Consider the following 224183-nt stretch of genomic DNA (forward strand, 5'->3'; position numbering starts at 1 on the left):
TCTGCGATTTCGAGCATGTGTTTGAATCCCTGATAGCGGGTCGACGGGCTGTCGCGGTGCCAGACGACGCGCGGGTGGATTTCGCCGGGGAACTCTGCGCCGCCTTCGGAGATGACGTCGATGATGTTTGCTGCGCCTTCATCGCGCATCGAGGGAGCGGTTGCGTCTTCGTTGTCCGGCACCCACACGTCGGGGGCTTTCATGCCGCGGAGCTTGATGGCGCTCCGGAGCATTTTGGCTGAATCGTCTTCTCCTTCCACCGCTGTTGGTGTGGTGAAAAATGTTCGCACGAACTGTCTGCCGTGTATTCGTTCAGTCATGGTAATTTGGTTTGTCAGGTGGTCGATTAAATACTATGTCAGCTATGTGAGCACTGCGAAAAATCGAGCCGAGAGTTTAGTCGTCGGATTCTGCGAACCCTTCGGAGGATTCGATGCGCTCTCTGGCGAGTGGGTCGAACTGCTTTTCGATGTCCTGGTAGCGTGGGACGTTCGAGAGTTCGTGGTGGCTCTCGGTTGGGTGGCCGATGTACTTCTGTTCTAAGTCGAACTGCGCCTGTTCTGCGTTCTCGGCTAAGTTCTTCATGTCCTCGTAGGCCGCGTACGCACCTGAGTGGAGCGCGAAGAGGGTGATGAACTGGTACTTGTAGCCGAGGTCACCGAGCTCTTGGAAGGTGAGCGGGTCTTCCTGTTCAGACCAGCGGAACGATGACGAGTAGTTGAACGCGAGCTTGAGGTCTGGGTGGGTCTCGTGAATCGTCTCTGCGTAGTTGACGGCGTCTTCGCGCGATGGGTCTGGCATCTCTGGCCAGACGAGGTCGACGCCAGCGTCGGCGTAGATGCGCCCGCGCTCTAAGTGTTCCTCCCAGTCGCCGTTCGCAGAGCCGTAGGCGTCCGTGCGGGCGATGATGATGGTATCTTCTGACTGCTTTGCGTCCACCGCGGCCTCGAAGCGGGCGCGGGCTTCGTCACGCGAGACGATTTGCTTGCCCGCGATGTGGCCACAGCGCTTTGGCGAAACTTGGTCTTCGATGTGGACGGCGGCGACGCCAGCCTTCTCGTACTCTCGCACCGCGCGTCGGACGTTGTGGATGCCGCCGTACCCCGTGTCACAGTCCGCGATGACCGGCAGGTTCGTGGCTTCGCACATGCGCTTTGCGTTCTCGACCATCTCGGTCATCGTGACCATTTCGAGGTCGGGGAAGCCAAACTGGCCAAGCACGGTCGAGTAGCCGGACATGTAGGCTGCGTCGTGGCCAGCCATCTCGGCGAGCCGAGCGTCTAAGGCGTGATAGAGGCCGGGCGCGAACACGTAGTCCTGGTTGTTGAGCTTCTGTCGAAGCAGTCGGGCTTTCGGGTTGTCGATGTCTTTGATGTCGAAGTTCGTGTCGGTGATGTAGTCGTCTAACATTGGAATGATTCTCTCAGGTCTGTTTCGAGTTGGTCGAGCTGCGTTTGGAGCTGCGTAAGCTGTTCGTACAAGTCGGTCTGCGTCGGTTCTCGGTCGTTCTCGTCATCCGAGTAGATGTGCGGGACGAGCGGTGCGGTCAGGTCGTCAGTGTCTCGTGGCATGTGGGTCGACTGGGCGGGGTTGTTGGCTGGTAAGGAAGCTGTGCAGACCGGCGATGTACTGCGGTGTGTACAGTCATGGTTTGTCACTACATCATTGCGAACTACGACCGGGTAAAAAACCTTTATGATTTATAATGTTAATATTCTATAATGGGATTAGTGGCTTAAGACATCTCAAAACAATATAAGTGACAAACCGTGACAAACCCCCCGTACCAATCGGCTTGCGTCTACCGAAAAGCCCCGTTTCAGACCGACAGTTCCGTGTCGAGTTCGGGGCTACAGAACAGCAGTTTCGCCTTTCGGGCGGCCTCGGTCGTCGCCTCCTTGTGATTTTCGAGGAGCACAGTTTCGCTCGGGAACAGCCGTTCGCCGAGTTCGAGCCCGTAGTCGCGCGCCGTCGACCCGGTCACCGTGAGATAGACGCCAAGACCGACGTCCGCAATCGCTTCTTCTTCCTCTGTCCCCTCATCTGGATAGCAGAAGGTGACGTTCTGGACCGCGTCGGTGCCGAGGATGGCTTCGACGAGGCGCTCATAGCGCGGCGAGATACACAACGGGCCGTCGTGAGCTTTCACGAACTCGTGGCCAAGCGGGACGTCAGGGCCGTCTGCTTTGCGCTCCGGACTCACGAGCAGCGTGTGATACACCGTATCGCCAAGCCCGGTCACGACGCGCACGTCCGTGTCGCGCGGGCTGATGCGCGCGTTCAGGTCCGCGATGCGCGCGAGCGGTTCTTCGCGCAACTCGACGACTTCTTCCAATACGAGGTCTGCGCTGTCGAAGCCGAGGGCGAACTCGTGTTTTCTGAGCGCGCGAAACGGCTCTTCGCGCCCCACAAGTTGCACTTCCACGTCGCCAACGGGCACGGTGACGCTGTCGAACACGATGCGTCGGGGCATCGCCTCGCGGTCGTCGCGCAACAGCGTAAACTCGGGCGCTTCTGGGTTGGCTAGGTCGCTGTAGTTTGCGAGCCGGTCGTAGACGGGTTCCGCTGTGCTCTGGTTGCCCTTCGTGATGGCCTTCTCGTAGCGAAGCGTCGAAATGACGTGGTCTGCAACGTCGTCGAACGGCGCGGTCTCATCGAGTTCCCGGGTGCGAGCCGCGAGTCGCTCTAAGACGGCTTCGAGCGGGCGGCCCTTGCGTGGCACGGCGACCGGAATCGTCTCGGTCATTATCGAGTCCAAGGGACTCCCTCTAAAACAGATTGCGGTTGTTATTCGGAAGCGCCGCCGAACACACCGGCGAGTTGGTCACGCCACTGCTTCATCTCTGCGACCGTTTCCTCTAACTCTGCTTGTGTTGCCTGCACCTCATCGAGGCGGCGCTTGTGGCGCTCGGTAAGTTCTGCGAGTTGCTCTTCTTGCTCTTCGACCACGTCGTCAATCGTGTCGTCGAGCCGGCTCACGTCGCTTTCGATGTCGTCCATGCTGCCACGCACGTCGAGCACGTCGTCTTCGAGCGCGCTCAGGTTGCCGCGCACGGTCGCCGCCTGCTCATCGAGTTCGTTGATGTTATCGCGCAGTTCGAGCGAGTCGTCTTCGAGCGTGCGAATCGATTTGCCGTTCGAGGCAACGCGTTGGTTCAGGTCGTGGAGATCGTCGTTTACGTTCGCGAGTTCGCTCTTTAAATTGTCGAGGAGGTGGCGACCGGGGCCATTTTCGTCGATGAAGTCTTCGAGCGCCGCCGTGTACGCCGTGAGGTCTGCGACCTGCGATTGGAGGTGCTTGATGCGCACGTCGTTGCTGTCGTCGTGGGCTTCGACGGTCAGCTCCTCACGCAACACGTCGAGGGCGTCGCTCGACACGCGCCCTTCGCGCACCTCTGCGGCGAGTGCCGCCGCCACGTTACCCGGCATGATTGCGGGGCCGCGACTCTCTGTGGTTTCCTCCGACGCTTCTTCATCTACCACTTCGTTCGCTTCGGGTTCGGAGACCGGTTCGACTGGCGCTTCGATTTCGGCTGGTTCGTCAACCTCAGCTTGCGCTTCGGCTGGTGCTGGCTCTGAGTCTGCGATTGGGTCTGGGTCTTCGAGTTCGATTGGCTCGATTTCGTCTTCGTCCGCTTCCGGTTCTGGGTCTGGAACCTCGATTGAGTCGTGGTCGGTTTCCGCCGCTGGCTCTGCGCCCGGAACCGTCTCTGCCGTGCCCGCGAGCACTTCGCGGACAACCTGATTGTTGTCCTCCCCGAGGACGGCTTCGACATCTTCACTCGCATCCACGATGACGAGTTCCGGTTCGGTGAGGAACGCCTCGATGCCCTCGTCGTCTACGTCCCGAACCCCGTAGACGGTCGTGTACGATTCGCCCGCCGCAACCGTCCGCTCGAACACGATGTGGTCGTCTGCGACCGTCCAGTAACTTGCGCCGAACTCGGGGTGAAAGCCGAGGTCGTCTTTCGAAATCGTCTCTGGTGGGTAGTCGATGAGGCGAACGAGTGCGTCGTCGTCGCGGTTTGATTCGATGACAAATTCGATAGCGGGAACCGGAAATTTCTCTGATTGGTAGGATTTTGTGACTGTGACATCCTCTAGAGAAACCGCGAGTTCTTCTGCGACGGGTGAGTTACTCATACTTCTGAATCTCTCCGGAAAATACATAAAACTACCCGAGAAAGTTCATAAAAAATACAGGTTTGCTGCCGTGTAGACCGGCTACAGAGAGACGCAGTCGCCAATCTCTGTGATTTCGAGTCGTTTCGGATACTCGAAACGCCGCGCGTGGTCGTGCAGCGCCGTCGGGTCTGCAGTCAGGCCTTTCCACATGTCCCAGTGGCTTGGCAGTAAGCGGTCGAGCTTGAGTGCGCGGGCGGCGTCGATAATCTCGTTTTCGTCTGCGTACCACTTCGTGTACTTGGGCACGCGCGTCTGCTTGTCAGGAATCATCCCCGCAGAGCCGAAGGCGAGCACGCCGAGGTCGATGTTGTATTCCTCACCGACGCGTTCGAATTTCTCGTGGGGCTTCGAGTCGCCGCCGTGGAAGAACGTCCCTGCGTCGTGGTCGATGACGTAGGAGACGGGGTGGGTCGCGTCGGGGTCGTGGGCGACTTCGACGGTGATGTCGAACTCGCCAACCGTGAGCGTGTCACCTTCTGCGACCTCGTGGAACTGCTGCTGTGAGACGTCCCACGTCTCAGCCCAGCCTTCTTCCTCTGCCACCGCGAGGCTGTCGTCTGGGGCGTACATCGTCGCACCCGTGTTCGCGAGGATTGGTGCTTGGCTCTCACCATGGACGTGGTCTGAATGCTCGTGGGTACAGAGCAGCGCATCGGCCTCGACAACGTCGTCAGGGTCGAATGGAACGGGTACCATACGAAGCGTCCGGCCGGGGTCGCCCGTGCCGAGATACGGGTCGATGAAAATCGTGGTTCCCTCGTGGCCTTTGAGGATGAAGCCGTTGCAGCCGAGATACCAGATGGCGACGCCGTCGGGGTCTGCTTCCGCAACCGTCGTCGGAAGCCAGTCGCCCCAGTCTGAGTGAATCATGTGCCACACTGCGGCCACCACCCGCCTAAACGTGTCGTCTCTCCGATGGCGCGCAAATCACTGGACGGAGGAACAAAGAGGCAGGAGGTTCTCACTCACTGATAATGGTCTCTCTCCCGTCCGGGCGCTCCCTCTGGCAACTTGCCACCGTGCTTGCGGTTCTCGTCTCACTCGCTGCGGTGTGGTGGCTCGACCGCCACAACAGTCGGTGGGGTGACCCGCTTCGAAAACGTCTCGTCCTCGGCGTGCCGTGGGGCACCCTCATCGTCATCGGCGGCGTCCTCTCCGTCTACTTGTTTCTCCAGCAGGGCATCGCTGACTGGTATCGCCCGCTGGTCATTCCCTTCCGGGCGTGGTCGTATCTCTATCCGCTCGGTATCATCGCCGCGCCGTTCTCCCACGCGAGTCCCGGACACCTGATGGGCAATCTCATCGGTACGCTCGCGCTCGCACCGATTGCAGAGTACGCCTTCAGCCACTACCCCACCGAACGCGGCACGCAGACGTTCACCTCGCTTCGAACCAATCCGTTCGCGCGCATCCTCGCGTTCGTCGGCGTGGTTTTCGCCGTCGGCGTTTTCACGGGCATGTTCGCGCTCGGCCCAGTCATCGGCTTTTCGGGCGTCGTGTTCGCCTTCGCTGGCTTCGCACTCGTGCGCTATCCGCTCACCACCATCATCGCGCTCTCTGCGAGCAGCGTCATCAGCCTCGTTTACAGCGCGCTTCGCACGCCCGTCACCGAAGCGCAGGCAGGCCCGGTGTTCCAGACGCCGTGGTGGGCGTCGATTGCGATTCAAGGCCACGCTCTCGGGCTGTTCGCGGGGGTCGTCCTCGGTGTGTTCCTCATCCACCGGCGCAACATCAAGCCGAACGCCTTCCGGCTCTGGCTCGGCGCGCTCCTCTTTTCGGTCGGCCAAGGCCTCTGGGCGGTGTACTGGTTTCGCGGCGCGGAAACGTTCGTCCTCTACCGGGCACTCGGCACGGCACTCGTGTTCTCACTCGCCGTCCTCATCGCCGTCGGCGTGAGCGCCTCAGACCGGCCGTTCATCCGCGCCCTCGACCTCTCGCGTTGGGAGGTGGCGTCCGGACTGCTCGTCATGTGTCTTCTCTTGCTCAGCGTCCCGACCGTCCCGGTGAATCTCACAACGGTTGACGATGCCACGGCACCCGGAATGAACGCCGTCGAGGTTCGCGACTACACCGTCTCCTACGCAGAAGACGTGCCAAACCAGATGATTCTCGCCATCAACGTGAGCGCGTTCAACGAGACGACGCGGGTGAACACCTCAGGCGTCATCGTCATCAGCGAACAGCGACACATCTGGACGACTGCGGTGACGAGCGGTCGCCTTGCGTTTTCCGGCCAAGAAACGGTCAGAGTCGGTGGCGTGGGCTGGCAAGAGACCGTCACGGTCACGCGAAACGGGTGGACGGTCGCCGGAAACTCCTCGGTGTACAAAGTCAACCTCCAACGACCCGGCGCACCGGAAGTGCTCGCGTTCGTCTCTGCTGAGTCGCGCGCGGCATTCACGATTTCGAACAAAAACGTCTCGCTCGAACCCTCACAACTCGGCTACGACGTTATCGTCACCCGGGGCAACGAAACGCTCGACCGTGGCTTGCTCCCCGCGCCGAACGAAACCGTCGCGGTCGGCGGACTCGACTTTACGCGAACGGACGACAAAATCTACGTCTCAGATAACGGCACCCGCATCCAGGTCGCCGCGCGCGAAACCTACGAAGGCTAACTACCACTCGATGCGGAACACTTCGGTGTCGAGCGTTCTCGACGCCTCGGTGTGGAAGTCGAACTGTTTTGGCACCTCGAAGGCGGCCTGAAACGCGTGGGTGACTTCGCCGCCATGGTCTTCGGCAAACGACTCGATGAACTGCTGGCTTCCGGCGTTGTGCACCGAATAGGACACGTCCGCGAGCGCGGCGGCCGTCTCTAAAAAGGCACGGTCTGCGTGGACGTTGTCGTCCTGTGCGCCAAACGGCGGGTTCATCACGACGGTCGTCGGCTCGTCGGGACAGAGCGGCAACTGCGTGGCGTCTGCGTTCACCCACTCGATGTCGGTGCGGGTGCCGACCCGCCGTCTGTTCTCGCGGGCCGTCTGGAGGGGTTTTGGGTCTACGTCTACACCCACGACGCGCGTTGGCCCCCGCAACGCCGCGGCGAGCGCGAGCATGCCAGTACCGGTGCCCAAATCCACCACGAGGCGGTCTTCTACGTCGCCTTGCAAGTCAGCGATGTGAATGAGGTGTGCGGCAAGGTCGGGCGGCGTTCGGTACTGTTCGAGACTCGCCTTCGGTCGTTCGAATCCGGCGACGACGGCCAACTGCTGTTCGAGGGCGCGTTTGGTTCCCATTAGAGCGAAAGAGGGCCTGTCACCTCAAGGCTGATTCCTTCTCGGTCTGCGCGCTCGCGGCACGCCGAGAGAGCGGGGCGCACCTTCTCCGGGTTCGCCACCGAGTCGACGCTGACGGTGAGCGTCGTCGCGCCGAGGAAGTCTGCGACGCGGACGTACTCGCGCACGCGGTCGATTTCGCGCTGGGTCGCGAGCGAGCAGTCCTCCTTGAACGCCGCCGAGAGGCGCAGGCGCGAGGGGACGAAGTTGTTCTCTTTGAGTGCGCCGCGAAGCGACCGAAGGTAGTCAGAACCCGTCGAATCGAGTTCGGTCGCATCGAGAGTCACGGGGGTTGCATCGTCTGGCTCACAGCAATCGAGTGCTCGGCTGACGTCGTGGGTTGCGCTCATTGACACACCATTCCCCATAGACATACTAATAGTTTTGTGTATGCACAATAGTAATTATTTGGTGTGGTCGCCTTGGCCGATACGAGCAGAACGCTGGCCACGCATTCTACTAACTCCGCGTTCGGACGCGACAGATACACACGGCTATCTGGTCGGCTCTCGTATACTCAGCCATGACACGACACGTGAAACTGAACGACCTCGCATCGGTTCTGGACGAGTTGTCGTTCCCCCTCGAGCGCACGGCGGGGGTCGAGCAGTGTGGCGATGTCACGTTACAGCTCGCAGACGGCCGCGAGAACCTTGGGGCGCTTCTCGAACGGTCGAACGAAGACCGCTTTGAGTCCCCGGATGACCTGCTGAACGAGATTCTCTCGCTGTTACCCCAACACGCCGTGGGCGAGCCCTACCAGTCGGAAGGAGAGGGGTAGCCTATTCGGTCTCGACGCTTCGCACGACGCCGAGAACCTCCCAGTCGTCGTCGCCGAGTTCGTAGCGCCGAACCGTGACCGGCGACCACCCCGCTTCCTCGACAACGGCGCGAATCTCGTATCGCACGGACGAGTCGTCTCGGGGACGCACTTCCAGCCGGAGGCGTTCCGTTGGGACGTAGTCGATGGGTCCGGTCGTCCCCGAGATGACCGTGCCACCGAGGAGTGCCACCCGTACGTCTGCGCCGAGTTCGAGCCCGCCAAGCTGGGCTGCCAGTGATTTCACTCGGTGGCGCGAAACGGCGTGCTCCGCTGTGCCTTCTTTGAAGAACGCTGCGTCCGTGACCGGCGCTAATCCCTCTGCTTCGAGTCGCACGTTTTCTTGCTTTACGCGCATGCTCAACAGTCGTTGAATCTCGCGCAGCCGAAACCCAATCGTCCGCAGCTCCGCGTTCGACTCTGGTCGCAGTTCTCTCGACTTCGGTCCCGTCGTTCCACCCTCATTCATACCCGAAAATAGGCGATACCGGCGGATAAACGTGCGCAGCCCGCTTACCAGGTGCCGTGGAAGGTGTCGAACTCGAGTTCGTCGAGTGGCTTCTCGCCAATCGCAATCTCGTACTCGCCGGGAGTGAGCATCGGTTTGTTGAATCGCGGGCCGTCGTCGGTCGTGATGCGGGGGCACCCGGTGTTCACGTAGGCATCGAAGCCGAAGTTGAGCAGGCGGTCTGGGGTGACTTCGTCCATCGTGATGAGGTAGGCGTTCTCGTTTTCCTCTAAGATTTCTTGGGCAATTTCCCAGCGACCCTGCCCGATTTTCGTACAGAAGATGACGCCCCACGTCTCTGCGTCCATCGCCTTGTGGACGGAGGCGTAGCGCTGCTTGAGGAACTTGTCCGTGTCCGCGATGGTGACGACCATGTTGACGGGGTCTGCGATGACGACCTTTTTGTCGGGGTGTTCCATCGCAAGGCCGAGCGGGTGGAACTTGCCGCCGCCGACGTAGAGGACGTGGTCTGCGTCGATGTCTGCAGAGGCGTAGTTGCAACCGAGCACCTGCCCTTCGTGGGTGAGGCGGTCGTCGCCGCGACGGGTGTGGACGGTGAACCCTTCGTCTTCTAAGAAGTCGCGCATCTCGTCGAAGCGGTTCATGTGTTGGGCGGTGGTGACGAGGCCAACCTCGTCGCCGTCAAGTTCGGCCAACGCCTCCTCCATGATGGGCGTCACTTTGACGTTCGAGAACAGCGGCACGTAGATGATTTTGTCAGACTCCTTCATCGGCGAGTGACCGAAGTGGACAAACACGTCGGTGCGGCGCATGAGGAAGGTATCGAGGTCGCAGGCGCCGTAACACGGCTGACCCGAAATCATCACAGTCACGTCGTCGGGCAGGAGTTGGCGGAGGTCGTCTGCGACGGCCGGGCCGCGGCGTTTGAGGCCTTCAGGGAACTGGAGACCGACTTTCTTCGCATCGCGCTCTTCGACAGCTTCGATGATGCGTTCGAGTTCGTAGTCCCACTCCCGGTCGTGTTTGAGCGAAAGGCCCGTGTTTCGGAGGTCGCCCTCTGAGTACTCCGATTCGTTGGTCATTGGGCGTTCGTAGCGGCTACGGACGTTTAACAGCGACGTTTCCCCGACTGACCGTGTGTCGCTCACCCACTCGTTAGGCAGGTGTTTCTCAAACCCCGGTTGCCTGTCTGGTATCGCCATCAGTGTGATTGGGCATTCGACACGAGCGCCGACAGGAGGCTAACGCCGACGAAGCAGCCCACCGGTGAGGCCGAGTGCGACGACGCCAACGCCGACGAAAATCGGTGCATTCCCACTCTCGCTTGCGAGCCCCAGCGGCGTGGCCGCTTCGCGCGCTTGGTGCATCAGCCACGGCGTGGTCAATGGTTTCGGTGGTTCGCGTTCGTACACCTGTCTCCACAGCCACTCGTCCATCGACTCACCAGCCACCGATTCGACGGTCTGTTCGAATACCTCGTAGGTGACGGTTCCGTCGTACTCGTTGAGTCGGGTGAACACGTCGGCAAGCGACCGCTCGCCGTCGGTCGCAGTCTGGATGCGTTCGTCAAGGGCGGCGAGCGTGCGCATCCCTTTCGTGTACGGTACCGCCCGGTCGTCCCACGACGCAGGCTCTGCGAGGACGGCGTCTTCGTAGCCTGACTTGGTGACAAACTGTTGGGCTTCGTGTTCGCTCACGAGGCCCTGTTTTTCGGCCAGCCGAGCACCGTAGTACTCGGCCGAGGCTTCCCGCAGCCACTGCATTTCGGGAGCCAGCGTGAACGATTGGCGGGTGTGGACGTACTCGTGGAGCCAGACGTTGTTCGGCGTGTCGAGGCGCGAATCGGCGTGTACCCAGAGTTCGCGCATCCGGAGGAACGATTCACCGCCGCGTCGGGCGGGGTCTGGCAGCGCGAACAAGAGCACCGTTCCGCGCGCGTGGCCAATGTCGAGTGAAGCGCTACTCTCGCTCACTGCGTCGAGGATGTGAGTAGGGTCGGCTGCCGTCTCCGCGCCGCGCGGGATGACGAGCCGGATGGTTTCGCCGCCTGTTGTGCGCTGGTACTGGTCGTATGGCCCGAGGAGGGCGTAGCGTTTCCCGACGACACCCGGGCCGTCCGTGGCAATCGTCACGCCCGAATCGCGTTGTTCGAACGGCCTGAGCGTGTGTTCCTCGCCGTCTTCTTGCCACGTCACTTCGAGGCTGGGGACGGGACCGAGCACCCACTCGTCGGTTTTGGTGTATTCAGGGCCGCCGGAGACGGCGTGTGAGTTCGTGACGGTGTACTCAAGGGTGAGGGTCGTGACTGCGGACGAGCCGTCCCAGCGATAGACGCGTCGCTCGCCAGTGTTCGTTTCCGTCAGTCCAGAAACCCCGACGACGTCGAACTTGGCACCCGGGTCAACCCAGAGACCCTCGGCAGCTGCCGGTTCGACGACGATGTCGTATCGTATGCCGTCGGGAGTTTTCGAACTCGTGACCGTGAGTGCAGGCGACGCCGCCGGCTGGTCGGCCACGGCTGCCATCGGTGCGAGCACTAGCAGAAGCCCTACCAACGCCACTGCCCGCACCCATGCCATTGAGACGGTCATCGACTGCGCTCACTTAATGATTGTGGCGGTCTCGTAGGGAAGTTGACTGGTTTCCCGACTATTTTTTATGCGCGGTGCCGACAGTGTTACCAAATGGCAGTCTCGTCGCTCGATTTGTTCATCGTCGCCTCGGTTGGCCTCATCCTCGCGCCCGGGCCGGACACCATCTACGTCCTCACGCGCGGCGTGAGCGATGGCCCCAAAGCGGGGCTGCTCTCTGCCGCCGGTATCAGTACTGGCATCCTCGTCCACACGCTCGGGGCCGTCCTCGGGTTGTCGGTGCTCTTGCGAACCTCCGCGACCGCCTTCTCGCTGGTCAAGTACGCGGGTGCGCTGTACCTCATCTACCTCGGCATCCAGACGTTCCGCGACGACGAACCGCTCACCATCGAGGACGACGACGGGGACGACCACAGCTACCTCCAAGGCGTCGCCATCAACGTCCTCAACCCGAAAGTCGCGCTGTTCTTTCTCGCCTTCCTCCCGCAGTTCGTCGACTCCGCTGGCGCGACCGGTCAGTTTCTCGTACTCGGGGGCATCTACGCCGTGTTGACGCTCACGTATCTCACGAGCGTCGCTCTCCTCTCGGGGCGGGTGCGTGCGCTGCTCGCTGCACGGCCGTCGCTCAACCGCGGGCTTCGCTGGGTCACGGGGAGTATCTTCGTCGCCCTCGGTGCGCGCCTCGCCGTTGGTGACCATTTGTAGCCTCGACAACCCGAAAATGGCACTGACCGGCACTTTCAAACGTCTCGCTCACTAAGCGACGTCCATGAGTATGGAAACCGCACGACTGGAGGACATGGGCACGGAACTCGGCAAGGCAATTGCTGACTCACCGGCCTACCAGCGGTTCGAAGCGACGAAAGCAAAGGTCGAGAACTCAGAGGAAGCCCAACAGCGCGTCCAGAAGTTCGAACAGCTCCGCCAGGAGTTCATGCTGGCCCGCCAGACGGGCGAGGCGACCCAAGAAGACCTCCACAACCTCCAGAACGCACAGGCAGGCCTCCACGAACTGCCCGTGATGGACGAGTTCCTCACCGCACAGGCGGAACTCGACGCGAAACTCGCGGCGGTCAACGACGCCATCTCCGCGGAACTCGCCGTCGACTTCGGCGAGAAAGCAGGCGGCTGTTGCCAGGACTGACGGCGACGAACTTTTTCAGTTTTAACTGTTGTGGTGGTTCTCAGCGGATAGTATCTGTCAGTACTCATATTCTTCTTCCAGCCATCGGTCTACTGGGGGAGACGTAACATGGAATACTGTCTGAACTGTGGGTCGGGGGTGTCGGGGCGGTTCCGACGGGTTTTCGGGGATAACAACAATCGCGTTAACGCGTGTCTGGAATGTGCGTCCTTCAGGGAGTTACAGGCAGGCGGTGCCGTTTCGGTCGCGCCAGTAGTTCAGCGTGACGGACGATAGGGGCCTCACACTACCAGTCGGTTCTTCGTAGACTGTCGTTTCTGTCAGTATCACGGCGAACTCCTGAGCGTAGCCCTTCGAAAGGTACAAACGCCCGGCTTTGGCACTAATGGGTATGGAACTGCGGGTCATCGAGAAGACGGAGAATGAACTCTCCATCGAGATTGCGGGCGAAGACCACACGTTCATGAACGTCCTGAAGGGCGCGCTCCTCGAACTCGAGGACGTGTCCGCGGCGACGTACGACATGAACCCTGAGCAGTCCGGTGGGCAAACCGACCCCATCCTCACCGTGAAAACGGTCGAAGGAGTCGACCCACTCGAAGCACTCGAACAAGGTGCCGCGCGCGTCCGTGAGAAGGCTGGTTCCTTCCGCGCCGCGTTCGAAGCCGCTCAGTAACCCGATTCTCGTTAGAGACGTACTGGAACGTCCCGTTCTGCGAGGTACTCTTTTACCTCGCGGATGGTGTACTCATCGAAGTGGAAAATAGACGCCGCGAGCGCCGCGTCCGCGTTCGCCTCTGTGAACACCTCGTAGGCGTCTTCCGGGCCACCACACCCCGAGGAGGCGATGACGGGCGTCGAAACCGCATCACAGACCGCCGAGGTGAGCGGGATGTCGTAGCCGTCTTTCGTGCCGTCGGCGTCGATGGAGTTGACGAACAGCTCGCCCGCACCGCGCGATTCGGCTTCGATTGCCCACTCGACCACGTCTTTTCCCGTCCCTTCGCGCCCGCCTTTGACCGTACACTCGAACCAGCAGGACTCGCCATCGATTTCGACGTAGTGTTCGCCCTGTTCGTCGAAGCGACGCCGAGAGTCAACGCTGATGACGATACACTGGTTGCCGAATGCGGCCGCGCCCTCTTCGATGAGTTCGGGGCGTTCGAGCGCACCCGTGGTAATCGACACCTTGTCCGCTCCCGCACGGAGCGTCTCTTTGATATCGGCTTTCGTCCGGATGCCGCCGCCAACGGTCAGCGGGATGAACACCTCGTCTGCCACGCGCGAGACGGTGTCGAGCATCGTCTCACGGCCATCTGAACTCGCGGTGATGTCGAGGAAGACAAACTCGTCTGCGCCCGCCTCGTTGTACCGCTTTGCCATCTCGACGGGGTCACCGGTGTACTTGAGGTCGGTGAAGTTGACCCCGGTATAGACTGCTGCGTTCCCGTCGTCGTCCAACGCCACGTCGATGCAGGGGATGATCCGCTTGGTGAGCATTCGGTTGGTTTCTGCTACGGAAGAACGGGGTTAGTCCCTTTCGCCTGCGGTAAGCATCCGACATAGCAAAGTACCACCGGGCAAATGTGCGGATATGGACGAGCACTCACACGACGGCGAGCACGAAGGCGAGCACCACGAAGGCGAACAAGTCGGCCGCGTCACCTCCCCAATGCAAGATTTTTCGATGGGACAGGTCACGACGGGACTCATCGTCACCATCATCGGGCTTGCGGTCGTTTTCGGTCTCGCGTTCGCGCTGGCGTAAGTTTCACTCCCTCTCTTCTTCCGACGCTGTTGAAACCTTCAACAGCTAACACAAACGGGCTGGCGTATAATGCAAAACGGAGATTCCTCAATAAACTCGGAAACAGAAACGGGTCTCCGAATGTCTTAGGGGCGCTCTTACCCGTCGGCAAGCTGTATCCCACGCGCAATAACATACATCAACACGATACCGGTGCCGACGGCTAGTATGAACTGTGTGACGACGGTAAGGAGTCCACCGAGCAGAGAGTTGCCAGCGACAAGCAGCGTAATCAAAAACATAAGAAGCGCCAACCCTCCGAATAGCACGATAAGACCAGCTAGAGGGAAGACTTCTGCGCGGATCTGACGTAGGTCTAACTCTCCCGATTCCCGGTCAATAAACGGCGGTGGCGACATACAAGTGAGATATCGAGACGAGCTTATGAATTGTTGGAATGACAACGGGATAGAGAGGCCGTACAGATTATCGCAATGCTGTGTCCGCACCCTGTATGCAGCACAGCTCCTGCAACCGATCACCGATTGAGGGGTTCAGTAGAGCCATTCTTCCCCACCAACCCTGAGCAACGCCACGCTGACGCGGTAGGTTCGTCAATAACGAGAATCTCGACTTATTCGAGTTCGCGTTCGATGATGGCGCGCAGGTCTGCAATCGCTTCTGCTGACGCCGACAGTTCCTCGTCGTTGACCGTAAGCGAGAGCGTGCCTTCCGTCGTTGCCGTGCCGAGTTCGAACACCGGCGCGACGCCGTCGAAGGCGTCTTTTACTGCCTCGGAGTCGGTCGTCTCGATGACGGCGCGACCGGGCTGTTCGTGGAACAGGAGTTCTGCGGCGGAAGCGTCACCCGAAATCGCCACGTCAGCGCCCGTCTCCTCGGTGACCATCTCGGCGAGCGTCACGGCGAGCCCGCCGTGGCTCGCGTCGTGGGCTGCGAGCGTCGTGTCCTGATTCACGACCGCCGCGAGGGTTTCCACGAACGCTGGGGCGTCTTCGGGGAGTGCCGGGAAGTCGTCCGTGCCGCCGAACTGGGCGAGGAACTCAGAGCCGCCGAGGCCCGACTGTTCGCCCGCGAGGACGGAGTCACCGACGAGCAGGAGCGTGCCCTCTCCGGCGAAGAACGCGGGTGGGGCTTTGTAGCTGTCTTTCGTGCCGACCATCGCGAGCGTCGGCGTGGGTGGAATCGGCCCGGCCTGCGAGTCGTTGTAGAGCGAGACGTTCCCGCCGACCACGGGTACCGAAAGGTCTGCGCACATGTCCGCGAGGCCGTCAACGATTGCCTTGAAGCCGTGGTACACGTCGGGTTTTTCGGGGTTGCCGCCGTTCAGGCAGTCCACCGCGGCGAGCGGGGTCGCGCCTTTCACGGCGAGGTTGGTGGCGTTTTCGAGCGCCACGGCGCGGGCTCCGTCGTACGGGTTCGCGGTCGTCCAGTTCGGGTCTGCACCCGCGGTGAACGCGAGGCCCATCTCGGCTTCGCGGATGGCGAGCACCGCGCCGTCTTGGCCCGGCCCGATTGCGGTGCGCGTACCGACCTCGTGGTCGTATTGGCGGTACACCCAGCGCTTGCTCGCAGTGTTCGGACTGCCGACGAGCGCCTCGAAGGCGTCTTTGAGGTCCGTCTCTGGGAGGTCACGTTCGACGCCCGCTGGGGCTTCCGTTGCGAGGTCGTTCATCGGCGCGCCCTCACAGAGGAATTCGACGGGTACGTCGACGACCGTCTCCCCCTTGAAGGTGCAGATGTAGCGTCCGGAGTCGGTCACGTCGCCGATGACCGAACAGCCGAGGTCGTAGCGTTCTGCGAGAGCTTCGACGCGCGCCACATTCTCAGGCGTGACTTCGTACACCATCCGCTCTTGGGATTCGGCGAGCAGGATTTCGAGGGGAACCATGTTCGGTTCGCGCTGGTGGACGGTTTCGAGTTCGAGCACCGCGCCTTTGTCGCCTTTCGCGATGAGTTCGCTGGACGCGCCGCCGAGGCCCGCCGCGCCGAGGTCGCGGGCCGATTCGATTAACCCCTCGTCCAGCAGTGCTTCGTTGCACTCGATGAGGAGTTTTTCAGTGTACGGGTCGCCAACCTGCACGGCCGGGCGGTCTTCGGTTTCTGCGTCTTCAGATAGATCTTCGGAGGCGAACGATGCACCACCTAAGCCGTCTCTGCCCGTGGAATTGCCGACGAGGACGAGTTTGTTGCCGACCGTCTGGGCTTCTGCAGTGACCATGCGCTCTGCGGGCAGCAGGCCCACGCACGCGACGTTCACGAGTGGGTTGCCGACGTAGTCGTCGTGGAAGGCGACGCTTCCGGCGACGGTCGGCACGCCAATCGAGTTGCCGTAGTCGCCGATGCCCTCGACCACGCCTTCAAATAGGTAGCGCGAGTGTTCGCGGTCGAACCCGCCGAAGTAGAGGCTGTCAGCGAGCGCGATTGGGTAGGCTCCCATCGAGAGGGTGTCGCGGACGATGCCGCCAACGCCCGTCGCCGCCCCGTCGTAGGGGTCGACGTACGACGGGTGGTTGTGACTCTCGATACCCATCGTGATGTACACGTCATCGGTCAGTTTGACCACGGCGGCGTCGTCGCCGGGGCCGATGACCACCTGGTCGCCCTCGCTAGAGAACGCGCCGAGGAGGGGGCGCGACGAGCGATAGGCGCAGTGTTCACTCCAGAGATTTTCGAACAGGACTTCTTCTGCGTCAGTGGGCTCTCGCCCCAACTGCGCAACCACCAGTTCCTTGTCCGACTCGGCAAGACTCATTCACCTATCTGTTGAGATAGTCGGGGTAAAGTCCTTTTCATGTGCACGAACGTGCCCAAAATCGCCGCTCGTCGTGATGTGCCAGCGCAGGCGCTCATGATTCCGAGGCCCTTTTCAAGACTGGCGCGCTACCTCCGCTTGTGCTGTCGGTCGAGCTTCACACACACTCACAGCTTTCATTCGACGGGCGTGATCCCGTCGACCTCCTGTTAGAACAGGCAGCAGCCGTTGGCTTGGACGCGCTCGCTATCACTGACCACGACGAGATAGACGCCAGCCTCGAAGCCGCAGAGAAGGCTCCAGAGTACGGGCTGGTTGGCATTCCCGGCATGGAAATCACGAGCGCCGCGGGCCACATCCTCGCCTTTGGCATCCAGGAGAAAATCCCGGCCTACCGGCCGTTCGACGAAACGCTCGACCGCATCCGCGAGCAGGGCGGCCTCGCGGTCATCCCCCACCCGTTCCAGAAATCACGGAGCGGCGTCGCCCCGCACATCACTACCGACCAGCTTGCGAGCGCGGACGCCATCGAGGTGTACAACTCGCGGCTCCTCACCGGTCGTGCAAATCGGAAGGCAGAGCGCTTCGCCCGCGCTCGCGGCCTCCCGATGACCGCCGGAAGCGACGCCCACATCAGCGAGATGGTCGGGCAGGCGGTCACTGAAATCGACGCAGACGACCGGAGCGTCCCCGCCATTCTCGACGCCATCCGCGACGGGCGCACGAGCGTCGTTGGCCAGCGCACCCCGTGGCACATCAGCTTCGCACAGGCCGCCGGTGGCGCGAAACGCCGCGTGAAAAACCGGCTGTCCTCGATGCTGGAGTGATGGACGGCGCAGCCCCGGCCACCGTCCGCCGGGCGCTCGATTCACGAGAGGCTCTCCCCGGAACCGGGGGCTTCGCGGGCGAACTCTCTGGCGCGCTCGTCCGCGACGTGCTCGGGCGCTATCCAATTTTCTCGGAACCTGAAGACCCGACGACGTGGAGTTTCGACCACCGCGACCTTACAAATCCACGTCTCGTCCCAGCAGGCTGTCGGCGAACCGAAGCCGGTGACGAGCAGGTCTGGACGCTTCCAGAACTACCACTGGTTTCCTCTCGAACAGAAGCAATCAAATCGGTCAGAGCCGCAGTCGAAGGGCAACTTTCTGCCCTCCCGGAAGACACACCGGTTGCCTTCTCTGGCGGCGTCGATTCGGCCGCTCTCGGTGCGTATCTCGACGGCCCGCTCTACGTGACCGGCTTCCCCGGGAGCCACGACATCGAGGCCGCCCAATCAGCCGCGCAATTGCTCGGCAAAGACCTCACTGTCATCGAGGTGTCCCACGACGTGCTCGAAGCAGCAATCCCAGAAGTCGCGCGGGCGACTAGTCGAACGAATGCGATGGACGTGGGCATCGCCCTGCCGCTCTATCTCACCGCGAAACGCGCCGCCGCAGACGGCTACGACACGCTCGCGGTGGGACAGGGCGCAGACGAACTGTTCGGCGGCTACGAGAAAATCACCCGCGCGCCCGACGACCACCGCGTCGCGGCAGACACCGTTCGCGGCGCTGCCCGCGAAGTGATTGCGACGCTTGCAGACCAACTTCCTCGTGACGTGCTCGCGCTCCGTGCCGCGGGCGTCGAACCGGTCGCACCCCTCCTTCACGACGACGTGGTCGAAGCGAGCCTCCGGCTGCCAGAAAATCTCCTCGTGAGTCCGCGTGGCGAGCGCAAATTCGCGTTCCGCATGGCCGTCCGAGAGTGGACACCAGACCCCATCGCCTTCCGCGAGAAGAAGGCGGTACAGTACGGCAGTCTCATCGCCCGCGAACTCGACCGCCTCGCGCGACAGGCGGGCTACAAAAAACGGATGGACGACCACGTCGGCCAGTACATCGCGTCGTTACTCGACTGAGACGGCGTCGATGGCTTCGATGCCGTGGGCGATTACGTCGGGTTCGAGTCGGTCGCCATCCTCGCGCAGCTCGTCTTTCGTAAACCAGTGCCACGTCTCGATTTCGCCGTCTTCGGGCGTGATGTCGCGGTAGTCGACGCGGCCGAAATAGACGAAGTCGATGTGCTGGTGGCCAACGTGTTCGTCGTACACGTTCACGTCCGCGAGTTGGAGGTGGGCGGGTTCGGGAAGCGGTTCGACGGTCGGCGAGGACGCACCGGTTCGCGCTGCGAACAGGGTTACGTCCAAGCCGGTTTCCTCTTTGACTTCGCGGATGGCGGCTTCGTGGGGGAGTTCGTCGCGGTCGATGTGGCCGCCGGGTGGCAGCCACATGTCCAGATGTTTGTGGTCGTGGAGGGCGGTTGCTCCGTCGTTGACGATATAGACGGTTGAGGTGAAATGGCGAGTCGTCTCCATGGGTCGAAAAATGCCGGAAAAGCCGTCAGTGTTCCGCTTAGACGACCTGCTCTTCTGCTTCGAGCAGTTCGTGGTAGCGGTTGCGGATGGTGACTTCGCTGATGTTTGCGATGTCGGAGACCTGACTCTGGGTCACTTTCTCGTTCGAGAGCAGCGCGGCGGCGTAGACGGCGGCGGCCGCGAGGCCGACCGGCGACTTGCCACTGTGAACTCCTTGCTGTTTGGCGGTTTTCAGGAGCTGTCGGGCGCGCATCTCCACCTCATCGGAGAGGCCAAGTGAGGACGCAAAGCGCGGGACGTAGCTCTCCGGGTCGGCCGGGCGCACTTCGAGTTTGAGTTCGCGGGCCACGTAACGGTAGGTGCGCGCGATTTCGCTCTTTTCGACGCGGGAGACGTTGGTAATCTCGTCTAAGCTTCGGGGCATGCTCGCCTGCCGTGCCGCGGCGTAGAGCGCTGCCGTCGCGACGCCCTCGATGGAGCGCCCCGGCAGCAGGTTCTCCGTGAGCGCACGGCGGTAGATGACCGACGCCGTTTCACGCACGTCTTTCGGGAGGCCGAGGGCGCTGGCCATGCGGTCGATTTCACCGAGCGCCTGCTTCAGGTTACGTTCCTTGCTGTCGCGGGTGCGGAACCGTTCGTTCCACTTGCGAAGCCGCTGCATCTTCGCGCGCTGGCGGCTGCCAAGGGACTTCCCATATGCGTCTTTGTTCTGCCAACTGATGTTCGTTGACAGGCCCTTGTCGTGCATCATCTGGGTCGTCGGTGCGCCGACGCGGGACTTTTCGTCGCGTTCTGAAGAATCAAAAGCACGCCACTCCGGGCCGCGGTCGATGGTGCCCTCGTCTACGACGAGGCCACATTCTTGACAGACCGTCTCGCCGTGTTCTGCGTCGGCGACGAGGTTGCCACTACATTCCGGGCAGACAAGCTCTTCTTCGCTTTGTGTTTGTTCGGGCTGTTCTCGCTCGCTCGTCCGCTCGTCTGTTCGGGTTCGAATACTCGTATCAGTCATTGTCTGGTGTATCACACTGCAGAGAGAAGTAGCAGAGACGGCGTCGATACACCGTTTTGTTGTATCTCTGGCGACTTAAATGCTTCGGGCGCGTGAGGCGTTCTGTCTGTCGATTTCGACAAATTAACTGAATTCAAATTCACCTCGGGTCAGCGTCCCTGTCAGGGGGTCTCGCCGTGAAACCCGAGCATCGAAACCCTTACCGCTTGCCCGCGTGTGCAAAAAGCCATGAGCGATACGGTTGTCGACGCAGACGAGGTCCGCCACATCGCAGACCTCGCGCGCATCGACCTAGACGACGAGGAGGTCGAGCTGTTCGCCCGACAGTTCGGGGATATCCTCGATTACTTCGGCGCGCTCGACGAAGTGCCCGAGGTCGAACAGGAGGCTGACCTGGTGAACGTGATGCGCCCCGACGAGGTTCACGACGGGCTCACGCAAGAAGAAGCGCTCCAGAACGCGCCGGAGACCGAAGACGGCTATTTCAAAGGACCACGCGTCTCATGACGGATTCTCTCAACATCTTCGTCACCGAGGAAACGATTGAGAGCGACGGCGACGGCCCGCTCGCGGGCAAGACCATCGCGGTGAAAGACAACATCTCCACGAAAGGCGTCCGCACGACGTGCGGCTCTGCGATGCTCGAAGAGTACGTCCCACCGTACGACGCAACCGTCGTCACCCGCCTGAAAGAGGCAGGCGCGACCATCGTCGGGAAAACCAACATGGACGAGTTCGGGATGGGGACGACGACCGAAACCTCCGCCTACGGGCCGACCCTCAACCCACTCGACGAAGACCGTGTCCCCGGCGGCTCTTCGGGTGGCAGTGCGGCCGCCGTCGCCGCGGGCGATGCTGACCTCGCCCTCGGCTCTGACACCGGTGGCTCGATTCGCTGTCCCGCCGCGTTCTGTGGTGTCGTCGGCATCAAACCGACGTACGGCCTCGTCTCGCGCTACGGCCTCGTCGCCTACGCGAACTCCTTAGAACAGATTGGGCCAATCGCCCCGAGCGTCGAAGACGCCGCTGCCCTGCTCGATGTCATCAGCGGGCAAGACCCACACGACGCGACCACCCGCGAAAAACCCGACGTGAGCTACGCAGACGCCGCAACCGGCGACGTTGACGGGTTGACCATCGGCGTCCCGACCGAACTCGTTGAGGGTGCAGACGACGGCGTCGTAGAACAGTTTGACGACGCGCTCTCGGAACTCGAAGCCCAAGGCGCGACCGTCGAAGAGGTCACGCTCCCCTCGGTCGAACACGCCGTCCAGGCCTACTACGTCATCGCCATGTCGGAAGCCTCCTCGAACCTCGCCCGGTTCGACGGCGTCCGCTACGGCATCTCCGGTGGCTTCGAGGGCAACTGGAACGAGGCCTACGCCCGCTCACGCGAGGCTGGCTTCGGCGACGAGGTCAAACGCCGCATCCTCCTCGGCACCTACGCCCTCTCTGCTGGCTACCACGACCGCTACTACAAGAAGGCACAGGACGCCCGCGAGTGGATAAAACAGGACTTCAACGAGGCGTTCGAGGACGTTGACGTGCTCGCGAGCCCGACGATGCCAACGCCGCCGTTCAAACTCGGTGAGAGCCTCTCGGACCCGCTTCAGATGTACCTCGCGGACGCGAACACGGTGCCCGTGAACCTCGCAAACCTGCCTGCCATTTCGGTGCCTGCGGGCGAAACCGACGGTCTGCCGGTCGGTCTGCAACTGATTGGCCCGGCGTTCGGCGAGGAGGTCATCATCCGCGCCGGAAGCGCGCTCGCGTAAGCTAACAGAGCTTTTTGTTCATCACTCGCAAACGTGAGCCATGGCTGCCGACACGATGTCTCGGGGTGCGTGGATTGCGATTGGTGCGGGCATTGGTGTCGCACTCGGCGTGGCGATGGACAACATCGGTGCTGGGCTCGCACTCGGGGTCGCAATGGGAGTCGCACTCGGCGTGGCCAACCAACAGCAAAACGAGTAGCCTACCCGTTGTAGGCGAGGTTCATAATCCAGTGACTCAGGGCGTCACTGCGCGCGTCGATGTCTTCTTCACCGATGAACGGCGAAAGCAGGTCGCCCGCCATCAGCAGCGAGAAATCGAGATCTTTCGGTGCGGGGGTGACGAAGTACGTCGTGTGACCGTTGTAGACGGCTTCCTCCCGGCGGATGAAGTCTTTGGCCAGCAGTGACTCCACGATGCGACTTCCCTTCCGGGAGCTCACATCCAATTTTTTCCAGAAGTCACTCTGGTAAACGCCACCCGTCTCGCGGATGAGTTCGAGTCCTGCCTGCTCGTCCTCGGAGAGTTCAGCCTCCGCTTCTGCCGTACTCATGGATTGAACAAATTGCCCCGAGCAGGTTAAATCTGACCTTCGACGGGTTCGTATTCGGTCGTACACGGCGACCCGGGTGCAAAGTCGTAGGTCCCATCCCCGCCTGCGTCAATCGTGATGAGCGACGACGAACGCGTTCCGTAGCCGTCTTCGTGAATGCACACCCCGAAATCGTGGTCAGAAATCGCGTCACGCGCCCGGTGGAGCCACGCCTCTGCAGTCTCGGCAGGCGTCGGTTCGAGCGCCTCGCGGAGGGCAATCGCGTTCTGTGATTGCTGTTCGCCCGCTTCGGGGAAGCGCGGCGGCTCGAAGAACTCGCCGTCTATGCCGACGTTGACGACGACGTGGACGCCGGGATCGAGATTTCGAATCCGTTTGCGCCCGTCCCACTCAACGAGCAACGCGGCGTTCGCATCCGCGAGCACGAGGTTGAAGCCGTCGTACTCGCGTTCGTCCACCTCGCGTTCGACGTATCGGGTCGCGTCCTCTGCGGTTTCGTAGGAAAGCGCATCGCGGACGAGCAGGCCGCGCGACCGCGGCGCGTCGAGTTCGGCTTCTATCCAGCGATTGGTGATGGCGACGAACACGCCGTGTTCGTTGTAGCCAATCCACGTCCCACCGGCTTCGCTGTCGCCGGGGGCGACGATTGCGGGGTCGCCGTCTCTGACCTGCGGCGGCGTCGAGGGTCGGTCTACACGTTCGTCACGGTTGGCAGCGACGACGAGCGGCGTGTCGTCGAACACCTGCCACGCGAAGGTGAGCGTACACACAGTCTCTCATAGGTCGCGGGCGCTTCTAAACCCTTGGCGTGGGGGCTATCGAAGCGCCTCGCGCACCTTCTCGCGTTCAACCGTCCCCGACGCCGTCCGGGGCAACGCCGAGGTAAACCCAATCACTCGCGGACACTTGTAGCCCGCAAGTTTGGCTCTACAGTGGTCGACCAGTTCGTCGCCGGTGACTTTTTCAACATCCTCCGTGACGACGAGCGCACCCACCCGTTCGCCCCATTCGTCATCTTCGATGCCAACGACGGCCGCGTCGGCCACCTTTGGGTGCGTGAGCAACACGGCGACGACCTCTGCCGGGTCGACGTTCTCGCCGCCCGTGATGATGCGGTCGGCGCGTCGATTCGCCACCCAGAGTCGCCCACCTTCGTCCTGATACCCCATATCGCCCGTGTGCAGGCCGTATTCAGAGAAGGCATCGACCGTCGTCTCGTAGTCGTCGTAGTACTCCTTCATCACCGTCGGCCCGGAGACGACGAGTTCGCCCGGCGTTCCCGGTTCGACGGGGTCGCCGTCGTCACCGACCACGGTCACGTCCGTGCCAAAGAGCGGTCTGCCGACCGTTCCGGGGTAGGCAAACGCCTCGCTCGGCGTCGCGGTGGCGATTTGCGAGGCGGCCTCGGTCATACCGTAGGTCGGGGAGACGGGCACGCCCTCTCGTTCGCACCGCTCGATGAGGTCGTCCGGTGCAGGTGCGCCGCCCAGCAGGACAAATCGAAATGGATCAAAGGAAACGCCCGCATCAAGCAGGCGCGAGAGCATCACGGGCACGAGCGAGATGCCCGTCGGCTGGTATTCGGCAATAGCATCGCCCACCACCTGTTCGTCGAATGCTTCGATCAACACGACAGTAGACCCGTAGCGCGCCGCGCGCAAAATCGGGGACAGCCCGCCCATATGATAGAGCGAGAGGCAGACGAGCCACCGGTCGTCGGGGAGCGTGCCGAGGCGGTAGGCAGAAGCCTCGGCGCTCGCCGCGAAGTTGCCGTGGGTGAGGACCACCGCCTTCGGTTCGCCAGTCGTCCCCGAGGTGAACATGATGAGCTGTGGGTCGTCCGCCTCCCACGTCGCCGGTCGAACCTCGGCCGTCGGCTGGGAGTCGAGCTTCGTGACCCGCGCTCTGAGACTGGCGTCGAGCGAAAGGAGGGAAACGCCTGTCCCCTCGGTCGCACCCATCGCTTTCGCCTCTGTTGACTCACTACAAACGAGCACCGACACGTCCGCGCGTTCGATTTGCGGGGCGACTTCGGCGGCGGTCAGGCGCGTGTTGAAGGGCACGAGCACCGCGCCGAGTCGCGCGACAGCGTGGATGAGTCGGACGAACGAAATGCTCGTTTCGAGCAAGACGCCGACGTGATCGCCGGGAAGCACGCCGGCTCCCGAAAGGTGTGCGGCGGTCTCATCGACAGCCTCGGTCAATTCGTGGTACGTCCAGTGCACGTCGTTTTCGGCGTCGATAAGCGCGACCTCGTCCGGTGACGCTCGCGCCTGTTGGGCTACCCAGTCTCGCATCATTCCCCATTCAGGACTGGCTGAATATTGCCCTTTCCCTGCGGAACCGTGATTGCGCCATCTGAGACGGGCGCGGGGTCTGTCTCCGTCACGTCTGCTGAGAGAAGACTCGCGGTGGCAAGTCCACACGCTTCGACGTCGGGCAAGCTCGCGGCGAGGTGCACCGCCGCCGTTCGCGCAACGGCACCGTCGATGGTGGTCGTCACGATGCACTCGACGCCTGCCTCGCGTGCAGCGCGTGCTGTCTCTCGTGCCACGTCAACGCCGCCGAGGGCCATTGGTTTGAGTACCAGCACGTCTGCCGCGTCCGCGTCGAGAATCTCCGTGGCAGTTCGTTCGGTGAGCGATTCGTCGAGGCCGATTCGCACGCCTCCACCGCGCAACCGGGCGTGCTCCTTGAGGTGCGTCGCGGGGAGAGGCTGTTCGAGCACCGAGAGATTCGCCTTCTCGAATCCGTCGAGTGCGTGCTTCGCTGTCGGCATATCCCACGCGCCGTTCGCGTCTGCCCTGAGTTCGATGCCGTCTCCGACGGCGGCGCGGACGGCTGCGACGCGCTCCACGTCGGCTTCGACCGCGTCTGTACCGACTTTCAGCTTGAGCGTGCGAAACCCCTCAGCGACCGCGTTCTCGGCGGCTCCGACGGTTTCCGCCATCGTTCCTGCGCCAATAGTCGCGTTCACCGGGACGTGCTCGACACGAGCGTCGCCACCGAGAAATCGGTAGAGCGGCTGGGCTGTGGCGCGAGCGCGGGCGTCGGCCACCGCGAGCGAGAGGCCGTGGCGCGCGGCCGGGTTCTCTGAGAGGGCGGCTATCGCATCGTCTTCGGCTCCTGTTTCGACCTGTGAGCGAACCGCGTTGAGCGCCACTTCACAGGCAGCCAGCGATTCGGTCCAGCCGGGCAGCGGCGTCGCTTCTCCGACGCCGGGGACGCCGTCTACGGTCACACGGACGAGAAAACCCTCGCGTTCCGCGATGTCGCCTGCGGCTGTTTGCAGGGGCGAGGTGAGTGGCAACGAGAATCGAGTGAGTTCCATCAGAGTACCGCCGGTGCGGCGAACCCGAGGGCGAACAGAATCGAGTGAATCGCGAGCAGTTGGCCGGTCTGTTCGAGCGCGGGATTGAGCGCCGCGCCGTCGGTGCGGGTGAGTACGGTTCGCGCGACGCGCACCGCAATCGGCAACGAGAGGAGTGGCAGGAGTGCGAACTGCGAGTATGCCGGGTCGAGCGCGAACACCGCAGGCACGGCGTAGGCAACGGCGAGCATGAGCAGGTATTCGACGCGACTCCAGCGGTAGCCGAGTCGCACCGCGAGGGTGCGCTTGCCGGTTTTCGCGTCGGTCTCTATGTCCCGAACGTTGTTCACGACGAGAATCGCCGTCGACAGCGCGGCGGGCGCGAGACTCGCCACGAGTGCGGCGAGTGGGAGCGTTCCGGACGGGATGGTCATCGGGATGCCTGCCACCGCATCGACGGCTTGGACGTAGTAGGTGCCCGTCACGGCGACGATACCGAAGAAGATGAACACGAACACCTCACCGAGGCCGTGGTAGCCGAGGGGGTAGGGGCCACCGGTGTAGGCGATGCCGCTCGCCACGCTTGCGAGGCCGATGACGACGATGGGAAGGCCGCCAACGGAGACGAGGTACGTCCCCGAGATGATGGCGATGGCGAAGGTGAGGTACATCGCGCGTTTGACTTCTTCCGGCGCGATGAGGCCGGATTGCGTCACGCGGGTGAACCCCTGTCGTTCGTCGGTGTCTGCGCCCTTTATCGCGTCGTAGTAGTCGTTTGCGAAGTTCGTCCCAATCTGGATGAGCAGCGCGCCAACGAGCGCGGCAAGTGCGGGAAGCGCGGCGAAGACACCGTCGTGGACGGCGAGTCCGGTGCCGACGATGACGGGGGCGGCCGCGGCCGGAAGTGTCTGCGGACGGGCGGCCATGACCCACGCCTTCGTCGGCGAGATGGTCGCGGTGTCAGTCATTCTGTTGGCAGTTAGGAAGGCACCGACATAGCGACTGTGGTTGCAGTGCGTTTTCGGTGCGGAGGCGGTTGCGGTTACCGGTACGAGTCCACTGCCGTAGCGGTTCAGCGTCGCACCCGACTGCGCACACGGGCGCAGTCGGCCTTTTTCATGCAAGCTTTTCAAGGAGGGGTTCGCCGGAGGTGAACCCGACGAAGAAAAAGTTGCTTAGTAGTGCCACGGGTACTTCGAGAAATCGGGGTCGCGCTTTTCGACGAACGCCTCGCGGCCCTCCTTGGCCTCGTCGGTCATGTAGCCAAGCCGGGTGGCTTCCCCGGCGAACACCTGCTGGCCGACCATGCCATCGGTATCCATGTTGAAGGCGAATTTGAGCATCCGCATGGCCGTCGGCGATTTCGCGTTGATTTCTGCGGCCCACTCAAGCGCCACGTCTTCTAAGTCTTCGTGCGCCACAACGTCGTTTACCATGCCCATGTCTGCCGCTTCTTCTGCCGAATAATCCTTCCCGAGGAAGAAGATTTCACGCGCCTTCTTCTGGCCGACTTGGTGGGCGAGATACGCAGAACCGAAGCCGGCGTCGAAGCTCGCCACGTCAGGGTCGGTCTGCTTGAAGATAGCCTTCTCCGAGGCGAGGGTCATGTCGCAGACGACGTGGAGACTGTGGCCACCGCCGACAGCCCAGCCGGGAGTGACGGCGATGACGGGCTTTGGCATGAAACGGATGAGCCGCTGGACTTCGAGGATGTGCAGGCGGCCCGTGTCTGATGCGCCCGCCTCGTCGCCTTCGTACTGGTAGCCGTCGTCGCCGCGAATCGTTTGGTCGCCGCCGGAACAGAAGGCCCAGCCGCCGTCTTTCGGGGAAGGGCCGTTGCCGGTCAGGAGCACACAGCCAACGTCCGTCTGGCGGCGGGCGTGGTCGAGTGCGGTGTAGAGTTCGTCAACCGTCCCGGGGCGGAAGGCGTTTCTGACTTCTGGGCGGTCGAAGGCGATTCTGACGGTACCCTGGTCGGTCGCGCGGTGGTAGGTGATGTCCTGAAAATCAAAGTCTGCAATCTCGTCCCAGCGAGCGGGGTCGAAAATATCTGAAACCATACGGCCACTCGGGTCGGGCGGCGCAAAAAGATTCTGCGCGGTCACTCCGAGACGAGATTCGCAAATCGACTGTCAGCCGCGAGAATCCGCTGGAGGTCACGCCATCGCAATGAAAGACGCACATCGCGTCTTCGTGGCCGTGTTTTCGACGCGACCGTCACCAATCCGAGCGAATCGAGGTCGCCGAGTGCACTCGACATCCGGGCACCCGACAGCGGCTCCATCCCGAACGAGGTGCACAGTCGCGTGTAGCGTTCGTGGACACCTTCGACAGGTGCTCCTTCGGGGAAATCAGCGACGGCGAGCAACACGAGTTTTGACTGTGTTGGGAGCGAGTCGACGAGCTGCTCGGTGTGATCGAACTCGACGCGTGCCTTGGCGTCTCTGACGTGCGCCTCCGTCACCGTCTGTGCGCCGTCTCGCTCTGCGAGTTCTCCCGCAACTCTGAGCAAGTCGAGGGCTCGTCGGGCGTCGCCGTGTTCTTGTGCGGCAAGGGCAGCGACGAGCGCGAAAACGCCCTCCTCGATGACTCCTTCCTCGAATGCGACGGCCGCCCGTTCGGTGATGATATCGGTGAGCTGGCCCGCATCGTAGGGCGGGAACACGATTTCGTCGGTTCCCAGACGAGACCGCACCCGTGGGTCAAGCGACTCGGTGAACGTCAGGTCGTTGCTGATGCCGACCAATGTCACCCGCGACGAATCGAGGAGACCGTTCAATCGCGCGAGATTGTAGAGGACGCTGTCGCCGCCTGAAGACGCGAGTTGGTCTACTTCATCGAGAACGACGATGACCGACCGTTCGACGACACTCGCGGCTTCGATGAGCGTATCGTAGACGACTTCGGTCGGAAATCCGGTCATCGGAACGGCTGTTGGCCCCGCGTTCGGGTCGCCCGTCAGCGTACGATTCGATTCTACGAGCACGTTCGTCAGGTGTGCGAGTATCTGATACTGCGTGTCCGTGACTTCGCAGTTTACGTAAACCACGGTGACGTGTCTTTCGAGGCGCGCTGCGGCCCGTTCGAGTTCTCTCGTCACCGAGCGGACACAAGCGGTTTTTCCAGTGCCCGTTTTTCCGTACAAGAGTACGTGCGCGGTTGTTTCTCCGTGAAGTGTACCTGCCAGAACGCCAGCGAGTGAGGCAATTTCGGTCGTTCGGTGGGGGAGTGTCACGGGGGTGTGAGCGGGACGGAGTTTGTCCCGCTGTTTGAACAACCGTGGTTCCGTGAGCAACTCGTCGAAAAGCCCAACCTCTGCCGGCCGCCGTCCGGCATCAGGTCCGTTTGCGTCGGGCGTGTTCGATTCGTGTTGGCTCATGGTTTGCAGCGACCGATTCAGCGTGGCCACTCGTGGCTCACTGGTGTCGAACCGGTCTGAATTTCCCCACCCACGGCGCTCCCGCAGGCAATGCAATCATCAACTGCCGTCTTGATAAAGTTCTGTGAGACAGTCAGCCCAGTTGGTCTGACAGGACGCTGGAAAAATCAACACCCGGCAGCCGAATCGCGCACAATCAAACCGTCTTACACGGCTCTGTGTCTCGGTTTTCTACGAATCCGACTCAGCACTCAGCGGCGTCCGACCCGCGAGAACTGGGTGCAGTCACTTGCTTTGTACTGAATTGAACGAGCGTGGCCGACGATTCTCACCGTCTTACGGACGCGACGAGTCTCGCTGAATTGCCTCGGTCACGCGCTCGGAGAGTTGCTCCCTGAAACGGTGGCTCGCCTCGGCGTCGGTTTGCACTTCGATGACGCGAGTTCCGGCTTCGCCCACCGATGCCACGAACGCCTCGCGGAACTCGCCTCGACCTTCGGTGCGCACGAACTCAAGGTCGTAGAGGTCGCCCGTCGGCTCGAAATCGAGGCCGTGGGGCGTCTTGAACTGGCCAGTAAACGGCGGGTCGAACGCCTCGATGGGGAGCATGTGGAAGATACCGCCGCCGTCGTTGTTGACGAGGACGATGGTCGCGTCCACGCCACACCGAGCGAGTGCGAGCAGGCCGTTCATGTCGTGATAGTAGGCCAAATCGCCGGTTACGAGGACGAGCGGGTCGTCGGTCGCACTGCCCGCACCGAGCGCCGAACTGGTGATGCCGTCAATGCCGCTCGCGCCGCGATTTGCGAGCGCAGTAATCGCCGCCTTGCGTGGCTTCCCGAAGCGGTCTGCGTCGCGCACCGGCATGGAGTTCGAGACGAACAGCGTCGTCGGGTCGGGGGCGAGTTCGACCACGTCCGCGAGGACGGTTCCTTCGAAAAACTGTTCGTCGTGGGCAGCCGCGACGAGTTCCCAGTAGCGGGATTCGGCTTCCTCGAATCGCCGTGTCCAGTCGCCTGCGTCCATCGTGGGCGCCTGTGTGAGCGCCTCAGCCACCCGAGTCGGGTCTGCGACCACGAGGTCGCTCGCGGTGAACGTCGCCTCTCGCCACTCGCCTGCGGGGTCTACCACAAACTGCCGCGCACCCGAGTCGCGGAGGTAGTGTTGGAGCGTCTTCGAAGTCGGGGCAGCTCCAAAGCGGAGCACGACATCGGGCGCAGGAAGGGCGTCTACGTACGAATCGTAGCCGCCGAGAATCGGTTCCCCCGCCGTATGTGGCCCCCAGCGAACCCGAGAGAGCGGGTCTGCAAGCACGGGCATCCCGGTCGCATCTGCGAGTGCGCCAATCGCCGCCGGAGTCGGGCCGTTGTCGTCCGGGCCGACGACGATGAGGCCGCGCGCTGCCTGTTCGAATGCACGGACTAACTCGTCACGGGTCGCCGTCTCGAGGGCCGCGCGGCCCTCGGCCACCTCGACGAACGGCCCGTCTCGGCCAGTCGCGGCGAGCGGGTACTCCGCTTCGAACCCCTCGGGAACGTCGCCCGGCACCTCAACGGGGTCGAGCGGTTTCCGGAAGGGGACGTTCAGGTGGACTGGGCCTGCGTCTGTTCCCTCGGCTTTCGCAACCGCTCGCGCACAGTCAGTGCGAAGCGAGCGCAGTTTGCGGTCTTCGACCGCTGGTTCAGGCAGGTCACGATACCACCGAACAGAGTTGCCATACAGCTTTTCCTGATCGATGGTCTGGTTCGCGCCGCTATCTCTGAGTTCGGGCGGGCGGTCTGCGGTGAGCACGAGCATCGGGACGCGCGCCTGCGACGCTTCGATGACGGCCGGGTGGAAGTTCGCGGCCGCGGTCCCCGACGTACACACAAGCGGCGTTGGTCGCCCGGTGCGCTTGGCTCGACCGAGGGCGAAGTACGCCGCAGACCGCTCGTCGAGATGAGAGAACACGCGGATGTCGGGATGGCGCGAGAAGGCGACGGTGAGCGGCGTCGAGCGACTGCCGGGGGAGATGCAGACGGCGTCGAGGCCAGCCTTTGCAAACTCGTCTACCAGCACGCGCGCCCAGAGGGTGTTTTTGTTGGGTGCGCTCATTCGAGTTCGTCCAACATCGGGCGGTATTTCAACTGTACTTCGTCCCACTCGGCATCGGGGTCTGAGTCAGCAACGATGCCCGCACCGGCAAACAGGGTGGCCTCGGTGCCACGGGCGACCGCAGAACGCAGCGCGACGGCGAACGAGCCGTTTCCGGCCGCGTCGAACCAGCCAACGGGCGCGGCGTACCACCCGCGGTCGAACGTTTCGGTGTCGCGGATGGTCTGTTTCGCGCGCTCTGGCGGCAGGCCGCCCACGGCGGGCGTTGGGTGGAGCGCCTCGACCAGCGAGAGGACGTGTTCGTCGTGGGTGAGTTCGGCGCTGATTGGCGTCTGGAGGTGTTGGACGGTTGCGAGCCGACGCAGGCCGAGTGGGCCGAGGGTCACGCTTGAGGCGAACGGTTCGAGTTGCTCGCGGATGGTTTCGGCCACGACGTTGTGCTCGTGGCGGTCTTTCTTGCTCGTGAGCAGTTCCTCGCCCAGCCACTCGTCTTCTTCCGGCGTGTCGCCCCGACCGGTCGACCCGGCGAGCGCGACGGTCGAAACGGTGCGCCCGCGCAGGGAGACGAGTCGTTCGGGCGTCGCGCCGAAAAACGCGCCCTCCTCATCGGGTGCGACGAGGAAGCGGTGACAGTCGGGGTACGTTGTGGCGAGTCGCGAGAGTGCACCCGGGACGGAGAGTTCGGTGTCGAGGGTCGCGGTGAGCGCTTGAGCGAGCACGACCTTCGTGAGTTCGCCGCGGTGGATGCGCGAGAGTGCGGCTTCCACCTGCGCGTTCCACGTCTCACGTGGCGTCGTGAGTTGCACAGAGGCGACGCCGGGCGGCTGGGTTTCCGGATTGTCGGCCGGCAGGGAAGCGAGCGCCTCGCGTTCGCGTTCGAGCAGGTCGGCCGCCGCCGTGGGAGTTGCATTTGGCCCTGCGAGCGTGACCGTCAGAAACGTTTTCGCGTCGGTTTGAGCCACCTGCACCCGCGGGAGGACGAACCGCGCGTCGGGGAAGCCAGTCCACGCAGAGTCGTCGTCTTCGGTGGGGCCTTCGTTGAACGAAAAGCCGCCGAACAACCGCGGCCGGGCGGCTTCGGGGAGGCGTTCGGGGGTGATGCTCTGAGAAAACAGTGTTTCTGCCTGCGTTCGAATCGCGTCAAAGCGGGTGTCGCCCGCCGCGGTGAGTGTTTCTGTCGAACCGAAGGCGACGATAGACGGGGCGTCCGGCGCGCTCCACGCGAATCGAGGCGCGTCCGCAGTGTCGAGAAGGCGATGGAGAGAAACGGGTTCGACCTCGCAGGCCCGACTGACGAAGGTGGCATCATCCGCCGCATGCGCCACCGTCTCGTCGCTGCGCAGGGGTTCCATTACCGGTAGTCAGTGCTGGCGACTATTTAGCCTAACTATAGCGTTCCTCGTTCCACGGATTCGCCGTCTGCGAGTAGCCGCGTTTCTCCCAGTAGCCGCGCTCGGGTTCGGTGAGGAACTCGACGCCAGTGACCCACTTTGCGCCCTTGTAGGCGTAGCGGTGGGGCATCACGACGCGCAGCGGGCCGCCGTGGTCGGGTTCGAGGGGTTCGCCCTCGTACTCCCACGTGAACAGCATCTCGTCGCGCATGCACTCTGCGAGCGGGAGGTCAGTCGAATAGTCGTCCATTCCGTAGAACATGACGTGGGTGGCGTCGTCGCGTACCTGTGCGTGTTCTGCGAGCGTCGGGAACGTCACACCCGTCCACGTACAGTCGAGTTTGCTCCAGCCGGTGACACAATGAAAGTCCTGTACCTGTGTCTCACTCGGTAGGTCGATGAACTCCTCCCACGAGAGCGTGAGTGGATTCTCGACGGCACCCCACACCTCGAATTTCCACGTTTCTTTGTTCCACTTCGGCGTTCCGCCCTTCGAGAGGACAGGGAACCGAGACGTCTCTCGCTGTCCCGGTGGCAGGCGTTTTTCACCGAACTCTGTGTAGACATCCGTCACGTCTCGCTTGCTCATACCAGAGCTACGTGTCGGAAAGTCGTAAGGGTTGTCGAACCGGTTTTTGCAGTGGCGACTTTTCCGCACTCCCGCCACCGTGTGGCTCACAGCTCGCCTCTGCTGGCAGGCTGGTGCGTGGAAAGTGAGTCACATGTCTTCACGTAGCGCGAATCGCACTCCCCGTCAGAGTTAAATACGGCTCCCACGAAGCGGCGACTATTCCGATGCCCAAAGTTGAGCTAACAATCCCCGAGCACCTCGAGATGCAGATTACGCAGATGGTAGAGAGCGGCGAATTCCTGAACCGCGAAGAAGCCGTCCAGCAACTCATCTCAGCCGGGCTCAAGGCGTACAAGACGAGTGGGCCGATGGACGACGAGCCTATGGGTGGGTTCGAAGACGACGGGATGATGGGCCACGAAGACGAGTACGTCTTCTAACCCGGCGAATTGTGGTACCAGTTGTCAGAAATTCTTAAGCGGCGTTCTCGCTAAACTCCCGCTAATGCACAAAGATGAACTTCTCCAGCTGCACGAGCAGATGGTGACTATCATGGAGAACTACTCGGAAATCTCGGGCGTTGACGCGACCCTCTTTGACCCGTATTACCAACTCGACGTCACGCCAGCCGATGTCCACAAGTCAAAAAGCGAGCACAAACACGCCGTCTTCGTGCTCGGCAACGCGCTTGCAAGCGCCATGAGCGAAGACGAGTTCTCGAACGCAGGCCGGATAGGAAAGCGGATGCAAGAGCTTGCAGAAGACGCTGAGTCCAAACTCTAACTGCGTCGGCCTCTCTCACCTTTCTTTCCAGAATCTGATGAGTCGTGCGGAAAGTATTTGCCGTTATTCTTGCTTTTGTGACTATGGACCAAACTACGGTCGAGCGAATCCAGGCGTGGGACGCTCGGTCGTTCGCAGAAGGCTACCGAGGCCTGCATACGCTCGCCGACGAGGCGTTCTCCGGCGCGGTATCTGCAGGCGGCGCGTGGCTCTTCATGCTGAACGGCCGCGTCGTCGGCATCGCAGACGGTGATATTGCGGCGTTCGAAGACGCAACCGGCACGGCGTACGCCGCGCCCCACTCGTCGCTCCCCCTGCTGTTGTTCATGCAACAAGCAGACGGTGAGACTCGCGCGAAGTACTATACGAACGACACGCCGCTTCGTGAGGTCGACGACCAGCTCACGAGCGGCAACTTCAGCGGCTACATCGAGCTGTCTGAGAACGTGCTCTCTGGCGACTACTACGTTGTCTACTACGCCGGGCGCGCAAAGAGCATCGCCTTCGTCGGCAACAGCGGCCGGATGCTCACGGACGACGAAGCGTTCGACCGCGCGGCGGACGAAGTCGGGATTTATTCGGTGAACGCGGTTGACATCGACATCATCGACTTGCCAGAGCCTTCCGAGCCGGAGCCAGAACCGGAGCCGATCGCTGAGCCAGAAGTCGAAGAAGTATCCGAACCCGAAGCAGAACCGGAACCAGAACCGGAGCCAGAACCCGAGTTCGAAGCCGACGAGCAAGTGGAAGACCCCGACAGTGCTGTTGAGGATGCCCCGTCGGAGCCAGCCATGGCAAACGGTGGGGCTGAGTCAGTTGAGGCTCACACGGACACCGAACCGGAACCAGCACCGGAGCCTGAATCGGAGCCAGCGCCCGAATCAGCGACCGAGAATACTCCAGACCCGCTCGCGGAGGCAGCGTCCCAGCCGTCGTCGAGGTTGCCGCGGTCTGAAGACCGAACGCCCGCAGAGGTCAGCCGCGCCCCGAGCGCGTCGAGTCTGAGCGCGAAGGCCCTCGAAACGCGGTCGATTCCCTCACTTGACCCGGCGAAGACAGAAGAGTCGAGCGCGCGCATCGACACGGCGTCCAGCCCGGACGAGCAACGCGCGCCTGAGCGCTCTCGCGTCCGCGAATCGGTGTCAGAGCGGGCGACGGGCACGCCAAACGCCCCGCCGAAGCAGTCGGCTCCAAAGCAACCGGCTCCCGAACTCGAAGAACTCAAAGCCGACCTGCAAAACCAGAAAAACGAGGTGACGCGCCTCGAAGCACAACTCGAACAGGCCAACACGGAACGAGACGACCTGCGCGCAGAGCGCGACGACCTCGCCGCCGAAGTTGAACGTCTCGAAGCGGAGGTAGAGCGCCTCGAAGACCTGCTCTCACAGGCCGAAGCGAGTGGGGCGGCCGTTGGCCGCGAACAGACCCTCTCGCCCGCGGACGCCTTAGACGGCACGAATCTTTTCATCCGCTATCACACGAAGGGGAAGGCAACGCTCGAAAAAGCCTTCCACGGCGAGGCGAAGCCAGAAGAGGTCATCGAGAATCTCCGTATCGAACACCACACGCAGTTCGATTCGTCCTCTGTTGCCGTAAACGGCGAGCAGTTCGAGACGTTCCTCACGAACACCGTCGAGTATCGCTTCGTTGCGTGGACGATTCAGACGCTGTTGTTCGAGATCGCGGACACGCGAAACACGAACGCGCTTGGAGAACTCTACGAGGCGATTCCGAAAATCGACCGCGCAGAGCTAAACGCGAACGTCGGCGTCAAATACATAGAGAACGGCGAGGAACACCGCGAACAACTCAGATTCGACGTGGTGTTGCGCGACCGGATGGGCAACCCGCTCGTAGTCGCAAACTTCAACGACTCGCGCGACCCGGCCACCGAATCGATGCTCGCCTCGCTCGTCAAACAAAGCACGCGAGTCGCAGAGACCTCGAACAGTCTGAGCGCTGCCTTCTTCGTCACGACGAGCTTTTACGAGCCAGAGGCGCTCGAAACGGCCGTCGATGCCGCGGGCGGTGGCCTGCTCAGTCGGGATAAGCGAAAAAGCTTCGTGAAGCTCTCGCGCAAGCAGGGCTATCACCTGTGTCTCGTCGAAGCTCGCGGCGGCGAGTTCTATATGAACGTCCCTGAGCTGTAGGGACGTTCAATGACGTAACTAAACGAAAGAGAGGCGTCTGCGCGTTGCAGACGGTATTTGAGGTAGCTAGCGAAGAACGATTATGCGAGTTCGGTCGCGCCTTCGATTTTCATTCCTTCGAGCTTTTCGATGATCAGGTCGACCTTGCCGTCGAGTTCGGAAACGAACTCCTTGGTTCGGTCGGTCGTGATTGCACCTTGACTCGATGGCTCGATGAGGTTCTCCTCTTCGAGCACGCGGAGGGAATAGCGTACTTTGTGGTGCGGGTAGCCGGTTTCGTTGGACATCTTCACGATCCCGATGGGCTCGTTTTCGATGACCATCTTCAGGACTTGAAGGTGACGTTCCAGCATATCGACTTCCTTCTCAAGTCGGTCTATCATGGCATTTGTTAACTTGTGTTTGAAGCTTTTAAAGGTTGCTGTCGCCATACCCCGAATAGAATGGTAGATTCGGACTTCGCGTGTGGCATTAATTAACGCTTCGGCTTGCGATAGAACATGACACGCGTGGTGAGTTTATCCCGTCGCCAATTTCGTAATCGGTTTACCCCGGTAACAGGAACTGCCGCGTATGACCGTAACCATCGTCGGTTCGCAGCTCGGCGACGAGGGCAAAGGCGGCGTCGTCGACCTCTGGGGCGACAATGCCGACATCGTTGCCCGCTACCAGGGCGGCGACAACGCAGGCCACACCGTCGTCCACGACGGCGAAGAATACAAACTCTCGCTCGTTCCGAGCGGGGCCGTCCGGGGCAAAATCGGCGTCCTCGGCAACGGCTGTGTCGTGAATCCAGAAACCCTGTTCTCGGAGATTGACGCGCTCGCGGAGCGCGGTCTCTCACCGGACGTCCGTGTCGCAGAACGCGCGCACGTCATCCTCCCGTACCACAAAGTGCTAGACGGCATCGAGGAGACGGCAAAGTCCGACTCCGACTTGGACGCCGGTACCACGGGCCGCGGCATCGGCCCGACCTACGAGGACAAAGCCGGTCGCCGCGGCATCCGCATTGGCGACTTGCTCGACCCCGAAGTCCTCCGCGAGCGTCTCGAATACGTCGTTCCCCAAAAACGGGCCCTCGCAGAAGACGTGTTCGGCGTCGAAGTCGGCGACGAGTTCGACGTTGACGCCCTCTTCGAGCAGTACAAACGCTTCGGCGAGCGCCTCGCAGAAGGCGAAATGACCGTGAACGCAGGCGAGTTCCTCACGAACGCCATCAAAGACGGGAAGAACGTCATGTTCGAGGGCGCACAGGGCACCTCCATCGACATCGACCACGGTATCTACCCGTACGTCACCTCCTCGAACCCAACCTCCGGCGGCGCGGCCGTCGGCACGGGCGTTGCCCCAACGATTGTCGGCAAAGGCGACGTGGTCGGCATCGTCAAATCCTACCTCTCGCGGGTCGGCACGGGACCACTCCCGACCGAACTCGACGGCGACATGAAACCGCTCGCAGACCAGATTCGAGAGAAAGGCGGCGAGTTCGGCACCGTCACCGGCCGCCCACGCCGTATCGGCTGGCTCGACATGCCGATGCTCCGCCACGCAGAGCGCGCGAGCGGCTTTACCGGCCTTGCAATCAACCATATCGACGTGCTCGCCGGGCTCGGCGACCTGAAAGTCGGCCACTCCTACACCCTCGACGGAGAAGAAATCTTCACCGTCCCACCGACCACCGAACAGTGGGCGCGTTGTGAGCCGACCTACAAGGAGTTCGAAGGCTGGGACGACGTTGACTGGAGCGCCGTCGCAGAAGACGGTTGGGACGCGATTCCGGACAATGCACAGACCTACCTCGAATACATCAGCGACGAACTCGACACCGACATCTTCGCCGTCGGCATGGGTCCAGACCGTGACCAGACGGTCATCTTAGAGAACCCGCTCGAATAGACGGGAGCAGACCCGTCACGCTTTTAGCGATACCTTCCCACACTTTCACTATGACCACGGGTGAGCTTCGATGAAGGAATCGCTGATGGACATTCTCTGCTGTCCGATGGACAAGAGCGACCTCGAACTAGAGGTTGACGAACGCGACGACGACGAAGTCCTCTCCGGGACGCTCGTCTGCACCGAGTGTGGCGAGCGGTTCCCCATCGAGGACGGCATCCCCAACCTCCTCCCGCCGGACATGCGGGAGGACATTGCAGCCTGAACCTTTTTCTACTGTCCCGTAGACTTGTCTGACGTGTCCGATACGCTTCCCGTGCACGTCAACCGCGGTCGACTCCACGCACTTGAGACACCGGACTCTTTTGAGACGGGGGAGTCGTTCACCGTCAACCTCGTCAATCACGGCGAGCCGGTACACGTCCACCTGCACCTAGACGATGCACTCTCCGAAGTGGCCACCCTCGAAGCGGGAAATCACCACGTAAAATCCGCATCCACCCGGCCGGTTCGCATCTCCGTGTTCGACGGCAAGCGGCCGGTTCGCGGGAAGCTCAAAGTCGTCTCCGCCTACGGCGCGGAGACGAAGTTCATCGACGTGAATATTGCCGAGCCAACCGTCGAAAAACAGCCGGTCGAAGTCGATGAATCGCTCGGCAAACCGGTTCCGAATCCCGAGCCCTCCGGTGGGCTGTTCGAGGACTTCACCCTTGAGGCGAAAGATGTGCCAGTGTTAGTACTCGGCGTCGCCGCGCTCGTCCTCGCGCTCGTCGCGTTGGTCACCGCAAACAGCACCGTCTTCTTGTTTGGCGTGCTCGCGGTGCTCGCGGGCGTCCTCGTCTCAGTTTATCTTACACTTTCGTAATTTCACACAATCTGAAGTATATAAACCGTCCTACGCTCGTCTGACTGAAACTTATTAGCGCTGCTGTGGTAGAACGCTGGCATGTTTGGTGCGTGGCGCAAACCGTTCACAGACCGGGTGAAGTCAAAGGCGGTGTTAGCGTGGCTGTACCTGTTCGCTTGCCTCGTGGGCCTGCTCATCGTCGATAGTCGAACCGATGTCACTGGCGGATCGTTCATGCCACTCATACTGGCCGTCGCCGTGACGCTTGCGCTGCCGTTCTGGCCGCTGTTCCGGAAACTCCGCTAGCGCTCCGTGCGCTCGAATCGTCCGTCGGCCATCCGCTTTGCCCGCAGGTAGCGCGCCCGATACCGGTTTGCACCATCGGACACGTCCGCTTCTCGAATCTCGTCTACGCGCCCCTCCGCCACCGCTTCGACCAGTTCTCCTACCTGCTCAAACTCGCTTTCAGTCAGCGTCAGCTCGTACGTCTGCTCTGATTCCTGTTCGAGTTTCGTCCACTTTCGCGCCGCCGCCACAACCAGTGAACACGGCTCTCTGCACGGGAACTCACCCGCACCGCGCGGCACGGAGAGGGGCGTCTCTGCATCCTCGTCCCACTCCCGACGCTTCAGGCATTGGGAATCCACACAGCAGGCTTCCGCCACCCATTCGACGGCTGCCGCCGGAAGCTCGTCGATGATGTCGTAAATCCCGGTCTGGCGCTCTGCGGTCTCGCGGAAGTGTGTCACGTCAAGTTCGCCTTCCTGCTCTCGATACCAGTTTGCGACCGTCGCGGGGTAGAAGAAATCGACCGTCTGGAGCAACTCGCGCCCAGAGAGGGAGACGAACTCCCAGCCACCGACGAGCGTCGGCGCGGTTTTGAGCGGTCGATACCGACCATCCGCGTCGCGTTTCGCAATGTCGCGGGCTGAGAGCGGGTCGGTGTAGGTGGCCAACGTTTCCTTTTCTGCCTCTGCGTCCGCAATGTGACACACGCGGTAGGTGCGCTCGCCCGCTCCCGAAATCGACGCGGTGATGCTGAGTTCGCCCCATTCCGTTTCGATGCCGTCGCCGAGCTGTTCGTAGCGGGTCGCCACGCTCGTCTCGTCTGCACGTTCCAGATACCGCAAAAACGCACGGCGGGCCGGGTCATCGAGGCGTTGCCAGTAGTCCCAGTTCGACACGAGCCACGGGTGGTCTGTGGCGACGGCGTCGAACGCTTCCTCGCTCAATCCCTCGTGGCTCGTCGCGGGGGTTTCGAACGTGTAGCCGTCATCTGTTTTCGAGACGACGAGGCCGTCACAGGAAACGCCGTCTGCGGCGGCTTCCCTGAGCGCGGCGCGCTGGGCGTCGGTCATCGCGCACCTCCCACGGCGCGGGTCGCTTCGCGGACGGTTTCGATGGCGTCACCCACCGGTGCACCCGCGTCCGCAGCGCGTTCGAGAATCACGTCCGCCATCAGGCGTTCTGTGCCAACCGCGCCCGAGTACCAGATTCGGTGGCCATCGACTGTCGCAGGCACGTCGTAGCCCGTGCGATAGTCGTCGGTGAGGCCCATGTCTTCCGGAATGTCCTCTTGGGTGTGAAAGCCGTCTGCGATGAACAGCGGTACCACAACAATATCCGCCGATTCGAAGTAGTCGGTCACGTCGTCTACCTCCGGCTCTTCGTCCATGAACAGCGCCTCCACCTCGGCAAACCGCCCTGAATCACGGATGCGGTCTGCGTGGTAGTGAATCGCCTTCGCGGAGTTCGCGTTGCGCTCGGTGCCGTGGCCGACGACGGCGAGACCGAACCCCGGCCCGACCTCGGGGTCACTCGTCACCGATTCCGCCCGCCGGATAATCACGTCGGTCATCGACTCGTGAGTGCCGACCGGCCCGCAGTAGTGGACCGTCTTCCCAGTATCCTCGCTCGTGAGCGTGACGTGCGTCGCGCTCAGCCCATCAGACCCCCAGTCGGCCACGTCCCATCCCGAAAGGCGCAGCTCCCGGGGAATCACCTGTTCGGTGAAGTAGCCCTCGCTGATGAACAGCGGGACCACGTACACCTCGTCGCTTTCGAGCGTACGAATGACTTCACGAAACGACGGCTCCTCTTTCCAGAACGCTTCGCGCACCTCGTCGAACACGCCCGCTGCTCGAATCGTGTCCGCGTGGGCGAACGTCGGGGTGCTCGACTCCGCGTTCAGATGCGAGCCGTGGGCGGCAATCACGAGCGCCTTCATTATTATCATCCGTTAGGACAGGTCGGCCTTAGCGGCTTCGCCCGCGGAAACCCACACATGCAGGGCGAAATCGTTTGGTCGTCGCATTCCTCTTTCCACCATGAAACTGCTCGACGTCACCCTCCGCGAGGGAGAGCAACGCCCCGGTCGGCGCTTCTCGGTCGATGAAAAGGTCGCCGCCGCCCGCCACCTCGACGCTCTCGGCGTAGACTACATCCAACTCGGCTTTCCCGTCGCAGACGACCGCACGAAGCGCGTCGCAGACAGATACGACGGCGACGCCAAAACGACCGGCATCGCCCGCGCCATCGAAGGCGACATCGAAGCCACCGTCGAGGCGGGTGTAGACGTCATCGACCTGTTTGCGCCGACGAGCGACGCCCAACGCGAGTTCATGCTCGGAAAATCTCGTGACGACCTGCTCGCGTCCGTCCACGAGGCACTCGATGTTGCCCACGACACCGGCCTCGATGTCCACTTCACCGCGATGGACGGCTTTCGCACGGACCTCGACTTTCTCACAACCGTCGTCGAAGCCGTCGATGCCGAGTACGTCACCCTCGCTGACACCGTCGGCGTGCGAACGCCTCGCGGCGTCGAAGAAACGCTCACGGCTCTCGACACCGACCTCTCGCGAGTGGGCGTCCACTTCCACGACGACATCGGCGTCGCCACCGCAAACGCCCTCACGGCCGCCGACATGGGCATCGGACGCGTTGACGTGTCAATCGCGGGCATCGGTGAACGCGCCGGAAACGTCCCGACAGAGGAGTTCGTCGTCGCCGGATTACTTGGCGAAGAGAGCGTTGATTCGAACATCGACACCGCGAATCTGCTCACCCATGCCCACGCCGTGCTCGACGCGCTCGGCGAGGACGTGTCCGACTGGAAACCACTGCTCGGCGACCAAGTCTTCTCCCACGAATCGGGCCTGCACACCGCCGCAATGTTGGACGACCCGGCGCTGTTCGAGCCGTTTGACCCCGCCGAGTTTGGTGGCGAACGCCGCCTTCTGTTCGGCCCCGATACGGGGCGCGGTGCGGCCCGCCGATTGCTCTCGCGTGCAGGCGTCGAACCGACCGACGAGCGGGTGGCGGCGCTGCTCGAAACGCTTGGTGAGAGAGAAGAAGTGGAACTGGACGACGCGCTCTCGCTCGCCCGCGCGGTCAGATAGCGCCCTGTTCTCTGAGCGCGTCGATTTCTGCGCTCGAATAGCCGAGACTGGCGAGAATGGAGCCGGTGTGTTCACCGAGCGTCGGCGGGTCCTCCGAGTCGATAGGCGAGAACGCAGACGAGCGGATGGGCGAGCGCGGCACGTTCACGCTGTCGCCGTCGCCTTCTGCGACGTGCACGGTCGTGAGTGCGTCCGTCGCCTCGAGGTGTGGGTCGTCACAGACCTCGCGGATGTTGTTCACGGGCGCGACGGGAACGCTCGCCTCGCGGAGTTTGTCCACAATCTCTGTGCGGTCGAACTGGCGGAGTTCGACGGCGAGCAAGTCCGTGAGCACGTCGACGTTCTCGCGGCGGTCGGCAATCGTCTCGAAGCGGCTGTCTTCGTGTAGCGAGAGGTCGAGCGCTCGGCACAGGGCGTGCCACTGGTGTTCGCCCGACGGCCCGACGAACACCCACTTTTCGTCTGCGCTCCGGAACACGTCGTAGGGTGCCCAGTTCGGGTGGCCCGCGCCGAGCGGTTCCGGCACGTCGTTGTAGGCTTGGGTGAACGAGAGCCAATACCCCATGAGGGCGACGGTGCTCTCGAACAGCGGCGCGGACACTTTCTGCCCCTCGCCGGTCTCCTCGCGCTGGCGAAGTGCGGCGAGGATGCCGATTGCGCCGTAGAGCGAGGCGGCCATGTCCGCGACGCTCGTCCCCGACCGGACGGGCGGTTCGCCGGGATGGCCGGTCACGCTCATCAGCCCCGAGAGCGCCTCTGCGACCGGGTCGAGGGCGGGATGGTCGGCGTAGGGGCCTTCGTTGAACCCCTTTATCGAACAGTATACGAGCCGTGGGTACGGCTCTTTCAGCGAGTCGTAGCCGACGCCAAGCCGCTCTGCGGTGCCCGGCTTGAAGTTCTCGACCACCACGTCTGCGTCGTCAAGCAGTTGGTGGAAGATGTCGACCCCGTCGTCGGTTTTCAAGTCGAGCGTGATGCTCTCTTTGTCCCGGTTGACGTAGTTGAACGAACTGTTGCCAAGTGGCGATGAGTCGCGCACGAGGTCGCCGCCCTTTGGGTGTTCGACCTTGATGACCCGCGCACCCATGTCCGCGAGCAGGAGCGAGCAGAACGGCCCGGCGACGATGTGCCCGAGTTCGAGCACGGTCACATCAGAGAGTGGCCGGTCGCTCATGGAACCTGCGTTTGGTTTGCCGCGAGGTCGTCACCGAAGCAAATCGTCTCGCCGTCCGCCCCGAAGATGTAGCAGTCCTCGCGGTCGAAGCCCACGGTGAGTTCGTCGCCCGGTTGCACGTCATCGACTTCCGGCGAAACCACGTCTACGCGGGTGCCATCCGTGGTTTTGCCGTGTACCACCGACTCCGTGCCAAGTGGTTCGACGACCTCTGCGGTCACCGTAAATCGGATGTCACCAGCGCTCGGGCTGAGGTACTGCGGGCGGATGCCGAGGGTGACCGTGTTACCGAGATGGGCGTCGAGCTGGGAGCCAACGGGCACGCGAATGCCGTGGCCTTCGACGGTTGCGGTGCCGTCTGCGTCCGTGACCGAACACCGGAGCAAGTTGGTCGAAGGCGTGCCGATGAAGCTCGCCACGTACTCGGACTGTGGCCGGTGGAACAGCGTCCGCGGCGGGTCGAACTGCGCGACGTGTCCCTCGCGCAGGAGCACCACGCGGTCTGACATGGTCATCGCTTCCGTCTGGTCGTGGGTGACGTAGACGATGGTGGTGTCCAACTCCTGGTGGAGGCGCTGGATTTCGACGCGTAACTCGGATTTGAGTTTCGCGTCTAAGTCGCTCATCGGCTCGTCCAAGAGCAAAACCTCCGGGTCTTGGACGAACGCACCGCCGAGGGCAACGCGCTGTTGTTGGCCCCCGGAGAGTTCGGCGGGCATCTTCTCCAACTGCTCTTCGATTTGGAGCACGCGGGCGGCCTCCTCGATTTTCTCGTCGCGCTTTCCTTTCGGGACGCCGTGAATCTTGAGGCCGTAGCCGATGTTCTCGCGGACGCTCATGTGCGGGTAGAGCGCGATGGACTGGAACACCATCGAGACGTTGCGTTTCTGTGGGGGCAAGTCGGTCACGTCGTCGTCACCGAAGTGAATCCGCCCGGCGGTGGGTGTCTCAAGCCCGGCGAGCATCCGCAGGGTGGTGGTCTTCCCACACCCCGAAGGCCCGACGAGCGTCGTGAAGGAACCGGCGGGAATCTCCAGTGAAATGTCGTCTACGGCGACGTGCGTCTTGCCGAGTGTTGTGAACTCTTTGCGAACCGTGTCGAGTCGAATGGATTGTGCCATAGTTATTCGAGTCCTCCGACGCTGAACCCCTGCAGCAGGTATCGCTGGAGGAACAGCGCGATGAGGAATGGGGGGATGGAGATGAGCAGCGAGACGGCCATCGTCTCGCCCCATCCGATGGTGACGCGGTCTAAGAACAGACTCGCGCCGACGTTGATGGTGTACATGTCGTCGTTGCTCATGACGATACGCGCCATGGTGAAATCGTTCCACGCGACGGCGAACGCGAAGATAGCCGCCGAGATGTAACCCGGCTGGGCAACGGGCAAAACCACGTCCCACACCGTCCGGAACCGACTCGCGCCGCGCACCCATGCTGCCTCCTCAAGCGAGAGGGGCACCGTCTGGAAGTACTGCCACATCAGCCAGATGGTGAACGGCGCGGAGATGGCCGTGAGCGCGAGTGTGAGCGCGAAGTAGCTGTTCAACAGCCCGAGACTGTAGAAGATCACGTACAGCGGGATGGCGAGCACGATGGGGCTGAACATGTAACTGAACAGCACCGCACGAGCCGCGATGGATTTGCCGCGGAACTCGAAGCGGGTGAGGCCGTAGCCCGCAGCAATCGCAATCGCCGTCGAGAGCAGCGTCGAACTTGCCGTGACGATGAGACTGTTCGTGAAGTAGCGAACCGTCTCCGTCGTGTCGAGCAGGACGAGGAAGTTTCGTGCTGTAATCTCTGACGGGATGAGGTTCACCTGACCGCCTGCGAAGGTGGCTGCCGGAGACTGCAGGGCGATGACCACCATCAGGTAGACGGGCACCACGACGAACGTCGTGATGAGCAAGGCGGTGACGTAGAGGGCGATTCGCTGGAGGCGCTGTTGGGTTCGGTGGTCGAACCAACTGGAATCAGCCGTCGCCATCAGTGAGCCACCTCCGCTTCCGGCGCGAACGTGCGGAAGTAGACGATGGCAGCCGCCGCGAGCAGGAAGAACATGATACCTGCGAGCGCCGTTGCCTCACCGAAGTTCACCTCGTTGAATGCGATTTGGAACACCCTGATTGGGAGGGTGGTCGTCTGCTGAAGCGGTCCACCTCTGGTGGTGAGATAGATGATATCGAACTTGTTGAACATCCAGATGCCCCGGACGAGGAGGATGATGAGGATGGCTCCCCGGAGGTGGGGCATCGTGATGTCGCGAAACGCCTGCCACGTCGTCGCGCCCTCGACCCGCGCCCGTTCGTACAGGTCGGGGTCGATGGCCTGCAAGCGCGCGAGCAGGATGAAAAACGCGAACGAGGCGAACTTCCAAACGCTCGTGATGACGACGGCGGGCATCGCCCACGTCAGCGTCGAGAAGAAGGCGATTGGTTCGTCGATGAAGCCCGCATTTTCGAGCACCTGATTGAGCACGCCGATGTTCGGGTCTAAGATGAATTTCCACATGAAGATGACCACGAGCGTGGGCAACAGGTAGGGGAAAATCATCAGCGTCCGCAGGGCCGCACCGCCGCGAATCTTCTGGTTCACGACGAGCGCAAGCCCGAGGCCGAGGATGAGACTGAGGCCTGTCGTCGCAATCGCGTAGACAACGCTGTTCCAGAGAAAGCCCCAGAACGTCGGCTCTGTGAGCAGTGAGATGTAGTTGCCAAGCCCGACGAACGTCGGATTGCGCACTGGATTCTGAAACAGACTCATCCCAAGGGCGTACGCTATCGGAACGACCCACACGACGATGAAAAACGCCACCAGCGGGACGAACGACACGAGCAACAGCCACGTACTCCCGTCTAAGTCGGAGGGTCGAAGGCGGTTTTTCAGGCTGACGCTCATCGCTTGAGACTACGGAGCTTTTCAGCGAGCCAATCGACGGTCTCCTCCGGAGATTTGCCGCCGACGAGCAGTTGGTCTGCGGCCTGTCCGAACACCTGATTGCCGTAGCCGTCTGCGGCGAGCAGGTTCGGCGCACCCTCGTCGCCCGTGGCGAGGACGGACGTGAACACGTCCCAGTTGTCCTTGACGAGCTGGAGGACTTCGGGATACTCGTTTAGCATCTCGTTGTTTTTGACCGCATCGCTGTCGAGCTGTTCGCGGCTCGGTGGGAACTGGAACAGCGGTGCAGAGAGCACGAAGTCGAAGAACTTCTCGGATTGGTTGAAGAACTTCACAAACTCTTGGGCGCCTTCGGTGGCCTGCCCGTCGTTTCGCACGAGGTGGCCCTCCATGTACGCCCACCACTTGTCCTGTGCTTTCCCCTGTGGGACGGGGAACGGCATCGGACTGAACTTCTTGACCAAATCCGGGCGGTTGCTGGACATGATGAGAATGGGCAATCCACCCACGGAGACGCCCGCGGCGGCGTTCTCCTGTTGGAGCGCGCCAATCGCATCGCCCCACTCCCAGCCGCTGCCGTTTGGCGAGTACTCTGCCATCTGCTGAACCCACTCGAAGGTCTCGATGGCGGCGGCTCGGTTGTCGCCTTTGTCCACCGTGACCTCGATGTTGTCGGATGGCCCGGAGTAGATTTGGACGTCGTTTTGCCAGAGGTACTGGGTCATCTGCGTGTCGGCGTTGTTCGTCTGGCCGGACTGGACGATGTACCCTTGCATGTCCTCCTCTTCGGAGACGCGCTGTGCCTCTGCCTGCCAGTTCTCCCACGTCTCCGGGTTGCCGTCGTAAATGTCGCTTCGGTACCAGCCCATCAGCGGTTCGACCATCGCCGCCGCGAAGTAGGACTCGCCGTCTACGTTCACGGGGTCGGGGAGGTCGTTGTTCGACACCGCGTCTGTGAGCGGGGCGAGGACGCCGTCTCGCTGAAGGCGGTAGGCGTCGGTTGAGGTGTCAAAGAGGATGTCTGGTGGGTTGCCCGCCGCCACCATCTTCTGCATCTCTTGGTCGGTCGACGTCCCCTTCGAGGTGTAGGTCACCTCGACGGTGTAGTCGCTCTGGTCTTCGAACTCGGCGATAATCGAGTCCATCACTTCCTTCGAATCGCCGCGGTCTGAGAGGTAACGAACGGTAGTGCTTTCGCCGTCTCCACCGCCGCCGCCACCGCCGAGACAGCCGGCGAGGGCGAGTGCGGATGCGGTCGCGCCCGTGCCCTGTAAAAATCGTCGTCTGGTGTGCTTCGCTGGTCGGTTGCCTGCCTCGTTAGCCATGGTGTGGAATACCATGGTCTACCATGAACGACTTTGTCCTACAAATGTAGGGCTTTTAAATAGGCTTCCGGAAAAACACGGGGGCTATCTGCCTCACGTAGATGGGCCGGGAGCGACGGGTGGATTGCCAACGGCAACCTGCGTCGACGCCTGGTGGAGCGCTTCGGTGAGGAGTTTCTTCTCGGCTTTCCGCAGGTGTTCTAACAGCGTCGTGTGCGTGATGTCGAGTTGCCCCGCAAGTGTCTCTGCGTCGATGCGCCGGGGCCAGTCGAAGTATCCCTGTTCTAAGGCGGCTCTGATGACCTCCTCTTGGCGCGTCGAAAGCGAACTGGTGGTGTCATCGACCGGCGTCAAGCGGCCGAGTCTGACGCTGCCGATTTTCCGGAGGTCTGTGACGATGGCTTTCAGGTCTTCGCGTCGGAACACAATGACGTCGAAGACGCGTTCGTTGCCGTTCACGCGGTCTAACCCGTGGAGCATACCGTGGTTTTCGCGGATGATGGGCAACGCGCCACACGAGCGTTTGGTGACGAGCAATCCGGAGGTGCCGATGCGCTCTACCTCGGTCACCATCTCGTCTGCGCGAAGGCGTGCTTCGAAACGGTCGCTTCGCTCACCGGCTTCGATGAGGAACGTGATGTACTCGTCGTCCAACACTTCTTCCTGCGTGACGGTGAACGATTCGTCTCCCTCGCCCGTGATTTCGCTCAGGACACAGTCACACTGCAAGTCGAGATAGAGGGTCGCGCGAAGCATGTGGTGTGTTCTCATCTCTCGGCTAATGAGTATTTGCATCGCTTCCACCGAACGACTAAATCATCGTGACCGAAATGAGACAGTATGTCTTCACTCGCCTCGGAGACGCGGGCCGCCGTTCGCGGGCATCCCTTTCTCCACCTCGCACTCAGAGCAGATGTCGTCAACTACACCGCCGCCGCTCGCTTTCTCGACATCGGTGACACGGAAGCCGTCACGGCCGCACTGCGTCGCTTCGCCACGGACATACCAGCGTTCACCCAAACTGACTGCACCCCGCGCGTCTCGATGCAAAGCGGACTCGGGGAAGGTGAGGCCACCGACGCGCTCGTTACCGTTGGCGAGACGCATCTCGTCCCCGGCGCGGGTGCGCTTACGGGCATTGTCGTCGCAGGTGATGTGTCGGTGACGGCACTCGGGCACGTGCTGTCCTGTCTCGCCCTCGCGGACATCGAACCGCTCGCCGCCGCAGGTACAGAGGACGCGCTCATCGTCGTCGTCACTCGGCGTGACGGCCCGACCGCGTTGCGAACCGTCGAACGCGAGTTATCAGCCGTACCACAGTATCGGGCTATCGGAGAGTAATGTTCATTTGCTATACTCACAGAATTGATGTATAAATGGGTGATTCACCCACACCGAGGAGCAGTTTCAGGCGCTGATTGAAGGCTCCTCTGCCATTTTCACTGCTCTCGATGAATCGGGAGCGGTTGTGAATGAAAGTCCCTCTCCCTCACGGGTAGTTGGCTACGAACCGGGCGATCTTCTCGGCGATAACGCATTTGAGTATGTCCACCCCGACGAACAGGAACACATCTTTGCAGCAACGACGTGGGCGGGGCGACGTTTTTCGTCTCGCTGTCTCCCGCAGACGCGAGTGCGTGAACCTGCCACCGACGGATTCAAACACCTTTGCTCAGTATCCTTCGACAATGACGCTACACGTGACGAATACGCTCACTGGTGAGCGCGAGGTGTTCACGCCACAGAACCCGGATTCCGTTCTTCTCTACTACTGTGGCCTCACCGTCTCTGATTTCGCGCATCTCGGCCACGCTCGCTCGTGGGTGCACGTTGACGTGATGCACCGGTGGCTCGAATTTCTCGGCTACGACGTCCACCACGTCGAGAACTTCACCGACGTGAACGAGAAAATCGTCGCGCGCATTGGTGACGATGACTTGGGCGACGACGAGGCGGCAGTGGCACGCCACTTCATCGAGCAGACGCTCGCGGACATGCGCTCGCTCAACCTCAAACGCGCGGAGATTTACCCCCGCGTCTCAGAACATCTCCCCGAAATCGAATCGCTCATCGAGACGCTGATGGAGAAGGGCTATGCCTACGAGTCAAACGGGTCGGTCTACTTCGACGTGACGAAATTCCCCGACTACGGCAAACTCTCGAATCAGTCGGTCGAGGATTTAGAGGCACAAGGCGACCCGACCGAACGCTCAGAAAAGCGCAATCCGGCAGACTTCGCGCTCTGGAAAGCCGGCGAAGCACATCCCGACGACGCCCCACCCGGCGGCGAGGTGTGGGACTCGCCGTGGGGCGACGGCAGACCGGGCTGGCACATTGAGTGCTCTGCGATGTCGATGACCCATTTAGACGAGACTATCGACATCCACGTCGGCGGCCAAGACCTCGTCTTCCCGCACCACGAAAACGAAGTCGCCCAGAGCGAGGCAGCCACTGGCAAGCAGTTCGCGCGCTACTGGCTTCACGTTCGCCTGCTCGAAACCGAGGGTGAGAAGATGTCCACGAGCCTCGGCAACTTCTCGACGGCCAAAGACATCGTCGCCGAGTACGGCACGGACGTGGTTCGGATGTTCCTCATGTCCGCCGCGTACAACCGCACGCAGTTGTTCAACGAGGCGACGTTCACTGAAGCCCAAAAGCGCTGGGAGACGCTCTCGCGGGGCTACGAACGCGCGGTTGAAGCCTGCGACAGCGTCGACGCCTCCGGCAAGGTCGTAGACGAGGCGCTTCGAGATGCCTTAGTGGCGACCCGTGAGTCGTTCACCGAGGCGATGAACGACGACTTCAACACCCGCGAGGCGCTCGCGGCGCTCCTTGAACTCGTTTCGGCGGTCAACCGCCACGCAGACGACGCAGCCCAGTTCGACTACAAGGGCCTCCACGAGGCGATCACGCTGTTCGAGGAACTCGGCGGCGGCGTCCTTGGGTTCACCTTCGGTGGCGAACCGGAAAGCGACGTGTCGCTCGCCGGTGAGGTCGTCGACCTCGTGCTCCGGGTGCGCGAACAGGAACGAGAGGCAGGCAACTACGACCGGGCAGACGAACTGCGCGACGAACTCGAAGCCCTCGGCGTCACCATCGAAGATTCGGACGACGGCCCGACCTACCGGCTCTGACGTAGGCCACGACAGATTGCGTTTTGCTGCTTTGGTACGTGCACCCATACTGATTGGTAGGCCAAGAGACTTATATGGAACAAAGAGTAAGACGCGCACAACAGATGATATCACGGCGTAGAGCACTTGCCCTGGTTTCGATGGGGGCAGTTGGTTCACTAAGCGGATGTATTGGCTTCCTGACAGGGTCGGAGGCACTCCAGTTTTCGGCCGAGACCGCGACGGTCGCCTCGGCATCCCTCGAAGAGACTGACTACGAAAAAGCGCCGGATTCCTCCGGTGAGCAGACAATCGAGCGGTCGTTCTCGGTTGCAGACCAAGAGCGGCAGGTCGAGGTGACAAACCACATCCAAGAGTACAAACGCTCCGTGAACCTCGGCGTGCTCGGTGAGCAGGAACTCGCGCGCTTTATCGTCCTCTCGACGCCGAAAGTTGACATCGCGGGCAAGACGTTCAACCCCGTCGGCGAGTGGTCTGCAAAGGAGTTCGTCATGCAGATTCAGTCGGCCTACAAGGGCCTGAGTGACATTCAACAGGAAGGCGAGCGCTCGGTTTCGATGCTCGGAGAGAGCCGGACGGTAACCAAGTTCAGCGCCCGCGCAGAGGTCGCAAACGGCGAGAAAGTCGATGTGTTCATTCACGTTACCGAGGCCGTCGGCGACGGCGACGACTACGTCATCGGCATCGGCGTCTATCCACAGCAAATCGACGGCGAACAGGCGCGCGTTGACGAACTCATCGCGGGCATCGAGCACTAGTCGTCGCGGTAATCCTTTTTGTGTGCGGCCGTGTCACGGTGAGTATGAACACCGTGTTGGGTGCGGGGATTGCGATTACCCTTCTCAGCCTGCTCGGCTACGCCCTCGGTATCGTCGCACCCTACCCGGGGCGCGAACTGTCACTAACTGGGGCAATGGTCGGCGTTACCTTACTCTCTATCAGTTGGATTCACGGAGAGGACGCATGACAACCGAAGCGGTCGTTTTCGCTGACGGGGCAATCACCCACTACGACGACCTTGACGCGGCGAAAGCCGCCCAGGGAACGACGTGGGTGACGGCGACGGAAGCCAACGAACAAGAGCTGCTCGACGTGACCGCAGTGTTCGACATCCACCCGCTCACGGTCGAAGACGTCGTAAACGACGTGCGCCCGAAAACCGAAGAGTTTCGCAACTACACGTTTATTCTCCTCAAAACCGCCCGACTTAGAAAGGGCGAAACGACGTTCAACGAGGAAATCCGCGACATTCCCGTCGGCGTCTACATCGGTGACGACTGGGTGGTCACGCTCTCGACGCGAAAAATCAAAGCCATCGATACGACGTGGGAGGCCGTCCTGCGCGAAGACGAGCGGTTGCTCGAACGCGGGCCTGATTTCACCGCCTACCGCGTCATCGACGGCATTGTAGACGGCTATTTCGACGTGTTAGACCAACTCGAAGACCAGATAGAGGCTATCGAAGACGAGGTGACGACCTCGACGGACATCGAGATACTCGAAGCCATCAACGCGGTTCGCCGCGATCTCCTCTCGTTTCGCAAAGTCGCGTGGCCCTCACGGGAGGCAGTTGGCATCCTCGCCCGCGGCGACCCAAAACAGATCCAACAGCCCACAGAGAAGTACTACCGCGACGTGTACGACCACATCGTGCAGGTGGTAGACCTCATCGAGACCTACCGCGACCTCGCAAGCGGGGCGCGCGACATCTACCTGAACGTGCTCTCACAGTCCACGAACGACGTGATGAAGACGCTCACCGTCGTTGCGACCATCGTCTTACCGCTCACCCTCGTGACGGGCATGTTCGGGATGAACTTTGCTGGCGGCCCCTTCAACATGTCCGAGTTGCAGTGGCCCTACGCCTACCCCGCCGTGTTGCTTGGGATGTTTCTCATCACGATTATCCTCGTGGTGTACTTCCGCGAGCGGTCGTTCCTCTAGTGGTTCGACACCCGCGCTTGTGGGCGCAGTCGCTCATGACGAGTGAATAATTATCAAGAATCGATACTACTTACTTCAGGAACGGGTCTGCCATGTGGTCGGTCGTGCGACTCCACGTTGCCGTCGCGCGAGCGAGGCGGAACGTCATGACGAAGAAGGCAACGGCGAGAGCGAGAACGAACGTTACAAGCCCTGTCGTCGTTGTGAGCAGACTTCCTGTGAACTCTCCGATGACCGCGAGTGCGACACCGAGGAGCGAGATTGCCGATAGCGTTTCGAGTGGTTCCATCGTGTGTGGTGAAGGGAAACTCCCCGGGGTTCATAAACTTGTCGCAGAATTGATAATTATGATAGTGGTTGTCTAGGGTCTTCGTCTCATGGAAATCCGTGAGAGATGTGGTGGACAATGGTTTTACTTCGGGGGTGTGACTGGTTTCACAGTGAAACGTCCTCTCGGTGTCATCTCGTTTTTGCTCGCGGCGGCCTTCGCGCTGCTCGCCGCGTTCGTACACAGCCTCCCGGCCGATGAGTTCGTCATCAGCGGGTTTCAGGCGACGCTTATCGTCGCAAAACTCCTCTCGACGCTAGCGATTGTGTTTCTCGCCTACGGACTCTATCTGTTTACGACCCGGCTCATCAACACGCAGTTCGTAGACCGCAGACGTCAACACGACATCAAAAACGTCGTCCAGTTGGTGTTCATCGTCTTCGCGCTCGTGAGCGCCTTCGCCATCATCACCGAGCAGTGGGTTGGCCTGCTCGTCTCCCTTGGGGTCGTTGGCTTTGCCATCACCTTCGCGCTCCAGCAACCACTGTTCTCCTTTATCGGCTGGTTCTACATCATGGTCAAACGACCGTACCAAGTCGGTGACCGCGTGGCCATCGAAGGCTCGAAAGGTGACGTGGTCGCGGTTGACTTCTTCGTCACCACGCTCTGGGAGATAAACGGCGAGCTCGTCTCCTCGAATCAACCCTCCGGGCGCATCATCACCCTCCCGAACAGCGTGGTGCTCTCCTCGCACGTCTTCAACTACTCGTGGGAGGGCTTTCCGCACATCTGGAACGAGCTGTCCGTGCAAGTCGCCTTCGAGACAGACCTCGATTTCGCCGAGTCCTTGCTCATCGACGTGGCCGACGACTACCTCGGCGACGAGATGGCAGCCAGTATCGCAAACTACCGGCGACAACTCGCAGAGACGCCCGTCGAGTTGGAGGTGCGCGACCGCCCAACCGTAAACATCAGACAAGAAGAGTCGTGGGTCGACCTCCGGCTACGCTATCTCACGCACCCACGACAGGGCCAACGGGTGAGAAATGAGCTCTACAAGCGGATATTGACTGCGTTTAACGAACACCCAGAGCGCATCAAGTTCCCGCTCGGGCGCAACCGCTAGAAGCGTTTTGGCGGTGGAGTGAGAACCCCCACATATGACGGCGATTGACCCAACGAAGGCGGCTCGCTTCGTTCGCGCACTCGGCCCGGAGCCAGACGATATTTTAGAAGAGATGGACACCTACGGCGAGGAAATCGGCTTTCCGACCGTCGGCCCCGAGGTCGGTGGCTGGCTTCAGCTGCTCGCCACGATGGTTGATGCAGAGCGCGTTTTCGAGTTCGGATCTGGCTTTGGCTACTCCGCCTACTGGTTCGCCCGCGCCCTGCCCGCAGACGGCGAACTCGTCCTCACCGAAATCGATGAAGGCGAACTCGACCGCGCACGCGAGTACTTCGAGCGCGGCGACGTCGCAGCCCGCGCGCGCTTCGAACACGGCGACGCCATCGACATCGTGGACACCTACGACGGCCCGTTCGACGTGGTGCTCATCGACAACGAAAAAGAGCGCTACAAAGACGCCTTCGACGCGGTGCGAGAGAAGGTGGCTCCGGGCGGGGTCGTTATCGCGGACAACGCGATGACCTCTGGGGTGCAGGATTTCGACAAACTCCTCGCGTGGGCCGAGGGCGACGACCCGGCGATGGACGCAGGCACACAGGGCATTGCGGACTTTCTTGAGGCGGTGCGGGCTGACCCGGCGTTCGAGACGGCGGTGATGCCTGTCGGTGAAGGGATTTCGGTCAGCTACCGAGTTAGCTGACGGTGCGCATGAGCGAGAAAATCTCGTCGCGGTAGGAAGCCGGGTGCAACCCGAGGTCGATGTCGACGGTGACGCTCACGCCAGCAGAAAGCTCCTTTTCTATCGTCTCTGCGTAGTTCGTTCCCGGAGCCGCCCCACCCGAGATGAGAATCGAATCGTCGTGATGCCAGATGGCGAGCCAGCCGTTGATGACAATGTCCTCGCCTTCCACGGTGACGGATTTCTCGTCGGTCACGTCGAAGCTGAACCCCTCGAAGGGATAGGTGGCGGTATACTCGACAAGGTCGCCTTCCTCGCCAGTTTCGGGCGTGAACGAACTCGTGTCTCCTTCTGCTATCTCGACCAGTCCACCGTCTTTGAGGCGTTGTTCGAAGTTGTCTTTCGCCGTCTGTTTGGTCTCTTCCATGACCTCTTTGCGCCCGGCACCGGCGGGCATGTTGTCCAAACTCGGTGAGAAATCGACGCGGCTGGCGAAGAAGACCGCCATCTGGGCCGAAACCGTGTCGAGGGTACGCTCTGTAATTTGGGCGGTAAGGTCGCTGTCCTCGTAGGTGAGGGTGTGGGCGGCCGCAGAGACCGTCGCCCCACTGTACGACTCAGTGAACATATTCTTGTCTTGTTCGTCGATGAGCGTCCAGCCGCCGGATTCGAGTTTGTCCTGTGACAGTTCAGGTGCTGGGACAGATGCGAGGACGGAACCACATCCCGAAAGCCCGGTCAGCCCGATGCCTGCCGTCATGCCCAGAAACATTCTTCTGTTCATGTACATGTCGTATGGAGTAATTCCTGATAGGTGTAGCGGTGGGAAAAATTGGTGCCACGTTCCGTGACTGTCTCGGTGTGTCACTGGCGTTGTGGTAACAAGAATCATAAGGCGGCGGCACCGTTTACCGTGTATGCCAGGTGGTACTGACCAGACCCTTCGACCATTTTTGTGGCGCGCAGAAAAGATGTATCCCGACCGCGAGATCGTCTCGCGGACAAACCGGGGTATAGAACGCTACACGTACACCGAGTTTGCAGACCGCACGGCGCAACTCGCAAACGCGATGACTGCGGCAGGTATCGAGGAGGGTGACCGCGTCGCCACCTTCTGCTGGAACCACCACCGTCACTTCGAGACGTACTTCGGGATTCCGACGATTGGTGCCCAACTCCACACGATCAACCCGCTGCTTCCCGACGAACACGTCCAGTACATCGTCGAAAACGCAGACGACCAGATAATCTTCGTTGACCCGTCACTGCTCCCGAAGCTCGAAGGCGCGGCAACGGACGCACCCGAATTCGACGGCGTCTCGGAGTACGTCGTGATGGACTCGGAAGTGCCGGACACGGACCTCGACAACGTCACGGACTACGAGTCGTTCATCGACGGCCACGACGCCGACTTCGACTGGCCGGTGCTCTCAGAAGACCAGCCTGCGGGCATGTGTTACACCTCGGGCACCACGGGCAAGCCAAAGGGCGTCGAGTACACCCAGAAGATGCTCTGGGCGCACACGATGATGACGCTCACCCCACAGGGCCTCGGCATTCACGACACCGACGTGGTGATGCCCGTCGTGCCGATGTTCCACGTCAACGCGTGGGGGCTTCCCTTCTCGACGACCGCCGCGGGCGCGAAACACGTCTATCCCGGCCCATCACCGAGCCCAGAGGACCTTGCGAACCTCATCGAGGAAGAAGGCGTCACCATCACCGCTGGCGTGCCAACCGTCTGGCTCGGCCTGATGGACTACCTCAAGAACAACGACGCGGACGTTTCTTCGCTCGAACAGGTCATCATCGGCGGCTCTGCAGCCCCCGAAGCGATGATTCGGTACTTCGAAGACAAGGGCATCGAGGTGCTCCACGCGTGGGGCATGACCGAGATGTCGCCAATCGGCTCTGTCGCGCACATGAAAGCCGGGCTGGAAGGCTTAGACGACGCTGGCTACATGGAAAAGCGCAAGACGCAAGGCCTGATGGTTCCCGGCCTTGAGTTCAAAATCGTCGGCGACGATGGCGAGGAGGTGCCGTGGAACGGCGAGGACTTCGGGGAACTCTGGATTCGCGGTCCGACCGTGACCCAAGAGTACTACAAGCGCCCCGATGCGAACGAAGAGGACTTCGAGGACGGCTATCTGAAGACCGGCGACGTGGTGAGCATCGACGAAGACGGCTACATGAAAATCGTCGACCGCGCGAAAGACGTCATCAAATCCGGCGGGGAGTGGATCTCCTCGGTCGAACTCGAAAACACGCTCATGGCTCACGATGATGTCGCAGAAGCGACCGTCATTGGCGTGCCCCACGAGCGCTGGCAAGAACGTCCGATTGCGTTCGTCGTTCCGGACGAAGGGATTGATGAAGCCGCGCTGAAAGACGAACTGCTCGCGCTCGTCAAAGACGAGTATCCTAAGTGGTGGGTGCCAGACGACGTGGTGCTCATCAAGGAAGTGCCGAAGACGGCGACGGGCAAGTTCGACAAAAAGGTGCTGCGCGACCAGTACGCTGATGCGTCGATGTTCGAAGGCTCCACGCCCGAAGACGCGGCACCAGAATAGCCGGTCGTCCAGCCACAATCATTATATATTTCCATGTAGTTTGTTAGCGAGTAGCACACGAACTATGTCGTTGAAAATAGTCATCGAACGTCGGGAACGCCTCCCCGTCGACGCATCCGTCTGCGATTTCGACCAACTCACTGAGGCGGAACAGCGCGCGTTACCGCGACTGTTGGACGGAGACGCACAGGGCAGAGACCTTTCGCCATCGCTCATCGGCGAGTTAGAACAGCGAGAATTCGTGAAGTTTACCGGCTTCTATCGGATTCGCGTTGTGGAACCGACGGTTATGGCCACACGCCCCGTGCCTGATGTGCCTCGGCAATCCGCCTGAGGCCAACGATATAGGCCGCATCGCGCCACGACACGTCACGCGTGTCGAACTCTTCTTTCACGCTTTCCCACGCCGTGTTCATCTCCGTCTCTAGCTCTTCGTTTACGCGGTCTAACGACCAGCGACGACGGTTGATGTCCTGGAGCCATTCGAAGTAGGAGACGGTGACTCCGCCTGCGTTTGCGAGGATGTCGGGGATGACGTGGATACCCTTCGCCTCGAAGATTTTGTCCGCGCCGGTCGTCGTCGGGCCGTTCGCGCCTTCGATGATGAGGTCTGCGGTCACGTTGTCTGCGTTGTCCTCGGTGAGGACGTTCCCGATGGCCGCCGGGATGAGCACGTCAACGTCGAGTTCGAGCAGTTCGTGGTTTTCGAGTTTCTGTGGCGCGTCGTACTTCATGACGGCTTCTGGCTCCTCTTCGTGCGTTGGCACGTCGTGGGTGTCGAGGCCGTCCGGGTCGTAGATTGCGCCGTTTACGTCGCTCACGGCGACGACGTTCGCGCCCCACGAGTCGAGCAGGCGAGCGGCGTTCGCGCCAACCGACCCGAATCCTTGGACGGCGACCGTCGTGTCGGAAAGCGGCATGTCGTAGTAGTCACACGCGAGGCGGGTGATGATGGCCACCGAGCGTCCGGGAGCCTCCTCGCGGCCGTAGGAGCCACCGATGACCGGCGGCTTGCCGGTGACGACGCCAGGCGTGGTCTCGCCTTCTTGCATCGAGTAGGCGTCCATAATCCACGCCATCGTCTGAGCGTCGGTGCCCATGTCAGGTGCGGGAATGTCCTGCATCGGGCCGATGGCGTCGCGCAGTTCCTGGGTGAACCGCCGGGTCAGGCGTTCTTTTTCGTCGTCTGAGAGCTTTTTCGGGTTCACGACGATGCCGCCTTTTGCGCCGCCAAAGGGGAGGTCCATCACGGCGCACTTCCACGTCATCCACATCGAGAGACCGATGCACTCGTCCTCTGTGACGTGCGGGTGGAAGCGAAGGCCGCCTTTGTACGGGCCACGCACGGCGTCGTGCTGGGAGCGGTAGCCGGTGAACACGTCAAGGCTGCCGTCGTCGCGCTCTAGGGGGACGGCGACGCGGTGGACGCGGGCGGGATGGTTCAGACGTTCGACGATGTTCTCGTCGATGTCGAGGTGTGCGGCGGCCTGTTTGAGTTGGCGTCGGGCCGTGGCGAGCGCCGACTCGGTATCTTGTTCTGTCACTTCGTCAGTCTCCTCTCGATTGGGGGGTAGTGTTGTGGACATGACTCAGATGAGCGCACAGGGACACCCGCGTGCGTCTTGCCCGGCAATGAGCCAGTGAGGGCCTGCCGAACAACGGCGGGTGCTCTGCGGACTTACACCATTGAACCCCCCTTCCCACCGCCGACTAATAATATTAATGACCTTATGTTATATTAACACGCGCTAGGAGCATTGGTTCACACACTGTCGAGGTTCCCCATCATCCCATGAGAGAGCGAGTCACGAAAAATGACGAATCGGCGCGGCCGCTCTAGCACACGTCCTCAGTCGAGGACGGCGAAGCCTTCTGCGGCCAACAGCGCGGGCAACCGGTCGCGGTGATTGCCCTGCAGTTCGATGGTGCCGTCCTCAACCGTCCCGCCAGTTCCGAGTTTCTTCTTGAGCGTCGAGGCAAGCTCTTTGAGATTAATCGAGGAGTCGAAGCCTTCGATGATGGTTACCGGCTTGCCATAGCGTCGGCTCTCCGTTCGAATTCGGAGTTTCTGTTCACTTCGAGCGAGGTCTTCACCGAGCCCAAAGTCGTCTGGCAGGTTGAGTATCGAGCTGAAATCGTCCTTTGCCACGAGGGAGGTATGGTTCCCGAGTACGATACGTGTTGCTAGCAAATAGCGTACAGTCTCAATTGCTAGCAGTTCCGCCGAAAAACAGCAGACTTAGCGCTCGTTGACCGAGAGCACTTTTCCGGCCGCGATGGTCTGGCCCATGTCGCGCAGCGCGAACGAGCCGAGTTCCGGAATCTCAGAGGATGGCTCGACCACGAGCGGTTTCTGCGGGCGCATCGTCACGACGGCGGCGTCACCGGCCTTGATGAAGTCCGGGTTTTCCTCTGCAACCTCACCGCTGGCTGGATCGATTTTCTGATCGATTGATTCGACCGTGCAGGCGACCTGTGCGGTGTGGGCGTGGAGAACCGGCGTGTAGCCCGCCGTAATCACCGACGGGTGTTGCATCACGACGATTTGCGCTTGGAAGGTCTCTGCGACTTTCGGTGGGTCATCCGAGGGACCTGCAACGTCACCGCGGCGGATGTCGTCTTTGCCAATCCCCCGGACGTTGAACCCGACGTTGTCGCCGGGGCGCGCCTCCGAGACTTCCTCGTGGTGCATCTCGATGGATTTCACTTCGCCCGTCGCATCAGAGGGCATGAACGTCACGCTCTTGCCGACTTCCAAGATACCCGTTTCTACGCGCCCGACCGGCACCGTCCCGATACCGGAGATGGTGTACACGTCCTGAATCGGCACGCGAAGCGGCGCGTCCGTCGGCGGCTGTGGCTCTGGGAGCGCGTTCAGCGCCTCTAAGATGGTCGGCCCGTCGTACCACGGCGTGTTATCGCTGTGTTCTGAGACGTTGTCGCCCTCGAACGCCGAGGTCGGGATGAACGTCGCGTCCTCAGAGCGGAAGCGCACCTGTTTGAGGAGGGTTTTGACTTCCTCTACGACGGCTCGGTACTCGTCTTCTGAATAGTCAACGACGTCCATCTTGTTGACGGCGACGATGAGTTCTTCAATCCCGAGGGTGCGCGCGAGGAACACGTGCTCGCGGGTCTGTGGCGCCACACCGTCGTCTGCGGCGACGACGAGAATCGCGTTATCCGCCTGCGACGCGCCAGTAATCATGTTCTTCACGAAGTCGCGGTGACCCGGCGTGTCCACGATGGTGAAGTAGTACTTGTCCGTGTCGAATCGCTGGTGGGCGATGTCGATGGTGACACCGCGTTCGCGTTCTTCTGCGAGGTTGTCCATCACGTAGGCGAACTCGAAGCCGGTCTTCCCTTTCTCTGCGGCTTCCTCACGGTACTGCTCGATGACGTGGTCTGGAACGCTCCCCGTCTCGTAGAGGAGTCGCCCGACCAGTGTGCTTTTCCCGTGGTCGACGTGGCCGATGACGGCCAGGTTCATATGCGGTTTATCTGCCATGGTAATCACCCACGACGTGGGTTCCCCACGCGTGTCAATGTATATTCACCACGATTAATGAAAAACGTATCGTGCATCGACGCGAGAACGACCGTTATTGCTGCAGCCGCCCTATCTACCCCAATGGCCACCTCACTTCCACCCCTCGACGGCCCACTTGCAACCGTCCTCGAGACCGTCTCCGCGTGGCCCGACGTCAACGCCCACGGCCACCGATTCGGCGGTGTCGAGTTCACGCTCGCAGGCCGCGAAATCGGCCACCTCCACCGCAACGGTATGACCGACATTCCGTACCCAAAACGCCTCCGCGACGCGCTCGTTGACGCCGATTTGACTGGCCCACACCACCTGTTTCCCGACTCGGGATGGACGACGTACTACGCCACCGACGAGGCAGGCGCAGTCCGTGCCGTCTGGTTGCTCCGGGCGAACTACCTCTACCACGCGCTCATCTTCCGGAAGAAACCCGACCACGAGGAACTCGCGGACATGGACGTTGTGGCAGCGCTTGACGAACTCGACCCGCCTGCCCCAGCGCGCGCGGTGTACGAAAGCCTGCTCGCACGGTCGTAATCGTCCTCACGCCAGCGGCACGTCGAAATCGTACTGGACGCCGGTGAACGATTCCGACGCCTGCCACAGTCGGGCTGTGGCGTCTGTTTCAGCCACCGCGGGCAGCGGAAGCTCCGTTGGCGGGCCGCGCATCTCGAAAAATCGACTTGGCCCATAGAAGCGTCCGCCGACCACGTCGGGAGCCGTCGCCGCGTACAGCACGTACACGGCACCGTACGCCGGGGACTCCGCGAGCAGATGATTCAACAACCGATAGACGAGTGGCCGGAAGCGTCCCCCGTCCATCGAGACCCCGTGTGACTGAAGGTTGGTCGCTGCCCACCCTGGATGCGCGGCGACGCTCAACACGTCGCATCCAGCCTCGTCGAATCGGCGCTGTAATTCGACAGCGAACACAAGATTCGCCAGTTTGCTCTGTGCGTACGCGCGATAGCGGTCGTAGTCGTCTTCGCTCTGTAAGTCCTCGAAGTCGAGTCTGCCCTGTCGCTGGAAGAAACTGCTTAGCGTAACCACGCGGGCCGCTTTCGATCTCGTGAGTAGCGACACCACCAGTCCGGTCAGTGAGAAGTGACCGAGATGGTTCACGCCGAACTGGAGTTCGAACCCGTTTTGCGTCGTGCGGTAGGGCGAGTGCATCACGCCCGCATTGTTCACGAGGATGTCGAGGCGGTCGTGACGGTCTTTGAGCGCGTCTGCGAACCAGTGAATCGCAGACAGGTCGGCCAAGTCGAGTTCGAGCACTTCGAGCGAGGCGTCCGGGTGAGCATCCGCGATCTCGGCGCGCGCCGCGTGCCCGCGCTCGACGCTTCGGCAAGCGAGGACGACGTGCGCACCCTTCTGCGCGAACGCCCGCGCGGTCTCGAAGCCAATCCCGCTGTTCGCCCCGGTCACGACTGCAGTCTTGCCAGTCAGGTCGGGCATCTTCGAGACCTCCCACCACGTGTCGGTCATCGCAATCGAACTGAGAGTGGTGTGTGCCATGGGCGACGCATGGTACTCCCTGCGAGGCGACGCCGAATGAAGCTATCTTCAGGATGTGTGAATCTCCGGGCTGTGGACTCGCTTGACGCTCCGTCAAGCAATTTCTGCACCCGCGCCGAGCTATAATAGGCTGGCTTCCCAACGGTGCGTATGGACTTACTCGACGCCCAAATTGTCCCCGAGTACGCCCGTGACGTGAAAGCAGAAGCCCGTGCCTTCGCAGAAGAGTACATCGCGCCAAACGCGGCCGATGCCTTCGAACGCGGTGAGTATCCGTGGGAGATACTGCAGGCAGGGATGGATGCCAATTTGATAGCCCAGGACATCCCCGAAAAGTACGGTGGTCGCGGCCTCTCGCTCCACGAAACGCTCGCGATTGCAGAGGAATTTTTCAAAGCCGATGCGGGCATCGCCCTCACCCTCCAACTCGCCAGTTTCGGCTGTGAACTCGTCTACGAATACGGCAGCGAAGAACAGAAAGAGACGTTCCTCCGGCCGGTCGCGGAGAACGAACAAATCTCCGGGCTCGCCGTCTCGGAACCCCAGACAGGGAGCGACCTCGCAGGCATGACCACCACCGCCGAAAAACGCGACGACGAGTGGGTGTTGAACGGTGAGAAGTACTGGGTTGGCAACGCCGTCGAAGCCGACTGGCTCACCATCTATGCGAAAACCGGCGACGGCGAAGACCGCTACGGCAACTACTCGCTGTTCATCGTCCCGACCGACGCGCCCGGATACGAAGCAGAACACATCCCCGAGAAGATAGGCATGCGCGCCTCGAAGCAGGGCCACATCGTTTTAGACGACTGTCGCATCCCGGAGGAGAATCTGGTCGGCTTCGAGGGGGCCGGCTTCTACATGCTCGCTGAGTTCTTCAACCACGGCCGCATCGTCGTCAGTGGTCACGGCATTGGCCTCGCGGCCGCCGCCATCGAAGAGGCGTGGGAGTTCACCCACGACCGCCAAGCGTTCGGCCGTGACGTGAGCGAGTTCCAAGCCGTCCAACACGACCTCGCAGACATGCGTTTAGAGTTCGAGGCCGCGCGGTCGCTTACGTGGCGCGCGGCAGACATGGTCGCCGCAGAGGAGAACTCCGGCTTGTGGGCGGCCATGGCGAAGACGAAAGCGACAGAAACCGCGGTTTCGGTGGCAGAACGCGCCATGAACCTCCACGGCGGGAGGTCTGTCCTCTCGGAACGCCGGATCGCCCGCGTCTACCGTGACGTGCGCATTCCCGTCATCTACGAGGGGGCGAACGCCATCCAGCGCAACCTCATCTACCGGCAGGGCTGAGCTTTTACTGACAGCGGTTCAAGGAGTTTTATGGGAACGACGTCTCTCACCCTTGTAGACCGGGGAACCATCAGCGCAGACCTGAACTTCGTCTTAGACGGCTACGTCATGGGAACCGCAGCCGAGCCGAATCCGGAGCAGGCCTACGAAGACTTCGCCGTCTGGAACCTCGTTATCGACCATCCCGACGCGACAATCCTCTGGGACACTGGCCCACACCACGACGCCGCAGACGGCTACTGGCCCGACCCACTCTATCAGGCGTTCACGCCGAATGACCCGGCGAACCACCGGCTCGACGACGACTTAGACGCCGCTGGCTACGACCTCACGGACATCGATGCAGTCGTGATGAGCCACTTGCATCTCGACCACGCGGGCGGCCTCCACCACTTCGCCGGGACGGACGTGCCCATCTACCTCCACCGCGAGGAGATTCCCTTCGCCTACTTCAGCGCGAAAACGCCGGAAGGCTCTGTGGCATATCTCGCGAGCGACTTCGACCACGACCTGAACTGGCAGCTCGTCCACGGTCACCGCCACACGCTGTTCGACGGGGTTGAACTCCACCACCTGCCCGGGCACACGCCCGGCTTGCTCGGGGCGCTTCTCCACCTCGACGACGAGTCGGTTATCGTCGCCGGTGACGAGGTGTACCTCCGCTCGAACTACGAGGACGCGTGGCCGATGGCAACCAGCCTCCTCTGGAGCAATCAGGCGTGGGAAGACAGCCTCCACCGCGTGCGAGAACTCGAACGCCAACACGACGCTACCGTCCTCTTTGGCCACGATTTGTCGCAGTTCCACGACCTCCAGGAACGCTGGGGCTAATCATAGAAACAGTCATGCTGTCTGGAAACATCATATAATATGACTGTCAGTAGTTCTGGGGAACGGGCAGGGGGGAATATGAAGACACAGAGGATACGCTTGGTGGTTGGGGCGGTCGCATTCGGGATTGCGTTGTACGTGTTTTGGCTCTTGTTACGCGGGCCGTTTTTCACGAATGAGTTTCTCGCGCCACTCGAAATGACCTCGGCGCTCATCGCGTTCATTCCATCGACGTTCACCGCGGTGTGGGGGCTTTCGCCCCTGCTCAACGACTAGTCGTCCGCCGGAACGCCCGTTCCAGCAGGCGCGTGCGTTGGCATGCCGCGGTTGAAATACCGGTCCCACACGACGAGCGTGGACGGGAGGATAATCATCGACGCTAGGAACGAGTAGACGACGCTGAGCGCCGTGAGCGTCCCGAACTGGCCAATCGCGGGGAACACGGAGAGGAACAACACCCCAATCCCGAACACGGTGGTGAGCATGCTCCCCGTGAGCGCGCCACCGGTGCCAAGCACCGTCCGTTCGAGCGCGGGCATCGTCGCGCCCTGCTCGTGGAGTTCATCTACGAACCGGTGGACGACGTGGACGGAGTAGTCGATGCCAAGCCCGATGGTGATGGCGAGAATCGTCGCCGTGAAGGCGTTAAACGAGATGCCGAGATAGCGCATCGTCCCCGCCAACAGCGCGACCGTAATCACGATTGGGACGACGTTCGCGAGACCGAGCGACGGCCGTCCTTCGAGCACCCAGAAGATGAACATCAGGAAGACGATGGTACCACCGAGCGCCACCGCGAGGCTCACCAGCGCCGAGTTCAAGATGAGGTCGGAGATGGCCTGGAAGACGATGGTGCCCCCCGTCGCGGTTGCGGTGTAGCGGAACTGGGAGGCAAGCGCATCACCGTCTGCGGCGATTTCTTTCTGTGAGGCACTCGACTTCACCGAGTAGACCGCACGGGTGCTCCGGCGGTCTTCGCTCAGGTAGCGAAGCGTTTCGGCGCGCGATGTGGAACTGAGCAGGTAGTCGTACACCTCGCCTAAGTTGTCGTCGGGAATCCCGTTGCCGTCTAAGTCGTTTCTGGCGACGAGTGCGGCAAACTCGGGGTCGCTCGCTGCGCGGCTCTGGATGACGTTGATGAGGCTCTGGCCTTCTGCGTGTCTGCCGTCGCGGATGAACGACGACGGCGGGTCAACGCTCCCGCGGTGGAGTGCTTCGAGTGCGAGGTCGTTCTCCATTGGCCCCTGTATGTATATCGTGACGGAACTGTCCTGACTCGCCTCGAAGTTGTCCTCTAAGAAGTTGAGCGTCCCGACGATGGTGTACTCGCTCGGCTTGAACGGCTCTGGTAGGCTGGAGAGGTAGACTGGCGTTTCCTCGGGTGGCAAGAACTCCTCTTGGGTGAACGAGGTGTCGATACCCGTCGCGTAGTACGCAGAGCCCATGCTCACCAACACCATGACGACGAGGAAGGCGCGTGGGGCCCGCTTTGCGATGAACACGCCACCGGTCAGCGCGCGGCCAAGGCGCGACCCTTCGCTGCCGAGGGGCGTCTGGCTGAAGGTCGGAATGGGATACTTCGTACGCGCTCGGTCGAGCGCAACCTTCGCAGACGGGAGGAAAATCCCGAACACGAGGAAGGTGAAGATGATACCGACACTCGCGACGATACCGAAGTCACGAATCGGGAGCAGTTGACTCGTCAGATTCGACATGAAGCCGATGACCGTCGTCGTCGTGACGATGAAGAAGGCAACGAGCAACTGCCTTCCCGTCACCGTCATCGACTCGTCGATACCCTTGCCCGTGACGCGCTCTTCGCGGTAGCGGTTGACCGCGTGAATCCCGAAGTCGATACCCACCGCCAACATCAAGGGTGGCACCGCAATCAGAATCTGGTTGAACGCAATCCCCGCAAGGCCCATGAACCCGAACGTCCAGATAATCGCCATCGCGAGCGAGACGACCCCGAGCAGCAGGTCCATCAGGTCGCGGTAGGCGAACACGAGGAAGAATATGATGAAGATGACCGCCGCGGGCACCACGATAATCATCGTATCGACGATGACCGAGGAGAACTCATCGGAGATGATCCCGCTGCCGAACACGCGGATGTCGCCGCCTTGTTGGGTGGCGATGCGGTCCATCTCGACTTGGATGCTCGTAAGCGGCGAGGCCCCACCCGTCCCGGCCCCCTGACTCAACTCAAGCGGTAAGTCGTGTTGGACGACAGCGATGGTCGAGGAGGCGTACGCCTCGTTTGGGTTGAAGTCGTTGCTGAGCAAGCCCTCGAAACCGGGGCGAGACGCTGCCGTCCGCACGGCCGTCCGAATCTGGATTGGCGTGGCGCGTTCGAGCGTCATAATCTGGGCTTCGAGCGTCGTCGCGTTCGGGTTTATCGTCTGGGCGACGATGGCTGCGGCACTCGACGTACTCGAAATCCGTAGGTGTTCGCGGTCGCGCATCTGCTCTTGGGCGCGTAACATCCGCAACATCCCCTGTTTCGAGAGGACGTTTTCGTTCGTCTGGATGAGCTGCGTGCTGCCGCCACCTGTCGAGAACGCGGGTGAGAACTCGGTGTTGATGGCTTGCAGTGCCTCCTCTGCCGGAACCTCTTCTGCGAACTGTTCTGTTCCGGCTTCCGTTTCGACGCTGCTGAGGCCGACGGCGAACAGCGCGCTCAGGATGAGAAAGGCGAAAATGACTTGCAGCGACCGCTCGACGATGAGGTGGTCAGCCCAATCGAGGAGGCGGCTCGTGTCCATTATTGCCGCCGGTAGAGGACGTAGAGACCAATCAATGCGATCGCGATCGCCCCAACTGCGATGGGAATGACCGGGAGGCCACCGCCCTCTGGTTCGTTGACCTGCACCGGCAGTTGGTAGGTGTCAGAGAGCTTCGTATCACCCTGCTCGTTGTCGTACTGGAAGTCCATCGAGACGGGGTAGTTCTTTTCGAGTGCGGCACCGTCTGCGCTCACAGCGAACTCGATGGTCGCCGTCTCGCCGGGTTCGAGCGACTGGATGAACGCCTCGTCGTCGCTCGTCGAGAGGGGGCTGTCTGCGAACAGCTTTGCCGAGATGTCAGAGAGCGTCTCCTCGCCGTTGTTGGTCACGGCGACTTCGAGGGTCGTACTCTGCCCGCCAGTGACGGTGGCGTTGACTGCCTCGACGTTGAACTCCTTTAGCTTCTGGCCAACGGCGACCTGCGTGTCGAGCGGGTCGCTCTGGCGCTTTTCACCCTCGTTGTTGCGGTATTCTACGTGGAACGTGAACTGGCGTGGGCCTGCGCTCGCTTCCTCACCGACTTCGATATCGAATGCGAAATCGCTTGCCTGTCCGGGTTCGAGCGTTCCAAGTGCGACTTCCGTCTCCACTGGGTTCAGGTTCTGCGTCTGGGTATCGATGACGAGCACGGCGTTTGCTGCGACGACATCGCCGGTGTTCGCAACTTGGCCGCGGAGCGTCCCTTCAGCATCGACGCGAAGGTTGCTCTCGACGTTTCCAATCTCGAACTCCTGTGCGCCGCCGGGGACAAACCCGGTTGCGAGTGGGCTTGATTGGACTTGCTCGCCATCTTCGTTCTCATAGGCCACGGTCGTCTGGAGCGAATACGATCGGCGTTCTGCGTCGTCTGCGACGTTCACGCGGTAAGTGACGGATTTCGTCTCACCGGCTGCCCACGAGCCAACGAATGACTCTGCGCTCTGTGCGCCCGCCCCGAGAGTCACGTCCGAGTTCGGTGACTGGACGGAGAGGGTCGCGTCTTCGGCCGGAGCGCTCCCGACGTTCTGGACGCGAACTGTGACCGTACCGGAGTCACTGACCGAGGCGTCACTTGTGGTGCCGACGATTTCGAAGCGCGATTCGTCTTCGACCACGATGGTCACGTCGTGTGTTTCGGTCACGCTGCGCTGTTGTTGGACGAACGGACTCCGGTCAGAAATCTGGTTGGTGTACGTGTAGGACACCCGAATCGGAATGGTGTAGGTGCCGAGTGCGGCGTCTTCATCGACGACGATGGAGAACGGGATGGGTGGACTCGTCCCTTCGGGGACGGAGCCTGCGGCGACTTTGCCCGATTTAATCGTAATCGGCGCGCTGCTCTCGCGCATTTCGAGCGTGGTTCCGCGGGCGGTCGTGACCCGGGCTTCGTTTGCGGGACTGCCGCCGCTGTCTATGTCACCCGTGTTTTGAATCGTGACCGACAGTTGGGTTTTTTCGCCCGGCGTTACTCGGTTATCCGAAAGATAGAGGTCGAGGTCTGGTGACCCACGGACCGACGCCGCGACGACGCCCGGGGCGACGGCTGCGACGAGGAGCAGTAAGACCACTGCAATAGTCCGCTTCATCTATTCCTCCAGAACTCACTGTGAATACCCAGCGTTTGCATGCCGAGAGTGTCGTACCCTGTACGTATAAGGTGGTGTGAACGATTACAAACGGGAAAGATGTTTGTTTGGGTGTCGGCTTCTCAAACGCCAAAATTCTCGACTATTCGGTTTTGGCACACTCCCTGTCAAATCAATCGACTCACACGACGGAGCGTGCCCACACCGCATGCAAAATACATACGTAAGAGGCGTCCCAACCCACTCCCTGACGCCGCGTTCCTGGGTTATCTTTCGTGTTAATATATACCAATACCTCATAATTAATCTGTGCCAATGGATGGCAAATTCTTTAATCACAAGGCGTCAATCTTCGCTATGGCCCACACAGGCGCCGTGATTTCTCAATGACTGAGGACCTTGTATGGCGAATCGCTGGTGGTTCGGGGGACGGGATTGACTCGACCAGCCAGAACTTCGCAAAGGCCCTGATGCGTGCAGGTCTGCACGTATTCACGCACCGTCACTACCCATCGCGGATTCGCGGTGGTCACACCTACGTCGAAGTCCGCGCGAGCGAAAATCCCGTCAATTCGCGCGGCAACGGCTACAACTGCCTCCTCGCCCTTGGCGACTCCTTCGCACGCAATCCAAAGGAGAACGCCATCTACGGCAACGAGGAAATCAAGCCGCTCGCAGAGAACTTAGACGAACTGAACGAAGGCGGCATCATCGTCTACGACGAAGGCCTCATCGACGTTTCTGAAGTTCCGAACTTCGAGGCGCGCGTAGAAGAAAACGACTGGAACGTCTACCCGATGGACCTTCGGTCGCTCGCTCGCGAACACGGCCGCGAGGTCATGCGCAACACCGCTGGTGTTGGCGTGACCGCCGCGCTCCTCGATATCGACCTCAAACACATCAAGGAGCTCATGCGCGACGCCATGCGCGGCGACGTGCTCGAAGCCAACCTGGACATCCTGCAGGAAGCCTACGACATCGTTTCCGAAGAGGAGTTCAGCCACGACCTTCGCGTCCCAACGGGCAACCACGACGAAGACCAAGTGCTCATCTCGGCAAGCGCATGTATCGCCTACGGCGCGCTCGACGAGGGCTGTCGGTTCATCTCGGGCTACCCGATGACGCCGTGGACAGAAGTGTTCACGATCATGTCTCAGAACCTGTCGCAGTTCGGCGGCATCTCTGAGCAGGTCGAAGACGAAATCGCTGCCGCGGCCCTCGCTATCGGTGCCAGCCACGCTGGCGTCAAATCGATGAGCGGGTCGTCCGGTGGCGGCTTCGCCCTGATGGGCGAGCCACTCGGCCTCGCGGAGATGACCGAAACGCCGGTCGTCCTCATCGAGGCAATGCGCGCAGGTCCATCCACGGGGATGCCAACGAAGCCGGAGCAATCCGACTTAGAGTCCATCCTCTACTCCAGTCAGGGTGACTCGAACCGCATCGTCTTCGCGCCCGGCAACGCCGCAGAGGCCTACGATCAGACGCGCGAGGCGTTCCGCATCGCCTACGAGTACCAGATTCCGTCCATCATCGTCATCGACCAGAAGGTTTCCGGCGAGATGGTGAACGTAGACGAGTCCTTCTTCGACCGCGAGCCGAACCCATCGCTCGGGACGGTTCTCTCAGAAGACGAAATCGCCAAGGCCGCCCACCACGAGTCGGGCAAGTTCAAGCGCTTCCTTCACGACACCGAAAACGGTGTCAGCCCGCGCACGATTCCGGGCCAGAAGGGTGGTCGTTTCCTCGCAGCCGGGAACGAGCACTCAGAGGAGGGGCACATCAGCGAAGACCCAGTCAACCGCATCAACCAGATGGCTCGTCGCGCCCAGAAGCTCGACTCCATCCGTGAGGACTTAGACTCCCAAGAGTCGAGCAACCAGACCACGTTTGGTCCGGAGGACGCAGAGTACGGCATCATCACGTGGGGCTCCCAACAGGGTGCCGTCATGGACGCCGTTTCCACGCTCAACGACGCGGGCCACTCGGTCAAAGGCCTCGGCGTGAGCGACCTGATGCCGTTCCCGAAGAACGACCTCGCTGCGTTCTTAGAGAGCGTCGACAAGGCTATCGTCGTCGAAATGAACGCGACCGGTCAGTTCCGCGGCCTCGCCCGCAAGGAACTCGGGCTGTACGGCGAGAAGATGTCGAGCCTTCTGAAGTTCGACGGCAACCCGTTCATCCCGCGTGACATCGTCACGGCGTTCGAAGAGACAATCGTCGAAGGCAAGGACGACGTTTCGAACGAGCGGACGAAGTACCTTCCAGAAGCAGGTGTTACCCAATGAGTGTATTCAGCGCAATCGGTGAAGAGCGCGAGATTGACAGCAACGAGTTCACGCCCGGCATCGAACCGCAGGCGACGTGGTGTCCAGGCTGTGGTGACTTCGGTGTCCTGAAGTCACTGAAACAGGCCATGCCCGAAGTCGGCCGCAGTCCAGACGAGGTGCTCATGGTCACCGGTATCGGCTGTTCGGGTAAGCTTTCGTCCTACTTCGAGAGCTACGGATTCCACACCTTACACGGCCGCAGTCTGCCAATCGCCCGCGCGGCGAAGCTCGCAAACCCCGGCCTCGAAGTCATCGCCGCTGGCGGTGACGGTGACGGCTACGGGATTGGTGGCAACCACTTCATGCACACCGCCCGCGAGAACCACGACATGACCTACATCGTGTTCAACAACGAGATTTTCGGCCTCACGAAGGGCCAGACCTCGCCAACGAGCCCGAAAGGTCACAAGTCGAAGACCCAGCCCCACGGCAGCGCAAAGGACCCAGTCCGCCCACTGTCGCTGGCGCTCGCCTCCGGTGCGTCCTACATCGCCCGCACCGCCGCGGTCAACCCGAATCAGGCGAAGGAAATCATCAAGGAAGCCATCGAGCACGACGGCTTCGCCCACATCGACTTCCTCACCCAGTGTCCAACGTGGAACAAGGACGCCCGACAGTACGTCCCGTACGTGGACATCCAGCAGTCTGACGACTACGACTTCGACACCCACGACCGCCGCGAAGCCGCGGACATGATGTTCGAAGCCGAAAACGCTCTCCACGAGGGACAGGTGCTCACCGGTCGCTTCTACGTCGACGACGAGCGTCCCTCCTACCAGCAGGAGAAGCAGGCAACCGGCGAGATGCCGGAAGAACCGCTCGCAGAGCGCTACTTCGACGAAGACTACGAGTGGGAGCGCACCGCAGACTCCCTCTTAGAGCGCCACAAGTAACTTTCCAACTCCGATACGGAGTTTTCTTTAACGGAAGATATTTTTTCACGGACGGAAAAGTGCGTCTCATGAGCGCGGAGTCTACGGAGAATCGCATTCTCGCCGTTCTGGAGAAAGACGCACAGGCGTCGTATGCTGAAATCGCTGAACTGGCGGGGGTCTCGAAGCCGACGGTTCGCAAGTACATCTCGAAGCTCGAATCTGAGGGCGTCATCGTGGGCTATTCTGCCGATGTTGATCCGAAGAAACTCACGAGCCAGACCATCGCCCTCGTCGGCATCGAGGTGGCCTCAGAGCGCTACGTCGAGGCGACGCGGGCGCTGACCGAACTCGACTCGGTCGAATCACTGTTCTCCTCAAGTGGCGACCACATGCTGATGGCAGAAGTGCGCGCCCCCGACGGCGCGTCGGTTGGCAAAGTCATCTCTGAAGACATCCTTTCTATCGACGGCGTGACGGCGGCACACCCCTCCTTCCTCCAAGAACGGCTGAAGTAAGCCGCGGACTCACGAAATCCGCAAACCGTTGGTCAGACAGTCTCTTTTTCGATTCTCACTCGGCCATCGTTTTCGAAGACGAACGTATAGCCAGCATAATTGGAAATTCGGTGCGTCACGGCTTCACCTCCGTTTATCGAGAGGTCTACGAAATACGTCGATTCACTGTCGAATTCATCCGTGAAATCAACTGACTCGCCACTGGTGAGATTGACTTCAGTGTCAAGTACGGTCGAATTCGACCCACCTTCCTCCCTGCGTAGCGTTATCGAAACGGTTTGTGGCCCGGTGGATTCAGATACCAACTTCAACCGCGGCGAAATTTCCGGATTCGGCGTTTGAGTCGTTGGTGCCTGTGTCTGTGTCGTCTCTGTTGGGGCTGTCCCGGAGAGGGTCGTACAACCACTGAGCAGAACTAACCCCACCAAACACAGGAGGACGGTGTATCTTTGAAACCACTTCAGGAGATCCCGAATACTGTCAAAAATGCTGATGATTGGATAAGCTTTCTGCACGAGACAACCCAACGTCCACCACCGAAGATTTACGTCTCACTTCCCTACCCAGAGCCATGCCCGTATTCGAGCGCGAGACGCGTGTTCGTGCCCCGTTCAGCGAGGTGTGGGCGTTTCACTCTCGTATCGAGGGACTTGAGGCGCTCACCCCCGACTGGCTGCACCTCACCATCGAATCGGTGACTGGCCCAGGTGGCGAGCACGACCCCGAAACGCTCGCCCCCGGAACGCGCATTTCGATGTCACTTAGACCGTTTGGCGTCGGCCCGAAACAGCGCTGGACGTCGGTCATCACGAAGCGCACGGAGGCTGAGGAGAGTGCGATGTTCGAGGACATCATGCAGGGCGGGCCGTTCGCGCGGTGGAAACACACCCACTCGTTTCGCGAAGACGGCGCGGACACTATCGTCCACGACCGCGTTGAGTACGAACTACCCGGCGGCAAACTGGGAAGGGCGGTCACTCCGTTTTCATCCGTTGGCTTCGAAGGCATGTTTCGCGGCCGCCACCGGGCGACGAAGCGCGCGCTCGAACAGGCCTAACCCTTTTTCCTGCAATTGGCGTATGCCACACTATGACAGACGTTACTATCATCGGCGGCGGCCCAGCCGGTCTGAGCGCCGCGCTGTTCACGGCGAAAAACGGCCTCGAGACGGTGGTGTTCGACACGGACAAAACCGCCCTCCACTACGCGTATCTCCACAACTACCTCGGTATCGAGGAAATCGACGGTGACGAGTTCCTCCGTGTCGGCCGCGCACAGGTAGACGCACAGGGCGCAAACCGCCGTGACGAAGAGGTGACGGCGGTAGAGCAAACCGACGATGGCTTCCGCCTCACGACCGATCGCGGCGAGTACGACGCGACCTACGTCGTGTTTGCCACGGGCGAGTCCCGTGATGTAGCGACGGAACTGGGCTGTGACCTGAACGACGACGGAACCATCTCGGTCGATTCTGATAACGAAACGTCCGTGGAAAACGCCTACGCCGCGGGGTGGGCCGCGCGGAAAGACAAGATTCAGGCGGCTATCTCGGTCGGCGGCGGCGCGGCGGCCGCCCTCGACATCCTCTCGAAAGAGCAGGGCAAGCCGTTCCACGACTTCGACACGCCGGACGACGACGAGTAATCGAACTTTCCTTCTTTCTCAGCCCGGAAAACCGCACCCAGTCGCCCGCATCAGACCCATACACGTAAGAGGCGACCACCACCACTTCACGGTGTGACCGACTGGGCTCGCCTCGAAACGCGCATCCCGCCAATGGCCGCGCTCGCCGTCGCCATCGTGGCGGTGAGCACGAGCGCCATTCTCGTCCGGTGGAGCAGCGCACCGAGCCTCGTCAAAGCCTTTTATCGCGTCCTGTTCACCCTCGCGTTGCTCGCCCCAGTTGCGGCGACGCGCTACCGCGACGACCTCCGCCGACTCTCCCCCCGCGACCTGTTCTTTGCGTCCCTCTCGGGCGTCGCCCTCGCCGTCCACTTCGCAACGTGGTTCGAGAGCCTGAACTGGACGAGCGTCGCCGCCTCCGTCACCCTCGTCCAATCCCAACCGCTTTTCGTCGCGCTCGGGGCGTTTTTCTTGCTCTCAGAGCGCGTCACCCGTCGCACCGTCGTCGGCATCGGCATCGCCCTTGCCGGGATGCTCGTCATGTCGCTCGGAGATGTGCTGACCGGCGCGACCGTGACGGGTTCGAACCCACTGCTCGGCAATGCGCTCGCCGTGGCGGGTGCGATTACCGCCGCCGCCTACGTCCTCGCCGGGCGCTCGCTGCGCCAGCGCATCGCGCTCGTCCCGTACGTCACCGTCGTCTACGGCGTTTGTGCGGTGGTGCTTCTCGCGCTCACGCTCGCGGAGGGTGAACCCCTCACGGGCTACCCCACAAACGAGTGGCTCCTCTTTTTTGCGATGGCGCTCGGGCCAGGTATCTTCGGCCACACCGTCATCAACTGGGCGCTCGCCCACGTCGAATCGAGCGTGGTGAGCGTCTCACTGCTTGGTGAACCTGTGGGGAGCACGCTCCTCGCCCTTTTCTTACTCGCAGAAGTTCCGACACCGCTCACGGTGGTCGGCGGAGCCGTCGTTCTCGCCGGAATTTACGTTACGACGACGGCGCGGAACACCGAATGAGGCCGGTTTCTACCTCGCGTACGTCGATGTCGTAGCCGAACTGCGAAATGACCTCGCGGTTGGTTTCGACGTGTCCGGACAGGGTGGGTGCGACGAACTCACCGCCTGCGAGCGCGAGCCAGAGCAGCAACTGGTCTGCAAGAAACGAATCGACGGTCGCTCCGGTCGCGTGAAACGCTCGGAAGGCGTTGACGGCGGCCGCGGCGACTTTCTCTGCAGTCTTTCCCTTCTCTCCGAGCGTGTCGAATCCCACGACCGTCGCATCGTAGGCCGCCCGCACGAGCAGCGACGACCCTGGCGAGGCGCTTTCGACGGTGGTCACGGATTGGGCGGCCACCTCGTGTCCGTCGGCTTCGAGCAGTCTGCGCGCTTCGATTGCTTGCCGCTCTGCGACGTTCGCCTTCCGGAGGTGCGTCGAGGCTTTCGAGGTAATCGCAATCGCGTTGAGGTCGCCACGCACTGGCATGGAGAGTGGTGCCAGCGTAGAGGGTGCGAGCGTCAGTGTAGCCTCGCCGCCGCCGACGGGATAGAAGCCGGTGCGGTCGACTCTAAGCGACGCATCGAGGCCAAAGTGGGCGAGCAATGGGAGTTTGACCTGGTCGTACCACGCGACTGTCGGTGCCCACTGCACGTCCGTACCGCCCGTTGCTCGCACCGTGAGCGGTTCGTCGATGGCGACGGCGAGCGGGAGCAGCGCGTCGAACAGGAGCGTGAGGCTCCCTGCGGTGCCGATATCGACGCTGAACTCACCGCCGGTCGGGGCAGCCGGTTCGAAGGTGAGCGTCTCGGTGCCGACCGAGATGTCGCTCACGGTCGCATCACAGATGGTGGCGAGCGTTTCGACGACCGCGCAGTGTTGGCGTTTCAGGCCGGGCGTCGGGCGTGCGGTGCGAATGTCCTCTACGGTGACAGGCGTTCCGGAGAGCGCGCTGAGGCTCAACGCAGTTCTGAGTATCTGCCCGCCGCCGGTTTGTCCCGAAACGATTCGCATCATGCTCTTTCGGTGGGCGGCAGAGAAAGGTCTGTTGTCGGCCCACCGCGATTGGCTCCGATGTGCACTCATCAATTTTCACCCGACTTCTTGAGAAAATATGTCAGACCAGAAGATATTTACAACCAGTTGATGAGTCATACTTGGAAACATATGGGATTTGATGCACTTTCTCGGCGGCGAATGTTACGGAGTACAGGGCTGTTGGTCGGTGCTGGTGCGATGGGTGGACTCGCGGGGTGCAGTTCGATTCCGTTCGTCGGCGGCGACACGTCGTGGACCAATTGGCTCCCAGAGCCCGGCACCTTCCGTAACCAAGACCACTACCAAACCTACTACATAGAGCCACAAGACATCGCGGAGTACGAAGACGAACTCGACGACGGATACGACTTATTCGAAGACTTCTTTTCGCCACCGGGCGCGCTTGACGTGGACTTCGATGAAGTCGAAGGCATGGTTATTGCCCCAACAATGCGGGTGTTCATGGGCTCGTTCACCGTCGAAGACGTGGTGAACGAACTCGAAGACGCGGACTTCGATGAGGATGACGAATACGAGGGCTACACCCTCTTTCTCGGACCGGAAGAAAACTTCGGCAGTCGTGCAGCAGCAGGGGTGTCAGATAGCACGCTCCTTTACGGCTCTGCGTCCGAAGACGGTCCGATAGACGGACTCGAAACGCTCATCGACACCTCGAACGGCGAGGAAGATCGGTACATGGCCGAAAGTGAAGATTTCGCCACGCTCGTGGACGAACTCGGCGGTGGCCATTTCCTGTACGCGATCACACACGAGGAAACCGAGATTGACGACCCCGAGAACGGCCAGTTCGAACACGAGGTGGCGCGTGGGGCGCGAATTCAATTCGATGCTGAAACGTCGTCCAGAAAATGGGTTCGCGTCTTCGAAGAAGCAGACGACGTAGACCTTGGGGACGTCGAAGACTGGGTTGACGAAAACGATGGGAGCGACGAGGCGTTCGACGACTACGACGACATCTCCGTCTCCCAGTCGGGACGGGCCGCCGTCGTCACCGGAACGATTGACACGGATGACGTGTTCAACTGAGTCGGGCACCTGACTGTCCACACAGTTGATTTTTTCTCCTTTCCCGACGTTCTAGACTGCGTTCTTTGGGGGATACGAATGAAAGTCGCACTCATCGGGGTTGGGCAGGCGGGGGGAAAAGTGGTCGAAGCACTCATCGAATACGACCTGAAATCGCGCGGCGGCTTCGTTGCCGCGGCGATTGCCGTGAATACGGCGAAGGCGGATTTGCTGGGGCTCAAACGAATCAGCGAGCGCCACCGCGTTCTGATTGGCCAGTATCGCGTGAAGGGCCACGGCGTCGGAGCCGACAACGAACTCGGCTCTATCGTCGCTACTGAAGATATTGGAGAGGTGCTCTCTGTCATCGATGACATCCCGCTGCACAACGTGGATGCGTTCCTCATCGTCGCCGGACTCGGCGGCGGCACGGGCAGCGGCGGTGCGCCAGTCATCGCCCGCGAGCTAAAACGCCTTTACACCGAACCCGTCTACGGCCTTGGTCTCTTGCCAAGCCCCGACGAAGGCGGTATCTACACGCTGAACGCCGCCCGCTCGTTCCAGACGTTCGTCCGCGAGGTGGACAACCTCCTCGTGTTCGACAACGACGCCTGGCGACAGAGCGGCGAGAGCGTCCAAGACAGCTACGGAGAGATGAACGCGGAGATTGCACGCAGACTCGGTTTGCTGTTCAGCTCTGGCGAGGCGACGAACGGCCTCGTCCCCGAGAGCGTCGTCGATGCGAGTGAACTCATCAACACGCTCGGGTCGGGCGGCGTCTCCACGATTGGGTACGCCGTCGCGGAAGCGAGTCGGCCACAAGGCTTGCTCGCGCGCTTCAAAGGCGACGAGAAGCCGGACGACAACGCGACCAACCGCGTGCTGTCGGTCGTGCGCCGGGCGGCACTCGGCCGACTCAGTCTGCCGTGCAACATTGAGAGCACAGAGCGAGCACTCCTCATCGTCGCAGGCAGACCCAAACACTTAGACCGAAAGGGAATCGAACGCGGACGCAAGTGGCTCGAAGCAGAGACCGGGAGCATGGAAGTGCGCGGCGGCGACTATCCGATTGAGGACACAGACCACCTCGGTGCGGTTGTCCTCCTCTCGGGGGTGTACGATGTCCCGCGCATCAAAGAACTCCAGCAAGTCGCCATCGAAGCTCAGCAGAACATGGCAGACCGCGCTGAGTTCGCCCCCGATGCGCTCGCGTCGCTCATGGATACGGATGAGACGATAGAACCGCTGTTCTAGGGTGATTGCGTTACAGAAAACTGGCTCATACGGAATCGGTTCGTGGGCCGGACTGGTACTGAATCACGCGTCGTCCGTGCGGTGGCTCCACACCATCTCTTGGAGGTACTCTCGTGTCGTGTCTGTCCCGCCGTCGGCTGTCAGGTTCGTGTCTGTGACCAAGGGGACGAGTGGTGCGCCGGTATTCTCGCCGTCGGTGTAGGCTGCTGGTGTCATGATGCGTCTGTGTCAATGGGGAAGACGTAGATAAATGTAATGGTCGTTCATGTAGAATCTGAATATTTGTATAAGGTGTTTAATCATTATGAATTTGTGGCCACTACCACTCGTCGCCAATTCGCCTGCGGGCGCGTTCGTAGCCATCGTGTGACCGCCACGACTCACCCGACTCACGGTGCGTAACGCGAAGGGGACTGCGACAGGCACCACACCGATAGCGCCCCGGATTCGTCACGACCGCAGAGGCACGATGGCGCTCTGCGTGCCAGTCACACGACTCGTCTGCACACGCAAGGGCGAGGCGGCCGTCGGTGAACCGTTCGCAGGTGCGCGGCGCGTTCACCTCGCGGGCTTTCTGCCGAAAACGCGAGCCATGATTCGACGCACCGAACTGCTGGAACTCCCACGCGTGGACGAGTTCGTGGCGGACGACGCCCGAAAACTGCTCCCAGCCGTACGCCTCAAAGGCGGCCCACGTCAGGCGGATTGTCACCGCACCGGTTTGTGGGTTGTAGAGACACTGGCCCGCGCGACGGCGCGCTCGCTCAGAAACCTCCCAGGACACCGTCGAGTAGTCGATTGGCAACGCCACCGTTTTCGCGTAGCGTTCTGCTCGTTCTACGAGCTGTGTACGGCTCGTCGCTCCCGAGTCCATCCTTACTTGTTCGCCCGCTCTACGAGCGAATGGCCGACCAGCCGCTCGGTTCCACGCCGAAGCCGCTCTGAGGCGGCCTGACTCGACACGCCGAGTTGCGCTGCTAAGTCTGCAAGCGAGACCTTCCGCGGAATCTCGAAGTAGCCGGACTCGTGGGCGGCGAGGAGCGCATCTTGCTGGCACTCCGTGAGGTTGTAGGCGGCCTCTTCGGTTGAGGAGTCGATCTGGTTGTAAATGGTGTAGAGTTTCACGTCGACGCCGACTTCCCCACACCGCGTTCTGAACTCCTTGAACGTCTCGCGGTCTGGAAACTGCATCTGCAGGAACCAGCCCTCGTCCGTGCCTTTGCCTTCGAGCATCACCGCGTCGAGTTCGACGTACGCCTGATGGACGGTGGTTGCTTTTCCGGTTTCGGTCAGCTCGACGCGATAGAGTCGCTTGTCGTCGACTTCATGTAACACCGATGGTGACGTGATGGTCGGGTCTGTCTCGAGTGCCTCCTCGAACGTTTCGAAGTTCTCGCTACACGCCCAGAACAGAAAGCGGACGACGCCGGAGGGGAGCGCCCGTTTTTCTTCGACGGTAACCACGGCGTCTGCGTTGCTGGTCAACGCCTCTTGGAGCACTGGAGTATCCAGATGCACTTCGACGAAAATCATCGCTGGGCTCGCGTTCTTATTCGGTGTTCGTTGCTCCCGTTTGAGTGGTCAACCCCCCCACGACCATCGATGAAATCCCCGGAAGACGCCCCTGCCGTGTGAACAAGTACACGCTCACAAGTTCCCTCCACGCTCATAGATACTCTAAGGCTTTCGAGAGCCGGTAAATAATTGTTGTTCGTACCATATCGTGTTGACAGAACAGACAGCATCGTTGGCAGTTGGTTAGGGACTCTCACCGCTCACCAGTGGTGGAAACACACGACATCGCAATAGCGACCGTGTGCGAAAAACCGCACACAGTCACTTCGTTTTCACAGGATACAGACTTACACTCAGACGCTCGCCGTAATCGAGATCGCCTCGTCTGTTTGAATCCATGCCTCCGGGTTGGTTCGGTCGTAAATTACGATTTCACCCGTTGTGAGTTTGAGCTGTCCGTACTCAAGGTAGTCATCGGCTGGAGGTTCGTCCTGGCGTTTCGGGTCAGTTGTGGGGGTCATTTGGTATGGTAGCAGTGGGGTGTCTCACGCTACGTCCACTGCTACCAACCCCTAGGTCATAACCCTTGCTACCATATGTCATACTATTGTCTGACCAATCGTGAACAACTCCGCGCTCAGTCTGCCAACCCAACCGTTCGCACGTGTTCATCGAGCGCGGTCTCGCTCTCGAACACCCTGCCACACGCGTGACAGGTGTGGCGTCTCTCAGCCTCGTCCATGCTCTCCTCTACGCTCAGACCCCGGTAAAGCGTGTCGTCGAGTGAACATCCGGCACTATAGTTACACTTGGTTAGTAAGTACCTCGAAGTAACCTTTTAGTGCTGGCCCGTGTATCACCCTCCATGAACGATGAAACAGCCCCACTCGCCGTCTGGTGTGCGGGCGAGGAGTGGTGTCCAATCACCTCGACGGCGACGATTCTCGGGAAAAAGTGGCACCCAGTCATCATCCACCGTTTGCTGAAACACGGCCCGTCTGGGTTCAACGCGCTCAAAGACGCCGTCGATGGCATCTCCGCAAAAGTGCTTTCGGACAGCCTCGAAAACTTAGAGGAGTACGGCTTGGTCAACCGGGCGGTCATCAGCGAAAAACCGTTTCGCGTCGAATACTCGCTGACTCCCCGTGGCAAGTCGCTCGAACCCATCATCATCGCCATGCACGACTGGGGGAAAGAACACCTCATGCCGGCAGACGAACCGGCACAATAGCGTCAGTATCTCTCAGGTTGGTACGATTTCCATCCAGACAGTCCTAAAATGAGAAACAACTAATACCTCTCCCGATATTCTCCCAGTATGCTCTCAAGAACCTCGGAGCGCGATGACCTGTCGCTTACCGAGCGCGTCCACGAACTCAGAATCGGCCACGACAGCCCGATTCGTATCAGCAGTGGACACCGACTGCTGCACCACGACGGCAAGTGCAGCCGTCCGCACGGCCACAACTACGAGATCTCCGTTACTGTTCGCGGCAACCTGACCGAGGACGGCTGGGTGGTGGACAAAGGTGACGTCACCAGCGTCATCGACGACTGGGACCACCGCTTTCTGCTTCAAGACGGCGACCCGCTCATCGAGGCGTTCGAAGCCTCGGGTGACGGCGACGCACTCGTCGTCTTCGACCACCCGCCGACCGCCGAAGTGATGGGCATCATCTTAGAACAGCGCCTGCTCGCAGAACTCCCCGACAACGTCGCGGACGTCTCCGTGCTGGTTCGTGAGACGAGCGAACTCTGTGGCGTGACCTGCTGATGCCAGTCAACGCAGAAACGCCAACACGCGACGGCCCGGAAGACGGCGATGGCCTGCCAATCAACGAACTGTTCTACTCGCTGCAAGGCGAAGGCAAACTCGCCGGTGTCCCCTCCGTGTTCATCCGCACGAGTGGCTGTAACCTCCGGTGTTGGTTCTGTGATTCGTATCACACCTCGTGGGAGCCAACCCACGCGTGGATGTCCGTAGACGAAATCGTCGAGGCGGTTTCAGAACACACCGAAGCAGCGCACGTCGTCCTCACGGGCGGCGAACCGCTGATTCACGAGACGGCTGTGACGCTGCTCGAACGCCTTGCCACAGCGGGCTATCACACCACCGTCGAGACGAACGGGACGATTTTCCGCGATGCACCAATCGACCTCGCGAGCGTGAGCCCGAAACTCGCCTCCAGTACGCCAACACCGGAACGCGACCCGAAAGGTGACGGCGAGTGGGAAGCCCGCCACGAGGAGGCCCGCATCGACATCTCTGAACTGTCCCAGTTCGTCGCCACCTACGACACGCAGCTCAAATTCGTCGTTACCGGCCCCGACGACATGGCCGAAATCACGGACATCGTCGCGGCCGTTCGCGCGACTGGCGCGTCGCTCGCGGACGATGACGTGTTGTTGATGCCCGAAGGCCAAACCCGTGAGGCTTTAGACGAGACGCGCAAACGAACGGCTGACCTGGCGATGGAGTACGGTTTCCGCTATACCCCCCGCCTCCACGTCGACCTCTGGAACGACGCCCCCGGAACTTGAGATGACTGACGCTACCCTTATCCCCGAGACGGAATCGACCTACGACCACGAGAAGGCACGGCGAGCGGTTCGCATGCTGCTAGAAGCCGTCGGCGCAGACCCCGACCGAGATGGGCTGGTCGATACGTGGGAACGCCGCGTTCCCGACGCCTTCGAGACGCTCACCGAGGGCTTTCGAACCGAAGAAAAGCCGACGATGCGCACCTTTCCCGCAGAGGGGTCAGGTCTCGTCATCAAGACGGCAATTCCGGTCTACAGCCTCTGTGAACACCACCTGCTGCCGTTTTACGGGACGGCCCACATCGCCTACCGTCCTGGTGAGGAGGTCGTTGGCCTCTCGAAGCTCACGCGCTACGTGCGCTGGCAGTCACGAAAGCTCTCGATGCAAGAGCGCCTCACCCGCGAGATTGCAGACGGCTTGCAGGCAGAACTCGACGCAGAGGCCGTGTTGGTCGAGATTTCGGCGAGCCACATGTGCGAGGCCATGCGCGGCGTCGAAACCGAAACCGAGACGCGTACGAACGTCGCCGTTGGTGAGCCAACCGACCAAGAGCGCACTCAGTTCCAGAACGCCATCGACCGGGCGGAGGGGTCACGATGAGCCAGCCAAAGGCGGTCGTCCTCGTCTCCGGCGGGATGGACAGCGCCACCGCCGCCGCGGAAGCGAAGGCGCGGGGCTACGACCTTTACTTCTTGCACACCTCCTACGGCCAGCGCACCGAAGGAAAGGAGTTCGAGTGCGCCCGGCAGTTGGCCGAGGAGTTCGACGCGGCCGACTTCCTCCACATCGAAACGAGCCACCTCGCCCAGATTGGCGCGTCCGCGCTCACCGACGAGGGCATCGACGTGGCCGACGCCGACTTAGACAGCGAGGAAATTCCGGACACGTACGTCCCGTTCCGCAACGCGAACCTGCTCGCAATGGCAGTCTCCTACGCCGAAGCGAACGAGTGTGCGGCGGTGTTCATCGGCGCACACAGCGAGGACTTCGCGGGCTACCCAGACTGCCGTCCCGAGTTCTTCGAGGCGTTTCAGGCCGTCGCAGACGTGGGCACCAAACCGGACACCCACATCTCGCTCGAAGCGCCGTTCGTCAAGTGGACGAAAACGGAGATTGCGGCCCACGGCGTCTCACTCGACGTGCCGTTCGAGCACACGTGGAGCTGTTATAAGGAAGACGCACCTGCGTGTGGCGTCTGTGATTCGTGTGCCATCCGGCTCAGAGCGTTCGAGGATGTCGGCGTCCGAGACCCAATCGAGTACGCAAAGCGGCCGTCCTACCGAACGTAGGCTACAACGCAGAGAATGATGTACTGAGGGGGAAAATGGGTTCAACGAGGCACGGACGAGCGTTCGCGGGGATAGCTCTCGCCGTCGCTGGGCTGGACAGTTATGTGTGGTCGTAGGGGTACTCAGGCCCGTTGACCACGGATTCGTGCAGCTTCTGCAATTCCGGCATTCGCTGAACAACGGGGACACGCGAGTATCCGACCACGGGAGTCGGCGAATACCTGTGCGAATCGTTTCGAGATGTGCGCATCGCAGTTAGTGCAGGTTGGCATTGGTCTAGGTGGGGTTTGCAACGTGTGCCTCACACCCAACTACTCATACGCCGATTGACGACTAATTCTCACTCCCTCACTAGTCGGGGTTCTGTTGGACGCTCGAACAGTTCAGCACACAGTTTCCGCTCTGCGGCGCGCAGATGCTCGTGGAAGGTCGACCGCGAGACGCCCATCGCGGTGGCGAGGTCGTCGCCGTTTACCGGCCGAGGCCAGTCGAAAAAGCCCGCGACGTACGCCCGCTGGAGCGTCGAAAGTTGGCGTTCGGTGAGCCGCTCTTTGAGCGACCCCACAAACTCCTGTTTCGTCGTTGGCCTGCGGTGGTGTTCGTGGTAGCTCACGAGTTCGGTGCCCGGGTACTCCTGTTTCATCAACTCGACGAGCTGGCGAACGTTTGCCTCCTGTGGTAACTCGATTTTCATTCGCCCACCCGCGTCGTAGGCGGTGATCTCCTGCGTTTTTGCGCCGTAGTTGGCGAGGTCGGTCACGATTGACTCGCCTGCGAGCGTGAGTTCGAACAGGCTCTCGTCGTCGTCTGAGGCGACGAGTTGTACCGCCGCAATCTCTCGACATTCTGTGGCGGCTTCGGCCACCGCTTCCGGGTCTGCCCCGCTCGCGGTGAAGAACAACACGAGCGAGTCGTCTGGCTGGTACATCGCCTGCTTGAACTCGAGTTCTGCGCCGGTTTTCGCCGCGATGTCCACGAAAAAGAGTGCCCGGCTCTCGAACTCCAACTCGATTTCCACGATGTTGTCGGCGGTGATGATTTTCTTGCTTTCGAGTGAGTTGATGCCGCTTGCGACGGCGCGACCCACGGATTCGAGGATGACGCGCTCTCGGTTGTTGAACACGCCATCACGGTCAGTACACACCGTGAGCACGCCGTAGGTCACGTCGTCGTAGACGAGTGGGATGGCCGCCACTTCGGTAACGCGGGTTGGGTAGCCCCGCCCGAAGCCGCGAACGCCCACACGGGCGGTCTGCATGGTTCCGGTTTTGACGGCGCGGGCGGTCGGATTGTTCGCCGCCGCAGGGTCGTTCAAATCGACGCCGATGTCGCCCACCGAGACGAGCGCTTCGCCCGACCACTGCGTCGGGGCGACTTCATCGGTTCCCACATCGACCTCGCCCACCCACGCGTAGACGTAGGGGTCTGCGCTCGCCAACTGCTTACAGACGGTCTCCTCTATCTCTTCGCGGTTCACCGACCGCACGAGCGTCTGGGTCACGTCTTGGACGAGGCCTTGGACGCGGTCGAGGAGGGCTGCCAAATGCTCGCGCTCTCTCGCAAGCGCGAGTTCGGCCTCCTTGCGTGCGGTCACGTCGTTCTGGAAGCCCACGAAGTAGCGCACCTCGCCGTCCGAATCTCGAATCGGCGCGATGTTTACGCGATTCCAGAACATCTCGCCGTTCTTGCGGTAGTTTTTCACCTCGACAACGACCTCCTCTTCTGCGGCGATGGCCTCGCGCATGGCGGTCACGGCCGCTTGATCTGAGTCGTCTCCTTGCAGAAATCGGCAGTTTCGCCCGAGGATTTCCGACTCGGTGTAGCCCGTCATCTCGACGAACGAGTCGTTTACGTAGCTCAGCGGATTGTCCGGCTGAGTCGCATCCGAGATGGCGATACCGACCGGCGCTTCGTTCATCGCTCGCTCTTTCAAGCTGAGTTCGTCAGTGGGCGTCTCGAAGCGCGTTCGGTAGGCCCGCACCGCCGCGAGTGCGTCGGCTGCCAGTTCTTCTGCGTCCGTCTCCGCTGCGAGTCGATACTTCGTGACGCCAATTGCGGTGACGTGGCTCGCAAGCGCCTCACTCGCGCCGTGTGAGTAGACGATGAGCGGGAGGTGCTGGTCGAATTCGTTTACCGTCTGGACGACCGTTTCCGTCTCGTCGTCTGCTAACGGTGCTTCCGTAATCACGCAATCTATCGCAGGAGAGAGTGCCGCTGAAACGTCGGTTTCGGTGGTCACGACGCGCACCGCTTCTACGTCCCGTTTGAGGGCTGTCGCCACCGCGTCCGCGGTTTCCTCGCGCCCGACGTAGAGCACGCACAGCCGCGAACCGTCCTGAGTACCCATAGCAGTGACTCGGTTCCGGCCGTGCAAATAGGTATGGCACGGGTCACACGAATTTGAGATAGAGCAGGGCTAAAAACAGCCAGTAGCCGACGATGGCGGCGAGAATGAGCAGAATAATTCCGGCATCTTCCACCATGCGGTGCATACCCAAGATATACTCAACTTACCACATTAGTTACGAACCACTTTCACCACCGTCAGGAGACGCCCCCGTATCGTTTACATACGGGGGATTACGAGCGTCTCGGACGGCTCACGGTTCACCGTCCGTCCGCCCAATTCGGTCAGAAACGGCTCGTTCTGGTTCGCTGACTGGCGGACTTCCGCCGACGTTAATTTCCCATTTCACCGACGCATCGCCGTGACGGGTTGTGGTTCTTACTATTCGCTCGCTCCGACGACCTGCTCGTAGGCGAACAGCGGTGCGGCGAACACCGACTGAAACTGTGCCGTCGCCTGCTCGGGGTTCTCTGCGAGTAGCTGGATGCGTTCTGCCTGCCGGGCGGCCAGTTCGCGGCGAAGGTCTGCAAGGGTCGTCTCCGCGCCGGAAATGCGGTCGCTTTCCCCGAGGACAAGCAGCAGGTCGTCAACGCCGTCCAGCTCTTCGGTGAGGTGGGCGAACGTCGCGCCGGTTCCCGCTTCGTTTGGCGCGTAGGCGAACAGCAAGCGGGCGTTATGGATGATTTCCGACGCCTCCTCGTGGAGGTTCGTCTCAGTTCCCACCTTCCGCATATCGAGTTCGACGCCGACGACGTACACGGCGGGACCGTCGGGGAGTTCGCCCGCCGCCTCGTGGAGCGCCGCAAGCGCCGGGCCGAACACGATTTCGAAGCGCTCGTCGTCCATCCGCAAGAGGTCTGCACCAATCGCGTCGGCGCGGTCTTGATTCGGCGTGAGCAACGCGGCCACCTGTGGCGACACCGTCGCCTCGGCCGTCGGGTCGTCCTCCGTGACCGTCACGCCCGTGTTCGAAAGCAGAGAGTCCTCGGACATGGTTGTGCGTTCACGGGCGAGCGGTAAAATCCTACACGTTCACAGGAAATTCACTTCCGGCAGGTGACTTTCTCCATCTACCACACCAAAACCCACAGGCAGCGAGCCAACATTGACCACCGCCATCCTCACTTTCACTTTCACCATGGGTGGATGGGTCGCCGTTATCCCACTATTCTGCGACTGTTCACCCACGAATAACGCATGACTGTTGGCTCCCACTCCTCGGCCCTGCCTTCGCTCGGGGACGGCGTGACGCAGTTACACCGTCCTGCGGGGCGGTCGCTGGCGCTGCCGCAACTCGTCGTCAACGACCTGCTCACCGGCGAGGGCGAAACGCTCTGGATTGATACCCACGAGACGGCCTCGACCTACGCGCTCTACGACCTCGCCCCGAGCGAGCACGCGCTGTGCGGCGTCCGCATCGCGCGGGCCTTTACCGCCTACCAGCACCACACCCTCGTCTGCGAACTCGTCTCGCAAGCCACGCCCGAGACGACCCTGCTCGTCGTCCCCGAAATCGACGCGCTGTACGCTGACGACGACGTGCCCGACTACGAGGGCGAAGACTTGCTCAGGGCGTCGTTGACTATCCTGCGCGAACTCGCCACGTCGCTCGGCGTTCGCGTGCTCGTCACGTCGGCAGGAACCAGCCTTTCACCCCTCGTCGCTGCCCACGCGGACACCGAGATTACGTGCACTGAAACCGCCCTCGGTTATCGCTACGAAGCCCCCGACTTCGAGACGCTCGTCTACTGGGGCGAGGGTTTTTGGCAGACGACGATTCCGTACTGGGTCGAACTGTTCGGGTCTGTCGATGAGTTCGACCCCGTCATCACCGCCGCCGACAACGGCTGGTTCGACGCGGAGGCCTGAGTCGTGGGCCGGACGAATCCGACCTATCGACAGTTCCTCCGGCGCTATGAGACGCGCATGGCTCCCTTCCGCCGGGCGCTCAGAGCCGACGCCCAGCCGCAGTTCGACCGCCTGCTCGCCCGCGCCGAGGAGTACGCAGACGCCGCAAGCTACCTGAACGCCCCCGACCCAGAGCGCGCAATCATTTTTTCGATGCTGCTCTCTCAAGAACGCGAACTCGCCGCGCTGCGCCGCGACCTCGATGCACTGCGCGACCACCACACCCACTCAGATAGCGAGCGATGACGTTCACCATCGACTTCCTCGGAGACGAGGTAGTCGAGTGGCGAAAAACTCCTGACACTGTCGAGGCAACGCGAGTCACTGAGTATCGACCACGCCTCTACGTGGCTGGCCCGGTAGACGCCCGCGAGTGGCTGGAAGCACGCCTCCGCACCGACCCAAAAGTTGCGCACATCGCCACCGAGCAGTGGCGGCTCGACTTACTCGCGGACGCTCCCGACTCCGTGCTCCGCGTCGATGTCGAACGAATCGACGACGTCCAACCGCTCGCCCGTGAACTGCGCCACACCCACGAACGCGGGCGGTTCGCCCCCGGGACGTTCCGGCTGTTCAACGTCGATTTCGCCCCGCAGTTTCGCTACTGTTTGGAGCGGGGTATCGACCCGACACCCAAGTACCCACTTTCGACGTTCTCGATTCGTCTCTCTGAAAAGGCGCTCGCAGACGGTGACCTCTCACACATCACGCTCAACGGTGAGGACGTGAAAGGGGCGGAATCCGCGGTGTTACAGGCACTTCGCCACCGTCTCGATCGCGCCGACCCGGACGTGCTCGTCGTGAGCAACGGCGACGTAATTCCCCTCCTCGGGCAGAAAGCAGACGAACTCGACATGGACCTCCACCTCGGTCGGTTGCCCGGCTGGTCGCAGCTTGCGGGCGAAAACACCTATCAGAGCTACGGGCAGGTCGGCTTCTCTGCGGCCAGATACAACGTTCCCGGCCGGGTCGTCCTCGACACCTCGAACAGCTTTCTCTGGGCGAAATCGAGTCTCGATGGGTTGCTCGACCTCGTCTCCCGGTCGTGGCGACCCTTACAGGAAACTGGCTGGGGAAGCATTGGAACCATTCTCACGTCCGTCCAGATTCGAGAAGCGCTCGCTCGCGGTGTTCTCATCCCGTGGAACAAGTGGGACCCAGAGGAGTTCAAAGACGTGCGCACCCTCCACGCCGCAGACCGCGGCGGGTTCATCTTCGAACCCCGCGTCGGCCTCCACAAGAACGTCTACGAGGTGGATTTCGCCTCCCTCTATCCCACCATCATCTGTCGGCACAACATCAGCCCGGAGACGGTGTGCTGTTCTTGCGACCGTGAGCACACAGTCGTCCCCGAACTCGGCTACGAACTCTGTGACCGCCCGGGCTTTCTCCCGGCGACGCTCCAGCCGATTTTGGACGACCGAGCACAGTTCAAAGCCCGCCTCGCGGCAAACCCGCCCGAGGCAGAACGCGCCTCGCTCGAAGCGCGTGTCAGCGCGCTCAAGTGGATTCTCGTCACATGCTTTGGCTATCAGGGCTACCGAAACGCCAAGTTCGGGCGCATCGAGTGCCACGAGGCCATCAACGCCTACGCCCGCGACATCCTCCTCCGGTCGAAGGTTCACCTCGAAGAGGCCGGGTGGGAAATCGTCCACGGTATCGTCGATAGCCTCTGGGCCACCGCCCGCGACGTGGAGCCAACGCCGATTGAGGAGGTGGCCAAAACGGTCACCGAGGACATCGGCATCCGCCTCGAATTCGAGAACCACTACGACTGGGTGTGTTTCGTGCCAAAGCGCGGCGCTCCGGGTGGCGCACTCACCAAATACTTCGGGAAGATCGCGGACGAAGACGCCTATAAAATCCGCGGCATCGAGGCCCGCCAGCGGAGCACGCCCGCGTTCGTCCGCGAGGTGCAGTACGACTTGCTCGACACGCTCGACAGACACCGCGACGCAGCAACCGTCTGCGACCGCCTCCGTCAGCACCTCCGCGTGGTTCGCCGCGGTGACGTAGACCCGAACTCACTGGTCATCAGAAAGCGCGTCTCGAAGCCCCTCGCGGGTTACAGCCAGCGCACCCACACCGTCTCTGCCCTTCAACGGTACGCCCAGCACGGGATGACGCGAAATCCCGGCCAAGACGTGCGCTACGTCGTGGTGAACGACGGCGCGCGCTCAGCAGAGCGCGTTCGCCTGCATTTTGAGAAATGCGACGATTACGACGCCGACTACTACGAAACGCTTCTCATCCGCGCAGCAGAGAGCGTCGTCTCACCGCTCGGCTGGAATCGAGGCCGAATCAGGCGTTACCTTCGGGGCGACCGGCAACTCGGCTTGTCTGCGTTTGACTGAATCTCTTTCGTAGCCGTGTTAGCGCGTCTCGCCGGGATACTCCACGTCTTCGCCGGCTCCGTCAAGCGCCATATGCAGTGTATCGTCGGTTTCGACCGCTTCGAGGCCGTCTACGCCGGTGATTACTTGCACGTTCTCGTGGTCTGCGACGACCTTGAGCCCACCTGTTGAGAGGCGCTTTACCACGTCGCCGCCCGCGGCTTCGACGGCTGCGGCTACGCGGTCGCCGTCGGACTCGCTCTGCCCATCGGGAAATCGAAGAATGAGCGTGACGGTCTCGCCAGCGTGTGGTTCCTCGATGATGGCACGGACAGGGCGCGAGAGGTACATAGCTGGGCGTATGCACTCCGGCGTAATCAGTTCCCCTTTCTCTCACGGCGCGTAGGTGCCAGTCAGCAACGACTCTGCGAGGACGTGCCCCTCCATCGCCGCTTGCAGGTCGGCTTTCGTCGCGCCCGATTCGAGCGAGAGTGTCGAGTCGAGTGCGTAGGCGAAAAACCGGTAGGTGTGTGCTTTGTCCGGTGGACTCGGCCCGCCGTAGCCCGACTCGCCAAAACTGTTCTGTCCGACCGTCGCCCCTTCTTGATTCCATCCCTCCGGAATTTCGGTCATCGTCGGGGCTACGTTCCAGACAACCCAGTGATCCCACACCTTTCCCGCGGGCGCCATCGCGTCCGGGTCGTCCATGACGAGCGCGAACGACTGTGTTTCCTCGGGCACGCCCGCAATCGAGAGCGGCGGGTTCACGTTCTCCACCCGGTAGCCGTACTTGCGTGGAATCGGTTCACCATCTGCGAACGCCGAACTGGTCAGTGTAAACGTCGTCATCTCGGTTCCCTCACCCTGTGGCGCTGCATCGTCTTGTTGCGTACATCCAGACAGTGTTACCAGTAATACTGTTAAGTAATACCTGCGTGAAATCGCGGTACGAATTGCAGTTCGTCTCATCTGAGATTCGCCCGCCGCGAGCAAAAGTGTGTGCGTGTGACGAGGTTTTCTCGGTTCCGGGCGTAGCTATCACCATGGCATCGACTCGTCGGCTTGGGCTTTTGGGCGACGTCATGCTCGGACGGCTCGTAGACGAGCGCCAGCGGTGGCTGTCGCCGTCCGCCGTGTGGGGCGACCTCTTCTCGCAGCTCACCGACCTCGACGGCCTCGTCTGCAACCTCGAATGCTGCCTCTCTACGAACGGGATGCCGTGGTCGAAAACCTACAGACCCTTCCACTTCCGCGCAGACCCAACGTGGGCGATTCCCGCACTCACCGCCGCCGAGGTTTCTGCAGTGAGCCTAGCGAACAACCACATCCTCGACTTCGGCCCCGTTGCGCTTGGAGATACCGTAGACCACCTCGACCGCGCTCGCATCGCCCACGCCGGGGCGGGCCGCAACCTCGACACGGCGCTCGAACCAGCCATCTTCACCATGCGTGGCGTTCGTGTCGCCATGGTCTCGCTCACCGACAACACGCCCGAGTACGCCGCAGACCACGACAAGTACGGCACGGCGTGGGTGGACGTAGACCACCGCCATGGCCCGACCCGAGAGCGGGTCCGTAACATTCTCTCGCGTGCGCGAGAACGCAACCCACAGGTCGTCGTCGCCGCGCTCCACTGGGGGCCGAACATGACGACCGAGCCACCGGCCCACTTCATCGAGTTCGCCCACTGGCTGGTCGAGGAAGGTGTGGACATCGTGTACGGCCACTCTGCCCACCTGTTCCACGGCGTCGAGGTGTACGAAGGTAGTCTTATCCTCTACGACACGGGCGATTTCGTGGACGACTACGCGGTGGATACGCACCTCCACAACGACCACTCCTTCCTCTTCGAGGTGACGCTCAGTCCCGATGGTGTGGACGAAGTACGACTCACCCCCACCGAAATCTACGACTTTGCGGCCCACCGCGCCCGCCCTGAAGCCGCAGCGTGGTGTCGGGAGACGATGCGCGCACGGTCTGCGCCCTTTGGTACTGAGTTCGAGCGCGAGGGAGATGGGTTGGTGCTCAGAATTTAGGTGACGGTGACGAGAACGCTTCGCGTGCGCGGGCCATCCAATTCAACGAGGAACACAGACTGCCACGTCCCGAGTTGCAGTTTTCCATCTACCACGGGAATCGAGAGGCTGCTGTCGAGCAGCGCAGCCCGGAGGTGAGAGTCTGCGTTGTTATCAATCTCGTCGTGGCCATACCCAGCCCCTGTCGGAACCACCGATTCAAGCATGTTCTGGAGATCACCTTTGAGCCGTGATTCGTTCTCTTGGATGAGCAACCCGGCAGACGTGTGCTGGAGAAAGACGGTACACACACCGTTCGCATCTGGCGAAATTTCACCAGAAATGCGGTCGGTGAGGTCAACGAGTTCGACGCGGGCAGTGGTTTCGACGCTGAGATGCATACTTCCTAGTGACGCTGGCGATGGGAAAACGTGTGTTCTCCTCTGAAGTTTTGCGCTGTGTTACTCAATCTTTAATATTGAACTGGCCTTGAGTTAATACATGACTGTTGTCAGCGTCTCCATGCCGGACGAACTGTTAGAGCGAATCGACTCTTTTTCCGAAGAGCACGGCTACACCGGCCGCAGTGAGGTCATCCGCGAGGCGAGTCGCAACCTGCTCGGCGAGTTCGAGGACAAACGCTTAGAAGACCGCGACTTGATGGGCGTCGTCACGGTGTTGTTCAAGTTCCAGACGACGAGCGTCGAAGAGAAGATGATGCGCCTGCGCCACGAACACGAAGAACTCGTCGCCTCCAATTTCCACAGCCACGTTGGCGACCACTACTGCATGGAACTGTTCATCCTCGAAGGCTCGCTCGCAACCATCTCGACGTTCGTCGGGAAGATTCGCGCCACCAAAGACATCCTCACCGTCGATTACTCCGTGATTCCGGTCGATGAGTTCGGCGCGTTTGCGAATCTCGAATAAGCTACGCGTGCCGTCGTGACGCACTGAGTTTTCCGACGACGACCGCGCCTGCGTACACCGCGATTGCGACGAGCACGATGACCCCGCCCGTGGCGAGGTCGTAAACGTACGAAAGGGTGATGCCGACGACCACCGCAAACTCGGCTGCGAGAATCGAATACCAGACCGACTGCTTGAAGCTGCGGGCGACTTGTGCGGCGGTTGCGACCGGGACGACGAGCATCGCGGCGACGAGAATCACGCCCATGAGTTGCATCGCCGCGACGACGACGACCGCGGTGAGCACCACGAGCAGGCGATTGTAGCCACGCACGTTAAGACTGGCTACCCGCGCGGCCGTCTCGTCGAACGTGATGAACAGCAGGTGGCGGTAGGTGAGCGCGATGACGGCGCAGACGACGAAACTCAGCGCCACGAGCATGCCCGTGCTCTCGCGGGTGACCGTCGAGAGACTCCCGAACAGATACTGATTGATGCTCACCGCGATGCCGCCGGTTGCGGTGATGATGACCGTCCCGAGGGCGAAACCCCCGGCTAACACGATGGCCATGGACACGTCGCCGTAGGCGTCGGTGTACTCGGAGATGATTTGGATGAGCAACGCCGCAATCACCGCGACGACGAGCGCAGTCAGGTACGGCGAGATGGCGATGGCGAGCGTCGAACTGAGAAACAGGCCAATGGCGACCCCCGCAAACGCGGTGTGTGCAAGGGTTTCACCGATGAGCGAGAGTTGGCGATGGACAAGAAACGACCCGATGAGCGGCGCGACGACGCCGATTGCGACGCCCGCGATGAACGCCCGCTGCATGAACGGAAGACAGAGCATCTCGATGCCGAACGGGTCGGTGAGCGCGCACATTCCCTCGCCAACGCCGTCGAGCGCCCAGTTGAGCAGGTCAGTTGCAACCGAGAGTACGACGAGGGTGCGGAGGGTCATGGCTGGTCACCCGTCTCATTGTGGTTGGGGTCGTGGTCTGGATGTGCGTGGTCGTGGTCTGGATGTGCGTGGTCGTGGTGGAGGACGCGCTGGTTCGCGCCGTACGCCTCTGCGAGCGCGTCGCTCGCGGTGAAGCCCGCAGGCTCACCGTGGAAGAACAGTCGGCGGTTGATGCAGGCGATGTTCGTCGCGTGTTCGGTGACGACGCCGATGTCGTGTTCAATGAGGATAATCGTGAGGCCGTCGCCGTTGAGCTGCTTGAGCAGGTCGTAGAACGCCTCGCGGGATTCTGCGTCCACGCCGACTGCAGGCTCGTCGAGCGCGAGCAGGTCGGCTTCCGCGGCGAGCGCGCGGGCGATGAACACGCGCTGGCGCTGCCCGCCAGAGAGGTGGGTGAGTCGCCGCGCTTCGAGGTGGGCGATGTCCACCGTCTCCATGGCTTCGTTTACGATTCCGCGGTCGCGCGCGGTGAGTCGGCCAAAGCCAATCCGCGGGTAGCGCCCCATCGTGACCACCTCGCGGACGGTAATCGGCATCTCCTTTGTCGCGCTGGTCACGTCTTGGGCGACGTAGCCGATGCGCTCACCGTGGCTGAATTCCGCCGCGGGTTCACCGAACAGCGTGATGCGCCCCGAGTCGGGAGCGAGCAGCCCCAACATGAGTTTCAAAAGCGTGCTCTTGCCAGAGCCGTTCGGCCCGACGAGTCCGAGAAACTCCCCGGCTTCGACCGTGAGCGACACGTCTTCGACGACGGGACGCGCTCCATAGCCAAACGAGACGTTCTCGACGGCGATGATGGCCGTCATGCGCCGAGCGCCTCACGAAGCGTCGGGAGGTTCACCTCGCGCATGATGTCGACATACCCCCAGCCCTGTGCGTCCCAGTCGGCCGTCGTCGTCGGAATCGAGGTGATGGGAAGCACGTCTTTTGCGTCCGTCTCCTCGACCAGTTGTTGGGCAGCGCGGTCTGATTCGAACACCGGCGCGAGGACGTGCTCGATACCGTGTTCGGCGATGACTGCTTGGGCTTCGCGCACGTCTTGTGGCGTTGGTTCTGTGTCCGGTGAGAGCGACGAGAGCGCGTGTACCTCGAAATCGTAGCGGGCTGCGAGATACTGAAAGGCGTCGTGGCCGGCGACGAGGACGGTGTCGCGCGTGCGCGTCGCGAGCGCCGCTTCGATTTCGGTGTCGAGTTCCGCGAGTGTGGCTGCGTAGGCAGTCGCACCCTGCCGGTAGGTTTCTGCCTGCGCTGAATCCGCAATGGAAAGCCCCGAAGCGATGGTATCGACCGCTTGCGCGGCGCGTTGTGGGTCGAGCCAGAAGTGGGGATCGTTCCCTGTCTCGTCGTGGTCGTCTTCGTCGGATTCGTGACCACCCGCATCGAGAAGCGAGATGCCGTGTCGCGCCTCAATGACGACGATTTCGGGCGCATCGCGTTCGAGATTTGCGACGACGTTGTCCGCCCACGGCTGGAAGCCTTCGCCCATGTAGATGAACGCCGCAGCGTCGAGAATCGAGGTTTGGATACTCGGCCCCGGTTCCCAGCCGTGGCCGTGTTGCCCAATCGGCACGAGGTTGTCGATTGCAGCGCCATCTTCGACGATGTTGGTGGCGAAATCAGCGAGCACGAAAAACGATGCTGTCGCCAGTTGCTCACCGGCTGTGTCACTCGGACCGTCCGCTACACACCCAGCGAATGCACTCACTGCGAGCGCGCCCCCACACTGGAGTACCGACCGGCGCGTAAATCCACTCATTCTGTTATTAGGTTTGCACTGCGAATTAATAAAATATGTTATCTCGGCCGCCTCAGATGCTAGCGCGTTCGATTTGGGACGTCGACGGCCTGTGACACGCTCGCTAGTGTGAATTGCTGGCATATTTCGCCCGCCTGCCACGGACAAATTCACCTCAAAATCAGAAATAAAAAACTAATAAAGGCCGTTTCACCCTCATATTCTTTCAAAATTAGCTAAATAGTTGGACGTACACAACTCATCTCCGAAAACACATATGTTCAACTTGTGGCCATTGCACTTATCTGAGGGGACTCGTAAGCGCCTTTGAGATGACTCGTGCTTCCAGCGGGGACGACCTCCACACCCCGTTGACTGACGACTGCGATGAGGCGCTGCACGCCTTTGAAACAGTTGTCGAAGTGACGGATGTTGGTTCCATCACGCTCGATGGTGCCGGACTCATCACAACCGCAAACGAGCGGTTCTGTGAGTTAGTCGGCCGCGAAGAGCAAGCTGTCGTCGGAACTGCGTTCACGCAGTTGCTCAACGACTCCGCAGTATCGTTCCAGTCGATATACAGCCAGCTCGACGCCGGTGACCCGTCGACCCAAAGCGTCTCGACTACCCTCTCGAGCGCAACCGGCGGGGCCGTCGAGTGCGACCTCCACCTCCAATCGCTGTCCGGTGACCCCATGTCAGAGACGGTGTTGGTCATCGTCAACCCAACGACCGACCAGCCCGACTCGAACGCTGCTGACTCGACCGAGTCGCCTGCAAGCGACACGCAAGAAGAGGACCTCGAACGCTACAAGACTGTCCTTGAGACCATCCACGACGGCGTGTACGTCGCAAACGAGGACTACGAGTTCGAGATGGTAAACGACGGCTACGCCTCGATGGTCGGCTACGACCGCGAAGACCTCATCGGCAAGCACATTTCGACTGTCGTAGACGAGGACATCGTCAAAACGGGCGAGAAACTTCGGCGAGAACTGCAAACCGGCGACCGCGAGACGGGCACCGTCGAAATCAACTTACAACGCGCGGACGGTAAGAAAATCACTGCAGAGACGCGCTTTGCCGCGCTCCCAACCGACGACGAGTCGTTCACGGGAACGGTCGGTGTTGTCAGAAACTTCGAAGAGCGCAACACACACGTCCAAACCCTCGAACGCCGGGTGCGCCAACAGCGCGCAATCGCAGATTTCGGCCAGCGGGCGCTGCAAAGTCGCGACACTGAGGAACTGTTTCGGGTGGCGACCAAACTCGTAGCCGATGGGCTCGGCGTCGAGTTTACCAAAGTCCTCGACCTCAACGCAGACGACGGCGAGTTGCGACTCAGAGCCGGCGTTGGCTGGAACGACGGCCTCGTTGGCGAAGCAAGCGTGAAGACGGACATGGCCTCACAGGCCGGATATACCCTGTTTTCAGAAGGGCCCGTCGTCGTTGAAGACTTCGAGACGGAGACGCGATTTACGGCTCCACCGCTCCTCGAAGACCACGGCGTACAGAGCGGCATCAGCGTCATCATCGGTGACTACGAGAACCCGTGGGGCGTGTTTGGCGCACACAGCACTGCCACCCGCGAGTTCACCGAGCAAGACGTTTCGTTCGTCCAGAGCATCGCAAATATCCTCGCCACCGCCATCTCTCGGGCTGTTCGTGAACGTGAGCTAGAGCGCTATGAGACCATCGTCGAAACCATCTGGGATGGCGTTTACGCCCTTGACCCGGACGACAACTTCGTGATGGTCAACGACGCCTACTGTGAAATGACGGGCTACGACCGCGAAGAACTTCTCGGGAACCACGCCACGCTCGTCCACAACGACACAATTCAAGAGCGCGTTCAAAACATGGCCGCAGAGATGCGCGGTGGCGACCGAGAGCAGGCCACCATCGAACTTGACTTCCAGAGAAAAGACGGCACCTCGGTTCCGGCCGAGGCACGGTTTGGCCCGTATCCGTACGACACCGGGTCAGACGGTCGGGCGGGCGTGGTCAGAGACATCACCGACCGCCGGGCGTGGGAGGAACAAATCGAGATGCTGAACGACCTAAACGAGGTCGTCCGCGAAATCACCCATGCGCTCGTCGAATCGAACGCCCGCACGGACATAGAGCGGCTCGTCTGCGAGCGCTTTGGCACCGCAGACCTCTATGAGTTCGCATGGCTCGGGTCGGTCGCAGACGACGGAACGAGTCTCGAATCCATCGCGGAAGCAGGCGTCACTGACTATTTAGAAGGCGTCACCATCACTGCAGACGAGAGCGAAACCGGTTGCGGCCCGACCGGCCGTGCCCTGCGCGAGCAAGAACCCGTGTTCATCACGAACGTTCTCGAAAACGACGAGTACGAGCCGTGGCACGACGACGCGCGCGAGCGTGGCTACCGGTCGGTGGCCGCCATTCCGCTCACCTACCAGAACATCTCCTACGGTGTGCTGACCATCTATTCTGCGCGCAGCGATGCATTTGGCGAAAACGAACAACGCATTCTCTCGCAGGTTGGCGACGTGATTGGCCACGCCATCAACGCCATCGAACGCAAGGAAGCACTGATGGCAGACCGCATCACTGAAGTCACCTTCCGAACGAACGACCTCCCGGACGCGCTCCAAGCGCTCGATGGGGAAATGGGTGTGGTGACCGTAGACCGCGTCGTCCCGCTCAACGACGGGACGGTGTTGAAGTACCATTCGGTCCGTGAGATGTCCCCAGCGGTGTACAAAGACGCGCTCGAAGACGTGCCGTGGGTCACCGATATCCGGGAGATAAACGCCTCGACCGACGTGACGCGCTTTGAGGTGGTGACCGACGAGCCAACGGCGAGTTCGACACTTGCGACCTACGGTGGTCGCCTCCACTCGATTACATTCACCCACGACAGCGTCGAAATCGAAGCCGAACTGCCTGCGTCCGTTGACCTGCGGCAGGTGAGCGACGCGCTTTGTGAGCGCTACCCTGGCCTTGAACTCGTGTCGAGAAACACCATCGACCGCAAGGTTGCGATGCCAGAGGAACTCGCAGAGAGCTTGATTGGTCAGCTCACCGAGCGCCAGCGCACCGCGCTCAAGTCCGCGTACTACGCGGGCTTTTTCGACTGGCCACGCGAGAGCGCTGGGACGGACGTCGCTGCCTCGATCGACGTGTCACCAGCAACGTTCCACGAACACCTGCGCAGAGCGCAACGAAAAATCTTCACGACCCTCTTCGAAGTCAGCCCCACTGCTGATTAACACCAGTCAGTCAGACTGAATCTTGTTCTCTTCTTCGCTCAGCTTTCCCGGCGACTGAGCCGTCATCGGCTCGTCGAAGCCGGTTGGTGCAAGGGTTGGTTCGCAGATGATTTTCTCGCGGCCCAGACGAAATCGGTTGAGCGATTTTTCGTCTTCCATGTCTTGGAGCAACCGACTCACGGTCGCATCAGACCAGCCAACGAGACTTGCGAGTTCTTTCTGCCGCATTCGCCCGTCGTTTTCGTTGACCATTTCGAGCACCATCTCTTCTGGCGTCATTCCGGTTTTCACGACAAAATCCGCTTTCGAGTGTTCATAGGTGTAATCGATGAACTCCTGTGTTGCGGATTTTTCGGCCCCGGATTCCCCCCCTTCGGTCCCATCCAACTCACTCGCCGCTATACTTCCGTCAGTGTCGTCTGCGCCAATCCCAAGAACGTCACGCAGACGCACCAGTAACGCCTGCAATGGAGTATCTTCGGATTGTTCCTTCGTATCCATCTCAACTCGTGGTATTACATCGACCAAACAGATACTCCCTGCCCCTAAACAATTGGGGCGTGGTAGTCCCTTTGGAGGGTGCATCGTGGCACAGTCTGTTGATTTGTGCCCTTTTGTCCCACACCAACGAGCATCCCAGTGGGTCACGGCGCGGAATTTGTGTCAGGTGGATGTATGGATTGGTGTGTTGGAGGGCAGCTGGCGCTTGGCCGGAACCAGCCAGCGCCAACGCCCACTACTCAGTTGTACGCAGAAACAGCACATACGGACATTCCCTAACTGGTCGGGATTTCTCGAAACACACGGGGCGAGGGGGTAGTCCTCACTCGGAGAGCACCGCCGCAAGTCTCGCCCGATGAAACGAAACGGCGTCCACACCGGTTCGCTCCGGGAAGCCAGGGCGCGTCACGTCTCCGTGCGAATCGACCACCGAGTGGACGATTGCCGCGAGTCGGTACGCAGCGTCCACTGCGGGATACGGTCGCACCGTTTCATACCCCCGCCTGAACGCCACCCGGAGTGGCTCACTCGACTCGACGTACCAGCCACAGACGAGGTGTTCTGCCTTCGCAACCGAGAGTCCCGGCGCACCAGCGAGTGGGTCGCCCCAGTCGATGAGGGCGGTGACCGTCCCGTCTTGGACCAGCGCGTTTCCCGGGCGGAAGTCCCACGGATAGAGACACGACGCTGGAGACTCGGGTATCGCTGCATGCACAAACACGTCTCGCAGTCGCTCGCGGAAATCGTCGAACGCAGCGGGCAGGGTATCAACACCCGCGAGCGCATACACACGGAACCACGACGCCCAGTTGTCGAGTCCGGTGACGCGAAAGTCGGCCGTCTCACTGTCCCACACCACGTCGCCAAACGCGTCGAACGAACACACCTCGTGGACTTCTGCGAGATACCGCCCGAACGCTGCGGCGAGGCTCTGTTGGCGTGCCACAGCAAAGCCGGTGAACCGTTCGTGGAGGTCTGCGCCGTCTGCGTGCTCGACCACGACGTACGCGCGTGCGTCGAGGGTTCCCTGTGCCAGTTGTCGAGGCACCGGAACCGACGTTTCAGCCCGAACCCGCTGTGCGAGCATCGACTCGGTGGCGAGCGCGTCTGAGTCGTCGGTGTGTTGGACGACGACCGTCGCGCCATCGGTGAACCTGACGACTGCCGTCTCCTTCTGATTCCCACGCGTTGTGGGGGTTACCGACGCGACCTCGCGGTCGGGGAACTCTCGGGCGACAATGGCTCGGACGGCATCCATCACTGGGTGTTCAGGCCGCGAAACGAAAGGTGCACCGCCGTCACCGCCCCACGTCCGCAAGAATCGCGTCGAGGCTGTCGAGTCGATGAAGGATGTAATCGGGGTCGTACCCCGTCGAGTCGGCCGTTTCTGTGTGGGGATACCACGCGGCGAGCAAGCCCGCTCGCTGTGCTCCCACCACGTCGTATTCGAGCGAATCACCGACGTGGAGCGCCGCGTCTGGGGGCACGTCGAGGGCAGCGAGCGCCCGGTCGAACGGGTCGCGGTGGGGCTTTCGGCGGGGCATATCGCCCGCGTACACGATAACGTCGAAGGCGTCTGTGAGGCCGAGTGCCTCGACTTTCACCGCCTGTCGCCGCGACGGCCCGTTGGTCACGAGGCCGACCTGTCCGTGGGCGGTGGCGTCGGCGAGCGCCTGTTTCGCGCCGGGCTGGAACGACACGGCGCTCCAATCGACCGTCTGGGCGAAGCCGCGGGCGAGCGCCGTGGTATCGACCGCTTGCCGCCCGTATTTCGCTGCCACCACGTCGTACCCTGCCGCGAGATACCCGACCTCGTCGTTCGGGTCCGGCGGGCCGGAGAGCGCCTCCCAGAGGTCGGCTGGCTCGCCAAAGGGCGCGACCCCAGCGACTTCGAACGCACTCGCGTAGATGGCGGCTGTGTCTTGGTCGTTCCGACAGAGCGTGCCATCTAAATCGAACAGGGTGGCCGAAATCGTGTGCACACCAGCCGTAGGCGTGGCGGCAAGAAAAAGAAGGCGTCGCTGTCCGCGTTCAGAACCCCTTTCTGCGTGCCTCTCGAACCCGCTCGTAGTGGTCCGCGTTCCGAATCCGCTGAGTGCCCTCCTTCTCAGTATTGGTCTCGCCCTCTCTCGGCTCGGACTCATCACCGAGCAGCGTGCGCGCCACACAGCCGACCTCGCGTGGCCGCGCATCGTCACTGGTCTCGCCCGCATGTCGAAAAGCGCCGCTGACGTGGCGATGGTCGGCGTCGCGCTCGGCCGCGTCGGCATCGCCGGGGTTGGCTTCGCCAGTCCCTACTGGGGACTCGTGTTCAGCATCGGCGGCGGCCTCGCCGCTGGCACCATCGCGCTCGTCTCCCAGCGATACGGCGCAGAGCGCTTCGACCAACTCGGCCAAGCCATCCGATCGAGCGCCGCGCTCGTCGTCGCCATCACGCTCCCCGTCGCTGCGGTGTTCTATCTGTTCCCCGTCGAACTCATCTCGCTACTGAGTTCCGACGAAACGGTGATTCGCTACGGCGCAGACTACCTCCGAATCCTCGCCTTTGGCGTGCCGTTTGGCGCGCTCAACCTCATCGCCAGTCGCGCGCTCATCGGTGCTGACGACGCGTGGACGCCGATGGTGTTGCGTGCGACGGGTGCGGTCATGAACATCGCGCTCAACGCCGTGCTCATCTTCGGCCTTGGGATGGGCGTCGTCGGCGCGGCGCTCGGCACCGTCCTCTCGAACGTTCTCGTCACCGGTGCCTTCGTCATTGGCCTCTCGCGGGGGCGTTTGCCCGGCGTTGGCCACCTGCCCGTCACCGTCTCACCAACTGGTTCGTTTGTCGATTGGGAGACCATGCGCGACGTGGTGAGCATCGGGCTTCCCGTCGTTGGCCGCAACTCCGTCTGGACGGTTGCGCGCTTTCCCACCCTCGCCTTCCTCGATCTGTTCGGCGCGACGGTCGTCGCTGCCTACATCATCACCCGACGGATTTGGGGACTCATCAACACGCCCGGCTGGGGCTTTGGCCTCGCCGCGAGCAGTCTCGTCGGGCAGGAACTCGGCCGAGACGACGAAGACGGCGCGGAAGCCTATGGGAGAGAAATCGTCCGCTTCTCGGTTGCGACGTACATCGTCGCCGCCGCCGTCGTCATCGCATTTGCTCGCCCTATCGTGACGCTGTTCGTTGACTCCCCGACAGACCCCGCCGTAAAAATCGCGGTGGACATGGTGTACGTCTCCGCCATCGCCGTCGTCTTCCAAGGTGTCACGAGCAGTATCTCGGGCGCGCTCGACTCGACTGGTGACACGCGCTGGCCGTTTTACAGCTTCGTCATCGGGATGTTTGGGTTCTCCATCCCGCTCATCTACCTTGGCGGGACGACGGCGCTCGGGATTTATGGCATCTACCTCGCCTTCTTCGGGGAGACGGTGGTTCCGGCCGTCATCAACTATTATCGCTTTACGACCGGGAAGTGGAAGGCCATCAGCCGGACGTATCGCCCGGATGCGGTGGCGGACGACTGAACCGCGTTACTCGTCGGGGAACGGTTCGCCGGGCGCAATGCCCGTCAAGTCGATGATTTGTGCCATCCACGCGAGTTTGAACGCCATCACCAGCGCGGTTGCGAGGACGGCGTGAACTGGCCGCCGCCGGAGCGTCGCCCACCCCAAATAGGCCGTCGCTGGCACGTTGAGGAGATTGAGGACGTTGGGCCACGATAGTCCCACCGTTCCGTGGCCCTGCGCCAGCCACGCACGCTCTGCGAGCACGCCGCGCGTCATCCACGCATCGGTCGTTTCCGGCGGGCGAAACGCGGCTGGATTGATGATGAGCCACACGACCAGCCCCGCCACGAGCCGCCAGTTTCGCTGATAGAGCGCGTACACGAGGGCGGGGGTCGTCGCCGCCCGCGTCCACCCGCTCCACGGGTTCGCGTGGCGCTTCCAGACGCTGTCTGGGAGGATGGTGTGTACTGAGTCGTTTGCGTCGTCCATACTTGCAGGTTGTACGCGCGTGAGTAAACTGTACCTCACCCACAGTCGCACACTCGGGAGTAGAGCATGACCTCCGCACGCATGTAAAAATGCGGTGAGCAACGCCCCTGCCCGCCTCGCCGTCAAAATTTAACAACGTCCGATAGTCAGTATACTTGGTAATACTAATTTTTAAATATACTGCCAACGACTGTCGATTAAGTAAAATATTCAACTAGTGTACCTGACTGTTGCGAATATTTGTTCTGCTTGAAAAAATGCCGTGGCAATACACACCCTACACGATTCCGCTGCTCCTTATCGCGCTGTTCACCGCGATTATCGGTGGATTTTCGCTGCGTGACCGGTCTGAGAAAGCGGCATTCGCGTTCGTGCTCTTTTTGGCCGCCATCGTTGAGTGGCAACTCGCGTATATTCTCCAGCTCGCTTCGGTCACCCTCTCTGCGAAACTCCTGTGGAACTTCGCGGTGTACGTTGGTGCGGTCATCGTTCCGGGGGCGTGGATGGTGTTCGCGCTCCTCTACACCGGGCGACAGCGATTTGTGACGCGACGAACGACCGCCGCGCTCACGGTCGTCCCTCTCCTCACACTTGCACTCCTCTGGACGAACGAGAGCCACCACCTCGTGTTCGCCTCACAGTCGCTCGATACAAACGGGTCGTTCGTCGTCTTGACCCAACAGATGGGCGCGTGGCACTGGTTCTTGCTCGCATATCTGTACACGCAAGTGCTCATCGCAATCCTCGCTATCATCGACCACTTTTCTCAGGGAACAGACGAGTTTCGCGGTATCGTCGCCGTTTTTCTCGTCGCCTCGCTGACCCCACTGTTCGCAAATGTGGCGTATTTCGCCCACTTGGTTCGCATCAACCCCACGCCACTCGCGTTCGCGGTGACGGTGGTAGTCCTTTCGATCTCGATGTATCGCTACCAGTTGTTCGACATCGTCCCCATTGCTCACGACTTGGTCGTCCAACAGATTACCGACCCAATCGTGATTCTCGACACGGACGGGCGTGTCGCTGAGATGAACGACGCGGCAAAAGACCTGTTCTCTATCGACGCTGCGTTCACCGGCTGCCACGGTTCCGACATCTTGGGTGACGTGTATCCCCACATCGCTGCATATGACGGTGAGGACGAACAGCACTCTAACACTGCCTTCGAACTCGGTGAGTATCGCTACTTCACCATTCGCCTCATGCCGATTGCCGACGACACACAGGAACCAGTCGGCAAAATCGTGATTTTCAGAGAAGTTACCGATCGAATGCGGGCGGAAAAACGCTTCGAGCTGCTCATCGAGAACGTGACCGACATCATCACCGTGATCGAAGCCGACGGAACCGTCCGATTCCAGAGTCAGGCGTTCGAGCACGTCCTCGGGTACGACCCCGAGTCCGTCGTTGGGGACACGGTGTTCGACCTCGTTCACCCCGACGACCTCGACCACATTGTCGAGGAGTTCGTCGACGGCATCGAGGATTTCGGGCGACTCACACAAACCGAGGCGCGATTTCGCCACGCAGACGGGTCGTGGCGAACGCTCGAACTCCACGGGAAGAACCTCCTCAACCATCCGGTCATCCGAGGCGTCGTCATCACCTCACGCGACATGACCGAACGAGAGCAACATGCACAGGAACTGAAACGCCAGAACGACCGGTTAGCCGAGTTCGCCAACGTCGTTTCCCACGACCTGCGAAATCCACTGACGGTCGCCAAGGGACGACTCGAAATCGCCCAAGAAACCGGCGACAGTGAGCATTTCGAGGCAATCTCCCGTGCGACGACGCGGATGGAACGCATCATCAACGATGTCCTCACGTTGGCCAAACAGGGTGACGCAGTCGGCGAGACCCAACACCTCTTGGTGGCTACTGTCGCTACGGAGGCATGGGAGACGGTCGATACCCGCGACGTGACGCTCACCGTCGAGACAGACCAGGTTATCGAAGCCGACGAAAGTCGTCTCATCCAACTGTTCGAGAACCTGTTTCGAAACGCCATCGAACACGGTGGCCCTGACGTGACCGTTCGTGTTGGCTCGCTTGTAGACGAGCAGGGATTCTACGTCGAAGACACCGGCCCGGGCATCCCGGAAGCCGACCGCGCTCGGGTCTTCGAATCCGGCTTCACGACCAACCAATCGGGAACCGGCTTCGGACTCGCCATCATCGAACAGATTGTCGAGGCACACGGCTGGGCCATTGCAGTCACGGCGGGTTCAGACGGGGGTGCGCGATTCGAAATCTACGAGAACGTCCGGACTGAGTTGGGTGGGACAGAGCACCTCTACTGACTCCTCGTGTGCGGAAGCGCTCACGCGTCGAATCACACACGAGGAGCTGTGAGCGTGACGTGGTGCATCTGAACACCCAAAACTCCAACTGATGGCCCCTCACAAAACCACTCTCACCGTCCGCCCGAGAATCTCTATTAGCATTCCTCACCAATCGTTACTATGGACTCTGCGATAGACGACATCGAGTTTCTCGCTCGGTCAGCGCACCGAGTCGGTGTGCTCGAAGCATTGGAAACGAGTCCGCACGACCGCGCCGACCTCCGAGCGGTGACCGGCGCGTCGTCTCCGACGATGGGGAGAATCCTCTCGGATTTCGAACACAGACGGTGGATTGTCCGCGAGGGACGCACCTACGAACTGACGCCGCTGGGTGAGTTCGTCGCAGACCGTTTTCTGCGCCTTTGTGCGGCGATGGAAACCGAGCACAAACTCCGAGACATCTGGCAGTGGCTCCCCCGCGAGATGGAGGGGTTTTCGGTCGACCTGTTTGCCGACGCGGTGGTCTCCGTTCCCGGCCCCGGCTATCCCTACGAACCCGTCGAACGGTTGACGCAGTTGATACAGGGGACGAGTCGGATGCGCGGCTTCGACACGATTGTCCAGAAGTCGATAAACAACGAAGCGGTCTGTGACGCCGTTCTCTCCGGTATGGAACTCGAATACGTCTTCTCGCCAACCGCGCTCGAAGGGACGTATGCGTGGAATCCAGAACGAGTCCAAGAAGTCGCAACCAGCGAGAACTGTACGGTTCTCGTCCACGACAACCTTCCCGATGGCGACCGCTGTGGCCTCGGCATCGTCGACGACCGCGTGGGCATCTGCTGCCACGATATCGCCACGGGGGCACTCGTCGCCATCATCGACACCGACGCACCGGCGGCCAGAGAGTGGGCACTCTCCGTTTACGAACGCGTCCGTGCGGACGCAACACCAATCGACGAAACCGCGTTCGAGACCTACATCGAAGCGAGTTAGCGGGTCGGAACCTGGTGGAGGTAACCTGCGTTTCGACACTGTTCGTCACCTCGGCTACCCGCGAACTTTCACGAGGTGAAATATTTCACGAGGCAATTAGAAGTCGTCTCTGCGCGTAGTTTGTGGTGAGTCAGCATGACACAAACGACGCTCGTGACACGGAGTGGGTCGACGATAACCCTGCCAGCAGAGACGGTCGAATCGTTCCGCCAGCAACTACGCGGCCCGCTACTTGCGCCCGGGGAACCAGGATTCGACGATGCAATCCGTATCTGGAACGGCATGGTCGAGAAAACGCCCGCGCTCGTCGTCCAGCCGACGGGCACCGCAGACGTCGTTGCCGCCGTGAATTTCGCCCGCGAGAACGACCTTCTCGTCTCGGTGAAAGGCGGCGGCCACAACATCGGCGGGACGGCACTCGCAGACGGCGGCTTGACCATTGACATGTCGAACCTGCGTGGCGTCATCGTTGACGCCGACCGACGGCAAGTCACGGCACAGGCTGGCTGCAAGCTCGGCGATGTCGACAGAGAGACGCAACTCTTTGGCCTCGCCACGCCGCTCGGATTCATCTCCAAGACGGGGATTGCTGGCCTGACGCTTGGGGGTGGCTTTGGCTACCTGACCCGCCGCTTTGGCTGGGCCGTCGACAACCTGCTCGAGGTCGAAATCGTCACCGCCGATGGACAGGTTCGTCGGGCAAACAGTGAGGAGAATGCGGACCTGTTCTGGGCGATTCGAGGCGCAGGACACAATTTCGGCATCGTCACCTCGTTCACCTACCGGCTCCACGAGGTCGGCCCGACCGTCTACGGTGGACTCATCGCCTGGCCGGCCGCACGGGCGGAAGAAGTCCTCGCCACCTACAGAGAGCTAACCGCCACGGCATCGCCTGAGTTGACCGTCTTTCAGGTACTCATGCGCGCTCCGCCAGCGCCCTTCGTCCCGCCAGAGGCACACGGCGAACGAATCTGCGCATTCGCGGTGTGCTACACTGGCGACCTCGACACGGTCGAAGACGCACTCACTCCGATTCGCGCATTGGGCGACCCCGTCGTAGATATGCTCCAACCGCTCCCGTACGCCCAGCTCCAATCCTCGTTGGACGACACCGAGCCAACGGGGCACCACTACTACTGGAAAACCGAGTTCGCGTCCGAACTCACCCCAGAGTTCCAAGCAACGGTAGCCGAACTGGCCGCAGAATGCCCGATTCCGGGCGGCCAACTCGTTCTCGCCCACATCGGCGGAGCCATCAACGACCGAGCCGACGACGACGGCGCAATCGGCAATCGGGACGTTCGCTTCGTCTACGGCGCAGCAGGGATGTGGGAGCCGGACAACCCCAACGCAGCCGAGTTCCGACAATGGGTCAAAGACGCAGGCACCCGGCTCCAGTCGTTTTCGACCGGCGGGAACTACATCAACTTCCAAACCGCAGAAGACGGCGAGGAACGCGTTCGGGCAACCTACGGCGCAAACTACGACCGACTCCTCGAACTCAAGCAAACGTACGACCCGGACAACGTGTTCCGGGTGAACCGGAATATTCACCCACAGGCGAGGGCGGAGCGTCCCTGATTCGGGTACTAATTTCTGACTCAGTTGTGGAAACTGCGCGCAAAATGGCTGCTTAGTTATTCGAACAGCTCGACAGCCTGACCTGTCCGTCTCTTATACTTTGTTTCGTATAAGATGACTTTTCGCGGAAGGGCGTCAGCTTGCGGACGTTGTCATGCAGAGTCACACGAAATGTTACTTGTGAAAAAACCTACAGAGTCGGATTTCAATAGGTTCGGTGAGTTTGCTACTCTGGCTGGTTCGCCGCTTCGTTTTCATCGCTCCCGGTTCCCGCGCCACGGTTACCGAGTTCTTGGTCGATCATAAGGAGCCCAGGGCCGTCATCGCCGACGTGCCTGAGCTTGTCGATAATGCCCTGTGCAGTCGCCTCTTCTTCGACCTGTTCGGCGACGAACCACTGGAGCATATTCTCGGTTGCGTTGTCGTTCTCCTCACGGGCGAGCGCGACGAGGTCGTCGATCAGCCCCGTGACCATCACTTCGTGGTCGTATGCCGCCTTGAAGGCGGCCTGCGGACTCTCCCAGGACGATTGCGGGGCGTCGATGCCTTCGAGGCGAACTCGTCCATCCCGGTCAAGGACATAGTCGTAGATGCGCATCGCGTGGGCATGCTCTTCCTCGGACTGGGTGCGCATCCAGCTCGCGAATCCCGGGAGCCCCTCGTCCTCGAAATACGCGGCCATTGAGAGATAGAGATACTCCGCGCGTAACTCCGCATTGATCTGCTCGTTCAACGCAGATTCGAGTGGTTCTTTCAGCATCGTTCACAAAATCACCAACCACACAAATAACCGTTGCTGGTCGAGGGCATCCGAGGCCCCACAACTAGCGGGGCGGAGAAGTTCCAGCACGTTTGGCTCGAATGAAAGAGCAGTCCACCTGATTGGTTGTTCTCAGCCTCACGTTCTACACCCGCTTGGTCAGATTTTCGTTGAGCGACGTTTGACACGCCCATCAATTTCCGCGACGGCGTCTATTGCTTCCAGCCGTCGCACAATCCCCCGTCCGCTGCAGACCAGTCACGTTCCTGTTGCAGGTCAGTCACCGATTTTGGTTCGTCAAGCGCGTGCAGCACTTCGAGTTCCTCGTAGACGCGCTCGATGATCTTTGCCACGGGGTCGTGAAATGGCGGCGTCACGTTGTATTGTTCAGTGATCAGTCAACGCTTCGTTCACGTACGTCACGAACAGCTCTTGCCCCAAGATTTCGACCTGCATCTCGAGTTCTGCTTCGATGACGTCGAACTCGAGGCCGGTCTGCAGCAACTATAACAGATCCTCGATGTCGTCCACCCCACCGGCGACTGCTTTGAACAAAAAGATATCTTCTGGACTCACGAGCTCGACCACGAGATTTCCCGGGTTGAGATAGCGTTCGCTTCGCTCGTCTTCCGTGCTCTCGCTCCGCGACTCGCATCAAGAGAAATGCTCCGTCAGGGATTCGAACTCGGTCGCAAATGAGTTGCTCCCTGCTCAAACCCTTCCTCCGCATTACGAACCAAACACGCCTCGCCCTGCTCGGCGGTTTGGGTTTGAGAAAATGCTCCGTCAGGGATTCAAACCCTGGTCCTTGCCGTGAGAGGACGAAGCAACTCACCGGGACCAGATGGTCCAATCAGCGCTTCGAATTCTCGAATTCCGCGCGTTTCGTCCGTTACAGGTGGTTCTGACGGGTGCGATGTATATAAATCACCGTTGCGTTGTCCCACAGGCAAATGCTATTCGACGGAATGGTGTTCTGTATTAACGTTTTTTCTACTAATTATCTCTAGCGTATTTCTGACCGAATTACTCGCTTAAATCCGGATCTTTGGCTACTCTCTTAGAATCCAATTTAGTTCGACTTTCTAATTCTTTGTGAGGGTATATCCAAGCCTCTACAGGAACGCCCGTGTGCTCGGCCAATGCTTTTGCTGCTGCGACGGATGCATCATTCATATACTCTGCCAAATTCGCCCCTTCCGTTGTTGCGTACGGGCCGTATCGATACCGAGGATATTTTTCATCATCTGCTGGCCTGATAACCTCGAATTTGTAACGCTCTAAGACATGCCCCATCTGGTGGATTATAACCAAGACTTCGGGATTCCCTCTCTCATTTTTCGCTTCGTCAGGTTCTAAAATATCTTCAACATCAATTTTAGTAACTTGTTTTTCTATCTCTCGAATCATCCGATCTTCGTATTCACCCATACCCATAGTTAGCCATCTGACAAGATAACATGGGCGGGTAAATCTGATTCAGCAGGATTCATATTTGTGAGAAAGATAGCGTATACAGGTGACTATCTAGCTTGAGGTTCTACGTTCCAGAGTGGGACGACGCTGTCGATGCCGACTACGATTTCGTCCACGACGAGCACTCCGAAATTGACCGGAGTGAACGAGAGCTTAGCTACATCTGGGACATTTTCGACTATGATACGACTCCCATCGATGGGGTACTCATCTCTCGAGAACAGGTTGAAGAATCTGACACGAAATTTGCACGCCTCACAAAGTTTGGCGTCTATAACGATCCCGTCCTCAACATTCCGGAGTGGCTTCCAACAATCAGTGATTGCGGAGCTTGGGGTTACAAATCGCTCCCGTTTCCCCCGTATGGAAACAAGGAGATGTTGGACTTCTACGAAACTCTCGAAGTCACTACTGGCGTCACAATTGACCACCTGATTCTGGGATCAGAACACAAAGACCGTCTCTACTTGAATAAGACCGCTCTCGGCGAGAACGTAAGAAAGGGCGACCTTCCAGATGAACTTACCGAGGACATCGAAGTCATGGTAGACGAGTGGCCTGAGAAGTGGCCCCCTTACGTCAAGGACGAAGAACCGTCCATCTACGATCAATCGAGTGTCGAGCAGTTTGAAGATGGTGCGTTTGAAGGGTCGAAGAGAGAAGTCCTATCCCGCCTTCGAGATGACCCTCGGGCGGTCTATCGTGAGGACGATATGCAGTATCGCTTCGACCTGACGATGCGGAACGCAGAGGAGATGAAACGCCACTACGATGCAGGTGATTACCCATTCCGTCTAATGGTGGCCATACAGGGTTGGGACCCACAGTCGTACGGTGTCTCTGCAACCCATGCTCTCGAACTTGGCTACAATTACCTCGGAATCGGTGGCGTTGCAGGAAGTCCGGCGAGTGCCGTGAAGCGTATCACCGCTGAAGTTGGGAACATCATCAAAGCCCACGAGCGCAAACACAACACTCGTATCGATACTCACGTTTTTGGATTTGCGAAGACGGATGCGTTCGATGCGGTTGGAACCACTGGTATGACCAGTTTCGACAGCGCTAGTATGCTCAGGGCTGCATGGACAGGCGGCGATAATTATCATATCGATGACCAGCGCCGATATGACGCGATTCGAGTTAGATTCGGTTCAAATCGAGATTCCCTTTCGGAGGCAATTGAGAAAGCGCTTCGCGGACAGGAACTCCTGTGGAGTCTTCGTGCGTACGGCAAACAAGAATCGATTGGAGATGCAATCAAGGAGTGGCATGAAATTGCGGTTGCTGCTTTAGAGGGACTTCCTTCGTACATTCGGGAGAAACGTCACGACGATGGCTACGATGTCGATTACGTTCGAGAAGTCGAAGAATTCTGCCGGGACGACTATCAATACGGGCGTGCACTTCGCGCAAACTTCAGTCGGAAATTCCGACGGAAATTGGTGAAACTCTTCAGAGATGACCATCCTGACGACCCGATACCGCTAGAAACATATGACGAGCTTGTTCAAGTTGCAAAGAACGTCTTTGAGGGTAACTTCCCTCGAATGCTTAAGCAAGTTCGCGAGCGTGAGTCAAACGACGACGAAGTCGGAGCGTTCGGACAGATTTGGCCACTTGTCGAAGATTATGCGAATTGGATAGGTGACGACGGCTACTTGCAGGAATACGAGGCGACGCTTCGTAGTCGTCCCTGGGACGAATGCGACTGTCCAATTTGTGAGGAACATGGCATCGAAGTTGCCATCTTTCGTGCAAACAATCGAAATCGGCGTCGTGGATTCCATAACACTCACCGATTCTACCAGCAGTTCGACAATGCCCTTCCGAAAACGCTCGTGGTCACTCCAGTGTCCGCAAACATGATCGGGAATGGTACTGTTGAGAATGCACTCCAGACGCACCGAGGTGACTTCTGGTCGGCAGTGCATGACCTCCCAATTAGCGAAATTGGGGCGATAAGTGCAAACGGGTTCCATGAATGGTGGGAGGAGACTCCCCCAGTGGTCTCACTTGACCCAGATAAACTCGTGAAATCGCTATCGGAGAAGTGTTCGCGGTACGAGAACCTGCACGTCTATTGTCCGGACGGGCGAGTACCCGGAACGCTACAAGCCACTGTTGAGGACGGTGGATGTTCCGTTGCCATCCATGACTCGCCGACTGAACTTCGTGCAGCAGTTCTCGATTCGTTCGGGTATCCGAGCGATTATGTCCCCGATTGCCATGTCCAAAAGGGGTTGATGGAATTCTAACCATGCGAATTCTCATCATCGATCAATGTTCAGGGTCGAAGAATCATCCAGAAAGCAGTGACGTTTATACGGCGGATGATATCGACGGCAAAGGTTTGAAAGACTTATTAGAACGAGATGGAAGTGCGGCCATCAAAGCGCGCAATCTCTACGCAGGTCGGCAACAGAAATACGTAGACGGTGCCGTTGACAACCTTCGCCGATCAGAACACGAAGTTGACCGATATTTCATTAGTGCCGGCTTCGGACTAATCGAAGAGAACGATCTCCTACCGCCGTATGAGGTTACTTTCTCGGGGATGACTGCAACTGAGATTTCAAACAGGTCTACGCATCTCAAAATTACAGACAAAGTCGTGGACCTGATTACTTCTAAGGGATCCTACAATATCGTGTTCCTTCCTCTGGGGACTGACTATTATCAAGCGCTGAATCTCGAACGCATGATCAGTGCTTGCCCTACCAAGACGACCATTGTGCTATTCAACCAAGAAGAACTTGCAGAAAAAGTCGGTAATGTTGTTTCGATTCCAGCAAGAACGAAAGAAGCGAAAAAGTACGGAAAGATTGTCGTCGGTTTGAAGGGCGTATTCCTCCAGTATTTTGCAGAGAACCTGGCGAAAGGAGCGATGGTTAAAACGAAGGAGGATGTGGTGAAACTCTGTACTACCGAACCTACGAAGCAGGCGGGCTTTGACCAATTCAATTAATCTCGCAACAGCAGTTCTAACTCCTCCAATTTTACGAGAAAAGTCGACCCCCGTTCAGTAATTCGATACGTGACATGGCGGGGATTTTTTTCTGAACGAGATATCAACTTGTAGCAAGTCAGTAGTTGGAGGCAACGAGAAAGTACGTCTGAAGAGGTTTCGATTCGCTGCAACAGTTCGGTGAATCGGAGTTCACCATTAGACTGTAAAAAATCCAATACCTCTAGAACCCGCTTTTGTTTGATAATATTTTGCACCGGCTCGTAGCTCATCGTTGCTTCAGAAAAAATTGCGGGGTACTCACTTTACTTTGTCGGGGCAAAGTTTAAGCAAGAGCCCAGCTTACCCGAGCGGGTAGACATGTTGTACAGGGAACGAAAACTCGAAACCCCTCACGGGTCGATACAAACACCGATACTCTTCCCTGTTCGAAATGTAGGGAAACGGTCGAGTGACAATACTCCGGAGTATACCGATATGATTCCGGATCTCCGAACGGGGATGGTGAACTCTCGAGCAATTCGCCTGCGTAGGCCCCTTTGGGAGCGATTGGAAAATGGAAGATCGCTCCGAGAGGAGATGGGAGTACCGGACAATACGGTATTGTTCGCGGATAGTGGAGGATTCGACTTTTCCTCAGAAAAAATTGACACCACTCCGGAAGAAACGCTCAATACACAACAAAAGATTGAAGCAGACATCTATGGGACGGTCGATGTCCCACTGTCTAAAGGGATGCGTGCTTCTGAGAATCAGCGTCGTGTCAAAGAAAACATTGACCGCGCCCTCACTGCGAGCGAAAACCATTCTGGTGACGCATTACTGTTCGGAAGCGTCCATGGTTACGATCCACGAACCATTCGAAACGGGATACGTCACCTCGAAAAACATGGCGAGTTCGACGGGTATGCAATTGGGAGTATGGTTCCGATTCGTTCGGATTACAAACGTGTGACAAAAATCTTATTGGCGGCACGGCGTTCAACTGACAAACACATCCACGTCTATGGGTTAGGGGGTTTGGTTTACCAACCTCTCCTCCTCTATCTGGGAATGGACAGTTTCGATTCTTCCGCATTTATTCGCTCTGCGGGAAATAGAAATTATTTGATTCCTGGATTCGGTGGAACCGAACTTCACTCGATAGAAGAATTAGAGTATCTCCCTTGTTCTTGCCCGATCTGTGGCTCCAATACTCTCGGTGAAATTCGTTCAAACAGAGATTTCCTTACAAAACACAACTTGTGGGCTCTCACTACTGAATTGCGACGCTTCCGTTATATCGCGGCTACTGGAACAGACGTTGAATCATATCTCGACCTTCGATTCGAAGGGAATGAGGTGACGAAGCGAGCTTACGACATGGCAAAACAGCAAATGAGGCGGCTAGTATGACCGATGAACGACCCACGATCCGTCCAGTTTCCCTTGGAAGAATAACGGAGGTTACACATCTCTGTGATGGGACACCCAGAACAACAGAGGATGTCCTAGAACTCCTCAATGTGTCGAAGAGGCGTGCACGAGAAACAATTCTTGAAGCACTTAGAATCGACTTGATCGAAAGTGTGTCAAACGAAGAGGAAAAACCCGATGAGTACCTCACAACTACTATCGGTGACGGATTTCTTGCAGCAGTTCGGAACGAAGCCTGGAAAACTGTCAATAAAACGCTCCAAGTTCGGAGTCCACACTACAAGGCATTCCTTGAAGCTGTAGACGAAGTTTCCCCAGCTACACTTCAGGAACTGCTCGATGTACTTGAGGAGAATTCGGAATTCACGCCGTACAAGTACAATCAGACCAGTGTTGAATTGCTTGGTGACTGGGCGGAACGGCTCGGTGTGGTTCAAAGGAATGCATTCACGGGTAGCTTTTACAGAGTCGAGAGAGAATCTGTTCCGACAAATTTTGGATTCGTCCTCTTGTCTGCCTACGATGAGTTAGAACAGACAGCTGGAGTAAACCTTCGTCAACGGCACCTCTCGATTCCTAAATTGCGTGAATTCACTTGTGAACGGCTTGGATGTCGTCGTAGCGCATTTGACGAGGGGCTTCTCAAACTTGTTGAACAAAATATTGGACGAGTAGAGCTCTCGGGTGCTCCACTCGATACAGCCGCGAAGGACTCTCCAAGAGCAATTCGACGAATCGAGCTTTCGGAGGGAGAGACCCTCGTTTCGACGACACAGACCTCCGATCAAGTGATGGCCGGTGTGGAACAGTTCGGTAAGAAATACTACTACCTAGCGGTGTACGACCGTGACCTGACGTTCAACATGGAGTCCTAATCATGAACAGCGATAATTTTGGAATTACAGACCAACAACGTGACTATTCAGTGTACGGCTTAGAAGATAACCCATTCCCATACAGTCCTGTTCCAGATGATGATCCAATGGTGTATTGTGGCCAGAGGCACGCAACAGGTGTTATCGGCGAGACTGTCTCGACACTCCTTAGCACAGGAAAATCGAAACACCTCGTTATCACCGGAAAATACGGCAATGGAAAGTCTCATACGCTAAAGTACACTCGCTCACTGCTTCGTGATCGTGATAATGTGGTCGTCGGCTATGTATCTCAACCAGGAGATGGCTTCTTGGACATCTACCACGAGTTCGTCTATGACATTGGGTTCGAGAAATTGCAAGCGTTTGCGTATGAGTTCCTTGCAATGGTAACTCGAGATATCACCGACGAAGAGCCAGAGTCTCCAGCAGAGATGCGTGAACTTGTGGATGAAGGAGACGTCCTCCTGTCAGAGGTGGTTCCCCAAGCGATTCAGCGAATGAGCGACGTGACCAGATTCGCTGACTTCGCTCGCGCGATGATTCACTTGGTGTACGAGAATACCAACTTGTACGCGTGGCAATGGCTGACTGCTGAGGGTATTCGCTATGAACAACGCAAAGAGATGGAGATTCATACCGCTCTTGACGATGATACCATGGGGGTTCGAGCGTTCACAGCAATGAAAAACCTCCTTCTAGAACTCGATTACACTGGTGTATTTGTGTTTGTTGATGAGTTCGAGAGTATCTCTCGCCTCTCAGCAAAAGACGAACAATCTACTCTGAATAGCATTCGGCACCTGATGGACCAAAATAGCCATGGGCTCTGCATGTTGTTTGGATGTGCTCCTGAGGTCTGGCAAGATGTGATGGCGGAATACCACGCCTTCGCGGAACGAATTGGTCAGGAAGTGTCGCTACGCCCACTCACTGAGGAACATCTTCATTCACTTGTTCGAGAGTATCTTGGCACAATGCGTCCAGAAGATGACCTTGAACCATTTACAGAAGAAAGTCTTCAATACATTCTGCAACGCTCTCAGGGTAATACTCGACAAGTGCTTTCACTTTGCAGTCGAGTTCTGGATAAGGCAGTAGATAATGAGGCTAAAAGAATTAATCAAGAATTCGTTGATTCTTGTCTCTGAATTGGTGTTCGACCATACCCAATGTCTGGAGACTGAGTGGCTGCGTGTCGGTTTGGCTTCGTACATCACACAAAACTTTTCGCTTATCTGTGACATTGTCGAGGACTACTGCCAAGTAGAACTCTAAGAAATAGAAATCTGGTCACATTTCTCCCATTTGTCATAGTAATTCTATGTTGGTTTAGATATACAAGAGACGGATCATTGTTCTCGTCCGTATATTTGTCCCTTCAGTATTTAGAGAAAGTTACCTTTACCATCAACGATACACTATAAAGCAGTATGGACCTCGTTCGACTATTCAAAACTCACCCCGAAAATTGGGTTTTTGGAAACTACAGCAATGCCGATTGAGACACTCGATGGAGTTCCGATGGATTCTATCGTAGTGGTGACGGACCCCGCGACATCTGGGAGCGACCGAGGCAATATGGGTTGGCTCAGGAGTTTACCGTATCTGCTGCGGCATGGTGTGGAGACATACACGTTCAACCCTGCATGGCTCCGTTACGGATCAAACGAAACATTCGACAAGGTGCTCACCGAAGGCAATTCCGAGAATGAGTTCACATATACTGCCCTCTCGCAATTCACATTCAACTACCGTCTAATCAACCGCGAAGTCACCGCAGCGGACATAACTGCTCCCCACCTGTGTCAGTACACAAGTCAAGAGGGGGAGAACAAAGGGGGTGCCCGAATCACTCACAAATTGATTCGTGCGTACAAGAATAACCAAATAGATGAACTTGTTTTGGTGGTTGACAAGCCCAGCTTCCGACTCTCCAACCAAGAAGCAGATAAGCCCCTGACAGAAATGCTTGACGTGCGTGAAGTGTCCTATCCGGGAATGGCGAAATACTATCTCCAAAATAAACTCCCTGCTCGATATCTCGGACTTGACGAAACCCTCAACATCTGGCTTCACGAGGCAGCGCTTGAATACGCATCTGTGATGGAGTCCGAACCATCGCGTATCGCGGACCTATTCGAGTACACAGAGTTAGAAACTGGTATCAGAACGTGGGACGTCCTTGAATTTCTCGCAAGTAAGACAACCGAAAACAACACCGACCATATTGCAGCAACAATCCGTCCCTGGATAGAGAAAGATATTACAAAAATTCGCGATCATATTCTTAACGCTCTTCAGAGATACGAATTCAACTCAGAATTGGTCCGTAACCACCGCGAAACTGGTAGTAGGTAGGACTTCAGGCATATCCCTCCAGTGGGTCGTCTTTATATATAGGAAACAAAGGTGTTAGCCTTCCCACGAAGTTTCGTCCCGTTAGTAACATACTGTCTCAGATGCTCAACGAGACGGAATATTGTTCTCTTCAATCGATTGACCGAATCTCCAAATTTTGGATCGGTCACATCGCTGTCCCATTCGAGCATTGCAGAAAATTCCATATCCCTATAGCGGGAACCTGTACGGTGTAATCTAGAAGTCATTACTCAGTCACGCTTTAATTGGATTCACTAAATCGCAGTACTCTCGTGACAGCGGTAATCAGAATCTATTCGAAAGCAACCAACGGGAGAAGCAAAAATCTCACTTCCGACCGAAGATCTGGATGGATACCTTTCACTATTGTTGATATTTTATATACTTCTCCTGTCACGGGGACTCTAATCATTGAGACACATTGACAGGGTTACTCCATAACGATGATGTGGAATACCGTATCGACGGATGAAATGCAGTTCCGATGAGTTGGACGAAGGAGAATAATAGTTTCATGAGGGACAAATATAATGCCAATGGGTACATTTGTCAGACTATCTGGCTGTTCACGGATAATTACAACAGTATACAATGGCACTATTCAGGAGAAACATAGTCGGATCGGAAGTCCTCTCGATGTGGCGATATGTATCCGACGCAGGACCTGTCGAACATAACTCCCTCGTCGAGCGTTATTACCCAGGGGATGCAACAGAAAAGAGCGAAAGCAACCAACGTAAACCACTCAACGACGCGATTGAATTTCTCGTAGAGACGGAGCAATTCACTAACAACGGTGATGGGTACGAACTGACAGAGGTGGCACGAGAAGAACCGACGCCCCAAACCGCACTTCTCTGGGGAATTCGGTCACGTGACGGCGAAAACAGAGCATACAACGATGTCCTCGATGTTTTAACGGAAGATAATCGGGTATTCTTCGACAAAGGTGACCCTCTCGTGGATCTGTTAAGTGATCGGCGGAGCGGGGTTAGCTGGAACACAACACGCTTGAACTATTGGCGGCGGATGATGGAAGCAGTTGGCGTCGTTCGAGACTTGGGAACAGATTCAGACGAGGATTACACGTCGATGCTCACCATCGATCAGAACCTATTGTATTCACTGCTTCAGTCGGTAACTTCACCGTCCGAGCCCACTCAATTTCAGGGAACTCTCCTGGCCCTTCACGACCGTTACCTCCCGGTTTTCGCGGGTTCGAACCGTAACGAGGTCGCGTCGTACGTAGAGCGCGCTCTTAAACAAGCCCAACGGACCAATCTCATCGAAATAGGTCAGGAAAGCGACTTTGGTCCGTCGGTAAAACTCAATGGAGCAGGCGTCAACAAAATCACACTTCGAGTGAAGAGGATTTCATGACTGAATACCCAAAAAACTGGACTACTGAGGCGATTACGAAATACATCACGCAGGAAGCACAGGAGAAAGACAAAAATTCATTCGAGAAGACGCACGTTCCAATCAATCGAATCCGAGTTGAGGAGAACAAGGCAGTGTCAGAGTGGATCGACGAAGACGAGCGCCTAGTGGACGAGAAAATCGTCCGAGAGACCATCCTTGACTCTAGTTTCGACCAAGGAAATCGGCTCTTTTTTATCGTTGGTGAAAGCGGGAGTGGTAAGTCTGAACTGTGTCAGTGGCTCGATTACGAAATTCAGGATGAGGCAGACGAAGCGGGTGACGAGTTCGCACATGAACCGATCCTGGTACCACGCCACGTTCGAGAACCTCGGGCGGTTCTCGAGTTACTTACGCAGAACCTAGACGGATGGGACTTCGAAGACGCTCGGTACCTAGCGAATCTCCCGGAGTCAGGTATATTCAAATCCGTAACCGGGAACATTCTGAACCAGTTCGACAAAAAACAAGAGGCCACGGTCGACTTCCTCAATGACGAAGCCTTCGAGTCACTTGTTAAAACCAATTTGCGGGAGTACGTCGACTCCTTCGCAGACCCTGACGAAAGCATTGAATTCGAACCGATCACTCTGGACTCCCTCGAATCGTTATTGACCGAGGGGTTCCCTCGTGTGACGCACGAACACGAAGACCAGGGTCTCGAGCCAGTTGAATATCTCTACCGTGAAATCAAGTCAGCAGCGACAAACGCCATCGAAGAGATGCTTTTCGACGGGGATATCACACAGGTTCTCAATGATATCGACGCAGCATATCGGGAGCGGAATCGACGCCCCGTACTCATTATTGAGGACCTGACTGGGTTCACGATATATGACCACCAAGTCCTCTCGTTTTTCTCTGATTTGGGGGCCGCACACTTCGACGTCGTCGTCGGGGTCACGACGGGTGTCCACCGGAGACTCATCGATCAGCGCCGTGCCGATGTCTCCTCAGAAGATACAATAAACGACCGGACGATGTCTAGATTCAGACTAACCGAGGAGGCCGAAGACGGTTCTGGGTCAAAGACCCTCTTTCTCGAACAGGAAGGTGTTCACATCGACCTCGCCTACAAGTACCTGACTGCGATCAAGTCGGAGAGCGATGACGACTATGAACCTCCGCTCCCTGAAGGAACCGTGCCCTCAGATATTGATGAGGCGTTCGGTAAGGGTCTCTATCCATTTAACGTACCGTTCCTAACGAGAATCTACAACAACCTTCAAGAGCAAAACATCCGGAAGCAAACTCCACGGGTATATCTCACATTCGTGATTGAGGAACTTCTTAATAGCACCAATCCACCATTTGAACACGCCGAGAAACTCCAACAACGGCTCGGTGTTATCGAGAATCCTATCTCGACCGAATACAACGGTGCAGATGAACCAGTGTTAAAGTGGTATGGAACGATCTCCGGGCAACACCAGGTGGTGGACGAACGGATTCCGACAGTCTTCAGAATTGAGAGTTCTGGAAAGGCACCGATCGTCGATGACCCCTACGACATCTGTCCAGAATGCAATGCAGGGATATACGAGGAATCAGATAATTGGACGTGTCCGAGCTGTGGATACAAACCAAAAGGCCCAGACAACGGTCCTACACGAAGGAAGATTTTCGACGAACAGAAAAACGAACTTCTAGCGTGGCGTCGGGGAGAGACAAGTTTCAATCAAACGTCAAACATTGAGAATGGGGCCGAACGCGTAATTCGATATTTCCACAAGGCACCAGATTCGCTCGTCCGCCCCGGTTGTTTCTCTAGTGAAGCGGCGTACATCCGCTGGAATAAAGGATCGACACGAGTGCCGGTTCATATCGACAACGGTGACGAACCGAATTTTACACAGGTGACTCTGTCACCGGACCTTGACGAAGGATTGCTTCGGGACTTACTCCGAATCGGTGTTTGGGACGACGTGGCACTATCTTCTCTTGACTCGAACGGCAATATCGAAATGGAACGTTTGCGGGAATGGGCAGATGATACTGTCGCCACACTTCGAACCGACCTCGAAACGGAGGTAAAGGAGACGTTTGGCACCGACATTGACGATATCGCGATTTTCGGGAAATTCTTATTGAATGTTTTCACGGGGACCAGTACAGAATTAACCCCAGAAGCACTCGCCAAACCAGTCAACGAAGGCGATATTCTTCGTTGTTACGCACTCACGGATTTCGAGGGGAGTGTCGGAAAACTTGAGGAGAAGGCAGATTACCTCCGAGGACTATTCCACGCTCGCTTCCATTTCCGACGAAACGTTGTCGACTACGACCGTCTCGAGGGACATCTAGATGGTCTTGACCCCGAGGACTTGTTGCTACGTATCTCATTGATAGAAGGCGGGATGCGCGGTCTCAAGTTTGGGCCTCGTGCAAGCGATTCGTTGGAGTTTAAAGCATTTCTGACGAGTCCTTCGTCGTTGAACCTCCGAGGATTTGCCCGTGATATTGATGAATACAGAGCATTCTTCACAAGCGATCTGAAGTCGCTCAGAACTGAATTCGAAGAGATATATCAACAGTCACATGGCATAGAAGATGGGATAAATATTGATGGTCTATCATTGGCCTATAAACATCTCTCAAGACAACAATCATCAGAACTCGAAGACCTTGAGAAAATAGATGTTGACACTCTAGCTAATCTAAGATCCGAAATCGAGAAGTTAGTCAACTCACTTCAGCGGTCTGATTCTGTATGGGACTACTTTGTTGCAAGACGTCTTGCCCATTGGATTAGTTTCACCGGACCTTATAGCGATACGTATTCGATGCTGAAGTCATTTTCTGACGAACTCGACGATCTTGAGAAAGATCTCGAATTACGGATCGAGGAGCTCGATGCAGAGAGTTTCGACCCGGATACTAAGCCATTCGATCGTGCCCAGTCTGAGGCACGAAAACTCAGCGATGACTTGGAGGTAAACCTATGACAATAGCAGAAACGATTGAAACGGTCCAGCATCGGGTTGCAGCTGTCGTATCTAAAGCTGAGCAGGTCGGCGAACTACACAATGAAGTACAAAGAATAGAGACAAAACGGACAGAGGCTGCAAATAAGAACAGCGGATTCCAAGCATTAGAAAAGAAAATTAGTCATGTTCACGAACAGCACGGGAAACTTAAGCAGTGGGTCCAATGTGCAGATAGCATGTCTGTTTCCATCAATCGTACAAATATACGGGCAGAAATCGATGACGTAAGCCGAGATATCGAGACATTGTTGGAAGCAGAATACGACGATTTCAATGACCGAAGCGAGATTGACAATCAAATCGAGGTGTTTGAGGGCCATCGAAACACGCTCCGGGAATGTACGGAGACAGTGAAAATTGCCGTACAGGAAAAAGCCGATTCGGAACGCCAAACAGTCGACCGAATTCGATCATTATTGCAAATTCCTGATATCGGAACTGCGGATGATTCAACTCTGTGTGAGAACTACCGATACTACCTTCAGGAACTGAAAAAGGGAAACGTGCAAAAAGTCGATCTGGATAGACTAGTGGGGTATAAACGAGAGTTCCATTCACTTGACATTGGCCTCGGTGATGACTTGTCTGACGATGCGAAGGATGTCATCTGGAACATCTTGGAGAACGAAACCATCACCCTTGCAGATATCAGTAGTGAGGTGTTGTCCGACCTCAAACAATTCGAGGAGTTCAGCAACCGTCTCTTGGTAGAATTCACGGAGTCACGATGAGTAATTTTGACCCTATATCCCTCGGTAAACATGCTCAGGAAAGTTACGCAAAGTATCTCATTGGTGGAAACCAGCGAGGCTATCAGGGTCTCCTAAAAGGGCTGGAAACACAACAAGAAGGCGAACCAACTAACGAATTTATTCGGTCAAAAGGACCAATTCTACAGGGCGTCCCAGCAGCCGCCTGGAGCAATACAAAGTGGGAGACATTCGCACGGTCAGTGAAGGGCGAGTTTGCCCCAAATGGTTTGGAAACGCCGATAATAAATGCATTCACTGACGAGGGATTTGAGTACCTACAACAGCATCAAGAAGCCGCAATCGACTGGCTGGTTGACGACAAACATGCGCTCATTGCAGCAGGGACGGGACGGGGGAAGACCGAATCATGGTTCATTCCAATTCTGCAGTATGTGCTCCGGGCCAAGCGTGGGCGCATTGATGGACACTCCGGCTACGACTCGTCAATCAAAGCCGTCATCACGTATCCAACGAAGGCACTGGCACAGGATCAGCTTAAACGGTTCATCGAATACCTCTGGCTCGTTAACGAGAAGACCGATCTTCCAAGCGATCAGAAACTCACAATTGGCGTTTACGATGGCGACACACCGTATCGAAGCTGGGTGCCAAATGACTCCAAGGATCCGTTTACGTACTTGATTGACTCGTTCAAACATTTCGAACTTCCCAACACAATCGCAGAGCGCACTGCTGTCGACGAAACAACATTGGCAGAAGTCCCACCAAACGTGTACGTCGAGAAGGGCAGTTCCTCAAACGAGTTCCGACTCAAACTTCGAGAGGAGTACGGCGGTCATGTGCTTGATTTCGTCCATCTCACACGTGATAAGATGCACGAGGACCCGCCTGATATCTTGCTCACGAATCCGGACACTATCAACTATCGGCTGTTCAACGTAAACGACGAGCAGGCTCATCGAATGTTCGTTGACCAACCTAAGTTCCTTGTCTTTGATGAGGTCCACACGTACCAGGGGTTGTTTGGCGCCCACGTATCGATGCTCATCAAGCGGATTCGTCGGCTTCGAGAAGAGCGAAAAATTGGAGATCCTCTCCGAATCATCGCGGCGAGTGCAACCATCGACGAGCGTGAAGTTCTGTTTCAGCGATTGTTTAACATCCCTACAAACCAACGGGATGTCTCCTACAAACTCATCGAGGAGGTTACTATTGAGGGAATCTCTGAGCACCCTGGAACGCTCCCGAATATTCTGACCGAGACACGGATCAAATCAGAACAACTTGCGAACTCTGCGGAGTTGTCGACTGGAGGCCAAACACTTCGGAACGAACTTGGACTCAGTGAGCGCGGTAATTTCGGTGACCAGCTAGAAACCGCGATTGAGGACGGCAGTCTACAATTCCTTGAACACCTCCACAGAGTTCTTCAGGATCCAACGAACGACGCGTATGAGATTAGCCCATCTCCACAGATGCGAGACTTTGCCGAGTATATCGAGAAGACTTATAACTGTGACTCCAAAGGAGCGGCAAGAGCGGCTGAGAATGCTCTGATACTATTTGAGCTCGCGGGATACGAAGTTCGGGCACACGTCTTGAACTGGCCAGTTGATGGCTACTACAAGTGCGTCCACTGTCATCGAATTTACTCCAAGCCGCAATCTTGCGATTGCGATGGACACGAGCAACACACGTCGTTTGTCACGAAACTTCGATTGTGTCAGGATTGTGGCGAACAGGTGTACGAAGCGTGGTATTGTCCCGATTGTGGGACAGTGCGCCCTGTCTCTCAAGAAACGGAGGGTGAGTACCTCTACGCAAGTAAACCTGAGTGCAACCACCCGGAGCATGACGATCTCATTCGTGTCTATTGGACGCCTGAGTACCGTTGTGGTGAGTGTGGACAAACTGAACGCCCTACCGAAGGTCTCGGTTACTGTGAGTGCAAAGGGTCTCTGACGCGGACACCAAACGGTATCGTCTGCAAAAACCCAACGTGCGATATCGAACAGCATCCCGACACTGGGGGCTGTTCCTCCTGTGGAGGGCAACTTGATCTTGAGGGTGACTTCACACACGAATGTGGCGACCCTGAGTGTGACGGACACTCTGCGGACCAGAACGGAATGGCGTGTGCCAAATGTGACTCTCTTCTTGTCCCAAAATACTCGCTGTCATGGGTCTGTTCCGACGAGGAGCACGGTGGCAAACACCAGGTCGGCTCGCTTCCGGACCGGTGTGATTGTGGGCGATCTACGTTCGTGTTACCGGTGTACGTCGATACACAGGAGGCGGACTACTGTCCCGACTGCAACGAAGAGTGGAAATCCGAGGTCTATCACCTTTCTGGAACAGGGTGTTCAATCAAGGGACACGACGCCGTAGAACGGCGTTACTCATCATTCGGACTGAAAATAGCCTACCGTGACTCTGACGGAAATGTCCGATTAGAGGCCCCAAGCAAAGCCGCGCACGCGCTTCCTTGCTATCATGGAAGGAGTCGAAACTACGACTCGTTGATGCGGTCGCCGACAAACGCAGGTGTGACGATGAGTCAATTCATGCTCCGTGAATTGGCTGACTTAAATGGGGCACAAGACCAGGCGAAATTGATGTCCTTCGCTGATTCGTATCGAGATATGGAACGCTTGGCAAACGACTTCGACGAACCCGAGCGTGAACTGTTCATCCAACAGCGGATATTGTCGTATATGGATGCAGTCGGGACAGCAACCCTGAAGGAACTCCTTTCAGGGACACTGGAGGATGCCCGGTCGTATTGGGAAGAAATTGATGCCAGCGATGACATAATCAACGATATAATCGGCTACGGACAGTGGCGAGGGACGCTGCTTGGAGAGCTCATCCCTGGGTCGTACTTATTGTACAACAATAATATCAGCCGTCGCTACGGCACGCTGGTGAACCAAGGATTCCTCGATATTTCGTTCACCGAAACCCCCGCAACTGCCGCTGAACAAACTGTCTGCAGGGAACTTCTAAAGGAGAATCGTCAACAACGACAGACACTGCTCAAGTCACTCCGTGAATCGGAATCCGTGTCCAATCCAGTAGCCGTCCTGAACGACCTCAAACAGAAGGGGATTGTTAGAGAAGACGAGGAGTACGACCGTATAGAGTTAGATATGGAGGGAGTTACTGTGCATTTCGTGGGTGCGAACCACTCCATCGATTACGACCCTCACTCCGATTCATTTACTAGTACAGCTTGGCAGGAAGCAAGCAACTTGAAGAATGGGACGGTCCCGTTCGATGTCCCGTACACAGAGCGAGCGACACCCGAGTCACCGTACTTCAATCGAACAGCATACCGGGCTGCGACAACTTCTCCACGGCTCCTGCTCAGCCAGGTGTACAAGGGTGATGTACCTGCGGACGAACGCCGCCGTATCGAACATGAGTTCAAACACGACCCAACGCCAAACTTCTTGTCGACTGGCCCGGCAATGGAGATCGGCATTGACATCGGAGACCTCAACACCTTACTACTGATGGGGACGCCCCCAAATACGAACGCTTATCTCCAACGCATCGGTCGTGCGGGCCGTGACGCAGGCAAATCGCTCGTAACTACCGTTAGTAAACGAAACCCAATCGACTTCTACTATCACAAACGTCCGGAGAAACTCATCAGTTCTGGGGAAAAGCCGATTCCGCTCAACCAGCATAATGAGAGCGTACTGTCTGTCGCTCTTACGTGGTCGATTATGGACTACATTGCCGCGAGATATCACATCCCGTGGGAACGAACTGATGAGATTGACGGTCAGAAGATTACTAAACCGGATCCAAGCGAGTGGGACCGATACCGAAAAGAAAGCCCTCAAGACCAACCACCGAGCGATTACCAGACATTCACACAGTTGTACAACAAGCCAGTTGATCAGATTAACCATGGCTCCATCTTCGAGGTACTCCAATACATCGTTGAGAACGACGAGGGAGTGAGAGCATGGCTTCAAGACCTCCTCGATTACGTTTACTGTCGAAACTGCCAGCATATCTTTTCTACGGCAGTCGCTGGAACGTGTCCAGAATGTTCGGAAGATAGCCTGCGACATGCGGCCTCAGAGTACGAGCAACTAATCGACGATGTACTCGAAAAATTCGCGGAGCGCATCGTCTTCGCTGCGTATAACTACCGTAGTAAACTGCAGTCAGACCTCAAGGAATTGGAAGATGAAATCGACCACCTGAACGAGGCGGTTGGAGACAGCGGTTCGTTCGGTGGTGGTGGGTTCGACGACCTCGACAAAGAAGAGAGTGATCCTGAAAACGAGCGTCAACTTAGTCGATTAAAGATGCAACGGGACATGGTACGTCAGATGGTCAGTGACTATAATACATCTCGCTTCAGTAGGATTCATGGTCGATCCGTTGTCTCTGAGTTCGTTCCTCAATTGCGTGCGTTTGGTGATGCAGTCACTGTCACACGACGAGAACGGAACTCTCAAGGAACTCTCAAGGCAGAGAGCAAACCTTCGTGGGATCGTGACTCTGCGATGGCAATCCGAGAACTCCATCCATATGCCTACGTCCTCCGTAACAAGCGTGGGTACGTGGTGACGAAAGTAGACCGCGATACGGAAGGCACTCGAGCATTGCAGAAACAGGCCAAGGGACCACAACTTCGTTGTAAAAAGTGTGGCTTTACGACACAGTGGTCCGGTCAATCGACATGCCCAGACACATCGTGTGAAGCGGGAGCGGCACATCTCACTAAAGTCGAACCAATCGCCATTAGTGGGATTGAGCTTACCGAAGCGTCGATAGAGGAAAATAACAACAAGGTGACGGATGTGTATCCACTCGCCGATTACAACACCAATCCTAGGAGTACGTTTGGACACAGCTCGACGGACATCCCTGAATTCGAGGTCGAGCGTTCAGTGACGGTTTCAGACACAAACGACAATGCCCTCTTTACTCTCGAGCAAGGGTCGATTGACATCGTTGAGACAGTAACATCGTTTACAACGTCCTACGATGGAGACCAGAAGGACCCGAGAGAGCAACCTCTCCGTCTGTGTCAACATGGTAATTGTGGGAGCGTTGTGGTTCCACAAGCCGACGGCAGTAAACGGTGTCTCAGCAATCCAGGTCATGACCCAACGAAGCAGGCGGACGTGATGGTGGGGCGTACATTCTCTACAAAAGGGCTTCGAATAACTAGCGAGCAACTCCCGGACACTGGGCTCCACACTCTTGCACATGGGTTCCGCCTAGCGTTGCAACGAACCGGTGGGCTAGACATTCGAAGTTTGCAGGAATCTTTCGAAGAGGGTGACGACCAGGCGTATGTGTTCGAGAGTGCAGTCGGCGGAAACGGAGTCACTGAACTTCTATTCCAAGTTGAAGATGGAGTGTACGTCGAACTACTCGACGCCCTCAGGGTAATGTCTGAAAACATTGATGGTTGTGACTGTGCGACTGGCTGTCCAGAGTGTCTGTATCAGTACGGCTGTTCAGAGCGGAATCGCGATCGGACGCTGGCAAAAGACCTAATTGACGACTCTCTGTCCGCAGTTCTCGAACAATCTCCCAAAGACATGTTTGTGACCTAATCTCGTGCAGGAGAAATTGAGTGGGTTTGGGGGAAACAAGAATCAATAATCTGCGAATCAGTTCTATTGTTTTGGCCAATGTATAGCGAAGCACACTCGTGCGAAATTGCAAAGATCCCCAGTGAAGGCCAAATGTTAACCGAGTTGTATAAGAACTGGTAGACATGAGCGATGAGCAGGAAAAATTAGATCAAATCTTGGACGAACTGGATATCAAGGGAATATCCACTGACCCCAGTGCTGATTCAACAGATCTTCAGAATAATTCCGAAGACCAACCTCTAAAAGATGACGTTCAGGAGCGATTTGATGAGGCGATAGCCGGAGTGGATTTCGAAGGTGAAACTGATAATGAGGATCTTGAATATATTCGCCTTGATTCGCCTGTATTCCATCTCAAGTTTGATTGGCTGGAACACACGTTCTGTGGCATTAACCTTGAGTACAAAGAGTATCGGAGTGATCGACGCCGCCCTGAAACAAGCCTGCTAGACCCATGCAAGATGTGTCATGGGGAGACCAGCATCGAGACGATCGAAGAGCAGTTGGTTAATCTTCGAACAACTCTCAGCAATGAGGTGGATGGTATTCACGCACCAGATACCAATGCAGAAAAATTCAGCGTGAAAGAGCTTGAGGCCTTACTCACCGCAATTCCAGTTGAGACCCCAAAAGTAGAGATCTCTTCTGACTCACTCAGACACCACATTAGTAGAGTTGTCGAAGGTGTTTCCAATTCTTCAACAAAACCCAGAGAATTCAAAAGGTCTGAAATGGAGGCGCTAATTGACGCTGTGGGTGGTAACAGAATAATTCCGTCGACGCCTCACCTATTTATATACTCGTCTGATGATAACATCAAGCGAATACCAATAGACACACTTCAACTCCAACACCGGAGAGGGAAAGGGATAAGTGTAACATCGTCTGAGTCAGAGCACGCTGTTATTTCGAGTTTTGTCGCGAATCCACGGAATTATCTCTTCTTATTTACGAGCCACGGGGAAGTGTACCAATTAGAAGCACACAAGATTCCAGTGACCCACCGGACAGAACAGGGGTGTCCAATAGCCGAACTCGTAAATCTCGATGAAACAGAATATTTGCAATCGGTAGCAACCGCTAGCGATATTACTGAACATGAATTCCTGACGTTTGTCACTCAAAATGGGTATGTCAAGAGGACAAAAACAACCGAGTTTTCAAACATTCATTCAACCGGAATTCGTGCTATTAAGTTAGATGAGGATGATGAACTGTGTGAGGTGGCCTGGTCTGATGGAAAAAGTACTGTTCTCATAGAAACGAGGTCAGGTCAATCGATTCGGTTTGATGAGTCGGACGCCAGGCCAATGGGTCGCACAGCACGGGGTGTTTCTGGAATTAAACTAAAAAATGACGACCAAGTTGTCGGCGGTGGAATCATTGACCCAGATGTTGAGAATCATGTCCTTACACTCACGGAACGAGGATACGGGAAACGGACTGCAACAATGAATTACAGATTACAAACGAGGAACGGTAGTGGACTACTTGACATATCGACAGAGGAGCGGAATGGTCCCGTTGCAGGAGTTGGCATTGTCGATCCTAACATGAAGATAGTGGCACTTAGTGAGAAGGGACAAGCGATCTATATGAGAGTCAATGAAATCTCTGTTCAAGGTCGTAACACCATGGGAGTTCAAGTGATGGATGTTAAGGATGACGACAAACTGGTCGATTTCAGTATTGCTGAAAGTGCCGCGATCATTGAGTAAGGAAGGCTGACAGGCTAGAAGTATCAATCGCCAACGCCAACGTTTTTGCTCCATACAGAGTCTAAACATATAATGGCCTTATCACTCCCTGACGAACTCACTAATCACGGGAAAGGTGATGTCTGGGGCGTCACTCCGTCTGCTCTTACGCTTGCAGCGAATGCTCGGCAGACTGGAGAATGGTCTGCAGTTCGGCGATACTATGATCTACACGTGCTCGTGACGAACTACGAGCCGAACTGGGAGAAATACAAACGCACCCTTGAGAAACTCTGTTCCAGATGGTTGTCGTCCCCCCTGGATCAAGCAACGGCGTTCTGTACTCCTGAGTCAGCAGCGACGTTTTTTGCTGGAACTGCATATTTCGATGTTCCAAGTGGTATTGCGAATGTGCTCGTCGCCGGCCAGGATGTCGTCAAAAGAACGGAGCCTGGAAATACTGCAGTCATGAGACGAAACGATGTCATTGGATACACGGATTCAGACATCGACATTTCGCTTCTTCGTTCGCTCGACGTGATTCGTCCGATTGCCAACGGCTTTCAACTGAACCGTAATGTGTTCCAGGAACTGCAAGTCAGCTTCGAAAAGTCTCGTTCTGAAGCTGCTGCAACGCTTCTCGTAGGCTTGCTAGAGACGAGGGGTGTCGCACAGCCCTCCAGACTGGTGGACCCGCTGCTACGGGCATTTGGAGTTGACCCACCAGAGTCTCCGGTTACGAATACTGGGGCACTGTCCGTTCTCCTGAGAAACAAAGCCCTTGATGGATTCGCCGAATCACTATTCGATGAAGAGTTTGATACCATTGTCGACGAAGTGCAGAAAGAGACACACGACGAACTTCGGCGCCTTGAAAGTGCCCGTGGGATGGGCTCGTGGACTTCAGAAACACCTACGTCGATAGTATGGCCGATTCCTGAACCTGAGGCGGGCGTCTGCGCAATTGTAAGCCAACGAAAACTCCCACTCGATGCTGACTGGTTAAACCAGCGTCTTGACTCGCCAGTGCTCGCCCTCGTGGACGACCTCACTGAAGCAGGGATCGCAGTCACCTATCAAAATGGACTCTTGAAGTTCGAGCAGGCTTATCAAGAGCCGCCCGATGTGGTCCCAGCGCTGGAGTCGTACTCAGATTGGTTGTCGTCTCAGTCGCAGATATTTCAGGAACGGCGTGAAGCTATAGCAGAGGTCCGTTCAAACGTCGACCAACGATGGGAACAACAGCGCGATGCTGTATTGTCAGTTGCACTAGAAACGTTAGAAGACTGGACAGTGAGCCCAACCCGGTTCGTCTATACAATATTTGACCCGACACATCATGCGGATCAGTATGATATCGAAAAGTACGTGGGTCCGAGCGACGATCTAAAAAGAGAAGTTGAATTGATACGCCAGTGGCGAGAGCAGCGGCCATCCGACACAGAGTCTTTCGCAGAATTGGTACCGGAGGTGTTGAACTTCCCTCTAGAGCATGACGCAGTTGAGGGTGTCGTTCGAATCATGTGTCCGTGGACGAACTTTGCCGTACAAGACTACACCGCATTGTTCACCCGCTTGTTCGACAACGATGTGAACGTACGCTTGTTGATGCGATTACCAACTTCCAATGAGTGGCGAAATCTCAAGTCAAACTTACTCTCTCGGATTGGCAACACTAACGGAAACTTAGAGATTCGTAGCTATACGCGCTATCGTGAGTTTATGGATCACAACGAATTGCGCGAACTTGACGCTCAGATTGAGCAACGTCGGCGGACTGGTGTCCATGCCAAATTGTTCATTGCAGGAAGTCCACGAAACGGAAACATGCTCGCAGGGAGTGCCAACCTCATGGAAAACAGTTTCTTCTACAACCCTGAAGCAGGCATCCAGACTAGAAATCCAGGCGCAATTAAAGGAGCTATCGAGTACTTCGATCTCGTATGGAAGATCGCTGCTCCGGACCGAATTCCAGAAGAGGCATTCACAGGCGACACCGAGTTCAGATTTTATCCACGTGTGTATCAACCACGATAGGCACAAACTAGATGAGACCGTCCAAAGACGATTCGGTGTCATCCTGAATTGAGACTCCCTCTTCGAGAACGAATTCCGCTATTTCGACAGTCGGATCTCCAGATCCATCAAACTTGTTTGCGAGCAATTCAATCCCCCCTGCAGCGTACTCACCCATTATCTCCAACTGCCGCTGCTCGTCCGATAAAATGTCGAGATTGCCAGTCTCTTGATATGCAATTGAGGAGGCGATTGTTTGGTACATCTCCGTATATCTAATGTTAGCCCATAGCATCTCTTTATCTCCACCTTCATTTGATTGCTTTCTCCCATACCGAAAGCCGATTGCAGCGGCAAATACAAACATGTCAACATACGAATCGAAAACGCCATATTCACTGACTAGACGCTCATAGATAGCCGGACGGTCGTAGGTAATACGGTCGCTCATGATGACGTCCTCTCACTTGCAACTAGGTTCTGTTCGATTACGACATTGGTTTGCGGATACTTTTCTGACTCTTCTCCATTATCAAAGTCAAGACGGTACTGAATACCTGCCCGTGGTTCTAGCTCCTCGGAAACGGGGCCATCCCACTGTGAGTCTGTCGCTAAGACAATTACTTGCTTCGCTAATTTAGGAATTTCCCGACTAATATGTCGGCGGTGAGTGTTGTCAAGAGCACCGAACGGAGAATCCATCACGATAGGATAGATTCCGCCAGAAAAATACTGATCCTCCGCGTGTTTCTCGTAGCGTTGTCTGGCGATAGATACAAGGCTCCCGATGAACGTTAGGCTGGCAATCTGGCGTTCTCCACGAGACATCTCAACTCGCTCATACTGGTCCCCTACACGCTTTCGGCCTTCGAGTTCGAAGTCTTCGTTAATCACAGCGTGGAGATCATCTCCATCTTTGTGGGCGATTGAATCAAAACGCTCTGAGACAGTATCGTTCGCCAATCGACGAACAGTCTGTTGGAGCTTTCTAAAAGATGACTCCAAATTCTCCCAGGTCTTTACACTCGCCTTCCATCGCCGGCGAGCAAGTTCTGTTTCCGCTTTCTCCTCACGGGCATTGTCAATTCTGGTCTCAATGCCTTGTGATTGTTCCTCTAGTTCGTCGATTTTGTCTTCGATTCTCCCAATATCTTTGATATTATCTTTGAGCGTTTGACGCTTTTCTTCCCGTTCTTGTTGAAGTTCGGCAGGAGATTGCTGCCCAAGGGTACGAGTTTCCATTGAACCCAATTTCGCCTCAAGTTCGTCGATCTGCTCTGTTTTTGCATCGATTTGCTCGTTCAGTTCTTTTCGCTGTTCAAGAAGGGTGGTCAGGTCAGTTCGGAGTGTCCCGTAATGGGAATCAGCGATCCTGAATTGACTCGCTGTATTGATTGATTGGTCAGAGATCCCACTTGCATCAACCGTTGTTTCCATTGATTCAACTCGTTCGTAATACTTTGAACCCTCGTCAAGTGGTCGACCACAGATACACCGCTCGCGCTCTAGGAGTTTGTTGAGAAATTCCTCAGAGACTCCCGACCCAAGGAGATCGTTCTTTCGAAGTTCGTCAAGATCGGCAGCGGTATCTCTGATTGCAGGTAGTGCAAACGCTAATACACCTCCTTTAGTAATCTTTGCCCGAACGTTTTTCTGGACTTCCTCGCGTTTCACAATTAAATTATCCCTCTGGTGTTCTACTCTCTGGAGTTCTTCTTCAATTTCATGACTCTCATCAAGATTTTCTAATTCTTTGCCGATAGCGTTTATGCGTTTCTCAATGTTCTCTTCGCGCTCTTTGCGCTTCTCGAGTTGACTTCGCTTCTGTTCCAGTTGCGCTTCGATTTTGTTCTCTTCGTCAATTAGGGCTGCAAGTTTGTCGCTCCCAGTTTTTTTGACATCAGAGCGGAATCTGCGTGAAACCTCATCCAGATGTCTGATTGAACGCTCAAGGATTGTGAGGCCCATGATGTTGCGAATTGCTTCTTTGATTCGGTCCTTATTCGCTGACTCAGCAAGCTCGCCAATATCTTCGCCGTCGAAGAAGAAGAGTGAACTCAGCCGTTCCGGAATGATCTGTTCAAGTCTTGTATTTGGGTTGTTTACTGACTTATACTCCCCACCGTTTTTGTACTCCAAGTTGATCGTAGTGTCTTCTGATTCACCGATTAAATCTTCAACATGTGTTTTCTGGTACGAGATAGTCCGAGTGGCTCGATAGTGAGAATCCTCGTGATAGAAGGCCAATTTCACTGAAACCTCCACAGTAGTATCGACAGGGGCATCCGCCATCACGCCTTCATTGACTAGTTGATCTTCTCCCGTCTCAAAATCTACTTTTCCGTATAAAACCCAGGTAAACGCGTTCAGTAGCGTTGTTTTTCCAGACCCGTTATCTCCGTGGATAACTGTAACATTGTGGTTATTGTCACGCGAAAACTTGATCTCCGAGTTCCGAAACTGGCGGAAATTTTTTAATTTGAGGCTTTCTAGTTCCATTAGTCGACTTCCTCCACGATTATTTGCGTAATCTTCGAAATGATCCCTTGTGGTAGCTTCAGGTGGAGTTGTTCCTTTTCCGCAAGCAAGACGCGTTCTCGAATTCGATTCACCGTTTCTTCGTCTATATCCACCTCAAAATCTGGGCTCTTGCTCATCTGTTGTTGGATAGAGTAGACCATTCAATACATAAAAGTCCGTATATGGTGTCCTCACCTTCTATATTTAGTCGCTAAAAACCTCAGAGATTTCGGTTGGTATTGATCTACGTAGAGCCGTTCATCACCCTTGTAAACCTCACACCAAATTTTGCCTAGCATTGGTATGTGGTGCGATGGAAGTCTCCGGAACGAGCGCGAAAACAGGGGGGCTATCACGCCAATCAACATGGAAAGGTTGGCAATCCACCTAATGAGCATGACCATTACGTCGATTCGTCTAGGTGTGTGATTGCACGATCAGCCATTCATACGAGAGACACAAGGATAACGGGGATACTCATCTAAAGTGTCTTGCAGAGGAACCATTCTGACAGCCCTTTTCAAAACCTATATTTAGAGCTGTGAAGCGCCATGGCTTGATTAAATCGTGGGACTTTGATTCAAAGGGTATCACAGAGAAATAACTCTGGACATATAATCCAACATTTTGGAGAACATAAAAGGGATTCAACTCCTGTAATTGCATCTTCGATAACAGCGAAGACATTATTCAGTGTGGTCACGATGGATATTGGAATTCTCGATAGTACTTCGGGATTGGTATTTATAGCATTTTGGTGACTGTATTCAGTATGCTCCGAATCGAAGGCAGAGAAGCGACCGAGCTCACCGCTACCGAGTTGAGTGATGAAGCGCTCAGTGAGGACGACCTCCGCGAATGGGTTATCAGAAATACTGCGGAGATCCTGGGCGACGACCTCCTCGTCATCGGGCGTGAAGTGGGTGTGGCGGGTCTCGGGGATGGTATCGATGTCCTTGCAATCGACCGAGCAGGGAACATCGTGGTTATCGAACTCAAACGCGGAGTGCTCAGAGGCTCAGTAGACTTCCAGGCCCTCAAATACGTGTCCTACGTCTCTCGCTGGTCCTATGACGATATCAAACAACAATTCGAGATGTTCCTCCAATCGACATGGGGGAGCGACCTCCATGGCGAAGACGCCTCCTTCGCAGAAACCCTGGAGGAGTTCTGCGACGACGATTACGAACTCAATGACACACAACGCATCTTCCTCGTTGGAAATCAAATCCGTGAGCGAATCGGCAGCGTTGTCCTCTGGCTGCGGGAGCAAGGAATTGATGCCAGCATCGTGCAGTTTTCCCTTCTCAAAGATGACGCAGCTGGTCTGTTCCTTGATGCGAAAACGCTTGTGCCGACGTCAGACCTTGCAAAGTTCGAAACGGGAGATACGCCGTCGGATAAACCGTGGAAAGTCGATGGGAAGCGCTGGCATCTTGAGGAGCGAACGAACGAGGATACTGCGGTTCTCGTGCAGCAATTAGTGGATTCGCTGAGTGAGATAGACGAGCTGGATGGGCCCAGTTGGACGCAAAAGATCTACATTGCATTCCGTGTGGAGGGAACGAATCGGGTGCTCTTGCGTACGCGAGCTCAGTCGGTCCAAATCGATATTCGCGATTTCTCGATTGACGATGAAGAAGCACTCGTCCAAGAGGTTGCGGACTTGATTGGTGACCGCGAGTTAGTCTCTCTTGATACGGAGTTCCAAGGGAATCGGTCACAGCTTCAAATAAAATGTGTGCCATCGGAGACCGTTGATTATCAATCCGTAGTAGACTATACTGAGGAACTGCTATTCAAGAACCAATAATTCGAGAGGGCCATAGGGGGTTACTATTCAAAATGGACTAGTGGGCGGTTCGACTCTTCTTATTCTTGAAGTCGGTCAGTGAGGCCCAGAGGCTCTCTCTAATGTACAAAATTATACATACTGCACATGGTGTAGATGGGGGACAAATCACTCGGAAGAGGAGGGAGTCGAGGAACAAAGATTCGAACTAGACGAATGAGTTCTTTCCTCGTCGGGTTGCGTTTCCAGGGATTCAATCTGTTCAGAGTTTTCTCCGAGAGGATTGTTGTATCACCCATCTTTGTCCCCTGCCCACAGTCTCAATTAGAGTGAATCTCAGCCGATTAGGACGGAATAACTGTGGAGGCGGAGAAGAAAACCGGTCTACACGCCAAACCGAGCGATGAGTGGTGCGTGGTCGCTGTACTCGGCGCCTGCCGCGGAATACCAGCACTCGATTGGGTCAAGCGCCTCTGTGGCGAAGAGATGGTCGATTCTTCGGTCATCATGGCTCTTGTCGAGTTGGTCGAGCGAGCCGTACCCGTGGAGCGAGCGGAACACGTCGAGCATACCGAAATGACCGAGCCCCTTGAGGATGTTCAGCTCTGCACTTACTGCCCGTCGCTGGAGGGCAGCAGACCGCTCGTACCCGAACGTGACAACCTGCCCATCGGGTAACTCTCTATTTGGCGTGTTCAGATCGCCGGCGAGAATCCGTGGCTTCTGCCCATCGGCCTCGATGCGGTCGTAGGCACATTCAAGGATCTTGATCTTCTCTTCTGGATAGCTTCCCCCTGGGACGGCTCGAATGTTCCAACACTCGAACGCTGCGCCAGTGGTGGCGTCCTCGATCTCAGAGACCAGAATCTTCTCAGGATATTCCATTTCCTTCTCATTTGGAGGTACGTTGTCCTCGGTGTGGCCGGTGACGTCTGTTCGGGAGAGGTGCCAGCCATCACTGACCGCTGTGAGGTGGCCATTACTGTTGTCGAGGTCACGCGCCAGTTGAAGGGTGTCTACAAGGTCAGCATATCCGAGGACATCTAATACTGATTCGTGCCATCGTTCCTGCTGATTCGGATTGACCTCCTGTAAGAGCAAGACGTCAGGGAGTTCGTCTAGAGTGGCTAGCCATTCGGTCTGCTCTTCGATTTGTTGCGTAGACCCCTGCGGTGGGAACGTTCCATTGACGTTCCAAGAGAGGATTTTCATGTTCTATCCATTTGTGAATGGGTTGATAAATCCCTTCACCGTCTCTGTTGACCTAAGTGATCGAGAGAGGGCGTGGAGCAACGGGGGTCGGTTCGCATCCTTACTATGATTACCACTCGACCGGTGTAGAATCTCGAACGATAAATTCAGTGAAAATTGACTCCTGATTGTATCTTTGTTGGCGGGTTACCAAAACCACGTGACCGAAGTGTCGAGGTCAGCTCCGCTAACCAACGAATCGTAGCAGAGGCGTGGAATTGCACCTAGTGGTTTGACCAATAAGTTGGTAGCTCATTTACTGACCCGTGAGTTTTCAGCACGCCTCGTCTCACGTCTAGGTCTTCAAGTACCCATCCACACTCTATGAGTTCGTACACCACTCCAGCACAGTGCTCACTGTCCAGGGAGTACATGTCGATTTCCACCACCAGATCCGATCCGGAGCAGTATTTGATATCGATTTTAATACTGTGGTAATATTCGAACGCATCGGTGGCAACTTGAGCCGCTTTGTTTGGGGTATCGTTTGCATTCATCTTTGAATTGCGGCTAAGAATTCCCCCAGGCCCTTTTAAACCGCGTGGAATGTTGACTGTTAGCAATAGCCAATGTATGGGCTGGATATTGGTACTGGTCGGACCGTACTAACAATTGGATTTCAAACACTCCAATATTGAGGCAGCCACGTCAAAATTCCCGTCCTACTTCCAGTCAAATTTATATCAATAGGTTTTGTCACCTCAGCTAATGGACTGCTGTACGAATAGGACTCTCACACGAGCGTCCGCGCGCGACCGATGTACGCGCAGTATTCACCGCGCTGTTAAGACAGCACTTTCCGACGAAACTTTCGGCGTCGTTGTCGATGCACTCCCAACCCTTGGAAAATCCCGAACCGCTGCAACCCTGACTGCAACAACAGAGAACTCATTCGTACCGAATGGAACCGGTGTTACCATCCTCACCCACCGAAAAGAAACGCGGAATCAACTCGAACAGTGGGCAGAACAAGTAGACCTCACTCCGCATCAACTGCCAATCCTCGACGAAGATTGTCCAACAGCTGCAGGCGCCTTCGGGAAGAGATGGTCGAAGAAGGTCCAAGAGTTACGCAGTCGAGGACTGTATCCGGGACACCTGCACTCCAATCCCCGATTTGACTTGCCGTGTACTCGAAACCAGACGTGTCCCTACATCGAAGGTTGGGAAAATTCCCGCGAACACCAGATTCTCATCGGCCATCCCACACATGCGTACGTTTCTGAAATAGTTCGCGACCGCATCGTTATCTTCGATGAGGACCCGGGAGAGGCATTTCGTTCGGACTTCGATTCTAACAGCGTTCACCGAATCGTGAGCGACTATCTCACCAGTACACAGGAAGTGCATGGGACGCACAAGGAGAGAGTAAGCCTATACACTCAGTCGACCACCTCACGAGCTATCGAGAATTTGGCTTGCTCGAGTCTGTAGAAGCCTCCATCGAAGCGCTTCGAGCAGAGAACTTGTTCGATGATTCGACACTCGTTAGCAACGCCGGCGGGCATGGAGCAGCACGCGCAATCGTCCTCTCACTTCTGGAAACTACTCGTCAAGAATTAGGGAATGGTGTGGAACGAGTTGAATTCCAGGATGGTGCAGTCGCAGTGTATGATGGAATAGAGGGAAAACTCTACATTCGACGGCCACCGGACCTCTCTGTAGCTGCTGCCGTCGTAGGACTTGATGGCACACCAGTGCTCCGAATCTGGGAAGGACGACTCGGATGTCCACCAGACCAAGAGCTGGAGTATCAACGTGTCCTCTGCGACGAGTGCCGAACACGATATCTCAAAGACGTACTCGGATACCGTATCTACCAAACCTCGCCGCACATCAAACCCTACTCGAGTGGTGTGAATATCCACCAAGAGAAAGATCTCGCCCTCATCGAAGCAGTCTACCGACAAACAGGCACCAAGCCTGCGGTAATCAGTACGAAAATAGCACTTGCGACGTTGGAGAATCAGTGGAGTTTCGTCCAAGATTCAGGTCACTATGGGGCAATCAAGGGGACCAATCGTTTCGGCGGTGAGGACCTCAACGTGGGGATTGTCTTGGGCAGTCAACATCCAGGGGACCACGAGGTAAAGCGACTAGCCGCACTCAACGGCGATTGCATCGAGATTCCAAAGACTCGCTTAGACAGAGGCAAGAACCTCCCGTACGGAATCAAACCCCGACCCGAAGAATCCGAAAATCCGTATCTTTCTCACTTCCGGGAGCACCAAGTCGTCCAAGCAATTCTTCGATTTGGACGCTCGACTGGTGCTACAGTATACGTCCATACTGGTGCCGTCCCAGACTGGATTCTCACGGATGGCTCCATAGACTCTGAGAAAGAAGTATTCCGACGGGTTAGAAGCGAGGGTGAACGGGAAGTTCTCAAAGTTCTCGAAGAATCTTCGATGACTGTTGTAGACCTTACGGAACATGTAGCGGTCTCACAACGAACGGTGTACGATCGACTAGCCGACCTCGAAGCGGATGGAATCGTCGAACAGATTGGTGACAAGCAGCCCTACCGATGGCGAGTGGTCAATCCAGAATCCATCGTAGAACGCGGGCACCTGATCAATGATCGATGGTATATCGACCTGCCAGGACCGGATTAATTCTGGGCGATAATCTCGCGGTGGGACGTATAAGAACTAGTACGTGTCACTGCAAAACTCGTTTCTACCGAAACTCGTCTTAACGGACCACCGCTGAAGGGCGGAACCACGTCGCTTCGATAGTGGTCGAATACGTGGCCCGCCGAGAGGAATTGCGAAACTGCGCACCAGCAATTGCTGGACTAGCCTCCAGTGAGTCACGTGTTCGTTACCAACAATGTCGATCCAGAACACCCAGCCGAATTCGAGCTCGCAAAATAATCAGTCTTCACTCCAGTACGTCCCTGAACCATCACGAGAGTATCTGAACCCCAGGCAAGCAACACTCTATAACATGCGGCGGAAAGCGTTCATCAACTGGCTTTCGACTGAGGAAGCTAAATCAAAGAAAGGTACGCTTTCGAAGCAGACTCAGGAGAACTACGCTCATCGAGTCGACCAAATCTTCCGATGGGTCTGGCAGAACGTAACTAACGGGTCCGTGTCCACGCTTTCACCTAATCACGCTGACAACGTTGTAGAGGCCCTGCGCAACGACGACTTTCGGACACAGAATGGAGATAAATACTCGGAAGACAGCAAGCGAAAATTCGCGAATGCGCTATTAAAATGGTTCAGCTGGCGAACCCACACTCATGAAGACGAGGAATGGGAGTGCGACGTAGAGTTTTCAAAACCTGACTACTGTCAACCTGATGCACTCTCGATAGAGGAACGAACGCAGTTGAGAAACGCCGTAATGAACTATGGCAGCCTGCCAAAGTACAACGACTTGTCTCCTGAGGAACGATCGCGGAAGAAGGCTCTGCTTGCACAACAGCTCGGTAAGCCAAAGTCTGACATCACACTCGATGACTGGGAGGCTCGTGGTCAATCTTGGAAATTCGTATCTCTAATCTACGTCGCTCTCGACGCTGGTCTACGCCCAGTGGAAGTCAAGCGAGCGAAAACAACATGGTACCAACCTGGCTCAAAATCCCTCCACATTCCAAAGCAGGATTCGGCGAAAAGTGAAAAAAGTTGGACGGTGGCGTTGCGAGACGAGACCTGTGAGGTATTAGAACTGAGGCTGGAAGAACGTGCGACCTCGACAAAATACGACGACACAGACGCGCTCTGGCTCAATCGAAACTCAAACCCTTGAATTCGGGAGAATGCTCCGTCAGGGATTCGAACCCTGGTCCTTGCCGTGAGAGGGCAAGATGATTGGCCGGACTACACCAACGGAGCTTACTTCGTTCTCTCCGAGCCACACGTCACTTCGTTCCGTGTGACAACGGAGCGCTCGTTACACTCGCGCTCCGAGCATCGACGAACTCCGTTCGTCTCTACAACGGAGCACACGTACGCTCACACCAACGCATACGACTGCACGTATGACGCGGAGCGTGCTTCGGAACGCAACCAATCGTAGACTGGGGAGTATTTTAACAGTTCCGTTTTCGGGGTGCGGGACGGCGATATAGCGTGTCACTTGTCGTCAAGTGACGACTGGGTTGCCTCGGGTTCGTGACCGGAGAGACTGACGATGTTTTCCCGACCCATTCGGAGCTTGCTGATGGTTCCATCGTCTTCCATATCCGAGAGGAGCATGCTGACTTTGGACTTAGACCAGCCGGTCTCATCGACGATGTTGACCTGTCGCATCCGGCCGCCGCTTTCTTCGAGCAGGCGCAACACGCGGTCTTCGTCGGTGAGGAGTTCTTCGTCGGTGACGCCGGTTGTCGCACTGGCGGCTGTCGAGGTACGCTGTGTCGCTGTCGCGCCTGTCCCGTCGTCATCGTCGTCACGGCCCAAGGTCGGGAGTGCGCCAGACCGGTAAGCAAACGCCCCGGCGGCCAGTGCGAGGAGGAACAAAACTGCGGCCAGTGGGACGATGGGAAGCCCGCCGCTTTCTGCTGGCCCACCGTCTGTCGTGGCAGAGCCACCTGAACCGCTGCCGGGCTGTCCGAGGACGATGCGTGGCTGTTGGTCTGCAAACTGCCGTTCGCCAAACCACGTCACCGAATCGCTCGACGAGAGATTCTCACCGGAGATTGCATCTGGCTCTGGGTTCGTCTCCGTAAACTGGAGCGGCCCGTCGTGTTTGATGGTGAGCGATTGATTCGGGCCAATGTAGAGTCCGCCTTCGAACACGTCGCCAACGACGAGCTGGCCGCCTTCTGGCGCGGCGAAATTCGACCACGTAAACTGCATCTCGACGATGCCTTGGTTGCCGAGCTCGTTCACCGAGGCGCGTTTTGAGAACCCGCTTGCGCTCATCGAGCGACCGGTCGCCTGCTCGCCGGATGCGGCGAGTGCTTTCGACTGATTTTGGAACTGGGTGTAGAGTTCAGTCTCGTTTTGGTTGAACTCCGCTGCGTACTGGTCGAACTGTTGGCGGTCTTCGTCGGTCTCCAGCGTCAATTTATACGCAAACGTCCACCTCGCTGAGCCGTTTTCGTAGACTTCGATCGTAAACTCCGTTCGGTCGAAATCCTGGGCGGCGGCGACCGAATCTGTCGAGCCACCGGGGCTGTCGGGCGTGTAAGCGACGGCAGGGGCCGTCGCTGTGAGAACGAGAAGGAAGACAAGACACACAGCAGACAGCCGTTTCATCTAGTCTATTCCTTACTTGGTCGCTATAAAAGTGCTGTGACTCTTAATATGGCGGAAACTGGGCATTTCTGTGCGTGTACTCGCTCAGCCGAAGACGCCGCCAACAGGCGTTGTATCGCATTTGTACATGCGTTCACGTATCGTACCTGACTGTTTCGTTCGATTTGCCAATAGTCACCGATAGCTATCTTGTTGGATTCGTGAGGGCGAGCGTGGACGCCACTATTTCGACTTTTCGTATCCCTCGCGTGCGGCTTGCTCTGCTTCGTCCCGACCCATCACCGGGTTGTCGTCCGTCTCAGACTGGATGATGAAGTAGAGCAAAAGCGGACCAGCGAGTGCGAGGATGAGGAACACGAAGACGAATGCGACACCAGCAACCATGCTGTAATTTTGACGACACACAACTGTAATTGTTTCTCACTCACCCGGAGATTTTTATTGACAGATTACGAACTGTCGGCTGTATGAGTCCTCCAACCGATGGCGACCGCGGCTGTCTCAAGTGCGGTCACGACGAAGTTTCGACCGATAAAATCGCCACCTCTGGGACGGGTATGTCGAAGATGTTCGATATTCAGAACCGGACGTTCCAGACGATTACGTGTACGAACTGTGGCTACACGGAGTTGTATCGCGGCCAGTCAAAAGGCAATATGCTCGACCTGTTTCTCGGCTAGTTACGGCGCGAGGCGGTTCTTTCGCCCCTTCATCTTCTCGTTGTAGTACTCGAAGGTAATCGGACACCACTCTGCAGCGATGTCTAACACTTTGTTCGTGAGTTCGCGGATTTCCCACTGGCTGTCTGCGGCCGCGCGCATGTCCGCGACGTGCATGAGCATCCGGACGTTCATCGACATTACGAGGTTGACTTCGGTGCCGATGGGCAGGACGAAGCGTGCGTCTTCGGGGGGCATCCCGAGGTCGAGGAGTTCTTGGTAGGTTTCGACGGAGTTCGTGACCGAATCGCGGAACAACTGTTCGCGTTTTTCCATCATCTCGTCGGTCACGTCGCCAGTTTTCTGATTCCGACCGACCCAGTTTTTGTCGGTCGCAGAGGGTGGCCAGACGACCATTTCGCCGGCGGCAACGTCCTCGATATCCACGTCGTCGAACGCGACGTAGCGCATGGATTGGACGTCGAACGAGACGTGTCGATGGCGCGTGAGTTGCGCCATACACGAGCGGCTGATGCCTTTGACGGCGAACGTCGCTTGGACGTGTTCGAACGGGCCGAAATGGCCGTGGTTGAGAAGATGGCTGATGAGGGTGCGCTGTTTGTCTTCTAAGCTGTCGCCTTTAACGGTGGCCATAATGTCCTCGAAGGCAGTGTCTCCGACGAAATCGGCCATGTAGTCGTTTCGCGCTGCCTTACAGATGAGTTCCTCAGGGTCGTCGGTGGATTCGAGAAGCCGAACTTGCATACCTGAAAGCGCGCGGGAAGTACAATAAACGTTGATAACCCCCTCCACTACCTCGGCCATGCTGTATTAATTGCCTCGCTCCCAATTACCGACCAATGGGTTACAAAAAATCGACTCCTGACGACGTAGATTCGTTGATTCCAGAAGAGTGGGGCGGCATGTGGATGTTCCGCAACTCGCTCAAAAGCGAGGTTGTTGGACTCTCGGTGATGGAACTCGAACCGGGTGGGAAGAACAAGCCACACGACCACGAATCGGACGGCGAAGAGGAGGTCTACTGCGTCGTAGACGGTGAAGTGACGATTACCGTCGGCGGGAACGCAGTCACGCTCGGTGAAAACGAGGCACTCCGCGTCGACCCGGGCGAGCACCGCCAAATCGAAAACACCGGCGATGAACGCGCTCGACTCGTCATCGCGGGTGCAGGGCGTCCCGCGTAGAGCGACACACCCAAAGCCTCCCCGCCCAATGATTTGGCCATGATATCAAATCTCGCACAGGGCGTCCAAGCCTTCACGAGTAACGTCTTTCTGGTGACCGGCGAGCGCACCGTCGTCGTCGACCCGGGAAGCGGCTTCGACGTCGTGGAGAAAATCGAAGCCCGAACCGACGACCTCGACGCAATCGTGCTTACGCACACGCACCCAGACCACGTCGGCAACGTCACGGCGGTGAAAAACGCCTTTGACGTAGATGTGTGGGGCTACGACCCCGAGTCGCCGTTCGTCGACCACGCCATCGAAGACGAAGCGTCCGTGAAAATCGGTGACGACAGCTACACCGCCCTCCACACACCCGGTCACAAAAACGACCATCTCTGTTTCTACTCGAAAGGCGCGCGCACCCTCTTCGCGGGCGACCTCGTGTTCCAGAACGGAAGCTTCGGGCGCACCGACCTCCCGGAAGGCGACCGCGAGATTCTCATCAGGAGTATCGAGCGGCTCATTGCAACCGTAGACCCTGACCTCGACGTGATGCACGTCGGCCACGGTCCGAGCATCACGAGCAACCCGTACGACGACATCGAACTCAGCGCGCGCATGGCGCGGATGACGGGGTAGGGTTAGTCGAGCGCGACGCCACAGAGCGCCTCGTAGGCGACTTCGTAGGCGTCACAGACCGCCTCCGGGTCGGTTCGGGTGGCACCATTGAGTGCCGGAAGTCCGACGCTCGCCCGCGGTTCGATGAGGTCTACAACCGCGTCCACGACTTCTTCTAGCTGTCCTTCGCGCGGGCTGTTTCCAGCGACTTCGCAGGCTTTCGTGTAGCGACTGCCCTCGTAGATACGCGTTCGCGCTGGCTCCACGACGGCCACCGCATCCGGCTCAAATTCGCGGAGCGGCCGGGCAATGTCGGCGTAGGACTCGACCACGACGCGGTCTGTTTTGGTCACCTGCTCTGCACAGGCTTCGAGCGCGGGCAGGTGGTGGCGACTCATTGCTTCGTTCAGTTCTTCGACGGTCGAAATCTCGATGGCATCGGCGAGTTGTTCTCGAATCTCTGGTGGCACGTCGGCGGTCGTATTGACTACCATCGCGTCTCCGGCACGGTCGCAGACGAACTCGCGGTCGTGACGCCCGAGCAGTCCCGCGCCGCCACCCGGCGCGGGTCGCCACAGCCGGTGGACGGGGTTGATAGCTTCTGGTTCCACGTCGGTCGCGCTGGCTTCTGCCAATCGGCGGGCGTCTTTGCCGTAGAGTCGGCCATCACTGACCGCTTTGAGATAGTCGTCGTGGTCGAACCAGTGGTCGTTGCCCGCCCGTGGCTTGAATCCCACGCCGTCGATGTAGCGCAGCAGGCCGACCGAAAAGGTGGTCTTGCCCGCATCGACTTGGTCGCTTCCCGCGACGAGCAGCTTCATCGAAGGCCGTAGAAGCCGGGGTCGTCGTCGGCCATAGGGTCTGCGAATGCGAGGTCGTCTGCGTTCACCATGACCCAGGGAATCGCCCACGAGAGTAGCACGTCTTCGGTGTCGTAATCTAAGTCTGCCTCGGCGTCAAGCCCCTGCAGCAGGCGCGCAATCTCGAAGACGGTGTACATCTTGTCCTCGTCAAGCACTTCGTCTGGCGAGCGGAAATCAAGCGGTCGGATCGTGTCGAATGCGTCTTTGTCGCGTGGCATACCCGGCGCTTGGCCCGCGAGTGAATAAAACGTCCCGCTCCTAGTCTGCGAGCGCGGCGGCGAGTTTCTCGACTGGGTGTGGCGGCCGGGACTCACCCTCGCGTTCGCCCAGTTGCGTGCGACACGATGCGCCGGGCGCGACCACCTGTGACGCCTCGCTCGCGTCCACTTTCTCGAACAGCAAGCGGCCGATTGCCTTTGACAATTCGTAGTGCTCTGCCTCATAACCGAAACTCCCGGCCATCCCACAACAGCCCGAATCGAGCGGGTCAACGTCGTACCCTGCGCGGCGGAGGACGCCCACCGCGTGGTGGTCGCGCTTGAGCGCTTTCTGGTTGCAGTGGCCGTGATACGAGATGGCCTCTCCGGGGTCACTGAACGACATGTGCTCGTCTACGCGCAAGCGGTCTACGAACTCACAGACGCCGTAGGTCGCCCGCGACACTGCGGTACTCGCCTCGTCGTCAGGGAGCAAGTCCAGATACTCGTCTTGGAACATGACGGCGTCAGAGGGTTCGACGAACACGACCGACCAGCCGTCGGTCACTTGCGGCGCGAGCGCGCGGACGTTCGTTTTCGCCTGCGTCTTTGCCTTGTCGAGAAAGCCCTTCGAGTAGGCCGCACGTCCCGTTGCAGTCGTCTCCGTTGGCAGTTTCACGTGACAGCCACCGGCTTCGAGCACGCGCACGGCGGCCTTGCCAATCTCCGGCGAGGCATAGTTCATGTACGTATCCGGGAACAGCAACACGCGGTGAGTGGCATCTTTTTCAGGCACCAGTGGCCCGCGACTTGCGTACCAATCGCGGAACGATTCGCGCTCGAAGTGGGGCAGGTCGCGGTCTTTGGCGATGCCGAGGGTTTTCTCCATCACCGTCCGCGCACCCGGCAACTCGGTTGCCCAGTTCGAAAGCGGCGCGAGCGCACTCCCGAGTTTCGAGAAGCGGTCGATGTCCGCAAACAGCCGTTCGCGCGGCGAGGTCCCTTTCTCTTGGTGCGTCTGGTGTTTCACCTCGGCTTTCAGCTTCGCCATGTCCACCCCGGTCGGACAGTCGCGCATACAGCCCTTACAGCCCACACAGAGGTCGAGTACCTCCTCGTGGAATTTTTCTGAATGAATCTCGTCCTCGGGAAGGTCGCCGCTGATGGTGGCCCGGAGCATGTTTGCCCGCCCGCGCGTCGTCTGAATCTCTTCTTTCGAGGCGCGCCACGTCGGGCACATCGTCGCCGTCTCCGTCTGGCGACACGTCCCACAGCCGTTACAGAGTTCGACGAGATGCGAAAAGCCACCCTCGTCGGAGAAGTCTTGCGAGGTCTGTGGCTCTATCGAACTGTACGACGCCCCGTAGCGCAGGTTGTGACGCATGTCGGTCACCTCGTCGCGGAAGACGACCTTCCCCGGGTTCATGAGCCACTCGGGGTCGAACGCCGTCTTCAAGTCCTGGAACGCTTCCCACAACTGCGGGCCGTACATCTTCGGGTTAAATTCCGTGCGCGCGAGGCCGTCGCCGTGTTCGCCCGAGAACGACCCGTTTCGCGCGAGCACGAGGTCGGTCACGGCCTCGGCTATCGAGTGCATAGTCTCGATGCCGTCTTCCTCCTTGAGCGAGAGAATCGGGCGGATGTGGAGCGTCCCACTGCCTGCGTGGGCGAAGTATGCGGCCGACGTGCCGTGGTCATCGAGCACTTGCTCGAACTCTTCGACGTACGCTGCGAGTTCCTCCGGCGGCACAGTTGCGTCCTCGATAAACGGGTAGGGTTTGGCGTCCCCCTGCAGGCTCATCAGGAGCGGAATCGCCGCCTTCCGAAGCTTCCAGATGTCGGCCTGTGCGTCGTTCGTGTAGGCTTCGAGCGCGTCGAACGCGGTGCCGTTTTCGAGAAATCGTTCGTTGGTCGCCCCGATTGCGGCCTCGAAGTCGTCGTGACATTCGGAGTCGAATTCGAGCATGAGCGCCGCCTGCGCGCGTTCTGGAATCGCTTCTGCGTACTGAGCGTACTCTTCCGATTCGCGGGCGAGGCGAAACACCTCTGCGTCCATCAACTCGACTGCACCCGCGTCGTATTCGAGCGCGACGGGAACCGCGCGCATGGCGTCACCGAGCGAGTCGAAGCTGTAGAGCACGAGCGCCGTCTCCTCAGGTTTCGTTACGAGCGAGAGTGTGGCTTCAACGACGACACCGAGCGTCCCCTCTGAGCCGACGAGGAGCTTCGAGAGGTTAATAACGTGTTCCCCGTCTTCCTCGCGGATGACCTTGTGTAGATTGTAGCCGCTCACCGAGCGCTTGAGCGTCGGATATCGTTCCTCGATTTCTGCTTCGTTGTCCGCGACGAGCGCGCGGACGGTTTCGTAGATGCGCGCTTCGAGTGTATCTTGCTCGACAATCGCGTCCCACTCGGGGCTATCGACGACGATGTCGCGGGTGTGGATGAGCGAGCCGTCGGCGAGGACAACGTTGCACTCCTCGGTGTAGGCGTCGGTGATGCCGTAGCGCACCGAGTGTGCGCCCGTCGAGTTATTTCCAATGGACCCGCCCACAGTCGCGCGATTCGAGGAGGCCGGGTCGGGCGCGAACTTGAGTCCCCACTGCGAGAGGTGGGTGTCGAGATGGTCTTGGACGACGCCCGGCTGGACGGTCGCCAGTTTGGCCTCGGGGTTGACGTCGAGAATTTCAGCCATGTGCCGGGAGAGGTCGAGGACGACACAGCCGGGGCCGACGGCCTGTCCGGCGAGCGAGGAGCCGGTTCCCCGCGGGAGGATGGGCGTGTCGTGGGCTGTGGCCGTCCGCACGGCGGCCTGTACGTCCGCGGTGTCCTTGGGGAACACCACCCCGGCCGGGCGGGCTTTGTAGATGCTGCCGTCGGTGGCGTAGAGCACTTGCGAATATTCGTCAAAACGCACGTCACCTCGGACTGCCTCGGAGAGCGCCGTGGCCAGCGCGTCGTGGTCGGCGGGAGACGACACCGAACCCTCAGGATTTTTCGTGGCCATTAGCGTGGCCTACAGACGAGACTGAGATAAATGCTGGCGTCGCCCACAGTTTTGCGAGCGCTGACTGAACTCCTGTTTGTGTGAAACCCGCAAATTTTGATATTTCCAGCTCACCACTTACTGCACATGAGTGCGTCCGACTCACTAACACCCGAGCGAGTATCCAGCCTCGTGCTGGCGAACCGCGTGATAAGAGCACCCGACTACCAGTCAACGCAGGACGACGCGGTTCAATACTCAAATCCAGACCGGGGGCTTCAGTGGGGCGTCGACGTCATTCCCGCCCTACTCGGCCTTTCCAGCGTCGAGCAGGACCCTCGGGACACCAATCCAAATGGCTGGGTCGGCTTTGCTCGCCACTGGCGCGGCGCAATTCTGCGGATAGCGTTCGACTTGGTTGCTGCTCACGACGACTCAGACCCAGTCGTGGTCGTGACGGCAATCACGGGTCGAGAGGGAACGCAATCGGTCGTAGACGACTTCGGTGGAAGCAAACTCTCAGACCAAGTGCCGACTCAGAAAGAATGGGAGGATCGAGATAAACGCTACCACGCAGCTCGTCGAAAGGATACCACTGACGGGTCGGCGTCGGTGAAGGCGTACATTGCAGCACTTCCGGGATGGAAACGCGAGCGTGCGACGCAGTTCGACGCGCTCATCGAGGGCGAAGTGCCGGAGGTACGTCGCGCTGTGCGCTATCACCAACCGTTCTACGGCATTGAGGAAGACGGCTGGTTCGCGTCGTTCAGTGCGTTTTCAAAACACGTGAAACTGTCATTCGTAGCCGACGAGTATCTCGACCCGGAGCCTCCCACTGGAACGGGGCCAGAACGCCAAGCCATCGACCTGACTGAGACGGACACGATGGACGAAGACCAGGTCGCCTCTTGGATTCGCCAAGCCGCCGCCAGTCCGGGGATGAACTGGTAAGATTTCGGGAGCTGCATTGGCGCAACCCAGTCCGCACAGCCCGGTTTTTCGAGCGCCGTCGCTCACGAAACGGGCAGCAATAAAATGGTGAAGGTGTGGACTTACTCGAACAGTTCGACGGCCTGGTCGTAGCGCGCGGCTGGCTCTTCCCAGTCGACGACGTTGAAGAACGCCTCGACGAAGTCGCCACGGGCTGGGCCGTAGTCGTAGTAGTACGAGTGCTCCCAGACGTCGAGGGCGAGGATTGGGTGGCTGCCCCAGAGTGCGCCCTGGTCGTGCTTGTCAACGACGACGTTGCGCAGCTGGTTGCTGAACGAGTCGTAGACCAGAAGCGCCCAGCCACCGGCGGCGGAGGCAGCGGCTTCGAACTCGCCCTTCCAGGCTTCGTAGGAACCGAAGTCCTGTTCGATGCGGTCTGCGAGGTCGCCCTCGGGTGCGTCGCCACCTTCTGGGGACATGTTCTGCCAGAAGAGGTCGTGCAGGATGTGGCCACAGCCGTTGTGGGTCACAGAGCGCATTGCGCCGCCCGAGGAACCGAAGTCACCTGACTCACGGTTGCTTTCAAGGGTTTCTTCTGCAGAGTTCCACCCGTTTACGTAGCCCTGGTGGTGGGTGTCGTGGTGCCACGTGAGCACCTGTTCTGAGATGTGTGGTTCGAGTGCGTCGTAGTCGTACGGAAGTGGTGAAAGTTCGTAGCTCATGAGATAGTCCTCCACGTAATCCATGCGGCGGAATCCTGTTAAACCTTAAGGAGTCGATTGCTAGCAACCCACACTGTTCGACTGCTTGCTAGCGGTCTCAATACTCACGCACAGCGTCGCGTCGCTCGTACTCTAGTTCTGTTGCCACCCGCGTTGCAATCTCCTCACTCGCCTCGCGTTCGACTAGATGGAGCGCGAGGTCAAGGCCCGATGTGACCCCGCCGGCGGTGAGGATGTCGCCATCGTCAACGACGCGCGCGTCGATGACCTCGGCGTCAGTTGCGCGCAACTCATCGAGTGCTGAGGCGTGAGTCACCGCCGGTCGCCCGTCGATGAGTCCGGCGCGCGCGAGTAACATCCCGCCGGTACACACTGCAGCGACGGTCGCGCCCGCGTCGTGGGCGGCGACGAGTGCGTCTGGCACCGCTCCTTTTTCCGCCTCTGCCCACGCGCCTTTCTCGCTGCGCGTGTTCCAGCCACCACCGGGCACAACCACGATATCTGCTGGCTGTTCGGTGTCGAGCACACCATCGATACCGACGCTGAGCCCGTGGCTCGCTGTCACCGTCTCGCGGGCATCGAGCGTCACCAACCGCACGTCGAAGGGCGCGTCGAACGCGGCGGCTGACTGGAACACCTCGTATGGACCGATGGCGTCGAGTTCGTCGAACCCGTCGTAGCACAGAATATCGATTCGCGTTGGCATACAGTTCCCTCGGCGGGATGGTGCAAAGCAATTTCGGGGCGGTCACTCGACTTCTGAGCGCGGAATCCGAATCGTCACGACCGTCCCGTGCGGGTCGTTCTCGCAAAACGAGAGGTCGCCATTGAGGGCTTTGACCGCCCAATTCACGAGCCAGAGGCCAAGCCCGCGACTGTGCATGAGCGACGTTTCTTGGCCCGCGTTTAACACGGCGATCTCGTTTTCGGGGATGCCAGGGCCGTTGTCGGCGACGGAAATCGTTAGCCAATCGGCGTCAACCGTAGCGGAGACGGTGACGGTTGGATTGTCGTTTGGGTTGTGCTCTGCGGCGTTTTCGAGCAGATTTTCGAGGGTCGGTTCGATGACCCAGCCACAGGTCACCTCTTCGGGCGGGAGTGTCTCTATGGTCACGTCGACCGCTGGAAATCGCCCTTCGAGCGCGCTGACCGTACTTTCGATGACGCTCGCCACCGAAATCTGTGGCAGGTCGTCGTTGTCTGTCTCGATTATCTCTTGGACGGCGCGCGCTTTGTTCCCCATATCGACGAGTTGCAGCGACTTTTTTTTGAGGCGTCCCGTGAGTTCTGCATCTGCGCCCGCCTCTTCGAGGCGGTCCGCAAACCCGTAGACGACGTTCATCTCGTTTCTGAGGTTGTGCCGAAGGACGCGGTTGAGAACGTCGAGGCGCTGTTGGTAGCGGAAGCGTTCGGTCACGTCGCGGAAGACAAGCACTTGTCCGATGGTACGCTCGTGGTGGTCGCGTAGATTCGACCGACTCACCTCGTAGTGGCGCGTGTCGTTTTTCGACCCGAGCGTGATGAGTTCCGACTCGTCGTCAACGACGTTGGACAGCTTTTCGTATTCTGGAAACACGGTTTGAACCTGCCTGCCGAGGAGCGAGAGCGCGGGTTCACCAACGATAGTCGCCCCACTCCAATTTATGTCCACAATAGTGCCCATCGAGTCGATGACGATGACGCCGTCTGCCATCTCGTCTAAGACGAATGTGCGGGCGAGTTGACCCGGGGCAGGACTCGCCTTGAACAGTTTGTACTGCGAAATCGCGCCGAAGCTAGCGACGCCGGAGACAGTGAACGCAACCGGTGTTGGGTCGATGGCGACCCACGGAAGTAACTCACCCACAAAGATGAGGTTCCCTACCCACGGGGCGATTGCGGCGAGCAGGATGGCAACCGCCTGTTTGCGGTGGATTACCGGCGAGTTTTCGAGTAAGTCGATGAACAACAAATCACCAACTAACGCTAGGATGTAGGTGTACCCAATCATGACCCAGAACCACGGGCCGAAACTCTGCGTGAGGACGACCATCTCGCCCACTTGTTCGATGCCGACCGAGTGGCGGATGAGGTGGTGCCAGTCGTTCGTCCAGACGAGTACGAGCGTGATGGCGGGAATGACCGCGAGCAGCGCGATATTTCGAGGTCGAACGTAGTCGTCGTTGCCGGTGTATTCAAGCGCGAAGACGACCCACGCGACCGACAGGGTCACCGACCCGAACCACTGGAGACGCGCGAAGAGCAGTTTGGCTGCGAGCGTCGCCGCATTGAGTTCGAGCATATAGAACAACGACCACCACGACGCCGCCGCCATCAAGATGGCGAGCGCCGTCGCTCCCGGCTCTGGGCGTTGTCGCCACGCCAAGATGGCGACGATGCCACCAATTATCGTGGCAGTGAGCATTATGATGAGTAAATCGAGTGGGAGTGGCACGGTGCTTGATTCACCCCTTCGTGCCGATACGTAATTAGATTATGTGCGCGAAATTAGCAAACTATTCGTGTTTTAGAAGAAGAAAACCACCACAGAGAGTGACAGCGACATGATGAAATATTCGAAATCACGCACCATCTCTAAGTGAGAGAGGGTTCCGTCTGTGCCAAGCGACGTGGTGATGCAAAGCGAGTAGACGATTGCGGGAATGAGCGCGAGGCTGTGGAGCGGAGAAAACACGCCGAGCATGCTCGCACCGGCGATGAGACACAGCGAAAGGGCGTCGAGTCCGTAGAGCACCAGCTGCGTGCGTTTGACGCCAACGAGCACCGGAAGCGTTGTGATGCCTTCACGGCGGTCGCCCTCTGCGTCTCGCACGTTCAACACCTCTCCGGCGATGAACGTACGGATGAAGAAAAAGCCGAACACGAGCAGGCTCGCGGTCGTCGCGGCTCGCCCGGCGAAGGCAAGCGGGAGAAAGGCAACGGGCACGGCCCACGAGGCGGCCACGAACGACGTATTCACCAAGAAAATATCTTTGAGGCGATCAGCCTCGAAGACGGGAAGCCACGATTCGCTGTACAGAACCCCACTCACACCGGGAAAGAGTGTGAGTAAGACTGCCTCAATCCCACCGAAAAACGAGATGAAAAGTGCGAGGAGGTACGCCCCGGCAGACAACGCGATGAACAGCCGTTTCTTTGGTTTGATGAACGCGACTCGGTCGGGATTGTTGACCGCATCTTCATTTAAATCTGTCAATTTGTTGTGTGTGTAAACGGTAAAGGAAACGAGAAACGCGATGAGTACGGCGGGGTTCAAGGAGAGTGAAAGGAGGGTTGCAACCACGTAAATTTTCGTCGCCCCGACGAGGCCGAGAAAGAGGGTCCCGTGAACCGCGACATTGTAGAGCTGTGTTTTGGTTTCGCCGTATGATTCTGGTGCCTTGATTGCGGTGCCAACGTTGTGCAATCCGGTGCCAACTTTGGTCGCCGCGTCGTTTCGAATCGACATTCCAGTTTACGAAACTCGACTGAATCATTTGTATCTTTGTATACATATTATGTTTGAAATAAAAAATATCACGTTCTCCGACTATTCTCCGCGCGCAGCTTCGAACATCGAGAGGGCTTGCTCGCGGCGCTCGCTGTGGTTGACAATGGGGTGTGGGTAGTCGGGCGCGACTTTTTTGCGGAGGCGGTCTGTCAGCCCGTGCCACCCGTGGATGGTGTCCGCGTCTACGTCGCGCAGTTCGGGGACGTAGCGTTTGATGTACGCCGCGCTCGGGTCGTAACGCTCGCCTTGAGTCATCGGGTTGAAGATGCGAAAGTACGGCTGGGCGTCGGTACCCGTCGACGCCGCCCATTGCCACCCACCCGTGTCGTTCGCGGTGTCGTGGTCAACGAGGTGTTTGCGGAACCAGTCGTAGCCCTCGCGCCAGTCAATGAGCAGGTCTTTGGTCAGAAACGAGGCGACAATCATCCGCACGCGATTGTGTATAAACCCCTCCGCCCGGAGTTGGCGCATTCCCGCGTCCACAATGGGGTAGCCCGTTTCCCCGGCTTTCCACGCGGCGAGTTCCGATTGGTCGTTTCGCCACGCAATCGGGTTCTCGTAGGTCTTGTAGTTCGCCCACGTCACGTTCGGATTGTACCAGAGGACGTGCGTGTAGAACTCGCGCCACGCGAGTTGCGATTGGAACTCGTGGACCGATTCTGCGGCTTCGTCGTTCTCTGCGCGCGCTTTCGCCAGCTCGGTCGCCGCGTACACCTCCCTGATACCGATGGTTCCCCACTTCAGGTGCTCTGACAGTCGAGACGTGCTCGATTCTGCGGCGTAGTCGCGTCTCTCGTCGTACCGAAAGATGGCGCCGTCACAGAACGCAGCCAGCCGTTCGCGCGCCGCGTCGGTTCCCGCAGAAGCGATGTCGGCGGTCGATTCCTCGAACCCAAGCGAAGAATGCGATGGCAACGCCTCGCCTTCAACCGCCGCGATACTGCCCGATTCAGGCGGCTCGAATGGTACGTCCTTCTCGCGGTCGTGCCACTTGCGCCCGAAGTAGGTGTAAACGGAGTAGGGGTCGCCGTCGTTCGTCAGAATGCTCCCCGGTTCGTGGCAGATGGCATCGTGCAGCGATTCGCGGGCCACGTCTGCGTCTGCGAGTGCCATGTGCACCGCCGCGTCGCGTTCGCGGGCAAGCCCCGAGTAATCGGTGTTCCACCACACCTTTTCGACGCCGTGTTCCGCGGCGAGTTCGGGAAGAATCTCGACTGGGTCGCCGTGGGCAACGTACAGGTCACCGCCCAATTCGCGGTACTCCTCACGCAGTTTCGAGAGTGCATCGAGCATGAAGGACACGCGATTCGCGGAGGCGTGCTGGAGGACGTTCGGGTCGAAGACGAACACGGGGAGCACGCGACCGGCCTCACCAGCGGCGGCGAGGGCGCGGTTGTCAGCGATTCTGAGGTCACGTCGATGCCAGCACACCTGCATGGCAGAGTCAACGGACGCCGCGGCCAAAGTATACCGCGTTCGGGGCAGTTAAGGGGAGCGACAGACAGAACCACCCATGGACGCCGTTATGGAGCAATTCGATTTGACCGGACGTGTCGCCGTCGTAACGGGCGGGAGTCGCGGAATTGGCCGCGCAATCGCCCTCGGCCTCGCAGACGCGGGCGCGGCCGTCGTACCCGCAGCGCGCACCGAAGACGACGTGGCAAACGTGGCCCAAGAAATCAGAGACCGGGGTGGCGAGGCGCTCGCGGCGACGGTCGACGTGACCGACGAAGCCGATATTCGCGCGCTGATGGAGACGGCCGCAGCCGAGTTCGGCGGCATCGACTGCGTCGTGAACAACGCGGGCGTGAACCCGGGGAGCGCCCTCGGTGAACCCGAGCACATCGAAGCGGACGGCCTCGATTTCGTCATTGACGTGAACCTCCGCGGCGCGTTTCTCTGTACGAAAGCCGCAGCCGAGTACCTCCACGAGAGCGACGGCGGTTCCGTCATCAACGTCGCGAGCGTTGGCGGCCTCGTGGGCCTCCCGCGCCAACACCCCTACGTCGCCTCCAAACACGGCCTCGTGGGAATCACGAAGAGTATGGCTTTAGACTGGGCACCGACGGTGCGGGTGAACGCCATCGCACCCGGCTACGTCGATACCGACCTCACAGAGGGCGTCACAGGCAACGACAAACTCGCCCAGTCCATCCGCGACCGAACACCGCTTGACCGATTTGCCGACCCAGAAGAACTGGCAGGGCCGGCCGTGTTCCTCGCCAGTCGCGCCGCGTCCTACGTGACCGGCGAGTGCCTCGCCGTCGATGGGGGTTGGACGGCGCGATAGACGGGAGTCGGCGGTAGAATCAAGTGCGCACCCCGTCTCGGTGCGGGTATTATGGCGGATGCAGTCTTGCTCGACATCGACGCGGGAATCGCGACCATCACGCTGAATCGCCCCAACGTGCGAAACGCCCTCACGCACGAAGTTTCTGCGGGGCTTCTCGACGCGCTCTCTGAAATCGAAGACAGCGACGCGCGCTGTGTCATCATCGAAGGCGCGGGCGGTGCGTTCTCCGCGGGCGGCGACATCAACGCGATGATGAAGGGGCTCGAAGGCGAGTATTCGCTTCCCGAACGCGAGCAACTCATCGTCCAGCGCACCTCGCGCGCCGTCGTGCGCGTGGCCGAGTTCCACTTGCCAACAATCGCCAAAATCGATGGCGTGGCGTTCGGCGCGGGCGCGAACCTCGCCATCGCCTGCGATATCTTACTCGCCACCGAGGACTCGAAGATTAGCTTCGGCTTCCGGCAGGTCGGCCTCACCGTGGACTCTGGAACCTCGTATTTCTTGCCGCGCATTGTCGGGGAAAACACGGCGAAAGAACTCGTGTTCACCGGCGAACTCGTCGACGCAACCCGCGCGGAGTCACTTGGCCTGTTCAACCAGGTCTACAGCGAAGACGAATTCGAGGCGGCAGTCGAGCAGTTCGTTGAGAAAATCGCCACTGGGCCGACGGTCGCCCTGCGCGCCTCCAAACGGCTCATCCGCCAAGGCATGGAACAGTCGCTCGACCAAGCCGTCACGAACGAAGCGTCGGCACAGGTGATGTGTTTCGCCACCGACGACCACGTCGAAGGCGCGACCGCGTTCATGGAAAAGCGCGCCCCCGAGTTCACCGGCGAATGAACTCGATTGGCGTTCGGTAGCGTTGCACAACCTTTTCTCTGCATCCCAACAGACAGTGCAGTATGCATCTTGATTCGACCCAACCCGCCCTTCTCGACCGTGAATCGCGGTCGTTTCGCTACTATCGCAACGCAGTGTCGCGTCATTGGGACCCGTCGGACATCGACCTGACTGCCGACCGCGAAGCGCTCTGTGAGATGGAGCCACCGGTGTTCGACAGTCTTCGTGGCGCGCTCGCCAAGTTCGGCGCGGGCGAGCAGGCAGTCACGACCGACCTCGCCCCACTCGCGGTCGTCCTCGAACGACCGGAAGACCAGGCGTTCATCACGACCCAGCTCTACGAAGAAGCAAAGCACACCGACTTTTTCGACCGCTACTGGCGCGAAGTGGTGAACGAAGCAGAGGCAGAACGCGGTGAACCGCAAACCTCGCCACAGGCAGACCGCTGGTACGTCCCCGAATACATCGAACTGTTCGACCGCACCGAAGCGGCGATGACCCGCCTCCTGTCAGAAGATACGCCCGAGACCCGGGCGAAGGCCTACTGTCACTACCACCTCGTCGTGGAGGGTATCCTCGCACAGACCGCCTACTACGGTCTCCAGCAAGCCTACGGGCCGGACACCTACGCTGCCCTGCCGACTCTCCCAGGACTCACCACTGGCCTTGCCAAAATCCGCGGCGACGAAGGCCGCCACGTCGGATTCGGGATGGCGAAGCTGAAAGCCCTCGTCACAGAGGGGGTCGCCCCATCGTTCCTCCACGAGACGGTCGGCGACCTCTTGCCGCTCGTAAACGCCATCACGACCGACGGGCTTCGGAGTCGAGAAGGCCTTCCCGGACCGGACAGCGCAGACCTCACCGCATATGCCGCGCGCAAACACACAGAGCGCATGACTCAAATCGTCGATGGCGACCACGAGATTCCGGACGTTGAGACGTTGACCGCACTCGACTAAACTGCAAGGCTGCCGTCGGACGAAGCTATTTGACTCGTGCTAGCATGAGTCTACTATGTCTTTCAGTCTCACCGCAGAGCAAGAGGCAATCCGACAGGCAGTGCGCGAGTTTGGCGATGCAGAAATCCGCCCCGTCGCCCGCGAATACGACGAGTCTCGCGAGTACCCCGCGGCCATCCGCAAGAAAGCCGCAGCGTACGATTTCGTCGCGCCAAACATCCCCGAAACGTACGGCGGTGCAGGCCTCGATTTACTCGCCGTCGCCGTCATCACCGAAGAACTCTGGCGAGCCGACGCCGGAATCGGGAGCGCCATCTCCAGTGCCGGATTCGGCACGTCCATGCTCATCAAGTACGGCGACGAGTGGATGAAAGAAGAGTGGCTCCCGAAAATCGCCGCCGGAGAGGCGGTCTCTGCGAGCGCCATCTCGGAGCCAGCCCACGGCTCGAACGTCGCCGGGATGGAGACGCAGGCCGAAAAAGAGGGCGACGAGTGGGTTATCAATGGTACCAAGATGTGGATTACGAACGGGAACGTCGCGGACGTGGCAATCGTGATGGCGAAAACCGACCCCGACGCGGGCCATCGCGGCATCACCGCCTTCCTCGTCCCCACCGATTCGCCGGGTTTCACGGCGCACAAAATCGACAACAAACTCGGGATCCACGCCTCAGACCTCGCCGAACTCACCTTCGATGACCTGCGGATTCCGGAAGCGAACGTCGTCGGTGAGGTGAACAAGGGCTTCTACCAGCTCATGAACTTCTTCGCCCACGGGCGCGTCAGCGTCGCTTCGCAGGCGCTTGGCGTCGCACAAGCCGCGGTCGATGAAGCCATCTCCTACGCCGGAGAGCGCGAACAGTTCGGCAAGCCAATCGCGGAGTTCCAAGCGATTCGCCACAAAATTGCGGACATGGCGACGAACGTCGAAGCCGCGCGGTCACTCAACTATCGCGCGGCGACTGCGGTCGAATCGGGCGACGACGACCTCGCCGCGAAGTTCGCGTCGATGGCGAAACTGTTCGCAAGCGAGCAGGCGGTTCGCGTCGCAGACGAGGGTTTGCAGGTCCACGGCGGGGCTGGCTTTGTCACCGACCATCCTGCAGAGCGCTTCTACCGCGACGCGCGGATTACGAAAATCTACGAAGGGACCTCGGAGATTCAGAAAAATATCATCGCAGACCGACTGCTCTGAGTCGGTCGAGTTTACTCGTAGGTGTAGAAGCCTTCGCCGGCGGCTTTGCCGGTTTTTCCGTCTTCGACGAGCGAGACGAGATACGGGCTTGGCTCAAAGCGATCTGCGTCCGTGCGCTCGTAGTGGTCGCGAAGCGAATCGAGCACCACGTCGAGGCCGATTTCGTCGGCTCTGGCACACGGTCCTTCGGGGAAGCCCGCACCGAGTTTCATCCCCGTATCAATCTCGTTTGGGATGGAGACAGCTTGGTCTATGAGTTTCGCCGCTTCGTTTACCATCCGCGCTTCGATGCGCAGGGTGTCCACGTCGCCAGATACGTCGGCTTCGGTGTAGTCTGCGCCGCCGTTCTCGTAGTCGTACCAGCCCTTCCCTGACTTTCTGCCGTACTCCTCTGCGTCCACGCGTTCTTGCATGGCCGGAGCGATTGGCTTCCCCGCTTCCTCTCGCACGCTATGGGAAATGTCGATGCCGGTCATATCAGAGAGTTCGAACGGTCCCATCGGGTAGCCCCGCTCGTACACCATCGTCGCGTCGATGTCGCGGACGGTTCCGGCCTCCTCTGAGACCATCCACGCAGGTTCGTCAAGAAACGGACCGAGCACGGAGTTCACGACGAAGCCGTTCACGTCTTTGCGGACGTAGATGGGCGTCTTGTCGATAGATTCGACAAAGTCGGCGGCCGTGGTCGCGGTGTCCTCGCTCGTCTCCTCGCCGTAGATAACCTCCACGAGCGGCATTTTCACCGGTGGGTTGAAAAAGTGTAAACCGACCACTCGTGAGGGATTGTCGACCACCTTCGCAATCTGCGTAATCGACAGCGACGAGGTGTTCGTCGCCAGAATCGCGTCGGCTGGCGCGTACTCGGTGAGGTCTGTAAAGATATCTTCCTTTATCGACAGCCGCTCCGGTGCGGCTTCGATGACGAGGTCTGCCTCTGCGACGGCTTTCTCGATATCGACGGCGAGGTCGATGCGGTCGAGAATGTCTGCGGCTGATTCGTCGAGTTTCCCCTTCGATTCGAGCTTTTCGAGGCTCCACTGAATCTGGCCGTGGCCTTTCTCTACGTACTCGCGCTCGATGTCGCGGAGCGTCACGTCGTAACCCGCGATGGCCGTCACCTCCGCGATGCCGTGGCCCATGTTTCCTGCGCCAAGCACTGTCACTCGCTGTATCCCATCTACGGTCATGGCTAATCCGCTGTCAGCAAGCGAGTTAACTCCACCGCCGATGGTGGCCGGTTTTCACCGGAAAAGCGGTGTGTTCAGAGCGACTCTTTTCCGTCGATGATGCGCTGGGCGCGGTCGGTTAACTGTTGCACCTGCGTCTCCATCTGTGGGTAGAGGTCGTCGTCGCTGTTGCCTTCGAGATAGCGCCGGTAGAACATCTCACCAAGTCCAATGAGTTTGAACACCGCGAGCGTTCGGTAGAAGCGCTCGTGGACGAACTCACGGCCCGTCTGTTCTTCGTAGCGGTCAACGAGGTCTTGGCGGCTTGGATAGCCCTCGCGCTCCATGAACCGCGCCATCAGGTCGGGGACGGCAGGCGGTTCGTCGTCTGCGTCGCGCCAGTAGGCGAGCATCCAGCCGAGGTCACAGAGCGGGTCACCGAGCGTCGAGAGTTCCCAGTCGAACACGCCGACGATTTCGGGGGGCGTTCCCGGCCCGAACATGACGTTGTCGAGTTTGTAGTCGCCGTGGACGAGCGTGTGTTCGTGGCTCTCGGGCGTGTTCTCGACCAGCCAGTCGTACACTGCTTCGACGCCTTCGACAGTGCGCTCTTCTTCCGTGACTTCGCTCGCCCAGTCGAACTGCTTTTTCCAGCGGCTGACCTGCCGCTCGGTGTAGCCCTCCGGATAGCCGAACTCACCGAGACCGACGGCCTCGTAGTCCGTCTCGTGAATCTCTGCGAGCGCATCGACGAGCTGGATACCGATTTGCTCGCGCATCTCGGGCGTGGCAAATCGCTCGGGTTCGTCTCGGCGCAGTACGTCACCCGCCTCTTTTTCCATCACGTAGAAGTCACAGCCGAGAATCGAGTGGTCGTCCGTGCCGAGGATGGTGCGTGGTACGCGAACCGGCGTGTCCTGCAGGGCGTTCATCACCTTGTACTCCCTGAGTACGTCGTGTGCTGACTCTGCAGTTTCACCCGGTGGCGGGCGTCGGATGACGAGCTCTAAGTCCCCCCACGTCACGAACAGCGTCTCGTTCGAGTGGCCCTCTTTGTGATGGCGAACGTCGTACGCTTCTGCCGCGCCCAACTCGGCTTCGAGGAAGGCTGCGAGTTTCTCCTCGTCTACGATACGCGAGAAGTACTCCTCTGAATGGTCGCTCACAGTGCCCACCTGAGAACGCTATTCTCTAACATGGTCGCGGCTACAACCTCCGGCTACGAAAACCTGCGGGTATCGGCGGCTGTTGACGTACACAAATCGGGATACGCCTTTTGTCTCGCACGACAAAGTGACCCCATGGACGAGGCACTCTCACAGGCGGCCACCGCACTCAGCGAGGCAGACTCAGTTGTCGCGCTCACGGGCGCAGGCGTCAGCACCGCCTCCGGCATCCCCGACTTTCGCAGCGAAGGCGGCCTCTGGGAGAAACACGACCCACAGAGTTTCCACTTCAGGCGATTTCGCGCAGACCCCGAAGGCTTCTGGCGCGACCGGCTTTCGATGTTCGAAGACATCTACGCCGGGGGCGATATCGCGCCCAACGACGCCCACCACGCGCTCGCAGAACTCGAAGCGGCGGGCCACCTCGACACACTCATCACGCAAAATATCGATGGCCTGCACCGCGAGGCGGGCACAGCGAATCTCATCGAACTCCACGGCACGGGCGCAGAGGTCGTCTGCATGGACTGTGGCGAACGCGCCGACGCAGCCCCGGCGTGGGACGCGGTCAAAGCCGGGAACGTCCCGCCGCGCTGTGCGTCGTGTGACGGTATCGTAAAACCTGCCGTCGTGTTGTTCGGAGAATCGATGCCCGAGGTGGCGATGTCGCGGGCGCACTCGCTCGCCAAATCCTGTGACGTGTTTCTCATCGCCGGGTCGTCACTCACGGTCGAACCGGCCGCCTCGCTCCCGCACGTCGCGGCGAGACACGGTGCGACCACTATCTACGTGAATCTGGATGACACCGGCTTCGACGCAGACTACACGTTCGACGCGGACGTGACCGACGTGCTTCCGCGACTCGCCGCTGCTGTCCGCAAGCCCTAGTGTTTTGGGAGCGTGTACCGTGGGCTATGACGCGATGGACTACGGCGTTGCCCACACCAAAGACGTGCCTGTGACCGACCTCTCTGAAATCGACGAACTCCCCCCGGACCTCAACATTCGCTCGCTCGACGACGTGCTGGGGTTAGAGAAGATGAACGCCAAACTCTGGTATCTCGAACCCGGCGAGCAAATCGGCTACCACGCCCACTCGGAACAAGAGGAGTTCTACTACGTCATCGAAGGCACCTTCTCGCTCAAACTCGGGCGGTCTGGCGAGGAAGAAATCCGCGAAGTCGGGCCGGGAACGTTTTTCTCGGCTGGCCCGGAAATCGGTCACGGCTACCGGAACGTCGGTGACGAGCGCGGCGTCGTGTTGGCGATTGGAACGCCGCCGGTACACGACCCCGGCTTAGACCCACACGCGCTCGATTAGGCGTAGGAGGCGGCGAGATACTCGTTTATTTTCGCGGACTCGGCCATCGTCACGCCGTACTCGTCATCGACGAGGACGGGGACGCCCCGCTGGCCGGAGACCCGTTTCACCTCGTCGCGCTTCGAGTGCAGACCTTCGACCCAGATGCTCTCGAACTCTACGTCGAGTTCGTCGAGTTTGTCCACCACGAGTTCACACCACGGACAGCCTTCGAGTCGGTAGAGAGTGAGGCTCATAGCACGCAGAAGCACCCACACGAATAAAAGCGTGGTGTGGCCCGGAGGATTTTGGTACTCCCGCACCTCGTGACGGCTATGCCACCAGCCACAGGCGAGCGCGCCCCCACGTTCACGGCGTTGTACTGTGACGGCGAAACCTTCCGCGAAGCCAGCCTCGATGCCGTCCTCGGTGAACGCGGCGGCGTGCTCGTGTTCTCTGGATTTTCGGGCAGCGCCATCACGCACAACTGGTGGACGCGCTACGCCACTGCTGGTTGGGACGAGTTCGAGGGACTGACCGTCACCGGCGTCACGCGCGACGGCCCGTATGCGCAAAACGCCTTCCTGCGCGACCTCGACAGCCCGTTTTCGCTGTTCGCGGACGTAGACGCCCGCGCTATCGACGCGTTCGACGTGCGGTGTGAACGCGACGGAATGGCCGGGGTTTCGACGGCACGGCGAGCCGTGTTTGTGCTCGATGCAGACCGCATCGTCCAGTATCGGTGGCTCGCGGATGACTGGATTTCACCGGTTCCCCGAGAAGAAATCGAAACCGCGGTTTTCGAGTGTTGACTCAGTCCTGCGGTTTATCTTCGTAGACCACGAATATTCTGTCATATGCGTTCGTCTATCCACGTCGTCGAGTCCGACGCGGAGTATGAAGATGCTCTCTCCGTTCGATTCCGGGTTTTCGTAGAGGAGCAAGGTGTACCAGAAGAGTTGGAGGTTGACGAGTACGAAGACGACTGCGTCCACTTCGTCGCCTACATCGACGACGACCCCGTCGGGGCTGCGCGGCTTCGCCCGCTCGACGATGAACGGGCGAAAATAGAGCGCGTGGCCGTGCTCGAACCGTATCGCGGTAACGGACTCGGCTTCGAGCTCATGGCGTGTGTCGAGTCGGAGGCACACGCACGCGGCTACGACCACCTCATCCTCAACTCGCAAGTACACGCGAAGTCGTTCTACGAGCGGCTTGGCTACCTTCAACAGGGAGACGAGTTCGAGGAGGCGGGCATCCCGCACGTCACGATGGACAAGCTGTTTTAGACGCCGAGTTGCTTCGCAATCGTGTTTAGCTGAATTTCGTCAGTGCCTTCCACGATGCGAAGGATGCGCGCGAGATGGAGGTGGTCCATGAACGGATTTTCCTCCGCGACGCCGTTGCCGCCGTGTATCTGCACCGTGTCGTCTGCGAGCTGCCAGTAGGCGTCGGTGGCGAGCCACTTGAACGCAGACGACGCCTGTATCGCATCCTCCCCACTGTCCATCAGCCACGCACACCGGAGACCTGCCGCGTCTGCAGCATTGACCCGCGCCTTTCCGCGAGCGATTTTCCCAGAGATTTGCTGAAACTTCCCGATGGGCTGGCCGAACGCTTCGCGCTGGTTCGCGTAGGACACGCACTCGTCTACGAGGTTTTCTGCATAACCCACGGCCTCTGCACCCAATTCGAGACGACCGAGTGAGAGAAAATCCATCGCAGAATAGAACGCTGCATCCACCTCGCCAAGCACGCGCGAGTCGGGGACGCGAACCCCGTCGAAGACGAGTTCTGCCTGCATCCCCTCCATGCCGACGGCGTTGTTCATCGCGCCGAGTTCGTACTCGTCAGCTTCCACGATGAAACACGTAATCCCACCGTAGCGGCCCGCTTTTTCTTGGGGCGTCGTCCGGGCAAACACCTGCACGAAGTCTGCGTACGGCGCGTTCGTAATCCACTGCTTTCTCCCGTTTATTACCCACTCGTTACCCTCCTTTCGCGCCGTCGTCTGCATGTTCGGGGAATCAGAGCCTGCACCGGGTTCGGTCTGGGCGAATGCCGTCGATTGCTCGCCCCGGACGACCGGTTTCAGGTAGGTCTCGGTCTGCTCCGTATTCGCCTGCAACAAGAGCGGTTTTGGCCCCTCCGGCCCGGCGAGGATGTGGCGTGTGAGTCCGGTTCCTTTGGCCGCGACGTGCGTTTTCGCGCGATACCACGTCACTGTCGAGACACCCTCTCCGCCGACGCGCTCGGGCATGTTCATGGCGTAAAAGCCCGCGTCTGCACTTTTCTTACGGATTTTCTCAATAGCGTCGAGCACGTCGGAAACGAGCCGGCCATCCGTTTCGTGTCGCAGTCGCGGATTCGCCAACACCTCGCCCAACTCGGCTTCGAGCGGTCTGACTTCGCGTTCGACAAACTGGTCGAGACTCTGGCGGATGAGCCGTGTCTCTTCGCCCACCCCAAATGAAACCCCGCCGTGGTTGTTTTCTGCAGGCATGACGCTACCAACACCGGTCAAGAGGTTAACGTTCGGGGTCAGCATCGAACATTAAGTAGCCGCCGTGTGAGATGCGACCATGAATCTCTCTGGTATCCGCGTCCTCGATTTGACTCGGTTGCTTCCCGGTCCCTACGCCACGCAGCTCCTCGCTGATCTCGGTGCGGATGTCATCAAAGTCGAAGACACCGGCGCGGGAGACTACGCGCGAGCCATGCCACCGCTCACCGACGAAGGCATCGGCGCGGTGTTCGACGGCGTGAATCGCGGCAAGCGAAGCGTCGCCATCAACCTGAAAGCGGACGCCGGGCGGGAGGCGTTTTACAAACTCGTTGAACACGCGGATGTGGTGTTCGAGAGCTTTCGCCCGGGCGTCACAGACCGGTTGGGTATCGACTACGACACGCTCACCGAGTACAATCCGAAACTCGTCTACTGCTCGCTCTCTGGGTTCGGACAGACCGGCCCGCTCGCCGACGCGGTTGGCCACGACCTGAACTACATCGGCCTGGCGGGCCTGCTCGACATGACCCGCGAAGACGAGACTGCAAAGCCCCAAATCCCGGGCTATCCGACCGCAGACATGGCCGGCGGCCTCTTCTGTGCGTTCTCCATCGTGAGTGGCCTGCTCTCACGAGAACTCGGCAGCGGCGGGAGCTACGTCGACGTATCGATGGCCGACGTCGTCCTCTCGTTTTCCCACGCGCTCGCCGCGCCCGCCTTCGACGGCGAGACGCCGCGCCCGGGTGAAACGTCGCTCACCGGTGGGTATCCGTGGTACGACGTGTACGCCGCGAAAGACGGCTACGTGACGCTCGCCGCGCTCGAACCGAAGTTCTGGGAAGCCTTCTGTGAAGCCGTCGGCAGACCTGACCTCGTTGCTGTTCACGGCACCACCGACCCGGCAGAGCGCGACGCCCTGCGCGAGGAACTCTCGAACCTGTTTGCCGGGAAAACGCGCGACGAGTGGGTGGAGCAACTCGCGGACGTGGACGCTGCCTTCGGCGGGGTGTACACACTTTCAGAAGCTCTTGACCACCCGCAACTCGCGTCTCGCGGCATCATCCGACGACCCGAGGATGGTCGCCCGCGCATCGGCTTCCCGGCCGTAACCGACCGCACCCGAGACACGGACGAATCGCTCCCAGAACAGGGCGAACACACCGAAGCTGTGTTGCGAGACGTGGGTTTCTCGCCGTTCAACATCGACACCCTGCGCCGCGACGGCGTCATCGACTGACCGCCCACCAAGAGTTATTTGCCCGGCGCGTGGAGTGCAACCATGCGACTTGGCCTGTTACTCCCGCACATCGGCACCGTCAATCCGACAGAACTCGCGGTTCGCGCAGAGGACTTGGGCTATGGCTCCGTCTGGCTCGGAGAACTCTGGGGGTCTGACTCGACGATTCAGCTCACCGCTATCGCCGGGGAAACGGAAAATATCGAGATTGGGACGGCGATTCTCAACGTCTTCTCGCGCTCGCCCGCCGTCCTCGCTATGACCGCTGCAACGTTAGAGCGCGTCTCCGATGGCCGGTTCACCCTCGGCCTCGGGACGAGCACGCCAAAGGCAATCGAAGACCTCCACGGAATGCCTTTCGACCGTCCCGTGCGCCGTTCGCACGAAACCATCGAACTCGTCAAACAGTTCCTCGGTGGCGGCGACGAGCGCGTGGATTACGATGGTGAGTTGTTCGAAACGAAGGACTTCCCGCCGCTCGATGCCGACGTGGAAGTGTACCATGCTGCGCTCGGCCCCGCAAATCGCCGCGTCGTCGCCCGCCTCGCAGACGGCTGGATTCCCCACAACATCCCGTTCCCGCACTTAGAAGAGGCGTTCGAGTACGTCGCAGAACACGCCACAAAGGCCGGCCGCGACCCCGACGACATCACCGTCGCGCCCTACATCCCGTCTGCAGTCAGCGACGATGCGGCGGAAGCCCACGACGCGATTCGCGGCCACATCGCCTACTACGTCGGCAGCGGGAAGGGCTACCAGCGCGCGGTCGCCCAGATGTTCCCCGAGGAAGCCGACGCCGTCGCAGACGCGTGGCGCGGCGGCGACCGCAAAGGCGCGGCGGCTGCAGTCACAGACGAGATGGTGGCAGCCCTCGGCGTCTCCGGGACGCCAGAACAGGCCCGCGACCGCCTCCGCGACGTAATCGAAAATCCCGCCATCGACCGGCCGCTCATCACCATTCCGAATCAGACGGCTGAAAAGTTAGCCGAACAGACGATTGAGGCGCTATCGCCGTCGCATCTCTGAATTCTAGATAGTCATCTTTTCTGATTAATCACCCCTTAGACCCTGATTTACGGAGTGCATAGGAAAGGGGATAGCCCGATTTTGCCATGATGATGACGAAGAAAACCCGCCGCCGGTTCCTCCAAGTGACAGGCAGTGCAATCGCAGTCGGCCTCGCTGGCTGTTCTAGCAACAGCGGCGATGGCGAGACCACGGAGAACGGCACGACCACGGAAGGTGACACGACCACCACGGAAGGCGACATGACCACCACCGAGAACGCCACCACCACCGAGGCCGCGATGGACGGCCCCGGCGCAGAAGACGGTGACCACTGGCACGGTGCGATGTACCTCGAAGTCGATGGCGAGCGTATGAACCTCTCGACCGAGACGTTCGTCGACGACGACAACTTACAGCCGTTCCACTTCCACACGGAGAAAAACAACAACAACAAGTGGCACCTCTCAGAGGAAGCCGTCACGCTCGGAGAGGGGCTCAACCAGGTTCCGAACATCAGCTACCAGAAGATGGGCGAGAACACGACGCTCACCGTGGACGGCGAAACGTACAACTCAGGTGACTTCAACACGAACATTGCCATCCAGCAGCGCGACGTGACCGTCGACCCGACCCAGTACATGGTCAAAGACGGCGACATCTTCTGGGTCATGATTTCGACCGACGGCAGCGAGCCAACGCCCAACTTAGAAGGTGGCGTCGAGGAAGACAACTCCACCGACAACTCGACTGAGACCACGACGACGGAGACCACGACGACGGAGATGAACAGCTAACGCCCCACGACTAAATCCCTGTGCCCTCCAGGGTTTCACACTCCTTAACCCGACCGTGAGCCGTGGCTCAGAACGAAAACAGGTCGATACCGCCAGTGACACCGATGACCTGTCCCGTGATGTAACTCGCTTGCTCGCTCGACAGGTAGGCAATCAGATTCGACACGTCGCGTTCACGGCCGAGTTTCTGCATCGGCGTTGCCTTCCGAATACGCTCGAACATCGGGTTTGTCGCCGCTAACTCCTCAGATGAAAGGTCTGCGAGCGCGTCCATCACGATGTTTGGCGTGATGATGTTGCAGGTGACGCCGTTTCGCGCTCCTTCGAGCGCCATCGTTTTCCCAAACCCGATGAGCGCAGCCTTCGTCGCGGCGTAGGAAGCCTGTCCGAAGCCGCCGTACCACCCGGCCATCGAGGACATGTTGATAACCCGCCCCCACCCACGCTCGCACATCGCCGGGAACACCTCGCGCGAGATGTTGTACGCGCCGGTCAGGTTCACGTCAACGTCCAAATCCCACTTCTCGTCGTCGTAGTCTTTGAGCTGGCTCTGGGCGTCTACGAGCCCGGCGTTGTTCACGAGAATGTCGATGCCGCCGGTTTCCTTGCGGAGCGCAGAGACCGTGTCTTTCACATCGCCCCGGTCGGTCAGGTCGCAGGTGACGGCATGGGCGGTCCCACCTGATTCCCGAATCTCGTCTGCCACCGTCTCCGCGGCCTCGGCTTCCAAATCGAGGACGACGACGGTTGCGCCTTCTGCAGCGAGCACGCGACAGTCTTCGCTTCCGATTCGGCCTGCGCCCCCGGTGACGAGGGCGGTTTTCTCAGCAAGTCCGAAATCCATACCCGGCGGTTCACCGGACTGTGTGTTAATCGTTTGCCACGACTCAATCGCGAAGGCCGACAATACGGAGGATTTCACGCAGGTCGTCGATGACGTAATCGACCGCTGGGCCGTCCGACGCGCCGTAAGCAACGGTCGTAAGCCCCGCCTCACGGCCGCCGACCATGTCGTGGCTGTAGCGGTCGCCAATCATCATCCCTGCGCCTGGGGAGACACCAGCGCGCTCTAAGGCGGTCTGAAACATCGCTTGGTCGGGCTTTTTCTTCCCGACTTCTTCGGACGTGGTGACGTGGTCGAAGTGGGTGAGGACGCCGAGTGTGTCGAGAATTTTACGGCCTTCGTGGTCGTCTACGTCGCTGATGACGCCGAGATAGAGGCCAGCGTCGTCAAGCGCTTCGAGGGTCTCTTTCGCGCCGTCGTGGGGGCGAATCGTGCCGTAGGTCGCCTCTTCAAAGAGGGGTTTCCACTCGGATTCTGGAACCGTTCGGCCGAGGAGTTCATCGACGGCGTACTGATAGCCCGCGGCGGCAGGCCGGTAGTTCGTGCCGTCTGTCCCGCTAAAATAGTCGCCAAGCGCGCCTCGCCACGTCGCTTTCGCGGCCTCGTGGTCTGTGAGGTCGTGGGCTGCGACGAGGCGGCGAATGAACTCATCGTGGCCCGCTCTGACCGACGAGAGGTCAAGGAGGACACCGCCGATATCGAAGAACACCGCGTCAAATTCGCTCATTGGTCGCAGAGAAGAAATCCGGGTACAAATGCGTGTGGCTCTCGGCAGGGTCAGGGTGCGGGGCGAAATCGCCGAACGCCGTCCGCCATGGTTGACGTGGCAACACCCTGCCGTTCCAGCCACAACAACATGCCATAGGACTCGGGCAGGAACGAATCGTTCTCGCGGTCTGTTCTCGCTCGTTCGGCGGCAACTGCGGCTCCAGTTTCGATGCCGGAATCGAGCATCTCTGTGACCCACTCACCGAGATTGTCCAGACTGCGACGTGACTGGGCTATCGAGGCGGCAAATTCGTCGTGAACCGGCCCATGGCCCGGATACACGCGGTCTACGTCGAGTGTTGAAAGGCGGTCAAGCCCCTCGTAGAACGCCGGAATCGTCTCCGCAACGCCGTTGTCGAGGCCGACGTGGAGGCCGACCGAGCGGAACGGTTCGATGGCCATGTCACCGGAGAAGAGAACGCGCGTCTCGTCAAAAGCGGTCGCATAGCACAGATGGTCTGCCTGATGGCCGCCTGCGTGAACGGCGGTGTAGTCAAAGCCACCAATCGAAACCGTTTCACTCGGTTCAATCCAGTGAGAGACGGAGTCAGGCGGCAGGAGGCGACGGTTTCTCGTGAGCGAGCGAACCGACATCTCAACGGCGGATTCTTCGTCGTCTACGCCAGCCGCCCGTGCGTTCGTTTCGACGACGGCCGCGAGGTCGGCTTCGTCGCGGGCGAATCGCTGTTCGACGCTCGCAGGGACATAGAGGCGCGGCGACCCGGCGTCGAGGAGCGTCTGCACCTGCCCGATGTGATCTACGTGCGGGTGGGTGATGACGAGGTGGTCGATGTCCGCGGGGGTGAAGCCAACCGCGCCGAGGCCAGCGCGCAACTTCTCACGGGCGTCGTCGCCGGGCGTTCCAGCGTCGAAAAGCACCGTTTCCGGGCCGTCGACGAGATAGACTGCGACGTGGCCCGGCTCCCAGTCGACGGGAAATTCGATACGGTGGACGGCGGGGACACTCATTGTCCGAAGGCTTGCTCGTCGCGCCGAAAAGGGTTCGGCTTTCGGTGGCTTCTGCCGAACCCAAGTTTATTGCACCGGAGCGGAAACTAGTAAACTGGTTTACTATGGTACGCGACCACACAACGAGGCAAGCCCGATGACAGGCCAGTTCAGCGTTTCCGGCCAGACAGCGCTCATCACGGGCGCTTCGAGCGGTATCGGGAAGGTAATCGCAGAGCAGTTCGCCGCAGACGGGGCGAACGTCGTCATCTGCTCGCGCGAACGCGACAACGTCCAACCCGTCGCAGACGGCATCACCGACGCGGGCGGCGAGGCGCTCGCCGTCGAATGCGACGTGACCGACCGTGAGGCGGTAAACGCCGTCGTCGCGGCGACAGTCGAGACGTTCGGCGGCGTGAACACGCTCGTGAACAACGCCGGAGCCTCGTTCATGGCCGACTTTGAGGACATCTCCGAAAACGGCTGGAAGACGATTGTGGACATCAATCTTCATGGAACCTACCACTGCTCGCAGGCCGCAGGTGCGGTAATGCGCGAGCGCGGCGGTGGCTCGATTGTCAATATCGCAAGCGTCGCGGGCCAGCAAGGCTCGCCCTACATGAGCCATTACGGCGCGTCGAAATCGGCCGTCATCAACCTCACGAAGTCCCTCTCGTTCGAATGGGCGGACGACGACGTGCGCGTAAACGGCATCGCCCCCGGCTTCGTCGCCACCCCTGGCGTCGAAAGCCAGATGGGAGTCACCGGCGAGAACATCGACCGAACCGAGGTCAAACGCCGGATTGGCGTGAGCGAAGAAATCGCGGACATCGCCCAGTTCCTCGCAAGTCCTGCCTCATCGTACATCGTCGGTGAAACGATTACTGCACAAGGTGTCCCGCGCATTCTGGAGAGTCCAGAGATATGAGTGACGTTGCCTACGACGTGTTCCTCCCGGTTGCCGCACAGCCAAGCGTGAAGTCGCTCGTCGCCCAGACACAGCGCGCAGAAGACCTCGGCTACGAGATGGCGTGGCTCCCCGAGACATGGGGCAGAGACGCCGTCACGACGCTCGCCACGATTGCCCACGAGACGGTCGAGATTGGCATCGGGACGAGTATCATGCCCGTCTACTCGCGTTCGCCCGCCCTGATTGGCCAGACCGCAGCCACCCTCCAAGAGGTCTCTGACGGTCGTTTCCGTCTCGGCCTCGGCCCGAGTGGCCCAATCGTCATCGAAGGGTGGCACGGCCAGTCGTTCGACCGGCCACTTCGGCACACACGCGAGACCATCGACATCGTCAAACTCGTTCTTTCGGGGGAGACAGTGGACTACGAAGGCGATATCTTCAACCTCGGTGGGTTCAGACTGCGCTGTGACCCACCCGAAGTGCCGCCGGGCATCGACGCCGCGGGCATGGGACCGAAATCCGTTGAACTCGCCGGTCGCTTCGCAGACGGCTGGCACGCCCTGATGTTGACCGAACAGGGCCTCAAAGACCGCCTCGAAGACCTCAGACGCGGCGCGGAACTCGCGGGCAGAGACCCGGACGACCTCCGCGTCAACGTCGGTCTCGGCTGCTGTGTCCTCGACGACGCAGAACACGCCCGCGACCTTGCCCGCCAGCACCTCGCGTTCTACATCGGCGGCATGGGCACGTTCTACCGCGATTCACTCGCCCGACAGGGCTGGGAAGACGTGGCCATGACGGTCTCTGAAGAGTGGTCGAACCGCAACCGTGAGGCCGCACTCGACGCGATTCCAGACGAGTTGCTCGACCAGATGTCTGCTGCGGGCACCAAAGAACAGGCAAAAGAGAGCATCGAGCGCTTCGCCAATATCGACGGCGTGGATGCGATTAGTGTCTCGTTCCCCCGCGGGGCAGAGCAAGAAGAAATCAACGCGACGCTCGACGCGCTTGCGCCGGATTCTACTGCGTAACCAGTTCGCCGAACTGCTTTCGCACCTTGTCGAGTTTCGGCGGAATCGTCACCGCACAGTAGCCCTGATTCGGGTTTTTCTCGTAGAAGTCCTGGTGGTACTCCTCTGCGTCGTAGAACGTCCCGAGCGCCGAGAGTTCGGTGACGATGGGGTCGTCGTAGTTTCCTGACGCTTCGAGTTCGTCGATGACGGCTTGGGCGCGCTCGCGTTGCTCCTCGTCGTGGTAGAAGATGGCCGAGCGATACTGCGTGCCAACGTCGTTGCCCTGTCGGTTGAGCGTCGTCGGGTCGTGGACGGTGAAGAACACGCGAAGGAGGTCGATGTAGGTGAGTTCGTCGGTGTCGTAGGTGACCTGAATCGCCTCTGCGTGGCCAGTGTTGCCAGAGCAAATCTGCTCGTAGGTCGGGTTTTCGGTCTCGCCGCCGGTGTACCCGGAGGTCACGTCGGTCACGCCGCGCAGTTCTTTGAACGCCGCTTCAACACACCAGAAACAGCCACCAGCGAACGTCGCTGTGGCCAGTGAGTCGGACATGGGGGTAGGTAAGTGCTCCTGACGTAAGAACGCAAGGCCTCGGTGAGAGTGCTTAAGGTTGCGCCGTCGGAACCTGCGTGCAAATGAGTGACACAACTACGGGAGCCGACCTCTTCGTTGAGGCGCTCTCCCAATACGGCGTCACGCACCTGTTTGGCAACCCCGGCACCACCGAACTCCCCATCATGGACGCGCTCGCGGGGGGCGACCTCGAGTACGTCCTCGGCATCCACGAAGATGTGGCGGTCGGAATGGCCGCAGGCTACGCGAGCACGCGGCGGTATCACAGCCACCACGACGACTCAGTCAACCCGCTCGGCGTCGTAAACCTCCACGTCACGCCCGGCCTCGCCCACGGCCTCGGGAACCTCTACGACGCCAAAATGACCGGCGCTCCCCTCCTCGTCACCGCAGGCAATCACGAACGCGACTTCCGGCACGAGGAGCCGATTCTGACCGGCGACCTCACCACGCTCGCAGACCAGTTCTGTAAGTGGTCTGCGGAAGTCCTGTCAGTGGACGCCCTGCCGACGATGCTCCGCCGGGCGGTTCGCGTCGCGCTCACGCCGCCGACCGGCCCCGTGTTCCTCGCGCTTCCGGCTGACGTGATGATGGCAGAAACCGACAAGGAGCCGGAGCGACTCGGCCCGATTCCGAACGCGGGCGGCGGCGACCCCGCGCAGGTCGAGCGCGCCGCAGACCTGCTCGTCGAGGCCGACAACCCGGTGCTCGTCCTCGGCGACCACGTCGCACGAGCGGGCGAGCAGGCCGTCGACGCGGCCGTCAAGCTTGCCGAAGCGTCCGGCGCGCGCGTCCACGGCGAGATGCTCGGCTGTGAGGTGAACTACCCCACCGACCACGACCAGTGGGTGTCGTTCCTCCCGCCGCGCGAAGACCTCGGGAAGATGCTGATGCAGACCGACACACTCGTCTTCGTGGGGTGTTCGACCAACACGACGCTCATGCACCACGACACGCCGCTCGTGGACGCAGAGACGACGTGCATTCACATCAGCCAAGACGCGTGGCAGGTCGGGAAAAATCAGACGGCTGATGCGGCCATCGTCGGCGACCCCGGCCTCGTGATGGACGCCATCGCAGACCACCTCAGTGAAAGCCTCGATGCGGACGTTCGAGACGCTCGCAGAGAACAGGTCTCGACGCTCAAGCAGTCGCTTGCAAGCACCATGGAGCAGATGGGCAATGACCCGAAGGCAGAGGGCGAAACCCGCTCTTCGAAAGCAGAACTCGTCGATACCATCCACGCGGTCGCCCCGGACGCCTACTTCGTAGACGAGGGCGTCACCTCAAAGTACGCCTTCCTCACGCGCGTCCCGCTCGAAGCAGAACAGTTCATCTCGAACAAAGGTGGCGGCCTCGGCTACGGCCTGCCCGCGTCCGTCGGCGCGGCGATGGCAGAGTCGATGCAGGAGAATCCGCGCCAGGTAATCGGCTTCGTCGGTGACGGATCGTATCTCTACTACCCGCACTCGATTTACTCGGCGGCGCGCTACGACGTCGACCTCACCGTCGTCGTCTCAGACAACCGCAACTACCGCATCCTGAAAGACAACACCGTCAGAATGCTCGGTGGCGACTACGCCGACCACGCGTTCATCGGGATGGACTTCGAACCTGCCGTCGATATTCCGAAAAACGCAGAGAGCCACGGCGCGCGCGGCCACCTCGTCTCGACGCCCGACGAAATCGAGGAAGTGCTCTCAGAAGCCATCGACACCGCGGGCACGGACGTCATCGACGTGCTCGTCCACGATTAGTGGCGTTTAGTTCCGTTCGAGGCGAACGCGCTTTCCCTCTGCGGTTTCGGGGAATATCTTCCCCGGATTCAGCGTGTCGGTCGGGTCGAGCGCCCGTTTCACCGCGCGCATCGCTTCGACGGTTCCTGCGCCGTGTTCGAATTCAAGGTACTCGCGTTTCCCCCAGCCGATGCCGTGTTCGCCCGTCGCGGTGCCACCCATCTCGATGGCTCGTTTGACGACGTCCGAATAGATTCGGTCCCCGAGTTCGACTTCTTGGTCGTCCGATTCATCGACCATGACTGAGTAGTGGACGTTGCCATCACCCGCGTGGCCAAAGCACGGGACGAGCAGGTCGTGTTCAGCCGCGAGCCCTTTTGCGAAGGCGATGATTTCGGGGTACTTGCTGATGGGAACCGTGATGTCACCCGATTTGTTCGGCGTCAGATTCTCGTCCCACGATTGGAGCGCGAAGGCCATGTCCTTGCGCGCCTCCCATAGCTTCGCCATCTCAGCCTCGTCTGCGGCCATCTCGAAGCGCGTGACGTCGTGGGATTCAAAGATGGATTTGCAGAAGTTGATTTCTCTTTCGATGCCGTGGTTCGCGTGGAATTCGAGAAACACCATCGGCGCATCGGGGAGGGCAGAGCCGGTGTAGGCGTTCGCAATCATCGCACTTTCTGCGTCCATGAGTTCGATGGTCGCTACGTCCACGCCCGAGCGGATGGTGTCCGCGATGGCCGACGTTGCGTCTTCCAGATTCTCGAAAATCGCCCGTCCCCCACGTATTTGCTCGGGGATTCCCGCGAGTCTGAGCGTCGCGCGGGTCACGACGGCGAGCGTACCCTCGCTCCCGATGATGAGGTCTTTCAGGTTGTACCCGCTCGACGTTTTAACCGCCTTGCTCCCGGCGGTGATGACCGTGCCGTCTGCGAGGACGGCTTCGAGTTCGAGCACCCAGTCTGCAACTTCGCCGTATTTGACCGTCTTCATCCCGCTTGCATCGTTCGCAATCATCCCACCGATGGTCGAAATCTCGCCCGAGGAGGGGAGCGGCGGGAAAAACAGCCCGTGTTTCGCGGCGGACTCGTCTACTTTCCCACCGAACACGCCGGGTTCGACGTCGATTTGGAAGTCGTCGGGGCGCACGTCGAGCACCGCGTTCATCCGCGTCATGTCCATGCTGATGCCTGCGAATGCGGGCGTCGCGTTCCCCTCAAGGCTCGTCCCGGCAGCGTAGGGCGTCACCGGCACGTCGTGGGCGGTCGCGGCTTCGAGCACCGCAGACACGTCTTCGGTCGATTCGGGGAACACTACGGCGTCTGGGGTTACCTTCTGGTCGTCGCGCGTCCCCCAGTCGCCTGCGTGACTTGCCCGCACCGAATCGCCAACGGAGACTTGTGAATCCGGGAGCACAGCGAAGAGAAATGAACAATCGTGTGGCATAGGGAAACATACCACGGTGCGCCACCTTAAGCGTTACAGGGGAAGCGCGCTCGTGTCGATAGAATCGCGCCGTCCGTCGAGGATGGAAAATCGCTCGCTACGGCGCCGTTCGAGCCAGTAGAGCAAACGTTCTGCCCACGCGAGCTTTTTCGCCTTCATCGCCCCGACGCTTTGGTCGTCGAAATCCCAGCCGAGAAAGGTCAACTCGCGTGCGCCGAAGTGGTCTGCGAGGAACGCCGCACGGTCCCCGTCGGTGAACCCTCCAAAGTTCTCGACGGGCGGGGTTGGCTCCGCCTGCGTGGTCGGGAGGACGTTCTCCCGCACGAAGGTGGGCACTTCACGGCGAATCGCCGGGATGTTGTCGCCGTGGGCATGCACCGCGACGGGGGTTCTCTCGCGGGTGAGGGTGCGAATCGTCGCGGGGTTTTTGTCGATGTCCGTGACCATCAGGGCAACATCAATTCCGGCTGCTCGGAGCGTGTCCGTGGCCGTCGAGGCGGCGAGGACGGCGTCTGCGTCGCGGGCAACGTCGAGTTCGGCTTCGAGCGACGGGCCAGCCCCGGCGATGGCGACGCGCGCACCGGAGAGAAACGAGAGCCTCGTGTGGTCGAACGGAACAGTGCGCGCTGCGAGCTCGTCGCGCGCAGTTTCATCTGCCCCTCGCGGGAAGCCAAAGTCTCTGAGGATGGCTGCATAAACGGGAGACCAGGAGCTATAGTCCATTGTGTCTCCACTCGATAAATCGTATTGAGCCGGAATGGCGCATACGTGTACCCCTACCCGTAGGGCCCTTCCGGCTACCAATCTCTAGTTCTAAATCCTTCGGCATAAGTTTTCTCTTACCCTTATAATTCAGATAATTCAACGAATACGGCGGTGAGCCGGTCAAATTCGGGCGGAATGGCCTGTGCGATCTGTTCGAATGCCCCGTGTGTCCCAATCACCAGCGTCGCCCCAATTTCACCCGTTATGATCGCCCCGGCGTTCCCCGCTGCGGTGGTCAAGGCAGTGTGTTCGCTTTCGGACAACTTCCGGAGTTCGACAACTCTCGTGACCGCTTTGTCGGCGTGGTTGGTATCGCCACCGACGCGCTCTAAGTGGCGTTTCGCGTCCCCTCGTGTGGTCACGTCGAGTTCGCTGATGCCGAGTTCGTCGTCGCGCACGCGCCGCCGGGAGAACGCTTTGCCAATCAGGGCGGCATCCCGCGTTTCTGCCACGTCGTGGGTGCGGATGACGTGTGCGCCGCGTTCGACAGCCATCGAGGTGGCGGCGAGACTCACGGGCAACGCGGCTTCTGTCGAGCGCCCGGCCACGTCGCGCAAGAAGTTTTTCCGATTGATAGAGACCAGAATCGGTTGGCCAAGTCCCCGAAACTCGCGCAGTCGGTGGAAGGTTTCGCGGTCGTCTTCGAGCGTCTTTTCTGCGGACCAGCCGCCAAAGGCCGGGTCGACGATGGTCTTGTCTGTAAGCCCGTTCATCTTCAGGGCTTCGTAGATGTCGTCTACGTCCTCAACTGCACCCGGTCGCGCCAGGTCTGGTGGACTTGCCATCTTCGCCACGGCCACGTCGTACTCCTTGCAAACCTCGGGCATCTGTGGGTCGGCAAAGCCACAGATGTCGTTGACCATGTCGAAACCGTTCTGGAGGGCTTTTTTTGCCACCTCGTGGTAGCGCGTCTCGATGGAGAACACCGCATCGCCCGAAACGGAGGCAATAGATTCAATAGCGGTGTCGAGGCGGTCGAGTTCCTGCTCCGCAGAGAGCACGTCAAAGCGTTTGTTCGCGGATTCGAGGCCGACATCCACGATGTCTGCGCCTTGGTCAATGAGTTCCCGGTCTACGTAGGCGGCGGCGTCCGCCGGGTCGTCGAACACGCTTGGCTTGTACGGCGACTCTTCGCTCACGTTCAGGACGCCCATGATTCGCGGCGGGTGGTCGTCTCCGATTCCAAGGCCGGCGGCGTAGACCGTTCGCATGCCCGGAAAAATGGCTGCCGTGGCTAAAAGCACCGCGCCATCGCCGCCAGACACGCTCTTTTTATTCACCTATCTGCTACCCCCGCGTATGGCTAAGGTCAGCATCGGCGTCCGCGGGTGGCGCTTCGATGAAGACGAAGTGTTCGACGACGAGGGGAACCTCAAACCACTGGTAGAGATGCCAGAAGACACGCGCAGACAAGTGCTCAGACTCACCGAGATCGTTGGGACGCCGTGCGATGCCTGCTGGTTAACTCACGGCGACGAAAACATCCAACGCTGCCGGGTCACACAGGTCGTCTACGGCGAGCCGCTCGGTGAGGTGCTTCTCTGTAACCAACACGAAGCCGACTTCCTCTACTGGTGGCGCGAAGACGGCGGTGAGGAACATGCGGGGGCACTCGACATGGACGACCACTTCCACGAATGGTTCTTAGACGGCGGGCGCGCCCCGGAGGGCTACGGACCGGACGAACACGTCGATACCGACCCCGAAAGCCTCCCGGAAACGCCGTCGAACGACCAGAAACTCCCGTCACTCGAAGAGGAACTCGGCGTCGAGAGCATCGACGAACTCGACATGGACGACCTCGACCTCGGCGCGGACTACCCACAAAAATGAGCGACATCGTCGTCGCCGTCGTGGACGCGAAAACCCCCGGGAACGTCGGTACCATCGCTCGCGGAATGAAAAACTTCGGGCTTTCAGACCTCTATCTCGTCAACCCGCCGTATCTCGGCCGCGACAGCGAGGCCTACGGCTTCGCCGGCCACGCCCGCGACGACGTGCTCCCGAACGCGACGGAAGTCTCCTTTGACTACCTCATCGAGAACTACCACACCGTCGGGACGACGGCCGTCACGAACGAAGACGAGACCAAACACATGCGCTGGCCGTTCAAAACGCCGGTCGAACTCAAAGAAAGTCTCGTGGAAGTCGAGACCGACACCGCGCTCATCTTCGGCCGCGAAGGGGTTGGCCTCACCAACGAGGAACTTTCGCGCGTGGACGAAATTTGCTCGATTCCCGCGAGCTCCAAGTACCCCGTCCTCAACCTCGGACAGGCTGCGACCATCGTGCTCTACGAACTGCGCAATCTCTCGGTCGAACGCTCTCAACTGCCAACGGCCGTCCACGAGCGTGCCCGTGAAGACGAAATCGAGGGCTTTTACGGTCACTTCGACTCGTTTCTCGATTTCATCAACTACCCCGCAGAGAAACGAAAGAAGACCCAGCGCATGATGCGGCGTATCCTCGGGCGCGCCCACCCGACCGGCCGCGAAATCTCGACGCTCCACGGCATCCTCCGCCACGCAGAACAGCGCGCAGAGCATCCAGAGCGCGCAGACGACTGACCGCGTGCGAGCAGTTATCCTGATAGACCACTAAAATTTTGTATGGCGTCTTCGCCAGCACAGTCAGCGAGCCACGAACTGAACCAAGACCACGCACTCTTCGTTGGCCTCGCCGTCGGCATCGGTGCGCTCTCGCTTTTTCTCCTCGTGGGTGTGTTGTTCGCAGCGTGGAGTCTCACTGACGCACTCAGCCACGCATCGCTCAGTACCGTTGGGTTCCTCTTCATTGGTGGTGCATTCATCGTTGCTGTGTTCGCCGTTCCCGTTACCGCATATTTGGGGTGGAAACTCGTCGTTCCCGCCGTGTTGTTCGCAATCGTCGCCATCTTTTGGGGTGCGCTCGCACTCTCCGTTCCCGTCATCAACGCCTCAACCGTGACGGGAATGGTTGCGTTCGCCCTGTTATACAGCCCAGTGTATCTGATTCTCTACGCCCTCGGTGGTGGACTTGAACACTACGTCCACACGCGAAGTGCCTGAGTCTATTCGCGGCAGGGTTCGGTCGATACCCAAGCCAACAATCCTTTTGACGTTCGCAACCGAGTGAGTGCAAGCGATGGCCACACGTCAGCGACCACCACGGACGGACGAGAGGGCGGACTGATGGACGCGCCAGCGGCGCAACTCAAGCGAGCAGACGCGGAGTTACAGGACATTGACGAGCGCATCGCAGCGATTGGAAGAGACAATCTCAATGAGGTAGCCGACGCCTACACGGCGTTCTCGTCGGTGCTCGACCGCTACGAAGACCGGGCGACTGACCGCGACGACCTACAAGGCTACATCGAGTTCCGCGAGCAGATGGCGGAGGTGCTCAGCTCCGTTTCTGCGGAACTGCCACACTACGACGCCTTCACGGCCGCGGACGACGAACTCACGACTAGCGTCACGTCGGTGCTCAAAAACGCGAACTTCGACAGAGCGCGCTCGCAGCTCGAGCCAGCACGAGAAATCGCGGAGCTTCGCAGCCGCGAACAGGACGTACGAGACACGTACCGCACCGCGCGAAACGAACTCCAGAAACACCAGCGGACACTCGAAACCCAACTCGACGACCTTGAGCGTATCAAACGGCTGGGAGAGGCGGATTTAGACGCGCCCGTCTCGCTCTTGCGTGAGCCAATCGAGACGTACAACGACGCGGTGGCCGAGGCATTCACCTCGTTTAAACAAACTGCCTCTGCGCGCGCCATCCTCCAGTTGGTGGCAGAAACGACGGCGTACCCGTTGGTCGAGTACCGGCCGCCGCCGGAGAACTTACACGACTACGTCCACGAATCGGCGGTTGGCGAGGAGTCGCTTAATCGCTTGCTCGACCTCGCGGGCTACTCTCCGTCGAAACTCGACCACTACGTCGATACTCCACAAGCGTTTCGCTCGAACGTTGCGACGAATCAGTCGTATCTCCGCAGCCTTTCTGCAAACCCACTCCAAGTGTCGTGGCCGCCGGTCTCTGCGGACGCACTCGGCTGGCACATGCGCGAACGAATCGCTGTCGTCGGTCGGTTTGCGTCAGACGAGGTGGTGGCACGCGCCCGCGCCGTTCGTGACCTCGGCCACCGCGACGATTACGAGCAGTTGCGCACGAGCGCGTCGGCGCGCGAAGAACTGTCTGCGGAAGAACGCACTCGACTGCAGGACGGCGCTGTCGAACGCGACTGCAAGGAACATCGTGAGTCGCTCGACGCCGTCCGCGAAACGCTCGCAGCGTACCCGCCGCTTGGTCGCCGATAGTTGGCAGCCAACACAGTCTGTATTCCCAACGCGTCAAACCCCAACTGTTCAACCAACTCACACTATCGGGTGGCCTGCGCGAAATCACGGAAGAAATCGGGTTAAGCGCCGTGATTTCCCCACAATTTCCCGCAATCGCTCTGTGTGGTGGCACTTCGCACGACGGCCGAAGCGCACTTCTATATGAACGGCTATCTGTCAACGAAGACAGTGTCAGCGCAATCTCACGGGCCTCTCAAATCGGTGTGGTTGGGCCACGACCGACGGTTGGAGACGAACTAGAATGGTTGGATTAACTGGCGTACTTGGAACCGGTTCGCTCTCGGACGAGATGCGAGCGGCGCCTACGTGGCGCGCAGAAGAGGTGACGTTCGCCGCGTCGGCTCCGCGTTTCGACCTCGCCTTCTCTGTCCACAAACTGCTCGCGGGCGACCAGCCGGTTGCTTGTGGCGACGAGCGCCGCCTGTGGCTCTGGGGCGACGTGTACGGCCGTGGTGGATTGGGCGACTACACGCCGCGAGAAGACGACGTCGACGCCCCGACGTACGTTGCGTCGCTGCTTGACGCACACGGCGAGTCGATTCTCTCTGAGTTGAACGGCGAGTTCCTCATCGTCATCCACGACGAGTGCGCAGACGAACTCAAACTCATCACCGACCGGTTTGCGACGCGGACGCTACACTACACACGCCCCACGGACGATTCACTCATCTTCTCGTCGTGTATCCAAGGGCTTGCGGCCGCCCCCGAGTTCGAACCGGAGTTCGACCTTCCGCACCTGTACGAGTACCTCGAATTGCGCCGAGTGTTCGGCGTCGAAACCGCGCTCACAGGCGTTTCTGAACTCCAGCCGGGTGCGGTGACGACCATCGACCTCACCGACCTCTCACTTTCGGTCGAGTCGTACTGGCGGCCACACTACGACCCGGTCGACAAGCCATTTTCGTACTTCGTCGATACCCTTGCAGACACCCTCGAAGACCTCTTTGCCGAGTGGACGCGCGACGACTGCACCTACGGCACCTTCCTCAGCGGCGGTGGCGATTCGCGCCTGATTCAAGCGACGCTCAACCAGCCTGCAGTGAGCTTTCACAACGCCGGGTGGATGAGCCGGGAGGCACAGGTGGCAAAGCGCGTCGCAACTACGGCAGGCGACGAGTTCCAGCTGCTCGAACGCTACGACGACCACGAGGCGCGCTCGCTCGAAACCACGCCACAGCTCTCTGATTTCAGCGGCTGGTTCGACCAGGCCTACTTCTCCGAGTTCGAAGAGCAAATCGTCAGCGAGGCTGACGTGCTCGTGACGGGCCTGTTCTCAGACCAGTTGTTCGACGGCATCGCCCTCAAAACCAAGGAGTTGAGACTCGGGTCGCTTGGCACCGTCCCGCTCCCGGCCCGGGCGTCTGTTTCGACCATCGACGACTACATCAACACGAAGGTTGACGAGGCAAACGAACCGATCCCGTATTTCACCCCAGACTACTCATTACGCGAGGTACTTCGAGAGAACATCCACTGGGATGGAGACGACATCGTGAGCCATGGCGTACGCTATAACTCGCTCACCGACCTCGCCATGTACAGCGACTACTACCCGCTCGGGGGCAGCACAGAGTCTATCTTCCCGCGGAGTCTCATGCAGATGCGGCCGTATCGCACGCCGATGCTCGACAACCGTATCTTCGACCTCCACCAGCAGATTCCAATGAAATACTGTGCCCGACGCAACGTCGTGAACGCGGCCATCGCCAAACTCAGCCCTGAGTTGGCGGCCATCCCTCACGCGCGAACGGGCGTCCCGCTCAAATACTCCTTCCCGGTCGAATACGTTGGCGGGATGGTCACGGCGTTCTACCGCAAACACATCCACGACCAGCCCACACCCGCCTCGCACTTAGACCACAATCCGTGGCCAAATCGCCCTGAACTCCTCCGCGTGAAATCGTTCGCCCCGGACACCTTCCGCGAGAAAGAAGCCTTGCTAGCACAGTTGCCATTCCTCGACGAGACACAGGTCGCGGCCGTCTACGACGCCCACCTGAACGGTGAGAACAACATGACGTTGCTCTACTCGTTGCTCACGCTGCTCAAAATGCCGCTCACCGAAGCCGTCGGGGACGCAGAGAACACAGATGCCCTCTCCTCGCCACCGCCAGTTGGCGGTCCTGGCCCGGCAAGTGGTCTACCAGTGACGGAGGACGACGCCTCGTGAGAGCGACCGAACAGACCGAAGTGGCCACCCGCGCGTCGATGAACACTGAACTGTTTGGCGTGTTCGGCACGCAAAGCGACTTCGAGCGATTTCGCTCCGTAAAGGAGTTCGACGAAGTCGTAAGCGAGACCGAAGCGACCGTGGGCATCCGTTCACATAGCCTCGACATCCGCGGGTGCAGTTCGTCGTATTCTGACAGCGACGGGACGTGCATCATCTTTGGCGAGGCGTATCCCGCAGGCGAGAGTTCACCGAACACCGCCCACTGGCTCTTAGACCAGTTTTCGACCGCGGGCATGGACGCCCTATCGCAACTGAACGGCTCGTATCTCGCGTACATCGAGCACGCTGGCGACTCGGTCGTCGTCACCGACCCGATTCGGTCGTGGGAGTGTTACTACGCAGACGTTGGCGGCGCGCGCGTGTTCAGTACGGACATTGCGATGTTGAAACACCTCGTCGCAAACCCCACACCAAATCGGACGGCGGTTCTCGAATTCCTCCACCTCGGCACCGTCCTCGGCACCAAAACCCTGTTCGAGGAAATCCGGCGCGTCCCCATCGACAGCTACCTGACGGCGACGACGACCGAGTCGCTGTCACGCTTCGTGTACGACCCACAGGAGTTCGATTACGTCACCGAACTCGCAGACCGCCTCCAACGCGCCGTCCACCTCCGCTCGCACTTCCCGGGCAAGAAAGGCATCTTGCTTTCCGGCGGGAAAGACTCCCGCGTCTTCCTCTCACAGCTTCCCGACATCAGCCAAACCTACACGATTGGGCGCAAAGAGTCACGAGAGGTGCGGGTGGCAAAGAAGATCGCCCACCAGTACAACGCAGAGCACACGGTTCTCGAACCGAGCGACCGCTACCTCTCTACGAGCGACGAGAAACTGCGCTACTCACAAAGCATCAAAGAAGCGCTCCACATCCACCACGCGGGATACGACGACCTCCTCGACGTGGACGTGATGTACCACGGCCTGTTGTTTGATACGCTGTTCAAAGGCTACTTCCTAGAGTGGGACGGCATGGAAGTCCTCGGCTCAAAGCTCCCTTCGACAACCCTCGTCCGCGACCCAGACCCCGTCGATTCTCTGCTCGCGACGCTTGGCTACTTCCCGACGCCGAGCGAGCACATGGCGTCGCTGGTCGAACAAGTGTTCCCGACGCTCGACCTCGACCACGTGTCACCGAGGAAGTTTTTAGAAACCCAGCTGAGTGAGGAGCTGTCACGCTGTTGGGAGCGCACCGATTCGGTGCACAACGCAATGGACTTGCTCGTCATCAGCAACCAGCCGGTGATGCCGTTTCGGACGCAGCTTGCAGACAACTACTTTGAGCCGTTCGTCGCCATCGACACGACGTTGCTCGATTGGCACCTGAAGACGCCACCGGAGTACAGAAACAGCGAGACGTTCCGAAAGGCGCTCGAACGCATCGACCCGAACATCCTCCACCACCGGCCGCCGAGCCAGCCACACGACTCGAACAAACTCAACCAACTCGAACGCTTCATTCGGCGGAAGCTCCCGTTCGTAGAAGAGTTCGAACCGGCGTGGCCAGACCGCAACCAGATTTACGCAGACTACGGCCTCGCAGAGAAGCTGTTTCCGAACCAACCCGCGGTGCACGCCCTCCCCGTCCGCCTCCAATTACGCATCCACAACACCCACTGGTGGCTCGACCGGTAACCGTCTCGCGTGTCGCGTTCAGCCAAGGCTTAAGCGTCGTCCGACCCACCTGTCCGTATGGAAGATATTTTTGTGGCGCAACTCATGTCGACCGGCATCAAGACCGTCTCTCCGGACACGCTCGTAGAGGAGGCCGCACAGCTCATGCTCGAACACCGAATCGGGTCGGTCATCGTCACGAACGACAACAACGAACTCGCGGGCATCCTCACGACTACCGACTTCGTAAAAATCGTCGCAGAGCAGAAGCCAAAAGACCAGACGCCCGTGTCCGCCTACATGACGACGGACGTCATCACCACGACGGCCCAACGCCCCATCAGCGACGTCGCAGACGAGATGATAGAACACGGCTTCCACCACATGCCCGTCGTAGACGGCGACGACGTGTTGGGCATGATTACGACCACAGACCTCGCAAAATACCTTTCGAACATGCGGCCACAGAGCGCGTAAGCGGTACGAAAAAACAGGTCGCGACCGTTACGATCGCTTTTGAATCTCCTCGCGGAGAATCGAACTCACGACTTCGCCTTCGGCTTTACCGCGGAGTGCACCCATCGACTCGCCCATGAGCGCGGAGAACGCGCCCATGCCCTGTTCTTTGACCTGCTCCTCGTTGCGTTCGACGACTTCCACGATGATGTCGCGGACTTCGTCTTCGCCAGCAGAGCCGAGACCTTCCTGTTCTGCGGCGGTTTCTGCGTCGAGTTCCGGATTCTCCGCGAGCGCGGTGAGGAGTTCTGGAATCCCCTCTTTTGCGAGGTCGCCGTCTGCGAGCAGCGCGAAGACACCCTCGAAGTGTGATTCGGTGAGTTTCGTCACGGGCACGTCGTCGCGGCGGAGTTCGATGACCGTACTCTCGACAACGTTCGCGGCGGTGTTCGCGTCCACGCCCATCTCGATGCCGCGCTCGAACAACGGCATGCGCCGGGAGTAGGCCATCTGGTTTGCCAAATCCTCGGTGAAGCCGAACTCTTGCTGGTAGCGTTCGACCTTTTCAGTGAGGAGTTCCGGAATCTCGACCTCGGACGGGTCTAAGTCAACCGGCGGCACGTCCGTCTCGGGGTACATCCGCGCCGCGCCGGGGAGCGGGCGGAGGTACTGGGAGGTGCCGTCCTCGTTCGCGCCGCGTGTCTCTTCTGGCACTTCTTCGAGGGCGACCTGTGCGCGGGCGGCGACGGCCTCGATTGCCTGTGCTGCCACGTCTGCGGAAGCGGCGACCATCGCGACGGCGTCGTCCTCGCCCGCGCCAACGGCTTCGCGGAGGGCGGAGACTTCGTCCTCGGTCACGCCGTAGGCAGGGAGTTCGTCGGTGTGGAAGATGCCGCCCGCGCCGTTGCGTTTTGCGTGGTCTGCGAACTCGGTGCCGAGGCGGCGGTCTGGCTGAATCTCCGCGCCGACGAGGCCGTCGAAACCGAATAGGGGGACGGCCATCGCCTTCCCACCCGCGTCGAGTGCGCCTTTGATGACGCCGCTTTCTGAGTCTTCGAACACCGCGGTCACGTCCTGCACCTCGCCGACGGTCGCGCCGCGTTCTGCCAGCTCGTCTTTGAGTTCGAGCAGGCGCACCTGTCGGTGAACCTCGTTTGCCACGAGGTCTTCGATGCCGTCGAGGCTCTGGACGCCTTTCATCTCGACACGCGCGCCGTCTGCGATGGAGACGTTCACGTCTTGGCGGATGGTGCCGAGCCCGCGTTTGACCTGCCCCGTCGAACGCAGGAGCATCCCGATTTGCTCTGCAGCTTCGCGGGCCTGTGCGGGCGTGCGGATGTCCGGTTTGGTGCCGATTTCGACCAGCGGGATGCCGAGGCGGTCTAAGCCGAAGGTGACCGCGCGGTCCGATTCTTCGATGCGCTGGGCGCTCTCCTCTTCGAGCATGAGGTCTTCGATGCCGACTGCGCCCTCTGAGGTTTGAATCTCGCCGTCGTTTGCGACGAGCGTCGTGCGCTGGAAGCCGGAGGTGTTAGAGCCGTCAACGACGATTTTCCGCATGATTTGGGCCTGGTCGAGCGCCTCCATGTCGAGCAGTTGGGCGACTTCGAGCGCCACGGTGACGGCCTCGTGGTCTAAGCGGTGTGGGGGTTCATCGTCCTCTTCGACCAGACAGGTGGAGTCGAAGGCGAGATAGGTGAATTCGCGTTCGACGCGGCTCTCTTCTACGGCGGCGTCGTCGAGTTCACCGAGTTCAGAGCGCGTAGGATGGAGATAGCGAGTAAAGGAGCGCACCGATTCCTCGGGTTCTCGACGCACCGTCGGGCAGTTACAGTACAGTTTGCTCGCGGTATCGAGTTGCTGGTGAATCTCGAGTCCCGCGATAAGACCGAGTTCCTCGTAGTCGTACTCACTCATTACTCGACGATGGGGTATCGATGGGCAAAAAACCATCCAGTCGCCGCCGCCGTACTCTCACCGCTATTGAGCGCTCGATTCGGTCATCAACGCCGTCGAAGACGCGTTCAACCAGTTGCTCTACTTGAGCACGTCTACGGTCTGACATTGCAATCGCTCGGCTTAGACGACGCCGAGTCGGCGGAAGAACGAAACCTGCTGGTACATCCGACAGCCGATGCACAAGCCAGTCGTGGCGGCCACTCCGGCGAGCACCGCGACCATCCCGGCGAGGAGGTAGGCCGCGAGTGGGACGCCCGCGAGCAGCAACGCACTCGCTAGGACGGTGAACCCCGCGCCCATAAGTTTCGCAAACCGATGTGGTGCGGCTGGTTCGCGCCGTTCTGGAGGCCCAACAAGCGGTATCATCACGGTCCGCCAGCTAAATCCATAGAGGTCGAGTCGCCACCCCGAAAGCAGTGCCATCCCGAGAATCGCGGCAATGGCGTAGATGAAGAGGGGTTCTGCCAACACCACGCCAGCCGTGAGCACCGTCGCGGTGATGGCCTGCCCAAAGCGCGGTGCCCGCGGGTCTACGTACGTGAGTCCCGAATCGGAAGCCGCGGTGGGCGCGGTGGTCGTTGTCGCTGTCATTGTGCCCTCCGTACGTGGTGAAGACGTATCTCCACACGTTATCCGGCACCGTTCTCCGCCGTCGTTGACGGGTCGTCAGAAAAAGCGGCAAAACATCCTTAATCGCCAGACCACTGTCCGACGTTCTCGGGTGTAACGCTCGAAAGGTCGACGCGGGCTGCGTAGGTCATCAGTTTGTCGTAGAGGTCGCCAAAGTCGTAGGCACCGTTGTGTGCATCTAGGCTGATGAACACGCCAGAGTCGGTCGTTTCCTCGCCGAAGAAGGTTCGAAACTGCTCGAACTCGTCGAATCCATGTACAGAATACTGGTAGGCCGCGTGTGAGAGGGCGTTGTACGTATCGCGGGTGATGTAGCCGTAGCGTTCGTTATCCACGAAATTATTGACGTTGATATCCTCGATGTTCGCCTCCACGTCATCACGAATGTAGAGCGCCTCGTAGCGAGTTGGATTAAAAAGCCAGATATCGCGGAGTGCGTCCTCACCGAACGCTTCGATGCACTCGACGAGTTCGCGTTTGGCATCTGCCATAGTATGCATTCTCCGGCGCGGTAATAAGAAGGTTTTTGTCATCCACTTTCTCGAAAAATAATAATTCTCGGCGACAGAGAGGTAGTCGAACGTGCGCCGTTAGTCGTCCTTGCTCAGGATGCCGCGCTCGGTCATCTTGATTGGGTCGAGCACTTTATCGACCTCGTCTTCGGTGAGGTAGCCCTTTTCGAGCGTGACCTGTCGGACGGTCTTGCCTTCTTTGAGTGCCGTTTTCGCCACGTCAGAGGCCTTGTCGTAGCCAATCTGTGGGTTGAGCGCCGTAGCGAGTGCCATGCTCTGTTCGACCTGGTTTGCACAGTGTTCGCGGTCGGCTTCGAGTTTGGCGACGAAGCGCTCTGCGAACACCGCAGACGAGTTTGCGAGGAGTTCTGCGGATTGGAGGAAGTTGTAGGCGAGCACCGGTTTGTAGAGGTTCAGGTCAATTTGTCCCTCTGCGGCACCCGCGGCGACGGCGGCGTCGTTGCCGACGACCTGCTTGTGCACCTGATTGACGGCCTCTGCAACCACCGGGTTGATTTTGCCGGGCATAATCGACGAGCCGGGCTGGTTCTCCGGTTGGTCGATTTCACCAAGGCCGTTGCGCGGCCCGGAGGCGAGCAGACGCAGGTCGTTTGCAATCTTGTTCAGAGAGCCTGCGATGGTGCGCAGCGCGCCGTGTGCTTCGCCCATCGCGTCGTGGGCGGCCTGTGCTTCGAAGTGATTGTCGGCTTCGCGGAAGGCGAGGCCGGTCTCCGTTGCGATGTACTGCGCGGCTTTCTCCGGGAACTCTGGGTGCGTGTTGAGTCCCGTGCCGACGGCCGTACCACCGAGGGCGAGTTCAGCGAGGTGCGGGCCGATGTTGTCGAGACGGACGAGTCCCTTTTCGACCTGCGTGCGGTAGCCGCCGAACTCCTGACCGAGACGAACCGGCGTCGCGTCCTGCAGGTGGGTGCGGCCGGTTTTCACGACGTCGTCGAACTCTTCTTCTTTCGCGGCGAGGGCGTCGCGGAGTTGTTCGAGCGCCGGGCGGAGGTCTTTCTCGACGGCCTCGTAGGCGGCGACGTGCATCGCCGTCGGAATCACGTCGTTAGAGGACTGGCCGAAGTTGACGTGGTCGTTCGGGTGAATTTCCCGAGAACCGATTTCGCCGCCGTAAATCTCGGTGGCGCGGTTGGCGATGACCTCATTTGCGTTCATGTTCGAGGACGTACCAGAACCGGTCTGGAACACGTCGACGGGGAACTGGTCGTCCAGTTCGCCCGCGATGACCTCGTCTGCGGCCTCGATGATGGCGTCGGCTTTGTCCGCGGGAATCATGTCGAGGTCCTTGTTCGCCTGCGCGGCGGCCTTCTTCACGACGCCGAGCGCGCGGACGAACCGTCGCCCGAAGGAAATTCCCGAGATGGGGAAGTTCTGAATCGCGCGCTGGGTCTGGGCACCCCAGTACGCGTCTGCCGGTACCTGCATCTCTCCGAGACTGTCGCGTTCGATCCTAAACTCCTGGTCACTCATGCGTAGTAGAGACTCCTTCGCATGGGGCGTAAAAGGCATCGAAAGCGGTCAACGTTCCGGCTACTGGCGGGCGTCGTACTCCTCCGGTGTGTACGTCTTCAGTTCGAGCGCGTGGATGTCCGTCGTCATGTGCTCTGAGAGCGCGTCGTACACCATCTGGTGTTGCTGGACGAGCGTTTTCCCCTCGAACGCCGGGGAGACGACCAGCGCGGCGAGATGTTCGCCATCGTTTCGTGGGTCGCTCACGGTCGCCTCTGCACCCTCGATTTCCTCCTCGATGAGTCGCTCGATTACTGCGAGGTCCATACCAACAGAAGATAGCCCGACTCTGAAAACCGTTCCCTCTGATTCGTCTATGCCTGTGGGTCTACTCTCACGACCACCGTATCTGCGAGCATGTCGCCAAGGCGTTGGTCGCGGTCACTGAACCAGATGAACAGCAGGCCAACGAGGTAGATGAAGGGAAAGTTATCCACCAGCCGGAGGACGTTGCGAATCAGTGACGCCTCCATGTCGGTTGGCCCGCCATCTTCTTTCACGACGACGATTTTCATCAGCCGTTTCCCGAACGTCTGGCCGTAGGTGGCCTCCATGTAGATGAAGTACGCGAGCGTCAAGAGCAGGCCAATCGACCCGCCAAGCGTCACGCCCCCATTCCCGAAGACGTTGAGCGGTGCGACGAGCGCACCGGTGATAAGTCCCATGAGAATCGCGTCGATAAGCCAGGCGACAATTCGTGCGCCCAAGGTGTCCGTTTCGGTGCCCAGTTGCGGCGTTGGCCGTTTCATCGAAACAAAACTCTCACGGAAACAAGATAAACTTCGGGGGTGGGTGCGCTACTGATAACTATTCAAGACTATCACTAGCAAAAAACATATATGAAACTCATCAATAATTAAGATATGACTGGTAGTGAACCGCCTGTTGTGACCATCGATATCGAAACGATGTCACCGACTCTCGACACTGGACAGCGACCGAACTTTCAAAATCCTCGAGATTTCGAAATTTTTACCATCAACGTGGGAGCCATCGACCCGGACGGCTCGCAATCGACGGCGGTGTTCTTCCGTGAAGATTCGAGCCCGGAGAGCGAATTGGCCGTCATCGAGTCGGCGGTCGAATGGTGTCTCGAGAAAAATCCAGACGTCGTGTACAGTTACAACGGTGAGTCGTTCGACTTCATCCACCTCGCTGGGAGACCGTCGCTCGCCGCACAGGAAGCGCACGTCGAAGATACCGTCTCACCGCTCGTCGCGGAGTTTCTGCAGGGCACCAAGAGCATCGACCTGAAAAAGCCCATCTGGACGAAGTTCGGTGCCGCGCTGTCGTTCGAAGACGCCGTCTCTCGGGCGACTGGCCAACCCGTGCCCCGGACGATGTGGCAGGAGTTCGACCACGGCATCCCGCTCGCCAAAGAACGGGCAGAAGCAGGCCTCAATCCGTCGCCCCCAGAACTCCGCCCGTCCGACATTCCGATTCTCGGTGAGTACTATCTCAGCTATTGCGACGCGAAGAAGGGTTCCACGACGGCGCTCGAGGAACTAGAACGCATGCTCACGCACTACGGAAACAACGACATAGCCGCCCAGTTCGACCTCGCACAGGCAGTCGCGTAATCAGGTCCAGCGGTCGAGGCCGGTCTGAACAACCGACGCTTCGATGCGTTCGAAGCCGCGGGCAACCTTGTCTGCGGGGATTTCCCACGTTTCGGTGACGTACGCTTTCGCCGCTTTCAGATCAGGCGAGATGTCCGTATCGAACGCGTAGTCATCGGTCACGTCGGGTTCGAGAAACAGCCCGCGGATGATGTCTGCGTGTTCGATGTACGCGTCTTTCGCTTCCAGCACCGCCCAGAGGTCGCCGTGTTCTTTGACCAACTTGACGGCGGTTTTCGGGCCAATCCCCGAGATGCCCTCGTTGAAATCGGTGCCCATGAGGATGCCAATGTCGACCAACTGCTCCCACGTGATGTCGTGTTTTTCGAGCGTCGCCGCCAAATCCATCAGCTCGGGGTCGCCCTTGCTCGTGAGCTGGCGAAGCGTGTACGGCGCGCCGAGCAACAGCGTGTCGTAGTCCTCGCTTCCCACGTAATCTACATCGCCATTTCGCGCCATATAGGCGGCCTGTGCCTCGCCCTCTGCGGGCGCTTCGATGACCGGCACGTCGAGCAGTTCGAACAGCGTTCGCGTCGTCTCGTGGATGGTGTCGGTGAGCCGAATCGTGCGGGCTTCCTGTCGGGCCGCTTCGATGGCGTCGCCGCGCTCTCTGGCCTCTTCTGCGGCTTTCTCGGCCTTCTGTTTCTGTTCGCGGCGCGCTTCGATTTCGGCCTCTTTAAAGTCGGTGACCGCGCCGTCGAACACCATCACCGGCGTCAGGTCGTTCTCGAAGAACTTGGGCAGTCCCTGAATCACGCCTATCAGATTTGCGACTTCCGCGCCCTCGCTCGTGGTGTACACCTCGTCGCGTGTCCATTTGACCGTCGTCGTGAGGTAGCGATACAGCCAGTTGTGGGCGTCAACGGCCACGACGGAGCCCTTCAGTTTCTCGAAGGGGATGTCCTCAATGGCCGCAAGTTGGCGGAGGTCTGCATTTCCCATACCGCCTCTATTCGGCGCAGCGTGTTTGAATCCCCCGACCGGCGGTGGCTATTTATCGTCAGAGAGGCTATAGAAGGGCGGAGCTTTCGAATGGCTACAGGCAAAGTGACCTTCTTCCACGACCGGAAGGGGTACGGATTTATCGAGACCGACGATTACGACGACGATGTGTTCTTCCACATGGAAGACATCGGCGGCCCCGACTTAGAAGAGGGTCAGGAGCTTGAGTTCGACGTGGTCGAAACGGACAACGGTCCTCGCGCACAGAACGTAAAGCGACTGTAACGGCAACCGAGTTTTCCCTTATTTTGGCGGCTGAGCCGCGGCTTTGCGCGCCAGAAACGAGCGTTCTTCAGCCGACAATCCCTCGCGCGCTCGGTAGACGTCGAGGCCGTCCTGATATCGTGCTTGGGTCCGCGTGCCGGGGTGCGCACAGACGAGTTCTGCAATCCCCGTTTGCTCACCCGTGTAGCCAAACCCGGCTTTCCAGACGGCTTCGTACGCAAACGGGTTGTTAACCGCGATTTTGACGGTTTCGTACCCGCGCTCGTGGGCGACCTCGGTCACGAACGAAACGAGCGATGCGCCGATACCCTCACCGCGGCGGTCGCCTCTGACTGTCACGTACCGGAGCCAGAGCGTCGTCTCGTCGGTGCGGTCTTCGTTGAACGCGAGAGCGCCGAGCAGTTCCTGATCCTCGCGGGCGACGGCCTTGCCGGTGTTCGACATGACGAACTTTCCAGCATACGAAAACTGGCGGTAATCGAGTCTGAGCTTTGGCCCATCGGGCGGCCAGCCGAGCACCGCGTACTCCATACACACTCCGTCGTGGCTGATGGCGAAGTAGGCTTCGACTAGCAGTTTTCGCCGAGTTCGACCTCGTCGGTCCACGCCGCGGGACTGAGGGTGGTGTCGTTTATGTCCCGGAGTGTGCGCGTCTCTCCGAACGTGACGGTCCCGCCGTCTCTGGTGAGCGTCACGGAGGTGTGTGAGTACTGCACCAGCCCGGACTCTGAGACGACGAGGATGGCACGATATTCTTCGAGGGTCGTGTCAGACCCCGTCAAAAGCGTATCTTTCGGGTCGGTAGTGGCGTAGACGGTCGCGTCCATGCCGTCGTAGCGGATTGTCTCGACCTGTCGGAAGTCGAGTTCGGTGATGAGGTAGGAAAGGCGGTTTACGTCCGCGACCGACGCCACGTCAACCGGCACGCGCAGCGAGTCGTCTTGGTACGGTTCACAGACTTTGCCCGTGAGATAGTTCGTCGGTTTCTCGGGGAACACCGTCGTCGCGTTGTACGCCGTCCACGAATCAGTCGTCACGCGGCGGTCGAAGTGGCGCGTCGTACTACCTGCGTTCGTCACGCGGTCTGCCCAGTGCAGGTGAGACACGTCGCGGCTCTCGTCGATTTCGATGGTCTCCTCTGCGTGGAAGACGCGCTCTTCGAGCTCGTTTTCAGACCAGTAGCGCCCAAAGCTGGTCACGCTCTCTAAATCGTTGAGAGTCGCTTCGTGGGCCGAGACGAGGCGGCTTGCGCTGAGCGAGGCGAGTGGGCTGTTGGTGATTTCTACGTCGGTGTACGTCGGCCCCTCAAACCGGCCAAGCGGCTCAGGTTCTGGCGTCTGTGACTCCGTGGTATCCTGCGTCGGTGCCGCGGTCGTCGTCTGCTCGGTCGTCGACTCACTTTCTGATGGTGTGTTACTCCCGCCACCCGTGGCGCCCGCCGGAGCAGGTTGCGTATCAGTCTGCGTAGAAGTTGCTGTCGTGGTGACAGGTGTCTGTGTCGTGGTGGTCGTAGTCGGCGTTTGCGTCGTCGTGGCTGGCGTCGCTGCAGTCGTCGTCACCTGTGGAGTCTGCGTTGACTCAGCCGTTGTTGTCGCGGAGGACGAGGAATCCGGTGTAGCCGCCGTGTTCGGCGTTGTGGCCGCTGTCGCCGTTTCCGTTGCGTTTTGGGATGCCGCTTCAGTCCCGGTAGTTGCTGGCGCGTCGGTCGTAAGTTGCTGGTTCGTTTGGCTGACCGCACCACAACCTGCGAGGGAGACGAGGAGGGCGAGAAAAAGAGGGAGGAGTCGGTTCATACTCCGACATGTTTCGTGATTATCTTAATACTTGTCATGCTTTGAGTAACAACCTGACTGGGGTGAATCTAAGACGTTTCGGTCACAACATTTCCGTATGGGACCCGGCCGCGACGTCACGCTGTTCGACCGGTTTGCCAGTGCGTACGAACGGGCGATGCCCGCAGCAGATAGGGCCACGCTCGAAGCCGGGTTGTCTCGCGCCACTCGCCCCATAGAGCGCGTCCTCGATGTGGGTGGCGGCACCGGGCGGGCGTCGCGGGCGCTCACAGCGACAGAGAGAATCGTCGTTGACGCCGCGAGAGGGATGCTCGCGGAGGCGCGCACACACGGTCTCGACGTGGCACAGGGCGATGCAACACGTTTGCCGGTCGCCACCGACAGCGTAGATGCGGTGGTCATCGTAGACGCCCTCCACCATATGCCGAACCATCGGGCGGTCGTCCGCGAAGCCGCGCGCGTCGTGCGCCCCGGCGGCGTGGTTGTCATCCGTGAGTTCAACCCCGAAACGCTGCGCGGTGGGGCGCTCGTCGCACTCGAACGTCTCGTCGGCTTCGATTCGACGTTCGACACGCCACATGAACTCGCGGGACTGGTGAAAGCGGCGGGCCTCGAACCAACCGTTCCAGAGACCGGCTTTGGCTACACCGTCGTCGGCGTGGCGACCGAAAACGATTCGCCCATTATCGAGGAGCGATGAGACTGAGCAATGAGTGACACCGCCTCCGCTCGTGTCGCTGTAACGCCGCGTACCGCACTGCTCGCGCTCGGTGATGTCGCGCTCATCACGCTGTTCGTCTTTCTCGGGCAGATGGAACACGGCACGCAAGGCCTCCTTATGACGACTTCCCCGTTTTTACTGGGCTGGCTTTTCGTCGCGCCCCTCGCGGGCCTCTACGACGGTCGCCGTCGTGACCTCAAAGCCACAATCGGTCGAACCGCCGGCGCGTGGGTGGGCGCGGCGCTCATCGGACAGGCGCTCCGTGCGACAGAATTTTTCCCCGGTGGGTTCGCCATCGCGTTCGTCATCGTCTCGATTCTCGTCGGCCTCGTGTTGCTCGTCCCGTTCCGGACGGCCGTGGCCTACACGTCTTGAGACCGCCGGATGAGGACGAAGCCGAGGGTTGAGCCAATCGCGCCGAATCCTGCAAGCACCGTAAACAGCACCATTGGTGAGAAGTAGGTCAACAGCGTCCCGGCGATGACGCCGCCAATCGCCCCCACGCCGAAGACAAACAGGTAGGTGTAGCCATACGAGAGCCCCCGCGCCTCGGCGGGCGAGTACTCCGCAATGGACGCCTGATAGATTGGCTGGACGAGAAACAGCGTAAAGCCGAGTGCAACGCCGATAAGCAGGAAGGGGATGACGCCCGCGCTCGCGGCGGGGACGATGAGCAACGCGATGAGCGCGAGTGCGCCGAACCCGAACAGGATGCCGTATTCGACGGGGAAGCGGTCGGTGAGCTTGCCGCCCGTGTACTGGCCGATGACCCCGACCATGAGGAGCGCGGAGTAGACGTAGCGGCTCAGTTCATCGCGCGCGATGTCGAAGGCGAAGCCAGCGACGGTGACGGTCGCGCCGTCGAAGCCGAGGAACTCGGTGATGAGCGCGGGCAGGAACGTGAGCGAGCCACGATAGTAGAGGCCGGACATCATGGCAACCGTGAGCACGAGCGCGAAGCCACCGACGAACAGCGCACGCGACTCTTCGACGAACTCAGACACCGATGAGATGGGTTCGCTCTCTGCGTTCTTGCCGCCGTCTGCGGAGACCGCGGCGCGCTCATCGACGTTGACGCGCGCAGCGTAGAGTGCGGCGGCCCCGGCGGGGATGGCAAGTAGGCCGACGACGATGCGCCAATCGTAGACGAGCAAGAGCAGCGAGGTGATGAGCGGGCCGAGGGCGATGCCGAGGTTGCCCGCCATGCCGTGGTAGGCAAAGGCGCTGCCGCGCTCGGTGACGCCACGACTGATGAGCGCGAGGCCGGAGGGGTGATACACGCTCGCGGCGAGCCCCCAGAGCAAGAGCGCGGCGGCGACGACGAGCAGGTTCGGCGCGAGACCAAGAAGCAAGAAAGAGCCGCCCATCCCGAGCAAACAGGCGGTGATGAGTGGGCCGGAGCCGAATCTATCGACGAGCACCCCACCGGGAAGCGCGCCGAGGCCGAACAGCGCAAAGCCAGCGGAGACGACGAGGCTGATGGTGGCCTCGTTCACGCCGAACTCTGCCATCCAGATGAGCAACAGGATGGGAACCGAGAGTTCGTAGGTGTGGACCATCGCGTGGGCGACCATCACGAGCCCAACGATAGACCGGTCGTTATGGTTCACTGAACGGGCAATTGCTTGCCGAGGCTGAAAAGTCGTCGGTATCGGCAGATGATAGGTCGTGCCGGGCCACACCGGCATTCCTATCTGTATCGTGCGAGCTGACAGTAACAGCAGTTACGCTGTGTTGGGTGGATGCACTCGCCCATTGCGCTATGTTCTCATACCTCAAGAGCCTACAGTTTGGGCCAAATTTCGCCGTCAGTTTCCAAACATATATTTTTCCTGCCCTTTTCAAAAACTGTTTCAAATATCACGAATGTTCGAAACGGAGGCGTTGGGAGTCGGTTTTCACACCACAAGGCTCCTCCATAAGTTATGGGAATAATTGTAAAAACGTACCTGAAATGGGCGGACTACCTTCTTAGAATAATACCACCCACTTATGGGAAACACTTATACATCTAATTCCCCTTGTTACTAACAGATTATGACGGGTTATTACGACATTATCCTTGGTCTCATCCCTGTATCTCTCGGGGGGATCACCGCATTGCTCACACTCATCGGTTTTGAACTCACAACCGCAGTTCCTATCGCCGCACTCGTGAGTGTCGCCCTCATCGGACACGGCCTGTTCGTAAACGGCCCCGTCGATACACCGGCACCCCAAACGACCAACGAACGACCGCCGAAAATCGGCTCTGCAGACTAATACTCGTCACCGACTCCGTTCTTTTTCCTTTTCCGGTCTTTTTTGTCACACGGTCTGCTGTCACCACACCTAAGACACAGACCCCCTAACTCAGGCGTATGCCTCATGAGAGCGGTGCAGTTAGATTTCTCCCGAGCGATGCACTGAACGGACTCGCAACACCTGAAGAGTACGTCGCGGCCGTCCGCGAGGGCTACCGCGAGCGCGGAACCGGTGCGCCCGCAGAGCCACGAACCAGCCTCTTTAACGACTCCCCACCGGGAAAACTCACGAGCTATCTCGCCATCCTCCCCGAAATGGGCGCGATGGGCGGCTACATGTACGCCGCCGGCTTTGGCAACCGCGACGCCCAGTTCGTCCTCCCGCTGTTCGACGCAGAGAGCGGCGCGATGAAGGCGCTCTTAGACGGCGCGAACATCAACCCGTTTAAAACCGGTGCCGTCGGCGCGGTTGGCGTCGATGCACTTGCCCGCGAAGACGCCTCCACGCTAGCGCTCATCGGTAGCGGCGCACAGGCCCGCGGGCAACTGAAAGCCACCGCAATCGTCCGCGACCTCGACTCGGTGTACGTCTACTCACCCACGAAAGAGAACCGCGAGGCGTTCGCCGCCGAGTTCAACGAACAGTTAGACGCCACCGTCGCCGCCGTCGCCTCAAGCGCGGCTGCCGTCGAAGACGCGGACATCGTCATCACCGCCACGAAGGCCACAGAACCCGTCTTCGACGGCGACCTTCTCTCGCCGGGGACGCACGTCACGGCGATGGGCCAATACCACCCGAAAAAGCGCGAACTCGACGCGACGACCATCCAGCGCGCGAAGTACGTCCCGGACCTCCGTACGCGGGCACTCTCTGACGCCGGGTCGTTCCTCCTCGCCATGGAAGAGGGCGCGGTCACCGAAGACGACATCTACGCCGAACTCGGGGAGGTCGTCGCCGGAGAAGTGCCGGGCCGCGAATCTGCCGAGGACATCACCGTCTTCGACAGCGGCGGCACGGCCATCGAAACCGTCGCGGCGGCGCAGATGCTCTACGAGAAAGCCGTCGAGCAGGACTTGGGTAAAGAAATGGAGTTCTCGCCCGCGAGTCAGGCGTTGACGGGCGAATAAGGAGAAAATATTTAGCCAATTTGAGAGAAGGGTGGCGTATGTCGCCCGGTTCGACTCGTCGTCATTTTCTAACACTTGCGTCTGTGGTCACTGGAACCGCGATAGCTGGTTGCAACGCTCCTCTCGGCGGGAGTGAGTACTACCCCATTACTATCGAAAACGACCACGACCAGAATCACATGGTGGTGGTTTCGATTACGATATTTGATGACCACGGTCTGGGGTTCTCGACTGCATTTAACAACAACATGTTGGTCGGCTCTGGCCGCAGCCACGAGTTCGAGGAGGGAATCCCAGCACCCGACTCGAATCCCGAGTATACCGTCTTAGTGATGCTAGAGAATGAGACGACGAATAGGTTGGATTTCACGCTCGATAATGGAATAGCGGAACTGAAAATTCAAATTACGGCTGGGGGAGAAATCGAAATACAACCGGTCAGGTGACCTCAGAAACCCAGTAAGGAATCGTTTACAGATACGACGCCAACCCGACCGCCTGTACCAGCGAAATCCCGCTCACGAGCGCGCCGAGCAAGTACCCTCCAATTGCGCCGCCGTTGAGGAGCGGCAATCCGGCGTGCGGGCGGCCTTTCATCACCATGAACATCAACACGAGCAGCCCCAGCAGCGTCCCGATGAGCGACGTGAGCGCGGGGAGATTCAGCGTCAGTACCCCGAGGTTGAACATCGGCGCGGGGGCGAACACAGCCGCGCTTGCGACCATCACAGTTGGCATGACGGCGTCACCGAGGCCGATGAAGAAGGCGTCGCGCGAGCCATCATCTTCACTTTCGTCTGTTTCTTCATCGTCTTCGGTCACCCCGTCGCCCGCATCTTCTGCGAGAAACGAGTACGAGAGCGTGAGGGGGATGATGAGGATGACGGGGACTTTGATGTCCATCACGCCCTCCGCGAGCGTGAGCATGTGTTCGGTCCCGTAGACGCTGATGGCGTCGTAGATGGCGAGCGCCGAGAGCAACACGATTGCGGGCAGGAGACCGAAGCTAATGCCAAACAGCCCCGCCGCGCCAGCGCCCATCACGATGCCGACCGCGTCGATGACGTACCACTCGGGGTAGGCGAGCAGGAGAATCCCGAGCAGGCCCGCGGCGACAAAGGGGAGGACGTTCACCGCGCTGCCGCCAATCGTCGTCGTCACGACGGGTGGGATGAGGATGCTGAAAACGTAGAGCGAGACGAGCGAACTCGAAAACACGATGAGGCCGCGAATCACCCACGTCAAGTCGAGTTTAAACGCGAGCAACATGACGCCGGTGGCGACGAGGATGGCGGCGAGATAGACGAAACTGTTCGTCGGGTCGTCGGGGTTCTCAACTGCCTGATAGCCAGCAGCGTCGAACGGTTGGACGAGCGCGAGCGCGCCCATCTGCACGAGCAGAAAGATGCCGACTGTCGCGGCGGTTGCGAGATACATCCGCGAACGGTGTTCCATACTGAAACGTTGTGAGCCGCCGCCTTTTCCGTTTCGCTACCGGGCGTAGAGTTTCACGCCGATGAGCGTCGCCGGACGCCGGTCAGAAGAGATGGCGACGTAGGGGTTCGAGACGGGACCGAACACGTCCACGATGCGCCCGACTTCGTCCAGATTCTCGTCGATGACGGCCGTTCCGATGTTCGGATGCTCCTCGCCGGGCAGTCGCACGATTGCGAGGCCTTGGGCGACCCGGGAAACCTCACCGACGCGCTTCATTCGCGCAGGACTCCGACGTAGACGGCGACGGCTTGGATGAGATCGCTCTTTCCGGCGTCGTCTGCGTTTTTCACGAGGACGCGACCGCGTTCTTCGAACTCGCGTGAATAGGCTTTGTTCCGTTCGATGACTGCGTCGTAGCCGACCTGCTGGACGGCCTTCGCAATCTCCTCGACCGTGGGGTCTGTGACGGCGAGGTCTTCTGGGACGCGACGGCCTTCGCTGCGCGTGAGTTCCGCATCGAGATAGGCGGGCCAGATGACGTTCTCGACCATACAGTTCAATCAGCGGTCACGGATTAAACGCCTTCTGTTGTCGAAAAGCCCGCGAGAAAGCGGTGGAAGTTAGGTTCGACGCAGTGCGACCAGCGCGGCACAGACGAGCGCGAGGAGCGCGGCGGTGATGCCGAAGCCCGGCCCGTCGGTGCTGGTCGTGGCGGTCGGTTCCGTCGTTGTTCCAGACGTTGCGCCATCGGTCATTTCCGTCTGCTGTGCAGTAGTTTCCGTCTCGGTGATGTTCGCTGCGGCGTAGGCTTCGGGGTGGAACGCCTTCGCCATCTGCGTGAGTGGGTTCACGATGCGTGGTGCAGGCTGGTTGAGTTCGTTCGCCTCAAGCACCACGACGTTGCCCTCTTTGACGGCCGTCGTGTTCGTGTACGGTTCTTTTTCTGGGATTCGCGGCTCTGGCACGCCCGTGTCCACGACGATAAACTCGGGGTCGTACTCCGCGACGACCTCGTCTGAAATCTGCGCGTAGCCCGAAATGCCTGCCTCAGCGGCGACGTTCTGGCCACCCGCGCGCTCGATGAGCGAGTGGATGAACGTTCCGTTCCCGGCGGTAAACCCTCCGGTCAGGTAGAGGACGCGCGGTTTGTCCTCGCCTTCCGTGGCTTGCTCAATCGTATCCACTTGGGCTTTCATCGCGTCAACGCGCTCCTGTGCGCCGCCACAGGCACCGACGAGCTTGCCGGTCAGGAGCGTCTTTTCGTACACCGCCTCAATGGAGGCGGCTGACTCGAATTTGTAGACGGTGAGGCCCGCGTCACGGAGTTTGCTCACGGTGTTGTCGGGGACGATGTTCGGCGCGAGAACGAGGTCAGGGTCGAGCGCGACAACCTTCTCTACGTTCACAGTGAACTGGTCTTCCGCGACGATGTTCTCTCGGGACTCTGCGCCCGCAAGGTCGCTCGTGTAGTCGTTCACGGGCATTCCCGTCACTTTTTCTTCGGCACCGATTTCCCACATTGTCTGGGCCGCACTCGGTTGGAGCGCGACGACCGATTCGACTTCCGCGTCAACGGTGACGTCGGTTCCTGTCGCATCCGTCGCGGTGAATGGGAAGCTACAGGATTCCTGTGTCATCGCGTGTGTCTGGCCCGGTGTGACAGCCATCGCGGGGCCGACCCCAGCGAGGACCACCACAAAAACGGCGACGAGCCGCACGAAATTTTTGTGCATCGTACTTCCCCCTCGCCGGTTATACAATAAGTATTTACCTAATGCAAGCACGCTTTCATACATGCGTCAAGAGCTTCGTCTCACCGCGTGGGTCTCGGGCCTACTGGTCGCGCTTTTCTGCGTTATTCTCGTGAGCGCCGCCATGGGTCCGGTACAAATCGACCCGCTCATCGTGGCGAAGGTTCTCCTCCAACACACGCTCGTCGTTCCAACGGGCCTCTCGCTGCACATGAGCTCTGTCCCACTCCCGCTCACCAACGCGGGCCTTCCGTGGCCGGGTTTCGACCTTGCAACACGCCCACTCTTTTCATTTCCAGTCCCTAAAACGAGCGAAACCATCGTGTTCAAACTTCGTTTACCCCGAATTTTGCTCGGGGCAATTGTCGGCGTCGCCCTCGCAACCGCGGGCACGGTAATGCAGGGCTTTTTCCGCAATCCAATGGCCGACCCCTCCATCGTCGGCGTCTCCTCGGGTGCGGCGCTCGGAGCCGTCATGACCATCGCGTTCCCTCTCGCCGTCCCCTTTGGCCTCCAGCTCTCGGCGTTCGTCGGGGCGCTCGTCACCGCCTTCGGTGTCTACATCCTCGCAACAGAAAACGGGCGGACGCCCGTCGCCACGCTCTTGCTCGCGGGCGTCGCTGTCCAGACGTTTCTCGGCGCGGTCATCTCCTACGCGCTGCTCCAGAGCGGTGACGGCCTCAGAGAAGCCGTGTTCTGGCTCATGGGCCATCTCCATTCGAGCACGTGGGAAAGCGTCACCACGACGCTCCCCTTCGTCGTCGTCGGCGTCGGGATTCTGTTCGCCTACACGAGCGACCTGAACATCCTGCTCATGGGCGAGGAGGACGCCCACTCACTCGGCGTCGAAGTCGAGCGCACGAAACGCATCCTCCTCGCCGTTGCGAGCATCGTCACCGCCGCCGCGGTCGCCGTCTCCGGCGTCATCGGCTTCGTTGGCCTCATCGTTCCCCACGTCATGCGCCTGCTCGTTGGCCCCGACCACCGCATCCTGCTGCCGACGAGCGCCATTGCCGGAGCCGTGTTCCTCGTAGCGACCGACACCGTGGCGCGGGCGGGCGCGGCCGAACTGCCGGTGGGCATTGTGACCGCCGCCCTCGGCGCACCCTTTTTCCTCTATCTCCTTCGCCGCCGGGAGGTCCACCGCCTATGATTTCGCTCGACGACATCTCCGTTTCCTACGGCAACGTCTCGGTACTCGATTCGATTTCTGCGAGCGTCGAGGAGGGAACCTTCGTCGGCCTCATCGGGCCCAATGGGGCAGGAAAAACCACGCTTCTCCGCGTCCTCAACGGCGCAATCGAGCCGGATGCCGGCACCGTCTCAATCGACGACCAGTCAATTCGCGGGCTCTCTGCGAAAGCTGTCAGCCAACTCGTAGCGACCGTCCCACAGGACACCACCGTCGCGTTTCCGTTCCCAGTCCGCGAGGTGGTGGCGATGGGCCGAAACCCGTACAAAACGCGCTTCGACCGGCGAACCGAGGACGACGCGACGGCGGTGTCGCGCGCGCTTTCTCGCACCCAGACCACCGAGTTCGCAGACCGAACCGTCGATGAACTCTCGGGGGGCGAACGCCAGCGCGTCATCCTTGCCCGCGCACTCGCCCAAGAGACGCCCGTGCTCTTGCTTGACGAGCCAACCGCGAGCCTCGACATCAACCACCAGGTCAGAACCCTCGAACTCGTCTCGGGGCTGGTCGAAGAAGGGAAAACTGCTGTCGCTGCAATTCACGACCTCAATCTCGCCGCCCACTACTGCGACGAACTCCTGTTGCTCAGCGACGGGCAGGTGCTCGCCGCAGGACCGCCGGAGGACGTGCTCACCGAAGACGCCCTCGCGGCGGCGTTCGACACCCGCGCAGTCGTCGCCCGCCACCCAGTGACCCACTCCGTCTACGTCACGGCACTTCCCGAGATGGGCACCGAACAGGATGCGCACGTTCACGTCATCGGCGGCGGCGGAACGAGTTCTCGGCTTCAGTATCTGCTCTCTGCGGCGGGCTACAAAGTGACCGTTGGCGCGCTCAACGAAGGCGATTCAGACCTCGAAACCGCTCGACTGCTCGGTCTCGAAGCCGTGGTCGAAGAGCCGTTCGCGCCGCTCTCTGCGGACACGGTCGCTGCTGCGAGAACACTCGTCCACGAGGCTGACGTGACGGTGTTCGCGGACGTCGAAATCGGCATCGGGAATCGCGCAATCCTCGACCTTGCCGGCGAAGCAACCCGCCTGCTGATAGTCGAAGAGCGGCCGTTCGAGGCACGAAACTACGCGGGCAGTGAGGCGGTCATGGCGTACCGCGACCTCTGTTCGCAGGGCACCGTTATCGACCCGGGTGACGTGCTGCGGGCTGTGGACACGCTCACTGCCACGACATCCACCAGTCCTGAACCATGAGTGTCGTTCTGTCGGTTTTCTAGTACTATCTGTTTCGACCACACTGGGGACCGGAACTATGGCTGCGTGAACCGCTTCGATAAACTGGTCTGAAAACGTTGTTCACAGTGGCTCATCCGATAGTTTTAGGGATTGATGGGCCGGCTTGCGGGAGGGTTCAGTACACCCAAATTGATAGTCAGTTCATCCTGACCGTCCGATAGGTTAATCTATCTATTCTTCGTATATATCGACAATGGTAAACAAAGCCGTTATCATCATTCTGGCGGTTATCGTGTTTACCTCCCTCGCGGTTGGAGGGTTGCTGGGGATGCAACTTGCGAAGAATCAGGGCGGCGATTTTGACATTGGGGGAGACAGCACGCAGACGCAAACGAACGACACAGAGCAGACAGCGCAGGCCACCGACACGCCTACAGAAACGCAAACCACGGCAGTACCAGAGACTGACCCCGACTCGTTTAACGAAACGAAGGTCGCGGTTCTCGTCTATGAGGAAATCAACGCAGCGCGGGCAGACCAAGAGATTAGCGAACTTCGCTTCAAAGACGAGTTGACCGAGATGGCGCTGTACCACAGCACGGACATGGCGGACGGCGAGTACTACGCCCACGAGTCACCGAATGGCGAGACGGTCGAAGATCGCTACCGCAAATACGAACTCTACGAACAGTGTAAAATCTTAGACGACTCGAAGGGCTACTACCACCGCGGCGCAGAGAGCATCGGGAAAACCACCGCGGGTTCCTACTACACGGTAAACGGCGAACAACGCATCAACGCCGATGAGCAGGCGGTCGCCGCCGCACTCGTAAACCAGTGGCTGAACACCACGACGGACGCAGGGTACATCGGCCTCGACAACGCCCGCTCGCTCGGCGTGGGCGTGCGCATCACCGCAGACGGCACCGTGTACGCGACCGCTGCCTACTGCTGAGACGCACTTTTTTCAGTCCGCACGGTGAGCCAGATACGCCACGCCAGCGCCGACGCCGCCCGTCGGAAGTGAAAAGGCAACCACACCCAGACTGAGTTGGATGACTGGAAGCCCACCGCCCAGCGAGAGGATGAACACGGCGAGCAGTCCACAAAGGAGGTAGCCAGCGACACTCTGTCGCCCAACGGAAAGCGGGGTTGCTTCGACATTCCACAGGCCATACACGAACGCGAGGAGCGGCCCGGAGAGGAGCGTTATGGCGACCGCGACGAGCCTGAATATCGAGCCAAGAAACTGTCCAAGTAAGAGGGTTCCGAGCAGGCCAACGACGCCGAGGCCAGCGCCGACGAGGCCGAAGACGGCGACAATCCAGTTTGGCTCATGCCCGAGTGCAATCGGTTCGTCTGCCATTAGCCGTGGCTACTGAGGTGAGCGGTTTAGCTGTTGTGACAGTCCGTCTGCAAGTACTTTTGCGGATAGGCGACAATTGTGTTCTCAATGGGGCTGCGAAATGTGCTGTTGGTGGGACTCGCTCTCGTCGTCGCCTGCGTGTTCGCCGCCCTTCCCACGCCCGCTGGACTCGACCACGCAGGCCAGTTCGCGCTCTCGACCGGGCTGTTCGCCGCGATTCTCTGGGTTACGGGCGCACTCCCGCTCCCAGTGACTGCCCTCTTGATACCGGTGTGCCTGACGCTGCTTGGCGTGTTTCCACGCCTCTCCGATGCTCTCACCGGATTTGCAGACCCGATCGTGTTCTTACTGCTCTCGGGGTTCATGCTCGCAGCAGCACTCCAGCGCCAGAACCTCGACCGAAAAATCGCCTACGTACTCTTGGTTCGCCTCGGCACCTCTCCGCGTCGGCTCGTCCTCGCGGTGATGGTGACGACCGCACTGCTTTCGATGGTGATTTCGAATACGGCAACCACGGCGATGATGGCACCCATCGCCCTCGGCCTCGCGACGCAGGTAACGGGGGAGCACGAAGCCCACTCGAATCTCCACCGCTCGTTGCTCCTCGGGACGGCCTACGCCGCGAGCGTCGGCGGTGTGGGAACCCTCATCGGGACGCCGCCAAACGCCATCGTGGTCGCAGCCCTCGCTGAGTTTGCCGACATTCAGATTAGCTTCGTCGAGTGGCTCGCGATTGGCCTGCCCGTGGTCATCGTCACACTCCCACTCGTCTGGTACGTCCTCACCTTCGTCGTGTTCCCACCCGCGGCCAACGACGTGTCCGCGGTCCGCGACGAGACACGCGCCATGCTCGAAGCAGACGGGCCACTCTCACCGCAAGCGAAACGCGTCGCACTCATCTTCGGTGCGACGGCGACGCTGTGGATACTCGGTGGCCTCGGCTTTCTCTTTGAAGGCATGCTTTCCCCGCGGCTGTACGTAACCCTCTTTGGCGGCTCCGGACCGAGCCTCGTCGGCGCTGGCGGCCATCAAGGCGCACTCTACTTCGTGGTCGTTGGCCTGCTCTCGATTCCGGCACTCCTGCTCGCAGATACCGTCGAATGGGACGACCTCCTCGCCATCGACTGGGGGACGCTCCTGTTGCTCGGCGGCGGTCTCTCGCTCGCGAACGCGCTCACCGAAACCGGGGCAACCGAATGGCTTGCGACCAACACCTTCGGCGTGGTGATGGACGCGCCGCTTTTCGTTTTGCTGTTCGTCATCATCATCGTCACGATTCTCGCGGGCGAACTCGCCTCGAACACCGCGATGGCCGCGATTCTCGCCCCACTGCTCATCACGGCCGGGCTTGCAACCGGTGGCGCGTTTGGTGCAGCCCCGGTGGCCGTCGCGCTCACGCTTGCGCTCTCGGGGGCCATCGCCGCAAGCTTCGGGTTCGCGCTTCCGGTTGCCACTCCGCCAAACGCCATCGTGTTCGGTACGGGCGAACTCACTCGCGGGGAGATGCTTCGCGCAGGAGCGTTGCTCGACGTGCTCATGGCGCTCGTGCTCACGGTGTTGTTCAGCCTATTGCTCCGCGTGTGGCCGTCGATTGTCGCCTAAAGCACGAACGTGAGCGTCCAGAGCACGCCCATGCCCGTCACAATCGTCGCCACCATGTTCTCGGTGCGCCACGCAACCGCACCCGCGACCAGCCCAGCGAGGAGTTTTTCGTTGCCGATGCCGAGCGCGAGCGATTCATCGACGAAGACGAAACTCGGGATGACGAGGGCGGCGAGCACCGCCGCCGGAACGAACGACAGCGCGCGCTCTGCGCGCGGTGGGAGGTCATCGAGTTGTCCGAACAACTGGATGAACGACAGTCGGATGAGGAACGTGCCAACGCCCGCCGCGATGATGATGGCCCAGAGCAGCGTCGGCTCGATTGACGTTGGCATCTACGCCCACCTCTCTGCGACGAGGAGGCCGGTTGCGATGCCACAGAGCGAGCCGATGAGCAAGCCGAGGTTAAACGGCAGTCCTGCGCCCACGACGGCAATCACGCCGCCGCCGACGCCCGCCGCAATCGACGGCCGGTCTTTCATCGCGGTGATGAGCAAGGTGAGGAAGATGAGCGGGACGGTAAAGCCGAGGTTCCACTCTGCGGGAATGCTCGCGCCGAGGACGATTCCCACGATGGTGGCGATTTGCCAAACGACCCAGAGGGTGATGGCCACGCCAAAATAGTACCAGTGTTTTTTCACGTCGCTTTGCTCGAACTTGATAATCGATACCGCAAACGCCTGGTCTGTGAGGATGTAGGAAAGCAACACCTTCCAGCGTTCGTTCAACTTCTGAAAATGTGGCGCGAGCGATGCGCTGTACATCATCATCCGCAGGTTGATAACGAGCACCGTGAGGACGATGACCAGCGCCGGGGCGTCTTGGCCGATGAGTTCGATGGCGGCGAGTTGTGACGCGCCCGCGAAGATGATGACGGACATCCCAACCGTGTGGACCGCCGGAATCCCGGCGCTGACGGCGGCGACGCCCGCGATAAGTCCGAACGGAATAACGCCGAGCATGAGCGGGATGCAGTCGATAACCCCCGCTCTGAAACTGGCGCGTGCAGCAGACATGTAAAAATGTCCATGATAGTGGGGGTTAACGCTTGCTGTATGAGCAGTTTAGACCATCGCGTCCCAGCCCAGTTTGGGGTGTTTCTGCATGAACGAAACGAGCGCGGGGGCGTAGGTTACGAGCGGGGGACACGCGATACCCGACCCGTGTAAATCACGAATCGTGTTCGGGCAGACGTAGCTCGTCGGGTGGTCGAAGTAGTCGACGACCGCCGGATGAATCTTGAACAGGTCGTAGACGCCCGGCACGTAGTCGAGAGCGTTCTGTACCACGACTTTCGGCATCGGAATCCGAAGCAGGGTTCGGTCGGTGGCCGTCTCGAACGCAGAGAGCACTTCGGCGGCCGTCGGTGGGTCTGGGTCACAGAGCTGGTACACCGTATCTTTCGAGTTCTCCAGTTGGCTCAGGTGTGCAATCGCCCTCGCAACGAAATCGCGGGGCACGAGGTTCACTTCCGTTCGATTCGCGTTGCCAACGACGGGGAGGACGACGCGCTTTCGTTGTCTGAGCATCCACTGGAGGAGATAGTAGGGCCCATCAAATTTCTGCGTCCCGCCCGTGTCGCTGTCACCGACGACGATAGCTGGGCGATAGATGGTCGTCGCCAACCCGCGGCGCGTGGCCTGCTGAACCGCAACTTCCGCCTCGAACTTCGACTCCTCGTAGTGGTTGTTGAACGACTGGCCCACGTCGAGGTCGGTCTCCTCGAAGATACCGTCGTGCTCACCGCTCACGTAGCACGTCGAGACGTAGTGAAAGCGGTCTGCATCTGCGGCCTGCGCGAACGAGAGGACGTTTTTCGTCCCTTCGACGTTCACCGCCCACGCAACCTCGCGCGAGACGCCGAGGTCGTAGACGGCGGCGAGATGGAACACCGTATCCACCGTGTCATAGAGGGCTTCGACGTCGCCCAGCCCGAGGTTTTCGGCGGTGATGTCGCCCGTGACGAGCGACACGCGTTCCGGACTCGTCTCTGCCCACGCCGCGATGACCGGAAGCCGACGCTCGGCTTTTTTCATGAACTTCGGCTGGACGAGGCAGGTGACGGTCGTCTCTTCGTCGGTTTCTGCAAGCACTCGTTCGAGCACCGCAGACCCGAGAAAGCCGGGATAGCCGGTGAAGAAAATGTGGGTCATCGGCTCACCGAAGCCCCGGAATACGCCGCATGAGTTTCAGAATCGCGCTCATTCCCTTCGCGTACAGGCGCATTGGCACCCGCCGGGGCGGCGCAATCGGGTGGAATCGCTGTTCTGCAACCGTCTGGGTTTGGGTGTACTTGAGGAAGCCTTCGTCGCCGTGTCGGCGGCCCAGTCCCGACTGCTTCATCCCGCCCATCGGCGCGTCCACAGACCCCCACGCGGCGGTGTAGGGGTCGTTGAGGTTGACCGTGCCACACTCGATTTTTCGCGCCACGTCGTGCCCGCGGTCTGTATCCCCAGTCCAGACGGCCGCGTTCAGTCCGTACTCAGAATCGTTCGCGAGCGAAATCGCTTCCTCGTCGCTACGGAACGACCGGAGCGTGACGACCGGCCCGAACGTCTCCTCGTGGGCGACGAGCATCTCATCGGTGACGCCTTCGAGGATGGTCGGCTCGTAGAAATACGGCCCGAGGTCGGGCCGGTGACGCCCGCCAGTAAGAAGCTTTGCGCCCTTCTCGACGGCGTCATCAACGTGTGTTCGCACTCTCGCGAGTTGCTGTTTCCCCAGCAACGACCCGACTTCTGGGTCGTGGTCGAAGCTTGCGGCGAGGTGGAGGCTCCGCGTGCGGTTCACGAGTTCGTCGCGGAACTGCTCGTAGATGCCAGACTGCACATAGAGACGCTCGAAGGAGAGACAGAGTTGGCCGGCGTTGGTGAAACAGCCGCGAATCGCACCATCAATGGCCCACTTCAGGTCGGCGTCGTCGAAGACAACCATCGGATTCTTCCCACCGAGTTCGAGCGACGAGGGAACGAGATTTTTCCCCGCTCGCTTCGCAACTCGTCGGCCAGTCTTCGTGCTCCCCGTGAACTGGACGAAATCCACGTTGTCGATGAGCGGCGGCCCAAGCTCCTTCCCCGAGCCAGTCACGACCTGAAACACGTTCGGCGGGACGCCCGCTTCCCGAAGAAGCTTCACCGCGAGAAGCGCGGTAAACGGCGTCTCTTCGGCGGGTTTGAGAACCACCGAATTTCCGGCGAGGAGCGCAGGAATCGCATCAGAGACGGCGAGCGTCAGCGGATAGTTCCACGGCGAGATGACACCCACCACGCCGACCGGATGACGATACTGCTTAGCTTTCGTGAGCACCGGAAAGCCGCCTTTTCGCTTCTCGTCTGCGAGATACCCTTCTGCGCGAGTGGCGTAGTGGCGCGCGTTATTCGCCACGTCCAGCACCTCCTCAAACGCATCACGGCGCGCCTTCCCGCTTTCGAGTTGCATCACGTCGAGTAACTCGTCTTGGCGCGAGAATACCAGGTCGTGATACCGGGTGATGATGGTCGCACGGTCTTCTACGTCGCGGGCGGCCCACTCAGCCTGTGCTTTGCTGGCGCGTGAGACGGCGAGTTCTACGTCCTCGGCCGTACAGTCGGGAACTGACCCGATTTCTTCACCCGAGTAGGGCGCGTGGACGGAGCGCAGTTTACGGTCGTCGCCCGAGCGCGTAACCGTCAGCACGAGGTCTTCGAGCTGGGCGGCGTCGGTTCGCGGGGGCCAAATGGTCGAAGCAGTCACTACAATGCACTACTCCTTCCCGGTGGAAAAACGTTAGCGCGGAGACACGCCGCGAAAATTCGTTACTGTCGAAGCCGCTGAATCCGCTTTTCGATTGGCGGGTGCGTCGCAAACAGGGAGGCGAACAGCCCCTTCTGGACGCCGAAGATGCACATCGCGCTCACACTGTCGTTGATGTTCGTCTCCTCGACTTGGCGGTTGACGTGACCAATCTTTTCGAGCGCGCTTGCGAGGGCTTCTGGGTTGCCCGTATACTGCGCCGCGTCTTCGTCTGCGGCGTATTCGCGCACCCGGGAGATGACGAGCACGAAGATCATGACCAGCATGTTGGCGATGATGCTCGCAATCCACGCGAGAATCCAGCCGAGAATGCCGTCTGCGACTTGGCGCACGAGGAAGTAGACGCCCCAGCCGATGAGCATCGCCACGGACTGCCCGAGCACCATCGTCACCACGTCGCGGTTCTTGATGTGCGCGAGTTCGTGGGCGATGACGCCCTCCAGTTCGTCGTCGTCGAGAACCTCCATGAGTTCGGTGCTGATGACGACCGTTCCGCTCTTCTTGCGCCCGACGGCGAAGGCGTTTGGCGACCCCATCTGCGCGTACATAAGCCGCGGCTTTGGGATGTCCATCTTCTCACAGAGTCGCTCTGTCTTCTCGTGGATGTCAGCGAACTGGTCGCTCGGGAGGTCTTTTGCGCCGACGCTCCGAACCGCGACCCATTTGCCGAACTTGTACTGCCCGGCGACGAGCAACAGACTGAGCACCGCGACGAGGGCGATAGAGCCGGTCATCGCCCACGCGATCGAGGCGATGACGATGTAGAAGGCGAACAGGATGCTCCCTGCAATCGCCATCCGTACCTTGAGGCCTAAATGTCTCATTTCATAACACACCTTCGTCCCAGTATTTAAAATCTCACGACAGTTGATAGCTTTGGTCGTGGCTGTCGCTTTTGCAGTGAAAAATGGGAAAATCGGTGTCAGGCGTTCAGTTATTCTGCAACAGGCGGCGGAGCACGAGGTGCAGAATACCGCCGTTTTCGACGTACTTCACGGCCGCAGGTGTGCCGACCTGTGCGGTGACCGGGAACTCGATGGTCGAACCGTCTGCGCGCTCTGCGGTGACGGTGAGTTCGTCGTTCACCGAGAGGCCATCATCGAGCCCGCTGATGGTGAATACTTCGTCGCCGTCGAGTCCGAGGCTGTCCCAGCCGTCGCCGTCGTGGAACTGCAGCGGGAGGACGCCCATGCCGACGAGATTGTCGCGGTAGATGCGCTCATAGCTCTCTGCGATGGTCGCACGGATGCCGAGCAAGTCAGTTCCTTTCGCCGCCCAGTCACGCGAGGAACCGGTCCCGAATTCGACGCCGGCCATGACGATGAGCGGGGTGTCTTCCTCGCGGTAGCGGCCACTCGCGTCGAACACGGTGGTCTCGTCGTTTGTCGGGAAGTGAATGGTGTAGCCGCCCTCCACGTCGTCCAGCATCTCGTTTTCGATGCGGACGTTGGCAAACGTCCCGCGCATCATGACCTCGTGGTTCCCCCGGCGAGAGCCGTAGGTGTTGAAGTCAACGGGTTCGACGCCTTGGTCCATGAGCCACTGGCCAGCCGGCAGATTTGAGCTAAACGGCCCGGCTGGGCTGATGTGGTCTGTCGTGACGGTATCCCCAAGAAGCATGAGACAGCGCGCGTCTGCGATGTCCTGTACGCCCGGCTCTTCGAGCGGGAAGTCCTTGAAGAACGGCGGTTCGCGGATGTACGTCGAGGTTTTGTCCCAATCGTACACGTCGCCGGTCGGAGCTTCGAGCGCCTCCCAGCGTTCGTCGCCCTTGAACACGTCTGCGTACTTCTCTTTGAACATCTCCGGGGCGACGCTTTCCTGGATGGCCGTCTGAATCTCGTCGACCCCCGGCCAGAGGTCGGCGAGGTACACCGGTTCGCCGTCTTTGTCGGTGCCGAGTGGGTCTTTCTCTAAGTTGATGTCCATCCGCCCGGCGAGGCCGTAGGCGACCACGAGCGGCGGGCTGGCGAGGTAGTTCGCGCGAACCTTCGGGTGGATGCGCGCTTCGAAGTTGCGGTTGCCAGAGAGCACCGACGTCGTCCACAGGTCGTGGGCGTCGATGGCGTCCTCAATCGGCCCCGGAAGCGGCCCGGCGTTCCCGATACAGGTCGTACAGCCGTAGCCGACGACGTTGTAGCCGAGTTCTTCTAAATACGGCATGAGGCCGGAGGCTTCGAGGTAGGCCGTCACAACCCGGCTGCCGGGGGCGAGGCTCGTCTTTACGAACGACGGCACTTCGAGGCCCCGGTCGATGGCGTTCTTTGCGAGCAAGCCAGCGGCAATCATCACCGACGGATTTGAGGTGTTCGTACAGCTCGTGATTGCGCTCACGACGACCGAGCCGTGGCCAATCTCCGTTTCCGTCCCGTCGGGCATCGTGACCGGAACTTTCTTCGAGAGTTCGCCCATGTCGGGCAAGTCGGCCGGTTTCGTGTGCGGGTCGTCGTCGTGACCGCCCTCACCGAGCCAGCGAGCGAGTTGCTCTTCGTCAATCTCGTGGAGTTCGTCTTCGAACTCGCCGTGGACGAGCTGGCGGAAGTGGCGCTTCATGTCCGGCAGCGCGACGCGGTCTTGTGGCCGCTTTGGGCCAGCGAGACTTGGCGTAATCGCAGAAAGGTCGATTTCGACGACTTCCGTGTACTCTGGTTCCTGCTCGCCAAAGAGGCCCTGGGCCTCTAGGTACGCTTTGACGCGCTCGATGTGCTCTGGGTCGCGCCCGGTGAGTTCGAGGTAGTCGAGCGTCGCGTCGTCAACCGGGAAGACGCTGATGGTCGACCCCTGTTCGGGGGCCATGTTGGAGATGGTCGCGCGGTCTGCGACCGTCAAATTGCCAACGCCGGGACCGAAGAACTCGACGAAGCGGTCGACCACGCCGACTTCGCGCAGGTCTTCGGTGACGTGGAGCACGAGGTCGGTCGCGGTTGCGCCCTCGGGGAGTGCGCCCGTGAGCCGGACACCGACGACTTCGGGGAGCTTCATCGTAATAGGTTGGCCGAGCATCGCGGCTTCGGCCTCGATGCCGCCGACACCCCAGCCGACGACGCCGATGCCGCCAATCATCGGGGTGTGGCTGTCGGTACCGACGAGGGTATCGGGGATGAGCCAGTTTTCACCGTCCCGCTTGCGGTCGTGGACGACCTGACCGAGATACTCTAAGTTGACCTGGTGGACAATCCCGGTTCCCGGCGGGACGACGCGGAAGCCGTCGAACGCCTGCTGGGCCCACTTGAGCGCGCGATAGCGCTCTCCGTTGCGCTCGTATTCGAGTTCGACGTTCTGTTCGTAGGCTTCCTCAGAGCCGTAGAAGTCGACCTGCACACTGTGGTCGATGACGAGGTCGATTGGGACGTCCGGTTCGACGAGTTTCGGGTCTTTGCCCTTGCGCTCGACCGCAGAGCGGAGTGCGGCGAGGTCGACCACGGCAGGAACGCCGGTCAGGTCCTGCAAAACGACGCGCGACGGCGTGAACGGCACTTCGACGTCCGGTACGTCGGGGGCCCACGATGCGGCGTTGCGCACGTCTTCTTCGGTAATCATGTCGCCGTCTACGTTACGGAGGACAGATTCGAGGAGGATTCGGATGCTAACGGGCAGGCGAGACGGGTCACAGATGCCTTCGTCTTCGAGGACTGTGAGGTCTGCCATCTTGTAGGTAGTGCCATCGTGTTCGAACTCGCGAATGGCACCAAAGGGATTCGGTCCGTCCATGTGGGTTGTTACAGAGCCACGCGTATTCAATGGTGTCGGTGTGCACATTTCCGGACGCTATTTTTCCCCACCCCAGTAGAGCAACGCCGCCGCGACGAGCAGACAGACGGCGTAGCCGCCGAACGCCGCCGCGTAGCTCGCGTAGGTCGCAACAATGCCGACGTACGCTGGGCCAACCGCATTGGCCATGAGAAACAGCGCGCGGGCCGCCCCGAGGTTTGCGCCCAGTTCGCCCTCTCGCGCTCCGTCCATGATTATCGCGTCTGCGAGCGGGAACTGTGTCTTGTAGCCAAGCGCCAACAGCGCGACGCTTCCGGCGATGACCGGCAGCGAGTTTGCAACGACGAGCAGCGTCATCGCCCCCGCCGCGAGTGTGAGTCCGACCATTGAGATTACTCGGCGTGGAAACCGGTCGCTGAGGCCGCCCGCGATTGGTTTGATTCCGATACCGACGAGGAAGACGATGGCGAACGTCGCGCTCGCGAGCGAGACGGGAAAGTCCTTTGCGTTGGTGAGGTACGTCGGAAAGAAGCTGATGAAGCCGCCGACCATGAAGTAAAACAGCGAGAAGGCAACGAGCGTGACTCGCTGGTGGGAACTTGCCACCAAGCCAGAGAAGGTCGCGGTGACGTTGAGGCGTTTCTCGCCAATGTTGTACTCCTCTGTCGTCCACGACCAGTACAGCAGCCCGAGCATCGCAAGCCCGATTGCTATGGGGAAAAACGGCGCGCGCCACGTCGCATACGTCAGCGCGAGGATGGCGATTCCGGAGGCGAGCAAGCCCCCGAGGTCGGTGCCCGCCGCATACACCCCGAGCGCCCGCCCGCGATTTGCGACGAACAGGTCCGAGACGAGCGCGCGCGAGGGGGTTGCGAACAGCCCCTTGCCGAACCCGATGAGAATTGAGGCGGCGAAAAACGCCGCCAGTCCGCCCGCGAGGCCGAACACCGTGAAGCCGACGACGAGGAGGCCGAGTCCGGGAAGGATGAGCGCGGTGCGACTCCACGTGTCCGAGTACGCCCCGCTCGGAAACTGGGCGACGCCGTACACGCCTTGAAACAGCGCGAGGGCGATGCCTGCCGTCGCCTCTGACATGTTGAGATCGATGAGAATCGCGGGTAAAAGCGGCGAGAGGAGGGTTCGACCAAGCTGGAGTAACGCCCAGCCAAGCGAGACGGTGAGGAGCATCCGACCAGCATACCCGCGAAAGAGGTGTTCGTCGGATGCCGATGTTCGTGGCACGCTACCATTTCTCTCCCCGACTTACCAGTGGGTTGTGATACCGGACAGGAACGCCTGCTCATTGCCCGAGTCGGCAAGCCCCTCCACCAAACGCGGCCCTATAAGGCAATCTACCCTACCTCCGGGTATGTCACACCTCTTTGCACCACTCACGCTCCGTGAAACCACGGCACGAAACCGCATTATGGTTTCACCGATGTGCCAGTATTCGTCCGAAGAAGACGGTCTCGCAACCGACTGGCACATGGTTCACCTCGGCAGCCGTGCGACCGGCGGAGCGGGCATCGTCATGACCGAAGCAACTGCCGTCTCCCCCGAGGGACGCATCTCACCGAACGACCTTGGCCTGTGGAGCGACGCCCACGCAGACGCCCTCGGGCCCGTCACCCAGTTTATCCGGTCGCAGGGCGCAGTGCCTGCCATCCAACTCGCCCACGCCGGGCGCAAAGGAAGCCACGCGCCGCCGTTCGAGGGCGGTCAGGGCCTCCAACCCGACGACGGTGGATGGGAGACGCTCGCACCGAGTGGCCCGTATCCGCGCGACGACGCACCGCTCGCCCGCGAGATGTCGGCCGACGACATCGAGGAGGTGAAAGCGCAGTTCGTCGAATCCGCACAACTCGCCCTCGACGCCGGATTCGACATCGCAGAGGTTCACTCCGCCCACGGCTATCTGCTCCACGAGTTCCTCTCGCCTGCGAGCAACGAGCGCGACGACGAGTACGGCGGGAGTTTCGAGAATCGGGTTCGCCTTACCCGTGAGGTAACCCGCGCCGTCCGCGAGGTTTGGCCCGACGACAAGCCACTGTTCGTGCGCATCTCTGCGACCGACTGGCTCCCTGACCGCGACTCGTGGACACTCGAAGACTCGGTGCGCCTCGCACCGCTGCTCGCAGCAGACGGCGCAGACCTCATTGACGTGAGCGCGGGCGGCCTGCACCCCGACCAACAGATTCCCCACACCGGCCCGAACTACCAAGTGCCGTTCGCAGAGCGCGTTGGCGAGGTCACCGACGCACTCATCGGCGCGGTTGGCGGCATTACGGATGCAAAACAAGCGGACGCGCTCATCAGAAACGGGCGGGCCGCCCTCGCCATCATCGGCCGTGAACACCTCCGCGACCCATACTTCGCACTCCACGCCGCAGAAGCACTCGGTGAGGAAGCCGACTGGCCGAAACAGTACCGCCGGGCCGTCTGAGCACAACAACACAGAAAGCCCCGGCCCGTGTTTTCCCGACCGTGAGACAAACGCCAGAGGAGCGCACCGAAGAACGACTCGACACGCTTCGCTCGCTGAGCACGCTGCTCGACAACTCGATTCGCGTTCCGGGGACGAACTACCGTATCGGCCTTGACCCAATCGTCGGCATGCTCCCGGTCGCAGGCGACCTCCCGACGACCGCGCTGTCCGTGTACATCGTCTTCGAAGCCGCCTCTATTGGCGTTCCTCGGGCGACGCTCTGGCGGATGGTCGTGAACCTCGTCATAGACGCGGTGTTCGGGTCGATTCCCGTGGTCGGTGACGTGTTCGACGCGGTGTGGAAGGCGAACGCGCGCAACGTCGCCCTGCTCGAAGCCCGGCGAGGCGACGCCACCGGCGCGGTCGCAGACGAACGCTATCTGTTGCTCGCAAGCGCTGGGCTCCTGTTCGTGCTCGTCGTCCTCGCGCTCGCGGTGGTGTCGCTCGTCTTCGTGCTCGCAAATCAGTTCGGTCTCCTGTAACGTCTGCGAGAGGGTTATTCTGAGTTCGCACCTACAGAGTGTGATGACACAAACCGGGAGTACAATCACCTGGTTCGAAATTCCAGTTCGGGACATACACCGAGCCGTGACGTTCTACACGACCGTTCTCGCCATCGACCTCCAAGTGACCACCCTGCGTGGGGTTCCCCACGCGCTGTTCCCCGATTCGGACGGCGTAAGCGGCGCGCTCACCCAGCGCAGATACGTAAAACCCGCAGAAAACGGCACTCGAATCTATCTGCACGTCGAGGGCGACATCAACGACGCGCTCTCGAAGGTCGAACACGCAGGCGGTCGCGTACTCACACCAAAGACCTCACTCGGCCACGAGGGCTTTTACGGCGTGTTACGCGACTCGGAAGGCAACGCCGTTGGGCTGCACTCGACGCGCTAGCGTCAGGGCTCTTTTGACTCGGGTGGTCGCTGTGCAAGCCGGTCGAAGCGGCTCTGGGCGTCCTCCATGCGTTCGTCGGTCGCCTCGCGGTCTGCCTTCACTGATGTTACCGTGCCACCTTCGAGGACGATGTGCACGACGAGATTCGCCTCACGCATCTCGAACGGGAGTTTCGACTCGTGGAGTACGAGTTCGTCCACGTCCTTCCCCGCTTCTTCGATGAGTAACACCGCGTGACCGTCTTCGATGCGGTCGATAACCGCGGTGTACGTGCCGTCTGTGACCATCAGTAAGTTACCTCCACTACGAGGGTACCTTCGTCGTCCGTGACAGTAACCGTATCGCCGTCGTTGTTCCACACCGGCCCCGACGCGTCCCAGTAGCGGTCGGTAGCCGAATCCGTCCCCGAACCGGTGTGAAGCGTCACCGTCGCACCGGGGTCGAGCGTCAGCTCGGAGAACGTGTACGTCTTGCCGGCTTCGTCGCGCACCGTCCACCCGGCCAGCGAAATCGAGTCACTGCCCGTGTTCTCAAAGACGAGATACTCGTCGTTCAGGTTCTCACCATCGCGGCCTGCGGCGTCCGCGTGCACCTGTTTCACGACGAACGAGACACCGCCATCGGGCGTGACCTCGGTGGTCGTCGGCGTTTCGCCCACTCCAGTCGTGCTCCCATCACGAACCACGAGGCGAGTTTGGACAGGCGCGTCCAGCCCGGGCGAGACGGGCGACGCTTTCCGCAGGTCGGCAGCGTCCGTCGGCGCGGCGCGCTGGGTTTTCACGGTGAACGCCGTGCCGTTGCTCTCCATGACGACGTTGCCGTGGGTCGCCGTCCAGAACGTCGTGATGTCGCGGGCGTCGAAGCGGTCGATAATTTCCTGATGTGGATGTCCGTAGCGCGAATCGTAATCGCTCGAAACCACCGCGACGACAGGCGTCCCCGCATCCAGTAGCTCGGGACTGTTGCTCGTCGAACTCCCGTGGTGACCTGCCTTCCACACCGTCACGTCGAGATTGTACGTTTCGACGAGATAGTCCTCGGCTTCGCGCTCTGCGTCGCCCGAGAGAAGGACGCTGTTCGCGCCGTGGGTGACCTTGAGCACGATACTGTTCTCGTTTCGGTCTTCATCCGCGAGGTAGCCCGCAGGCGGGCCGAGCACCGAAATTTCGACACCGACCATCGGAATCGTGTCGCCAGCCTGCGTCTGATACAGTGGAATCTCGTACTTTTCGACGGCGTCTAAGTAGCGCTCGTAAGTGGCCGTCGAAGCGACGATACCGGAGTCGTACACCGCACCGACTCCCCCGCCTTCGGTTTCGAAGTATTCGATGACTGCGGCGTTGCCACCGATGTGGTCTGCGTCCGCGTGCGTCGAGACGAGTGCGTCGAGGCGGGTGATTCCTTGGGCTTTGAGGTAGGCGATGACGTGCTCGCCGTCGTCTTTGAAATCGCCCGTATCGACGAGTACGGTTTCGCCCTCTGGGCCGACGATGAGCGTGCTATCACCTTGGCCGACGTTGAGATAGTGAATCGCGAGCGTGCCGCTCGCCGTCTGAACCGTGGTCGTCTCCGCTGTAGTGGGTGTGGCAGTCCCGTCTCCCCCACCAAGCCCGCCGAGACAACCGGCGAGAACGACGAGAAGCACGACCAGTCCGGTCGCAACCTGCGCGCGTTTCATCAATTTTTGTAGGTGTCGGGGCCTCATTATCCTTCGCGCGTGGTGGCCCCCTCGCGGGGACACAGAAACGCACATACAACTCCACGAAAAAAGGCACACAATCATGCTACGGAATGGGGGCACTCGTGTTCGATAATCGGTCGGCAGACGCCACGACACCGGCGCGAACCGTCGCACTAGACAGCCTCGAAGCGGGCATCGAAGCCGCCCACCCGCGCCGGGTCATCCGCGAATCGGTCTCACTCGACGGCGACGTGCTCACGATTGCCGGAGAGAGCTACGACCTCACCGACGTTGACGAACTCGTGGTGCTCGGCGGGGGCAACGCCGCCGCCCACGTCGCCGCGGCGCTCGAACCCATCGTGGGCGACCGACTCGCGGGGGGCGTCGTCGTCACCGACGACCCAACGGAAACCGACCGCGTGACCGTCCACCGCGGCGACCACCCTGTCCCGAGCCAGCGGGGCGTCGATGGTGCGACGGCTGTCCGTGAAGCGGCCGAAGCAGCTTCCGAATCGACGCTCGTCCTCGCGGTAATCACCGGCGGCGCGAGCGCCCTGCTTCCCGCACCCACAGCCGATATTTCGCTCGACGACCTGCAAGCGACCACGAACGCGCTGCTCGAATCGGGCGCGACCATCCACGAAATCAACGCCGTCAGAAAACATCTTTCAGCCCTGAAAGGCGGGCAACTCGCGCGCATCGCTGCGCCGGCGACCGTCGTCTCGCTCATCTTCTCGGACGTGGTCGGCAACGACCTCTCGGTTATCGGCAGCGGCCCGACGGTTCCCGATGAGTCCACCTACGCAGACGCGCTCACTGTCCTCTCCGCGTACGACGTGACGGTTCCTGATGCTGTCAAAACGCATCTCAAACGCGGCGCGAACGGCGACCTCGCGGAAACCCCGCGTGCGGGCGACTCGATTTTCGAGCGCGTCTCGAACCACATCCTCGCGGACAACTTCACTGCGCTCTCAGCCGCAAGCGACGTGGCCGAATCGCACGGTTTCACGCCGCTCATTCTCTCTTCGAGCGTTCGCGGTGAAGCGCGCGAAGCCGCCAAATCGCACGTCGCCGTAGCCGAAGAAGTGCTCGCCACCGGCAACCCACTTTCTGCGCCCGCCGTGCTTCTCGCAGGCGGCGAGTGTACCGTGACGGTTCGCGGCGATGGCGAGGGCGGCCCGAGCCAAGAGTTCTGCGTGAGCGCGGCGCTCGAACTCGATGACGAACGCATCACGGTTGCCGCGGTGGATTCAGACGGCATCGACGGCGCAACCGACGTTGCCGGGGCGATTGTCGATACAGGCACGATAACCGACCGCGCCGCTGGCGCGCGAGCGCTGCGTGAAAATGACGTGTATCCCCTGCTTGCCGAGGCAGGTGCGCACCTGCACTCCGGCGCGACGGGGACGAACGTAAACGACCTGCGAATCGTCGTCGTCGACGCTTAGAGCGCCACGGAGACGATATTTCTGAGCACGAGAATCCAGAGAATACTGGTCACCCCGAGCACGAGCGTCGCGAGCGTCCACGCCTGATACGCCGTGGCCGTCTTCATGTCGGTGAACTCCTTGATGATCCAGAAGTAGGAGTCGTTCGCGTGGCTCACGGTCATGCTCCCTGCGCCGATTGCGAGGACGGCGAACACGCGACCCCACGTCGAGGCGAGGCCGAGTTCCGGAAGCAGTGGCGCGATGAGGCCCGCCGTCGTGACGATAGAGACGGTCGAGGAACCAAGCGCCGACTTGAGCGCAGCGGCGATGATGAATGCGGCGACGAGGCCGATGCCGAGGCCGCCGAAGGTGTCGCCGATGAAGCCCTTGAGTGGGAGGGCGCTGAGCACCGAGCCGAACGCACCGCCCGCGCCGGTCACGGC

At 59.5% G+C, this 224183-nt stretch carries 224 protein-coding genes, 1 tRNA gene and 3 pseudogenes (2 of these 228 only partly in view); 111 read left to right on the forward strand and 117 right to left on the reverse strand.

Annotated features, from left to right (window positions below; translation table 11 throughout):
- The 6 genes from aceB to V5N12_RS08840 form a co-directional block, all read right to left on the reverse strand.
- Nucleotides 1-320, reverse strand: the 5' portion of a protein-coding gene (gene aceB / locus V5N12_RS08815) for a malate synthase AceB (protein ID WP_332898791.1). It extends 982 nt beyond the left edge of the window; only the first 320 of its 1302 coding nucleotides appear in the window; its start codon is at nt 318-320; the stop codon falls past the left edge of the window.
- Nucleotides 321-396: 76 nt separating this feature from the next.
- Nucleotides 397-1410, reverse strand: a complete 1014-nt coding sequence (gene aceA, locus V5N12_RS08820) for an isocitrate lyase (protein WP_332898792.1) — start codon at nt 1408-1410, stop codon at nt 397-399.
- Nucleotides 1404-1571, reverse strand: coding sequence for a hypothetical protein (locus V5N12_RS08825; protein ID WP_332898793.1), 168 nt, complete (start codon nt 1569-1571; stop codon nt 1404-1406). Before V5N12_RS08825 ends, aceA begins: the two co-directional genes overlap by 7 nt.
- A 248-nt stretch (nt 1572-1819) precedes the next feature.
- Nucleotides 1820-2746, reverse strand: a complete 927-nt coding sequence (locus tag V5N12_RS08830) for a hypothetical protein (protein WP_332898794.1) — start codon at nt 2744-2746, stop codon at nt 1820-1822.
- Between the two features lie 41 nt (nt 2747-2787).
- A complete protein-coding gene (locus tag V5N12_RS08835; RefSeq protein WP_332898795.1) occupies nt 2788-4143 on the reverse strand; it encodes a hypothetical protein in 1356 nt (451 codons plus the stop codon).
- A gap of 81 nt (nt 4144-4224) precedes the next feature.
- Nucleotides 4225-5055 carry an MBL fold metallo-hydrolase gene (locus tag V5N12_RS08840; RefSeq protein WP_332898796.1) on the reverse strand — a complete coding sequence of 277 codons (831 nt, stop codon included), beginning with the start codon at nt 5053-5055 and terminating at the stop codon, nt 4225-4227.
- A 104-nt stretch (nt 5056-5159) separates the two neighbouring features.
- Here V5N12_RS08840 and V5N12_RS08845 point away from each other — a divergent pair, with 104 nt between their 5' ends.
- Nucleotides 5160-6803, forward strand: coding sequence for a rhomboid family intramembrane serine protease (locus tag V5N12_RS08845; protein ID WP_332898797.1), 1644 nt, complete (start codon nt 5160-5162; stop codon nt 6801-6803).
- On the opposite strand, the gene V5N12_RS08850 is transcribed toward V5N12_RS08845, so the two are convergent.
- Entirely contained in the window at nt 6804-7424 is a 621-nt protein-coding gene (locus V5N12_RS08850; RefSeq protein WP_332898798.1) for an METTL5 family protein, read from the reverse strand.
- On the reverse strand, nt 7424-7813 hold the full coding sequence (locus V5N12_RS08855; RefSeq protein ID WP_332898799.1) for a hypothetical protein: 390 nt from the start codon (nt 7811-7813) through the stop codon (nt 7424-7426). The genes V5N12_RS08850 and V5N12_RS08855 overlap by 1 nt, the downstream gene beginning before the upstream one ends.
- Before the next feature lie 173 nt (nt 7814-7986).
- Here V5N12_RS08855 and V5N12_RS08860 point away from each other — a divergent pair, with 173 nt between their 5' ends.
- Nucleotides 7987-8244 (forward strand): DUF5789 family protein, encoded by a 258-nt coding sequence (locus V5N12_RS08860; protein ID WP_332898800.1) that lies wholly within the window; start codon nt 7987-7989, stop codon nt 8242-8244.
- 1 nt (nt 8245) lies between these two features.
- On the opposite strand, the gene V5N12_RS08865 is transcribed toward V5N12_RS08860, so the two are convergent.
- From V5N12_RS08865 to V5N12_RS08875, 3 genes are all read right to left on the reverse strand, one after another.
- Complete coding sequence (locus V5N12_RS08865) at nt 8246-8752, reverse strand: hypothetical protein (RefSeq protein ID WP_332898801.1); 507 nt, start codon at nt 8750-8752, stop codon at nt 8246-8248.
- A 44-nt stretch (nt 8753-8796) separates the two neighbouring features.
- A complete protein-coding gene (dph2, locus tag V5N12_RS08870) occupies nt 8797-9834 on the reverse strand; it encodes a diphthamide biosynthesis enzyme Dph2 (protein ID WP_332898802.1) in 1038 nt (345 codons plus the stop codon).
- Between the two features lie 159 nt (nt 9835-9993).
- Nucleotides 9994-11331 (reverse strand): hypothetical protein, encoded by a 1338-nt coding sequence (locus V5N12_RS08875; RefSeq protein WP_332898803.1) that lies wholly within the window; start codon nt 11329-11331, stop codon nt 9994-9996.
- 105 nt (nt 11332-11436) lie between these two features.
- Here V5N12_RS08875 and V5N12_RS08880 point away from each other — a divergent pair, with 105 nt between their 5' ends.
- The 4 genes from V5N12_RS08880 (at nt 11437) to V5N12_RS08890 (ending at nt 13163) form a co-directional block, all read left to right on the forward strand.
- Nucleotides 11437-12048, forward strand: coding sequence for a LysE family translocator (locus tag V5N12_RS08880; protein ID WP_332898804.1), 612 nt, complete (start codon nt 11437-11439; stop codon nt 12046-12048).
- Nucleotides 12049-12112: 64 nt separating this feature from the next.
- The gene (locus tag V5N12_RS08885) at nt 12113-12487 is read left to right on the forward strand and encodes a YlbF family regulator (RefSeq protein ID WP_332898805.1); all 375 of its coding nucleotides are present in this window, start codon (nt 12113-12115) and stop codon (nt 12485-12487) included.
- Between the two features lie 108 nt (nt 12488-12595).
- Entirely contained in the window at nt 12596-12763 is a 168-nt protein-coding gene (locus V5N12_RS17150) for a DUF7563 family protein (RefSeq protein WP_442904933.1), read from the forward strand.
- 115 nt (nt 12764-12878) lie between these two features.
- Nucleotides 12879-13163, forward strand: a complete 285-nt coding sequence (locus V5N12_RS08890; protein WP_332898806.1) for a DNA-directed RNA polymerase subunit L — start codon at nt 12879-12881, stop codon at nt 13161-13163.
- A gap of 11 nt (nt 13164-13174) precedes the next feature.
- Here the strand turns inward: V5N12_RS08890 and hisF are convergent, their stop codons facing one another.
- The gene (gene hisF, locus V5N12_RS08895) at nt 13175-13987 is read right to left on the reverse strand and encodes an imidazole glycerol phosphate synthase subunit HisF (protein ID WP_332898807.1); all 813 of its coding nucleotides are present in this window, start codon (nt 13985-13987) and stop codon (nt 13175-13177) included.
- A gap of 94 nt (nt 13988-14081) precedes the next feature.
- Between hisF and V5N12_RS08900 the strand changes: the two genes are divergently transcribed.
- On the forward strand, nt 14082-14255 hold the full coding sequence (locus V5N12_RS08900; protein ID WP_332898808.1) for a DUF7550 family protein: 174 nt from the start codon (nt 14082-14084) through the stop codon (nt 14253-14255).
- A gap of 137 nt (nt 14256-14392) precedes the next feature.
- On the opposite strand, the gene V5N12_RS08905 is transcribed toward V5N12_RS08900, so the two are convergent.
- Together V5N12_RS08905 and purL are read right to left on the reverse strand one after the other, a co-directional pair.
- Nucleotides 14393-14653 (reverse strand): hypothetical protein, encoded by a 261-nt coding sequence (locus V5N12_RS08905; protein WP_332898809.1) that lies wholly within the window; start codon nt 14651-14653, stop codon nt 14393-14395.
- Nucleotides 14654-14868: 215 nt separating this feature from the next.
- The gene (purL, locus tag V5N12_RS08910; protein ID WP_332898810.1) at nt 14869-17007 is read right to left on the reverse strand and encodes a phosphoribosylformylglycinamidine synthase subunit PurL; all 2139 of its coding nucleotides are present in this window, start codon (nt 17005-17007) and stop codon (nt 14869-14871) included.
- 140 nt (nt 17008-17147) lie between these two features.
- On the opposite strand from purL, the gene V5N12_RS08915 reads away from it, so the two are divergent.
- Nucleotides 17148-17834, forward strand: coding sequence for a PHP domain-containing protein (locus V5N12_RS08915; RefSeq protein ID WP_332898811.1), 687 nt, complete (start codon nt 17148-17150; stop codon nt 17832-17834).
- Entirely contained in the window at nt 17834-18907 is a 1074-nt protein-coding gene (locus V5N12_RS08920) for an asparagine synthase C-terminal domain-containing protein (protein ID WP_332898812.1), read from the forward strand. Before V5N12_RS08915 ends, V5N12_RS08920 begins: the two co-directional genes overlap by 1 nt.
- On the opposite strand, the gene V5N12_RS08925 is transcribed toward V5N12_RS08920, so the two are convergent.
- Together V5N12_RS08925 and V5N12_RS08930 are read right to left on the reverse strand one after the other, a co-directional pair.
- Nucleotides 18896-19363 carry an NUDIX hydrolase gene (locus V5N12_RS08925; protein ID WP_332898813.1) on the reverse strand — a complete coding sequence of 156 codons (468 nt, stop codon included), beginning with the start codon at nt 19361-19363 and terminating at the stop codon, nt 18896-18898. The two genes, V5N12_RS08920 and V5N12_RS08925, sit on opposite strands and share 12 nt — an antisense overlap.
- A 37-nt stretch (nt 19364-19400) precedes the next feature.
- Entirely contained in the window at nt 19401-20375 is a 975-nt protein-coding gene (locus V5N12_RS08930) for a transcription initiation factor IIB (protein ID WP_332898814.1), read from the reverse strand.
- A 228-nt stretch (nt 20376-20603) separates the two neighbouring features.
- Between V5N12_RS08930 and gatC the strand changes: the two genes are divergently transcribed.
- Genes gatC through V5N12_RS08945 form a run of 3 tightly spaced genes read left to right on the forward strand, consistent with a single transcriptional unit; the run spans nt 20604 to nt 22349 of the window.
- A complete protein-coding gene (gene gatC / locus V5N12_RS08935) occupies nt 20604-20882 on the forward strand; it encodes an Asp-tRNA(Asn)/Glu-tRNA(Gln) amidotransferase subunit GatC (RefSeq protein ID WP_332898815.1) in 279 nt (92 codons plus the stop codon).
- Nucleotides 20879-22150 (forward strand): Asp-tRNA(Asn)/Glu-tRNA(Gln) amidotransferase subunit GatA, encoded by a 1272-nt coding sequence (gatA, locus tag V5N12_RS08940; RefSeq protein ID WP_332898816.1) that lies wholly within the window; start codon nt 20879-20881, stop codon nt 22148-22150. The genes gatC and gatA overlap by 4 nt, the downstream gene beginning before the upstream one ends.
- 40 nt (nt 22151-22190) lie before the next feature.
- The gene (locus V5N12_RS08945; RefSeq protein ID WP_332898817.1) at nt 22191-22349 is read left to right on the forward strand and encodes a hypothetical protein; all 159 of its coding nucleotides are present in this window, start codon (nt 22191-22193) and stop codon (nt 22347-22349) included.
- Between the two features lies 1 nt (nt 22350).
- Here the strand turns inward: V5N12_RS08945 and V5N12_RS08950 are convergent, their stop codons facing one another.
- The 10 genes from V5N12_RS08950 to V5N12_RS08995 all read right to left on the reverse strand — a co-directional run bounded on the left by V5N12_RS08950 (nt 22351) and on the right by V5N12_RS08995 (nt 33464).
- Complete coding sequence (locus V5N12_RS08950) at nt 22351-22701, reverse strand: helix-turn-helix transcriptional regulator (RefSeq protein WP_332898818.1); 351 nt, start codon at nt 22699-22701, stop codon at nt 22351-22353.
- Nucleotides 22702-22727: 26 nt separating this feature from the next.
- Nucleotides 22728-23471 (reverse strand): NRDE family protein, encoded by a 744-nt coding sequence (locus tag V5N12_RS08955; RefSeq protein ID WP_332898819.1) that lies wholly within the window; start codon nt 23469-23471, stop codon nt 22728-22730.
- A gap of 45 nt (nt 23472-23516) precedes the next feature.
- Nucleotides 23517-24998, reverse strand: coding sequence for an o-succinylbenzoate--CoA ligase (menE, locus tag V5N12_RS08960; protein ID WP_332898820.1), 1482 nt, complete (start codon nt 24996-24998; stop codon nt 23517-23519).
- Nucleotides 24998-26032 (reverse strand): o-succinylbenzoate synthase, encoded by a 1035-nt coding sequence (menC, locus tag V5N12_RS08965; RefSeq protein ID WP_332898821.1) that lies wholly within the window; start codon nt 26030-26032, stop codon nt 24998-25000. The genes menE and menC overlap by 1 nt, the downstream gene beginning before the upstream one ends.
- Nucleotides 26032-26979, reverse strand: coding sequence for a 1,4-dihydroxy-2-naphthoate polyprenyltransferase (locus V5N12_RS08970; protein ID WP_332898822.1), 948 nt, complete (start codon nt 26977-26979; stop codon nt 26032-26034). The genes menC and V5N12_RS08970 overlap by 1 nt, the downstream gene beginning before the upstream one ends.
- 207 nt (nt 26980-27186) lie before the next feature.
- The gene (locus tag V5N12_RS08975; protein ID WP_332898823.1) at nt 27187-28071 is read right to left on the reverse strand and encodes a 1,4-dihydroxy-2-naphthoyl-CoA synthase; all 885 of its coding nucleotides are present in this window, start codon (nt 28069-28071) and stop codon (nt 27187-27189) included.
- A 41-nt stretch (nt 28072-28112) separates the two neighbouring features.
- Nucleotides 28113-29390, reverse strand: a complete 1278-nt coding sequence (locus V5N12_RS08980; RefSeq protein WP_332898824.1) for a Cdc6/Cdc18 family protein — start codon at nt 29388-29390, stop codon at nt 28113-28115.
- Between the two features lie 336 nt (nt 29391-29726).
- Nucleotides 29727-31484, reverse strand: coding sequence for a 2-succinyl-5-enolpyruvyl-6-hydroxy-3-cyclohexene-1-carboxylic-acid synthase (gene menD / locus V5N12_RS08985; RefSeq protein ID WP_332898825.1), 1758 nt, complete (start codon nt 31482-31484; stop codon nt 29727-29729).
- Entirely contained in the window at nt 31481-32836 is a 1356-nt protein-coding gene (locus V5N12_RS08990; RefSeq protein WP_332898826.1) for an isochorismate synthase, read from the reverse strand. Before V5N12_RS08990 ends, menD begins: the two co-directional genes overlap by 4 nt.
- 31 nt (nt 32837-32867) lie before the next feature.
- Nucleotides 32868-33464, reverse strand: coding sequence for a sulfite oxidase-like oxidoreductase (locus V5N12_RS08995; protein WP_332898827.1), 597 nt, complete (start codon nt 33462-33464; stop codon nt 32868-32870).
- A gap of 206 nt (nt 33465-33670) precedes the next feature.
- Here V5N12_RS08995 and V5N12_RS09000 point away from each other — a divergent pair, with 206 nt between their 5' ends.
- The 3 genes from V5N12_RS09000 (at nt 33671) to V5N12_RS09010 (ending at nt 36379) form a co-directional block, all read left to right on the forward strand.
- The gene (locus V5N12_RS09000; RefSeq protein WP_332898828.1) at nt 33671-33886 is read left to right on the forward strand and encodes a DUF7120 family protein; all 216 of its coding nucleotides are present in this window, start codon (nt 33671-33673) and stop codon (nt 33884-33886) included.
- Nucleotides 33887-33950: 64 nt separating this feature from the next.
- Nucleotides 33951-34229 (forward strand): UPF0058 family protein, encoded by a 279-nt coding sequence (locus V5N12_RS09005; protein ID WP_332898829.1) that lies wholly within the window; start codon nt 33951-33953, stop codon nt 34227-34229.
- Between the two features lie 83 nt (nt 34230-34312).
- Nucleotides 34313-36379, forward strand: coding sequence for a DUF7527 domain-containing protein (locus V5N12_RS09010; protein ID WP_332898830.1), 2067 nt, complete (start codon nt 34313-34315; stop codon nt 36377-36379).
- A gap of 80 nt (nt 36380-36459) precedes the next feature.
- Here V5N12_RS09010 and V5N12_RS09015 read toward each other — a convergent pair whose 3' ends face one another.
- Nucleotides 36460-36762 (reverse strand): hypothetical protein, encoded by a 303-nt coding sequence (locus V5N12_RS09015; protein ID WP_332898831.1) that lies wholly within the window; start codon nt 36760-36762, stop codon nt 36460-36462.
- Between the two features lie 190 nt (nt 36763-36952).
- Here V5N12_RS09015 and V5N12_RS09020 point away from each other — a divergent pair, with 190 nt between their 5' ends.
- The 4 genes from V5N12_RS09020 (at nt 36953) to V5N12_RS09035 (ending at nt 39428) form a co-directional block, all read left to right on the forward strand.
- Nucleotides 36953-38275: an adenylosuccinate synthase gene (locus V5N12_RS09020; RefSeq protein WP_332898832.1), complete on the forward strand. Its 1323-nt coding sequence runs from the start codon at nt 36953-36955 to the stop codon at nt 38273-38275.
- Nucleotides 38276-38345: 70 nt separating this feature from the next.
- On the forward strand, nt 38346-38540 hold the full coding sequence (locus V5N12_RS09025; protein WP_332898833.1) for a methytransferase partner Trm112: 195 nt from the start codon (nt 38346-38348) through the stop codon (nt 38538-38540).
- A gap of 33 nt (nt 38541-38573) precedes the next feature.
- Entirely contained in the window at nt 38574-39140 is a 567-nt protein-coding gene (locus V5N12_RS09030; protein ID WP_332898834.1) for a DUF7524 family protein, read from the forward strand.
- A gap of 81 nt (nt 39141-39221) precedes the next feature.
- On the forward strand, nt 39222-39428 hold the full coding sequence (locus tag V5N12_RS09035) for a hypothetical protein (protein ID WP_332898835.1): 207 nt from the start codon (nt 39222-39224) through the stop codon (nt 39426-39428).
- On the opposite strand, the gene V5N12_RS09040 is transcribed toward V5N12_RS09035, so the two are convergent.
- Entirely contained in the window at nt 39425-40480 is a 1056-nt protein-coding gene (locus V5N12_RS09040; RefSeq protein ID WP_332898836.1) for a DR2241 family protein, read from the reverse strand. The two genes, V5N12_RS09035 and V5N12_RS09040, sit on opposite strands and share 4 nt — an antisense overlap.
- Complete coding sequence (locus tag V5N12_RS09045; RefSeq protein WP_332898837.1) at nt 40477-41349, reverse strand: CbiX/SirB N-terminal domain-containing protein; 873 nt, start codon at nt 41347-41349, stop codon at nt 40477-40479. The genes V5N12_RS09040 and V5N12_RS09045 overlap by 4 nt, the downstream gene beginning before the upstream one ends.
- 100 nt (nt 41350-41449) lie before the next feature.
- Between V5N12_RS09045 and V5N12_RS09050 the strand changes: the two genes are divergently transcribed.
- Nucleotides 41450-42523 (forward strand): LeuA family protein, encoded by a 1074-nt coding sequence (locus tag V5N12_RS09050; RefSeq protein ID WP_332898838.1) that lies wholly within the window; start codon nt 41450-41452, stop codon nt 42521-42523.
- On the opposite strand, the pseudogene V5N12_RS09055 reads toward V5N12_RS09050, so the two are convergent.
- The 6 genes and pseudogenes from V5N12_RS09055 to V5N12_RS09080 all read right to left on the reverse strand — a co-directional run.
- A pseudogene (locus tag V5N12_RS09055) lies at nt 42516-43718 on the reverse strand (CaiB/BaiF CoA transferase family protein); the annotation flags it as partial. The gene V5N12_RS09050 and the pseudogene V5N12_RS09055 overlap by 8 nt on opposite strands.
- Nucleotides 43694-44818: an ABC transporter ATP-binding protein gene (locus V5N12_RS09060; protein ID WP_332898840.1), complete on the reverse strand. Its 1125-nt coding sequence runs from the start codon at nt 44816-44818 to the stop codon at nt 43694-43696. The pseudogene V5N12_RS09055 and the gene V5N12_RS09060, both read right to left, overlap by 25 nt.
- A 2-nt stretch (nt 44819-44820) precedes the next feature.
- Nucleotides 44821-45684, reverse strand: a complete 864-nt coding sequence (locus tag V5N12_RS09065; RefSeq protein WP_332898841.1) for a carbohydrate ABC transporter permease — start codon at nt 45682-45684, stop codon at nt 44821-44823.
- Entirely contained in the window at nt 45684-46595 is a 912-nt protein-coding gene (locus tag V5N12_RS09070) for a carbohydrate ABC transporter permease (RefSeq protein ID WP_332898842.1), read from the reverse strand. The genes V5N12_RS09065 and V5N12_RS09070 overlap by 1 nt, the downstream gene beginning before the upstream one ends.
- Complete coding sequence (locus V5N12_RS09075; RefSeq protein WP_332898843.1) at nt 46592-47920, reverse strand: ABC transporter substrate-binding protein; 1329 nt, start codon at nt 47918-47920, stop codon at nt 46592-46594. Before V5N12_RS09075 ends, V5N12_RS09070 begins: the two co-directional genes overlap by 4 nt.
- 93 nt (nt 47921-48013) lie before the next feature.
- The gene (locus V5N12_RS09080; protein ID WP_332898844.1) at nt 48014-48676 is read right to left on the reverse strand and encodes a helix-turn-helix domain-containing protein; all 663 of its coding nucleotides are present in this window, start codon (nt 48674-48676) and stop codon (nt 48014-48016) included.
- Nucleotides 48677-48760: 84 nt separating this feature from the next.
- On the opposite strand from V5N12_RS09080, the gene V5N12_RS09085 reads away from it, so the two are divergent.
- The 6 genes and pseudogenes from V5N12_RS09085 to corA all read left to right on the forward strand — a co-directional run bounded on the left by V5N12_RS09085 (nt 48761) and on the right by corA (nt 52998).
- Nucleotides 48761-49261, forward strand: a complete 501-nt coding sequence (locus tag V5N12_RS09085) for a DUF7523 family protein (RefSeq protein ID WP_332898845.1) — start codon at nt 48761-48763, stop codon at nt 49259-49261.
- Nucleotides 49262-49325: 64 nt separating this feature from the next.
- Nucleotides 49326-49643: pseudogene (locus V5N12_RS17155) on the forward strand (PAS domain S-box protein); the annotation flags it as partial.
- Nucleotides 49609-51054, forward strand: coding sequence for a cysteine--tRNA ligase (gene cysS / locus V5N12_RS09090; protein WP_332898846.1), 1446 nt, complete (start codon nt 49609-49611; stop codon nt 51052-51054). The pseudogene V5N12_RS17155 and the gene cysS, both read left to right, overlap by 35 nt.
- 140 nt (nt 51055-51194) lie before the next feature.
- Nucleotides 51195-51812 (forward strand): DUF6517 family protein, encoded by a 618-nt coding sequence (locus V5N12_RS09095; RefSeq protein ID WP_332898847.1) that lies wholly within the window; start codon nt 51195-51197, stop codon nt 51810-51812.
- Nucleotides 51813-51856: 44 nt separating this feature from the next.
- On the forward strand, nt 51857-52021 hold the full coding sequence (locus V5N12_RS09100) for a hypothetical protein (protein ID WP_332898848.1): 165 nt from the start codon (nt 51857-51859) through the stop codon (nt 52019-52021).
- Complete coding sequence (gene corA / locus V5N12_RS09105) at nt 52018-52998, forward strand: magnesium/cobalt transporter CorA (RefSeq protein ID WP_332898849.1); 981 nt, start codon at nt 52018-52020, stop codon at nt 52996-52998. The genes V5N12_RS09100 and corA overlap by 4 nt, the downstream gene beginning before the upstream one ends.
- A gap of 70 nt (nt 52999-53068) precedes the next feature.
- Here the strand turns inward: corA and V5N12_RS09110 are convergent, their stop codons facing one another.
- Nucleotides 53069-53287 (reverse strand): hypothetical protein, encoded by a 219-nt coding sequence (locus V5N12_RS09110; RefSeq protein WP_332898850.1) that lies wholly within the window; start codon nt 53285-53287, stop codon nt 53069-53071.
- A 151-nt stretch (nt 53288-53438) separates the two neighbouring features.
- On the opposite strand from V5N12_RS09110, the gene V5N12_RS09115 reads away from it, so the two are divergent.
- Both V5N12_RS09115 and V5N12_RS09120 read left to right on the forward strand, forming a co-directional pair.
- Nucleotides 53439-54392 (forward strand): mechanosensitive ion channel family protein, encoded by a 954-nt coding sequence (locus V5N12_RS09115; RefSeq protein WP_332898851.1) that lies wholly within the window; start codon nt 53439-53441, stop codon nt 54390-54392.
- Between the two features lie 34 nt (nt 54393-54426).
- The gene (locus tag V5N12_RS09120) at nt 54427-55092 is read left to right on the forward strand and encodes an O-methyltransferase (protein ID WP_332898852.1); all 666 of its coding nucleotides are present in this window, start codon (nt 54427-54429) and stop codon (nt 55090-55092) included.
- Here V5N12_RS09120 and V5N12_RS09125 read toward each other — a convergent pair.
- Nucleotides 55085-55855, reverse strand: a complete 771-nt coding sequence (locus V5N12_RS09125) for a hypothetical protein (RefSeq protein ID WP_332898853.1) — start codon at nt 55853-55855, stop codon at nt 55085-55087. The genes V5N12_RS09120 and V5N12_RS09125 overlap by 8 nt on opposite strands.
- A 133-nt stretch (nt 55856-55988) precedes the next feature.
- Between V5N12_RS09125 and V5N12_RS09130 the strand changes: the two genes are divergently transcribed.
- The gene (locus V5N12_RS09130) at nt 55989-57641 is read left to right on the forward strand and encodes a long-chain fatty acid--CoA ligase (protein ID WP_332898854.1); all 1653 of its coding nucleotides are present in this window, start codon (nt 55989-55991) and stop codon (nt 57639-57641) included.
- 287 nt (nt 57642-57928) lie between these two features.
- On the opposite strand, the gene gdhB is transcribed toward V5N12_RS09130, so the two are convergent.
- The 3 genes from gdhB to tuf form a co-directional block, all read right to left on the reverse strand.
- The gene (gdhB, locus tag V5N12_RS09135; protein ID WP_332898855.1) at nt 57929-59227 is read right to left on the reverse strand and encodes a glutamate dehydrogenase GdhB; all 1299 of its coding nucleotides are present in this window, start codon (nt 59225-59227) and stop codon (nt 57929-57931) included.
- A 263-nt stretch (nt 59228-59490) separates the two neighbouring features.
- Entirely contained in the window at nt 59491-59790 is a 300-nt protein-coding gene (gene yciH / locus V5N12_RS09140) for a stress response translation initiation inhibitor YciH (RefSeq protein WP_442904934.1), read from the reverse strand.
- Between the two features lie 90 nt (nt 59791-59880).
- On the reverse strand, nt 59881-61146 hold the full coding sequence (gene tuf / locus V5N12_RS09145) for a translation elongation factor EF-1 subunit alpha (protein WP_332898856.1): 1266 nt from the start codon (nt 61144-61146) through the stop codon (nt 59881-59883).
- 123 nt (nt 61147-61269) lie between these two features.
- Here tuf and V5N12_RS09150 point away from each other — a divergent pair, with 123 nt between their 5' ends.
- On the forward strand, nt 61270-61719 hold the full coding sequence (locus tag V5N12_RS09150) for a luciferase domain-containing protein (protein WP_332898857.1): 450 nt from the start codon (nt 61270-61272) through the stop codon (nt 61717-61719).
- Between the two features lie 6 nt (nt 61720-61725).
- Here the strand turns inward: V5N12_RS09150 and V5N12_RS09155 are convergent, their stop codons facing one another.
- Nucleotides 61726-62700, reverse strand: coding sequence for an oxidoreductase (locus V5N12_RS09155; protein ID WP_332898858.1), 975 nt, complete (start codon nt 62698-62700; stop codon nt 61726-61728).
- 150 nt (nt 62701-62850) lie between these two features.
- Here V5N12_RS09155 and V5N12_RS09160 point away from each other — a divergent pair, with 150 nt between their 5' ends.
- The 3 genes from V5N12_RS09160 to V5N12_RS09170 all read left to right on the forward strand — a co-directional run bounded on the left by V5N12_RS09160 (nt 62851) and on the right by V5N12_RS09170 (nt 65103).
- On the forward strand, nt 62851-63996 hold the full coding sequence (locus V5N12_RS09160; protein ID WP_332898859.1) for an acyl-CoA dehydrogenase family protein: 1146 nt from the start codon (nt 62851-62853) through the stop codon (nt 63994-63996).
- Between the two features lie 30 nt (nt 63997-64026).
- On the forward strand, nt 64027-64827 hold the full coding sequence (locus V5N12_RS09165; protein WP_332898860.1) for an N-acyl homoserine lactonase family protein: 801 nt from the start codon (nt 64027-64029) through the stop codon (nt 64825-64827).
- Nucleotides 64828-64929: 102 nt separating this feature from the next.
- Nucleotides 64930-65103: a hypothetical protein gene (locus tag V5N12_RS09170; RefSeq protein ID WP_332898861.1), complete on the forward strand. Its 174-nt coding sequence runs from the start codon at nt 64930-64932 to the stop codon at nt 65101-65103.
- Here V5N12_RS09170 and V5N12_RS09175 read toward each other — a convergent pair.
- Nucleotides 65100-67592, reverse strand: a complete 2493-nt coding sequence (locus tag V5N12_RS09175) for an efflux RND transporter permease subunit (RefSeq protein ID WP_332898862.1) — start codon at nt 67590-67592, stop codon at nt 65100-65102. The two genes, V5N12_RS09170 and V5N12_RS09175, sit on opposite strands and share 4 nt — an antisense overlap.
- Nucleotides 67592-69178: a COG1361 S-layer family protein gene (locus V5N12_RS09180; RefSeq protein ID WP_332898863.1), complete on the reverse strand. Its 1587-nt coding sequence runs from the start codon at nt 69176-69178 to the stop codon at nt 67592-67594. The genes V5N12_RS09175 and V5N12_RS09180 overlap by 1 nt, the downstream gene beginning before the upstream one ends.
- Before the next feature lie 386 nt (nt 69179-69564).
- Here V5N12_RS09180 and V5N12_RS09185 point away from each other — a divergent pair, with 386 nt between their 5' ends.
- The 6 genes from V5N12_RS09185 (at nt 69565) to V5N12_RS09210 (ending at nt 75538) form a co-directional block, all read left to right on the forward strand.
- Nucleotides 69565-71463 (forward strand): 2-oxoacid:acceptor oxidoreductase subunit alpha, encoded by a 1899-nt coding sequence (locus tag V5N12_RS09185; RefSeq protein WP_332898864.1) that lies wholly within the window; start codon nt 69565-69567, stop codon nt 71461-71463.
- Complete coding sequence (locus V5N12_RS09190; protein WP_332898865.1) at nt 71460-72398, forward strand: thiamine pyrophosphate-dependent enzyme; 939 nt, start codon at nt 71460-71462, stop codon at nt 72396-72398. The genes V5N12_RS09185 and V5N12_RS09190 overlap by 4 nt, the downstream gene beginning before the upstream one ends.
- 68 nt (nt 72399-72466) lie before the next feature.
- Nucleotides 72467-72895: an HTH-type transcriptional regulator LrpA1 gene (gene lrpA1, locus V5N12_RS09195; protein ID WP_332898866.1), complete on the forward strand. Its 429-nt coding sequence runs from the start codon at nt 72467-72469 to the stop codon at nt 72893-72895.
- Nucleotides 72896-73466: 571 nt separating this feature from the next.
- Nucleotides 73467-73952: an SRPBCC family protein gene (locus V5N12_RS09200; RefSeq protein ID WP_332898867.1), complete on the forward strand. Its 486-nt coding sequence runs from the start codon at nt 73467-73469 to the stop codon at nt 73950-73952.
- A gap of 32 nt (nt 73953-73984) precedes the next feature.
- Nucleotides 73985-74539, forward strand: coding sequence for an NAD(P)/FAD-dependent oxidoreductase (locus V5N12_RS09205; protein ID WP_332898868.1), 555 nt, complete (start codon nt 73985-73987; stop codon nt 74537-74539).
- 132 nt (nt 74540-74671) lie between these two features.
- On the forward strand, nt 74672-75538 hold the full coding sequence (locus V5N12_RS09210; RefSeq protein ID WP_332900086.1) for a DMT family transporter: 867 nt from the start codon (nt 74672-74674) through the stop codon (nt 75536-75538).
- Here V5N12_RS09210 and rtcA read toward each other — a convergent pair.
- A complete protein-coding gene (gene rtcA / locus V5N12_RS09215) occupies nt 75510-76529 on the reverse strand; it encodes an RNA 3'-terminal phosphate cyclase (RefSeq protein ID WP_332898869.1) in 1020 nt (339 codons plus the stop codon). The genes V5N12_RS09210 and rtcA overlap by 29 nt on opposite strands.
- A gap of 183 nt (nt 76530-76712) precedes the next feature.
- On the opposite strand from rtcA, the gene V5N12_RS09220 reads away from it, so the two are divergent.
- Nucleotides 76713-77600, forward strand: coding sequence for a hypothetical protein (locus tag V5N12_RS09220; RefSeq protein ID WP_332898870.1), 888 nt, complete (start codon nt 76713-76715; stop codon nt 77598-77600).
- A 78-nt stretch (nt 77601-77678) separates the two neighbouring features.
- Nucleotides 77679-78833, forward strand: a complete 1155-nt coding sequence (locus V5N12_RS09225) for a tubulin/FtsZ family protein (protein WP_332898871.1) — start codon at nt 77679-77681, stop codon at nt 78831-78833.
- A 63-nt stretch (nt 78834-78896) separates the two neighbouring features.
- On the opposite strand, the gene V5N12_RS09230 is transcribed toward V5N12_RS09225, so the two are convergent.
- The 4 genes from V5N12_RS09230 to V5N12_RS09245 all read right to left on the reverse strand — a co-directional run bounded on the left by V5N12_RS09230 (nt 78897) and on the right by V5N12_RS09245 (nt 80869).
- The gene (locus tag V5N12_RS09230) at nt 78897-79049 is read right to left on the reverse strand and encodes a hypothetical protein (RefSeq protein WP_332898872.1); all 153 of its coding nucleotides are present in this window, start codon (nt 79047-79049) and stop codon (nt 78897-78899) included.
- Between the two features lie 103 nt (nt 79050-79152).
- A complete protein-coding gene (locus tag V5N12_RS09235) occupies nt 79153-79707 on the reverse strand; it encodes a SprT family zinc-dependent metalloprotease (RefSeq protein WP_332898873.1) in 555 nt (184 codons plus the stop codon).
- A gap of 2 nt (nt 79708-79709) precedes the next feature.
- On the reverse strand, nt 79710-80366 hold the full coding sequence (locus V5N12_RS09240) for a helix-turn-helix domain-containing protein (RefSeq protein ID WP_332898874.1): 657 nt from the start codon (nt 80364-80366) through the stop codon (nt 79710-79712).
- 335 nt (nt 80367-80701) lie between these two features.
- Entirely contained in the window at nt 80702-80869 is a 168-nt protein-coding gene (locus tag V5N12_RS09245; protein WP_332898875.1) for a DUF7331 family protein, read from the reverse strand.
- Between the two features lie 344 nt (nt 80870-81213).
- On the opposite strand from V5N12_RS09245, the gene V5N12_RS09250 reads away from it, so the two are divergent.
- From V5N12_RS09250 to queC, 5 genes are all read left to right on the forward strand, one after another.
- Complete coding sequence (locus tag V5N12_RS09250) at nt 81214-81579, forward strand: winged helix-turn-helix transcriptional regulator (protein WP_332898876.1); 366 nt, start codon at nt 81214-81216, stop codon at nt 81577-81579.
- 87 nt (nt 81580-81666) lie between these two features.
- Entirely contained in the window at nt 81667-82122 is a 456-nt protein-coding gene (locus V5N12_RS09255) for a 6-pyruvoyl trahydropterin synthase family protein (RefSeq protein ID WP_332898877.1), read from the forward strand.
- Nucleotides 82122-82889: a 7-carboxy-7-deazaguanine synthase QueE gene (locus V5N12_RS09260; protein ID WP_332898878.1), complete on the forward strand. Its 768-nt coding sequence runs from the start codon at nt 82122-82124 to the stop codon at nt 82887-82889. The genes V5N12_RS09255 and V5N12_RS09260 overlap by 1 nt, the downstream gene beginning before the upstream one ends.
- 1 nt (nt 82890) lies before the next feature.
- On the forward strand, nt 82891-83490 hold the full coding sequence (gene folE, locus V5N12_RS09265) for a GTP cyclohydrolase I (protein ID WP_332898879.1): 600 nt from the start codon (nt 82891-82893) through the stop codon (nt 83488-83490).
- Nucleotides 83487-84179: a 7-cyano-7-deazaguanine synthase QueC gene (queC, locus tag V5N12_RS09270; protein ID WP_332898880.1), complete on the forward strand. Its 693-nt coding sequence runs from the start codon at nt 83487-83489 to the stop codon at nt 84177-84179. Before folE ends, queC begins: the two co-directional genes overlap by 4 nt.
- Before the next feature lie 122 nt (nt 84180-84301).
- Here queC and V5N12_RS17160 read toward each other — a convergent pair whose 3' ends face one another.
- The 3 genes from V5N12_RS17160 to V5N12_RS09280 form a co-directional block, all read right to left on the reverse strand.
- Nucleotides 84302-84451, reverse strand: a complete 150-nt coding sequence (locus V5N12_RS17160) for a DUF7563 family protein (protein WP_442904935.1) — start codon at nt 84449-84451, stop codon at nt 84302-84304.
- Between the two features lie 68 nt (nt 84452-84519).
- Nucleotides 84520-86526, reverse strand: a complete 2007-nt coding sequence (locus V5N12_RS09275; protein WP_332898881.1) for a bacterio-opsin activator domain-containing protein — start codon at nt 86524-86526, stop codon at nt 84520-84522.
- Between the two features lie 381 nt (nt 86527-86907).
- Nucleotides 86908-87519 carry a hypothetical protein gene (locus tag V5N12_RS09280; RefSeq protein ID WP_332898882.1) on the reverse strand — a complete coding sequence of 204 codons (612 nt, stop codon included), beginning with the start codon at nt 87517-87519 and terminating at the stop codon, nt 86908-86910.
- 204 nt (nt 87520-87723) lie between these two features.
- On the opposite strand from V5N12_RS09280, the gene V5N12_RS09285 reads away from it, so the two are divergent.
- From V5N12_RS09285 to V5N12_RS09295, 3 genes are read left to right on the forward strand one after another with little or no spacing between them, the layout of a single operon-like run.
- A complete protein-coding gene (locus V5N12_RS09285) occupies nt 87724-88395 on the forward strand; it encodes a hypothetical protein (RefSeq protein WP_332898883.1) in 672 nt (223 codons plus the stop codon).
- A 3-nt stretch (nt 88396-88398) separates the two neighbouring features.
- The gene (locus tag V5N12_RS09290; protein WP_332898884.1) at nt 88399-88680 is read left to right on the forward strand and encodes a hypothetical protein; all 282 of its coding nucleotides are present in this window, start codon (nt 88399-88401) and stop codon (nt 88678-88680) included.
- On the forward strand, nt 88677-90788 hold the full coding sequence (locus V5N12_RS09295; RefSeq protein WP_332898885.1) for a type B DNA-directed DNA polymerase: 2112 nt from the start codon (nt 88677-88679) through the stop codon (nt 90786-90788). Before V5N12_RS09290 ends, V5N12_RS09295 begins: the two co-directional genes overlap by 4 nt.
- 18 nt (nt 90789-90806) lie before the next feature.
- On the opposite strand, the gene V5N12_RS09300 is transcribed toward V5N12_RS09295, so the two are convergent.
- A complete protein-coding gene (locus V5N12_RS09300; RefSeq protein ID WP_332898886.1) occupies nt 90807-91118 on the reverse strand; it encodes a hypothetical protein in 312 nt (103 codons plus the stop codon).
- A 42-nt stretch (nt 91119-91160) separates the two neighbouring features.
- Complete coding sequence (locus V5N12_RS09305) at nt 91161-91616, reverse strand: YbhB/YbcL family Raf kinase inhibitor-like protein (protein WP_332898887.1); 456 nt, start codon at nt 91614-91616, stop codon at nt 91161-91163.
- A gap of 194 nt (nt 91617-91810) precedes the next feature.
- Between V5N12_RS09305 and V5N12_RS09310 the strand changes: the two genes are divergently transcribed.
- Nucleotides 91811-92803 carry a CapA family protein gene (locus V5N12_RS09310; protein WP_332898888.1) on the forward strand — a complete coding sequence of 331 codons (993 nt, stop codon included), beginning with the start codon at nt 91811-91813 and terminating at the stop codon, nt 92801-92803.
- On the opposite strand, the gene V5N12_RS09315 is transcribed toward V5N12_RS09310, so the two are convergent.
- Nucleotides 92800-93183, reverse strand: a complete 384-nt coding sequence (locus V5N12_RS09315) for a secondary thiamine-phosphate synthase enzyme YjbQ (protein ID WP_332898889.1) — start codon at nt 93181-93183, stop codon at nt 92800-92802. The two genes, V5N12_RS09310 and V5N12_RS09315, sit on opposite strands and share 4 nt — an antisense overlap.
- A 100-nt stretch (nt 93184-93283) precedes the next feature.
- On the opposite strand from V5N12_RS09315, the gene V5N12_RS09320 reads away from it, so the two are divergent.
- Nucleotides 93284-93712 (forward strand): CopG family ribbon-helix-helix protein, encoded by a 429-nt coding sequence (locus V5N12_RS09320; RefSeq protein ID WP_332898890.1) that lies wholly within the window; start codon nt 93284-93286, stop codon nt 93710-93712.
- A gap of 1 nt (nt 93713) precedes the next feature.
- On the opposite strand, the gene V5N12_RS09325 is transcribed toward V5N12_RS09320, so the two are convergent.
- Genes V5N12_RS09325 through V5N12_RS09335 form a run of 3 tightly spaced genes read right to left on the reverse strand, consistent with a single transcriptional unit; the run spans nt 93714 to nt 96408 of the window.
- A complete protein-coding gene (locus V5N12_RS09325) occupies nt 93714-94652 on the reverse strand; it encodes a metal ABC transporter permease (RefSeq protein WP_442904936.1) in 939 nt (312 codons plus the stop codon).
- Complete coding sequence (locus V5N12_RS09330) at nt 94649-95458, reverse strand: metal ABC transporter ATP-binding protein (protein WP_332898891.1); 810 nt, start codon at nt 95456-95458, stop codon at nt 94649-94651. The genes V5N12_RS09325 and V5N12_RS09330 overlap by 4 nt, the downstream gene beginning before the upstream one ends.
- Nucleotides 95455-96408: a metal ABC transporter substrate-binding protein gene (locus tag V5N12_RS09335; protein ID WP_332898892.1), complete on the reverse strand. Its 954-nt coding sequence runs from the start codon at nt 96406-96408 to the stop codon at nt 95455-95457. Before V5N12_RS09335 ends, V5N12_RS09330 begins: the two co-directional genes overlap by 4 nt.
- A gap of 311 nt (nt 96409-96719) precedes the next feature.
- On the opposite strand from V5N12_RS09335, the gene V5N12_RS09340 reads away from it, so the two are divergent.
- On the forward strand, nt 96720-99629 hold the full coding sequence (locus tag V5N12_RS09340) for a PAS domain S-box protein (protein ID WP_332898893.1): 2910 nt from the start codon (nt 96720-96722) through the stop codon (nt 99627-99629).
- A 6-nt stretch (nt 99630-99635) separates the two neighbouring features.
- On the opposite strand, the gene V5N12_RS09345 is transcribed toward V5N12_RS09340, so the two are convergent.
- The 3 genes from V5N12_RS09345 to V5N12_RS09355 all read right to left on the reverse strand — a co-directional run bounded on the left by V5N12_RS09345 (nt 99636) and on the right by V5N12_RS09355 (nt 102112).
- A complete protein-coding gene (locus tag V5N12_RS09345; protein ID WP_332898894.1) occupies nt 99636-100130 on the reverse strand; it encodes a helix-turn-helix transcriptional regulator in 495 nt (164 codons plus the stop codon).
- Between the two features lie 322 nt (nt 100131-100452).
- Nucleotides 100453-101388, reverse strand: a complete 936-nt coding sequence (locus tag V5N12_RS09350; protein WP_332898895.1) for a phosphotransferase family protein — start codon at nt 101386-101388, stop codon at nt 100453-100455.
- Between the two features lie 40 nt (nt 101389-101428).
- Nucleotides 101429-102112: an HAD family hydrolase gene (locus V5N12_RS09355; RefSeq protein ID WP_332898896.1), complete on the reverse strand. Its 684-nt coding sequence runs from the start codon at nt 102110-102112 to the stop codon at nt 101429-101431.
- A gap of 88 nt (nt 102113-102200) precedes the next feature.
- Here V5N12_RS09355 and V5N12_RS09360 point away from each other — a divergent pair, with 88 nt between their 5' ends.
- Complete coding sequence (locus tag V5N12_RS09360; RefSeq protein ID WP_332898897.1) at nt 102201-103643, forward strand: MATE family efflux transporter; 1443 nt, start codon at nt 102201-102203, stop codon at nt 103641-103643.
- A 6-nt stretch (nt 103644-103649) separates the two neighbouring features.
- Here V5N12_RS09360 and V5N12_RS09365 read toward each other — a convergent pair whose 3' ends face one another.
- Nucleotides 103650-104114 carry a DUF6653 family protein gene (locus tag V5N12_RS09365; protein WP_332898898.1) on the reverse strand — a complete coding sequence of 155 codons (465 nt, stop codon included), beginning with the start codon at nt 104112-104114 and terminating at the stop codon, nt 103650-103652.
- A gap of 257 nt (nt 104115-104371) precedes the next feature.
- On the opposite strand from V5N12_RS09365, the gene V5N12_RS09370 reads away from it, so the two are divergent.
- From V5N12_RS09370 to V5N12_RS09380, 3 genes are all read left to right on the forward strand, one after another.
- A complete protein-coding gene (locus V5N12_RS09370; protein WP_332898899.1) occupies nt 104372-106417 on the forward strand; it encodes a histidine kinase N-terminal 7TM domain-containing protein in 2046 nt (681 codons plus the stop codon).
- 162 nt (nt 106418-106579) lie between these two features.
- Entirely contained in the window at nt 106580-107395 is an 816-nt protein-coding gene (locus V5N12_RS09375) for a helix-turn-helix transcriptional regulator (protein ID WP_332898900.1), read from the forward strand.
- A gap of 135 nt (nt 107396-107530) precedes the next feature.
- A complete protein-coding gene (locus V5N12_RS09380) occupies nt 107531-108976 on the forward strand; it encodes an FAD-binding oxidoreductase (protein ID WP_332898901.1) in 1446 nt (481 codons plus the stop codon).
- A gap of 226 nt (nt 108977-109202) precedes the next feature.
- Here the strand turns inward: V5N12_RS09380 and V5N12_RS09385 are convergent, their stop codons facing one another.
- From V5N12_RS09385 to V5N12_RS09395, 3 genes are all read right to left on the reverse strand, one after another.
- Complete coding sequence (locus tag V5N12_RS09385; protein WP_332898902.1) at nt 109203-109736, reverse strand: ferritin; 534 nt, start codon at nt 109734-109736, stop codon at nt 109203-109205.
- Nucleotides 109737-109948: 212 nt separating this feature from the next.
- Entirely contained in the window at nt 109949-110089 is a 141-nt protein-coding gene (locus V5N12_RS09390) for a hypothetical protein (RefSeq protein WP_332898903.1), read from the reverse strand.
- Between the two features lie 673 nt (nt 110090-110762).
- Nucleotides 110763-111167: a hypothetical protein gene (locus V5N12_RS09395; RefSeq protein ID WP_332898904.1), complete on the reverse strand. Its 405-nt coding sequence runs from the start codon at nt 111165-111167 to the stop codon at nt 110763-110765.
- A gap of 101 nt (nt 111168-111268) precedes the next feature.
- On the opposite strand from V5N12_RS09395, the gene V5N12_RS09400 reads away from it, so the two are divergent.
- Both V5N12_RS09400 and V5N12_RS09405 read left to right on the forward strand, forming a co-directional pair.
- Complete coding sequence (locus tag V5N12_RS09400; RefSeq protein WP_332898905.1) at nt 111269-113467, forward strand: queuine tRNA-ribosyltransferase tRNA-guanine transglycosylase; 2199 nt, start codon at nt 111269-111271, stop codon at nt 113465-113467.
- Between the two features lie 2 nt (nt 113468-113469).
- The gene (locus tag V5N12_RS09405; RefSeq protein WP_332898906.1) at nt 113470-114177 is read left to right on the forward strand and encodes a hypothetical protein; all 708 of its coding nucleotides are present in this window, start codon (nt 113470-113472) and stop codon (nt 114175-114177) included.
- Here V5N12_RS09405 and V5N12_RS17165 read toward each other — a convergent pair.
- A complete protein-coding gene (locus V5N12_RS17165) occupies nt 114174-114449 on the reverse strand; it encodes a winged helix-turn-helix transcriptional regulator (RefSeq protein ID WP_442904937.1) in 276 nt (91 codons plus the stop codon). The two genes, V5N12_RS09405 and V5N12_RS17165, sit on opposite strands and share 4 nt — an antisense overlap.
- An 88-nt stretch (nt 114450-114537) precedes the next feature.
- On the opposite strand from V5N12_RS17165, the gene V5N12_RS09410 reads away from it, so the two are divergent.
- The 10 genes from V5N12_RS09410 to V5N12_RS09455 all read left to right on the forward strand — a co-directional run bounded on the left by V5N12_RS09410 (nt 114538) and on the right by V5N12_RS09455 (nt 133333).
- Nucleotides 114538-115572, forward strand: a complete 1035-nt coding sequence (locus V5N12_RS09410) for a tRNA-guanine transglycosylase (RefSeq protein WP_332898907.1) — start codon at nt 114538-114540, stop codon at nt 115570-115572.
- On the forward strand, nt 115569-116468 hold the full coding sequence (locus V5N12_RS09415) for a hypothetical protein (RefSeq protein ID WP_332898908.1): 900 nt from the start codon (nt 115569-115571) through the stop codon (nt 116466-116468). Before V5N12_RS09410 ends, V5N12_RS09415 begins: the two co-directional genes overlap by 4 nt.
- Before the next feature lie 2 nt (nt 116469-116470).
- Nucleotides 116471-117619, forward strand: coding sequence for a BREX system ATP-binding domain-containing protein (locus V5N12_RS09420; RefSeq protein ID WP_332898909.1), 1149 nt, complete (start codon nt 116471-116473; stop codon nt 117617-117619).
- A 373-nt stretch (nt 117620-117992) separates the two neighbouring features.
- Nucleotides 117993-118829 (forward strand): hypothetical protein, encoded by an 837-nt coding sequence (locus V5N12_RS09425; RefSeq protein WP_332898910.1) that lies wholly within the window; start codon nt 117993-117995, stop codon nt 118827-118829.
- 657 nt (nt 118830-119486) lie between these two features.
- Nucleotides 119487-120230, forward strand: coding sequence for a hypothetical protein (locus V5N12_RS09430; protein ID WP_332898911.1), 744 nt, complete (start codon nt 119487-119489; stop codon nt 120228-120230).
- On the forward strand, nt 120227-123214 hold the full coding sequence (locus tag V5N12_RS09435) for a hypothetical protein (RefSeq protein ID WP_332898912.1): 2988 nt from the start codon (nt 120227-120229) through the stop codon (nt 123212-123214). Before V5N12_RS09430 ends, V5N12_RS09435 begins: the two co-directional genes overlap by 4 nt.
- Entirely contained in the window at nt 123211-123987 is a 777-nt protein-coding gene (locus V5N12_RS09440; protein ID WP_332898913.1) for a hypothetical protein, read from the forward strand. The genes V5N12_RS09435 and V5N12_RS09440 overlap by 4 nt, the downstream gene beginning before the upstream one ends.
- Complete coding sequence (locus V5N12_RS09445; RefSeq protein WP_332898914.1) at nt 123984-129557, forward strand: DEAD/DEAH box helicase; 5574 nt, start codon at nt 123984-123986, stop codon at nt 129555-129557. The genes V5N12_RS09440 and V5N12_RS09445 overlap by 4 nt, the downstream gene beginning before the upstream one ends.
- Nucleotides 129558-129721: 164 nt before the next feature.
- Entirely contained in the window at nt 129722-131317 is a 1596-nt protein-coding gene (locus V5N12_RS09450; RefSeq protein WP_332898915.1) for a DNA gyrase C-terminal beta-propeller domain-containing protein, read from the forward strand.
- Between the two features lie 72 nt (nt 131318-131389).
- Nucleotides 131390-133333 carry a phospholipase D-like domain-containing protein gene (locus V5N12_RS09455; protein ID WP_332898916.1) on the forward strand — a complete coding sequence of 648 codons (1944 nt, stop codon included), beginning with the start codon at nt 131390-131392 and terminating at the stop codon, nt 133331-133333.
- A gap of 7 nt (nt 133334-133340) precedes the next feature.
- Here V5N12_RS09455 and V5N12_RS09460 read toward each other — a convergent pair whose 3' ends face one another.
- The 3 genes from V5N12_RS09460 to V5N12_RS09470 are packed head-to-tail and all read right to left on the reverse strand — an operon-like array spanning nt 133341 to nt 135993.
- Entirely contained in the window at nt 133341-133763 is a 423-nt protein-coding gene (locus tag V5N12_RS09460; RefSeq protein WP_332898917.1) for a hypothetical protein, read from the reverse strand.
- Nucleotides 133760-135811: an AAA family ATPase gene (locus V5N12_RS09465; RefSeq protein ID WP_332898918.1), complete on the reverse strand. Its 2052-nt coding sequence runs from the start codon at nt 135809-135811 to the stop codon at nt 133760-133762. Before V5N12_RS09465 ends, V5N12_RS09460 begins: the two co-directional genes overlap by 4 nt.
- Nucleotides 135811-135993 carry a hypothetical protein gene (locus tag V5N12_RS09470; RefSeq protein ID WP_332898919.1) on the reverse strand — a complete coding sequence of 61 codons (183 nt, stop codon included), beginning with the start codon at nt 135991-135993 and terminating at the stop codon, nt 135811-135813. Before V5N12_RS09470 ends, V5N12_RS09465 begins: the two co-directional genes overlap by 1 nt.
- A gap of 611 nt (nt 135994-136604) precedes the next feature.
- Here V5N12_RS09470 and V5N12_RS09475 point away from each other — a divergent pair.
- Complete coding sequence (locus tag V5N12_RS09475) at nt 136605-137645, forward strand: hypothetical protein (RefSeq protein ID WP_332898920.1); 1041 nt, start codon at nt 136605-136607, stop codon at nt 137643-137645.
- Nucleotides 137646-138008: 363 nt separating this feature from the next.
- On the opposite strand, the gene V5N12_RS09480 is transcribed toward V5N12_RS09475, so the two are convergent.
- Nucleotides 138009-138836, reverse strand: coding sequence for an endonuclease/exonuclease/phosphatase family protein (locus tag V5N12_RS09480; protein ID WP_332898921.1), 828 nt, complete (start codon nt 138834-138836; stop codon nt 138009-138011).
- 1457 nt (nt 138837-140293) lie between these two features.
- Here V5N12_RS09480 and V5N12_RS09485 point away from each other — a divergent pair.
- Together V5N12_RS09485 and V5N12_RS09490 are read left to right on the forward strand one after the other, a co-directional pair.
- Nucleotides 140294-141490, forward strand: a complete 1197-nt coding sequence (locus tag V5N12_RS09485; protein ID WP_332898922.1) for a winged helix-turn-helix domain-containing protein — start codon at nt 140294-140296, stop codon at nt 141488-141490.
- A gap of 217 nt (nt 141491-141707) precedes the next feature.
- Nucleotides 141708-142634, forward strand: coding sequence for a hypothetical protein (locus V5N12_RS09490; protein ID WP_332898923.1), 927 nt, complete (start codon nt 141708-141710; stop codon nt 142632-142634).
- Between the two features lie 11 nt (nt 142635-142645).
- Here the strand turns inward: V5N12_RS09490 and V5N12_RS09495 are convergent.
- The 3 genes from V5N12_RS09495 to V5N12_RS09505 all read right to left on the reverse strand — a co-directional run bounded on the left by V5N12_RS09495 (nt 142646) and on the right by V5N12_RS09505 (nt 144472).
- A tRNA-Glu gene (locus tag V5N12_RS09495) sits at nt 142646-142720 on the reverse strand.
- Nucleotides 142721-142960: 240 nt separating this feature from the next.
- Nucleotides 142961-144088: a helix-turn-helix transcriptional regulator gene (locus V5N12_RS09500; protein WP_332898924.1), complete on the reverse strand. Its 1128-nt coding sequence runs from the start codon at nt 144086-144088 to the stop codon at nt 142961-142963.
- Nucleotides 144089-144310: 222 nt separating this feature from the next.
- Nucleotides 144311-144472, reverse strand: coding sequence for a hypothetical protein (locus tag V5N12_RS09505; RefSeq protein ID WP_332898925.1), 162 nt, complete (start codon nt 144470-144472; stop codon nt 144311-144313).
- 83 nt (nt 144473-144555) lie between these two features.
- Between V5N12_RS09505 and V5N12_RS09510 the strand changes: the two genes are divergently transcribed.
- Nucleotides 144556-144768 (forward strand): zinc ribbon domain-containing protein, encoded by a 213-nt coding sequence (locus V5N12_RS09510; protein WP_332898926.1) that lies wholly within the window; start codon nt 144556-144558, stop codon nt 144766-144768.
- Here V5N12_RS09510 and thyX read toward each other — a convergent pair whose 3' ends face one another.
- Complete coding sequence (thyX, locus tag V5N12_RS09515) at nt 144769-145512, reverse strand: FAD-dependent thymidylate synthase (protein WP_332898927.1); 744 nt, start codon at nt 145510-145512, stop codon at nt 144769-144771.
- A gap of 95 nt (nt 145513-145607) precedes the next feature.
- On the opposite strand from thyX, the gene V5N12_RS09520 reads away from it, so the two are divergent.
- Both V5N12_RS09520 and V5N12_RS09525 read left to right on the forward strand, forming a co-directional pair.
- A complete protein-coding gene (locus V5N12_RS09520; RefSeq protein ID WP_332898928.1) occupies nt 145608-145952 on the forward strand; it encodes a cupin domain-containing protein in 345 nt (114 codons plus the stop codon).
- Between the two features lie 39 nt (nt 145953-145991).
- On the forward strand, nt 145992-146573 hold the full coding sequence (locus tag V5N12_RS09525) for an MBL fold metallo-hydrolase (RefSeq protein ID WP_332898929.1): 582 nt from the start codon (nt 145992-145994) through the stop codon (nt 146571-146573).
- 2 nt (nt 146574-146575) lie between these two features.
- Here the strand turns inward: V5N12_RS09525 and V5N12_RS09530 are convergent, their stop codons facing one another.
- Genes V5N12_RS09530 through V5N12_RS09540 form a run of 3 tightly spaced genes read right to left on the reverse strand, consistent with a single transcriptional unit; the run spans nt 146576 to nt 150619 of the window.
- On the reverse strand, nt 146576-147373 hold the full coding sequence (locus V5N12_RS09530) for an ATPase (RefSeq protein WP_332898930.1): 798 nt from the start codon (nt 147371-147373) through the stop codon (nt 146576-146578).
- Entirely contained in the window at nt 147370-147633 is a 264-nt protein-coding gene (locus V5N12_RS09535) for a DUF5827 family protein (RefSeq protein ID WP_332898931.1), read from the reverse strand. Before V5N12_RS09535 ends, V5N12_RS09530 begins: the two co-directional genes overlap by 4 nt.
- A gap of 40 nt (nt 147634-147673) precedes the next feature.
- A complete protein-coding gene (locus V5N12_RS09540) occupies nt 147674-150619 on the reverse strand; it encodes an FAD-binding and (Fe-S)-binding domain-containing protein (RefSeq protein WP_332898932.1) in 2946 nt (981 codons plus the stop codon).
- Between the two features lie 126 nt (nt 150620-150745).
- On the opposite strand from V5N12_RS09540, the gene V5N12_RS09545 reads away from it, so the two are divergent.
- On the forward strand, nt 150746-151549 hold the full coding sequence (locus V5N12_RS09545; RefSeq protein ID WP_332898933.1) for a DUF1801 domain-containing protein: 804 nt from the start codon (nt 150746-150748) through the stop codon (nt 151547-151549).
- Between the two features lie 101 nt (nt 151550-151650).
- On the opposite strand, the gene sod is transcribed toward V5N12_RS09545, so the two are convergent.
- The 5 genes from sod to V5N12_RS09570 form a co-directional block, all read right to left on the reverse strand.
- The gene (gene sod, locus V5N12_RS09550; RefSeq protein ID WP_332898934.1) at nt 151651-152250 is read right to left on the reverse strand and encodes a superoxide dismutase; all 600 of its coding nucleotides are present in this window, start codon (nt 152248-152250) and stop codon (nt 151651-151653) included.
- 97 nt (nt 152251-152347) lie between these two features.
- A complete protein-coding gene (locus V5N12_RS09555) occupies nt 152348-152956 on the reverse strand; it encodes a DJ-1/PfpI family protein (RefSeq protein ID WP_332898935.1) in 609 nt (202 codons plus the stop codon).
- A 42-nt stretch (nt 152957-152998) separates the two neighbouring features.
- Nucleotides 152999-154684, reverse strand: coding sequence for a histidine kinase N-terminal 7TM domain-containing protein (locus V5N12_RS09560; RefSeq protein ID WP_332898936.1), 1686 nt, complete (start codon nt 154682-154684; stop codon nt 152999-153001).
- A 72-nt stretch (nt 154685-154756) separates the two neighbouring features.
- Nucleotides 154757-155698 carry a UbiA family prenyltransferase gene (locus tag V5N12_RS09565; protein ID WP_332898937.1) on the reverse strand — a complete coding sequence of 314 codons (942 nt, stop codon included), beginning with the start codon at nt 155696-155698 and terminating at the stop codon, nt 154757-154759.
- Nucleotides 155699-155779: 81 nt separating this feature from the next.
- Entirely contained in the window at nt 155780-157177 is a 1398-nt protein-coding gene (locus tag V5N12_RS09570; RefSeq protein ID WP_332898938.1) for a cryptochrome/photolyase family protein, read from the reverse strand.
- 76 nt (nt 157178-157253) lie between these two features.
- Here V5N12_RS09570 and V5N12_RS09575 point away from each other — a divergent pair, with 76 nt between their 5' ends.
- From V5N12_RS09575 to V5N12_RS09590, 4 genes are all read left to right on the forward strand, one after another.
- A complete protein-coding gene (locus V5N12_RS09575; RefSeq protein WP_332898939.1) occupies nt 157254-158030 on the forward strand; it encodes an SDR family NAD(P)-dependent oxidoreductase in 777 nt (258 codons plus the stop codon).
- A gap of 51 nt (nt 158031-158081) precedes the next feature.
- Nucleotides 158082-158873: an enoyl-CoA hydratase/isomerase family protein gene (locus tag V5N12_RS09580; RefSeq protein WP_332898940.1), complete on the forward strand. Its 792-nt coding sequence runs from the start codon at nt 158082-158084 to the stop codon at nt 158871-158873.
- A gap of 62 nt (nt 158874-158935) precedes the next feature.
- Nucleotides 158936-159832: a ribonucleoside-diphosphate reductase gene (locus tag V5N12_RS09585; RefSeq protein ID WP_332898941.1), complete on the forward strand. Its 897-nt coding sequence runs from the start codon at nt 158936-158938 to the stop codon at nt 159830-159832.
- A gap of 55 nt (nt 159833-159887) precedes the next feature.
- Nucleotides 159888-161027, forward strand: coding sequence for an acyl-CoA dehydrogenase family protein (locus tag V5N12_RS09590; RefSeq protein ID WP_332898942.1), 1140 nt, complete (start codon nt 159888-159890; stop codon nt 161025-161027).
- A 14-nt stretch (nt 161028-161041) separates the two neighbouring features.
- Here V5N12_RS09590 and V5N12_RS09595 read toward each other — a convergent pair.
- A pseudogene (locus tag V5N12_RS09595) lies at nt 161042-162214 on the reverse strand (3-hydroxyacyl-CoA dehydrogenase); the annotation flags it as partial.
- 74 nt (nt 162215-162288) lie between these two features.
- Entirely contained in the window at nt 162289-163359 is a 1071-nt protein-coding gene (locus V5N12_RS09600; RefSeq protein WP_332898944.1) for a phosphotransferase family protein, read from the reverse strand.
- A gap of 135 nt (nt 163360-163494) precedes the next feature.
- Between V5N12_RS09600 and V5N12_RS09605 the strand changes: the two genes are divergently transcribed.
- Both V5N12_RS09605 and V5N12_RS09610 read left to right on the forward strand, forming a co-directional pair.
- The gene (locus tag V5N12_RS09605) at nt 163495-164247 is read left to right on the forward strand and encodes a Sir2 family NAD-dependent protein deacetylase (RefSeq protein ID WP_332898945.1); all 753 of its coding nucleotides are present in this window, start codon (nt 163495-163497) and stop codon (nt 164245-164247) included.
- A gap of 34 nt (nt 164248-164281) precedes the next feature.
- A complete protein-coding gene (locus tag V5N12_RS09610) occupies nt 164282-164680 on the forward strand; it encodes a cupin domain-containing protein (RefSeq protein WP_442904970.1) in 399 nt (132 codons plus the stop codon).
- On the opposite strand, the gene V5N12_RS09615 is transcribed toward V5N12_RS09610, so the two are convergent.
- A complete protein-coding gene (locus V5N12_RS09615) occupies nt 164677-164916 on the reverse strand; it encodes a glutaredoxin family protein (RefSeq protein ID WP_332898947.1) in 240 nt (79 codons plus the stop codon). The two genes, V5N12_RS09610 and V5N12_RS09615, sit on opposite strands and share 4 nt — an antisense overlap.
- A 78-nt stretch (nt 164917-164994) precedes the next feature.
- On the opposite strand from V5N12_RS09615, the gene V5N12_RS09620 reads away from it, so the two are divergent.
- Nucleotides 164995-165471: a redoxin domain-containing protein gene (locus V5N12_RS09620; protein WP_332898948.1), complete on the forward strand. Its 477-nt coding sequence runs from the start codon at nt 164995-164997 to the stop codon at nt 165469-165471.
- A gap of 45 nt (nt 165472-165516) precedes the next feature.
- Nucleotides 165517-165948, forward strand: coding sequence for a GNAT family N-acetyltransferase (locus V5N12_RS09625; RefSeq protein WP_332898949.1), 432 nt, complete (start codon nt 165517-165519; stop codon nt 165946-165948).
- On the opposite strand, the gene V5N12_RS09630 is transcribed toward V5N12_RS09625, so the two are convergent.
- Nucleotides 165945-167162, reverse strand: coding sequence for an acyl-CoA dehydrogenase family protein (locus V5N12_RS09630; RefSeq protein WP_332898950.1), 1218 nt, complete (start codon nt 167160-167162; stop codon nt 165945-165947). The genes V5N12_RS09625 and V5N12_RS09630 overlap by 4 nt on opposite strands.
- 79 nt (nt 167163-167241) lie before the next feature.
- Between V5N12_RS09630 and V5N12_RS09635 the strand changes: the two genes are divergently transcribed.
- The 3 genes from V5N12_RS09635 (at nt 167242) to V5N12_RS09645 (ending at nt 170204) form a co-directional block, all read left to right on the forward strand.
- Nucleotides 167242-168402: a CaiB/BaiF CoA transferase family protein gene (locus tag V5N12_RS09635; protein WP_332898951.1), complete on the forward strand. Its 1161-nt coding sequence runs from the start codon at nt 167242-167244 to the stop codon at nt 168400-168402.
- 42 nt (nt 168403-168444) lie between these two features.
- Entirely contained in the window at nt 168445-169428 is a 984-nt protein-coding gene (locus V5N12_RS09640; protein WP_332898952.1) for an LLM class flavin-dependent oxidoreductase, read from the forward strand.
- Nucleotides 169429-169514: 86 nt separating this feature from the next.
- On the forward strand, nt 169515-170204 hold the full coding sequence (locus V5N12_RS09645) for a hypothetical protein (RefSeq protein WP_332898953.1): 690 nt from the start codon (nt 169515-169517) through the stop codon (nt 170202-170204).
- Between the two features lie 67 nt (nt 170205-170271).
- Here the strand turns inward: V5N12_RS09645 and V5N12_RS09650 are convergent, their stop codons facing one another.
- The 3 genes from V5N12_RS09650 to V5N12_RS09660 are packed head-to-tail and all read right to left on the reverse strand — an operon-like array spanning nt 170272 to nt 172785.
- On the reverse strand, nt 170272-171048 hold the full coding sequence (locus V5N12_RS09650; protein WP_332898954.1) for an SDR family NAD(P)-dependent oxidoreductase: 777 nt from the start codon (nt 171046-171048) through the stop codon (nt 170272-170274).
- A gap of 43 nt (nt 171049-171091) precedes the next feature.
- Nucleotides 171092-171775 (reverse strand): HAD family hydrolase, encoded by a 684-nt coding sequence (locus tag V5N12_RS09655; RefSeq protein WP_332898955.1) that lies wholly within the window; start codon nt 171773-171775, stop codon nt 171092-171094.
- Nucleotides 171776-171825: 50 nt separating this feature from the next.
- On the reverse strand, nt 171826-172785 hold the full coding sequence (locus tag V5N12_RS09660; RefSeq protein ID WP_332898956.1) for an MBL fold metallo-hydrolase: 960 nt from the start codon (nt 172783-172785) through the stop codon (nt 171826-171828).
- A 136-nt stretch (nt 172786-172921) separates the two neighbouring features.
- Between V5N12_RS09660 and V5N12_RS09665 the strand changes: the two genes are divergently transcribed.
- Both V5N12_RS09665 and V5N12_RS09670 read left to right on the forward strand, forming a co-directional pair.
- Nucleotides 172922-173692, forward strand: a complete 771-nt coding sequence (locus V5N12_RS09665) for an SDR family NAD(P)-dependent oxidoreductase (protein WP_332898957.1) — start codon at nt 172922-172924, stop codon at nt 173690-173692.
- Complete coding sequence (locus V5N12_RS09670) at nt 173689-174705, forward strand: TIGR04024 family LLM class F420-dependent oxidoreductase (protein ID WP_332898958.1); 1017 nt, start codon at nt 173689-173691, stop codon at nt 174703-174705. Before V5N12_RS09665 ends, V5N12_RS09670 begins: the two co-directional genes overlap by 4 nt.
- Here the strand turns inward: V5N12_RS09670 and msrA are convergent.
- A complete protein-coding gene (gene msrA / locus V5N12_RS09675; protein ID WP_332898959.1) occupies nt 174695-175237 on the reverse strand; it encodes a peptide-methionine (S)-S-oxide reductase MsrA in 543 nt (180 codons plus the stop codon). The genes V5N12_RS09670 and msrA overlap by 11 nt on opposite strands.
- Nucleotides 175238-175320: 83 nt before the next feature.
- Between msrA and V5N12_RS09680 the strand changes: the two genes are divergently transcribed.
- Nucleotides 175321-177015: a thiamine pyrophosphate-binding protein gene (locus V5N12_RS09680; RefSeq protein WP_332898960.1), complete on the forward strand. Its 1695-nt coding sequence runs from the start codon at nt 175321-175323 to the stop codon at nt 177013-177015.
- A gap of 6 nt (nt 177016-177021) precedes the next feature.
- Here V5N12_RS09680 and V5N12_RS09685 read toward each other — a convergent pair whose 3' ends face one another.
- From V5N12_RS09685 to folP, 3 genes are all read right to left on the reverse strand, one after another.
- Complete coding sequence (locus V5N12_RS09685; RefSeq protein ID WP_332898961.1) at nt 177022-178440, reverse strand: FAD-binding oxidoreductase; 1419 nt, start codon at nt 178438-178440, stop codon at nt 177022-177024.
- Between the two features lie 33 nt (nt 178441-178473).
- A complete protein-coding gene (locus tag V5N12_RS09690; RefSeq protein WP_332898962.1) occupies nt 178474-179163 on the reverse strand; it encodes a 6-hydroxymethylpterin diphosphokinase MptE-like protein in 690 nt (229 codons plus the stop codon).
- A 122-nt stretch (nt 179164-179285) separates the two neighbouring features.
- Nucleotides 179286-180416 (reverse strand): dihydropteroate synthase, encoded by a 1131-nt coding sequence (gene folP, locus V5N12_RS09695; protein ID WP_332898963.1) that lies wholly within the window; start codon nt 180414-180416, stop codon nt 179286-179288.
- An 88-nt stretch (nt 180417-180504) separates the two neighbouring features.
- Here folP and V5N12_RS09700 point away from each other — a divergent pair, with 88 nt between their 5' ends.
- The 7 genes from V5N12_RS09700 to V5N12_RS09730 all read left to right on the forward strand — a co-directional run bounded on the left by V5N12_RS09700 (nt 180505) and on the right by V5N12_RS09730 (nt 187868).
- Nucleotides 180505-181038, forward strand: a complete 534-nt coding sequence (locus tag V5N12_RS09700; protein WP_332898964.1) for a hypothetical protein — start codon at nt 180505-180507, stop codon at nt 181036-181038.
- Nucleotides 181035-181772, forward strand: a complete 738-nt coding sequence (locus tag V5N12_RS09705; protein ID WP_332898965.1) for an RNA methyltransferase — start codon at nt 181035-181037, stop codon at nt 181770-181772. Before V5N12_RS09700 ends, V5N12_RS09705 begins: the two co-directional genes overlap by 4 nt.
- Nucleotides 181773-181814: 42 nt before the next feature.
- Nucleotides 181815-182252, forward strand: coding sequence for a hypothetical protein (locus V5N12_RS09710; RefSeq protein ID WP_332898966.1), 438 nt, complete (start codon nt 181815-181817; stop codon nt 182250-182252).
- A gap of 123 nt (nt 182253-182375) precedes the next feature.
- Nucleotides 182376-183506, forward strand: a complete 1131-nt coding sequence (locus V5N12_RS09715; protein ID WP_332898967.1) for a DUF7118 family protein — start codon at nt 182376-182378, stop codon at nt 183504-183506.
- 283 nt (nt 183507-183789) lie between these two features.
- Nucleotides 183790-185718, forward strand: coding sequence for an asparagine synthase-related protein (locus V5N12_RS09720; protein ID WP_332898968.1), 1929 nt, complete (start codon nt 183790-183792; stop codon nt 185716-185718).
- Nucleotides 185715-187412, forward strand: coding sequence for an asparagine synthase-related protein (locus V5N12_RS09725; RefSeq protein ID WP_332898969.1), 1698 nt, complete (start codon nt 185715-185717; stop codon nt 187410-187412). Before V5N12_RS09720 ends, V5N12_RS09725 begins: the two co-directional genes overlap by 4 nt.
- A gap of 57 nt (nt 187413-187469) precedes the next feature.
- Nucleotides 187470-187868 (forward strand): CBS domain-containing protein, encoded by a 399-nt coding sequence (locus V5N12_RS09730; RefSeq protein ID WP_332898970.1) that lies wholly within the window; start codon nt 187470-187472, stop codon nt 187866-187868.
- Nucleotides 187869-187895: 27 nt separating this feature from the next.
- On the opposite strand, the gene gatE is transcribed toward V5N12_RS09730, so the two are convergent.
- From gatE to V5N12_RS09760, 6 genes are all read right to left on the reverse strand, one after another.
- Nucleotides 187896-189764 (reverse strand): Glu-tRNA(Gln) amidotransferase subunit GatE, encoded by a 1869-nt coding sequence (gene gatE / locus V5N12_RS09735; RefSeq protein WP_332898971.1) that lies wholly within the window; start codon nt 189762-189764, stop codon nt 187896-187898.
- A gap of 162 nt (nt 189765-189926) precedes the next feature.
- Nucleotides 189927-190397 carry a DUF4395 domain-containing protein gene (locus V5N12_RS09740; RefSeq protein ID WP_332898972.1) on the reverse strand — a complete coding sequence of 157 codons (471 nt, stop codon included), beginning with the start codon at nt 190395-190397 and terminating at the stop codon, nt 189927-189929.
- Nucleotides 190398-190495: 98 nt separating this feature from the next.
- Nucleotides 190496-190927, reverse strand: a complete 432-nt coding sequence (locus tag V5N12_RS09745; RefSeq protein ID WP_332898973.1) for a DUF7522 family protein — start codon at nt 190925-190927, stop codon at nt 190496-190498.
- A 99-nt stretch (nt 190928-191026) separates the two neighbouring features.
- Complete coding sequence (locus V5N12_RS09750) at nt 191027-192439, reverse strand: class II fumarate hydratase (RefSeq protein WP_332898974.1); 1413 nt, start codon at nt 192437-192439, stop codon at nt 191027-191029.
- Nucleotides 192440-192499: 60 nt separating this feature from the next.
- Entirely contained in the window at nt 192500-192745 is a 246-nt protein-coding gene (locus V5N12_RS09755) for a BolA family protein (protein ID WP_332898975.1), read from the reverse strand.
- Between the two features lie 47 nt (nt 192746-192792).
- Nucleotides 192793-193227, reverse strand: a complete 435-nt coding sequence (locus V5N12_RS09760; protein WP_332898976.1) for an RDD family protein — start codon at nt 193225-193227, stop codon at nt 192793-192795.
- Between the two features lie 114 nt (nt 193228-193341).
- On the opposite strand from V5N12_RS09760, the gene V5N12_RS09765 reads away from it, so the two are divergent.
- Nucleotides 193342-194058 (forward strand): hypothetical protein, encoded by a 717-nt coding sequence (locus V5N12_RS09765; protein WP_332898977.1) that lies wholly within the window; start codon nt 193342-193344, stop codon nt 194056-194058.
- Here V5N12_RS09765 and fen read toward each other — a convergent pair whose 3' ends face one another.
- Nucleotides 194059-195039 carry a flap endonuclease-1 gene (fen, locus tag V5N12_RS09770; protein WP_332898978.1) on the reverse strand — a complete coding sequence of 327 codons (981 nt, stop codon included), beginning with the start codon at nt 195037-195039 and terminating at the stop codon, nt 194059-194061.
- Nucleotides 195040-195129: 90 nt separating this feature from the next.
- On the opposite strand from fen, the gene V5N12_RS09775 reads away from it, so the two are divergent.
- Nucleotides 195130-195324: a cold-shock protein gene (locus tag V5N12_RS09775; RefSeq protein WP_332898979.1), complete on the forward strand. Its 195-nt coding sequence runs from the start codon at nt 195130-195132 to the stop codon at nt 195322-195324.
- A gap of 18 nt (nt 195325-195342) precedes the next feature.
- Here the strand turns inward: V5N12_RS09775 and V5N12_RS09780 are convergent, their stop codons facing one another.
- Both V5N12_RS09780 and V5N12_RS09785 read right to left on the reverse strand, forming a co-directional pair.
- Nucleotides 195343-195855 (reverse strand): GNAT family N-acetyltransferase, encoded by a 513-nt coding sequence (locus V5N12_RS09780; protein WP_332900088.1) that lies wholly within the window; start codon nt 195853-195855, stop codon nt 195343-195345.
- Between the two features lie 38 nt (nt 195856-195893).
- The gene (locus V5N12_RS09785; RefSeq protein ID WP_332898980.1) at nt 195894-197117 is read right to left on the reverse strand and encodes a hypothetical protein; all 1224 of its coding nucleotides are present in this window, start codon (nt 197115-197117) and stop codon (nt 195894-195896) included.
- Nucleotides 197118-197214: 97 nt separating this feature from the next.
- Here V5N12_RS09785 and V5N12_RS09790 point away from each other — a divergent pair, with 97 nt between their 5' ends.
- Both V5N12_RS09790 and V5N12_RS09795 read left to right on the forward strand, forming a co-directional pair.
- On the forward strand, nt 197215-197817 hold the full coding sequence (locus tag V5N12_RS09790; RefSeq protein WP_332898981.1) for a class I SAM-dependent methyltransferase: 603 nt from the start codon (nt 197215-197217) through the stop codon (nt 197815-197817).
- A gap of 9 nt (nt 197818-197826) precedes the next feature.
- A complete protein-coding gene (locus tag V5N12_RS09795) occupies nt 197827-198213 on the forward strand; it encodes a DUF3054 domain-containing protein (protein WP_332898982.1) in 387 nt (128 codons plus the stop codon).
- Here V5N12_RS09795 and V5N12_RS09800 read toward each other — a convergent pair.
- On the reverse strand, nt 198201-199448 hold the full coding sequence (locus tag V5N12_RS09800; RefSeq protein ID WP_332898983.1) for an MFS transporter: 1248 nt from the start codon (nt 199446-199448) through the stop codon (nt 198201-198203). The genes V5N12_RS09795 and V5N12_RS09800 overlap by 13 nt on opposite strands.
- A gap of 427 nt (nt 199449-199875) precedes the next feature.
- Here V5N12_RS09800 and V5N12_RS09805 point away from each other — a divergent pair, with 427 nt between their 5' ends.
- From V5N12_RS09805 to V5N12_RS09815, 3 genes are all read left to right on the forward strand, one after another.
- The gene (locus V5N12_RS09805; protein WP_332898984.1) at nt 199876-200100 is read left to right on the forward strand and encodes a hypothetical protein; all 225 of its coding nucleotides are present in this window, start codon (nt 199876-199878) and stop codon (nt 200098-200100) included.
- A gap of 98 nt (nt 200101-200198) precedes the next feature.
- Nucleotides 200199-201209, forward strand: a complete 1011-nt coding sequence (locus V5N12_RS09810) for an ornithine cyclodeaminase family protein (RefSeq protein ID WP_332898985.1) — start codon at nt 200199-200201, stop codon at nt 201207-201209.
- A 38-nt stretch (nt 201210-201247) separates the two neighbouring features.
- Entirely contained in the window at nt 201248-201655 is a 408-nt protein-coding gene (locus tag V5N12_RS09815; protein ID WP_332898986.1) for a hypothetical protein, read from the forward strand.
- A gap of 25 nt (nt 201656-201680) precedes the next feature.
- Here V5N12_RS09815 and V5N12_RS09820 read toward each other — a convergent pair whose 3' ends face one another.
- The 4 genes from V5N12_RS09820 to V5N12_RS09835 all read right to left on the reverse strand — a co-directional run bounded on the left by V5N12_RS09820 (nt 201681) and on the right by V5N12_RS09835 (nt 204379).
- Nucleotides 201681-202664 (reverse strand): presenilin family intramembrane aspartyl protease PSH, encoded by a 984-nt coding sequence (locus tag V5N12_RS09820; RefSeq protein ID WP_332898987.1) that lies wholly within the window; start codon nt 202662-202664, stop codon nt 201681-201683.
- 36 nt (nt 202665-202700) lie between these two features.
- Complete coding sequence (locus V5N12_RS09825) at nt 202701-202922, reverse strand: H/ACA ribonucleoprotein complex subunit GAR1 (RefSeq protein ID WP_332898988.1); 222 nt, start codon at nt 202920-202922, stop codon at nt 202701-202703.
- Nucleotides 202919-203197, reverse strand: coding sequence for a signal recognition particle subunit SRP19 (gene srp19, locus V5N12_RS09830; RefSeq protein WP_332898989.1), 279 nt, complete (start codon nt 203195-203197; stop codon nt 202919-202921). The genes V5N12_RS09825 and srp19 overlap by 4 nt, the downstream gene beginning before the upstream one ends.
- Before the next feature lie 69 nt (nt 203198-203266).
- Complete coding sequence (locus V5N12_RS09835; protein ID WP_332898990.1) at nt 203267-204379, reverse strand: PGF-CTERM-anchored ABC transporter substrate-binding protein; 1113 nt, start codon at nt 204377-204379, stop codon at nt 203267-203269.
- Nucleotides 204380-204440: 61 nt separating this feature from the next.
- Between V5N12_RS09835 and btuC the strand changes: the two genes are divergently transcribed.
- The 3 genes from btuC (at nt 204441) to V5N12_RS09850 (ending at nt 207731) form a co-directional block, all read left to right on the forward strand.
- On the forward strand, nt 204441-205550 hold the full coding sequence (gene btuC, locus V5N12_RS09840) for a vitamin B12 ABC transporter permease BtuC (RefSeq protein ID WP_332898991.1): 1110 nt from the start codon (nt 204441-204443) through the stop codon (nt 205548-205550).
- Nucleotides 205547-206794, forward strand: a complete 1248-nt coding sequence (locus V5N12_RS09845) for a heme ABC transporter ATP-binding protein (protein ID WP_332898992.1) — start codon at nt 205547-205549, stop codon at nt 206792-206794. Before btuC ends, V5N12_RS09845 begins: the two co-directional genes overlap by 4 nt.
- 235 nt (nt 206795-207029) lie before the next feature.
- Nucleotides 207030-207731: a CAP domain-containing protein gene (locus V5N12_RS09850; RefSeq protein WP_332898993.1), complete on the forward strand. Its 702-nt coding sequence runs from the start codon at nt 207030-207032 to the stop codon at nt 207729-207731.
- Between the two features lie 12 nt (nt 207732-207743).
- On the opposite strand, the gene V5N12_RS09855 is transcribed toward V5N12_RS09850, so the two are convergent.
- On the reverse strand, nt 207744-208142 hold the full coding sequence (locus V5N12_RS09855; protein ID WP_332898994.1) for a hypothetical protein: 399 nt from the start codon (nt 208140-208142) through the stop codon (nt 207744-207746).
- An 87-nt stretch (nt 208143-208229) separates the two neighbouring features.
- Between V5N12_RS09855 and V5N12_RS09860 the strand changes: the two genes are divergently transcribed.
- Complete coding sequence (locus V5N12_RS09860; protein WP_332898995.1) at nt 208230-209744, forward strand: SLC13 family permease; 1515 nt, start codon at nt 208230-208232, stop codon at nt 209742-209744.
- Here V5N12_RS09860 and V5N12_RS09865 read toward each other — a convergent pair.
- The 7 genes from V5N12_RS09865 to V5N12_RS09895 all read right to left on the reverse strand — a co-directional run bounded on the left by V5N12_RS09865 (nt 209741) and on the right by V5N12_RS09895 (nt 218435).
- On the reverse strand, nt 209741-210079 hold the full coding sequence (locus V5N12_RS09865; RefSeq protein ID WP_332898996.1) for an AzlD domain-containing protein: 339 nt from the start codon (nt 210077-210079) through the stop codon (nt 209741-209743). The genes V5N12_RS09860 and V5N12_RS09865 overlap by 4 nt on opposite strands.
- Nucleotides 210080-210760, reverse strand: coding sequence for an AzlC family ABC transporter permease (locus tag V5N12_RS09870; protein WP_332898997.1), 681 nt, complete (start codon nt 210758-210760; stop codon nt 210080-210082).
- A 48-nt stretch (nt 210761-210808) separates the two neighbouring features.
- Nucleotides 210809-211897 (reverse strand): SDR family oxidoreductase, encoded by a 1089-nt coding sequence (locus tag V5N12_RS09875; RefSeq protein ID WP_332898998.1) that lies wholly within the window; start codon nt 211895-211897, stop codon nt 210809-210811.
- 4 nt (nt 211898-211901) lie between these two features.
- Nucleotides 211902-213476: a succinic semialdehyde dehydrogenase gene (locus V5N12_RS09880; protein ID WP_332898999.1), complete on the reverse strand. Its 1575-nt coding sequence runs from the start codon at nt 213474-213476 to the stop codon at nt 211902-211904.
- Between the two features lie 62 nt (nt 213477-213538).
- Nucleotides 213539-214360 (reverse strand): M48 family metallopeptidase, encoded by an 822-nt coding sequence (locus V5N12_RS09885; RefSeq protein WP_332899000.1) that lies wholly within the window; start codon nt 214358-214360, stop codon nt 213539-213541.
- 106 nt (nt 214361-214466) lie between these two features.
- Complete coding sequence (gene acnA, locus V5N12_RS09890; RefSeq protein ID WP_332899001.1) at nt 214467-217247, reverse strand: aconitate hydratase AcnA; 2781 nt, start codon at nt 217245-217247, stop codon at nt 214467-214469.
- Nucleotides 217248-217304: 57 nt separating this feature from the next.
- Nucleotides 217305-218435 (reverse strand): MFS transporter, encoded by a 1131-nt coding sequence (locus V5N12_RS09895; protein WP_442904971.1) that lies wholly within the window; start codon nt 218433-218435, stop codon nt 217305-217307.
- A gap of 181 nt (nt 218436-218616) precedes the next feature.
- Here V5N12_RS09895 and V5N12_RS09900 point away from each other — a divergent pair, with 181 nt between their 5' ends.
- From V5N12_RS09900 to V5N12_RS09910, 3 genes are read left to right on the forward strand one after another with little or no spacing between them, the layout of a single operon-like run.
- Nucleotides 218617-219690: an NADH:flavin oxidoreductase/NADH oxidase gene (locus tag V5N12_RS09900; RefSeq protein WP_332899003.1), complete on the forward strand. Its 1074-nt coding sequence runs from the start codon at nt 218617-218619 to the stop codon at nt 219688-219690.
- A gap of 41 nt (nt 219691-219731) precedes the next feature.
- On the forward strand, nt 219732-220214 hold the full coding sequence (locus tag V5N12_RS09905) for a DUF4112 domain-containing protein (protein ID WP_332899004.1): 483 nt from the start codon (nt 219732-219734) through the stop codon (nt 220212-220214).
- Nucleotides 220215-220257: 43 nt separating this feature from the next.
- Entirely contained in the window at nt 220258-220629 is a 372-nt protein-coding gene (locus tag V5N12_RS09910; RefSeq protein ID WP_332899005.1) for a VOC family protein, read from the forward strand.
- Nucleotides 220630-220631: 2 nt separating this feature from the next.
- Here the strand turns inward: V5N12_RS09910 and V5N12_RS09915 are convergent, their stop codons facing one another.
- Together V5N12_RS09915 and V5N12_RS09920 are read right to left on the reverse strand one after the other, a co-directional pair.
- Nucleotides 220632-220916: a DUF3006 domain-containing protein gene (locus V5N12_RS09915; protein ID WP_332899006.1), complete on the reverse strand. Its 285-nt coding sequence runs from the start codon at nt 220914-220916 to the stop codon at nt 220632-220634.
- Nucleotides 220916-222307: a lamin tail domain-containing protein gene (locus tag V5N12_RS09920; RefSeq protein ID WP_332899007.1), complete on the reverse strand. Its 1392-nt coding sequence runs from the start codon at nt 222305-222307 to the stop codon at nt 220916-220918. The genes V5N12_RS09915 and V5N12_RS09920 overlap by 1 nt, the downstream gene beginning before the upstream one ends.
- Nucleotides 222308-222420: 113 nt before the next feature.
- Here V5N12_RS09920 and V5N12_RS09925 point away from each other — a divergent pair, with 113 nt between their 5' ends.
- Nucleotides 222421-223758, forward strand: coding sequence for a glycerate kinase type-2 family protein (locus V5N12_RS09925; protein ID WP_332899008.1), 1338 nt, complete (start codon nt 222421-222423; stop codon nt 223756-223758).
- Here V5N12_RS09925 and V5N12_RS09930 read toward each other — a convergent pair.
- On the reverse strand, nt 223755-224183 hold the end of the coding sequence (locus tag V5N12_RS09930) for a GntP family permease (protein ID WP_332899009.1). 933 nt of this gene lie beyond the right edge of the window; 429 of the gene's 1362 nt are visible here — the last part of the coding sequence; its start codon lies off the right edge, out of view — the gene reads right to left on this strand; the stop codon is at nt 223755-223757. The two genes, V5N12_RS09925 and V5N12_RS09930, sit on opposite strands and share 4 nt — an antisense overlap.

This window comes from Haladaptatus sp. CMSO5 (genome assembly GCF_036689885.1).
Taxonomy (GTDB): Archaea; Halobacteriota; Halobacteria; order Halobacteriales; family Halococcaceae; genus QDMS2.

Excerpts from the sequence above, each read along its gene's own strand:
- menD (WP_332898825.1), bottom strand. The coding sequence starts at position 31,484 with ATGAGCGCACCCAACAAAAACACCCTCTGGGCGCGCGTGCTGGTAGAC.
- V5N12_RS09805 (WP_332898984.1), top strand. The coding sequence starts at position 199,876 with ATGACGGGTTATTACGACATTATCCTTGGTCTCATCCCTGTATCTCTC.
- V5N12_RS09420 (WP_332898909.1), top strand. The coding sequence starts at position 116,471 with ATGAACAGCGATAATTTTGGAATTACAGACCAACAACGTGACTATTCA.
- V5N12_RS09430 (WP_332898911.1), top strand. The coding sequence starts at position 119,487 with ATGTGGCGATATGTATCCGACGCAGGACCTGTCGAACATAACTCCCTC.
- V5N12_RS09820 (WP_332898987.1), bottom strand. The coding sequence starts at position 202,664 with ATGGAACACCGTTCGCGGATGTATCTCGCAACCGCCGCGACAGTCGGC.
- V5N12_RS09670 (WP_332898958.1), top strand. The coding sequence starts at position 173,689 with ATGAGTGACGTTGCCTACGACGTGTTCCTCCCGGTTGCCGCACAGCCA.
- V5N12_RS09785 (WP_332898980.1), bottom strand. The coding sequence starts at position 197,117 with ATGAACCGACTCCTCCCTCTTTTTCTCGCCCTCCTCGTCTCCCTCGCA.
- V5N12_RS17160 (WP_442904935.1), bottom strand. The coding sequence starts at position 84,451 with ATGCCAACCTGCACTAACTGCGATGCGCACATCTCGAAACGATTCGCA.
- V5N12_RS09505 (WP_332898925.1), bottom strand. The coding sequence starts at position 144,472 with ATGGTTGCTGGTGTCGCATTCGTCTTCGTGTTCCTCATCCTCGCACTC.
- V5N12_RS09665 (WP_332898957.1), top strand. The coding sequence starts at position 172,922 with ATGACAGGCCAGTTCAGCGTTTCCGGCCAGACAGCGCTCATCACGGGC.
- V5N12_RS09630 (WP_332898950.1), bottom strand. The coding sequence starts at position 167,162 with ATGCCTGCAGAAAACAACCACGGCGGGGTTTCATTTGGGGTGGGCGAA.
- V5N12_RS09555 (WP_332898935.1), bottom strand. The coding sequence starts at position 152,956 with ATGCCAACGCGAATCGATATTCTGTGCTACGACGGGTTCGACGAACTC.
- queC (WP_332898880.1), top strand. The coding sequence starts at position 83,487 with ATGAGCCAGCCAAAGGCGGTCGTCCTCGTCTCCGGCGGGATGGACAGC.
- gatC (WP_332898815.1), top strand. The coding sequence starts at position 20,604 with ATGAGCGATACGGTTGTCGACGCAGACGAGGTCCGCCACATCGCAGAC.
- V5N12_RS09160 (WP_332898859.1), top strand. The coding sequence starts at position 62,851 with ATGGACTTACTCGACGCCCAAATTGTCCCCGAGTACGCCCGTGACGTG.
- V5N12_RS09590 (WP_332898942.1), top strand. The coding sequence starts at position 159,888 with ATGTCTTTCAGTCTCACCGCAGAGCAAGAGGCAATCCGACAGGCAGTG.
- V5N12_RS09705 (WP_332898965.1), top strand. The coding sequence starts at position 181,035 with ATGAGCGACATCGTCGTCGCCGTCGTGGACGCGAAAACCCCCGGGAAC.
- V5N12_RS09575 (WP_332898939.1), top strand. The coding sequence starts at position 157,254 with ATGGACGCCGTTATGGAGCAATTCGATTTGACCGGACGTGTCGCCGTC.
- V5N12_RS09205 (WP_332898868.1), top strand. The coding sequence starts at position 73,985 with ATGACAGACGTTACTATCATCGGCGGCGGCCCAGCCGGTCTGAGCGCC.
- V5N12_RS09125 (WP_332898853.1), bottom strand. The coding sequence starts at position 55,855 with ATGAACAGAAGAATGTTTCTGGGCATGACGGCAGGCATCGGGCTGACC.
- V5N12_RS09825 (WP_332898988.1), bottom strand. The coding sequence starts at position 202,922 with ATGAAGCGCGTCGGTGAGGTTTCCCGGGTCGCCCAAGGCCTCGCAATC.
- V5N12_RS09580 (WP_332898940.1), top strand. The coding sequence starts at position 158,082 with ATGGCGGATGCAGTCTTGCTCGACATCGACGCGGGAATCGCGACCATC.
- V5N12_RS09200 (WP_332898867.1), top strand. The coding sequence starts at position 73,467 with ATGCCCGTATTCGAGCGCGAGACGCGTGTTCGTGCCCCGTTCAGCGAG.
- V5N12_RS09470 (WP_332898919.1), bottom strand. The coding sequence starts at position 135,993 with ATGGTCTACTCTATCCAACAACAGATGAGCAAGAGCCCAGATTTTGAG.
- V5N12_RS08860 (WP_332898800.1), top strand. The coding sequence starts at position 7,987 with ATGACACGACACGTGAAACTGAACGACCTCGCATCGGTTCTGGACGAG.
- V5N12_RS09345 (WP_332898894.1), bottom strand. The coding sequence starts at position 100,130 with ATGGATACGAAGGAACAATCCGAAGATACTCCATTGCAGGCGTTACTG.
- V5N12_RS09040 (WP_332898836.1), bottom strand. The coding sequence starts at position 40,480 with ATGACCGACGCCCAGCGCGCCGCGCTCAGGGAAGCCGCCGCAGACGGC.
- V5N12_RS09765 (WP_332898977.1), top strand. The coding sequence starts at position 193,342 with ATGACTGGTAGTGAACCGCCTGTTGTGACCATCGATATCGAAACGATG.
- V5N12_RS09885 (WP_332899000.1), bottom strand. The coding sequence starts at position 214,360 with ATGAGACATTTAGGCCTCAAGGTACGGATGGCGATTGCAGGGAGCATC.
- menC (WP_332898821.1), bottom strand. The coding sequence starts at position 26,032 with ATGGAACTCACTCGATTCTCGTTGCCACTCACCTCGCCCCTGCAAACA.
- V5N12_RS08865 (WP_332898801.1), bottom strand. The coding sequence starts at position 8,752 with ATGAATGAGGGTGGAACGACGGGACCGAAGTCGAGAGAACTGCGACCA.
- V5N12_RS09065 (WP_332898841.1), bottom strand. The coding sequence starts at position 45,684 with ATGGCGACGGCTGATTCCAGTTGGTTCGACCACCGAACCCAACAGCGC.
- V5N12_RS09790 (WP_332898981.1), top strand. The coding sequence starts at position 197,215 with ATGGGACCCGGCCGCGACGTCACGCTGTTCGACCGGTTTGCCAGTGCG.
- V5N12_RS09130 (WP_332898854.1), top strand. The coding sequence starts at position 55,989 with ATGCCAGGTGGTACTGACCAGACCCTTCGACCATTTTTGTGGCGCGCA.
- V5N12_RS08970 (WP_332898822.1), bottom strand. The coding sequence starts at position 26,979 with ATGACTGACACCGCGACCATCTCGCCGACGAAGGCGTGGGTCATGGCC.
- srp19 (WP_332898989.1), bottom strand. The coding sequence starts at position 203,197 with ATGGTCGAGAACGTCATCTGGCCCGCCTATCTCGATGCGGAACTCACG.
- V5N12_RS08995 (WP_332898827.1), bottom strand. The coding sequence starts at position 33,464 with ATGAGCAAGCGAGACGTGACGGATGTCTACACAGAGTTCGGTGAAAAA.
- V5N12_RS09710 (WP_332898966.1), top strand. The coding sequence starts at position 181,815 with ATGGCGTCTTCGCCAGCACAGTCAGCGAGCCACGAACTGAACCAAGAC.
- V5N12_RS09460 (WP_332898917.1), bottom strand. The coding sequence starts at position 133,763 with ATGAGCGACCGTATTACCTACGACCGTCCGGCTATCTATGAGCGTCTA.
- V5N12_RS08950 (WP_332898818.1), bottom strand. The coding sequence starts at position 22,701 with ATGAGTACGGCAGAAGCGGAGGCTGAACTCTCCGAGGACGAGCAGGCA.
- V5N12_RS09865 (WP_332898996.1), bottom strand. The coding sequence starts at position 210,079 with ATGCCAACGTCAATCGAGCCGACGCTGCTCTGGGCCATCATCATCGCG.
- V5N12_RS09385 (WP_332898902.1), bottom strand. The coding sequence starts at position 109,736 with ATGCTGAAAGAACCACTCGAATCTGCGTTGAACGAGCAGATCAATGCG.
- gdhB (WP_332898855.1), bottom strand. The coding sequence starts at position 59,227 with ATGTCCACAACACTACCCCCCAATCGAGAGGAGACTGACGAAGTGACA.
- V5N12_RS09645 (WP_332898953.1), top strand. The coding sequence starts at position 169,515 with ATGATGATGACGAAGAAAACCCGCCGCCGGTTCCTCCAAGTGACAGGC.
- cysS (WP_332898846.1), top strand. The coding sequence starts at position 49,609 with ATGACGCTACACGTGACGAATACGCTCACTGGTGAGCGCGAGGTGTTC.
- V5N12_RS09650 (WP_332898954.1), bottom strand. The coding sequence starts at position 171,048 with ATGGATTTCGGACTTGCTGAGAAAACCGCCCTCGTCACCGGGGGCGCA.
- V5N12_RS08880 (WP_332898804.1), top strand. The coding sequence starts at position 11,437 with ATGGCAGTCTCGTCGCTCGATTTGTTCATCGTCGCCTCGGTTGGCCTC.
- V5N12_RS08855 (WP_332898799.1), bottom strand. The coding sequence starts at position 7,813 with ATGAGCGCAACCCACGACGTCAGCCGAGCACTCGATTGCTGTGAGCCA.
- V5N12_RS09295 (WP_332898885.1), top strand. The coding sequence starts at position 88,677 with ATGACGTTCACCATCGACTTCCTCGGAGACGAGGTAGTCGAGTGGCGA.
- V5N12_RS09680 (WP_332898960.1), top strand. The coding sequence starts at position 175,321 with ATGAGTGACACAACTACGGGAGCCGACCTCTTCGTTGAGGCGCTCTCC.
- V5N12_RS09335 (WP_332898892.1), bottom strand. The coding sequence starts at position 96,408 with ATGAGTGGATTTACGCGCCGGTCGGTACTCCAGTGTGGGGGCGCGCTC.
- V5N12_RS09020 (WP_332898832.1), top strand. The coding sequence starts at position 36,953 with ATGACCGTAACCATCGTCGGTTCGCAGCTCGGCGACGAGGGCAAAGGC.
- V5N12_RS09435 (WP_332898912.1), top strand. The coding sequence starts at position 120,227 with ATGACTGAATACCCAAAAAACTGGACTACTGAGGCGATTACGAAATAC.
- V5N12_RS09080 (WP_332898844.1), bottom strand. The coding sequence starts at position 48,676 with ATGCTTCGCGCGACCCTCTATCTCGACTTGCAGTGTGACTGTGTCCTG.
- V5N12_RS09475 (WP_332898920.1), top strand. The coding sequence starts at position 136,605 with ATGCTCCGAATCGAAGGCAGAGAAGCGACCGAGCTCACCGCTACCGAG.
- V5N12_RS09760 (WP_332898976.1), bottom strand. The coding sequence starts at position 193,227 with ATGAAACGGCCAACGCCGCAACTGGGCACCGAAACGGACACCTTGGGC.
- V5N12_RS09545 (WP_332898933.1), top strand. The coding sequence starts at position 150,746 with ATGAGTGCGTCCGACTCACTAACACCCGAGCGAGTATCCAGCCTCGTG.
- V5N12_RS09110 (WP_332898850.1), bottom strand. The coding sequence starts at position 53,287 with ATGGAACCACTCGAAACGCTATCGGCAATCTCGCTCCTCGGTGTCGCA.
- V5N12_RS08830 (WP_332898794.1), bottom strand. The coding sequence starts at position 2,746 with ATGACCGAGACGATTCCGGTCGCCGTGCCACGCAAGGGCCGCCCGCTC.
- V5N12_RS09740 (WP_332898972.1), bottom strand. The coding sequence starts at position 190,397 with ATGACAGCGACAACGACCACCGCGCCCACCGCGGCTTCCGATTCGGGA.
- V5N12_RS08945 (WP_332898817.1), top strand. The coding sequence starts at position 22,191 with ATGGCTGCCGACACGATGTCTCGGGGTGCGTGGATTGCGATTGGTGCG.
- V5N12_RS09260 (WP_332898878.1), top strand. The coding sequence starts at position 82,122 with ATGCCAGTCAACGCAGAAACGCCAACACGCGACGGCCCGGAAGACGGC.
- V5N12_RS09565 (WP_332898937.1), bottom strand. The coding sequence starts at position 155,698 with ATGTCGATTCGAAACGACGCGGCGACCAAAGTTGGCACCGGATTGCAC.
- V5N12_RS09715 (WP_332898967.1), top strand. The coding sequence starts at position 182,376 with ATGGACGCGCCAGCGGCGCAACTCAAGCGAGCAGACGCGGAGTTACAG.
- V5N12_RS09155 (WP_332898858.1), bottom strand. The coding sequence starts at position 62,700 with ATGGCACACACCACTCTCAGTTCGATTGCGATGACCGACACGTGGTGG.
- V5N12_RS09685 (WP_332898961.1), bottom strand. The coding sequence starts at position 178,440 with ATGCCACACGATTGTTCATTTCTCTTCGCTGTGCTCCCGGATTCACAA.
- msrA (WP_332898959.1), bottom strand. The coding sequence starts at position 175,237 with ATGTCCGACTCACTGGCCACAGCGACGTTCGCTGGTGGCTGTTTCTGG.
- V5N12_RS09750 (WP_332898974.1), bottom strand. The coding sequence starts at position 192,439 with ATGAGTGACCAGGAGTTTAGGATCGAACGCGACAGTCTCGGAGAGATG.
- hisF (WP_332898807.1), bottom strand. The coding sequence starts at position 13,987 with ATGCTCACCAAGCGGATCATCCCCTGCATCGACGTGGCGTTGGACGAC.
- V5N12_RS09085 (WP_332898845.1), top strand. The coding sequence starts at position 48,761 with ATGTCTTCACTCGCCTCGGAGACGCGGGCCGCCGTTCGCGGGCATCCC.
- V5N12_RS09285 (WP_332898883.1), top strand. The coding sequence starts at position 87,724 with ATGACTGTTGGCTCCCACTCCTCGGCCCTGCCTTCGCTCGGGGACGGC.
- V5N12_RS08925 (WP_332898813.1), bottom strand. The coding sequence starts at position 19,363 with ATGGAGACGACTCGCCATTTCACCTCAACCGTCTATATCGTCAACGAC.
- V5N12_RS09855 (WP_332898994.1), bottom strand. The coding sequence starts at position 208,142 with ATGGCAGACGAACCGATTGCACTCGGGCATGAGCCAAACTGGATTGTC.
- V5N12_RS09450 (WP_332898915.1), top strand. The coding sequence starts at position 129,722 with ATGAGCGATGAGCAGGAAAAATTAGATCAAATCTTGGACGAACTGGAT.
- V5N12_RS09615 (WP_332898947.1), bottom strand. The coding sequence starts at position 164,916 with ATGAGCCTCACTCTCTACCGACTCGAAGGCTGTCCGTGGTGTGAACTC.
- V5N12_RS09780 (WP_332900088.1), bottom strand. The coding sequence starts at position 195,855 with ATGGAGTACGCGGTGCTCGGCTGGCCGCCCGATGGGCCAAAGCTCAGA.
- V5N12_RS09045 (WP_332898837.1), bottom strand. The coding sequence starts at position 41,349 with ATGAAGGCGCTCGTGATTGCCGCCCACGGCTCGCATCTGAACGCGGAG.
- V5N12_RS08975 (WP_332898823.1), bottom strand. The coding sequence starts at position 28,071 with ATGGTTTCAGATATTTTCGACCCCGCTCGCTGGGACGAGATTGCAGAC.
- dph2 (WP_332898802.1), bottom strand. The coding sequence starts at position 9,834 with ATGACCAACGAATCGGAGTACTCAGAGGGCGACCTCCGAAACACGGGC.
- V5N12_RS09875 (WP_332898998.1), bottom strand. The coding sequence starts at position 211,897 with ATGACCCACATTTTCTTCACCGGCTATCCCGGCTTTCTCGGGTCTGCG.
- menE (WP_332898820.1), bottom strand. The coding sequence starts at position 24,998 with ATGCGAGACTGGGTAGCCCAACAGGCGCGAGCGTCACCGGACGAGGTC.
- V5N12_RS09315 (WP_332898889.1), bottom strand. The coding sequence starts at position 93,183 with ATGCATCTCAGCGTCGAAACCACTGCCCGCGTCGAACTCGTTGACCTC.
- V5N12_RS08840 (WP_332898796.1), bottom strand. The coding sequence starts at position 5,055 with ATGATTCACTCAGACTGGGGCGACTGGCTTCCGACGACGGTTGCGGAA.
- V5N12_RS09375 (WP_332898900.1), top strand. The coding sequence starts at position 106,580 with ATGGACTCTGCGATAGACGACATCGAGTTTCTCGCTCGGTCAGCGCAC.
- V5N12_RS08980 (WP_332898824.1), bottom strand. The coding sequence starts at position 29,390 with ATGAGCCAACACGAATCGAACACGCCCGACGCAAACGGACCTGATGCC.
- V5N12_RS09300 (WP_332898886.1), bottom strand. The coding sequence starts at position 91,118 with ATGTACCTCTCGCGCCCTGTCCGTGCCATCATCGAGGAACCACACGCT.
- V5N12_RS09690 (WP_332898962.1), bottom strand. The coding sequence starts at position 179,163 with ATGGACTATAGCTCCTGGTCTCCCGTTTATGCAGCCATCCTCAGAGAC.
- V5N12_RS08835 (WP_332898795.1), bottom strand. The coding sequence starts at position 4,143 with ATGAGTAACTCACCCGTCGCAGAAGAACTCGCGGTTTCTCTAGAGGAT.
- V5N12_RS09180 (WP_332898863.1), bottom strand. The coding sequence starts at position 69,178 with ATGAAGCGGACTATTGCAGTGGTCTTACTGCTCCTCGTCGCAGCCGTC.
- V5N12_RS09610 (WP_442904970.1), top strand. The coding sequence starts at position 164,282 with ATGGACTACGGCGTTGCCCACACCAAAGACGTGCCTGTGACCGACCTC.
- gatA (WP_332898816.1), top strand. The coding sequence starts at position 20,879 with ATGACGGATTCTCTCAACATCTTCGTCACCGAGGAAACGATTGAGAGC.
- thyX (WP_332898927.1), bottom strand. The coding sequence starts at position 145,512 with ATGCAAGTTCGGCTTCTCGAATCCACCGACGACCCTGAGGAACTCATC.
- V5N12_RS09365 (WP_332898898.1), bottom strand. The coding sequence starts at position 104,114 with ATGGACGACGCAAACGACTCAGTACACACCATCCTCCCAGACAGCGTC.
- V5N12_RS09700 (WP_332898964.1), top strand. The coding sequence starts at position 180,505 with ATGGCTAAGGTCAGCATCGGCGTCCGCGGGTGGCGCTTCGATGAAGAC.
- V5N12_RS09635 (WP_332898951.1), top strand. The coding sequence starts at position 167,242 with ATGAATCTCTCTGGTATCCGCGTCCTCGATTTGACTCGGTTGCTTCCC.
- V5N12_RS08850 (WP_332898798.1), bottom strand. The coding sequence starts at position 7,424 with ATGGGAACCAAACGCGCCCTCGAACAGCAGTTGGCCGTCGTCGCCGGA.
- V5N12_RS09900 (WP_332899003.1), top strand. The coding sequence starts at position 218,617 with ATGTCACACCTCTTTGCACCACTCACGCTCCGTGAAACCACGGCACGA.
- corA (WP_332898849.1), top strand. The coding sequence starts at position 52,018 with ATGACAACCGAAGCGGTCGTTTTCGCTGACGGGGCAATCACCCACTAC.
- V5N12_RS09520 (WP_332898928.1), top strand. The coding sequence starts at position 145,608 with ATGGGTTACAAAAAATCGACTCCTGACGACGTAGATTCGTTGATTCCA.
- V5N12_RS09210 (WP_332900086.1), top strand. The coding sequence starts at position 74,672 with ATGGCCGCGCTCGCCGTCGCCATCGTGGCGGTGAGCACGAGCGCCATT.
- V5N12_RS09000 (WP_332898828.1), top strand. The coding sequence starts at position 33,671 with ATGCCCAAAGTTGAGCTAACAATCCCCGAGCACCTCGAGATGCAGATT.
- purL (WP_332898810.1), bottom strand. The coding sequence starts at position 17,007 with ATGAGTCTTGCCGAGTCGGACAAGGAACTGGTGGTTGCGCAGTTGGGG.
- V5N12_RS09920 (WP_332899007.1), bottom strand. The coding sequence starts at position 222,307 with ATGAAACGCGCGCAGGTTGCGACCGGACTGGTCGTGCTTCTCGTCGTT.
- V5N12_RS09245 (WP_332898875.1), bottom strand. The coding sequence starts at position 80,869 with ATGACCCCCACAACTGACCCGAAACGCCAGGACGAACCTCCAGCCGAT.
- V5N12_RS09425 (WP_332898910.1), top strand. The coding sequence starts at position 117,993 with ATGGATTCTATCGTAGTGGTGACGGACCCCGCGACATCTGGGAGCGAC.
- V5N12_RS09405 (WP_332898906.1), top strand. The coding sequence starts at position 113,470 with ATGCGAATTCTCATCATCGATCAATGTTCAGGGTCGAAGAATCATCCA.
- V5N12_RS09845 (WP_332898992.1), top strand. The coding sequence starts at position 205,547 with ATGATTTCGCTCGACGACATCTCCGTTTCCTACGGCAACGTCTCGGTA.
- V5N12_RS09310 (WP_332898888.1), top strand. The coding sequence starts at position 91,811 with ATGGCATCGACTCGTCGGCTTGGGCTTTTGGGCGACGTCATGCTCGGA.
- V5N12_RS09165 (WP_332898860.1), top strand. The coding sequence starts at position 64,027 with ATGGGAACGACGTCTCTCACCCTTGTAGACCGGGGAACCATCAGCGCA.
- V5N12_RS09835 (WP_332898990.1), bottom strand. The coding sequence starts at position 204,379 with ATGCACAAAAATTTCGTGCGGCTCGTCGCCGTTTTTGTGGTGGTCCTC.
- V5N12_RS09225 (WP_332898871.1), top strand. The coding sequence starts at position 77,679 with ATGAAAGTCGCACTCATCGGGGTTGGGCAGGCGGGGGGAAAAGTGGTC.
- V5N12_RS09010 (WP_332898830.1), top strand. The coding sequence starts at position 34,313 with ATGGACCAAACTACGGTCGAGCGAATCCAGGCGTGGGACGCTCGGTCG.
- V5N12_RS09060 (WP_332898840.1), bottom strand. The coding sequence starts at position 44,818 with ATGGCACAATCCATTCGACTCGACACGGTTCGCAAAGAGTTCACAACA.
- V5N12_RS09720 (WP_332898968.1), top strand. The coding sequence starts at position 183,790 with ATGGTTGGATTAACTGGCGTACTTGGAACCGGTTCGCTCTCGGACGAG.
- V5N12_RS09850 (WP_332898993.1), top strand. The coding sequence starts at position 207,030 with ATGGTAAACAAAGCCGTTATCATCATTCTGGCGGTTATCGTGTTTACC.
- V5N12_RS09490 (WP_332898923.1), top strand. The coding sequence starts at position 141,708 with ATGTCGATCCAGAACACCCAGCCGAATTCGAGCTCGCAAAATAATCAG.
- V5N12_RS08905 (WP_332898809.1), bottom strand. The coding sequence starts at position 14,653 with ATGTCGCCACCGCCGTTTATTGACCGGGAATCGGGAGAGTTAGACCTA.
- V5N12_RS08845 (WP_332898797.1), top strand. The coding sequence starts at position 5,160 with ATGGTCTCTCTCCCGTCCGGGCGCTCCCTCTGGCAACTTGCCACCGTG.
- V5N12_RS09250 (WP_332898876.1), top strand. The coding sequence starts at position 81,214 with ATGAACGATGAAACAGCCCCACTCGCCGTCTGGTGTGCGGGCGAGGAG.
- V5N12_RS09525 (WP_332898929.1), top strand. The coding sequence starts at position 145,992 with ATGATATCAAATCTCGCACAGGGCGTCCAAGCCTTCACGAGTAACGTC.
- V5N12_RS09035 (WP_332898835.1), top strand. The coding sequence starts at position 39,222 with ATGTTTGGTGCGTGGCGCAAACCGTTCACAGACCGGGTGAAGTCAAAG.
- V5N12_RS09480 (WP_332898921.1), bottom strand. The coding sequence starts at position 138,836 with ATGAAAATCCTCTCTTGGAACGTCAATGGAACGTTCCCACCGCAGGGG.
- V5N12_RS17165 (WP_442904937.1), bottom strand. The coding sequence starts at position 114,449 with ATGAGCTACGAGCCGGTGCAAAATATTATCAAACAAAAGCGGGTTCTA.
- btuC (WP_332898991.1), top strand. The coding sequence starts at position 204,441 with ATGCGTCAAGAGCTTCGTCTCACCGCGTGGGTCTCGGGCCTACTGGTC.
- V5N12_RS08990 (WP_332898826.1), bottom strand. The coding sequence starts at position 32,836 with ATGGAACCCCTGCGCAGCGACGAGACGGTGGCGCATGCGGCGGATGAT.
- V5N12_RS08875 (WP_332898803.1), bottom strand. The coding sequence starts at position 11,331 with ATGGCATGGGTGCGGGCAGTGGCGTTGGTAGGGCTTCTGCTAGTGCTC.
- V5N12_RS09915 (WP_332899006.1), bottom strand. The coding sequence starts at position 220,916 with ATGGTCACAGACGGCACGTACACCGCGGTTATCGACCGCATCGAAGAC.
- aceA (WP_332898792.1), bottom strand. The coding sequence starts at position 1,410 with ATGTTAGACGACTACATCACCGACACGAACTTCGACATCAAAGACATC.
- tuf (WP_332898856.1), bottom strand. The coding sequence starts at position 61,146 with ATGGCAGATAAACCGCATATGAACCTGGCCGTCATCGGCCACGTCGAC.
- V5N12_RS08900 (WP_332898808.1), top strand. The coding sequence starts at position 14,082 with ATGGACGAGCACTCACACGACGGCGAGCACGAAGGCGAGCACCACGAA.
- V5N12_RS09150 (WP_332898857.1), top strand. The coding sequence starts at position 61,270 with ATGGCCACCTCACTTCCACCCCTCGACGGCCCACTTGCAACCGTCCTC.
- V5N12_RS09655 (WP_332898955.1), bottom strand. The coding sequence starts at position 171,775 with ATGAGCGAATTTGACGCGGTGTTCTTCGATATCGGCGGTGTCCTCCTT.
- V5N12_RS09445 (WP_332898914.1), top strand. The coding sequence starts at position 123,984 with ATGAGTAATTTTGACCCTATATCCCTCGGTAAACATGCTCAGGAAAGT.
- V5N12_RS08885 (WP_332898805.1), top strand. The coding sequence starts at position 12,113 with ATGAGTATGGAAACCGCACGACTGGAGGACATGGGCACGGAACTCGGC.
- V5N12_RS09730 (WP_332898970.1), top strand. The coding sequence starts at position 187,470 with ATGGAAGATATTTTTGTGGCGCAACTCATGTCGACCGGCATCAAGACC.
- V5N12_RS09120 (WP_332898852.1), top strand. The coding sequence starts at position 54,427 with ATGACGGCGATTGACCCAACGAAGGCGGCTCGCTTCGTTCGCGCACTC.
- sod (WP_332898934.1), bottom strand. The coding sequence starts at position 152,250 with ATGAGCTACGAACTTTCACCACTTCCGTACGACTACGACGCACTCGAA.
- V5N12_RS09175 (WP_332898862.1), bottom strand. The coding sequence starts at position 67,592 with ATGGACACGAGCCGCCTCCTCGATTGGGCTGACCACCTCATCGTCGAG.
- V5N12_RS09380 (WP_332898901.1), top strand. The coding sequence starts at position 107,531 with ATGACACAAACGACGCTCGTGACACGGAGTGGGTCGACGATAACCCTG.
- V5N12_RS09605 (WP_332898945.1), top strand. The coding sequence starts at position 163,495 with ATGGACGAGGCACTCTCACAGGCGGCCACCGCACTCAGCGAGGCAGAC.
- V5N12_RS09240 (WP_332898874.1), bottom strand. The coding sequence starts at position 80,366 with ATGATTTTCGTCGAAGTGCATCTGGATACTCCAGTGCTCCAAGAGGCG.
- V5N12_RS09775 (WP_332898979.1), top strand. The coding sequence starts at position 195,130 with ATGGCTACAGGCAAAGTGACCTTCTTCCACGACCGGAAGGGGTACGGA.
- V5N12_RS09870 (WP_332898997.1), bottom strand. The coding sequence starts at position 210,760 with ATGTCTGCTGCACGCGCCAGTTTCAGAGCGGGGGTTATCGACTGCATC.
- V5N12_RS09050 (WP_332898838.1), top strand. The coding sequence starts at position 41,450 with ATGAAACTGCTCGACGTCACCCTCCGCGAGGGAGAGCAACGCCCCGGT.
- V5N12_RS17150 (WP_442904933.1), top strand. The coding sequence starts at position 12,596 with ATGGAATACTGTCTGAACTGTGGGTCGGGGGTGTCGGGGCGGTTCCGA.
- V5N12_RS09350 (WP_332898895.1), bottom strand. The coding sequence starts at position 101,388 with ATGGATGCCGTCCGAGCCATTGTCGCCCGAGAGTTCCCCGACCGCGAG.
- V5N12_RS09095 (WP_332898847.1), top strand. The coding sequence starts at position 51,195 with ATGGGGGCAGTTGGTTCACTAAGCGGATGTATTGGCTTCCTGACAGGG.
- V5N12_RS09815 (WP_332898986.1), top strand. The coding sequence starts at position 201,248 with ATGTCGCCCGGTTCGACTCGTCGTCATTTTCTAACACTTGCGTCTGTG.
- V5N12_RS09540 (WP_332898932.1), bottom strand. The coding sequence starts at position 150,619 with ATGGCCACGAAAAATCCTGAGGGTTCGGTGTCGTCTCCCGCCGACCAC.
- V5N12_RS09410 (WP_332898907.1), top strand. The coding sequence starts at position 114,538 with ATGTTGTACAGGGAACGAAAACTCGAAACCCCTCACGGGTCGATACAA.
- V5N12_RS09070 (WP_332898842.1), bottom strand. The coding sequence starts at position 46,595 with ATGAGCGTCAGCCTGAAAAACCGCCTTCGACCCTCCGACTTAGACGGG.
- V5N12_RS09440 (WP_332898913.1), top strand. The coding sequence starts at position 123,211 with ATGACAATAGCAGAAACGATTGAAACGGTCCAGCATCGGGTTGCAGCT.
- V5N12_RS09810 (WP_332898985.1), top strand. The coding sequence starts at position 200,199 with ATGCCTCATGAGAGCGGTGCAGTTAGATTTCTCCCGAGCGATGCACTG.
- V5N12_RS08825 (WP_332898793.1), bottom strand. The coding sequence starts at position 1,571 with ATGCCACGAGACACTGACGACCTGACCGCACCGCTCGTCCCGCACATC.
- V5N12_RS09530 (WP_332898930.1), bottom strand. The coding sequence starts at position 147,373 with ATGAAGCTGCTCGTCGCGGGAAGCGACCAAGTCGATGCGGGCAAGACC.
- V5N12_RS09280 (WP_332898882.1), bottom strand. The coding sequence starts at position 87,519 with ATGTCCGAGGACTCTCTGCTTTCGAACACGGGCGTGACGGTCACGGAG.
- V5N12_RS09455 (WP_332898916.1), top strand. The coding sequence starts at position 131,390 with ATGGCCTTATCACTCCCTGACGAACTCACTAATCACGGGAAAGGTGAT.
- V5N12_RS09100 (WP_332898848.1), top strand. The coding sequence starts at position 51,857 with ATGAACACCGTGTTGGGTGCGGGGATTGCGATTACCCTTCTCAGCCTG.
- V5N12_RS08920 (WP_332898812.1), top strand. The coding sequence starts at position 17,834 with ATGGACGGCGCAGCCCCGGCCACCGTCCGCCGGGCGCTCGATTCACGA.
- acnA (WP_332899001.1), bottom strand. The coding sequence starts at position 217,247 with ATGGACGGACCGAATCCCTTTGGTGCCATTCGCGAGTTCGAACACGAT.
- V5N12_RS09570 (WP_332898938.1), bottom strand. The coding sequence starts at position 157,177 with ATGCAGGTGTGCTGGCATCGACGTGACCTCAGAATCGCTGACAACCGC.
- lrpA1 (WP_332898866.1), top strand. The coding sequence starts at position 72,467 with ATGAGCGCGGAGTCTACGGAGAATCGCATTCTCGCCGTTCTGGAGAAA.
- V5N12_RS09510 (WP_332898926.1), top strand. The coding sequence starts at position 144,556 with ATGAGTCCTCCAACCGATGGCGACCGCGGCTGTCTCAAGTGCGGTCAC.
- V5N12_RS09465 (WP_332898918.1), bottom strand. The coding sequence starts at position 135,811 with ATGGAACTAGAAAGCCTCAAATTAAAAAATTTCCGCCAGTTTCGGAAC.
- V5N12_RS09305 (WP_332898887.1), bottom strand. The coding sequence starts at position 91,616 with ATGACGACGTTTACACTGACCAGTTCGGCGTTCGCAGATGGTGAACCG.
- V5N12_RS09075 (WP_332898843.1), bottom strand. The coding sequence starts at position 47,920 with ATGGCTAACGAGGCAGGCAACCGACCAGCGAAGCACACCAGACGACGA.
- folP (WP_332898963.1), bottom strand. The coding sequence starts at position 180,416 with ATGCGAACGGTCTACGCCGCCGGCCTTGGAATCGGAGACGACCACCCG.
- rtcA (WP_332898869.1), bottom strand. The coding sequence starts at position 76,529 with ATGCGAATCGTTTCGGGACAAACCGGCGGCGGGCAGATACTCAGAACT.
- V5N12_RS09015 (WP_332898831.1), bottom strand. The coding sequence starts at position 36,762 with ATGATAGACCGACTTGAGAAGGAAGTCGATATGCTGGAACGTCACCTT.
- V5N12_RS09795 (WP_332898982.1), top strand. The coding sequence starts at position 197,827 with ATGAGTGACACCGCCTCCGCTCGTGTCGCTGTAACGCCGCGTACCGCA.
- V5N12_RS09190 (WP_332898865.1), top strand. The coding sequence starts at position 71,460 with ATGAGTGTATTCAGCGCAATCGGTGAAGAGCGCGAGATTGACAGCAAC.
- V5N12_RS09500 (WP_332898924.1), bottom strand. The coding sequence starts at position 144,088 with ATGAAACGGCTGTCTGCTGTGTGTCTTGTCTTCCTTCTCGTTCTCACA.
- folE (WP_332898879.1), top strand. The coding sequence starts at position 82,891 with ATGACTGACGCTACCCTTATCCCCGAGACGGAATCGACCTACGACCAC.
- V5N12_RS09340 (WP_332898893.1), top strand. The coding sequence starts at position 96,720 with ATGACTCGTGCTTCCAGCGGGGACGACCTCCACACCCCGTTGACTGAC.
- V5N12_RS09535 (WP_332898931.1), bottom strand. The coding sequence starts at position 147,633 with ATGCCACGCGACAAAGACGCATTCGACACGATCCGACCGCTTGATTTC.
- V5N12_RS09235 (WP_332898873.1), bottom strand. The coding sequence starts at position 79,707 with ATGGACTCGGGAGCGACGAGCCGTACACAGCTCGTAGAACGAGCAGAA.
- V5N12_RS09910 (WP_332899005.1), top strand. The coding sequence starts at position 220,258 with ATGACACAAACCGGGAGTACAATCACCTGGTTCGAAATTCCAGTTCGG.
- V5N12_RS09925 (WP_332899008.1), top strand. The coding sequence starts at position 222,421 with ATGGGGGCACTCGTGTTCGATAATCGGTCGGCAGACGCCACGACACCG.
- V5N12_RS09745 (WP_332898973.1), bottom strand. The coding sequence starts at position 190,927 with ATGGCAGATGCCAAACGCGAACTCGTCGAGTGCATCGAAGCGTTCGGT.
- V5N12_RS09860 (WP_332898995.1), top strand. The coding sequence starts at position 208,230 with ATGGGGCTGCGAAATGTGCTGTTGGTGGGACTCGCTCTCGTCGTCGCC.
- V5N12_RS09230 (WP_332898872.1), bottom strand. The coding sequence starts at position 79,049 with ATGACACCAGCAGCCTACACCGACGGCGAGAATACCGGCGCACCACTC.
- gatE (WP_332898971.1), bottom strand. The coding sequence starts at position 189,764 with ATGAGTGAGTACGACTACGAGGAACTCGGTCTTATCGCGGGACTCGAG.
- V5N12_RS09755 (WP_332898975.1), bottom strand. The coding sequence starts at position 192,745 with ATGGACCTCGCAGTAATCGAGCGACTCATCGAGGAGGAAATCGAGGGT.
- V5N12_RS09005 (WP_332898829.1), top strand. The coding sequence starts at position 33,951 with ATGCACAAAGATGAACTTCTCCAGCTGCACGAGCAGATGGTGACTATC.
- V5N12_RS09585 (WP_332898941.1), top strand. The coding sequence starts at position 158,936 with ATGCATCTTGATTCGACCCAACCCGCCCTTCTCGACCGTGAATCGCGG.
- V5N12_RS09415 (WP_332898908.1), top strand. The coding sequence starts at position 115,569 with ATGACCGATGAACGACCCACGATCCGTCCAGTTTCCCTTGGAAGAATA.
- V5N12_RS09620 (WP_332898948.1), top strand. The coding sequence starts at position 164,995 with ATGCCACCAGCCACAGGCGAGCGCGCCCCCACGTTCACGGCGTTGTAC.
- V5N12_RS09640 (WP_332898952.1), top strand. The coding sequence starts at position 168,445 with ATGCGACTTGGCCTGTTACTCCCGCACATCGGCACCGTCAATCCGACA.
- V5N12_RS09895 (WP_442904971.1), bottom strand. The coding sequence starts at position 218,435 with ATGCTCCTCACCGTCTCGCTTGGCTGGGCGTTACTCCAGCTTGGTCGA.
- V5N12_RS09330 (WP_332898891.1), bottom strand. The coding sequence starts at position 95,458 with ATGACGGCCATCATCGCCGTCGAGAACGTCTCGTTTGGCTATGGAGCG.
- V5N12_RS08930 (WP_332898814.1), bottom strand. The coding sequence starts at position 20,375 with ATGACTGATACGAGTATTCGAACCCGAACAGACGAGCGGACGAGCGAG.
- V5N12_RS09275 (WP_332898881.1), bottom strand. The coding sequence starts at position 86,526 with ATGGGTACTCAGGACGGTTCGCGGCTGTGCGTGCTCTACGTCGGGCGC.
- V5N12_RS09325 (WP_442904936.1), bottom strand. The coding sequence starts at position 94,652 with ATGACCCTCCGCACCCTCGTCGTACTCTCGGTTGCAACTGACCTGCTC.
- V5N12_RS09025 (WP_332898833.1), top strand. The coding sequence starts at position 38,346 with ATGAAGGAATCGCTGATGGACATTCTCTGCTGTCCGATGGACAAGAGC.
- V5N12_RS09185 (WP_332898864.1), top strand. The coding sequence starts at position 69,565 with ATGACTGAGGACCTTGTATGGCGAATCGCTGGTGGTTCGGGGGACGGG.
- V5N12_RS09255 (WP_332898877.1), top strand. The coding sequence starts at position 81,667 with ATGCTCTCAAGAACCTCGGAGCGCGATGACCTGTCGCTTACCGAGCGC.
- fen (WP_332898978.1), bottom strand. The coding sequence starts at position 195,039 with ATGGGAAATGCAGACCTCCGCCAACTTGCGGCCATTGAGGACATCCCC.
- V5N12_RS09320 (WP_332898890.1), top strand. The coding sequence starts at position 93,284 with ATGACTGTTGTCAGCGTCTCCATGCCGGACGAACTGTTAGAGCGAATC.
- V5N12_RS09625 (WP_332898949.1), top strand. The coding sequence starts at position 165,517 with ATGCGTTCGTCTATCCACGTCGTCGAGTCCGACGCGGAGTATGAAGAT.
- V5N12_RS09220 (WP_332898870.1), top strand. The coding sequence starts at position 76,713 with ATGTTACGGAGTACAGGGCTGTTGGTCGGTGCTGGTGCGATGGGTGGA.
- V5N12_RS09660 (WP_332898956.1), bottom strand. The coding sequence starts at position 172,785 with ATGAGTGTCCCCGCCGTCCACCGTATCGAATTTCCCGTCGACTGGGAG.
- V5N12_RS09370 (WP_332898899.1), top strand. The coding sequence starts at position 104,372 with ATGCCGTGGCAATACACACCCTACACGATTCCGCTGCTCCTTATCGCG.
- V5N12_RS08890 (WP_332898806.1), top strand. The coding sequence starts at position 12,879 with ATGGAACTGCGGGTCATCGAGAAGACGGAGAATGAACTCTCCATCGAG.
- V5N12_RS09395 (WP_332898904.1), bottom strand. The coding sequence starts at position 111,167 with ATGGGTGAATACGAAGATCGGATGATTCGAGAGATAGAAAAACAAGTT.